Origin of the sequence: Amycolatopsis alba DSM 44262, from assembly GCF_000384215.1 — a bacterium.
In the GTDB taxonomy this organism is placed as follows: domain Bacteria; phylum Actinomycetota; class Actinomycetes; order Mycobacteriales; family Pseudonocardiaceae; genus Amycolatopsis; species Amycolatopsis alba.
In genome coordinates this window covers 8,952,141-9,180,019 of record NZ_KB913032.1, presented here as the reverse complement: position 1 = coordinate 9,180,019, position 227,879 = coordinate 8,952,141, and the positions used below count along the sequence as shown (strand labels likewise).

219 protein-coding genes and 1 pseudogene (2 of these 220 cut by a window edge) are annotated in these 227,879 nt (G+C 69.7%); 130 read left to right on the top strand and 90 right to left on the bottom strand.

Features of this window, described 5'->3' with window-relative positions; genetic code table 11:
- Positions 1-1,823 carry the 5' portion of a 3-hydroxyacyl-CoA dehydrogenase NAD-binding domain-containing protein gene (locus AMYAL_RS0142230; RefSeq protein ID WP_020637357.1) on the bottom strand. Its footprint begins 289 nt before the window's first position, so 1,823 of the gene's 2,112 nt are visible here — the first part of the coding sequence; the start codon lies at positions 1,821-1,823; the stop codon falls past the left edge of the window.
- Positions 1,823-3,058: a thiolase family protein gene (locus tag AMYAL_RS0142225; protein WP_020637356.1), complete on the bottom strand. Its 1,236-nt coding sequence runs from the start codon at positions 3,056-3,058 to the stop codon at positions 1,823-1,825. The genes AMYAL_RS0142230 and AMYAL_RS0142225 overlap by 1 nt, the downstream gene beginning before the upstream one ends.
- 185 nt (positions 3,059-3,243) lie before the next feature.
- Here AMYAL_RS0142225 and bla point away from each other — a divergent pair, with 185 nt between their 5' ends.
- Positions 3,244-4,167, top strand: coding sequence for a class A beta-lactamase (bla, locus tag AMYAL_RS0142220; protein ID WP_063712278.1), 924 nt, complete (start codon positions 3,244-3,246; stop codon positions 4,165-4,167).
- 58 nt (positions 4,168-4,225) lie between these two features.
- Here the strand turns inward: bla and AMYAL_RS0142215 are convergent, their stop codons facing one another.
- The 6 genes from AMYAL_RS0142215 to AMYAL_RS0142190 all read right to left on the bottom strand — a co-directional run bounded on the left by AMYAL_RS0142215 (position 4,226) and on the right by AMYAL_RS0142190 (position 13,071).
- The gene (locus AMYAL_RS0142215) at positions 4,226-4,813 is read right to left on the bottom strand and encodes a D-alanyl-D-alanine carboxypeptidase family protein (protein WP_020637354.1); all 588 of its coding nucleotides are present in this window, start codon (positions 4,811-4,813) and stop codon (positions 4,226-4,228) included.
- 156 nt (positions 4,814-4,969) lie between these two features.
- The gene (gene atzF, locus AMYAL_RS0142210) at positions 4,970-6,592 is read right to left on the bottom strand and encodes an allophanate hydrolase (protein ID WP_020637353.1); all 1,623 of its coding nucleotides are present in this window, start codon (positions 6,590-6,592) and stop codon (positions 4,970-4,972) included.
- Positions 6,589-10,155 carry an urea carboxylase gene (gene uca / locus AMYAL_RS0142205; RefSeq protein ID WP_020637352.1) on the bottom strand — a complete coding sequence of 1,189 codons (3,567 nt, stop codon included), beginning with the start codon at positions 10,153-10,155 and terminating at the stop codon, positions 6,589-6,591. The genes atzF and uca overlap by 4 nt, the downstream gene beginning before the upstream one ends.
- On the bottom strand, positions 10,152-10,763 hold the full coding sequence (locus tag AMYAL_RS0142200; protein WP_020637351.1) for an urea amidolyase associated protein UAAP2: 612 nt from the start codon (positions 10,761-10,763) through the stop codon (positions 10,152-10,154). Before AMYAL_RS0142200 ends, uca begins: the two co-directional genes overlap by 4 nt.
- The gene (locus AMYAL_RS0142195) at positions 10,760-11,593 is read right to left on the bottom strand and encodes an urea amidolyase associated protein UAAP1 (RefSeq protein WP_020637350.1); all 834 of its coding nucleotides are present in this window, start codon (positions 11,591-11,593) and stop codon (positions 10,760-10,762) included. Before AMYAL_RS0142195 ends, AMYAL_RS0142200 begins: the two co-directional genes overlap by 4 nt.
- An 11-nt stretch (positions 11,594-11,604) precedes the next feature.
- Positions 11,605-13,071 (bottom strand): amino acid permease, encoded by a 1,467-nt coding sequence (locus AMYAL_RS0142190; protein ID WP_020637349.1) that lies wholly within the window; start codon positions 13,069-13,071, stop codon positions 11,605-11,607.
- A gap of 178 nt (positions 13,072-13,249) precedes the next feature.
- Here AMYAL_RS0142190 and AMYAL_RS0142185 point away from each other — a divergent pair, with 178 nt between their 5' ends.
- Positions 13,250-13,906: a TetR/AcrR family transcriptional regulator gene (locus AMYAL_RS0142185; RefSeq protein WP_020637348.1), complete on the top strand. Its 657-nt coding sequence runs from the start codon at positions 13,250-13,252 to the stop codon at positions 13,904-13,906.
- A gap of 137 nt (positions 13,907-14,043) precedes the next feature.
- Here AMYAL_RS0142185 and AMYAL_RS0142180 read toward each other — a convergent pair whose 3' ends face one another.
- From AMYAL_RS0142180 to AMYAL_RS0142170, 3 genes are all read right to left on the bottom strand, one after another.
- On the bottom strand, positions 14,044-15,312 hold the full coding sequence (locus AMYAL_RS0142180; RefSeq protein WP_020637347.1) for a ribonuclease D: 1,269 nt from the start codon (positions 15,310-15,312) through the stop codon (positions 14,044-14,046).
- A 68-nt stretch (positions 15,313-15,380) separates the two neighbouring features.
- Positions 15,381-16,097, bottom strand: a complete 717-nt coding sequence (locus AMYAL_RS47470; RefSeq protein ID WP_034318331.1) for a response regulator transcription factor — start codon at positions 16,095-16,097, stop codon at positions 15,381-15,383.
- A gap of 923 nt (positions 16,098-17,020) precedes the next feature.
- Positions 17,021-17,584, bottom strand: coding sequence for a DUF3000 domain-containing protein (locus AMYAL_RS0142170; RefSeq protein WP_026467904.1), 564 nt, complete (start codon positions 17,582-17,584; stop codon positions 17,021-17,023).
- A gap of 88 nt (positions 17,585-17,672) precedes the next feature.
- Here AMYAL_RS0142170 and hemE point away from each other — a divergent pair, with 88 nt between their 5' ends.
- From hemE to AMYAL_RS0142145, 5 genes are read left to right on the top strand one after another with little or no spacing between them, the layout of a single operon-like run.
- Positions 17,673-18,746: a uroporphyrinogen decarboxylase gene (gene hemE / locus AMYAL_RS0142165; RefSeq protein ID WP_026467903.1), complete on the top strand. Its 1,074-nt coding sequence runs from the start codon at positions 17,673-17,675 to the stop codon at positions 18,744-18,746.
- On the top strand, positions 18,743-20,122 hold the full coding sequence (gene hemG / locus AMYAL_RS0142160) for a protoporphyrinogen oxidase (protein ID WP_020637344.1): 1,380 nt from the start codon (positions 18,743-18,745) through the stop codon (positions 20,120-20,122). Before hemE ends, hemG begins: the two co-directional genes overlap by 4 nt.
- Before the next feature lie 25 nt (positions 20,123-20,147).
- Positions 20,148-20,840, top strand: coding sequence for a hydrogen peroxide-dependent heme synthase (hemQ, locus tag AMYAL_RS0142155; protein WP_020637343.1), 693 nt, complete (start codon positions 20,148-20,150; stop codon positions 20,838-20,840).
- An 11-nt stretch (positions 20,841-20,851) separates the two neighbouring features.
- Positions 20,852-22,198, top strand: a complete 1,347-nt coding sequence (locus AMYAL_RS0142150; RefSeq protein WP_039796110.1) for a CoA transferase — start codon at positions 20,852-20,854, stop codon at positions 22,196-22,198.
- Positions 22,199-22,241: 43 nt separating this feature from the next.
- Entirely contained in the window at positions 22,242-22,565 is a 324-nt protein-coding gene (locus AMYAL_RS0142145; protein WP_245193346.1) for a hypothetical protein, read from the top strand.
- Here AMYAL_RS0142145 and AMYAL_RS50245 read toward each other — a convergent pair.
- From AMYAL_RS50245 to AMYAL_RS0142130, 3 genes are read right to left on the bottom strand one after another with little or no spacing between them, the layout of a single operon-like run.
- Positions 22,516-22,884 carry an SCO6045 C-terminal-like domain-containing protein gene (locus tag AMYAL_RS50245; RefSeq protein WP_020637340.1) on the bottom strand — a complete coding sequence of 123 codons (369 nt, stop codon included), beginning with the start codon at positions 22,882-22,884 and terminating at the stop codon, positions 22,516-22,518. The two genes, AMYAL_RS0142145 and AMYAL_RS50245, sit on opposite strands and share 50 nt — an antisense overlap.
- Positions 22,881-23,693 carry an MbnB/TglH/ChrH family RiPP precursor modification enzyme gene (locus AMYAL_RS0142135; protein WP_026467902.1) on the bottom strand — a complete coding sequence of 271 codons (813 nt, stop codon included), beginning with the start codon at positions 23,691-23,693 and terminating at the stop codon, positions 22,881-22,883. Before AMYAL_RS0142135 ends, AMYAL_RS50245 begins: the two co-directional genes overlap by 4 nt.
- Positions 23,686-24,633: a TIGR04222 domain-containing membrane protein gene (locus AMYAL_RS0142130; RefSeq protein ID WP_020637338.1), complete on the bottom strand. Its 948-nt coding sequence runs from the start codon at positions 24,631-24,633 to the stop codon at positions 23,686-23,688. Before AMYAL_RS0142130 ends, AMYAL_RS0142135 begins: the two co-directional genes overlap by 8 nt.
- Before the next feature lie 335 nt (positions 24,634-24,968).
- On the opposite strand from AMYAL_RS0142130, the gene AMYAL_RS0142125 reads away from it, so the two are divergent.
- Complete coding sequence (locus AMYAL_RS0142125; RefSeq protein ID WP_020637337.1) at positions 24,969-26,189, top strand: DNA cytosine methyltransferase; 1,221 nt, start codon at positions 24,969-24,971, stop codon at positions 26,187-26,189.
- Here AMYAL_RS0142125 and AMYAL_RS0142120 read toward each other — a convergent pair.
- The 7 genes from AMYAL_RS0142120 to AMYAL_RS0142090 all read right to left on the bottom strand — a co-directional run bounded on the left by AMYAL_RS0142120 (position 26,186) and on the right by AMYAL_RS0142090 (position 31,858).
- Complete coding sequence (locus tag AMYAL_RS0142120) at positions 26,186-26,929, bottom strand: hypothetical protein (protein WP_209447285.1); 744 nt, start codon at positions 26,927-26,929, stop codon at positions 26,186-26,188. The genes AMYAL_RS0142125 and AMYAL_RS0142120 overlap by 4 nt on opposite strands.
- A 104-nt stretch (positions 26,930-27,033) precedes the next feature.
- A complete protein-coding gene (locus AMYAL_RS0142115) occupies positions 27,034-27,591 on the bottom strand; it encodes a DUF2207 domain-containing protein (protein WP_245193345.1) in 558 nt (185 codons plus the stop codon).
- Positions 27,588-28,478: a TIGR04222 domain-containing membrane protein gene (locus AMYAL_RS0142110; RefSeq protein WP_020637334.1), complete on the bottom strand. Its 891-nt coding sequence runs from the start codon at positions 28,476-28,478 to the stop codon at positions 27,588-27,590. The genes AMYAL_RS0142115 and AMYAL_RS0142110 overlap by 4 nt, the downstream gene beginning before the upstream one ends.
- A gap of 75 nt (positions 28,479-28,553) precedes the next feature.
- Positions 28,554-28,982, bottom strand: coding sequence for a peptide-methionine (R)-S-oxide reductase MsrB (gene msrB, locus AMYAL_RS0142105; protein ID WP_026467901.1), 429 nt, complete (start codon positions 28,980-28,982; stop codon positions 28,554-28,556).
- Between the two features lie 19 nt (positions 28,983-29,001).
- On the bottom strand, positions 29,002-29,307 hold the full coding sequence (locus AMYAL_RS0142100; protein ID WP_020637332.1) for a hypothetical protein: 306 nt from the start codon (positions 29,305-29,307) through the stop codon (positions 29,002-29,004).
- Positions 29,308-29,380: 73 nt separating this feature from the next.
- Complete coding sequence (locus tag AMYAL_RS0142095; protein WP_020637331.1) at positions 29,381-30,991, bottom strand: serine/threonine-protein kinase; 1,611 nt, start codon at positions 30,989-30,991, stop codon at positions 29,381-29,383.
- A gap of 180 nt (positions 30,992-31,171) precedes the next feature.
- Positions 31,172-31,858: a TVP38/TMEM64 family protein gene (locus tag AMYAL_RS0142090; protein ID WP_020637330.1), complete on the bottom strand. Its 687-nt coding sequence runs from the start codon at positions 31,856-31,858 to the stop codon at positions 31,172-31,174.
- Positions 31,859-31,882: 24 nt separating this feature from the next.
- Between AMYAL_RS0142090 and AMYAL_RS0142085 the strand changes: the two genes are divergently transcribed.
- Positions 31,883-32,440: a GNAT family N-acetyltransferase gene (locus tag AMYAL_RS0142085; protein WP_020637329.1), complete on the top strand. Its 558-nt coding sequence runs from the start codon at positions 31,883-31,885 to the stop codon at positions 32,438-32,440.
- A gap of 28 nt (positions 32,441-32,468) precedes the next feature.
- On the top strand, positions 32,469-33,488 hold the full coding sequence (locus tag AMYAL_RS0142080; RefSeq protein ID WP_020637328.1) for a DNA polymerase domain-containing protein: 1,020 nt from the start codon (positions 32,469-32,471) through the stop codon (positions 33,486-33,488).
- 74 nt (positions 33,489-33,562) lie between these two features.
- Here AMYAL_RS0142080 and AMYAL_RS0142075 read toward each other — a convergent pair whose 3' ends face one another.
- Genes AMYAL_RS0142075 through AMYAL_RS0142065 form a run of 3 tightly spaced genes read right to left on the bottom strand, consistent with a single transcriptional unit; the run spans position 33,563 to position 35,888 of the window.
- Positions 33,563-34,927, bottom strand: coding sequence for an MFS transporter (locus tag AMYAL_RS0142075; RefSeq protein WP_020637327.1), 1,365 nt, complete (start codon positions 34,925-34,927; stop codon positions 33,563-33,565).
- A complete protein-coding gene (locus AMYAL_RS0142070; RefSeq protein ID WP_020637326.1) occupies positions 34,924-35,358 on the bottom strand; it encodes a MarR family winged helix-turn-helix transcriptional regulator in 435 nt (144 codons plus the stop codon). Before AMYAL_RS0142070 ends, AMYAL_RS0142075 begins: the two co-directional genes overlap by 4 nt.
- Positions 35,359-35,408: 50 nt before the next feature.
- Positions 35,409-35,888 carry an Rv1352/Rv1906c domain-containing protein gene (locus tag AMYAL_RS0142065; protein ID WP_245193344.1) on the bottom strand — a complete coding sequence of 160 codons (480 nt, stop codon included), beginning with the start codon at positions 35,886-35,888 and terminating at the stop codon, positions 35,409-35,411.
- A gap of 183 nt (positions 35,889-36,071) precedes the next feature.
- Between AMYAL_RS0142065 and AMYAL_RS0142060 the strand changes: the two genes are divergently transcribed.
- The 3 genes from AMYAL_RS0142060 (at position 36,072) to AMYAL_RS0142050 (ending at position 37,905) form a co-directional block, all read left to right on the top strand.
- Positions 36,072-36,464, top strand: coding sequence for a DUF6221 family protein (locus AMYAL_RS0142060; protein WP_020637324.1), 393 nt, complete (start codon positions 36,072-36,074; stop codon positions 36,462-36,464).
- A gap of 40 nt (positions 36,465-36,504) precedes the next feature.
- Positions 36,505-37,512 (top strand): LLM class flavin-dependent oxidoreductase, encoded by a 1,008-nt coding sequence (locus tag AMYAL_RS0142055; RefSeq protein WP_026467900.1) that lies wholly within the window; start codon positions 36,505-36,507, stop codon positions 37,510-37,512.
- Between the two features lie 156 nt (positions 37,513-37,668).
- Entirely contained in the window at positions 37,669-37,905 is a 237-nt protein-coding gene (locus tag AMYAL_RS0142050) for a S1 RNA-binding domain-containing protein (RefSeq protein ID WP_020637322.1), read from the top strand.
- A 7-nt stretch (positions 37,906-37,912) separates the two neighbouring features.
- On the opposite strand, the gene AMYAL_RS0142045 is transcribed toward AMYAL_RS0142050, so the two are convergent.
- Positions 37,913-39,427 carry a PucR family transcriptional regulator gene (locus AMYAL_RS0142045; RefSeq protein WP_020637321.1) on the bottom strand — a complete coding sequence of 505 codons (1,515 nt, stop codon included), beginning with the start codon at positions 39,425-39,427 and terminating at the stop codon, positions 37,913-37,915.
- A gap of 206 nt (positions 39,428-39,633) precedes the next feature.
- Between AMYAL_RS0142045 and pruA the strand changes: the two genes are divergently transcribed.
- Complete coding sequence (gene pruA / locus AMYAL_RS0142040; protein WP_020637320.1) at positions 39,634-41,271, top strand: L-glutamate gamma-semialdehyde dehydrogenase; 1,638 nt, start codon at positions 39,634-39,636, stop codon at positions 41,269-41,271.
- Between the two features lie 16 nt (positions 41,272-41,287).
- The gene (locus AMYAL_RS0142035; RefSeq protein WP_020637319.1) at positions 41,288-42,217 is read left to right on the top strand and encodes a proline dehydrogenase family protein; all 930 of its coding nucleotides are present in this window, start codon (positions 41,288-41,290) and stop codon (positions 42,215-42,217) included.
- An 88-nt stretch (positions 42,218-42,305) separates the two neighbouring features.
- Here the strand turns inward: AMYAL_RS0142035 and AMYAL_RS0142030 are convergent, their stop codons facing one another.
- Positions 42,306-42,662 carry a thioredoxin family protein gene (locus tag AMYAL_RS0142030; RefSeq protein WP_020637318.1) on the bottom strand — a complete coding sequence of 119 codons (357 nt, stop codon included), beginning with the start codon at positions 42,660-42,662 and terminating at the stop codon, positions 42,306-42,308.
- Positions 42,663-42,746: 84 nt separating this feature from the next.
- Between AMYAL_RS0142030 and AMYAL_RS0142025 the strand changes: the two genes are divergently transcribed.
- A complete protein-coding gene (locus AMYAL_RS0142025) occupies positions 42,747-42,989 on the top strand; it encodes a DUF2630 family protein (protein WP_020637317.1) in 243 nt (80 codons plus the stop codon).
- A gap of 162 nt (positions 42,990-43,151) precedes the next feature.
- Here the strand turns inward: AMYAL_RS0142025 and AMYAL_RS0142020 are convergent, their stop codons facing one another.
- The 10 genes from AMYAL_RS0142020 to AMYAL_RS0141975 all read right to left on the bottom strand — a co-directional run bounded on the left by AMYAL_RS0142020 (position 43,152) and on the right by AMYAL_RS0141975 (position 50,012).
- Positions 43,152-44,717, bottom strand: coding sequence for an alpha/beta hydrolase (locus AMYAL_RS0142020; RefSeq protein ID WP_020637316.1), 1,566 nt, complete (start codon positions 44,715-44,717; stop codon positions 43,152-43,154).
- A gap of 72 nt (positions 44,718-44,789) precedes the next feature.
- Positions 44,790-45,869 (bottom strand): ATP-dependent DNA ligase, encoded by a 1,080-nt coding sequence (locus tag AMYAL_RS0142015; protein ID WP_026467898.1) that lies wholly within the window; start codon positions 45,867-45,869, stop codon positions 44,790-44,792.
- A gap of 28 nt (positions 45,870-45,897) precedes the next feature.
- On the bottom strand, positions 45,898-46,485 hold the full coding sequence (locus tag AMYAL_RS0142010) for an Asp23/Gls24 family envelope stress response protein (protein WP_020637314.1): 588 nt from the start codon (positions 46,483-46,485) through the stop codon (positions 45,898-45,900).
- The gene (locus tag AMYAL_RS0142005; protein WP_020637313.1) at positions 46,482-47,018 is read right to left on the bottom strand and encodes a DUF6286 domain-containing protein; all 537 of its coding nucleotides are present in this window, start codon (positions 47,016-47,018) and stop codon (positions 46,482-46,484) included. Before AMYAL_RS0142005 ends, AMYAL_RS0142010 begins: the two co-directional genes overlap by 4 nt.
- A 14-nt stretch (positions 47,019-47,032) precedes the next feature.
- The gene (locus AMYAL_RS0142000; protein WP_020637312.1) at positions 47,033-47,398 is read right to left on the bottom strand and encodes an Asp23/Gls24 family envelope stress response protein; all 366 of its coding nucleotides are present in this window, start codon (positions 47,396-47,398) and stop codon (positions 47,033-47,035) included.
- Positions 47,395-47,571, bottom strand: a complete 177-nt coding sequence (locus tag AMYAL_RS0141995) for a hypothetical protein (protein WP_005157087.1) — start codon at positions 47,569-47,571, stop codon at positions 47,395-47,397. The genes AMYAL_RS0142000 and AMYAL_RS0141995 overlap by 4 nt, the downstream gene beginning before the upstream one ends.
- On the bottom strand, positions 47,571-48,032 hold the full coding sequence (locus AMYAL_RS0141990) for an Asp23/Gls24 family envelope stress response protein (RefSeq protein WP_007033504.1): 462 nt from the start codon (positions 48,030-48,032) through the stop codon (positions 47,571-47,573). The genes AMYAL_RS0141995 and AMYAL_RS0141990 overlap by 1 nt, the downstream gene beginning before the upstream one ends.
- A gap of 254 nt (positions 48,033-48,286) precedes the next feature.
- Positions 48,287-48,712 (bottom strand): hypothetical protein, encoded by a 426-nt coding sequence (locus AMYAL_RS0141985; RefSeq protein ID WP_020637311.1) that lies wholly within the window; start codon positions 48,710-48,712, stop codon positions 48,287-48,289.
- A complete protein-coding gene (locus AMYAL_RS0141980) occupies positions 48,712-49,269 on the bottom strand; it encodes an RNA polymerase sigma factor (protein ID WP_020637310.1) in 558 nt (185 codons plus the stop codon). The genes AMYAL_RS0141985 and AMYAL_RS0141980 overlap by 1 nt, the downstream gene beginning before the upstream one ends.
- Positions 49,266-50,012, bottom strand: a complete 747-nt coding sequence (locus AMYAL_RS0141975) for a pyrimidine reductase family protein (RefSeq protein ID WP_020637309.1) — start codon at positions 50,010-50,012, stop codon at positions 49,266-49,268. The genes AMYAL_RS0141980 and AMYAL_RS0141975 overlap by 4 nt, the downstream gene beginning before the upstream one ends.
- A gap of 98 nt (positions 50,013-50,110) precedes the next feature.
- Here AMYAL_RS0141975 and zapE point away from each other — a divergent pair, with 98 nt between their 5' ends.
- Entirely contained in the window at positions 50,111-51,145 is a 1,035-nt protein-coding gene (gene zapE / locus AMYAL_RS0141970; RefSeq protein WP_020637308.1) for a cell division protein ZapE, read from the top strand.
- On the opposite strand, the gene AMYAL_RS0141965 is transcribed toward zapE, so the two are convergent.
- The 3 genes from AMYAL_RS0141965 to rocD form a co-directional block, all read right to left on the bottom strand.
- Entirely contained in the window at positions 51,099-51,707 is a 609-nt protein-coding gene (locus tag AMYAL_RS0141965; RefSeq protein ID WP_026467897.1) for a phosphatase PAP2 family protein, read from the bottom strand. The two genes, zapE and AMYAL_RS0141965, sit on opposite strands and share 47 nt — an antisense overlap.
- Positions 51,708-51,974: 267 nt before the next feature.
- Entirely contained in the window at positions 51,975-53,336 is a 1,362-nt protein-coding gene (locus AMYAL_RS0141960) for a DUF2252 domain-containing protein (RefSeq protein WP_020637306.1), read from the bottom strand.
- 31 nt (positions 53,337-53,367) lie between these two features.
- Positions 53,368-54,570, bottom strand: coding sequence for an ornithine--oxo-acid transaminase (gene rocD, locus AMYAL_RS0141955; RefSeq protein WP_020637305.1), 1,203 nt, complete (start codon positions 54,568-54,570; stop codon positions 53,368-53,370).
- A 156-nt stretch (positions 54,571-54,726) separates the two neighbouring features.
- Here rocD and AMYAL_RS0141950 point away from each other — a divergent pair, with 156 nt between their 5' ends.
- The 3 genes from AMYAL_RS0141950 to AMYAL_RS0141940 are packed head-to-tail and all read left to right on the top strand — an operon-like array spanning position 54,727 to position 58,664.
- Entirely contained in the window at positions 54,727-55,581 is an 855-nt protein-coding gene (locus AMYAL_RS0141950; protein ID WP_020637304.1) for a PPK2 family polyphosphate kinase, read from the top strand.
- 12 nt (positions 55,582-55,593) lie between these two features.
- Positions 55,594-57,717: a S9 family peptidase gene (locus AMYAL_RS0141945; RefSeq protein WP_020637303.1), complete on the top strand. Its 2,124-nt coding sequence runs from the start codon at positions 55,594-55,596 to the stop codon at positions 57,715-57,717.
- Positions 57,714-58,664 (top strand): LLM class F420-dependent oxidoreductase, encoded by a 951-nt coding sequence (locus AMYAL_RS0141940; protein WP_020637302.1) that lies wholly within the window; start codon positions 57,714-57,716, stop codon positions 58,662-58,664. Before AMYAL_RS0141945 ends, AMYAL_RS0141940 begins: the two co-directional genes overlap by 4 nt.
- A gap of 218 nt (positions 58,665-58,882) precedes the next feature.
- Here AMYAL_RS0141940 and AMYAL_RS0141935 read toward each other — a convergent pair whose 3' ends face one another.
- Positions 58,883-59,959 carry an NAD(P)/FAD-dependent oxidoreductase gene (locus AMYAL_RS0141935; protein ID WP_020637301.1) on the bottom strand — a complete coding sequence of 359 codons (1,077 nt, stop codon included), beginning with the start codon at positions 59,957-59,959 and terminating at the stop codon, positions 58,883-58,885.
- Positions 59,960-60,046: 87 nt separating this feature from the next.
- On the opposite strand from AMYAL_RS0141935, the gene AMYAL_RS0141930 reads away from it, so the two are divergent.
- Positions 60,047-60,472 (top strand): MarR family winged helix-turn-helix transcriptional regulator, encoded by a 426-nt coding sequence (locus tag AMYAL_RS0141930; protein ID WP_020637300.1) that lies wholly within the window; start codon positions 60,047-60,049, stop codon positions 60,470-60,472.
- A 1-nt stretch (position 60,473) separates the two neighbouring features.
- Here AMYAL_RS0141930 and crcB (AMYAL_RS0141925) read toward each other — a convergent pair whose 3' ends face one another.
- Together crcB (AMYAL_RS0141925) and crcB (AMYAL_RS0141920) are read right to left on the bottom strand one after the other, a co-directional pair.
- A complete protein-coding gene (gene crcB / locus AMYAL_RS0141925; RefSeq protein WP_020637299.1) occupies positions 60,474-60,848 on the bottom strand; it encodes a fluoride efflux transporter CrcB in 375 nt (124 codons plus the stop codon).
- The gene (gene crcB, locus AMYAL_RS0141920) at positions 60,845-61,255 is read right to left on the bottom strand and encodes a fluoride efflux transporter CrcB (protein ID WP_039794946.1); all 411 of its coding nucleotides are present in this window, start codon (positions 61,253-61,255) and stop codon (positions 60,845-60,847) included. The genes crcB (AMYAL_RS0141925) and crcB (AMYAL_RS0141920) overlap by 4 nt, the downstream gene beginning before the upstream one ends.
- A 171-nt stretch (positions 61,256-61,426) precedes the next feature.
- Between crcB (AMYAL_RS0141920) and AMYAL_RS50920 the strand changes: the two genes are divergently transcribed.
- From AMYAL_RS50920 to AMYAL_RS0141810, 22 genes are all read left to right on the top strand, one after another.
- Positions 61,427-61,558, top strand: a complete 132-nt coding sequence (locus tag AMYAL_RS50920) for a hypothetical protein (protein WP_005157133.1) — start codon at positions 61,427-61,429, stop codon at positions 61,556-61,558.
- Complete coding sequence (locus tag AMYAL_RS0141910; protein ID WP_020637297.1) at positions 61,559-62,740, top strand: cupin domain-containing protein; 1,182 nt, start codon at positions 61,559-61,561, stop codon at positions 62,738-62,740.
- Positions 62,741-62,825: 85 nt separating this feature from the next.
- Positions 62,826-63,773, top strand: a complete 948-nt coding sequence (locus AMYAL_RS0141905; protein ID WP_020637296.1) for a ferredoxin family protein — start codon at positions 62,826-62,828, stop codon at positions 63,771-63,773.
- Positions 63,774-63,845: 72 nt separating this feature from the next.
- Positions 63,846-65,750, top strand: coding sequence for an intein-containing Rv2578c family radical SAM protein (locus tag AMYAL_RS0141900; RefSeq protein ID WP_209447284.1), 1,905 nt, complete (start codon positions 63,846-63,848; stop codon positions 65,748-65,750).
- Between the two features lie 272 nt (positions 65,751-66,022).
- Entirely contained in the window at positions 66,023-66,601 is a 579-nt protein-coding gene (gene merB / locus AMYAL_RS0141895) for an organomercurial lyase (RefSeq protein ID WP_020637294.1), read from the top strand.
- A gap of 117 nt (positions 66,602-66,718) precedes the next feature.
- Positions 66,719-68,491: an aspartate--tRNA ligase gene (aspS, locus tag AMYAL_RS0141890; protein ID WP_020637293.1), complete on the top strand. Its 1,773-nt coding sequence runs from the start codon at positions 66,719-66,721 to the stop codon at positions 68,489-68,491.
- Positions 68,491-69,432 carry a DUF389 domain-containing protein gene (locus tag AMYAL_RS0141885; protein ID WP_020637292.1) on the top strand — a complete coding sequence of 314 codons (942 nt, stop codon included), beginning with the start codon at positions 68,491-68,493 and terminating at the stop codon, positions 69,430-69,432. Before aspS ends, AMYAL_RS0141885 begins: the two co-directional genes overlap by 1 nt.
- Positions 69,433-69,510: 78 nt before the next feature.
- The gene (locus tag AMYAL_RS0141880; RefSeq protein ID WP_020637291.1) at positions 69,511-70,698 is read left to right on the top strand and encodes a hypothetical protein; all 1,188 of its coding nucleotides are present in this window, start codon (positions 69,511-69,513) and stop codon (positions 70,696-70,698) included.
- Between the two features lie 62 nt (positions 70,699-70,760).
- A complete protein-coding gene (locus tag AMYAL_RS0141875) occupies positions 70,761-71,609 on the top strand; it encodes an SGNH/GDSL hydrolase family protein (protein ID WP_026467893.1) in 849 nt (282 codons plus the stop codon).
- A gap of 43 nt (positions 71,610-71,652) precedes the next feature.
- Positions 71,653-73,020, top strand: a complete 1,368-nt coding sequence (locus tag AMYAL_RS0141870) for a replication-associated recombination protein A (RefSeq protein WP_020637289.1) — start codon at positions 71,653-71,655, stop codon at positions 73,018-73,020.
- A 192-nt stretch (positions 73,021-73,212) separates the two neighbouring features.
- The gene (locus AMYAL_RS0141865) at positions 73,213-74,277 is read left to right on the top strand and encodes an ALF repeat-containing protein (RefSeq protein ID WP_020637288.1); all 1,065 of its coding nucleotides are present in this window, start codon (positions 73,213-73,215) and stop codon (positions 74,275-74,277) included.
- Between the two features lie 176 nt (positions 74,278-74,453).
- Positions 74,454-76,037 (top strand): purple acid phosphatase family protein, encoded by a 1,584-nt coding sequence (locus AMYAL_RS0141860; protein WP_020637287.1) that lies wholly within the window; start codon positions 74,454-74,456, stop codon positions 76,035-76,037.
- Positions 76,038-76,104: 67 nt separating this feature from the next.
- Entirely contained in the window at positions 76,105-77,142 is a 1,038-nt protein-coding gene (locus AMYAL_RS0141855; protein ID WP_026467892.1) for a BMP family ABC transporter substrate-binding protein, read from the top strand.
- The gene (locus tag AMYAL_RS0141850) at positions 77,123-78,640 is read left to right on the top strand and encodes an ABC transporter ATP-binding protein (RefSeq protein WP_026467891.1); all 1,518 of its coding nucleotides are present in this window, start codon (positions 77,123-77,125) and stop codon (positions 78,638-78,640) included. The genes AMYAL_RS0141855 and AMYAL_RS0141850 overlap by 20 nt, the downstream gene beginning before the upstream one ends.
- A complete protein-coding gene (locus AMYAL_RS0141845; protein WP_020637284.1) occupies positions 78,637-79,641 on the top strand; it encodes an ABC transporter permease in 1,005 nt (334 codons plus the stop codon). The genes AMYAL_RS0141850 and AMYAL_RS0141845 overlap by 4 nt, the downstream gene beginning before the upstream one ends.
- Entirely contained in the window at positions 79,638-80,495 is an 858-nt protein-coding gene (locus AMYAL_RS0141840) for an ABC transporter permease (RefSeq protein ID WP_020637283.1), read from the top strand. The genes AMYAL_RS0141845 and AMYAL_RS0141840 overlap by 4 nt, the downstream gene beginning before the upstream one ends.
- Positions 80,492-81,220: a nucleoside phosphorylase gene (locus AMYAL_RS0141835; RefSeq protein ID WP_020637282.1), complete on the top strand. Its 729-nt coding sequence runs from the start codon at positions 80,492-80,494 to the stop codon at positions 81,218-81,220. The genes AMYAL_RS0141840 and AMYAL_RS0141835 overlap by 4 nt, the downstream gene beginning before the upstream one ends.
- Positions 81,217-82,347 (top strand): acyl-CoA dehydrogenase family protein, encoded by a 1,131-nt coding sequence (locus AMYAL_RS0141830; RefSeq protein ID WP_020637281.1) that lies wholly within the window; start codon positions 81,217-81,219, stop codon positions 82,345-82,347. The genes AMYAL_RS0141835 and AMYAL_RS0141830 overlap by 4 nt, the downstream gene beginning before the upstream one ends.
- Entirely contained in the window at positions 82,347-83,357 is a 1,011-nt protein-coding gene (locus AMYAL_RS0141825; RefSeq protein ID WP_020637280.1) for a s-methyl-5-thioribose-1-phosphate isomerase, read from the top strand. Before AMYAL_RS0141830 ends, AMYAL_RS0141825 begins: the two co-directional genes overlap by 1 nt.
- Positions 83,354-84,070, top strand: coding sequence for an acireductone synthase (gene mtnC / locus AMYAL_RS0141820; RefSeq protein ID WP_020637279.1), 717 nt, complete (start codon positions 83,354-83,356; stop codon positions 84,068-84,070). Before AMYAL_RS0141825 ends, mtnC begins: the two co-directional genes overlap by 4 nt.
- Positions 84,067-84,699, top strand: coding sequence for a methylthioribulose 1-phosphate dehydratase (gene mtnB, locus AMYAL_RS0141815; protein WP_020637278.1), 633 nt, complete (start codon positions 84,067-84,069; stop codon positions 84,697-84,699). The genes mtnC and mtnB overlap by 4 nt, the downstream gene beginning before the upstream one ends.
- On the top strand, positions 84,696-85,274 hold the full coding sequence (locus tag AMYAL_RS0141810; protein WP_020637277.1) for a 1,2-dihydroxy-3-keto-5-methylthiopentene dioxygenase: 579 nt from the start codon (positions 84,696-84,698) through the stop codon (positions 85,272-85,274). The genes mtnB and AMYAL_RS0141810 overlap by 4 nt, the downstream gene beginning before the upstream one ends.
- A gap of 80 nt (positions 85,275-85,354) precedes the next feature.
- Here AMYAL_RS0141810 and AMYAL_RS0141805 read toward each other — a convergent pair whose 3' ends face one another.
- The 4 genes from AMYAL_RS0141805 to AMYAL_RS0141790 all read right to left on the bottom strand — a co-directional run bounded on the left by AMYAL_RS0141805 (position 85,355) and on the right by AMYAL_RS0141790 (position 91,595).
- Positions 85,355-87,748 carry a chitinase C-terminal domain-containing protein gene (locus AMYAL_RS0141805; protein WP_020637276.1) on the bottom strand — a complete coding sequence of 798 codons (2,394 nt, stop codon included), beginning with the start codon at positions 87,746-87,748 and terminating at the stop codon, positions 85,355-85,357.
- A gap of 125 nt (positions 87,749-87,873) precedes the next feature.
- Positions 87,874-88,953, bottom strand: coding sequence for a hypothetical protein (locus AMYAL_RS0141800; RefSeq protein WP_245193343.1), 1,080 nt, complete (start codon positions 88,951-88,953; stop codon positions 87,874-87,876).
- 10 nt (positions 88,954-88,963) lie between these two features.
- Entirely contained in the window at positions 88,964-89,284 is a 321-nt protein-coding gene (locus AMYAL_RS47465) for a VOC family protein (protein ID WP_020637274.1), read from the bottom strand.
- 232 nt (positions 89,285-89,516) lie between these two features.
- The gene (locus AMYAL_RS0141790; RefSeq protein WP_020637273.1) at positions 89,517-91,595 is read right to left on the bottom strand and encodes a phosphocholine-specific phospholipase C; all 2,079 of its coding nucleotides are present in this window, start codon (positions 91,593-91,595) and stop codon (positions 89,517-89,519) included.
- Positions 91,596-91,787: 192 nt separating this feature from the next.
- Between AMYAL_RS0141790 and AMYAL_RS0141785 the strand changes: the two genes are divergently transcribed.
- The 7 genes from AMYAL_RS0141785 (at position 91,788) to AMYAL_RS0141755 (ending at position 99,741) form a co-directional block, all read left to right on the top strand.
- A complete protein-coding gene (locus AMYAL_RS0141785) occupies positions 91,788-92,186 on the top strand; it encodes a DUF948 domain-containing protein (protein WP_020637272.1) in 399 nt (132 codons plus the stop codon).
- Positions 92,183-92,491 carry a hypothetical protein gene (locus tag AMYAL_RS0141780; RefSeq protein WP_020637271.1) on the top strand — a complete coding sequence of 103 codons (309 nt, stop codon included), beginning with the start codon at positions 92,183-92,185 and terminating at the stop codon, positions 92,489-92,491. The genes AMYAL_RS0141785 and AMYAL_RS0141780 overlap by 4 nt, the downstream gene beginning before the upstream one ends.
- A 100-nt stretch (positions 92,492-92,591) precedes the next feature.
- On the top strand, positions 92,592-95,255 hold the full coding sequence (alaS, locus tag AMYAL_RS0141775) for an alanine--tRNA ligase (protein WP_020637270.1): 2,664 nt from the start codon (positions 92,592-92,594) through the stop codon (positions 95,253-95,255).
- Positions 95,256-95,322: 67 nt separating this feature from the next.
- Positions 95,323-95,751 (top strand): Holliday junction resolvase RuvX, encoded by a 429-nt coding sequence (gene ruvX / locus AMYAL_RS0141770; protein ID WP_020637269.1) that lies wholly within the window; start codon positions 95,323-95,325, stop codon positions 95,749-95,751.
- Between the two features lie 371 nt (positions 95,752-96,122).
- On the top strand, positions 96,123-97,577 hold the full coding sequence (gene mltG / locus AMYAL_RS0141765; protein ID WP_020637268.1) for an endolytic transglycosylase MltG: 1,455 nt from the start codon (positions 96,123-96,125) through the stop codon (positions 97,575-97,577).
- A gap of 13 nt (positions 97,578-97,590) precedes the next feature.
- Positions 97,591-98,421, top strand: a complete 831-nt coding sequence (locus AMYAL_RS0141760) for a shikimate dehydrogenase (RefSeq protein WP_026467890.1) — start codon at positions 97,591-97,593, stop codon at positions 98,419-98,421.
- 60 nt (positions 98,422-98,481) lie between these two features.
- Positions 98,482-99,741: a GrpB family protein gene (locus tag AMYAL_RS0141755; protein WP_020637266.1), complete on the top strand. Its 1,260-nt coding sequence runs from the start codon at positions 98,482-98,484 to the stop codon at positions 99,739-99,741.
- A gap of 337 nt (positions 99,742-100,078) precedes the next feature.
- On the opposite strand, the gene AMYAL_RS0141750 is transcribed toward AMYAL_RS0141755, so the two are convergent.
- Positions 100,079-100,756, bottom strand: a complete 678-nt coding sequence (locus AMYAL_RS0141750) for a TetR/AcrR family transcriptional regulator (RefSeq protein WP_026467889.1) — start codon at positions 100,754-100,756, stop codon at positions 100,079-100,081.
- Positions 100,757-100,773: 17 nt separating this feature from the next.
- Positions 100,774-101,196, bottom strand: coding sequence for a hypothetical protein (locus AMYAL_RS0141745; RefSeq protein ID WP_026467888.1), 423 nt, complete (start codon positions 101,194-101,196; stop codon positions 100,774-100,776).
- Positions 101,197-101,331: 135 nt separating this feature from the next.
- On the opposite strand from AMYAL_RS0141745, the gene AMYAL_RS0141740 reads away from it, so the two are divergent.
- Positions 101,332-102,528, top strand: a complete 1,197-nt coding sequence (locus AMYAL_RS0141740; protein ID WP_020637263.1) for an endonuclease/exonuclease/phosphatase family protein — start codon at positions 101,332-101,334, stop codon at positions 102,526-102,528.
- Here AMYAL_RS0141740 and AMYAL_RS0141735 read toward each other — a convergent pair.
- Positions 102,525-103,181 (bottom strand): maleylpyruvate isomerase family mycothiol-dependent enzyme, encoded by a 657-nt coding sequence (locus AMYAL_RS0141735; protein ID WP_020637262.1) that lies wholly within the window; start codon positions 103,179-103,181, stop codon positions 102,525-102,527. The genes AMYAL_RS0141740 and AMYAL_RS0141735 overlap by 4 nt on opposite strands.
- A 58-nt stretch (positions 103,182-103,239) precedes the next feature.
- On the opposite strand from AMYAL_RS0141735, the gene AMYAL_RS0141730 reads away from it, so the two are divergent.
- Positions 103,240-104,181 carry a D-2-hydroxyacid dehydrogenase family protein gene (locus tag AMYAL_RS0141730; RefSeq protein WP_020637261.1) on the top strand — a complete coding sequence of 314 codons (942 nt, stop codon included), beginning with the start codon at positions 103,240-103,242 and terminating at the stop codon, positions 104,179-104,181.
- On the opposite strand, the gene AMYAL_RS0141725 is transcribed toward AMYAL_RS0141730, so the two are convergent.
- From AMYAL_RS0141725 to AMYAL_RS0141710, 4 genes are read right to left on the bottom strand one after another with little or no spacing between them, the layout of a single operon-like run.
- A complete protein-coding gene (locus AMYAL_RS0141725) occupies positions 104,171-104,995 on the bottom strand; it encodes a serine hydrolase domain-containing protein (protein ID WP_020637260.1) in 825 nt (274 codons plus the stop codon). The genes AMYAL_RS0141730 and AMYAL_RS0141725 overlap by 11 nt on opposite strands.
- Positions 104,996-105,055: 60 nt before the next feature.
- Positions 105,056-105,322, bottom strand: a complete 267-nt coding sequence (locus tag AMYAL_RS0141720; protein ID WP_020637259.1) for an HPr family phosphocarrier protein — start codon at positions 105,320-105,322, stop codon at positions 105,056-105,058.
- Between the two features lie 41 nt (positions 105,323-105,363).
- On the bottom strand, positions 105,364-106,623 hold the full coding sequence (locus AMYAL_RS0141715) for a PTS transporter subunit EIIC (RefSeq protein WP_020637258.1): 1,260 nt from the start codon (positions 106,621-106,623) through the stop codon (positions 105,364-105,366).
- Entirely contained in the window at positions 106,620-107,408 is a 789-nt protein-coding gene (locus tag AMYAL_RS0141710; RefSeq protein ID WP_026467887.1) for a GntR family transcriptional regulator, read from the bottom strand. The genes AMYAL_RS0141715 and AMYAL_RS0141710 overlap by 4 nt, the downstream gene beginning before the upstream one ends.
- A gap of 224 nt (positions 107,409-107,632) precedes the next feature.
- Here AMYAL_RS0141710 and AMYAL_RS0141705 point away from each other — a divergent pair.
- Both AMYAL_RS0141705 and AMYAL_RS0141700 read left to right on the top strand, forming a co-directional pair.
- Positions 107,633-107,878 (top strand): annotated as a pseudogene (locus tag AMYAL_RS0141705) (PTS sugar transporter subunit IIB); the annotation flags it as partial.
- Positions 107,875-108,330 (top strand): PTS sugar transporter subunit IIA, encoded by a 456-nt coding sequence (locus AMYAL_RS0141700; protein ID WP_020637255.1) that lies wholly within the window; start codon positions 107,875-107,877, stop codon positions 108,328-108,330. The pseudogene AMYAL_RS0141705 and the gene AMYAL_RS0141700, both read left to right, overlap by 4 nt.
- Before the next feature lie 67 nt (positions 108,331-108,397).
- On the opposite strand, the gene AMYAL_RS0141695 is transcribed toward AMYAL_RS0141700, so the two are convergent.
- Positions 108,398-108,838 carry a QcrA and Rieske domain-containing protein gene (locus tag AMYAL_RS0141695; RefSeq protein WP_020637254.1) on the bottom strand — a complete coding sequence of 147 codons (441 nt, stop codon included), beginning with the start codon at positions 108,836-108,838 and terminating at the stop codon, positions 108,398-108,400.
- Positions 108,839-108,969: 131 nt separating this feature from the next.
- On the opposite strand from AMYAL_RS0141695, the gene AMYAL_RS0141690 reads away from it, so the two are divergent.
- The 11 genes from AMYAL_RS0141690 (at position 108,970) to AMYAL_RS0141640 (ending at position 117,439) form a co-directional block, all read left to right on the top strand.
- Positions 108,970-109,338 (top strand): hypothetical protein, encoded by a 369-nt coding sequence (locus AMYAL_RS0141690; protein WP_020637253.1) that lies wholly within the window; start codon positions 108,970-108,972, stop codon positions 109,336-109,338.
- Positions 109,335-109,847, top strand: coding sequence for a sigma-70 family RNA polymerase sigma factor (locus AMYAL_RS0141685; protein WP_020637252.1), 513 nt, complete (start codon positions 109,335-109,337; stop codon positions 109,845-109,847). The genes AMYAL_RS0141690 and AMYAL_RS0141685 overlap by 4 nt, the downstream gene beginning before the upstream one ends.
- Entirely contained in the window at positions 109,844-110,473 is a 630-nt protein-coding gene (locus tag AMYAL_RS0141680) for an anti-sigma factor family protein (RefSeq protein ID WP_020637251.1), read from the top strand. The genes AMYAL_RS0141685 and AMYAL_RS0141680 overlap by 4 nt, the downstream gene beginning before the upstream one ends.
- 177 nt (positions 110,474-110,650) lie before the next feature.
- Complete coding sequence (locus tag AMYAL_RS0141675) at positions 110,651-111,262, top strand: prepilin peptidase (protein ID WP_020637250.1); 612 nt, start codon at positions 110,651-110,653, stop codon at positions 111,260-111,262.
- A 47-nt stretch (positions 111,263-111,309) separates the two neighbouring features.
- The gene (aroC, locus tag AMYAL_RS0141670) at positions 111,310-112,497 is read left to right on the top strand and encodes a chorismate synthase (RefSeq protein ID WP_026467886.1); all 1,188 of its coding nucleotides are present in this window, start codon (positions 111,310-111,312) and stop codon (positions 112,495-112,497) included.
- On the top strand, positions 112,494-113,018 hold the full coding sequence (locus AMYAL_RS0141665; RefSeq protein WP_020637248.1) for a shikimate kinase: 525 nt from the start codon (positions 112,494-112,496) through the stop codon (positions 113,016-113,018). Before aroC ends, AMYAL_RS0141665 begins: the two co-directional genes overlap by 4 nt.
- Positions 113,015-113,422 carry a hypothetical protein gene (locus AMYAL_RS0141660; protein ID WP_020637247.1) on the top strand — a complete coding sequence of 136 codons (408 nt, stop codon included), beginning with the start codon at positions 113,015-113,017 and terminating at the stop codon, positions 113,420-113,422. Before AMYAL_RS0141665 ends, AMYAL_RS0141660 begins: the two co-directional genes overlap by 4 nt.
- A gap of 8 nt (positions 113,423-113,430) precedes the next feature.
- Positions 113,431-114,540 (top strand): 3-dehydroquinate synthase, encoded by a 1,110-nt coding sequence (gene aroB, locus AMYAL_RS0141655; RefSeq protein ID WP_020637246.1) that lies wholly within the window; start codon positions 113,431-113,433, stop codon positions 114,538-114,540.
- Positions 114,537-114,968: a type II 3-dehydroquinate dehydratase gene (aroQ, locus tag AMYAL_RS0141650; protein WP_020637245.1), complete on the top strand. Its 432-nt coding sequence runs from the start codon at positions 114,537-114,539 to the stop codon at positions 114,966-114,968. Before aroB ends, aroQ begins: the two co-directional genes overlap by 4 nt.
- Positions 114,965-115,891 (top strand): GNAT family N-acetyltransferase, encoded by a 927-nt coding sequence (locus AMYAL_RS0141645; protein WP_020637244.1) that lies wholly within the window; start codon positions 114,965-114,967, stop codon positions 115,889-115,891. Before aroQ ends, AMYAL_RS0141645 begins: the two co-directional genes overlap by 4 nt.
- A 60-nt stretch (positions 115,892-115,951) precedes the next feature.
- Positions 115,952-117,439: a hypothetical protein gene (locus AMYAL_RS0141640; RefSeq protein WP_020637243.1), complete on the top strand. Its 1,488-nt coding sequence runs from the start codon at positions 115,952-115,954 to the stop codon at positions 117,437-117,439.
- Here the strand turns inward: AMYAL_RS0141640 and AMYAL_RS0141635 are convergent.
- Positions 117,394-117,822, bottom strand: a complete 429-nt coding sequence (locus AMYAL_RS0141635; protein WP_020637242.1) for a B-4DMT family transporter — start codon at positions 117,820-117,822, stop codon at positions 117,394-117,396. The two genes, AMYAL_RS0141640 and AMYAL_RS0141635, sit on opposite strands and share 46 nt — an antisense overlap.
- 409 nt (positions 117,823-118,231) lie before the next feature.
- Here AMYAL_RS0141635 and AMYAL_RS0141620 point away from each other — a divergent pair, with 409 nt between their 5' ends.
- Genes AMYAL_RS0141620 through nusB form a run of 3 tightly spaced genes read left to right on the top strand, consistent with a single transcriptional unit; the run spans position 118,232 to position 120,389 of the window.
- On the top strand, positions 118,232-119,323 hold the full coding sequence (locus AMYAL_RS0141620) for a M24 family metallopeptidase (RefSeq protein ID WP_020637240.1): 1,092 nt from the start codon (positions 118,232-118,234) through the stop codon (positions 119,321-119,323).
- Positions 119,324-119,361: 38 nt separating this feature from the next.
- Positions 119,362-119,925 carry an elongation factor P gene (gene efp / locus AMYAL_RS0141615; protein WP_020637239.1) on the top strand — a complete coding sequence of 188 codons (564 nt, stop codon included), beginning with the start codon at positions 119,362-119,364 and terminating at the stop codon, positions 119,923-119,925.
- A complete protein-coding gene (gene nusB / locus AMYAL_RS0141610) occupies positions 119,925-120,389 on the top strand; it encodes a transcription antitermination factor NusB (protein ID WP_020637238.1) in 465 nt (154 codons plus the stop codon). The genes efp and nusB overlap by 1 nt, the downstream gene beginning before the upstream one ends.
- 109 nt (positions 120,390-120,498) lie before the next feature.
- Here nusB and bldD read toward each other — a convergent pair whose 3' ends face one another.
- A complete protein-coding gene (gene bldD / locus AMYAL_RS0141605) occupies positions 120,499-120,987 on the bottom strand; it encodes a transcriptional regulator BldD (protein ID WP_003096372.1) in 489 nt (162 codons plus the stop codon).
- Between the two features lie 260 nt (positions 120,988-121,247).
- Here bldD and pyrR point away from each other — a divergent pair, with 260 nt between their 5' ends.
- The 13 genes from pyrR (at position 121,248) to AMYAL_RS0141540 (ending at position 136,093) form a co-directional block, all read left to right on the top strand.
- A complete protein-coding gene (pyrR, locus tag AMYAL_RS0141600) occupies positions 121,248-121,859 on the top strand; it encodes a bifunctional pyr operon transcriptional regulator/uracil phosphoribosyltransferase PyrR (RefSeq protein ID WP_020637237.1) in 612 nt (203 codons plus the stop codon).
- A complete protein-coding gene (locus AMYAL_RS0141595) occupies positions 121,856-122,788 on the top strand; it encodes an aspartate carbamoyltransferase catalytic subunit (RefSeq protein WP_020637236.1) in 933 nt (310 codons plus the stop codon). The genes pyrR and AMYAL_RS0141595 overlap by 4 nt, the downstream gene beginning before the upstream one ends.
- Complete coding sequence (locus AMYAL_RS0141590; RefSeq protein WP_020637235.1) at positions 122,785-124,077, top strand: dihydroorotase; 1,293 nt, start codon at positions 122,785-122,787, stop codon at positions 124,075-124,077. Before AMYAL_RS0141595 ends, AMYAL_RS0141590 begins: the two co-directional genes overlap by 4 nt.
- Positions 124,074-124,583, top strand: a complete 510-nt coding sequence (locus AMYAL_RS0141585; protein WP_020637234.1) for a PH-like domain-containing protein — start codon at positions 124,074-124,076, stop codon at positions 124,581-124,583. Before AMYAL_RS0141590 ends, AMYAL_RS0141585 begins: the two co-directional genes overlap by 4 nt.
- The gene (gene carA / locus AMYAL_RS0141580) at positions 124,583-125,716 is read left to right on the top strand and encodes a glutamine-hydrolyzing carbamoyl-phosphate synthase small subunit (RefSeq protein WP_020637233.1); all 1,134 of its coding nucleotides are present in this window, start codon (positions 124,583-124,585) and stop codon (positions 125,714-125,716) included. Before AMYAL_RS0141585 ends, carA begins: the two co-directional genes overlap by 1 nt.
- Positions 125,717-129,031, top strand: coding sequence for a carbamoyl-phosphate synthase large subunit (carB, locus tag AMYAL_RS0141575; RefSeq protein WP_020637232.1), 3,315 nt, complete (start codon positions 125,717-125,719; stop codon positions 129,029-129,031).
- Positions 129,028-129,867, top strand: a complete 840-nt coding sequence (gene pyrF, locus AMYAL_RS0141570; RefSeq protein ID WP_020637231.1) for an orotidine-5'-phosphate decarboxylase — start codon at positions 129,028-129,030, stop codon at positions 129,865-129,867. Before carB ends, pyrF begins: the two co-directional genes overlap by 4 nt.
- A gap of 107 nt (positions 129,868-129,974) precedes the next feature.
- Complete coding sequence (gene mihF / locus AMYAL_RS0141565; RefSeq protein WP_003096398.1) at positions 129,975-130,292, top strand: integration host factor, actinobacterial type; 318 nt, start codon at positions 129,975-129,977, stop codon at positions 130,290-130,292.
- The gene (gene gmk, locus AMYAL_RS47460; protein WP_026467885.1) at positions 130,289-130,918 is read left to right on the top strand and encodes a guanylate kinase; all 630 of its coding nucleotides are present in this window, start codon (positions 130,289-130,291) and stop codon (positions 130,916-130,918) included. Before mihF ends, gmk begins: the two co-directional genes overlap by 4 nt.
- 24 nt (positions 130,919-130,942) lie before the next feature.
- A complete protein-coding gene (gene rpoZ, locus AMYAL_RS0141555; protein WP_005152353.1) occupies positions 130,943-131,212 on the top strand; it encodes a DNA-directed RNA polymerase subunit omega in 270 nt (89 codons plus the stop codon).
- Entirely contained in the window at positions 131,205-132,425 is a 1,221-nt protein-coding gene (gene coaBC / locus AMYAL_RS0141550) for a bifunctional phosphopantothenoylcysteine decarboxylase/phosphopantothenate--cysteine ligase CoaBC (RefSeq protein ID WP_084702281.1), read from the top strand. The genes rpoZ and coaBC overlap by 8 nt, the downstream gene beginning before the upstream one ends.
- A 96-nt stretch (positions 132,426-132,521) precedes the next feature.
- Entirely contained in the window at positions 132,522-133,724 is a 1,203-nt protein-coding gene (gene metK, locus AMYAL_RS0141545; protein WP_026467884.1) for a methionine adenosyltransferase, read from the top strand.
- 272 nt (positions 133,725-133,996) lie between these two features.
- Positions 133,997-136,093, top strand: a complete 2,097-nt coding sequence (locus AMYAL_RS0141540) for a primosomal protein N' (protein WP_020637227.1) — start codon at positions 133,997-133,999, stop codon at positions 136,091-136,093.
- A 235-nt stretch (positions 136,094-136,328) separates the two neighbouring features.
- Here AMYAL_RS0141540 and AMYAL_RS0141535 read toward each other — a convergent pair whose 3' ends face one another.
- A complete protein-coding gene (locus tag AMYAL_RS0141535; protein WP_026467883.1) occupies positions 136,329-137,714 on the bottom strand; it encodes a pyroglutamyl-peptidase I in 1,386 nt (461 codons plus the stop codon).
- 97 nt (positions 137,715-137,811) lie between these two features.
- Here AMYAL_RS0141535 and ggt point away from each other — a divergent pair, with 97 nt between their 5' ends.
- The 4 genes from ggt to AMYAL_RS0141515 all read left to right on the top strand — a co-directional run bounded on the left by ggt (position 137,812) and on the right by AMYAL_RS0141515 (position 142,662).
- Positions 137,812-139,623 (top strand): gamma-glutamyltransferase, encoded by a 1,812-nt coding sequence (gene ggt / locus AMYAL_RS0141530; RefSeq protein ID WP_020637225.1) that lies wholly within the window; start codon positions 137,812-137,814, stop codon positions 139,621-139,623.
- A gap of 173 nt (positions 139,624-139,796) precedes the next feature.
- Positions 139,797-140,723, top strand: coding sequence for a methionyl-tRNA formyltransferase (gene fmt, locus AMYAL_RS0141525; RefSeq protein ID WP_020637224.1), 927 nt, complete (start codon positions 139,797-139,799; stop codon positions 140,721-140,723).
- Entirely contained in the window at positions 140,720-142,159 is a 1,440-nt protein-coding gene (locus AMYAL_RS0141520) for an RsmB/NOP family class I SAM-dependent RNA methyltransferase (RefSeq protein WP_020637223.1), read from the top strand. The genes fmt and AMYAL_RS0141520 overlap by 4 nt, the downstream gene beginning before the upstream one ends.
- A complete protein-coding gene (locus AMYAL_RS0141515; RefSeq protein ID WP_020637222.1) occupies positions 142,156-142,662 on the top strand; it encodes a flavoprotein in 507 nt (168 codons plus the stop codon). Before AMYAL_RS0141520 ends, AMYAL_RS0141515 begins: the two co-directional genes overlap by 4 nt.
- On the opposite strand, the gene AMYAL_RS0141510 is transcribed toward AMYAL_RS0141515, so the two are convergent.
- The 4 genes from AMYAL_RS0141510 to AMYAL_RS0141495 all read right to left on the bottom strand — a co-directional run bounded on the left by AMYAL_RS0141510 (position 142,659) and on the right by AMYAL_RS0141495 (position 147,278).
- Positions 142,659-143,783, bottom strand: a complete 1,125-nt coding sequence (locus tag AMYAL_RS0141510) for a serine hydrolase domain-containing protein (RefSeq protein ID WP_020637221.1) — start codon at positions 143,781-143,783, stop codon at positions 142,659-142,661. The two genes, AMYAL_RS0141515 and AMYAL_RS0141510, sit on opposite strands and share 4 nt — an antisense overlap.
- A 110-nt stretch (positions 143,784-143,893) precedes the next feature.
- Positions 143,894-145,279, bottom strand: a complete 1,386-nt coding sequence (gene phoA / locus AMYAL_RS0141505; protein ID WP_020637220.1) for an alkaline phosphatase — start codon at positions 145,277-145,279, stop codon at positions 143,894-143,896.
- A 107-nt stretch (positions 145,280-145,386) separates the two neighbouring features.
- The gene (locus AMYAL_RS0141500; RefSeq protein WP_020637219.1) at positions 145,387-146,046 is read right to left on the bottom strand and encodes a response regulator transcription factor; all 660 of its coding nucleotides are present in this window, start codon (positions 146,044-146,046) and stop codon (positions 145,387-145,389) included.
- Complete coding sequence (locus tag AMYAL_RS0141495) at positions 146,043-147,278, bottom strand: sensor histidine kinase (RefSeq protein ID WP_020637218.1); 1,236 nt, start codon at positions 147,276-147,278, stop codon at positions 146,043-146,045. The genes AMYAL_RS0141500 and AMYAL_RS0141495 overlap by 4 nt, the downstream gene beginning before the upstream one ends.
- A 145-nt stretch (positions 147,279-147,423) precedes the next feature.
- Here AMYAL_RS0141495 and rpe point away from each other — a divergent pair, with 145 nt between their 5' ends.
- The 5 genes from rpe (at position 147,424) to AMYAL_RS0141470 (ending at position 151,120) form a co-directional block, all read left to right on the top strand.
- A complete protein-coding gene (rpe, locus tag AMYAL_RS0141490; RefSeq protein ID WP_020637217.1) occupies positions 147,424-148,092 on the top strand; it encodes a ribulose-phosphate 3-epimerase in 669 nt (222 codons plus the stop codon).
- 112 nt (positions 148,093-148,204) lie between these two features.
- A complete protein-coding gene (locus tag AMYAL_RS0141485) occupies positions 148,205-148,828 on the top strand; it encodes a riboflavin synthase (RefSeq protein ID WP_020637216.1) in 624 nt (207 codons plus the stop codon).
- A 53-nt stretch (positions 148,829-148,881) separates the two neighbouring features.
- Positions 148,882-150,156, top strand: a complete 1,275-nt coding sequence (locus tag AMYAL_RS0141480; RefSeq protein WP_020637215.1) for a bifunctional 3,4-dihydroxy-2-butanone-4-phosphate synthase/GTP cyclohydrolase II — start codon at positions 148,882-148,884, stop codon at positions 150,154-150,156.
- Positions 150,153-150,659: a 6,7-dimethyl-8-ribityllumazine synthase gene (gene ribH, locus AMYAL_RS0141475; protein WP_005152326.1), complete on the top strand. Its 507-nt coding sequence runs from the start codon at positions 150,153-150,155 to the stop codon at positions 150,657-150,659. The genes AMYAL_RS0141480 and ribH overlap by 4 nt, the downstream gene beginning before the upstream one ends.
- Before the next feature lie 17 nt (positions 150,660-150,676).
- A complete protein-coding gene (locus AMYAL_RS0141470; RefSeq protein WP_026467882.1) occupies positions 150,677-151,120 on the top strand; it encodes a PH domain-containing protein in 444 nt (147 codons plus the stop codon).
- Positions 151,121-151,425: 305 nt separating this feature from the next.
- Here the strand turns inward: AMYAL_RS0141470 and AMYAL_RS0141465 are convergent, their stop codons facing one another.
- Positions 151,426-152,205, bottom strand: coding sequence for an exodeoxyribonuclease III (locus AMYAL_RS0141465; protein ID WP_020637213.1), 780 nt, complete (start codon positions 152,203-152,205; stop codon positions 151,426-151,428).
- 94 nt (positions 152,206-152,299) lie between these two features.
- Positions 152,300-153,037, bottom strand: coding sequence for a S1 family peptidase (locus AMYAL_RS0141460; RefSeq protein ID WP_020637212.1), 738 nt, complete (start codon positions 153,035-153,037; stop codon positions 152,300-152,302).
- A gap of 249 nt (positions 153,038-153,286) precedes the next feature.
- On the opposite strand from AMYAL_RS0141460, the gene uvrC reads away from it, so the two are divergent.
- The 4 genes from uvrC to whiA are packed head-to-tail and all read left to right on the top strand — an operon-like array spanning position 153,287 to position 158,115.
- Positions 153,287-155,239: an excinuclease ABC subunit UvrC gene (gene uvrC, locus AMYAL_RS0141455; RefSeq protein WP_084702280.1), complete on the top strand. Its 1,953-nt coding sequence runs from the start codon at positions 153,287-153,289 to the stop codon at positions 155,237-155,239.
- 50 nt (positions 155,240-155,289) lie between these two features.
- Positions 155,290-156,147: an RNase adapter RapZ gene (rapZ, locus tag AMYAL_RS0141450; RefSeq protein ID WP_034311885.1), complete on the top strand. Its 858-nt coding sequence runs from the start codon at positions 155,290-155,292 to the stop codon at positions 156,145-156,147.
- Position 156,148: 1 nt separating this feature from the next.
- Positions 156,149-157,135, top strand: a complete 987-nt coding sequence (locus tag AMYAL_RS0141445) for a gluconeogenesis factor YvcK family protein (protein WP_026467880.1) — start codon at positions 156,149-156,151, stop codon at positions 157,133-157,135.
- A complete protein-coding gene (gene whiA, locus AMYAL_RS0141440) occupies positions 157,126-158,115 on the top strand; it encodes a DNA-binding protein WhiA (RefSeq protein ID WP_020637209.1) in 990 nt (329 codons plus the stop codon). Before AMYAL_RS0141445 ends, whiA begins: the two co-directional genes overlap by 10 nt.
- A gap of 47 nt (positions 158,116-158,162) precedes the next feature.
- On the opposite strand, the gene AMYAL_RS0141435 is transcribed toward whiA, so the two are convergent.
- Positions 158,163-161,090 carry an FHA domain-containing protein gene (locus tag AMYAL_RS0141435; RefSeq protein WP_245193340.1) on the bottom strand — a complete coding sequence of 976 codons (2,928 nt, stop codon included), beginning with the start codon at positions 161,088-161,090 and terminating at the stop codon, positions 158,163-158,165.
- 58 nt (positions 161,091-161,148) lie between these two features.
- On the opposite strand from AMYAL_RS0141435, the gene AMYAL_RS0141430 reads away from it, so the two are divergent.
- Positions 161,149-162,057, top strand: coding sequence for a hypothetical protein (locus AMYAL_RS0141430; protein ID WP_020637207.1), 909 nt, complete (start codon positions 161,149-161,151; stop codon positions 162,055-162,057).
- On the opposite strand, the gene AMYAL_RS0141425 is transcribed toward AMYAL_RS0141430, so the two are convergent.
- Positions 162,054-162,917, bottom strand: a complete 864-nt coding sequence (locus AMYAL_RS0141425) for a sterol desaturase family protein (RefSeq protein ID WP_020637206.1) — start codon at positions 162,915-162,917, stop codon at positions 162,054-162,056. The genes AMYAL_RS0141430 and AMYAL_RS0141425 overlap by 4 nt on opposite strands.
- 85 nt (positions 162,918-163,002) lie before the next feature.
- On the opposite strand from AMYAL_RS0141425, the gene AMYAL_RS0141420 reads away from it, so the two are divergent.
- Complete coding sequence (locus AMYAL_RS0141420) at positions 163,003-163,614, top strand: TetR/AcrR family transcriptional regulator (RefSeq protein WP_245193338.1); 612 nt, start codon at positions 163,003-163,005, stop codon at positions 163,612-163,614.
- Here the strand turns inward: AMYAL_RS0141420 and AMYAL_RS0141415 are convergent.
- From AMYAL_RS0141415 to AMYAL_RS0141400, 4 genes are all read right to left on the bottom strand, one after another.
- Positions 163,589-164,098, bottom strand: coding sequence for an NUDIX domain-containing protein (locus AMYAL_RS0141415; RefSeq protein WP_020637204.1), 510 nt, complete (start codon positions 164,096-164,098; stop codon positions 163,589-163,591). The two genes, AMYAL_RS0141420 and AMYAL_RS0141415, sit on opposite strands and share 26 nt — an antisense overlap.
- A 130-nt stretch (positions 164,099-164,228) precedes the next feature.
- Positions 164,229-166,733: a PQQ-dependent sugar dehydrogenase gene (locus AMYAL_RS0141410; protein WP_020637203.1), complete on the bottom strand. Its 2,505-nt coding sequence runs from the start codon at positions 166,731-166,733 to the stop codon at positions 164,229-164,231.
- Between the two features lie 364 nt (positions 166,734-167,097).
- The gene (locus AMYAL_RS0141405; protein WP_026467878.1) at positions 167,098-167,535 is read right to left on the bottom strand and encodes a PPOX class F420-dependent oxidoreductase; all 438 of its coding nucleotides are present in this window, start codon (positions 167,533-167,535) and stop codon (positions 167,098-167,100) included.
- 98 nt (positions 167,536-167,633) lie between these two features.
- Positions 167,634-168,032: a hypothetical protein gene (locus AMYAL_RS0141400; RefSeq protein WP_020637201.1), complete on the bottom strand. Its 399-nt coding sequence runs from the start codon at positions 168,030-168,032 to the stop codon at positions 167,634-167,636.
- Between the two features lie 151 nt (positions 168,033-168,183).
- Between AMYAL_RS0141400 and AMYAL_RS0141395 the strand changes: the two genes are divergently transcribed.
- The 6 genes from AMYAL_RS0141395 (at position 168,184) to AMYAL_RS0141370 (ending at position 176,530) form a co-directional block, all read left to right on the top strand.
- Positions 168,184-168,816: a peptidase inhibitor family I36 protein gene (locus tag AMYAL_RS0141395; RefSeq protein WP_020637200.1), complete on the top strand. Its 633-nt coding sequence runs from the start codon at positions 168,184-168,186 to the stop codon at positions 168,814-168,816.
- A 79-nt stretch (positions 168,817-168,895) separates the two neighbouring features.
- Complete coding sequence (locus AMYAL_RS0141390) at positions 168,896-170,347, top strand: hypothetical protein (RefSeq protein WP_020637199.1); 1,452 nt, start codon at positions 168,896-168,898, stop codon at positions 170,345-170,347.
- Positions 170,348-170,403: 56 nt separating this feature from the next.
- Positions 170,404-171,144, top strand: coding sequence for a hypothetical protein (locus tag AMYAL_RS0141385; protein WP_051137743.1), 741 nt, complete (start codon positions 170,404-170,406; stop codon positions 171,142-171,144).
- Between the two features lie 179 nt (positions 171,145-171,323).
- Positions 171,324-175,808 carry a hypothetical protein gene (locus AMYAL_RS0141380; protein WP_020637197.1) on the top strand — a complete coding sequence of 1,495 codons (4,485 nt, stop codon included), beginning with the start codon at positions 171,324-171,326 and terminating at the stop codon, positions 175,806-175,808.
- A gap of 52 nt (positions 175,809-175,860) precedes the next feature.
- Entirely contained in the window at positions 175,861-176,127 is a 267-nt protein-coding gene (locus AMYAL_RS0141375; protein WP_020637196.1) for a type II toxin-antitoxin system Phd/YefM family antitoxin, read from the top strand.
- Positions 176,117-176,530 carry a type II toxin-antitoxin system VapC family toxin gene (locus AMYAL_RS0141370; protein WP_020637195.1) on the top strand — a complete coding sequence of 138 codons (414 nt, stop codon included), beginning with the start codon at positions 176,117-176,119 and terminating at the stop codon, positions 176,528-176,530. The genes AMYAL_RS0141375 and AMYAL_RS0141370 overlap by 11 nt, the downstream gene beginning before the upstream one ends.
- On the opposite strand, the gene AMYAL_RS0141365 is transcribed toward AMYAL_RS0141370, so the two are convergent.
- A complete protein-coding gene (locus AMYAL_RS0141365) occupies positions 176,514-177,452 on the bottom strand; it encodes an AraC family transcriptional regulator (protein ID WP_020637194.1) in 939 nt (312 codons plus the stop codon). The two genes, AMYAL_RS0141370 and AMYAL_RS0141365, sit on opposite strands and share 17 nt — an antisense overlap.
- A gap of 87 nt (positions 177,453-177,539) precedes the next feature.
- Between AMYAL_RS0141365 and AMYAL_RS0141360 the strand changes: the two genes are divergently transcribed.
- The 7 genes from AMYAL_RS0141360 to AMYAL_RS0141330 all read left to right on the top strand — a co-directional run bounded on the left by AMYAL_RS0141360 (position 177,540) and on the right by AMYAL_RS0141330 (position 183,409).
- Positions 177,540-177,968: a nitroreductase family deazaflavin-dependent oxidoreductase gene (locus tag AMYAL_RS0141360; protein WP_020637193.1), complete on the top strand. Its 429-nt coding sequence runs from the start codon at positions 177,540-177,542 to the stop codon at positions 177,966-177,968.
- Positions 177,969-178,258: 290 nt separating this feature from the next.
- The gene (locus AMYAL_RS0141355; RefSeq protein ID WP_020637192.1) at positions 178,259-179,446 is read left to right on the top strand and encodes a winged helix DNA-binding domain-containing protein; all 1,188 of its coding nucleotides are present in this window, start codon (positions 178,259-178,261) and stop codon (positions 179,444-179,446) included.
- Positions 179,447-179,624: 178 nt separating this feature from the next.
- A complete protein-coding gene (gene gap, locus AMYAL_RS0141350; protein WP_020637191.1) occupies positions 179,625-180,629 on the top strand; it encodes a type I glyceraldehyde-3-phosphate dehydrogenase in 1,005 nt (334 codons plus the stop codon).
- Positions 180,630-180,638: 9 nt separating this feature from the next.
- On the top strand, positions 180,639-181,847 hold the full coding sequence (locus tag AMYAL_RS0141345) for a phosphoglycerate kinase (RefSeq protein ID WP_280632831.1): 1,209 nt from the start codon (positions 180,639-180,641) through the stop codon (positions 181,845-181,847).
- Entirely contained in the window at positions 181,847-182,632 is a 786-nt protein-coding gene (gene tpiA, locus AMYAL_RS0141340) for a triose-phosphate isomerase (RefSeq protein WP_020637189.1), read from the top strand. Before AMYAL_RS0141345 ends, tpiA begins: the two co-directional genes overlap by 1 nt.
- A gap of 139 nt (positions 182,633-182,771) precedes the next feature.
- Complete coding sequence (gene secG / locus AMYAL_RS0141335; protein ID WP_005152283.1) at positions 182,772-183,002, top strand: preprotein translocase subunit SecG; 231 nt, start codon at positions 182,772-182,774, stop codon at positions 183,000-183,002.
- Positions 183,003-183,067: 65 nt separating this feature from the next.
- Positions 183,068-183,409, top strand: a complete 342-nt coding sequence (locus tag AMYAL_RS0141330; RefSeq protein WP_026467877.1) for an RNA polymerase-binding protein RbpA — start codon at positions 183,068-183,070, stop codon at positions 183,407-183,409.
- Positions 183,410-183,565: 156 nt separating this feature from the next.
- Here AMYAL_RS0141330 and AMYAL_RS0141325 read toward each other — a convergent pair whose 3' ends face one another.
- From AMYAL_RS0141325 to tkt, 7 genes are all read right to left on the bottom strand, one after another.
- Positions 183,566-184,768, bottom strand: coding sequence for a sensor histidine kinase (locus AMYAL_RS0141325; RefSeq protein WP_026467876.1), 1,203 nt, complete (start codon positions 184,766-184,768; stop codon positions 183,566-183,568).
- A gap of 666 nt (positions 184,769-185,434) precedes the next feature.
- Complete coding sequence (pgl, locus tag AMYAL_RS0141320) at positions 185,435-186,190, bottom strand: 6-phosphogluconolactonase (RefSeq protein ID WP_020637186.1); 756 nt, start codon at positions 186,188-186,190, stop codon at positions 185,435-185,437.
- On the bottom strand, positions 186,187-187,185 hold the full coding sequence (gene opcA / locus AMYAL_RS0141315; RefSeq protein ID WP_020637185.1) for a glucose-6-phosphate dehydrogenase assembly protein OpcA: 999 nt from the start codon (positions 187,183-187,185) through the stop codon (positions 186,187-186,189). The genes pgl and opcA overlap by 4 nt, the downstream gene beginning before the upstream one ends.
- Positions 187,182-188,711, bottom strand: coding sequence for a glucose-6-phosphate dehydrogenase (gene zwf / locus AMYAL_RS0141310; protein WP_020637184.1), 1,530 nt, complete (start codon positions 188,709-188,711; stop codon positions 187,182-187,184). Before zwf ends, opcA begins: the two co-directional genes overlap by 4 nt.
- On the bottom strand, positions 188,708-190,327 hold the full coding sequence (locus AMYAL_RS0141305; protein WP_020637183.1) for a glucose-6-phosphate isomerase: 1,620 nt from the start codon (positions 190,325-190,327) through the stop codon (positions 188,708-188,710). Before AMYAL_RS0141305 ends, zwf begins: the two co-directional genes overlap by 4 nt.
- 8 nt (positions 190,328-190,335) lie before the next feature.
- On the bottom strand, positions 190,336-191,448 hold the full coding sequence (gene tal / locus AMYAL_RS0141300; RefSeq protein WP_020637182.1) for a transaldolase: 1,113 nt from the start codon (positions 191,446-191,448) through the stop codon (positions 190,336-190,338).
- 10 nt (positions 191,449-191,458) lie between these two features.
- A complete protein-coding gene (gene tkt / locus AMYAL_RS0141295) occupies positions 191,459-193,561 on the bottom strand; it encodes a transketolase (RefSeq protein WP_026467875.1) in 2,103 nt (700 codons plus the stop codon).
- A gap of 299 nt (positions 193,562-193,860) precedes the next feature.
- Between tkt and AMYAL_RS0141290 the strand changes: the two genes are divergently transcribed.
- From AMYAL_RS0141290 to AMYAL_RS0141275, 4 genes are all read left to right on the top strand, one after another.
- Complete coding sequence (locus AMYAL_RS0141290) at positions 193,861-194,841, top strand: heme o synthase (RefSeq protein WP_020637180.1); 981 nt, start codon at positions 193,861-193,863, stop codon at positions 194,839-194,841.
- A gap of 137 nt (positions 194,842-194,978) precedes the next feature.
- Positions 194,979-197,234 (top strand): HelD family protein, encoded by a 2,256-nt coding sequence (locus tag AMYAL_RS0141285; protein ID WP_020637179.1) that lies wholly within the window; start codon positions 194,979-194,981, stop codon positions 197,232-197,234.
- Between the two features lie 10 nt (positions 197,235-197,244).
- Positions 197,245-197,814, top strand: a complete 570-nt coding sequence (locus AMYAL_RS0141280) for an FKBP-type peptidyl-prolyl cis-trans isomerase (protein WP_020637178.1) — start codon at positions 197,245-197,247, stop codon at positions 197,812-197,814.
- A 9-nt stretch (positions 197,815-197,823) separates the two neighbouring features.
- Positions 197,824-198,069: a cold-shock protein gene (locus AMYAL_RS0141275; protein ID WP_020637177.1), complete on the top strand. Its 246-nt coding sequence runs from the start codon at positions 197,824-197,826 to the stop codon at positions 198,067-198,069.
- A gap of 62 nt (positions 198,070-198,131) precedes the next feature.
- Here the strand turns inward: AMYAL_RS0141275 and AMYAL_RS0141270 are convergent, their stop codons facing one another.
- Positions 198,132-198,671 (bottom strand): GNAT family N-acetyltransferase, encoded by a 540-nt coding sequence (locus tag AMYAL_RS0141270; protein ID WP_020637176.1) that lies wholly within the window; start codon positions 198,669-198,671, stop codon positions 198,132-198,134.
- Positions 198,668-199,639, bottom strand: a complete 972-nt coding sequence (locus tag AMYAL_RS0141265; RefSeq protein ID WP_026467873.1) for a quinone oxidoreductase family protein — start codon at positions 199,637-199,639, stop codon at positions 198,668-198,670. The genes AMYAL_RS0141270 and AMYAL_RS0141265 overlap by 4 nt, the downstream gene beginning before the upstream one ends.
- Positions 199,640-199,734: 95 nt before the next feature.
- On the opposite strand from AMYAL_RS0141265, the gene AMYAL_RS0141260 reads away from it, so the two are divergent.
- Positions 199,735-200,043, top strand: a complete 309-nt coding sequence (locus AMYAL_RS0141260; RefSeq protein ID WP_020637174.1) for a hypothetical protein — start codon at positions 199,735-199,737, stop codon at positions 200,041-200,043.
- Positions 200,040-200,906, top strand: coding sequence for an ATP-grasp domain-containing protein (locus tag AMYAL_RS0141255; protein ID WP_020637173.1), 867 nt, complete (start codon positions 200,040-200,042; stop codon positions 200,904-200,906). Before AMYAL_RS0141260 ends, AMYAL_RS0141255 begins: the two co-directional genes overlap by 4 nt.
- 566 nt (positions 200,907-201,472) lie before the next feature.
- Here AMYAL_RS0141255 and AMYAL_RS0141250 read toward each other — a convergent pair.
- From AMYAL_RS0141250 to mptB, 5 genes are all read right to left on the bottom strand, one after another.
- Positions 201,473-202,420, bottom strand: coding sequence for an acyl-CoA desaturase (locus tag AMYAL_RS0141250; protein ID WP_020637172.1), 948 nt, complete (start codon positions 202,418-202,420; stop codon positions 201,473-201,475).
- Positions 202,421-202,533: 113 nt separating this feature from the next.
- The gene (locus tag AMYAL_RS0141245; RefSeq protein ID WP_026467872.1) at positions 202,534-203,502 is read right to left on the bottom strand and encodes a COX15/CtaA family protein; all 969 of its coding nucleotides are present in this window, start codon (positions 203,500-203,502) and stop codon (positions 202,534-202,536) included.
- 64 nt (positions 203,503-203,566) lie between these two features.
- Positions 203,567-204,367 carry an ABC transporter permease gene (locus AMYAL_RS0141240; RefSeq protein ID WP_020637170.1) on the bottom strand — a complete coding sequence of 267 codons (801 nt, stop codon included), beginning with the start codon at positions 204,365-204,367 and terminating at the stop codon, positions 203,567-203,569.
- Positions 204,364-205,290: an ABC transporter ATP-binding protein gene (locus AMYAL_RS0141235; RefSeq protein ID WP_020637169.1), complete on the bottom strand. Its 927-nt coding sequence runs from the start codon at positions 205,288-205,290 to the stop codon at positions 204,364-204,366. Before AMYAL_RS0141235 ends, AMYAL_RS0141240 begins: the two co-directional genes overlap by 4 nt.
- A 19-nt stretch (positions 205,291-205,309) precedes the next feature.
- Positions 205,310-206,896 carry a polyprenol phosphomannose-dependent alpha 1,6 mannosyltransferase MptB gene (gene mptB / locus AMYAL_RS0141230; protein ID WP_020637168.1) on the bottom strand — a complete coding sequence of 529 codons (1,587 nt, stop codon included), beginning with the start codon at positions 206,894-206,896 and terminating at the stop codon, positions 205,310-205,312.
- Between the two features lie 213 nt (positions 206,897-207,109).
- Here mptB and AMYAL_RS0141225 point away from each other — a divergent pair, with 213 nt between their 5' ends.
- The 9 genes from AMYAL_RS0141225 to lepB all read left to right on the top strand — a co-directional run bounded on the left by AMYAL_RS0141225 (position 207,110) and on the right by lepB (position 214,834).
- Complete coding sequence (locus AMYAL_RS0141225; RefSeq protein WP_026467871.1) at positions 207,110-207,910, top strand: helix-turn-helix transcriptional regulator; 801 nt, start codon at positions 207,110-207,112, stop codon at positions 207,908-207,910.
- Positions 207,907-209,355, top strand: a complete 1,449-nt coding sequence (gene sufB / locus AMYAL_RS0141220; RefSeq protein WP_026467870.1) for a Fe-S cluster assembly protein SufB — start codon at positions 207,907-207,909, stop codon at positions 209,353-209,355. The genes AMYAL_RS0141225 and sufB overlap by 4 nt, the downstream gene beginning before the upstream one ends.
- Positions 209,356-209,357: 2 nt before the next feature.
- On the top strand, positions 209,358-210,530 hold the full coding sequence (sufD, locus tag AMYAL_RS0141215) for a Fe-S cluster assembly protein SufD (protein WP_020637165.1): 1,173 nt from the start codon (positions 209,358-209,360) through the stop codon (positions 210,528-210,530).
- A gap of 36 nt (positions 210,531-210,566) precedes the next feature.
- Positions 210,567-211,337: a Fe-S cluster assembly ATPase SufC gene (gene sufC / locus AMYAL_RS0141210; RefSeq protein WP_007029703.1), complete on the top strand. Its 771-nt coding sequence runs from the start codon at positions 210,567-210,569 to the stop codon at positions 211,335-211,337.
- 39 nt (positions 211,338-211,376) lie between these two features.
- On the top strand, positions 211,377-212,663 hold the full coding sequence (locus tag AMYAL_RS0141205; RefSeq protein ID WP_026467869.1) for a cysteine desulfurase: 1,287 nt from the start codon (positions 211,377-211,379) through the stop codon (positions 212,661-212,663).
- Positions 212,663-213,112: a Fe-S cluster assembly sulfur transfer protein SufU gene (sufU, locus tag AMYAL_RS0141200; RefSeq protein ID WP_020637163.1), complete on the top strand. Its 450-nt coding sequence runs from the start codon at positions 212,663-212,665 to the stop codon at positions 213,110-213,112. The genes AMYAL_RS0141205 and sufU overlap by 1 nt, the downstream gene beginning before the upstream one ends.
- Positions 213,109-213,516, top strand: a complete 408-nt coding sequence (locus AMYAL_RS0141195) for a metal-sulfur cluster assembly factor (protein WP_020637162.1) — start codon at positions 213,109-213,111, stop codon at positions 213,514-213,516. The genes sufU and AMYAL_RS0141195 overlap by 4 nt, the downstream gene beginning before the upstream one ends.
- 148 nt (positions 213,517-213,664) lie before the next feature.
- Positions 213,665-213,991: a YnfA family protein gene (locus AMYAL_RS0141190; RefSeq protein ID WP_020637161.1), complete on the top strand. Its 327-nt coding sequence runs from the start codon at positions 213,665-213,667 to the stop codon at positions 213,989-213,991.
- 42 nt (positions 213,992-214,033) lie between these two features.
- On the top strand, positions 214,034-214,834 hold the full coding sequence (gene lepB / locus AMYAL_RS48965) for a signal peptidase I (RefSeq protein ID WP_143268017.1): 801 nt from the start codon (positions 214,034-214,036) through the stop codon (positions 214,832-214,834).
- Here lepB and AMYAL_RS0141180 read toward each other — a convergent pair.
- Complete coding sequence (locus AMYAL_RS0141180; protein WP_020637159.1) at positions 214,746-216,722, bottom strand: ABC1 kinase family protein; 1,977 nt, start codon at positions 216,720-216,722, stop codon at positions 214,746-214,748. The genes lepB and AMYAL_RS0141180 overlap by 89 nt on opposite strands.
- Before the next feature lie 13 nt (positions 216,723-216,735).
- Positions 216,736-217,953 carry an MFS transporter gene (locus AMYAL_RS0141175; protein ID WP_020637158.1) on the bottom strand — a complete coding sequence of 406 codons (1,218 nt, stop codon included), beginning with the start codon at positions 217,951-217,953 and terminating at the stop codon, positions 216,736-216,738.
- 89 nt (positions 217,954-218,042) lie between these two features.
- On the opposite strand from AMYAL_RS0141175, the gene AMYAL_RS0141170 reads away from it, so the two are divergent.
- From AMYAL_RS0141170 to AMYAL_RS0141155, 4 genes are read left to right on the top strand one after another with little or no spacing between them, the layout of a single operon-like run.
- On the top strand, positions 218,043-218,612 hold the full coding sequence (locus AMYAL_RS0141170; RefSeq protein ID WP_020637157.1) for a TetR/AcrR family transcriptional regulator: 570 nt from the start codon (positions 218,043-218,045) through the stop codon (positions 218,610-218,612).
- Positions 218,613-218,621: 9 nt separating this feature from the next.
- Positions 218,622-219,851 carry a sensor histidine kinase gene (locus AMYAL_RS0141165; RefSeq protein WP_020637156.1) on the top strand — a complete coding sequence of 410 codons (1,230 nt, stop codon included), beginning with the start codon at positions 218,622-218,624 and terminating at the stop codon, positions 219,849-219,851.
- Positions 219,848-220,501: a response regulator gene (locus AMYAL_RS0141160; RefSeq protein WP_020637155.1), complete on the top strand. Its 654-nt coding sequence runs from the start codon at positions 219,848-219,850 to the stop codon at positions 220,499-220,501. The genes AMYAL_RS0141165 and AMYAL_RS0141160 overlap by 4 nt, the downstream gene beginning before the upstream one ends.
- Before the next feature lie 19 nt (positions 220,502-220,520).
- Positions 220,521-221,558 carry a serine hydrolase gene (locus AMYAL_RS0141155; protein WP_093976726.1) on the top strand — a complete coding sequence of 346 codons (1,038 nt, stop codon included), beginning with the start codon at positions 220,521-220,523 and terminating at the stop codon, positions 221,556-221,558.
- 230 nt (positions 221,559-221,788) lie between these two features.
- On the opposite strand, the gene cysC is transcribed toward AMYAL_RS0141155, so the two are convergent.
- Together cysC and cysD are read right to left on the bottom strand one after the other, a co-directional pair.
- Positions 221,789-223,624: an adenylyl-sulfate kinase gene (cysC, locus tag AMYAL_RS0141150; protein WP_020637153.1), complete on the bottom strand. Its 1,836-nt coding sequence runs from the start codon at positions 223,622-223,624 to the stop codon at positions 221,789-221,791.
- Entirely contained in the window at positions 223,624-224,532 is a 909-nt protein-coding gene (cysD, locus tag AMYAL_RS0141145) for a sulfate adenylyltransferase subunit CysD (RefSeq protein WP_020637152.1), read from the bottom strand. Before cysD ends, cysC begins: the two co-directional genes overlap by 1 nt.
- A gap of 77 nt (positions 224,533-224,609) precedes the next feature.
- On the opposite strand from cysD, the gene AMYAL_RS0141140 reads away from it, so the two are divergent.
- Positions 224,610-225,092, top strand: coding sequence for a nuclear transport factor 2 family protein (locus tag AMYAL_RS0141140; protein WP_020637151.1), 483 nt, complete (start codon positions 224,610-224,612; stop codon positions 225,090-225,092).
- On the opposite strand, the gene AMYAL_RS0141135 is transcribed toward AMYAL_RS0141140, so the two are convergent.
- Positions 225,052-226,032: an Lrp/AsnC family transcriptional regulator gene (locus tag AMYAL_RS0141135; protein WP_020637150.1), complete on the bottom strand. Its 981-nt coding sequence runs from the start codon at positions 226,030-226,032 to the stop codon at positions 225,052-225,054. The genes AMYAL_RS0141140 and AMYAL_RS0141135 overlap by 41 nt on opposite strands.
- 117 nt (positions 226,033-226,149) lie before the next feature.
- Here AMYAL_RS0141135 and AMYAL_RS0141130 point away from each other — a divergent pair, with 117 nt between their 5' ends.
- Positions 226,150-227,580: an FAD-dependent monooxygenase gene (locus tag AMYAL_RS0141130; protein ID WP_020637149.1), complete on the top strand. Its 1,431-nt coding sequence runs from the start codon at positions 226,150-226,152 to the stop codon at positions 227,578-227,580.
- A gap of 38 nt (positions 227,581-227,618) precedes the next feature.
- Here AMYAL_RS0141130 and AMYAL_RS0141125 read toward each other — a convergent pair whose 3' ends face one another.
- On the bottom strand, positions 227,619-227,879 hold the 3' end of the coding sequence (locus tag AMYAL_RS0141125; RefSeq protein WP_020637148.1) for a helix-turn-helix domain-containing protein. Its footprint extends 642 nt past the window's final position; the window shows 261 of its 903 coding nt (coding positions 643-903); its start codon lies beyond the right edge, outside the window; it ends in the stop codon at positions 227,619-227,621.

Below are 227,879 nucleotides of genomic sequence, written 5' to 3'. Positions count from 1 at the left end.
GCGTTGCCCTGAGCGTCCCACTGCCAGACGCCCTTCTTGCCCGCCTTGACGAAGCGGTCGAGGTTCTCGCTGACGGTGAACCGGTCCGGGAACGCCCCGTGCAGGGTTTCCCCGACGTGCAGGGCGATCGCCGGGCCGACCAGCTGCATCAGCGTCAGCGGGGTCATCGGCAGGCCCAGCGGTTCCAGCGCCTTGTCCGCGACCTCGAACGGCGTGCCCTCGTCGACGGTCACCAGCACCTCGCCGAGGAAACGCAGCAGGAGCCGGTTGACCACGAACGCGGACGCGTCCTTCACCAGCACGCTCGACTTCTTGAGCTGCTTGCCGACCGCGAACGCGGTGGCCAGCGCGGCGTCGTCGGTCTTCTCCGCGCGGACGATCTCCAGCAGCGGCATCACCGCGACCGGGTTGAAGAAGTGGAACCCGACCACGCGCTCCGGGTGCTTGAGTTCCGAAGCCATCGCGGTGATCGACAGCGACGAGGTGTTCGTCGCCAGGATCGCCTCGGGGGACACGTACTGCTCCAGGTCGGCGAACACCTTCTGCTTGACGCCCAGTTCCTCGAACACCGCTTCGATCACGAAGTCGGCGTCGGCGAACGCGGCCTTGTCGAGCGATCCGGTGACGAGCGCCTTCAGCCGGTTCGCGCCGTCCGGCGAAACCCGCTTCTTGGCCAGCAGCTTGTCGATCTCACCGTGCACATAGGACACACCCTTGTCGACCCGCTCCTGGTCGACGTCGGTGAGCACCACAGGCACCTTGAGACGGCGGACGAACAGCAGCGCCATCTGGCTGGCCATCAGGCCCGCGCCGACGACGCCGACCTTGTTCACCTTGCGCGCCAGCGCCTTGTCCGGCGCGCCCGCCGGCCGCTTGGCGCGCTTGTTGACCAGGTTGAACGAGTACAGCCCGGCGCGCAGCGTGTCGTCCATGAGCAGTTCGGCGAGCCCGTCGGTCTCGGCCGCGTAGCCGCGGTCGAGGTCGTTCTCACGGGCCAGCTCCAGCAGCTCGACGGCCTTGGTCGCGCCGGGGGACGCGCCCTTCGTCCGGCCGTCCACGATGGCCTTGGCGCGGCCGATCGCGGCGTCCCAGCCCGCGCCGCGGTCGATCTCGCGGCGGGCGGGGGTGATCTCGCCGTTGACGACCTTCGCCAGCCACAGCAGGGACTGTTCGAGGTAGTCGGCCGAACCGAAGACCTCGTCGACGATGCCGAGCTCGGCCGCCTGCGCGACCTTCAGCATCTTGTTCTGTGCCAGCGCGTTCTCGATGATCACGGTGACCGCGGCGTCCGGGCCGATCAGGTTCGGCAGCAGCTGCGTGCCGCCCCAGCCGGGGAACAGGCCGAGGAAGACCTCGGGGAACGCGATCGCGGGGGTGTTCTCCGAAAGCGTCCGGTAGTGGCAGGAGAGCGCGAGTTCGAGCCCGCCGCCCATCACCGCGCCGTTGATGAACCCGAAGGTCGGGATCTCGGTCTCGGTGAGGCGGCGGAACACGTCGTGCCCGGTCTGCGCGATTTCCCGCGCCAGCGCCGGATCCGCGACCGCTTCGACGCCGGAAAGGTCGGCACCGACGGCGAAGATGAACGGCTTGCCGATGACCGCGATCGCCGCGGGCTCGGCCGCGAAGGCGGTGTCGATCGCGGCGTTGAGGCTCACCAGGCCCTGCGGGCCGAAGGTGTTCGGCCGGGTGTGGTCGTGGCCGTTGTCCAGGGTGATCAGCGCGACCGGCTTGTCCAGCCCCGGAACCTTCACCAACCGCGTGACGGCGTTGGTGACGACCTCGTCGGGGAAGGCGGCTTTCGCCTGCTCAGCGGTGAAAGTCATTACTTCGCCCCCTCGGAGTAGGCCGGGTTCTCCCAGATGACCGTGCCGCCCATGCCGATGCCGATGCACATGGTGGTCAGGCCGTAGCGCACGTCGGGGCGCTCGGCGAACTGGCGCGAAAGCTGTGTCATCAGCCGGACACCGGACGACGCGAGCGGGTGGCCGCACGCGATCGCGCCACCCCACTGGTTGACGCGCGGGTCGTCGTCGGCGATGCCGAAGTGGTCGAGGAACGCGAGCACCTGGACGGCGAACGCCTCGTTGATCTCGAACAGGCCGATGTCGTCGATCGACAGGCCGGTGCGCTTGAACAGCTTCTCGGTGGCGGGCACCGGGCCGATGCCCATGACCTCCGGCTCGACGCCGGCGAAGGAGTAGCCCACCAGGCGCATGCCGATCGGCAGGCCGAGTTCGCGGGCGGTGTCCTCGTCGGCGAGCAGCGCCGCGGTGGCGCCGTCGTTGAGACCGGCCGCGTTGCCCGCGGTGATCCGGCCGTGCGGGCGGAACGGCGTCTTCAGCCCGGCGAGCGTCTCGAGCGTGGTGCCAGGGCGCGGCGGCTCGTCTTCGGTCGCGAGGCCCCAGCCCAGTTCCTTCGAACGGGTGGCGACCGGGACCAGCTCGGGGCCGATCTTGCCGGTCTTCACGGCCTCGGCGTACTTTTCCTGGCTGCGCGCGGCGAAGGCGTCGGTGCGCTGCTTGGTGATCGCCGGGAACCGGTCGTGCAGGTTCTCCGCGGTCTGGCCCATCACGAGCGCCGTCGGGTCGACGAGCTTGTCGGCGATGATGCGCGGGTTCGGGTCGACGCCCTCGCCCATCGGGTGGCGGCCCATGTGCTCGACGCCGCCGGCGATGGCGATGTCGTAGGCGCCGAAGCCGATCCCGCTCGCGGTCGTGGTGACCGCGGTCATCGCGCCCGCGCACATCCGGTCCAGCGCGAAACCGGGCACCGACTTCGGCAGGCCCGCCAGCAGCGCCGCGGTCCGGCCGATCGTCAGGCCCTGGTCCCCGATCTGGGTGGTGGCGGCGATCGCCACCTCGTCGACGCGCTCGGGCGGCAGCTCGGGATGCCTTCGCAGCAGTTCACGGATGGCGTTGACGACGAGGTCGTCGGCACGGGTGCCGGCGTAGATGCCCTTGTCGCCTGCCTTGCCGAAGGGCGTTCGCACCCCTTCGACGAAGGCGACATTGCGTACCGACCGCGCGTTCGGCGCGAGCGGTGTTGCTCCTGCGGCCACGAATGCTCCTGAAGTAGAGGTAGTCCTGACCGCACCCTAACCCCGGTTACCCGTCGGTAACCAGGAAGGTGGCCCGGTCGAGTGGGGGAAGGCACACTCACGGGTTGATCCACCTCGGCCGCTTGGCCGATCCGGCGGGCGTGGGGAAGTTGCTATGTTCGAAGTGATCAGGGGGAGGGATCACGATGACAAGGCCGGGGCTTGCCGTCACCCGCCGAGCGCTGCTGGGGATGGCGGTGCTCGTGCCGCTGGCCGCCTGCACCCGAGGAGCGCCACCCGCGCCGTCGTCCGTTCCCGCGCCGCCACCACCGCCGCCTTCACCCACGCGGCAGTTCCACGACCGGTTGCTGGCGCTGGAGAAGAAGTTCGACGCCAGGCTCGGCGTGTACGCGCTCGACACCGCGGGCGGCGGCACGGTCGAGCATCGCGCGGACGAGCGGTTCGCGTTCTGCTCGACGTTCAAAGGGGTCGCGGCGGCCGCCGTCCTGCAGCGCAATCCGCTGTCGCACCTGGAAACCCGGATCAGCTATTCACGGGACGACCTGATGAAGCACGCTCCGGTCACCGGGCAGCACGTGGCCACCGGGATGACGATCCGCCAGCTGTGCGACGCCGCCATCCGGTTCAGCGACGGCACGGCGGGCAACCTGCTGCTGCGGGACCTGGGCGGTCCCGCCGAACTGACGGCGTTCACGCGCGGCCTCGGTGACACCGTCACGCGGATGGACCGGATCGAACCGCTGATCACCGAAGCCACCCCAGGGGATCCACGCGACACCACGACACCGCGGGCGTTCGGCACCGACTACCAGCGGATCCTGCTGGGCGACACGCTGGAGACCGACAAACGCGACTTCCTCCGCGACCTGCTCCAGCGCAACGCAACCGGCGCCGAGCGGATCCGTGCGGGCTTGCCGCCCGGCTGGACCATCGCCGACAAGACCGGGACCGGGGACTACGGAACGCTGAACGACATCGCCGTCGTGTGGCCGCCTGGCAAGCCGCCGATCGTCATGGCCGTCATGTCCAGCAAGGCGGCCAAAGACGCTCCTTACGACCAGGCGCTGCTCGCGGAGACCGCGAAGTACGTCGTCGAGAAACTCGCGTGATCAGACGCGGATCTCGCGTGCTTGGAGCCGGAACTCACGTGCTTGCGCGAGTCTCGGGCTAGTTGCCGGTGGCGCTGGGCAGCCGGGGCGGGCAGCCGCCGGTGGCCCAGGCCGGGTCGTACTCGAAGTGCCATTTCTCGTTGTCGTAGCGACGGCACCAGCCGAGCGCGCCACCGTTCTTGTCCACCCAGGCCGCCGAATTCTGCGGCTGGATGTCGACGGCGATTCCCTTGACGTGCATGGACGTCTCCGGCTGCAGCGCCCACTTCTTGGCCTGCTCCACCGAGCCGAACCGCTGGACGGCCTTGTCGAACTCCTGCTGCTGCTGGCTCCGGCTGCGCTTGCCGTCGTTCACGCACAGTTCGACGTTCTGGGCTTTGGCCTTGGCGCGCAGGGTGTTCCACGCTTCGATCACGTCCGGGCGCATCCCGGAGGTCGCCTCGTCGACGTACCGTTTGTCGACGGCGCACGTCGGGCCGGTGTCAGGTCCGGGGACTTCTTCGAGGATCGCGAGCGGGTGCCCGCTCACCTGCTTGACGGCGAAGCCTGTGGCGCCCAGCGACACCATCGCGATCCCGACGAGGCCCAGCGCCACGAGCACGCTGATCGCGGTCCTGCGGCTGGAGGAGGATGTGGTGGACACCACTCCGAAGCTACCTCGCGCCCGGCGGGCCGCCAGGGTTTGTGACCTTCTTCCCAGAATGCCCCGGTATGCCAACCAAACCGGAAACGCCCTGGTCCGGCCGGTCCGTGAAGGACTCCTTGAGGGACTCAGAGTCCCTCAAGGAGTCCTTCACGGACTTCAGGCAGGTGAGTGGCTCAGGTACCCGAGCCAGCCGCCGTGCCGAGTGATGTCCTCGGCGCCGGTGACCGCGGCCGGTTCACAGACGAACCCGGACACCTCGCTCCCGTCGGCCAGCCGCACCTTCCCGATCGCCAGCGGCGCGGGGACCCCGGCCACGAACGCCCCGAACCCCGCGAGCGGCAGGTCCCAGACCTCGGCCTCGATCGCCGCGCCTGCCGAAGCGACCCGGACGAGGCCGGGTTTCGGCGGCACGGTGTCCAGCGCGTAGAGCCGGTACTCGGCCGCCGTCGGCCCCGCGGAAACGAACCGGCCGCCCCGCGAGGTCAGCTCGTGGTTCAGCGGCTGCCCGCGCAGATGGGCGCCGACGACCGCGATCCGCGTCTGCGGCGGTACCAGGCGGGCGACGTCGGCGAGGATCCGGTCGGCGTACGCGGCCCCGACCAGCATCACCCCGAACGGCAGCCCGCCGACCGTTCCGGACGGCACGGCCAGCGACGACAGGCCCAGCAGGTTCGTCGAGTTCGTGAACCGGCCCAGCCGGGCGTTCACGCCCAGCGGATCGGCCTGGACCTCGGCGATCGTCGGATGCTCCGTCGTCGTGGGCAGCAGGAGGCAGTCCACGGAGGACAGAACGGCGGACGCTTCCCGCGAAAGGCCGTCGAGTGTCGCGAGGTCGGTGAACACCCGGTGTGCCGGGATGTCCTTGGCCGCGCCGATGATCTGCCGCACGGCCGGATCGACAGCGTCCGGACGCGCGTCGACGAACTCGCCGACCGCCGAATACCGCTCCGCCACGAAAGCGCCCTCGTACAGCAGGCGCGCCGCGGCCAGGAACGCCGATATGTCGACAGGGACCAGCTCCGCGCCCGCGTCACGGAAGTCGCGAGCCGCGGCGGAGAACGCCTCGGCCCACCCTTCCTGAAGCGGGCCGAGCTCCTGAGGCACACCGATCCGGAAAGGACGGTGCACGACCGGAAGGTCACGGGGCTCGCTCAGGCAGGCGAACGCCGCCGTCGCCTCGTCGACCGTCCGCGCGAACACGGTCACGCAGTCGATGCTCGCGCACGCGGGCACGACGCCGGTCGTCGGCAGCAGCCCCCGCGTCGGCTTCAGCCCGACGATCCCGTTGAACGCCGCCGGGACCCGGCCGGAGCCCGCGGTGTCGGTGCCCAGCGCGAGATCCGCGATCCCGAGCGCCACGGCGACCGCCGACCCCGAACTCGACCCGCCCGAAACGTACGCCGGGTCGATCGCGTTCCGCACCGCGCCGTGCGGGCTGCGCGTGCCGACCAGTCCCGTCGCGAACTGGTCCAGATTGGTCGTGCCCAGGATCAGCGCCCCGGCCGCCCGCAGCCGCGCCACCACCGGCGCGTCCTCGTCCGGCAGGTAGGCGTACTCGGGGCACGCCGCCGTCGTCGGCAGCCCGGCGACGTCGATGTTGCCCTTGACCGCGGCCAGTTTCCCGTACAGCGGCAGGGATTCCCCGGCGGCCCGGCGCGCCTCCAGCTTCTCCGCGTCGGCGAGCACGTCCGCCTCGGGACGCAGATCGATCCAGATCTCGGGCCGGTCGACCCGCGCGATCCGGTGGTACGCGGCGCGCACCCGCTCCAGCACACTCATCCCGCGCTCCTTCCCAGAACCGCCAGCGGGGTGCCGGGGGCGACCTGATCGCCGGGCGAGACGAGCACTTCGACGACCTCCCCGGCGGCGGGCGCGGGGATCCGCGCCTCGGTCTTCATCGCTTCGAGGATCACCAGCGTCTCCTCGGCGCCGACCTTCTTGCCCGGCTCGACGTCCACCCGCCACACGGTCGCGGCGAACGGCGCCTCGACGACGTGCCCGCCGGGCGGGGCGACGACCTTCTTGGTCGGAACCTTCGCGCCGACCGGTTCGGGGCGAGGGTCGAACTCACCCGCCGCGGCCCACGCCTGCCGCTCCGCCTCGAACGCCGTGCTCTGCTTCTCCCGGAAAGCGGCGATGTCGGCGGCGTTGTCGGCCAGGAACCGCTCGTGGTCGGCCAGCGCGAACTCGCCGTCGGTGATGTCGAGTTCCAGTTCCCCGGCCGAGCTCTGCGCTCGCAGGTCCAGGAGCTCCTCGGCGGTGACGGGATACCACGAGATCCGGTCGAAGAACCGCAGCAGCCACGGCGAACCCGGCTCGAAGGAGCCGCGTTGCCGCCAGCCGCTCCACACCTGCACGGTCCGCCCGACGAACTGGTACCCGCCGGGGCCTTCCATCCCGTAGATGCACAGGTACGAGCCGCCGATGCCGACCGAGTTCTCCGCCGTCCACGTGCGCGCCGGGTTGTACTTCGTGGTGACCAGCCGGTGCCGCGGGTCCAGCGGGGTGGCCACCGGCGCGCCGAGGTAGACGTCGCCGAGGCCGAGCACCAGGTACTCCGCGTCGAACACCGTGCGATAGACGTCGTCCACACTGGACAGACCGTTCACCCGCCGGATGAACTCGATGTTCCACGGGCACCACGGCGCGTCGTCGCGCACGCCGGCCATGTACCGCTCGATCGCCTCGCGTGTCGCCGGGTCGTCCCACGACAACGGCATCCGCACGGTGCGGCTCGGCACCACGAGATCGGCGGTGCGCGGCAGATCGTGCTCCACCTCCTGGACGAGCCCGAGCAGTTTCGGGACCGGCAGGACGTCCGGGTCGACATGGACCTGCAGCGAGCGGATGCCCGGCGTCAGGTCGACGACACCGCCGAGACCTTCCGCGCCCAGCCTGTCGGCGAGGGCGTGGACCCGCATCCGCAGGGCCAGGTCGAGTTTCATCGGCCCGTACTCGATCAGCAGGTTGTCGTCGCCGCTGCGCCGGTAGGTGACCTCGGGGTTCTCGTCCGATGTGGACAGGCGGCCGAGGATCCCGCCGTCGTCGATCGGCTTCCGGGTCGCCTTGACCGCCGAGTTCGGCGAGGTGCGCAGCGAGCCGGCGTGCTCGGTGGTGATCGGCACGAACCGCACGGTGTCACCCGGCCGCAGCTGGCCGAGCTTCCAGCGCTGCGGTGTCACCACGGTCGCCGGGCAGACGAAACCGCCGAGGCTCGGCCCGTCCGGGCCCAGCAGGATCGGCAGGTCGCCGGTGTAGTCCACGGCGCCGATCGCGTACGGCGTGTCGTGGATGTTCGACGGGTGCAGCCCCGCCTCGCCGCCGTCCTCCCGCGCCCAGCGTGGCCGGGGCCCGACGAGCCGGACGCCGGTCCGCGCGGAGTTGAAGTGCACCTCCCAGTCGGTGGCGTAGAACGTCTCGACGTCGTCCGGGGTGAAGAACTCCGGCGCCGCGTGCGGTCCTTCGGACGCACCGATCTCCCAGTGCGTCGCGAACACCGGACGGTCGGCCTCGGGAACCGGGCCCGCGACGGCGTTCTCCGGAACCGGTCCGGGGGAGAGGACGTCACCGGTCGCCAGCGCGCGGCCGCCGTGCCCGCCGAAACCGCCGAGCGTGAACGTCGCCGCGCTGCCGAGGAAGTCCGGTACGTCGATCCCGCCGCGGACGAGGACGTACGCGCGGAGCCCGGCGGTACCGGTGCCGACGTCGAGCACGCCGCCTGCCGGGACTTCGACCGGCGTCCACTGGGGAACGTCGTGCCCGTCCAGGGTGACCGGGGACGGCGACCCCGTGACGCAAACGATTGCGTCGTGGGTGAACCGCAGCGATACACCGTCCACAGTGCACTCAAGACCCGGCGCGCCCTCGGGATTGCCCAGCGCGCGGTTGCCCAGGCGCAGCGACAGATCGTCCATCGGCCCGTTCGGCGGGACCCCCACGTGCCAGAACCCCAGCCGCCCCGGCCAGTCCTGGACGGTGGTCATGGTGCCGCCCCGCCGGACCTCGATCCGCGGTTCGGGATCGGTGATCTCGTCGAGCGTCGCGGTGTCGTGCGTGACGTCGCCGAGTCGCTGGTCCGCGGCGACCGCGCGCAGCTGCCCGAGGTTCGTGCGCACGCCGTCCACCCGGCTTTCGCCGAGCGCGGCACCCAGCGCGGCCAGCGCCTCGGCGCGGTCCGCGCCGACGGTGATCACCTTGGCGAGCAGGGGGTCGTAATGCGTCGTCACCTTCGCGCCGGCTTCGACCCAGGTGTCGACCCTGACCCCTTCGGGGAAGTCGGCGCGGGTCAGCAGCCCCGCGCTCGGCCGGTGCCCGGCGGCCGGGTCCTCGGCGTAGACCCGTGCTTCGACGGCGTGCCCGCGCGGTTCCGGCGTGGTGGCGAACATCCCGGTGTCGCCGTCGGCGAGCCGGAGCATCCACGAGACCAGATCGATGCGATAGACCGCTTCGGTGACCGGATGCTCGACCTGCAGCCGCGTGTTCACTTCGAGGAACGCGGCCTCTTCGCGAACCGGGTCGTAGATGAACTCGACCGTCCCGGCCGACCGGTAGCGCACCGAAGCGCAGAGACCGACGGCGGCCGAGACCAGTTTTTCGCGCACGGCTTCGGGAAGACCAGGGGCGGGGCACTCTTCGAGCACCTTCTGGTTGCGCCGCTGCAGCGTGCAGTCCCGCGTGCCCAGCGCCAGCACCGCACCCGCGCCGTCGCCGAACACCTGGACCTCGACGTGCCTCGCGTGGGTCACGAGCCGTTCGAGGAACACGCCCGAGGTCGAGAAGCTCTTGGCGGCGATGCTCTGCACCGCGTCCCAGGCTTCGCGGAGTTCTTCGGCGGACGTGCAGGCACGCATGCCGATCCCGCCGCCACCGCCGGTGGCCTTGAGCATCACCGGGTAGCCGATCCCGGCCGCCGCGGCTTCGGCGTCGGCGAGGGTGTCCAGCAGGCCGGTGCCCGGCAGCAGCGGGACACCGGCTTCGACGGCCTTGTCGCGGGCGGTGTGCTTGCTGCCGAAGACTTCGAGGTGGTCCGCCGTGGGACCGGCGAACCGGATCCCGGCGGCTTCCACCGCCTTCGCGAAGGCCGCGTCCTCGGACAGGAATCCGTAGCCGGGGTGGATCGTGTCCGCCCCCGTCTTCAGCGCGGCTTCGATGACGGCGTCGCCGAGGAGATAACTCTCCCTCGACGGCGCCGGGCCGAGCCGGACGGCTTCGTCGGCAAGCCGTACGTGCGCGGCCGTGCGGTCGGCGTCGGAATAGACGGCGACCGTCGGAATGCCCATCTCCCTTGCCGTCCGGATGATCCGGACCGCGATTTCCCCCCGGTTGGCGACGAGCAGTTTCACGCGTCACCGCCGGTGACGACCATGCGGACGGCGGTCGGGTCGAAACCGTTGCACGGGTTGTTGATCTGCGGGCAGTTCGACACCAGCACCAGGACGTCGGTCTCGGCGCGCAGTTTCACTTCCATTCCGGGCGCGGAGATGCCGTCGACGATGCCGAGCGTGCCGTCCTGTTCGACCGGGACGTTCATGTACCAGTTGACGTTGCTGACCAGGTCCCGTTTGCCGAGGCCCCATTTCGCGCCTTCGGTCAGGAAGTTCTCGACGCAGGCGTGCTGGTACCGCGTGTGCTGGCCGTAGCGGAGGCTGTTGGACTCCTTGCTGCACGCGCCGCCGATCGTGTCGTGCCGCCCGCAGGTGTCCGCGACGACGGTCAGCAACGGGTCGCCCTCCCCGGTGCGCAGCACACTGCCGGTGGTGAGGAAGATGTTGCGCTGCGCGGAGATCGTGGTCGCCGCGCTGTACCTCTTCGCCGGGTCGGCGGCGTCGTAGCAGAGGAAGTCGACGGCCTGGTTGCCGCCGAGGTCGATGATCGCGAGTGTCTCGCCCTTGCGGAGAACGGTGGAGTACGGCGCCCGTGCGGCGACCTCGGTATCGGAGATGATGGTCATGCCTGGCTCCTGGCGGTGAGGTAGTCGGCGGTGTTCTCGAAGGCGCGCTGGGCTTCGGGCGACGCTGTCCACTCAGGACTGTCCGGTGTGGACGGCTCGCTTCGCTGGGCGAGGACGCGCAGCGGGGTGACCGTGTAGTCCGGGCGCGGGTCGAGCGGATGCGCCACGTTGGCGATCAGGACGACGACCGGGAGTTCGGTGCGCAGGACGACGGACTTGCCCGGCCCGGCCGAACCGGTGAACGTCAGCCCGCCGTCGGTCTCGACGTGGACGCCCTGGAAGAAGGACAGGCTCGGCGGCAGATCGCGAGGGAAGAGGCCGTGTTTGGCGGCGGCCAGGGTGAACAGCGCGTTTCCCGAAGGCGAGCCGCCCTGAGGGCTGCCGTCGCCGTAGCGTTCGCTGTTCCCGTCCACAGTGGACGTTCCGCAGAGGGCGTCGTGCTTGCCGCTCTCGTCGGTGACGACGGTCGCGAGAACACGGGCCTGGTCCGAAAGCAGCGCGATGGCTTCGCCGAGATAGGCGTTCCACTGGACCTTCACCGTGTCCGCGACGTTCAGCCGCTCCCACGGCTGATCGGCGTTGAACAGCAGCAGATGCGCGCAGGCGTCGCCCTCGACGTCGGTCAGCCGCAGTTCGGTGCCGCGGGCGAGGACCTTGTGGGTGTAGCCGCCGCCGGCGACGGTCTCGGCCCAGACCAGTTTCGCCGGGTCGATCCCGGACGGCGGATCCGGCCAGGTGGACGCCGGGATGGCGGGCATCGCTTCGGTCACCGTGCCTGCCTGGGCGCGGGCGTGGTCGCGAGCGCCGTACGTGGTCGATGTCGTGCTCATGGAACCTTCCTTCAGGTCGCGGGGACGGGAACCGTGCTGAGCGCGGAGCGGCGGCGCCAGCAGAGATAGCCGGTGAGCAGCGCGGCGCCGACGAACTCGATCGGGAACAACAGGACCCAGACGGAGCCGGTGCCCGCCAGGTCGTAGATGTCGGCTCGTGGCCAGGCGATGTTGACGATCATCATCGCGCCGTACCCTACTGCCGCCACGTTGACCGGAATAGCCCATCGCCCCAGGGAGAAATGGCCGGGTTCCGCGGTGAAACGGCCTTGCCGCCGCCGGATCAACAGCGGTCCGGTCACCAGGAGATAGGCGAGGTAGACCACGACCACCGAGGTGCCGGTGATGGTGCTGAAGATGGTCGGATTGCCGAGATTCAGCAGCAGGAGCCCGATCGCGAGCACCCCGGACAGCACGGCGGGCGCGATCGGGGTGCCGGTGCGGGCGTTGACCGCGGAAAGGCGGTTGGCGCCGGGCAGGGCGCCGTCGCGGGCCATCGCGTAGATCAACCGGACCGTGCCGGTCTGGATGGTCAGGGTGCAGACCACGACCGCGATCGCGACGTCGGCGAGGAAGACCCGGCCGAGCGTGTCACCGAAGACCGCCGTGATCACGTACGGCAGGCCTTTCCCGGCCAGTTGCCCGTCGGTCAGGCTCGGCGCGGCCATCAGGGCGGTGATGACGACGGCGAGCCCGCCGACCCCGGAGACCAACAGCGCGCGGAGCACGGCGCGAGGTGCGGTGCGGCGCGCGTTCTTGGTCTCTTCGGCGACGGAGGCGGCCGTGTCGAAGCCGTACAGGACGTACGCGGCCATCAGCGCCGAAGCGAGGACGCCACCGACGCCGGGGCTTTCGCCCGCAGGCTGGAGCACGACCTGCGGACCGCGGACCGCGAACAGCGCGAGACCGATGATCAGCACGAGGACGCCGGCGAGTTCGGCGGCGACCCCGATGTCGTTGATCCGCGCCATGAGCCGCACGCCGCCCGCGTTGATCGCGGTGGTGACGATGATCAGCAGGGTGCCGAGCAGGACGGCGTTGCTGGCGCCGGTCGGCGAGGTGATCGCCGGATCCCCGCCGACGAGCTGGAAACCGCTCCAGACCGACGGGAGGACGACCTGCAGCGCGATCGCCGCACCGGCCAGCGCGACGACGCAGCCCACCAGCATCATCCAGCCGGCGAGCCATCCCGCGAATCCGGGGGAGAGGTGTTTCGCCCACTGGTAAACCGATCCTGCCAGCGGGAATCGGGCGGCGAGTTCGGCGAAGTTGAGCGCGACGAGCAATTGCCCGGCGATCACCAGCGGCCATGTCCAGAAGAAGAGGGTGTCGCCGAAGGAATAGCCGAAGGCGAACAGCTGGAACACCGTGGTCAGGATGGAAACGAAGGAGAAACCGGCGGCGAAGGCGGAGAAACCGCCCAGCGTCCGGCGTAGTTCTTGACGGTACCCGAAGGCGGAAAGGTCTTCGGAGGGCATTTGCGAGGGCTCCTGTCTGGAGGGCCGAATTTCGATCGGCTGACCGAAATTAAGCGCATGCGGGATCCTTCCGATCTCCGCCGGGTAAGCGCGGTGTTAACAGATACCGGATTGGGTAACCTGGGCCGACCACCGGACGTAACAAAGATCTTCCCGGAGAAATGGCAGGATCGGATAGATGACAAAAACGACCGGGGTGGGCAGGCCGAGAGCCAGCGGCGCCGCGGCGAGCAAGCGGGAAGCGCGGCTCGCCGTATTGGACGCCGCGGGGGAGCTGTTCACCGGCGCCGGATACGCGGCGACCACCACCCGAGCCATCGCCGAACGCGCGGGACTGCGCCAGGCGTCGCTCTACTACCACTTTCCGTCCAAAGAGGACATTCTTGCGGCGCTGCTGGAGGACACCGTCCGGCCGTCACTGGACGTCGCGGGCGGCCTGTCGGCCCAGCTCGCGCCGGTCGGCACGCGGCTGTGGGCGCTCGCCTACGCGGACATCCATCTGCTCGGCAGCGCGCGGCACAACCTCGGCGCCCTGTACCTGCTGCCGGAGATCTCCTCGCCGAGGCTGGCGCGATTCCGGGCCGAGCGGGCGGAACTCAAACGCGTCTACGGCTCGCTCGTCGCGGCGGCCGGGGTCCCTGGGGACCTCCTCGGCATCCGGACCGACCTCGTGTTCGGGCTCGTCGAGAGCATCGCGATCGTCCGGCGCGACCAGCCGGAGCTGGACGTCGAGGCGCACGCCGTCGAGGGTGCCGACAGCGTGCTGAGGCTCGCCGGTCTCGGGGAACCGGATGCCGAACTGCGCGACTCCGCGCGGGTGCTGCTGGAGGACTGACGCCGGGCAAGCCGAGATGGCGCTCTCGCGTGATCAGATGGACGACTCTGTTCGTGAGCGTGTCGTCCGTCTGATCACACGTGCCGTCCATCTGATCACGCGAAACGGTCGGATCGGTACGGGTGATCGTGATCCGGTCAGGCGGCCGCGGTGGCGTGGAGCGCTTTGCTCAGCGCCGCCACGGTCAGCTCGATCTGCCACGGCCGGGCCCCGGCGTCGCGGAGGACCTGGGCGACGCTGTCCTCGCTCAGATCCGCGGGCGGACGCCAGCAGGTGCGGCGCACCAGTTCCGGCAGCAGCAGGTTCTCCACCGGCAGCCGCCGGTCCTCCGCGATCGCGGCCAGCGCCGCGCGGGCGGCCGAGAGCCGGGCGGCGGCGTCGGGGTCCTTGTCCGACCAGCGGTTCACCGGCGGCGGGCCGTCGGTCTGCTGCGCGGGGGTGGGCAGTTCGTCGGCGGGGAGCGCGCGGGCGGCCTGCAGATGCCGCAGCCAGCTCGCGGTGTACTTGCGCTGGACCCGGCCGCTGAACACGGGCAGTGCCTGCAGCTGCTCGACGGTCTTCGGGTCCGCGGTGACGGCGTTGATGATCGCGCTGTCGGGCAGGATCCGGCTCGGCGCGCGGTCGCGTTTGCGGGCGAGTTCGTCCCGCGCCTGCCACAGTTCGCGGACGGCGGCGAGACCGCGGGCGCTCCGGATCTTGTGCACCCCGGACGTCCGGCGCCACGGCTCGGCCCGCGGGGCGGGCGGCGGAGCGGTGCGGACGGCCTCGAATTCCTGCTGAGCCCATTCGAGCTTGCCTTGGCCTGCCAAGTCGGCTTCGAGCTTCTCGCGCAGTTCGTTGAGCAGCTCGACGTCGAGGGCGGCGTAGTTCAGCCAGTCGACGGGAAGCGGGCGCTTCGACCAGTCGGCGGCACTGTGCCCCTTCTCCAGCTGGTAGCCGAGGAGGAGTTCGACGAGGGTGCCGAGGGCGACCCGTTCGTATCCGGCGAGCCGTCCGGCGAGTTCGGTGTCGAACAGGCTCTTCGGGTGCAGGTCGAGTTCGGCGAGGCACGGCAGGTCCTGAGAGGCCGCGTGCAACACCCATTCGGCGCCGTTGAGCACTTCCGCGAGGGGTTCGAGCTGTCCCTCGAGCGGAATGGGGTCGATGAGGAAGGAGCCGGCACCTTCGCGGCGCAGCTGCACGAGATAGGCCTTCGGCCAGTATCGGTAGCCGGACGCGCGTTCGGTGTCCACGGCGATGGCCCCGCTGCCACCCGCGATCTTCGCGCAGGCTTCAGCGAGGGCTGTCGCGTCGGCGATCACCGGCGGAGTGCCCTCGGCGGGCTCACGCAGCAGAACCGGTCCACCGGTGTCATCGGTGCCGGTCTTCGGGTCTGCCTGTGAATCTCCGGGGTGGTCGCCTTCCATAGGTGAAGACCCTACGGGACGAGCGGGCCGCGCCTGGTCCGCCCGCCCCGCAGGGCAGTTCGCCTTTGTCAGCGGATCACGCCGGCACGCATCGCCAGCGCCACCATCTGAGCCCGGTCACCCGTGCCGAGCTTGCGCCCGATGCGGGAGAGGTGGGATTTCACGGTGAGAGCGGAGAGGCTGAGTTCCTCACCGATCTCCTTGTTGCTCTGGCCGTCGGCGACGAGCTGCAGCACCTCGACCTCGCGCGCCGAAAGCTCGCGCGGGGTGTTGTCGGTGCCGGCTACCCGTGTGCCGGTGGCCAGGACCGGTGCGACGCTCGGGTCCGCGTAGACGCCGCCCTCGAGCACCCTGCGGACGCCGTCGGTCACTACGACCGGCGATGCCGACTTGAGCAGGTATGCCTGGGCGCCGGCCTGGAACGCCGACCTGACCGCGTACGGGTCGTCTGATGAAGCGAGCACCACTACTCGAGGCCAGCCGTGGCTACGGAGTTCCGTAACCAGCTCGATGCCGCTGCCATCCGGCAGTCCGAGATCGAGGATCGCCAGATCACAAGGCCCGGTGGCCTGTGCTCGCGCCCTCGCCTCGGCCACCGTGGCGGCCTCGTGGACGGTGCCCGCACCCATCTGTGCGAGTCTTGCTGAGATTGCCTCCCTCAACAGTGGGTGGTCATCGACCACCAACACGGAAAAAAGCTCTTCCCGCGGGTGCGGAACCATGCTCGCCGGCAATGAACCGGCTGGCGTGGATCGGACGGCCTGAGAAATGCCGACGGTAGCCACGTCACTACCTCCCTGGAGTCGGTCGTGCCCCCCGACCGGCACCGGGACTTTCGGCCGTTTAGCCGCGCCAGCTTTAGACCGAAAGTGGTGTCGTCGATGGCACTGTAGCCGTCCTGAGGCCTTCACGGGGGGATCGAATGGGTATCTATCTCAAACGAGTAGTTACTCAGGGAGTTCGTTGTAACACGATCGGGCTAGTACACAGCAGGTGGCTAACGCATCGCCGAAAGAACACGATGCACTGGGGTTACCGGGGTCCATCCGACTGTGCAGATGGGTCGTGCACCTGCCGGTGCCTCTGCTCGGGAGCCTTGGAGGACAGTGTGTCCGAGGCCGGAAACCGCCTCCGGCATGGGGCTTGATCAACTTCGCGGAGGGTCATGATCGCTTCGCTGGGTGACCGTGATGGTAACGCTCCGGAGGCGTTTCGAGGTGTCCTCGGGGGTGTTTTCGGTCGACTTGATCTTGTTGCGGACGGTGACGATGCGCCTAGCACGAACGGGGTGGTCCAGACCTCTGTGCGGACGGCTCCGCGCAGGTGGGAGCTGGTCTAGTCCAGATGGCCCTGAAGCGCCCTTCGGTGGCGTACGGGTGCTCTCAGGGGCCCGCGAATGGGGTAAGCGAAGGCGCTCCTGGTCGCTTCGCGGCGTCTCCGCGTCCGGGGTGGCGATCCGTGAAGGCCTCCTTGCCTACCTTGAGGGTAGGGAAGGAGGCCTTCACGGATCCGAGGGCGGGAGCAAGGGACCTTTAGTATCGGCAGCATTCCTAGCGGTGCTAGATGGCCGGAAATCGCAAGATAACCCGAATGCTATGTCTCGATTGGTGGGATTCCGGCGTGTCGAGACGGGGCTACCAGTCCGTGAAGGCCTCCTTGAGGGACTCTGAGTCCCTCAAGGAGGCCTTCACGGACTTGCGAGAGCGAGTCAGGAGGACTGGCGCTGCTCGAAGAGTGTCACGCCGACCGGCGGAAGCCCGACGACGCTCGCCATCACCTGGCAGAAGGCCTGCCCGTGCGGCCGCAGCGCGGCGTCGGTCGGCGTCCAGGACGCCCGCAGTTCCAGATCATCGGTGCGGGAGGGGCCGGAGATGTCACCGAAGCGGGCCGACGACGTCTCGGTGACCGTGCCGCCCAGCGCCGTCCACTCCGCACCCGAGCTCTCCAGTGCGTCGGTCAGCCACGACCAGCCGACGGCGGGAAGGAAGGGATCGGTCGCCAGTTCCCGGTCGAGTTCCGCGCGGACGTACATGACCAGCCGCAGGACCCCGTCCCAGCCTTCCTGGCCTTCCGGATCGTGCAGCAGCACCAGCCGCCCCGACGCCAGTACGTCCGCCGGACCTTCCACCTCACAGCTGACCGCGTAGGACCACGGCGCCAGACGCTGCGGCGGGCGCATCGTCTCCAGCTGGACTTCGGGGCGGGGCCGGACCGATTGCAACGCCGCGACGGCTTCACGGAAGAGATCGGGTACTGACGTCATCGCGGTCACCAACCGACTGTAAGACGCGATCGTCCGGTTCGGGGCGCAGGCGCGCCGAGAGTAAGGGCTCCGAGCGCTCATGGCACCATGAACCGTGATGTCTCCTTCACCTGCTTCTCCCGCGCAGACCGTCCCCGCGGCCCGTCGTGCCCTGCCCGGCGCGCCGTTCCTGGCCGCCGCGCGCGGCGAGCGCCCCGGCCGCACCCCCGTGTGGTTCATGCGCCAGGCCGGTCGCTCGCTGCCCGAGTACCGGGCGCTGCGCGAGGGCACCTCGATGTTCGAGGCGTGCTTCGACCCCGAGATGCTCGCCGAGATCACCCTCCAGCCGATCCGCCGTCACGGCGTCGACGCGGCCATCCTCTTCAGTGACATCGTCGTGCCGCTCAAGGCGGCGGGCCTCGACATCGACATCGTCGCGGGCACCGGCCCGGTCGTCGCCGAGCCGATCCGCGACGCCGCGGGCGTGCGCGCGCTGCCGGTGCTGGACCCGGAGCAGGTGGAACGGGTCGCCGACGGCGTCCGGCTGCTGGTCGGGTCGCTGGGCGAGACACCGCTGATCGGTTTCGCGGGCGCGCCGTTCACCCTGGCCTCCTATCTCATCGAGGGCGGGCCGAGCCGCAACCACGAGCACACCAAGGCGCTCATGCACTCCGAACCGGCGCTGTGGCACGAGCTGGCCGGGCGACTGGCGGACATGGCGATCACCTTCCTGTCCGCGCAGCTCGACGCCGGAGCCGACGCGATCCAGCTGTTCGACTCGTGGGCGGGCGCGCTGTCGGAGCGGGACTACCGCGAGTTCGTCCTGCCGCATTCGGCGAAGGTGCTGGACGCGGTCGCGGGCTACGGCGTGCCGCGGATCCACTTCGGCGTCGGCACCGGCGAGCTGCTGGTGGCCATGCGCGACGCGGGCGCCGACGTGGTCGGCGTCGACTGGCGCATCCCGCTCGACGAGGCCGTCCGGCGGCTCGGCGGCGGGGTCGTGCAGGGCAACCTCGACCCGGCGCTGCTGCACGCGTCCTGGCCGGTGCTCGAAGCGGAGGTCCGGCGGATCCTCGCCGAAGGCCGCGCGGCCGACGGCCACATCTTCAACCTCGGCCACGGGGTGCTGCCCGGCGTCGACCCGGACGTCCTGACGCGCGTGGTCGGGCTGGTGCACGAGATCCAGCAGTGAAGACGGTCGCCGTCGTCGGTGGCGGTATCTCCGGACTGACCGCGGCGTACCGGCTGCGGACGCTGCTCGGTGAAGACGCCCGGATCGTCGTCTTCGAGGCGACGGAGTCCCTCGGCGGGAAACTCCGCACGATCGAACTCGCCGGTGAACGCTACGACGTCGGCGCCGAGGCGTTCCTCGCCCGCCGCCCCGAAGCCCTCGCCCTGGTGCGCGAGGCCGGGCTGGGCGAAAGCCTCGTCCACCCCACCAAGGCCCGCGCGAAGATCCACGCCGGCGGATCCGTGCTCGGCCTGCCGCCGGGCACGGTCATGGGCGTTCCCGCCTCGGCAGGCGCGGTCGCCGGGGTGCTGTCGGAAAAGGGCCGCGCCCTGGTCGAGGCCGAGTCCTCGCTGCCGCCGGTGGAGCTGCCCGCCGGTGACGTGCCCCTCGGCCCGCTGCTGCGCGAGCGCTTCGGCGACGAACTCGTGGACCGGCTCGTCGACCCGCTGCTGGGCGGGGTCTATGCCGGGGGAGCGGACGGCCTCGGGCTGCGCGCGACGATGCCCGGTCTCGCCTCCGCGGTGGACCGCGGCGCGCGTTCGCTCACCGAAGGCGCAGCTTCGCTCATGCCCGCGTCCCCGAGCACAGCTCCGGTTTTCGGCACCCTGCTGGGCGGCCTCGGCACGCTGATCGCGCGGCTCGCGGAGCTGTCGCGCGCCGAGATCCGGACCGGGACCACGGTGACGGCGCTCGAGCGCACCGCCACCGGCTGGAAGGTCGACGACCTCGAAGCCGACTCGGTCCTTCTCGCCGTCCCGGCGCCTTCGGCACGACGGCTGCTCGACGGCGTCGCGGGTGTCGCGTCGTCGGCGTTCGCCGAGGTCGAACTCGCGTCGATGGCGGTGGTCGCGCTCGCGCTCCCGCCGGGTACCGCACTGCCGGAGTCGTCCGGCGTGCTGATCGGCGCGGGTGAACGCGACGAGGCGGGCGAGCCGTTCGCCGCCAAGGCGTTCACCTTCTCCTCCCGCAAGTGGGCGCAGTACGGCGACGGCCCGGTGCTGGTCCGCGGCTCGGTCGGCCGCTTCGGCGAACCGGGCGCGCTGCACGCGGACGACGACGAACTCGTGCGCGTGGTCCGCGACGATCTCGCCCGGCTGAGCGGGATCACCGCGGAGCCGATCGAGACACTGGTGACCCGGTGGGGCGGCGGGCTCCCGCAGTACGGCACCGGTCACCTCGAACGTGTCGAGCGGATCGAACGCGCCGTCGCGGAGGTCCCCGGTCTCGCCGTGGCGGGCGCGGCGCTGCACGGCGTCGGGCTCCCGGCCTGCATCGCGACCGCGGACGCGGCCGCCCGCCGCATCGCCGGGATCACACCGACCCACGAGGGCTCCTGAGCGCGGGCAGTGCCAAGATGGCGGTATGGCGCGGCTGAACTACAACGAGCTCAACGACACCATCCGCTACACCGCCTGGTCGGTCTTCCGGGCCGAGCAGGGCAAGCTCGGTGAGGACCGCGCGAAGGCGACCGCGGAGACCACCGACTACCTCGACTCCCTGGAGGCCAAGGGCGTCGTCGTCCGCGGTCTCTACGACCTGTCGGGGCTGCGGGCCGACGCCGATTACATGGTCTGGTGGCACGCCGAGGAGATCGAGCAGGTCCAGGCGGCCTACAGCGGTTTCCGGCACACCCCGCTCGGCCGCGCCTCGGCGCCGGTCTGGAGCCAGGTCGCGCTGCACCGCCCGGCCGAGTTCAACAAGAGCCACATCCCGGCGTTCCTCGCCGGTGAAGAGGCCCGCAAGTTCATTTGCGTCTATCCGTTCGTGCGCTCTTACGAGTGGTACCTGCTGCCGGACGACGAGCGCCGCAAGATGCTCGCCGACCACGGCAAGGAGGCCCGCGACTACCCGGACGTCCGCGCCAACACGGTCGCGTCGTTCGCGCTGGGCGACTACGAGTGGATCCTGGCCTTCGAGGCCGACGAACTGCACCGCATCGTCGACCTGATGCGGCACCTGCGCGGCACCGAGGCCCGCCTCCACGTGCGCGAGGAGATCCCGTTCTACACCGGGACCAAGGTGGAACCCGCCGAGTTGATCGCCCTCCTGCCCTAGTGAAGGCCTCAGTGGACACCCGCGTCTGGACCACGCTCACCGGTGACAAGCTCGCCGAGGACGCCGTCGAGGTCACCGGCCCCGAGTCCGTGCTGCCAGGGACCTTCCGGGTCGAGGAGGCGGCGACGACGAGTATCGCCGTCGCGACGCTGGCCGCCGGGGAACTGTTGCGGCTGCGGGGAATCGAGCCCGGCAAGGTCTCGGTCGACACCCGGCACGCCGCGGCGTCGTTCCACAGTGAGCAGTACCTGCGCGTCGACGGGGAGCCGGTGCCGTTCAGCGCGCCGCTGTCCGGCGACTACCGCGCCAACGACGGCTGGGTGCGGCTGCACTGCAACTACCCGCGCCATGTCTCCGCCGTGTGCTGGGGTCTCGGCGTGCCCGCGACCCGTGCGGCGTTCGAGAAGGTCGTGGCGGCCAAGTCGAAGTTCGAGGTCGAGTCGGCGGTGGTCGGCGCCGGTGGTGCCGCCGCGGTGTTGCGCAGCCGCGAGGAATGGCTGGCGCACAAGCAAGGACAGGCCTCCAGCGCGCTGCCGGTCGCCGAGATCCGGTCGCTCGGGACGTCGGAACCGGTGCGGCTGTTCGACTCCGACCGGCCGCTGGGCGGGGTGCGGATCCTGGATCTGACCCACGTCATCGCCGGGCCGGTCGCGGGCCGCGTGCTCGCCGCGCACGGCGCCACCGTCATGCACATCGGGTCGGCGCAGCTGCCGACCGTGCCGCCGCTGGCCGTCGACACCGGGATGGGCAAGCTCTCGGCGTACGTCGATCTGGAGACCGAGGCCGGGCGCTCGCGGCTGCGCAAGCTGATCGCGCGTGCCGATGTCGTGCTCCAGGGTTTCCGGCCGGGATCGCTGGTGGCCAAGGGTTTCTCGCCGGAGGCGATCGCCGGGCTCCGGCCGGGGATCGTGGTCGCGGACCTGTCGGCCTACGGCTGGGAAGGGCCGTGGGCGCGCAGGCGCGGGTTCGACAGTCTCGTGCAGATGGCGTCGGGGATCGCCGACGAAGGCGGCAAGACCGCCGGGCTCGACGGTCCGGGACCGCTTCCGGTGCAGGCGCTCGACCACGCGACCGGCTGGCTCACCGCGGCGGCGATCATGACCGCCGTCCGCCAGGCGGCCACCGAAGGCGGCAGCCGGCACGTCCGCACGTCGCTCGCCGGAACGGGGGAGTGGCTGAACTCCTTGGGGCGCAAGGAAGCCGGGCCAGCCGGCTTCGACGGCGCCGAGTTCCTGGAGGACGCCGACAGTCCGCTCGGACGGCTCACCCGCGTCAAGATGGCGGGCACGCTGCCCGGCTCGAATCCCTTCTGGGTGGAAGGGACGCGCGTCCCCGGAAGCGACCGCGCGGTCTGGTAGCCGCTTCATCGGATTTTCATCTTCCCGACCTAACTTCGTCGGTATGAGACGAAAGACTGCGAAGCTGACTTTGATCGCGGCGTCCGCGCTGGTTCTGTGCGCGTGCGGGGTCGACGGGAAGATCGGCGACTACGGCGACACGACGGTCTACTCGGAGCCGAAACCCAACTCGAACGGCGGGGTGAGCAACGACCCGGTGGGCACCCTGACCACCTTGTCCAAGGTGACCGTTTCCTGCTACACGAAGGTCAACGGGTTCGGGTTCTACAAGATCTCGTACTCGGGCGGCTCGGGCTACATCGACGACTCGACCTCGATCATGAGCGACGACGGCGAAGTCCGCCCCGCCAAGGTGCCCAAGTGCTGAGCCCGCGCTTCGGTTTCGGGACCTCGCCGCGTTCGACGAGCCACGTGCCGAAAGCGTCCGCGTAGGCCCGCGCGCGGATGGAGTCGGTCTTCGGGTGCGTTGTGGAGTACTCGCGGAACAGTGCGGCGAACCGGTCGCCGAGGGCCTCGGCGAGGTCCGGCCGCAGGTACGCGGCCAGCCTGCTTTGCTTGTTCCGCAACACGTTCGCCTCGATGCGGAGCCTGTCCGCGTCGAACCCCGCCGGGGCGTCACCGCCGGCGAGGAGCGCCTTGAGCAGCTCCGCCTGCTGCCCGGCGAGCCGCTCGCGGGGCGAAGTCACGGCGAGACCGCTTCCCGGAGCGCGGCCAGTTCGGCCGCGAGTTCCGCGTCGGGCGGGTAGTCGTCGTCGCGTTCCAGCAGGACACCCGGCGGCTCGGTACGCCGCCGCAGTTCGCGCAGCAGGTCCAGCACTTCCGGGACCACCGGATGGGCGTGCGTGTCGTGGTAGACGCCGTCGCGTTCGACGCCGCCGGCCATATGCGCGTACGCCAGCCGCTCCCACGGGATCTCGTCGAGGAACCGCTCGGGATCGGTGCCGAGGTTGCGGGCGTTGGCGTACAGGTTGGCGACGTCGATGATCAGCAGGCAGCCGGTCCGGTCGGTCAGCTCCCGCAGGAATTCCGACTCGGTGAACTCGGCGTCCGGCCATTCCAGCACTGCCGCGATGTTCTCCAGCGCGAACGGGACCTCCACGATGGACTGGGTCAGTTTGACGTTGTCCACCAGGACGTCGAGCGCTTCCCGTGTACGGGGGAGCGGCATCAGGTGCCCCGAGTCGAGGCCGCCCGCGCGCACGAAGCACACGTGATCGCTCGCCATCGGCGCGCCGAGCTCACGGGTGACCTCCGCGAGATGCTCGACGCGCGTGGTGTCCAGCGGCTCGGCCCCGCCCAGCGACAGCGAGACCGCGTGCGGCAGGACCGGCATTCCCTTGTCGCGCAAGGCGATCAACGTCTCCGGAAGATGCCCGGTGTGCAGGTTCTCGGCGACGACCTCGACCCAGTCGACGCCGGGCAGCCGCGCGATCGACAGGTCCAGCTCGTGCCGCCAGCCGATCCCGATCCCGAGGCGGCCGGGTCCGTCAGCCACCGCAGCCGCCGCCACCGCAGGAACTGCCGCCGCCGCACGAGGAGGAGCTTCCGCTGCTGCACGAGGAGCCGGTGCTGCAGGTGCTGCCACCGGACGAACCACCGCCGCCGAAAGCGCTGGGCATCGGAGGCGGGATCAGCGCCGCGCTCAGTTCTTCGTCCGGGTAGAAGGCGAGCCCGCCGAGCGCGACGGCCGCGGCCGCGCCGCCCAGCAGGAAGCCGGGACCCACGCCGCCCACGGCAGGCTGGTTGGGGATCCCGCGCTTGCGTTCCCGCGCCACCGCGCTGTTGGCGCTCCCGAGGATCCGGTTGCCCTCACTGGTCGGGCGCGGCCCGGTCGTCTTGTTCTTGACGGACCGGGCGATCAGCGTCGCGATCCCGGCCGCGATCAGCAGGGGGACCAGGAAGCCGACCGCGTGGCTCGTGGCGAGCCCGGCGAACAGCCGCACCACGCCGAGGACGAACACGGCGACGTACAGGAAGAAAACGACCTGGCGGATACGCGGCGCCTGGTTGACGACCACAAGCCCCCGCACCTCCAGATCCTTGGCGAGCGCCTGCATCGGCCCGGACATCCGCAGCCGGTCGCGAATCCCGCGGGTCGTGGCGTTGTAGCCCGGCCTGGCGCCCTTGGCGACGGCCCTTTCGATCGGGTCGGCTGGCACGGCTCCGGCCAGCTGAAGCTGCTTCGAGCTGCTGACCCGCAAGATCCCGCGCTCGACCAGCGCCGCGATGGCCGTGTCGACCACCCGGTCCGGGCCGCCCGCCAGGTACGCGAGCTCGTACACCGTCGGCTGCGGCCCGCTCACGGCGGCGCGCGGCGCCTTGCGTCCCAGCTTGACCGCGATCGTCCACAGGAGACCGACGACCAGCGGAACCACCAGCAGGACTGCGTAGATCGCCAGGAAAGCCGGTCCGGGGATGCCCCAGGTGTCTTTCATCGCACGGGCCTTTCACGAGCAGGTGCACTTACCGTAGTCGGACGCTTTTCCGCCCGGTCGTGGTTCCCTGATTCGAACAGCCGGCGTGGACTCGCACGACGGCAGTTGGGCCGTCAGCCGCCCGGCACTGCGTTGTCCTGTGTGAACGCGCCGGGGACGGAGGTGGTTCGCCCGGCTTGGTCACGACTCGGGAACGAGCCTCGGCGAGCCGTCCACAGCATGCGCTGACGCGCCGTCACGGTGCCGGAGGGGCGAGCCGGACAGCACCTATACTCGGCCGAGACCGACGCTGCCTTCCCCGCCGCCGCGGTCTCGGAACGGCACGAGGAGAAGCAGTGGAACGACGCACCTTCGCAGACTTGTTCAGTGGCGGGGGCGGGATGAGCCATGGGTTCTTCGCTCGTGGCTACGAAGTCGTCGGTGCTGTCGACGCCCAGGTGGGCAAGCCCAGCAGCGGCAAGGGGACACTCGAGTGCAACGCGACTTTCGAGGCCAACATGGGTGTCGCCCCCTATGACCTCGACCTCGGCGACGTGACCGGTGCCGAGCTCGATGACCTGCTCGAACCCACTCTGCGGGGACGGAACCTGGATGTCCTCAGCGCATGCCCTCCTTGTACCGGCTTCTCACGGGCCAACCCGAACAACCATCTGGTGGATGACCCTCGTAACTCGCTCATCTATCGCGTAGCCGACCACGTCGCCGTCCTGCAGCCGAAGATGGTCGTGATGGAGAACGCGAGGGAGCTCCTCCAGGGCAACTTCAGGGCGCACTTCCTGGAGTTCCGTCACCGGATCGAGAGCTTGGGCTACCAGGTCTACTCGGGCGTGCACATGCTGTCCCGGTTCGGGGTGCCTCAGAAGCGCGAGCGCTCACTCGTCATCGCGGTCCGCGGCGACCACGAGCTTCGTACCCTCGACGATCTCTGGGACGGGATGACTCTCGCTCCCGAGGCTGCGACCGTACGCCGGGCCATCGGGCATCTTCGCCCTGTTGCGGCAGGCGAAGCCGATCCCTTGGACCCGATGCACTTCAGCCCGGCCACGGGGACGGAAGCCACCCGACGGCGCCTTCACGCGATGCCCCACGACGGCGGCTCCTGGGCGGACCTGCGTTTCCGGGAGGACGCGGACGAGCTTTTGACGCCCGCGATGCAGCGCAGTGTGGCGGCTGGAAAATTGGGCTCTTATCCCGACATCTACGGGCGGATGTGGTGGGATCGCCCGGCCCCGACGATCAAGCGCGAGTGCTCGCATTTCGGCAACGGGCGCTATACCCACCCCGAGCAGGACAGGCTCTGCACCGTGCGGGAAATGGCACTGCTGACCGGCTTCCCCGACTCCTACGAGTTCAGGGCGCGAGCAACGTCGAACATGTACCGCCACATCGGTGACGCGGTGCCGCCGATCGTGTCCTACCAGCTTGCCGCCGTCGCGGACTGGATCCTCACCGGAGACCGTCCCGAACTCAAGGATGCCCTGCTGTCCGGAACTCACCTGACAGCAGCCGACCTCGTTCCCGCAAAGGATCAGCTGCTGCTCGACGTGACGCCCTAGTCGTCGAGGGGCAGGACAGGCACGGTCCATTGGGCATGGGTCATGCACTGGCTCACTTGGATATTGCGCAGCGTGACCTTCTCGACGCTTCCATCCAGGCTGACGGTAAAGGCGGGCTTGCCTTCGTAGAACACCTGCGCGCGGCTCGAACCAGCTCCGGTACGAGGTGAGAAATCTCTTTCGGTGAGCTGCGTGGCAGCCATGAGCATCGCGTGCGGGATCTCGACGAGGTCGTAGCGGACCGCTTCGTGATTCTGGACGTAGAAGCCTCGAAGCGTGAGCACACGGTCGTACTCGCTCAAGTGGCGTTCTATGCGAGCTGGAGCTTCGCGTGCGAAGTCCTCTTGTGTGACACAGTCCCGAATCCAGCGCGCTTCGGAGAACTTGGAGATGGTGATGAGATCCTGGCTCATGTTCGCGGCTCCCTCTGTCTTGAGGGACCACCTCACGCCGTCGACCACCACGTCGGCGCCTTGGAAGGTGTGGGCAACGGTCTTCTCGGCTCGCCGGTTCGCGAACCTCGACGCTGCTTTGAACGCGAACTCGAAAGAGGTCTTGTTGAACTTCTCCTCTGACGTCGCGTGGTGAAGCTGCAGGCGGTTCACCATGGAACTGCCGAAGCCGTCGGTCACGAGATCGCTGTCGGGATGCTCCCACGTGTCGGCTTTCCGGCCGAAGGCGTCCGCCATCTCGCAGAGGAGGTCTACCTGCGCGTCGTCAAGATCCCGCACGGCAGCCATGAGCCACTCAACGCTCATGCGATAGAAGGGGAATCGGCGATCAGCATGCTGTCGAGACTACTGAGGAGACTCAGCGGCCGCAGCAAGATAGGCAAGTTCACCGCCTAGCCTGCCGAACAGTCCACGACGGCCGTTAGACCGTCAGGGGGTTTGCCGACGGCGACCTGGGCTCTGTCACGGGCGGAAGGGGGCGTCAGGGTCAGGAGCCGCGCCAGCCGCCGATCCGGATGAGCGCCGAGACTGCCCAGCGCCACCGCGCCCGCCGCACCGGTGACGAGACTCGGATCCTTTCTCGCCAGGAAAAGCATCCGTTCGCCCGCCTTGGTCGCCCACACCTCGCGCCGCGTGACGGCGTGCCAAGCCCGTCGCCAGTGGACCGCCGGTAAGATCAGGCCGCCGGCCAGGAGTTCCGCGCGCAGCGCGCGCATCGGCTCCGACTCGCGTAAGACTTCGCGCACCCGCGCTATGCGTACCTTGGGCAAGGACTCCACAGCCGCCAGCACGAACGGATCGGCGGGCTTCGCGGAGGTCCGGCGCAGCACACCGGAACTGCCGAGCCGGGCCGCTTTCCGTTCGAGGGCTCCCGCGACGGCGGTGTCCGTGACCCGGTCGGGGCCACCGGCGAGGTAAGCGACGTGGTAGATCGTTTCGAGCCGGTTCATCCGCCGCACCCTCCTCCTCCTCCTCCGCCGCCGCAGGAAGAGCCGCCGCCACAGGAGGACCCTCCACCGCCGCACGAGGAGCCGACGGCGTAGGACGCGCCTCCGCCGCAGGTACTCGCCGTGCCCGCGAACAACCTGGCCCTCGTGCCGCCGGTCTTGATCAGCGTGATCGCGACGACCTGGTCGGGGAAGGCCCGCAGCCCGTTGAGGGCGACCTGCCCGGTCGTGGTGCGTGCCAGGTCTCGGTCCCAATCGCCGTACCGGAGCGCGAGCGTGCCCGCGCCGGTCGCGCGGCCGGACCTGTCCGGCCATAGCCGCCACACGGTCACGCCGAGTGCGCCGAGGACGCCGAGGATCAGGAAGACGAGGATGGTGTGCGCCCGCTCCAGCGGTATGGCGTTCGCCAGCCGCGCGATGCCCAGCGCGAGGACGGCCACGTAGAGGGCAAGAGCGAGCAGCCAGCCCGTCCGTCGCCGGTTTTCGGCGACGAACAGGTCCTTCCGCTCCAGGTCGGCGCGCAGCTCCAGGACGACGCCGTGCCGCGCCATCCGGGAGCGCAGTTCACGCAGGCCGATCCCGTTGCCGTGCACGAGCGAGACGACGGCGCGCTCGAAGGGATCGGCCGGAGCAGGCCTGACCGGGTGCAGGATCCCCCGGCTGTCGGGCCGGAGTGAGTGCCGTTCGAGCAGACCGGCGACGGCGGTGTCGGTGACGCGTTCCGCGCCGTCCGCCAGCGCGGCCAGGTGGTAGAGACCGGGCACCTTCCTGGCACCGGTGTCGCGGCGCAGCCACAGCTCGTTCGCCGCGGCGAGTGCCAGCGGCAATACGGCGCAGACACCGTAGATCCAGGCGAAAGCCGGTCCGGGGATTCCCCAGGGTTCGTTCATGAAGCACCGCCCTCCCCGACGCTGTTCCAGTTCTAGGAGAACGCGTGGAGGGGGGCGGTGGTTCGCTCGGTTCGGTTACGACTCGGACTCGGGAACGAGCTTCAGCGAGATCGAGTTGATGCAGTACCGCTGATCCGTCGGCGTGGCATAGCCCTCGCCTTCGAAGACGTGCCCGAGGTGGCTGTGGCACGACTTGCACAGCACCTCGATCCGGCGCATCCCCATCGCGGTGTCCTCGCGGAGGAGGACGGCGTCGGTGTCGGCCGGGTCGTAGAACGACGGCCAGCCGCAATGGCTCTCGAACTTCGTGTCGCTGCGGAACAACTCGGCGCCACAGGCGCGGCACTGGTAGACACCGGTGGTCTTCTCATCGGTGTACTCCCCGGTGAAGGGGCGCTCGGTGCCCGCCTGGCGGAGCACGGCGTACTCGTCGGGGCTGAGCTGCTCCCGCCATTCCTGCTCGGACTTGACCACGCGCGGCGTGGCTCCGACAACGGGTTTCATACCTTTCACTGGTTCCACGTTACCCCGCGAGCCACGCGATGGCCCGGCCGATGATGTCCCATGCGGTGACCATCACGCCGAGCACGATGAGGACCACGACCAGCGCCGAAACCCACCAGCGCAGACCGCCGAGCCGGTTGCTGGAGTCGGCGAAATCGGAGACACCGTCGATGCAGGCTTCCACGGTGAAGTTCGGGCCGCAGCGTTCGATGCGGTCCAGATGCTCGGCGAAGGCACGGGCTTCGGGGTCGTACGGGTCGAGGCCTACCAGGTCCTCGTCGAAACGAGGATTCTGGCCAGGTCCGAAAGGTCCGCTATCGGCCATACCGGCAACAGTAAGCCACGAGCGGCGATTGGCCTACCACCAGCGAGGCGGGTCTCACCACCGCCACGCTGCGTCAGTTGCCGAGTACTCGCGTGTCGGCGTCGATGTAGTACTGCCCGCCGACCTGGACGACGCGCAGCGCGGGACGCGGGCCGTTGTTGACCGTCACGTTCATGTCGATCGAACCGTCGGCGTTCCCGCCGCCGCTGTCCGCATGCGCCTGCTTGGAACCGGTGACCTTGTGCGTGGTCCAGTACTCGGTGAAAGCCTGCTCCGAGCCGTACACGGCCTTCGCGGCGTCAGTGAGCTTGTTCCAGCTCTCGGACGTCCCGATCTTGTCGGTGTCGAAGAAGCCAAGGACGAACTGACCGACACCGGTGAAGTTCGTGACCTTCTCGCTCTCGGTCTTGCCCAGTCCCGCCGGCGCGGGGCGCGACGAAGACGGAGCACTCGACTTGGGCGCCGACGTGCCGGGCTGCGGGTTCGCGCCGGCGTTGTCGCCGCCCTGGTTGCCGCTCGTCCCGTTGCTCGAGTTCAGCACCAGGAACACGATCACGGCGATCACCACGACCGCCGCACCGGAGCCCGCGAACAGGACCGCCTTGCGCTTGGCGTCGGGGCTCTTGGCCGGGGACGGCCGCATCGGGGCGGCCGCGGACGGCGGCGGGGTCACCGCGGCGACCGGTCGCGGCGGCGTGTTCGGCGGGGCCGCCTGCGAGCGCATCGGGATGAACGCGGCCGTCGGCGTGTGCTGTTTGACCGGAGGGGGCGGGGGAGGCGCGGCGGCCGACTGGGCGGGCTTGTCGGTCCGCTGCCACGGCGGCCGGTCACCGCTCGGGATGCCGTGTCCAGGGGTGTCGAGGGCGGCAGGCTGTCTGCCGCCGCCCGCTCCGAAGAGCCGCGGCGACGCCGCCATGCCCGAGCCGGATTCGTTCGCCGCCAGCGCGGCGAGGCGCTCCCGTGCTTCGGCCATGGTCGGGCGCTCGGCAGGCTCGGTGCGCAGGAGGCTCATCAGCAGCGCCGTCGCGGCGCCCGCCTGCTGCGGCGGGTTGATCTGGCCGTTCGCGGCCGCGTACAGCAGCGCGAGCTGGTTGGAGCTGTTCCCGTACGGAGTCTGGCCCTCGATCGCCTGGTACAGCGTCGCGCCTAGAGCGAAGACGTCGGAGCTGGGCACCGGGTCCGAGCCGCGCGCCAGCTCGGGTGCGAGGTAGGCGGGGGTGCCGCCGATCAGGCCGGTCTGGGTGAGCGTCATGTCGCCCGCCGCGCGCGAGATCCCGAAGTCGGTGATCTTCGCGGTGCCGGACTCGTCGATCAGGATGTTGCCGGGTTTGACGTCGCGGTGCACGATCCCGGCGCGGTGCGCGGCGACCAGCGCCGACGCGACCTGCTCGCCGATCTTCGCGACGCGCCCCAGCGGCAGCGTCCCCTCGTCGGAGATGATCGCCGACAGGCTCGGGCCGTTCAGGTACTCCATCACCAGGCAGGGGTCGCCGCCGTCCTCGGCGATGTCGAACACCACGATTGCGTTCGGATGCTGGAACCGGGCCGCGTTCTTCGCCTCGCGCATGGCGCGCTGGCGCATGTTGTCGCGTTCGGCCTCGGAGACACCGGGCTGCGGGAGGATCTGCTTGACCGCCACCGAGCGCTCGAGGCGGACATCGATGGCGCGCCAGACCACCCCCATGGCACCGCTACCAATTTGTTCGACCAGGCGATAGTGCCCAGCGATCAGCTGACCGGTGTCGATGGCGATTGCTCCTGACACATTCTTTGACGAACACATCCCGTGTGATGGTGGCGCTGCGCGGCCTGAAAGGTCCCGCGCACCCGATCGAGTGTAGCGGGCGGCGGTTTCGGCTCCCCGTCAGCTCGCCGGTGCGGAGGCGGGCAATTCTTCCTCGCCACTCGTTTCGGGCACCGGAGCGGTCTTCCGCCGGAAGACCCTGACCAGCCCGATGGCCCCGGCGACGGCGAACACGGCGTAACAGATCAGCAGGGCCGGAGGGGTTTCCCCGGTCAGCGCGTCGCCGAGGACGACGACCGCGACCGTGCCCGGCAGGCTGCCGAGCGCGGTCCCGATCAGATACGGGGCGAAACGGACCGATGACACTCCGCACAGGTAACTGAACGGAGCGAACGGGACCATCGGGATCAGCCGTAAGGAGGTGATCGCCAGGACTCCGCCGTCCGAAAGCCGGTCGTTCACCGCGCGGACCTTGGCGCGGTGCAGGTGCCGGGTCACCAGATCGCGGCCGAGTGCCCTCGAAAGGGCGAACGAGAGCCCCGAGGCGACCGTGGTCGCCAGGATGCCGACGACGATGCCCGTCGTCGCGCCGAGCAGTAGCCCGCCTGCCAGATTGAACACGGTGCGTGGGATCGGTGCCACGGTCAGTACCGAATAGAGCAGGAAGAACACCAGCGGCGTGGCCGGCCCGGTTTCGGCCGCCCAGGCCCGCATCCCGGCCGGGCTCGGGATCGGCAGCAGGACCGCGGCCGTCACGAAGAGGGCGAGCACGGTGAGCGCGAGGATTAATTTGGTACGGCCGGACACTGCGTCCACCGTACGGTATTCGCCGTGGTCGACACCGAGGCGTTGCGGACGCAGCCCGAACTCACCGGCGAGAACGTCGTGCTCACGCAGCTCGACGAGACGTACTTCGAGACCGGCTGGGAAGCCTTGCGGGAACCGGAAAGCCGCAGGCTGACCGGTACGCACACCGACTTCACCGAAGAACAGGTCAAGACCTGGCTGGCCGGACGGCCGGGCCTGGACGATCGCGCGGACTACGCGATCGTGCGCAAGTCCGATCGCGCGCACGTCGGCGATCTCGCGCTCACCGACCTCGACAAGGACAACCGCTCCGGCGCGTTCCGCATCGCGCTGAACGGCCCGGAGTTCTACGGCAAGGGCTACGGCACCGAGGCGACCAAGCTGCTGCTGGGCTACGCGTTCGACGTCGTCGGCCTGCACCGCGTCTCGCTGGAGGTCTTCGACTTCAACCCGCGGGCACGGCGCGCCTACGAGAAGGCCGGTTTCGTTCGCGAGGGACTTCAGCGGGAGGCGCTCTGGTGGGACGGCGAGTGGCATGACGTCATCACTATGGCAATCCTGAAGAACGATCCGCGGCCCTGAGCGGCGCCGGACTGGCTACGGTGGGCGCATGCCCAAGAACGGTGAGCCGATCGAGGTCGAGGCAGGCGAGCGCAAGGTCCGGGTGTCCAGCCCGGACAAGGTGTACTTCCCGGCCCGCGGGATCACGAAGCGCCAGGTCGTGGCGCACTACGTCGCGGTCGGCGAGCCGTTGCTGCGCGCGATCGGGGAGCGGCCGACGACGCTGAAGCGCTACGTCGACGGCGTCGAGGGCGACTGGTTCTACGCCAAGCGCGTGCCGAAGGGCGCCCCGGACTGGGTGGAGACCGCGAAGATCACCTTCCCGTCGGGCCGGACCGCCGAGGAGGTCTGCCCGACCGAGCCCGCCGTGTTCGCCTGGGCGGCGAATCTGGGCACCTTCGACTTCCACCCGTGGCCCGTGCGGCGGCCCGACGTCGACCACCCCGACGAACTCCGCATCGACGTCGACCCGCCCGACGAGGCCGGGTTCTCCGACGCGGTCGAGGTCGCCGGTGTGGTGCGCGAGGTCCTCGACTCGGCGGGGCTCGTCGGCTACCCGAAGACCTCGGGCGGCCGCGGCGTGCACGTCCTGGTGCGGATCCGGCCGGAGTGGGACTTCATCGACGTCCGCCACGCGGTGATCGCGCTGGGCCGCGAGGTCGAGCGCCGGATCCCGGAGAAGGCGACCATCGCATGGTGGAAGGAAGAGCGCGGCGGCCGGGTCTTCATCGACTACAACCAGGCCGCGCGCGACCGCACGGTGGCGTCGGCGTGGTCGGTGCGCGGCACCTCGCGCGCGACGGTGTCGACCCCGCTGACCTGGGACCTGCTCACCGAGGTCGACCCGGACGACTTCGACGTCCTGACCGCGGGCGCCTTCTACACCGAGCGCGGCGACCTGCACGCGCCGATGGACGAGCGGGCATTCGGCATCGAGACCCTGCTGGAGTGGTACGCGCGGGACGAACGCGACCACGGCCTCGGCGAGATGCCGTATCCGCCGGATTACCCGAAGATGCCCGGCGAACCCAAACGCGTCCAGCCCAGCAAAGCCCGCGACGACACCTAACCCCCTGCCCCCGCGCGGATGTCCCGAGCGCCACGCTGGAGACGTTGAGCGTCCCGTGCGTGGCGCTCGGGACTTCAGGCCCGGCCGACGCGGGACAGGGAACGGTCGGCGACGGTCAGCGCGAGGAACAGCACGCTGACCACGAGCATGAACGCGGCCAGGTGGTGCAGTCCGCCGCTGTCGGCACGCTGGCCGAAGAAGGCGCCGTTGGCCGCGGACGCGACGATGGCGCCGAGATAGCCGAAGGTGCGCAGCAGCCCGGCCGACGAGCCCATGCGTTCCGCGTGCGCCTGGTGATACACGGAGTTCTGCAGCGCGAGGTTGTTCAACCCCTGCGGGACGCCGAGGACGACCACGACCGCCAGCAGCATCCACACCGGGCTGCCGTCGTTCAGGAGCAGCAGCAGGGCGCAGGCGGCGACCTGCCCGAGCGAGCCGATCAGGAGCTTGCCGCGGACGGCTTTGCTGCGCCCGGTGACGGTGGAGGCGATGATCCCGACGCCGAACAGGGGAAGCAGCACCAGCCCGGCTTCCGACGCGGACAGCCCGTGACCCTGCTCCATCCACTGCGTGTAGCCGTAAAGGAAGGCGTAGCTGACGACGAAGCTGAGGAGGGCCCGGCCGTAGGTGGCCAGCAGCGGCAGGTTGCCGCCGAGCAGGCGCACGTCGATGAACGGCTGCCCGGCCCGCAGTTCGCGCCAGGTGAACCCGGCGCCCGCCGCGACGGTCACGGCGAGCAGCCACCAGTCGCCGCCCCGCAGGTCCATCAGGAACAGCAGCAGGCAGACGAGCGCCGCGGCGAACAGTGCCATGCCGGGCAGGTCCAGTTCGCGCACCAGGCCGCCGCGGCGGGTGGCCGGTGTCGCGGGGAGACGGCGGAAGCCGAGGTACAGCCCGGCCAGGGCCAGCGGGATGTTGATCGCCAGCGTCGCGCGCCAGCCACCGATCCCGATCAGCAGGCCGCCGAGGCTGGGCCCCACGACCGCGATGGTCTGCGTGGTGATGGCGAGCGCGGTGAGGACCCCGGCGGGGCTGTCCTTCCCGGTGCGCCGTGCCTCGCCGCGGATGAGGTGCATCGCCGCCGGATAGCCGGCGCAGGTGCCGAAACCGAGGAGCACACGGGACGCGACGAGCGCGCCGAAGCTGGGGGCGAGCAGGCCGGCGACACCGGCGATCCCGGTCAGTGCCGCCCCGGCCAGGAACAGGCGGCGGGGACCGAAGAGGTCGATGAGCCGTCCCACCACCGGCTGGCCGATCGCGGTGGCCAGATACAGGGCGGAGACCAGCCACGCCGTCTCGGCGGGCGGCGCCCCGAAGGCCACGCCGATCGGCACTAGGGAGACCGAGATGATCGACGAGTTGACCGGGTTGAGGGCCGCTCCCAGCATCATCGGGGGCAGGAGCCGCCGGTCGAAGCCCGTTTCCGTGGCGGTGCTCATCGCCGTACGACCCGTTCCAGCAGCGCCGCCGCTTCGATCAGCGTGCGGCGTTCCGCCTCGGTGCATTGCGTCTGGAGGACCTGGGCGAGCCAGCCTTCCCCGGCGCGACGGCGCTCTTCGAGGAAGGCGCGACCGCTGCCGGTGACGAAGACCAGCTGACGCCGTCCGTCCTCGGGATCCGGGCGGCGGGCGGCCAGCCCTCGTTCCACCAGGACGCCGACGGTGGTGGCGATCGATTGGTGGCGGATGCCTTCCAGCGCGGCCAGGTCGCTGACCGACGCTTCGCCGTCCTTGTCGAGCCGGCTGAGCACGGACGTCTGGGACGGCGTGAGGTCACCGCTGCCGTAGTTCTCCCGCAGGCGGCGCCGCAGCCTGCTGAAGGCGACGCGGATGTCGTGGGCCGCGCGGGCGCTGGACGCGTTCTCGGTCATGATCGCAGGCTAACTTCCGCAGTTCAAACTGCGCAACTTTGCCTGCGTATCTAGCCGTGCGTGAACTCGCAGCCCGCGACCTGCACGTACTCGCCCTTACGCGCGGTGAACCGGGCGGCGCCGGTGGTCAGCTGGTCGGCGACGATCTTCGACGCGCCGCCCGTCCGCAGCCTCGCCCAGTAGCAGTGCCCGTTGCCGCCCGGCGCCGGTCCGGGGGAGCGGTACGAGCCCGCTTCGACCTCGGTGCCGACCAGGTACGTCCCGTCGGCGAACCGGTCCGCCGGGGTGGCGACGGCGGCACGTCCCGAAGTGACCGGGGGCGCCGGGACCGTCACGGTCGGCGCGGGCGCGGCTTCGGCCGTGACGGTCACCGTCGCGGGTGCCGCCGGCGCGGCGAGGGCTCTCGGATACGTGGCCGCCACCACACCGGCGCCCGCGCCCAAGGTGAGTGCGACGGCGAGCCCGGCCACGAGCGGGAACGCATTTCGTGACGACGCGTGCGGTTTCGGTGACCAATTCGTGCTCGTCATCCATCTCTTCTTCGTTTTGCTCGCGGAGTGATTGCGCTTTCGTGTCGATCTAGAAACCTGTTACCGCTCCGCGGCGGGCCGATACGAGACTGTGTGACGCGTGGGACCTTGTCGTAACGCAGGGCTTCCTGCCAGCGACAGTCCCAACCGGACACTTAGGCTGGGGGAGACGAAGGAGTACCCGTGGACGACCTGATCGCCTTTCTCGCCGCGCGGGTGGGGCAACGCCAGGCGTTGATCATGCAGGCGGTCAAGAAAACCGAGATCAGCGAATCGCTCAATCGTGGTGAGACCAAGGTCGTCATCGAAAAGAAGATCCGTTCGCTGAACGACGTCGAACTCGACGCGGTCAATCAGATGATCAACGAGATCGAGGCGACGCGGCGGCTGCTGCAGGCGCACCGCACCACGGTCTCGGAGAAGGTCCCCGGATTCCCCTTGTACGGCAACGAGTACTGGTGTGAGACCTGCCATGTGCCCGCCGACGAGGCCGGCACGAACTGGTGCCTGACCCTGCGGCTGCTGGCGCTGCCGTTCGCCGAGCACGCGGACTACAGCGAGCGCTGGCGCCCCTGAGCGGGGAATGCCCGCCGGGTCCTGGCGCGTTGAGCCGAAGGTGATCAGGCTTTCGGTACTGGACCGGTCCCCGACCCGCCGCGGCGGTGACGCGCCCCGCGCCCTGCGGGAAACGGTCGCGTTCGCGCGGGACATCGAAGCGCTGGGTTACCACCGGTTCTGGGTGTCCGAACATCACAGCGTGCCCGGCGTCGCCGGATCGGCGCCCACGGTGCTGGCGGCCGCCGTCGCCTCGGCGACCGAGCGGATCCGTGTCGGCACCGGTGGCGTGATGCTGCCGAACCACCGGCCGCTGGTGGTCGCGGAACAGTTCGGCGTCCTCGAGTCGCTCTTCCCCGGCCGGATCGACATGGGGCTGGGCCGGTCGGTCGGGTTCACCGGCGGCGTCCGGCAGGCACTGGGGCACGAGAAGGACGACGCCGACCGCTTCGGCGACCAGGTCCGGGAACTGCTCGGCTTCCTCGCGGGCGACCAGACCGGGTATCCGGGCGTGCACGCCATTCCCGCGGAAGGTCTTCGCGTGCCCACGTTCCTGCTGGCCACCGGCGCCGGCGCGCGGCTGGCCGCGGAACTCGGGCTGCCGCTGGTGATCGCGCCGGTCCGGGGCGAGGGGCCGCTGCTCGAAGCCATCGACGGCTATCGCTCCGGCTTCCGGCCCTCCGCGCAGGCTTCGCGGCCGTACGTCGTGGTGTCCACGGCGATCGCGGTCGCCGAGACGGCCGGACAGGCCCGGCGGTTGCTGATCCCCGAGGCGTGGTCGACGGTCTACTCGCGCACGCACGGCGTCTTCCCGCCGCTTTCGCCGGTGGAGGAGATCCTCGACGGCGGGCTTTCGGAACGCGATCAGGAACGGCTGGACCGCGCGCTCGACGGCCAGATCGCGGGCACCCCGGCCGAAGTGGCCGACAGGCTGGCCACGCTCGTCGCCACCACCGGCGCCGATGAGATCCTGGTGACCACCAGCACTTTCGACCAGGCCGAGCGGCTGGACTCCTATCGGGGGCTGGCCGAGATCGCCGGACTTCGCAGCCTCGCGCCGGTGTCGTGACCTTTGCTAGGGTCACGGTCATGACTGCCGGGTCGGCCTCGTGCCGTGAGCGGACGGGTTCCCCGGCCGCCGCTTGATCTCCGGGCGGGCCCGCAGCCCGCCTCCGCGTCTGTGTCCCTGTGTTTGCGGACCATGCGCGGAGAGGAGGTGAATCGCATGTCCCCCAACGAAAACTGGCGTGAGTTCGTCGTCGCGAACGCCGATGGCGGCGTCCTGGCCGGTGTCGTCACGCGGGTGCTGCCGTTCGGCGCGTTCGTCGAAGTGGGCCAAGGGATGGAAGGGCTGCTGCCGACCGTCGGCGGAACCGGCCCGCTCACCGCCGGTGCGGCCGTGGCCGTGCGGCTGGACAAGCTGGACGTCCAGAACCGGCGGTTCAGCCTGACCCTGGCCTGAGTTTTCCCTAGAGACGCAACAGAAGCTGGGTGAGGACGCGCTGCGCGGGGTCGTCGAGGTCGATCCCCGACACCTCGCCGGCGCGCCGCACCCGGTAGCGCACCGTGTTCGGATGGATGTTCAGCTCGCGCGCGGCGCGCCGGACGTCGCCGAAAGCGTCGAGGTAGGCGAGCACGGCGGGCACCAGGATGCCGCCGTGCTCGGCGTCGTGCGCGACGAGCGCGGTCAGCCGGGGATCCCGGATCCTCGGCTGCTCACCGAGGAACGCGAGGACCTCCGAGAGCAGGACCTCGGCGCGGACGTCGGCCAGCGAGGCGACGTCCGCTGTCCCGTGCCCGCGCGCCATCGTCGCCAGCACGCGGTCCGCGTCGCCCCGCGAGGCCGCCGCGTCGGAGAGACGCGGCACGACACCGCCCAGCGCCGCGCGCACCCGGACGTCGAGATGCCGTTGTGCGGTGCCGACGATTTCCTTGGCCAGTGCCAGGATCCGTGTCTCGGCGTGTTCGGGGAGGTCGGGAAGGAGCGCGTAGACCCGGCCGCCGATCACGCTCACCAGCGCGCTCCGCCGGTACGCGGCGGTGTGCACGGTGATCAGGTGCACCAGTTCCGCGCGCCGCAGCTGCCTGTCGGTCGCCGCGCGGTCGCGGGGGAGCGAGAACGTCAGCACCATGGCCGGTTTCCCCGGATCCGCGCCGATGTCGTCGGCGACGGATTCGACGTCGAGACGGCCGTCGAGCAGCCCCGCCAGCAGGTCCTCGCGCAACCGGAGTTCCGGGCTGGGCAGGGTCCGGTGCCGGATCAGCTGGGGCGCGAGCGCCCGGCTCGCGCCGAGCAACGCGACTTCCGCGCTTTCGGTGAGCGGATGCGTGCCCTCCTGGACCCAGATCGTGCCCAGCGGCTGCGATCCGGCGTGGATCCCGGCCGCGATCCGCCGCCGGATGCCGAGATCGGGCCGCTCGTCGATGCGGACGATGCCTTCCCCGGCGCGAAGCCGCTGGTAAACGCCCCACTCGCGCAGCATCGCGAGGTACCGTTCCGGGCCTTCGCGGCCGAGGATCGAGAGCCTGCGGAGTTCGTCCACCTCGTCGCCCGCCCGCGAATAGGCCAGCACGCGGCTCGCGGTGTCCTCGATGCTGACCAGGCCGCCGGTGAGGGTCGCGATGGTCTGCGCGAGCGAGAACAGATCGCCCAGTACCTCGCCGCTGTCCGCCTCGCCACCCGCGCGCGCCGCGTCGACGACGCCCCTGGCCAGCGCCTCGACCTGTTCCCAGCGGGCCTCGTGGCCGACCTCGATCAGCGCGATCCCCGAGTCCGTCGCGACGTTCACCACGGGCGAGCCGCTCTTGACCGCGACGGCGGCCGCGCCGGAGCGTCCCGCGGCCCGGATCGCCCCGGCGGCCGACCGGCCGCGGGCGCCGATCACCAGAACGAGATCCCCCGGATGGGCGTCCGGCGGATCCTCCGGATCGTGGATGACCACATCCGCCACTTCGACGCCCAGTCCGCCGGGCGCCGCGAGCACTCTGACCAGCGGTTCCCCGAGCGTGGCGAGGACATGCCGCAGGGATGCGCCGGTCGTCGTATCCGTAGTCAGGTCATCACCGAATTAAGCCGATCGGACAAGATGGTCACCCTGATTCTAGCCAGTCGGACAAGCCGCGAGGGAGTCGTCCGGTCTACCGTTCGGGGTGAGACCCCTATCCGGCGACGTGAAGTCAGGAGCAGTCAGTGGACGCCGTGACCCAGACCCCCGCCCCGAAGAACGAGCCGGTGCTGAACTACGCACCGGGCAGCGCCGAGCGCGCTGAACTCGAGGGCGCGCTCAAACTGCTGGGTGACGCCGACCCCATCGACATCACCGCGACGATCGGTGGTGAGCAGCGCAAGGGCGGCGGCGAGAAGATCGAGGTCGTCCAGCCGCACAACCACAAGGCGGTGCTGGGCGTCATCCACAGCGCGACCGCGCAGGACACGCACGACGCGATCGCCGCGGCCAAGGCCGCCGCTCCCGGCTGGCGCGCGCTGTCCTACGACGACCGCGCCGCGATCATCCTGCGTGCCGCCGACCTGCTGGCGGGCCCGTGGCGCGCCAAGCTGAACGCCGCCACCATGCTCGGCCAGTCGAAGACCGCCTTCCAGGCCGAGATCGACTCCGCCTGCGAGCTGATCGACTTCTGGCGGTTCAACGTCGCCTTCGGCCGTCAGATCCTCGCCGAGCAGCCGGTCAGCTCGCCCGGCATCTGGAACCGGATGGAGCACCGCCCGCTCGAGGGTTTCGTGTACGCCATCACCCCGTTCAACTTCACCGCGATCTCCGGCAACCTGCCGACCGCGCCCGCGCTGATGGGCAACGTCGTGCTGTGGAAGCCGTCGCCGACGCAGAGCTACGCCGCGCACCTGCTGATGCGCCTGCTCGAAGAGGCCGGTATGCCGCCGGGCGTGATCAACCTGCTGCCGGGTGACGGCAAGGCCGTCTCCGACGTGGCATTGACCCACCGCGACCTGGCCGGGATCCACTTCACCGGCTCCACCGCGACCTTCCAGCACCTGTGGGCCACCGTCGGCGCCAACATCTCCGGCTACCGCACGTACCCGCGCCTGGTCGGCGAGACCGGCGGCAAGGACTTCGTGCTCGCGCACTCCTCGGCCGACGTCGACATCCTGCGCACCGCGCTGATCCGCGGCGCCTTCGAATACCAGGGCCAGAAGTGCTCGGCCGCGTCCCGCGCCTACGTCCCGCGTTCGCTCTGGGCGGGCCTGAAGGACAAGCTGGTCTCCGAGACCGAGGCCATCACCTACGGCGACGTCAACGACCTGAGCAACTTCGGTGGCGCCGTGATCGACCGCCGCGCCTTCGACAAGCACGCCGCCGTGTTGAAGAGCGCCGCCGAGGACGCCGAGGTCGAGGTCATCGCCGGTGGCACCGCGGACGACAGCGTCGGCTACTTCGTGCGCCCGACGATCCTCGTCTCGGACAACCCGGAGCACGAGATCTTCCGCACCGAGTACTTCGGCCCGATCCTCTCGATCCACGTCTACGACGACAGCACCGACGCCGGCTTCGACAACGTGCTGAAGCTGGTCGACGAGACCGCCGACTACGCGCTCACCGGCGCGGTCATCGCCAACGACCGCACGGCCGTCGCGAAGGCGTCCGAGGCGCTGCGCTTCGCCGCGGGCAACTTCTACGTCAACGACAAGCCGACCGGCGCGGTCGTCGGCCAGCAGCCGTTCGGCGGCGCCCGCGCGTCGGGCACCAACGACAAGGCCGGTTCGGTGCTCAACCTGCTCCGCTGGACGAGCCCGCGCTCGATCAAGGAGACGTTCGTTCCGCCCACCAGCGTCCGTTACCCCCACCAGGGCTGAGAACCAGGAGTTCGTGATGTTGCGTGCCCCGTTGCTCGCCGCCGCCCGATCCCGGCGGATGCGCAAGCTGGTCGAGGTTGTCCCCGCCACCCGATCGGTGGTGAGCCGGTTCGTCGCCGGTTCGAAGACGCCCGACGCCGCACGGGTGGTCCGCGAGCTGGCCGACGACGGCCTCCGGGTCACCCTCGACCACCTCGGCGAGGACACCACCGACGCCGAACAGGCCGCGACGACCGTCCGCGCCTACGAGGAACTGCTGACCGCGCTGGCGGCCGACGGCCTCGCGTTCGGCGCGGACGTCTCGGTGAAGCTGTCCGCGGTCGGCCAGTTCCTGCCCGCCGACGGCGAGAAGGTCGCGCTGGAGAACGCCCGCAAGATCTGCGCGGCGGCGGAAGCGGTCGGTGCCACGGTCACCCTCGACATGGAGGACCACACCACCACCGACTCGACGCTGGGCATCCTGCGGGAACTGCGCACCGAGTACCCGTGGGTCGGCGCGGTGCTGCAGGCCTACCTGCGGCGCACCGAACAGGACTGCCGCGAACTCTCCGGCGAGGGCTCCCGCGTCCGGCTGTGCAAGGGCGCGTACGCCGAACCCGAAGAGGTCGCGTTCCAGGACAAGTCCGAAGTGGACAAGTCCTACGTCCGCTGCCTGAAGATCCTCATGCGGGGCAAGGGTTATCCGATGGTCGCCTCGCACGACCCGCGGATGATCGCGATCGCGGAGAAGATCGCCATGGACGCGGACCGCAAGGCGGACGACCACGAATTCCAGATGCTGTACGGGATCCGTCCCGAAGAGCAGCGCCGGATCGCGGGTGACGGCAAGACGATGCGCGTCTACGTCCCCTACGGCGACGAATGGTACGGCTATTTCATGCGCAGGCTGGCGGAACGCCCGGCGAACCTGGCGTTCTTCCTGCGCGGACTCGCCACCAAGGGCTGACCCGGCTCCCGGTGGCACAGTTCCGCTGAAGTACAAAGGGGCCCTGCCCGGCGAAATCCGCCGGGCAGGGCCCCTTTCTTCCCCTGAATCAGGCTTCTTGGGCCTCTTCCTTGAGCTTGTCCATGTCGATGTCGCGCGCCTGCTGGATGAGGTCTTCGAGCGTCTTCTCCGGGAGCGCGCCCGGCTGCGCGTAGATGACCGTCTTGTCGCGGATCACCGCGAGCGTGGGGATCGAACGCACGTCGAAGGCGGCCGCCAGCTGCTGCTCGGCCTCGGTGTCGACACTCGCGAACACGATGTCGTCGTGGTTGCCCGACACCTTTTCGTAGGTCGGCGCGAACTGACGGCATGGCATGCACCAGCCCGCCCAGAAGTCGATGATCACGAAGTCGTTCTCGGATACGACCTGGTCGAAGTTCGCGGCGGTCAGCTCCACAGTGCTCATGCCCGGCGTAACGAATCGGGTGCTACGCACATTCCCGCGAGTGCGCGTAGCGTCTCGGATGGAGCAATCCAGAAGGAGGTCCGTATGGCCGACGGGGACATTCTCAGCCGGATCGACGAGCTGGTCAGCGAGGAGCACGAACTCCGTTCGCGGGCGATCGGCACCGGGCTCAGCTCGGAAGACCGGTCCCGGCTCGCGGGTGTGGAGCAGCAGCTGGACCAGTGCTGGGACCTGCTGCGGCAGCGGCGGGCCCGCGTCGAGTTCGACGAGGACCCGGACAGGGCTTCGGCGCGGCCGATCTCCGAGGTGGAGTCCTACCGGCAGTAGCCCTTCGCGCCCGGCACCGCACTCACGTGATCAGCCCCGGAACTCACGTGATCAGAGACGTGACTCGCGTGATCAGACGCGTGTCGCGCCCAATCACGTGAGTTCCGTGTTCGAGCACGCCAGTTCGGAGTTCGAGCACACGAGTCACGAGGTCGAGGCGGCTCAGGCCGGGCAGAGGGTGCCGTCGACGGGGACCTTCCCGTCGATCAGGAACGCCCGCGTCGCGTCGGCGACGCAGGGGGACAGGCTGAGCGCGCCGTGCCCGGCGCCCTGCCAGGTGATCGTCACCGCGCTCGGCATCTGGTCGGCGGCCCGGCCGGTGCCGTGCTCGGGCGTGACCGGGTCGGTCGCGGTACCCGCGACGAGGATCGGCGGGGCACCGGGGGCGCCGGCGGGCGGGAGCGGTTCGCGGCGCACAGGCCACGGGCTGCACCACGCCAGCTGCTGCGCGGCGAACACCCCGAACTGCGGGTACTTGTCGCGCAGGGTCGTGGTCACGCGCGTGAGTTCTTCGGCCGAGAGCCGGGTCGCGCTGTCGTTGCACTTGGTCGCGAGCGTGCCGTCCAGCCGCGACGGCCGTGCCCGTGAGTCCTTCAGCACCGGTTCGGCGAACGCCGCCAGCGGGGTGACGTCGCCGGTCTGCGCGGACTTGAGCGCTTCGGCGAGTTCCACCCAGCGCGAGCGTTGCGCGAGGCCGGAATAGACGGCGTACAGCGCGATCCCCGGTGTGATCTCCGCGCCGTCGGCGGTCATCGCGGAGGCGGAGCGGAGGCGGTCCGCGACGGCGGTCACGGCCGATCGGGCGTCGCCGATCGGGCAGCCCCTGGCGATGCACTCGGCGCCGAAAGCGTCGAGGGTGGCCTGTGCGCTCGCGGCGACGGATTCCTGGACGGCCGTTCCGTCGGGGGCCGGGTCGGGCAGGCCGTCGAGCATCATGCGGCCGACCTGAGCGGGGAACCGCACGGCGTATTCGGCGAGGACCTTCGATCCGTCACCGCGCCCCAGCGCGTGCAGCTTGTCCATCCCCAGCTGCTGACGGAGTTCTTCGAGGTCGCCCGCCGCCCGCCAGCTGTCCATCGCGACCTGCGAATCGTCCAGTTCGATGGCGCACTGCTGACCCGCCTTGCGCGCCGCGTCGACCACTCCTTCGAGGTCGACGGCGGCGGGGTCGCCGCCGAGCAGGTCGGTGCGGATCTCCGCCGGGACGCACTGCACCGGCGCGGACGTCCCCGTCCCGCGGCGATCCACGCCGATCAGGGAGAACTTCTGCAGGAACTCGGGCGGCAGGGTCGCGGCCAGCCGCGCGGCGTAGAGCGACCCCGGCTCACCGTCGACGTCGTTGACCACGACGAGCGGGATCGGCCCGCCCCCGGTCCTGACCACCGAAAGCCGCGAGAGCCCGCGGCCGGGCAGGTCCGGCGCGTCGAGGGTGGTGGGCACCCTGGCGCAGGAGAACTTCAGCGTGTCCGGGACGGACGGCTGACCCAGCCGCTGCCGGGTCGCCTCGTCGCAGTCGTCCCATTTGATCGACGGCGACTGCGGTTCGGCGAGTGGCGGCAGCGGTACCGGCTGCGCCGCCGCCGAGGAGCCGGGGTCGGGTTTGCCGTCGTTGTCGATCACCGCCGGTCGTACCGACGGTCCGGCCGTGCAGCCCGCGAGCACGGCCGTGACCAGGGTCGTCATCAGGATCAGCCGTGGCCTGCGGCGGACGGTGCTGGCGGGGCGCACGGGCTGGTCCTCACTTTCCGGGCATGACAAAAGCTCAGTGGAGAGCTTCGCAGGTGACGTGTCAGACTCCGGTTAGCGGGTGCGTTTCACCTCGCCGCGGAACACCGCGTCCAGGTCGTAGCGGGCGACCTCGTCGAGCTGGGCGTAGGTGCAGGAGTCCGGCTCGCGGTCGGGACGCCAGCGCTTGAACTGCGCGGTGTGGCGGAACCGCGACGGATATCCGCCCTCGGTGTGCTCGTAGCCGACCTCGACGACCTTCTCCAGCTTCAGCGGCACCCACGGGGCTTCCTTGGACTTCCACCGGGTGATCCCGCCGGGGATCCGCTGGTGCTCCCGCACGTTGTCGCCCAGCCAGGGGTGGTCGGCCCCGTCGGTGATCAGCGGCGCCAGCTCCTCGGCCAGTTCACGCCGCCGGGTGACCGGGAACGAGCCGACGACACCGGGGTGGTGCAGCACGCCGTCCTCGTCGTAGAGCCCGAGGAGGAACGAGCCGACCATCTCGCCCGCTTCGCCGTCGACGTGCCAGCGCAGCCCCGCGAGCACGCAGTCGGCGGTGCGCGAGTGCTTGTACTTCAGCAGCACCCGTTTGCCGGGCGTGTACGGCTCGTCGAGCGGTTTGCCGATGACGCCGTCGAGCCCGGCGCCCTCGAACAGCTCGAACCAATGGCGCGCGATCGCCGGATCCGCGGTGGCCGGGGTCAGGTGGATGCCGTCCGAGGCCAGTTTCTCCAGCCGTTCCCGCCGCTTCGACGTCGGTTCGTCCAGATAGGACTCGTCGCCGAGCGCCAGCAGGTCGAACGCGACGAACTCCGCCGGGGTCTGTTCCGCCAGCAGCTTGATCCGGCTTTCGGCGGGATGGATCCGGTCGGTCAGCGCGTCGAAGTCCAGCTTCCCGTCCCGGCCGACCACCAGTTCGCCGTCGAGCACGATCCGTTCGGGCAGCGTCGCCTTCAGCCGCTCGATGACCTCGGGGAAGTACCGGTTGAGCGGCTTCTCCGACCGCGACTGCAGGGTCAGTTCGTCGCCGTCGCGGAAGACCAGGCAGCGGTACCCGTCCCATTTCGGCTCGAACAACAGCCCGCCGGAGTCGGGGATCGCCTTCGCCGGTTTGGCGAGCATCGGTTTGACCGGCGGCGTCAAGGGAAGCGACATGACGGCCATTCTTGCCGCAAGGACGCGGTCAGCGCACCCGTTGCGGTGCTGCCGTGTCGAGTTCGATCCGGACCGCGGTGGGGAGCACGTCGACCCCGAGCGATTCCCGCGCCCTGGCCAGCACGGTGAGATCGAGCTGCTCCCAGATCCGTTTCAGGTCGGTGCCCTCGCTCAGCCAGAGCGTGACCCGCAGTGCCGGGTTCTCCTTGTCGCCGACCGCGCGGACACGGGCACGGCCGACGCCGTCGATCGTCTCGGCGTCGATGCGGACGGCCTCGGAGATGGCCGAGGAGGTCACCACGAGGTCGTCGCCGAGTTCGAGGTCCGGGCGGCCTTCCGGGCGCAGCGACCGGAAGAACCACCACAGGCCCAGCCACAGCAGGAGGACACCGAGCACGAGCGCGCCGATCCGGGCGGCGAGCGCGTTCCTGGCGAGCCAGTCGAGTGCGATCGGGTCCATGAGCGCGCGGCCGGCGCGATACGTGCCGAGCCAGCCGGCGCCGACCACGAGGACCGCGGCCCCGCCGAGCAGCGCGAGGAGTCCGATGAGGACGGTCAGCGTCCGTTCGGTGCCGGTGGACCGGCCGAGTGCCTTGGCGGAGACCGAACGGGTCATCGGCGGTCCTTCGGGGAGTCGACGACGACGGACACCTTCGGCCGCCGCACCAGGGGGACGTCGTCGAGCAGGCCGGAGACCGTCTCCAGCAGCCGCGGCCGCAGCTCGCCTTCGGTTTCCATCCTGCTCGTCGCACGGACACGGATCTTCTTGCCGGTGGCGGTGACCTTCGCGCCCGCGACGTTGTCCTGCGCGCGCACGGTCACCCCGACCAGCCTCGCCAGCGAACGCGGCGACGTGGTCACGCTGACCTCGTTCGCCGGATCGGTCAGCCGGATGGCGCGCCGCCCGGCCGAGGCCGACGCCAGGATCAGCAGCAGCCCGACGACCGCGACGGCGATCGCGAGGTACCGGACCTCGCCGGTTTTCCAGGTCAGCTCGGCGAGCCTGTCACGCCAGCCGTCCCACGGGACGAACAGCGGCCCCCGCCCCGGCCGCCACCAGCCCCAGCCGACCTCCAGGGCCAGCAGGACCCCGGCGGCGGCCAGCGCCAGCCCGATCAGGGCGGACAGCAGGCGGACGAACAAACGCATACCGGTTGCTCCTTCTAGCGGACGCGGGGCGCGATGTCGGGCAGGAGCGCGGAGACCGTCACCGAGATGTCCCGGACCTGGTACGAGGTGATCCGCTCGACCTCCTCGGTGACCTGGGCGCGCAGATCGCCGACTATCCGGCGCACCGGCGCCGGATAGTGCAAAGCCACGTCGAGCACGAGGTCGACGTCGTTGCCTTCACCACCGACCTTCGCGCTCGCGCCGTGTGTTCCCAGCCCGAGTCCGGCGATCCGCCGCTCGGCGCGCGTGATCCCGTCGACCTGGTCCGCGGCGTGCTGCGCGATCTTGCGGACCACGGACGGCGCGATGGTGAGGGTGCCGCGATCGTCAGGGCTGCCGGGTTCGGGCGGGAGGGTCATTTGTCGCGGCCCCGGCCGAACAGATCGCCGAGGTCGAGTTCGCCGTCGAGCACGCGGCCGAGGACGAGGCCGATGACGCCGACGGCCAGTGTCACCAGGAACGCGGTGAAGCCCTGGGTCGCGGCGAGGCCGAGGATGAGGCCGGCGAGCAGGCCGGTCTGGGTCCCGTTCATCACTCGACCCGCGAGGTCTCGGTCTCGCCGCCGTTCTCGTCGGGCAGGTGGATGTCGTTGACCGCGATGTTGACCTCGATCACCTCGAGGCCGGTGATCTGCTCGACCTGGCCGATCACGTTGCGGCGTACCGCGCGGGCGACGTCGACGATGCGCGCGCCGTACTCGACGACCACGTCGAGGTCGATCGCCGCCTGCTTCTCGCCGACCTCGACCGAGACACCGGACGTGGTGACCGTGCCGGAACCGGGGATGCGCTCGCGGATCGCGCCGAAGGCCCGCGAGACCCCGCCGCCCAGCGCGTGGATCCCGGTGACCTCACGGGTGGCGAGACCGGCCACCTTCTGCACCACCACCGACGAGATCGTGGTCTTGCCGGCGGCTCCTTCCTCGTTGAGGGACGACCCCGACCCAGCCCCCAGCGAGGGGGTGTCGGGCTTGCTCGCGCTCGGCTGCGCCATGAAGTTCGCTCCTTCTCGCACCGGTGCCGCGCGACCTGCGCGCGCGGCGGTCCCTACGCTCTCACCGACCAGGACACGCGCGCATGCCGAGTCGTCACGCGATGTCCCCCGGATGGGGTAATCAGGTCCGGGGTTCACCTCGCTGAGGTGGTGGCGAGCGATCACCAAGTCCGTGAAGGGCTCCTTGAGGGACTCTGAGTCCCTCAAGGAGCCCTTCACGGACCGGGCGCCGGGGGAGCGCTGGGGGACTGGGGTCAGTCGGGGTGGACGTCGACGACGTGGACGTTGATCGCGGGCGGGGCCGATCCGAGCTGCCCGGTCAGCGCCACGCTGACGCGGTGCCGCAGCAGTTGCGCGGCCGCCGCTTCGACGCCGAACCGGACCGTCACCAGCACCTGGAGCACGTCGTCCTCGAGAGCGACGGCCGAGACGTGCACGCCACCGAGGTCACGGCCGATCTCGGCGGCGAGCCTTCTGGTCATCAGCACCAGCGCCCGTTCCGACACCTGGGTCTTCCCGCCCGCCGAGGGCAGGTCGAGCGGCGCGGTGGTGTGCCTGCCGCGGACACCGCCGACCGAGCGGAGCACTCGCTCGACGAGTCCTGGCGGCGTCGGCACCGGACGGCTCGCGGCGATGCGCACCTGTTCCCACCGCGGGTCGTCGCGCGGATCCTCGCTCATCACCGTTCCCGTGGTCGGAAGTTGTCGCCGAGTTTCGCCAGCAGCGCCACCCTCGCGCGGTACAGGCGAGCGCGCAGGGCGGGCACGCTGACCTCCAGCACCTCGGCCACCTCGTCGTAGGTCAACCCTTCGAATTCTCGCAGAATCAGCGGGATCCGCTGGCCGACGTCGAGTTCTGCGATCGCGCGCAGCACCGTGCCGACCTGCTCGGCGCTCACCACGTGCCCCTCCGGACCAGGCACGACACCCGCGTCGCCCTCGTCGAGCGGCACGGTCGGTTTCCGCCGCCGGACCTGCCCGAGCGCGCCGTTCGTCGTCACCCGGTACAGCCAGGTGGACACCGCGGACTCGAACCGGAACCCCGGCAGCGCGCGCCACGCGGACAGCCAGGCCTCCTGGACGACGTCCTCGGCCTCCGACGCGCTGCCGGTGATCCGCAGCGCCACGCGGTACATCCTGGCCGTGTGCCGCCGCACCAAGGTGTCGAAGGCAGCGTCGTCCCCGGCGGCGGCCCGTGCCGCCAGCTCCTCGTCCGGAACCGGCGCGGGCTCGGTCACCCGCCCTCCCGGCGGCGGTAGCGCAGCATGGTGAAGCCGTCTTCGAAGAGCACGGACGCGAGGTCCATCCGCCGCGGTTCCGGGGCAGGGCGGCCGTCGGCGATCCGGCGTTCGCCCGCGCCGGCCAGCAGCGGGGCGACGGTCAGGCACAACTGGTCGACGAGGTCGGCCGCGATCAGGTCGGCGAACAGCGCGGGCCCGCCCTCGCAGTCGACGCGGCGCAGCCCGCGCCCGGCCAGCAGCGCGAGCGCGCGGCGGAGGTCGACGTCGTCGGTCCCGGCGACGAGCACCTCGGCGCCCGCGCGTTCCAGCGCGGCCCGCGGCGCCTTCTCGGTGGTGATGACGATCGGCGGGACCTTGGTGTCGGTGAACAACGGGCCCGCCGGGTCGAGTTCACCGGAACGGGTCACCACCGCGATCGGGGGTACTTCCGACAGCCCGAGCGAGACCCGGCGGGCGGCGCGCTCGGGCGTGATCCGCGCGCCGCGGTAGCCCTCGGTCCGTGCCGTGCCGGCGCCGACCAGGATCACGTCGGAAAGCAGCCGTCCGGTCAGGAAGATCCGCTTGTCCGCGGGATGCGAGAGGCCCTCGGACAGCTGGTCGACCGCCACGGCGCCGTCGGCGGAGCTCACGAAGTTGACCTGGACCCAGGGACGGCTCATGTCGTCGGGGTACCCATAAAGCCGTTCGAGGTCGGCATCGGAGACGGGTTCCGCCGGTGTCGTTGGCCACAAAAGCTGCACGTGACCATCCCAGCACGGGCCCCACGGAACCGCTGAGCGGGGGATACGCCCGGTCAGGGAGAGTGAACGGCCCACCCCGGAGCCGTTACTCTCGGCGAATGCCCGCCCGCCTGATCGATCGCCGTCCGGAGCTTTCCGCCGACGAGCTGATCACCGCGCTCGTCCCGCCGCCCCGGTTCGACGCGGTCCGGTTCTCCACCTACGTGCCCAATCCGGACGAGCCGAGCCAGGCCGAGGCGGTCGTCGACTGCGGCGCGTTCGCGAAGCGCGTGGCGGAGGCCGCGAACCGGAAGCCGAAGTCGAAGCTGCGCGCGCTGTTCGGTGGCGGGGACGAGGAGCCGTCCGGGCCGAGGGGGCTCTACCTCGACGGCGGCTTCGGCGTCGGCAAGACGCACTTGCTCGCCTCGACGTGGCACGAGACGCCGTCGCCCAAGGCTTACGGCACGTTCGTGGAGCTGACCCATCTCGTCGGCGCGCTGGGATTCGCGGAGGCGGTGCGGAGGCTTTCCGAACACCGGTTCCTGGCGATCGACGAGTTCGAACTCGACGACCCCGGTGACACCATGCTCGTCACCCGGCTGCTGCAGGAGCTGATCGCGGCCGGGGTCTTCGTGGCGGCGACCTCCAACACGCTGCCGGACAAACTCGGCGAGGGCCGGTTCGCCGCCGCGGACTTCCTGCGCGAGATCCAGTCGCTTTCGGCCCGGTTCGGCGTCTGCCGCGTCGACGGCCCGGACTACCGCCACCGCGGCCTGCCGGACGCGCCGCCACCCGCGAGCCTCCAGGAGCTGGAAGCCTCCGCCGCCGCGCATCCCGAGTCCACTGTGGACGATTTCGACGCGCTGTGCGACCACCTCGGCGGGCTGCACCCTTCGCGCTACGGCAGGCTTCTCGACGGCGTGACCCGTGTGCATCTGCGCGACATCCACCCGGTTCCCGACCAGAACGTCGGACTGCGGATGGTCGCCTTCGCCGACCGGCTCTACGACCGCGCGATCCCGCTGGTGGTCTCGGGTGAGCCGGTGCCGCTGCTGTTCACCGAAGAGATGGTGAACGGCGGCTACCGCAAGAAGTACCTGCGCGCTGTCAGCCGGTTGACGGCACTGGCTCGCGACGCCGTGCAGCCCAGCTGAACAGCGCCCAGGTGGCGCAGACGGTCGCGATGGCGAACAGCGTGCCGCCCACGACGTCGGTGAGGTAGTGGTAGCCGAGGCCGATCATGCCGATCGTGACACTGCAGAGCACCACCGCGCCCACGATCGAGATGACGGCCGTCGCGATCCCTGGGCGGGCGAGCAGGACGAGCACGGTCAGCACCGCGACCAGCGCGACGGTGTGCCCGCTGGGATAGGCGAGGTAGGTGTTCTTCCAGCGGCCGAAGAGCGGTTTGAGCAGCCAGGCGTTCGCGAGGATCGCGACGAGCGGGCCCACGACGGTGAGCGCCGCTTCGAGCCGCCGTCCGCCTGCCAGGCAAAGGACGGCGGCGAGGGCCGCGACCGGGATCAGGACGTAGGCCTCGGTCGGCAGCACGAGCAGCCCGAGAAGGCCGGTGTCCCGGCCGAAGGCATGGTCCACCCACTTGACGGCGAGTTCGTCGGGAGTGGAGAGGCCTTCGCCGGAGACCAGCACCCCGAGCACGACCATGATCACCGCGCAGGTCGCCGCCACGAGCCCGTATGGCGCTCTTCCGCTCATACGGCGAGATTACGTGACGTCCGACCGGTCACCATGCGGGACAGGCTTGCAGAAGGGGGTTTTCGACGCTGATCACGCCGGCCAGGGGCTGCGCGGACGACGTCCTGGACTTGCGTGGGCACGTGAAGGCGTGACTCGCGTGATCAGAGACGTGACTCGCGTGATCAAACTCCGATCTCGCGTGATCGGCGCAGCGCCGGTTTGATCGCCGGCAGGCTCCGCCGCGGGGCCCGATATCCGCGGCAAGCAGGTGACTGATTGCGAGGGTCAGAGGGCGGCGAAGGTCTCGTGGTCGGCTTCGGTCTGGTCCGCGTACCGCACCGCGTACGCCCCGATGGCCTCGTCGAGGTCTTCGTCGTCCTCGAAGTACCCCGCCAGCAGCCGCGGATGCAGTGACCGCGCGTGTGCCCGCGCCAGCAGCGCGCCCGCCAGCCTGCCGTAGTCGTCGAGGTGGTCCTTCTTCAGCTCCGCCGGATCGATGTCGCCCTTGAGGTTGCGGAACTGCCGCACGATGTACGGCACGCCGTCGATGGTGGTCCAGCCGAGCAGGATGTCCGTCTCGGCCTGGACGAGCCGCGCGCCTTCGACGATCCGGCGGCCCTCGTGCTCCGGTGCGGCCAGGCCGAGGAACGGCGCGAGCGCCGACGGGTTGGCCTGTTTCACCTGCAGCACAAGGTCTTCGCCGCTGTTGCCGTGCAGGAGCGCGACATAGCTCCGCAGCCCGACACTGCCGGTGCCGACCACCCGGAAGGCCACATCGGACACCCGGTACCGCGAGAGCAGCGTCCGCCGCGACTCGCGCAGGGTGTCCACATAGGACACCAGCCCGGTGACGACGGCTTCCGCCGTCGCGTCGTCGACGTGCGTGAGCACCGGCGGGTCCTCGACGAACCGGTGCCGCTCGAGGCCGGTCTCGTGGTCGTCGATGCGCCGGGTCCACTTCGCGGTGACCTTGGCGCTGGTGTTCTTCCGCGCCTTCTCGGCCGCTTCCTCGAAATCGTCGATCAGGTCGTGCGCGCGGACCTTGCTCAGCACCGAAGCGTCCGGCAGCGCGTTCCACGACCGCAGGAACGGCAGCTCCGCCAGCCCCCGGATGGTGCGCCGGTACGACTTCACCGCGTCTTCGGCGGCCTCACGGCAGCCCGAATCGCCGATGCCACCCTCGCGTCCGGCCAGCACGAGACTCGCCGCGAGCCGTTTGAGGTCCCACTCCCACGGGCCCGGCACGGATTCGTCGAAGTCGTTGATGTCCATGACGATCCCGCCCTCGGGCGTGCCGTACAGGCCGAAATTCGCCGCGTGCGCGTCCCCGCACAGCTGCGCAGTCAGCCCGGACACCGGGGAACCCGCCAGATCGGCGGCCATCAGCCCGGCGGCCCCGCGGTAGAAGGTGAACGGCGACGCGAGCATGCGCTCGCGCCGCAGTTCCACCAGCTCCGGCAGGCGGCCTTCGTTGGTCCGTGCGAAGAACTCCGCCACGCCGGGACGGCCGTCGCCCGCCGCCGCGTGATCGTGCGCGGACGACGGCGCCTTGTCCCGTAATGCCTTGCCCCTCGCGAACCAGTCCTCCGGCGTCACCGTCTCGGTGCCGACCAGCGGCCGCTCCACCCACTCCCGCGCGTCTCCCATGGACAGCCAACGTACCGGCCGCCCGAAAGGTTCACCGGGTCTTGACGACCTCCGTGATCGCGTCGATACCCCGGTCGAGTTCCTCGCGGCTGATCACCAGCGGCGGCGCGATCCGCAGCGTGTGGTCGTGCGTCTCCTTGCACAGCACGCCGCGTTCGGCCAGCGCGGTGGACGCCTCCCGGCCGGTCGGCCCGCCGGGCGCGATGTCGATGCCTGCCCAGAGCCCGCGCCCGCGGACCTCGGCCAGCCCGTTCCCGACCAGTTCGCCGAGCCGGGAGTGCAGGTGGGCGCCCAGCTCCCGCGAGCGCTCCTGGAACTCGCCGGTCTTCAGCAGCCCGACCACGGCCCGGCCGATCGCGCAGGCGACCGGGTTCCCGCCGAAGGTGGAGCCGTGCTCGCCCGGCCGCAGCACGCCGAGCACGTCCTTGCCGCCGACCACGGCCGAGACCGGCATGATCCCGCCGCCGAGCGCCTTGCCCAGGGTGTAGACGTCGGCGCGGACGCCTTCGTGGTCGAGCGCGAGGACGGTGCCGGTGCGGGCGAGACCGGACTGGATCTCGTCGGCGATCAGCAGGACGTTGTGCTCGTCGCACAGCCGCCGTGCCTCGGCGAAGTAGCCGGCGGGCGGCACGATCACGCCCGCCTCGCCCTGCACCGGCTCCAGCAGGATCGCGGCGGTGCGCTCGGTGATGGCGTCGCGCAGCGCTTCGGCGTCGCCGTATTTGACGGTGACGAAGCCCGGCGTGAACGGGCCGAAGTCGGCGCGCGCCGTCTCGTCGGTGGAGAAGGACACGATGGTGGTCGTGCGGCCGTGGAAGTTCGAGCCCGCGACGACGATCTCGGCGGTCCCGTCGGGGACCCCCTTGACCCGGTACGCCCACTTGCGGGCGATCTTCACCGCGGATTCGACGGCTTCGGCGCCGGAGTTCATCGGCAGGGTCATCTCGGTGCCGGTCAGCTCGGCGAGCTCCCGGCAGAACAGGCCGAGCTGGTCGTGGTGGAAGGCGCGCGAGGTCAGCGTCACCCGGCCGAACTGCTCGACCGCGGCGGCGATGAGGCCGGGGTGGCGGTGCCCGAAGTTCAGCGCCGAGTAGCCGGAGAGGAAATCGAGGTAGGTCTTGCCCTCCACGTCGGTGACCGAAGCACCCTCGGCGGTGGCGATCACCACGGGCAGGGGGTGATAGTTGTGCGTGCTCCACTGCTCGTCGAGCGCGATGAAGTCGGCGGTCGTCATGCGTTCAGGTTAGATGCCTACCCAGCTGCTTTCATCCGGGAAACGTTGCTTTGACCCGTTGTTCGTTGCGTATCGACTCCTTCGGGTGGCGAAATCATGCAGGCGAGTACTTGATCACCGGAGGCGCGCGGCCCGGACCGCGGTTATCGTCGCCGGATGGCGAAAAAGGACACCGGCTCCGTTCGGGACGCGCTGCGGATCGGCAAGGGAACCGAGCGGCACGACCCCGGCACGTTCCCGATCGGACCGAAGAAGAAGCCCAAGGCGCTCGAAGAACTCGCCGACGCCGGGGCGAAGCTCGCGAAGCTGCAGGAGGCCCTCTACGCCGAGGGCGTCGGCGGCGGGAACCGCAGTCTCCTGCTGGTCCTGCAGGGGATGGACACCTCCGGCAAGGGCGGCACGGTGGGCCACGTCCTCGGCCTGGTCAACCCGATGGGCGTGCGGTACGCGGGATTCAAGAAGCCGACCGCCGCGGAGGCACGCCACCACTACCTGTGGCGGATCCGCAAGCAGCTCCCCGTGCCGGGACAGGTCGGCGTCTTCGACCGCTCCCACTACGAGGACATCCTGGTCCCGCGCGTGCAGAAGCTGGTGCCCGCCGCGGAATGGCGCAAGCGCTACGCCGAGATCAACGGGTTCGAGCAGGAACTCGCCGAGGCGGGAACGACGATCGTGAAGGTCTTCCTCGACATCTCGCCCGAGGAGCAGCTGAAGCGGCTCAAGGCGAGGCTGGAGACCCCGGCGAAGTGGTGGAAGTACAACCCCGCCGACCTCGACGCGCGTGCCCAGTGGGACGACTACCAAAAGGCCTACGCCGACGTCTTCGCCAAGACCTCGACGGAGACGGCGCCCTGGTACGCCGTTCCCGCCGACCACAAGTGGTATCGCAACTACCTGGTCGCGCGGCTGCTGATCGAGGCGATCGAGGAGATGGACCCGAAGTTCCCGCCCGCCGACTTCGACCCTGAGACGGAGCTGAAGAAGCTGGAAGGCGTTGGCGTCCCCGCTTGATCGTCTGAGAGAGTGCGGGACGTGACCGACACCAGCCTCGAGGATCTCCCGTTCCTCCGCCGTCAGGCCCGTACTCAGCGCTTCACCCTCGGCGCGCCGAAAGAGTTCAAAGTCGCCCCGGACGGCTCGCGCGTCCTGTTCCTGAGGACCGAGTCCGGCACCGACGCCCGGCACAGCCTGTGGGCGTTCGACGTCGCGTCGGGCGAGGAGACGAAGCTGGTCGACGCGGCCGAACTGCTGCCCGGTGAAGAGGATCTGCCGCCCGAGGAGCGTGCCCGCCGCGAGCGCAGCCGGGAGACGGGCGGCGGCGTGGTCGGCTACGCGGTCGACGACGCCTTCACCGTCGCCGCGTTCTCGCTCTCGGGCAAGCTCCACACCCTCGACCTGGTCACCGGCGAGGTGTCCGTGCTGGTCGACGGCTCGGTCGTGGACCCGCGGCCCAGCCCGGACGGCGCTCACGTCGCCTACGTCCGGGACCGGCGCCTGCGGGTGATCGAGCGGGCGACCGGCGCGGACCGCGTGCTCGTCGAGGAAGACGGCGAGGACATCGCCTGGGGGCTCGCGGAGTTCATCGCGGCCGAGGAGATGGGCCGCACTCGTGGTTACTGGTGGGCCCCGGACGGGAAGAGCCTGCTGGTCGAACGCTCCGACCGGGCGGCCGTGCCGCGCTGGACGATCGCCGATCCGGCCAATCCGCAGTCGGCGGCCAACGTCGTCGCGTATCCGGCGGCGGGGACGGCGAACGCGGACGTGACGCTGGCGATCCTCGGCCTCGACGGTTCCCGCGTCGACGTCGCGAAGACCGACTGGGAGTACCTCGCCGCGGTGCACTGGTCGGCGGCGGGCAAGCCGCTGCTGTCCGTGCAGTCGCGTGACCAGCGCACCCTGGATATCCAGGCGGTCGACCCGGCGGACGGTTCGGTCGAGGTGCTGCACACCGAGACCGACGAGCACTGGGTCGAACTCGCCGCGGGCGTCCCGGCGTGGACCGCCGACGGCCGGCTGGTGCGCGAGAGCGCCGCCGACGGTGACCACCGGCTGATCGTCGACGGGGCCGCGGTCACCCCGTCCGGACTGCAGGTGCGGTCGATCCTGCACGTCGGCGACGAGGTGCTGTTCAGCGCGTCCGAAGCCGATCCGACGCAGATCCACGTTTTCCGCACCGAAGGCGGCGAACTCCGCCGCCTGTCCACTGAGGACGGTGTGCACGTCGGCTCCGGGAACGCCTCGCTGACCGTGCTTTCGTCGTGGAGCCTGGAACGCAGCGGCCCGGTGGTGACCCTCGTCTCCGGCGAGAAGACGGTGGCGCGCATCGGTTCGTACACCGTGGACCCCGACGTGGTGCCGAACCTGACCTGGCTGACGCTGGGGGAGCGGGGCCTGCGCGCCGCGCTCGTGCTGCCGACCGGGTACGAGGAGAGCGAGGGCAAGCTCCCCGTGCTGCTCGACCCGTACGGCGGCCCGCACGCCCAGCGTGTCCTGCAGACCCGCAACGCCTTCCTGACCCCGCAGTGGCTGGCGGACCAGGGCTTCGCGGTGTTGGTCGCCGACGGTCGCGGGACACCCGGCCGGGGTTCGGGCTGGGAGAAGGAGATCGCGGGCAAACTCGCCGACGTCACCCTCGCCGACCAGGTCGACGCCTTGCACGCGGCGGCCGCGCTGCATCCGGAACTGGACCTGGAACGGGTCGCGATCCGCGGCTGGTCCTACGGCGGTTACCTGTCCGCGCTGGCCGTGCTGCGCCGCCCCGACGTCTTCCAAGCCGGTGTCGCCGGTGCCCCGGTGACCGACTGGTCCCTCTACGACACGCACTACACCGAGCGCTACCTCGGGCTTCCGCAGAAGGACGCGGCTTCGTACGAGCACAACTCGCTGATCGCCGGAGCCGGTGATCTCTCGCGGGCACTGCTGATCGTCCACGGACTGGCCGACGACAACGTTTTCGTCGCCCACTCGTTGCGCCTTTCGTCGGCACTGCTGGCCAAGGGGCGCGCGCACGTGTTCCTGCCGCTGGCAGGCGCGACGCATATGACGCCGCAAGCCGAAGAGGTCGCGGAGAACCTGATGCGCACGCAGGTGGACTGGATCGTGCGCGAGCTGTCCGGTGGCGCGGCCAAGAGCGAGGAGAACGCATGAAACGGTGGGGCATCACCATTCCGCTGACCGGGGTACCGCTCGCGGCGCACAAGGAGATGGTGCAGGAGCTGCCGGATCTCGGCTACACCGACGCGTGGTCGGCCGAGACGGCGGGCAACGACGCCTTCACCCCGCTGGTGCTGGCCTCGCAGTGGGCGCCGCAGCTGCGGCTGGGCACCGCGATCGTGCCGGTGTACACGCGCGGACCCGGTCTGCTGGCGATGAGTGCGGCCACGGTCGCGGAACTGGCGCCCGGCCGGTTCGTGCTCGGCATCGGCGCGTCGTCGCCGGTGATCGTGAAGAACTGGAACGCCGCCGAGTTCGAAGCCCCCTTCGCCCGTTCGCGGGACACGCTGCGGTTCCTGCGGTCGGCGCTGGCGGGGGAGAAGGTCACCGAGACCTACGAATCCTTCTCCGTCAGCAAGTTCCGGCTGGAACGGCCCGCCGACCCGCCGCCGTCGATCATGCTCGCCGCCCTGCGACCGGGGATGCTGCGGCTGGCCGCGAAGGAGGCCGACGGCGCCATCACCAACTGGCTCGCCGCCTCCGACGTGCCGAAGGTCCGGGCCGAGATCGGCCCGGACACCGAACTCGCCGCGCGGATCTTCGTCTGCCCCACCGAGGACAAGGCCGCCGCGCGCGGGCTCGGCCGGATGCTCATCTCGAGCTATCTGACCGTGCCGGTGTACGCGGCGTTCCACGAATGGCTGGGCCGCGGCGAGGCGCTCGCGCCGATGCGCGAGGCGTGGGCCGCCGGCGACCGGCAGAAGGCGAACCAGGTCATCCCGGACGAGGTCGTCGACGACCTGATCGTCCACGGCAGCCTGGATTCCTGCCGTGAGCAGGTGCAGTCCTATGTGGACAACGGGCTGACGACGCCGATCATCGCCCTGCTGCCGACGGGTGAGGATCCGTTCGCGCAGGTGCGGGGCCTCGCTCCGCGCTGACGCCTCGTGAGTGGCAAGGATGGGTCCAACCGTCCTTGCCACTCACGAGCCACTTGACCTGAGGCCTGCGTGCCCTGGCGGTCATGTCGCGAAAGCCACTTTCGGGACATCAGACGTCGCGAAAGTGGCTTTCGCGACACGTGGCCGCGTCTGGGCCGCCGTCCGGGCTGGGCAGTCACTCGGCGGTCATGAGTGATCAGTGTCGTTAGAACGGAGGCCTACGCCGTCCTGAACATCTCCTCGTAGCGGGACACCATCATGTGCGACCCCTTGATCTGCGAGGTCGTCGCCGCGTCCAGGATCCCGGCCTCCTCGGCGTAGGTCGCGCCCCCGGAAGGCCCGAGCGGCAGCGAGATCATCGGCCCGCCAGGGGTGTGGGTCCGCAGTGCGCCGCCCTCGATCAGCGCGCGGATGTTGGCCACGACGACCTCCGCGTGGTCGCCTGCCACCTTCGCCAGTTTCCCTTCCGGCAGCGCGGTGATGTCGCCGAGCGCGAACACCCGCGGCTGACCGGGGAGCCGCAGGTCGGCGTTCACCTCCACCCGGCCGTCCGGCCGCCGGGCAGAGGCGAGGGAGCCGTCGAGGTACGCGGTGTGCGGCGCGCCGCCGTAGCACTGGAACCACAGGTCCGCGGTCACCTCGCCGCCATCGGTGAGCGCCGAGGTGAACGTCTTCGCCTGCCCCGGTTCCGAGACCGGCGGTTCGGTCAGCGACGTGCCGAGCACGAGTTCGACGCCCAGTCCGTCGAGCTGGCGGCGGATCTCCGCGCGGAATTCCTCCGGGAAACCGGGCAGGATCTCCTTCGCCGGGTCGACGATCGTCACGGCCTTCTCCGGCCATACCGCCTTGATCTCGCCCGCCAGTTCGAGGCCCACCGGGCCGGCACCGAGCAGCAGGACCTTCTCCGCGCCCGCGAGTTCTTCCCTGGTGGCGCGGATCTTCGCCTTCGCCGAAGCACTGTCCTGGAAATCGATCTTCGCCGGGAACGGGTACGCCGCGCCGGTCGCCAGCACGACGTAGTCCGGCGTGAGCCGCTCACCCGAAGCGAGCATGACGCCGCCCTGGTCCACGCTCACCGCGCTGTCGCGCAACACCCGGCCCCGCTCGAGAAGCCGGGCGTACGGGTAGAAGAGCCGATCCGTCCACTCAGGATCGACGAGTCCGCGCAACGCGGCGACGTGGTGGACGAAATCCTCGCGCGGCTCGACGAGGACGACGTCGGTGAACGAGTCCAGTTCCTTGGCGACGGTGATGCCGCCGTATCCCCCGCCGATGACGGCCACGGTCGTACTCATGGGAGCCCCCTAGTTCGTAGTACGTAATGTTTGTACTGCGAACTACAGTAGTTCGTACTCCCAACCATCGTCAAGTAGACTGCGGCTATGACCACGGCCGAAGACCTCGGATTCGCGACGGCACTGGTGCGGCTCTCGCATCTGGTGCAGCGGGCTTTCATCGACGTCGGCCGGTCTCACGACCTCACGCCGCAGCAGGCGCAGCTGCTCTGCGTGCTGGCGCAGGGGGAGACAGGCGTCGGGATGACCGACCTCGGCCGGCTGCTGAACCTGGAGAAGTCCAGTGTCACCGGCCTGGTGGACCGGGTGCAGCGGCGCGCGCTCGTCGAGCGGGTCGCGGATTCCGGTGATCGCCGCGCGCTCAAGATCACGCTGACGGAAGAGGGACTCCGGCTCGCGAACGCCGCTCACGAAGGCGTCGTCGACAAGATCGAGGAGATGGCGGCGGGACTCCCGGCCGAACAGCGTGAGGCGATCGCGGCGGCCGCGGTGCGGATGGCGCCCGAAGACTGATTCAGGGCCAGACGGCGGCGGCGAGCAGGAGGCCCGCCGCCGCGGCGCCGATCCCGGCGGCCATCGTGACACCGGCGTTCAGCACGGCACGCGCCTTCGTCTTCTCGGTGAACAGGCGCAGCGTTTCGTAGCCGAAGGTCGAGAACGTCGTGAGCCCGCCGCAGAACCCGACGGCCAGCAGGGAGCGGATCCCGTCCGGCTGGCCGCCGTGCAGCGCCCAGCCGGTGAGGACCCCGAGGATCGCCGAGCCCGCGATGTTGACCGTCAGCGTGCCCCACGGGAAGGTGTCGCCCCGCCGCGCCCGCACCCGCAGGTCGGTCAGGAACCGCAGGATCGCGCCGAGACCGCCGCCGAGTGCGACGAAAAGAACGGTCATTTCTTCACCGCACGGGTGATCTCGTGCCCGGCGTAGACCGCTACCAGTGCGGCGACCACCGTGCCGAAGGCGTACGCCAACCCGGTGAACGGACGCCCGTTCGTCACGAGATCGAGTGTGTCCGTCGCATAGGTCGAAAACGTGGTGTAACCGCCGAGGATCCCGACTCCGAGGAACGGCCGCAGCAGCCGGTGCGGGTCCGCCGCCGCGGTCAGCAACGCCATCAGGACACCGATCAGCAGGCAGCCGGAAATGTTGGTGACGAAGGTCGAAAGCGCGAACTGGCCACGGGAATGGGGGAGCGCGACGGACAGTCCGTAGCGCGCCAGGCTGCCCAGCGCGCCACCCGCGCCGACGGCCGCGAGCACGTCCCATCGCGGGCGCTGGATGGATGCCGGTTCAGCCATGGACGGCAGCTTAGAACCGCTGTCCGGGTGAACTCGCGCCGCGGTGTCGAAGATCGCTCACCAGGCCGTTTTTCCCTGCTGGACAGTGAATTTTCTCGAAACGTGTCGTAGGCTTGGCGGCGCTCCAGGCCGAATTTCGGTCCGTCCGCTCGTCTGAGAAAAGGTGGCAGGATGGCACAGGAACAGTCAGGTACGCAGGCTCCCGACAGCGGTTTGCTGCTGGAGGTCGAGAAGATCCCGACCGCGGTCGACCGCGGGAAGGCCAACGGCGCGGCCGCCGACAACGACGGCAACGACGGCTGAGTGCCCGAAACGCCGACACTGGCTGACCTCGTGGCTCCGCTCGGGGTCAGCCAGTTCTTCCAAGAAGTCCAGGGCGAGACCTATCGCCGTTTCGAGGGCCCCGCGGGCCGGTTCGCCGACCTGTTGCCGTGGCCGGCGCTGAACGCGATCCTCCGGCAGCATCGCCTGGAGTTCCCGCGGCTGCGCCTCGCTCTCGACGGCACCCCGGTGCCGATGGAGAGCTACACCGATCTCGTCCCCACCCGCCGCAGCGGCACCGTCCCCCGCCTGCGGTCCGCTCCGTTCACGGAGCACCTCCGCGACGGCGCGACGGTGGTGCTCGACGCCATCCAGGAACTCAGCGACCCGATCGGTGACCTCGCCAGGGGGCTCGAACACGACCTCCGCGAGAGCGTCCAGGTCAACCTGTACGCGGGCTGGGGCGTCACTCACGGTTTCGACGTGCACTGGGACGATCACGACGCGTTCATCATCCAGGTCGCGGGCCGCAAACGCTGGCGGATGCACGGCCCGACCAGGCCCGCTCCGCTGCATCGCGATGTCGAACAGCCCGAGCGGCCCGGTGAACCGATCGACGACTTCATCCTCGAAGACGGCGACGTCCTCTACGTTCCCCGCGGGCACTGGCACGACGTCACCGCGGTGGGGGAGATGTCGCTGCACCTCACCCTCGGGTTCAGCCCGGCCACCGGGATCGACCTGGTGTCCTGGCTCGCCGACAAGCTGCGGGCGAGCACCGTGTTCCGCCGGGATCTCCCGAGATCCGGGACGGAGGAGGAGCGCGCCGACCGCGCCGCCGCCCTGCGCGCGGAACTGGAAGCCGCGCTGACCACCGACGTCGTCGACAGGTTCCTGGCCGAGCGCGACTCGGCGGCCCCGGCGCATCCGCGCGTCGGGCTGCCGTGGGCGGCGACCTCCGGCCTGCTGCCCGACGGCGACGAGACCGAGGTCCGGTTCCTCGTCCCGAGGGCGGTGCTCGAAGAAGACGACGGCCGGGTGACGCTGCTCGCGGACGGCAGACGGTTCGTTTTCGCGGCTGCCGCGGCGCCGGTGCTGAAGACACTGCTCGACGGCACGCCGCAGGCGGTCAAGCGACTCGCCGAGGTGTCCGAACTCGATCGGGGGACCGTGCGGGCCTTCCTCGGTGAGCTCACCACGCAGGGACTTCTCTCGATCGGCTGAATCTCACAGAAGAGGACAAGTGTGAAGGGAGCTCGGACGGGGTAAGCTAAGGCATGCCTAAGGTCAAGTCCGGAGGGGTCAGGCGATGACCGCTCAGCTCTCGGACACCGACGCTCCGCCCGCAGCGTTGCCGGGCTGCGCGACCGTCGCGCGCATGCTCGGCGCGAGTCCAGCCGGCACCGCGGCGGACATGCGCTGCTGGCTGCTCATCGAGCAGCCGGGCCCCTGGCCAGCGGATGCGCTGGAAAACGTCCTCGACGAGGCGTTCCCCGCCGAGCGGCGCGAGCTGCTCGAGAACTTGAGACGGTCTCACGGGCTCCGCCCGCTGCTGATCCGTCGTCCCGGCAAGCATCAGCGAGACCCGGATCGCCGCCGTTCCGTGTACGTCGGCGGGGGCGAACCGGGCAACCGCTGGCTGGAACGCCTGGAGATCCGCGACCTGAGTGATCTGGCCGAGCTGGACCTCGACCTGATCGTGGACGGCGTCGGCGGGCTCGGCGAGCGAGTGGACGGGCCGCTGTTCCTGGTCTGCACGCACGGCACCAAGGACATGTGCTGCGCGGTGCTCGGCCGCCCGCTGGCCTCGGCGCTCAACACCAATCACCCCGGTCGCTCCTGGGAGGTCAGCCACGTCGGCGGCGACCGCTGGGCGGGCAATCTCCTCGTGGTCCCCGACGGTTTCCTGCACGGCCAGCTCAACCCGGCCGAGGCGGCACTGGTCGCCAAGGCGGCCCTGCGCGGGCAGGTCGAACCGGAGCAGCTCCGCGGCCGGACGTCCGCCCGGACGGCGTGGGCGCAGTTCGCGGAGATCGCGATCCGGCGGCGGCTCGATCTGTCCGGTTTGGACGACGTGCTCGCCGTCCAGGAGGAGCCGCTGCTCGAACCCGACGCGCGGGTGGTCACCGTGCGCGGCGGCGAAGACTTCTACGCGGTGACAGTGCGGCGCCGGTCGGCGACGCCGCGCGGGGAGAGCCGGTGCGCGGGACTGATCCAGCCTGCCGGCTACGTGGCGGAGGGCATCGAAAGGCGGTAGGAACGCGGCGAAGATCACCCGCGTTCGAACACCTGTTTGACACCTGTCTAGAACATGTGTTCGACTGGGCTGGTGCGATGGGATCGACAGCGGGCGGACGGCGGCGAGCCGGTACTGCCCGGATTGGACGGGTTGCTGCGTTCGGTGCGCACGCCCGAATTCGACGGCGTCACCTTTCACGAGGTGCACGCCAAATCCGTGCTGAACAAGGTGTCCGAGGGATCGGGTGTCCCGTTCGGATGGACGGTGAACCCGTACCGCGGCTGCTCGCACGCGTGTACGTACTGCCTCGAAGGCGGCACGCCGGTCCTGATGGCCGACGGCCGGACGAAGCCACTGGCGGACCTGGCGCCCGGCGACGCGATCTACGGGACACGCGGCCGCGGCGCGGGGCGGCGCCTGGTGCCGACGGAGGTGCTGGCGCACTGGTCGACGCTGAAACCGGCGTACCGCGTGACCCTCGACGACGGAACGTCCATCGTGGCCAGTGGCGACCACCGGTTCCTGACCGGCCGTGGGTGGAAACACGTCACCGGCACCCGGTTCGGCGCGGCGCAGCGGCCGCATCTGGTCGGCGGCACCGAGCTCGTCGGCGTCGGGAAGCTTGTCCGCACCCCGGACGACACCCTCGGCTACCGCGCCGGATTCCTCTGCGGGATGTTGCGCTCCGGCGGTTTCTCGGCCGAAAAGGACGCCGCGGACCGCGCGCTCGGGTACCTCCCCGACTTCGGCGCGTCGGTCGGCTTCGTGCAGGTGCCGCCGTCGCCGGATTCCCATTGGCAGCGCGGGTTCCTGGCGGGACTGTTCGACCTCGCCGGGAGTTACCGGCATGGCGCGCTCCGGGTCACCCATGACGAGCAGGACATCGTCTCGACCTTCTGTGCCGCCCTCGACAACTTCGGCTTCCGTTACGTCAAAACCGAAAACGTCAAGTTCCGTCCGTTGTGGACGGTGCAACTGCTCGGCGGGCCGTCGGAAGAGCTGCGGTTCTTTCACCTCGCCGACCCGGCCGTCGGCTGGAAACGGTCGCTCGACGGTCTCGCCATCGGCCGGACCAGGCGGAAGGTGTCGTCGATCGAAGCGCTCGGCATCGAGCTGCCGCTGTTCGACATCACCACCGGGACCGGTGACTTCATCGCCGACGGCATGGTCACGCACAACTGTTTCGCGCGGAACACCCACACGTACCTGGATTTCGACGCCGGCCGTGACTTCGACACGCAGGTGATCGTGAAGGTCAACGCGCCCGAGGTGCTGGCCGCGCAGCTGCGGCGCCCGAGCTGGACCCGTGAACACGTCGCGATGGGCACGAACACCGATCCCTATCAGCGCGCCGAAGGCCGCTACGGGCTGATGCCGCGCATCATCACCGCGCTCGCGGATTCGGGTACGCCGCTGTCCATCCTGACCAAGGGGACCATGCTGGCCAGGGACCTGCCGTTGCTGGAGTCGGTGTCGAAGGACGTGCCCGCCGGGCTGGCGATCTCGCTCGCGCTGCTGGACGAGGGCCTGCAACGCCGCCTCGAACCGGGCACACCGAGCCCGCGGGCGAGGCTCGACCTGATCCGCAAGGCGCGGGACGCCGGGCTCCCGTGTTCGGTACTGGTCGCCCCGGTGCTGCCGTACCTGACCGACTCGGTGGACGCGCTCGACGCCCTCTTCGCGCGGCTGGCCGAGGCAGGCGCCACCAGGGTCACCGTCCTCCCGTTGCATCTGCGGCCGGGCGCGCGGGAATGGTTCGCGCGCTGGCTCGGCCGGGAACATCCGGAACTCGTGCCGAAATACCGGGAGCTGTACTCGCGCGGCGCCTATCTCCCGAAGTCCTATCGGGAGCGGCTGGGAGCCCGTGTCGGCCCGTTGTTGCGCCGTCACGGTTTCGGTTCCCGTGCCGATGACGCGGAACGAATGCAGGTGACGATGCCCGTGCAGCGCTCGGAAGAGGTGGTGCCTGCCGCGGAACAGCTCAAGCTGTTGTGAGGCGCCGGTCCGGCGGGTCGTGAGCATGTCCCGAGCGCCACGCCTGGGACGCTCAACGTCTCGAACGTGGCGCTCGGGACGCGGCGAGTTACTTTTGCCTTGTTCGACCGAAAGATCGACTCTTTTCGCGCAACGCGGAAAACCTCTGCCCGGTGCGCGGCACGTAATGTGAATCTTCTTACCCCACAACGGATTCGGCCGTTCGGCGCAGTCACTTGGCGGAAATCCTTTTCGTGCTTAATCTCAAGGGGAGGAAGGCGAGGAGGTGCCTGTTGACCACCCGTACGGATCGCACCGCCGCTGTCCGCATCGCCTGGGCCGCGACCAAGCTGACCAAAGCGGGCCGGCACCCCATCGCCATCGGCAGGCTCGCCGCCACCGTCGGCATGGACCCCGCCGAGGCACACCGGCTGATGGACCTGATGGGCTTCGTCATCCGTGACGGCCTGGTCGTGATGGACCGCGGTTCCCGGTCCGGCCAGTCCAGGGACGGCTCCGACCGGTACCGGGTGGACCTGTTCCTGCTGGCCGTCGCCACCGGCGAACCCGTGCACGCGGACGCGGTCTGCCCGGCGACCGGGGCACGCGTGCGGGTGCACTTCACCCGCGCGCACGTCTTGAGCGTCGACCCGCCGCACGCCGTCGTCGCCGCGTCACGGCTGTCCGATATCGATCTCACCGTCGGCCAGGACTACGTCGAGGCGCTGGTCTGTACCCAGTTATTCGCCTCGCGGGAGGCGGCCGCGGGCTGGCTGCTGGACAACATCGACGGCCGGGTCCTGTCCGTGCCCGACTACCTGGCCCATACGCGGCGGATGGCCGCGGCACTGGAGGCCTGGCCGACGATCTGAGAACACCTGGTCGCGAGGCATCCGGGGCGATTCGTTAGCCTTTGACGTCGGCGCAGAGCAGTCGAACCGCAGCGCCGTCGAATCGCAGATACGTGATGCCGAAGGAGAGCACCCGCAGTGCTTCGCACCCACAAAGCCGGCACCTTGCGTGCCGAGCACGCCGGTCAGACGGTCACCCTCACCGGATGGGTGGCCCGGCGGCGCGATCACGGCGGCGTCATCTTCATCGATCTGCGTGACGTCAGCGGCGTGAGCCAGGTCGTCTTCCGCGAAGGCGAGATGGCCGAGCGCGCCCACCTGCTGCGCTCCGAGTACTGCGTCCGCATCGTCGGCGAGGTTTCGAAGCGGCCCGAGGGCAACGCCAACACCGAGATCCCCACCGGCGAGATCGAGGTGCTGGTCACCGAGCTCGAGGTGCTGTCCGAGGCCGCCGTGCTGCCGTTCCCGATCGACGACCGGGTCGACGTCGGCGAAGAGGTGCGCCTCAAGCACCGCTACCTCGACCTGCGCCGCAGCGGCCCCGCCGCCGCGATGCGCCTGCGCAGCGAGGTCAACCGTGCCGCCCGTGAGGTGCTGCACGCGCAGGAGTTCGTCGAGGTCGAGACCCCGACCATGACCCGCTCCACCCCCGAGGGCGCCCGCGACTTCGTGGTCCCGGCCCGGCTCAAGCCCGGCTCCTGGTACGCGCTCCCGCAGTCGCCGCAGCTGTTCAAGCAGCTGCTCATGGTCGGCGGGCTCGAGCGGTACTACCAGATCGCGCGCTGCTACCGGGACGAAGACTTCCGCGCCGACCGGCAGCCGGAGTTCACCCAGCTCGACATCGAGATGAGCTTCGTCGAGCAGGACGACGTCATCGCCCTCGGCGAGGACATCGTGACCGCGCTGTGGAAGCTGATCGGCGCCGAGATCCCCCGGCCGTTCCGGCGCATCACCTACGCCGAGGCGATGGAGAAGTACGGCTCGGACAAGCCGGACCTGCGCTTCGACCTCGAACTCACCGACATGACGGCCTTCTTCGCCGATACCCCGTTCCGCGTGTTCCAGGCGCCGTACGTCGGCGCCGTCGTGATGGCGGGCGGGGCCGACCAGCCGCGCCGCACCCTCGACGCCTGGCAGGACTTCGCCAAACAGCGCGGGCACCGCGGTCTCGCGTACATCCTGGTCAACGAGGACGGCACGCTCGGCGGGCCGGTCGCGAAGAACCTGTCGGAGAAGGAGCGCGAGACGGTCGCGGACGCCGTCGGCGCCAAGCCCGGTGACTGTGTCTTCTTCGCCGCCGGCAAGCCCGCCGACGCGCGGGCGCTGCTCGGCGCCACCCGGCTGGAGATCGGCAGCCGTCTCGGCCTGATCGACGAGAACGCCTGGTCGTTCGTCTGGGTCGTCGACTTCCCGATGTTCATCTCGGCCGACGAGTCCGACGACGTCGCGGTCGGCGGCGGCAAGTGGAAGGCGCTGCACCACGCCTTCACCTCGCCCACCCCAGAGTGGATCGGCAAACTCGCCGACGACCCCGGCAACGCGCTGGCCTACGCCTACGACATCGTCTGCAACGGCAACGAGATCGGCGGCGGCTCGATCCGTATCCACCAGCAGGAACTGCAGAAGCAGGTCTTCGAGCTGATGGGCCTCGGCGAGGAGGAGGCGCAGGAGAAGTTCGGCTTCCTGCTCGACGCCTTCGCCTTCGGACCGCCGCCGCACGGCGGTATCGCGTTCGGCTGGGACCGGATCGTCATGCTGCTGGCCAAGGCCGACTCGCTGCGTGACGTCATCGCGTTCCCGAAGACCGGCGGCGGGTTCGACCCGCTGACCTCGGCCCCGGCGCCGATCACGCCGGAGCAGCGCAAGGAGGCGGGCATCGACGCCAAGCCCGCGCCGCCCGCCAAGAACTGATGCTCCATCTCAGGGCCGTGTGCCCGCCGGACCGGACCGACGAAGCGATCCGGATCCTGCGGGCACACGCCGGGACCGCGCACCTCGTCGTGCATCACGGGGTGGCGGTCGCGCCCGAGGGCGACCTGGTCGAGGCGGACATCGCCCGTGAGGCGGCGGACGAGATCATCGAGTCGCTCTGCGGGCTCGATCTCGACCACACCGGCGGGATCACCCTGGAAGCTCTCGACACCGCGGTGTCCGACGCCGCGGACAAGGCCGAAGAGCAGGCGCCGGGTGAAGCCGCGGACGCGGTGGTGTGGCAGGAACTCGTCGGCCGGTCCGGCGAGGAGTCCCGGCTGACCTGGACGTTTCAGGCATTCCTGACCATCGCGTGCCTGCTGGCCTCGGTCGGCGTCATCACGAACTCGGCCGTCACCATCGTCGGCGCGATGGTCGTGGGGCCGGAATTCGGCCCGCTGGCGGCGATGGCGGTCGGCCTGGTGCTGCGCCGCCGGGATCTCGTGCGACAGGGAGGGGCCGCGCTGCTCGGCGGCTTCCCGATCGCGATGGTGATCACCCTCGGTGTGGTGCTGGTGGGCAACGCCACCGGAGTGCTCGAGGTCAGCAAGCTCGCGGACAACCACGAGGTCGATTTCGTTTACCAGGTGGGAATCGCGTCCCTGATCGTGGCACTGCTCGCCGGCGCGGCGGGAATGCTTTCCATGACCTCGGCCAAATCGGCCGCGCTCGTGGGCGTCTTCATCTCGGTGACGACGGTGCCCGCGGCCGGGTACGCGGTGGTCGCCGGGGTTGCCGGTCAGTGGGACCGGTGCCTGTATTCGACCGGCCAGCTGCTGGTCAATCTCATCGGAATCGTTGCAGCTGCGGCCATTGTGCTGACATTGCGCCGTCGTGGGCAACGATCGAGGGTGACGGAACGTCCGCTTTCACGCGGGTGAGTCCGGATCGCGCCAGTGCGCGCGGTTGCCCGGATCTCAGTGGTCATGGTTGCTCAGTCACGAGTAGGGTCGGTGGTAATGACAGTCGATACCTCCTCTGCCGACGATTCGACCGTCGGAGCTGGAGCCGAAACCCTCGCCGTCGCGGCCGCGGTCGCCGCCGGCGAGTCGGTCCTTTCGCGCCGCTTCGGCAGCGCGATCACCCTCGTCGCCCCGGAAGATCTCGCCGGCAGCGGCCCGGCGACGGTCGTGCGGGCGAGAGTGGCGTCGTCGCCGTTCGCGCTGCCGCGCACCCTCGTCATCAAGCACTACCCCGATCCACCGGAACCGGGACGGCCCGATCCGTTCGCGCAGGAGGCGGTCAGCTACCAGCTTTTCACCGCGCTCGCGCCGGAGGACCGGATGTGCCCGGAGCTGCTGGCCCACGACGGCCGGGACAGGGTCCTGGTGATCGAGGACCTCGGCGGCGTCCCGACACTGCACGACAAGCTCCACGCCCGTGACGCGCGCGGCGCCGAACGAGCGCTCCTGTCCTGGGCCCGGTCACTGGGCAGGCTGCACGCGAGCACCGCGAGCCGCGAGCCCGATTTCAACGCGCTGCTGCGCCGCCTGGGCGGCCCGGTCAAGAACGAGGACGCGCCGCTGCCCGCGGTCTGCGCGCAACTGCCGGGGCTGCTGGAGGAACTGCTCGACGTCGAGACGCCGGAGCCGGTGCAGCGGCGGGTCATGGAGGTCGCAGAGCGGGCGGGCTCGCCGTCCTACCGCGCGTTCAGCCCGGTCGATCTCAGCCCGGACAACAACCTCGTGACCAGCGGCGGAGTGCGATTCCTCGACTTCGAACGCGGCCGGGTGCGCAGCACCCTGATGGACGCGGCGTACCTGCGGCTCCCGTTCGCGTCGAGCGCGGACGCCCTGGCGCTGCCGCCGGGGATGAGCGAGGCGATGATCGCCGCCTGGCGGGCCGAGGTCGTCTCGGTCTGGCCCGCGCTCGAGGACGAAGACGCGCTGGCCGAGCACCTGATGGACGGTCAGCTGCTCTTGCTGTGGATCATCACCTGGGAGATCCTCCCGGAGCTGGACCTGGACCGGCACGCCACGCCGATCAGCCGGGAGGCCGCGCTGGTCACCTGGTGGCGGGAACTGGCCAAGCACTCGCTGCGCGCCCGGCTGACGGACATCTCCGAGCACGCCACCCGTGTCGCCGCGGCGCTCGGGGCCAGGCTGGGGCCGCACGCCGACCTCGCCTTCTATCCCGCTTTCCGGTAGTTTTCGCTCGCCTGTCCTCGCCGCGTTACCCAGGCATCACCGCAGGTAAGTCTGCGTGGCCGATGGTGGCAACCGTGACCGTGATCAGTGTCGAAGTCACTCCGAGTCCCGAACCTCTCCTTCCACCTGCCCCGGCCGTACCCCGGTCCGCTCGCAGACTGGTCGTGCTCGGCGATTCCACGGCCGTCGGCCTGGGTGACCCGTTGCCGGACCGGGGCGGCTGGCGCGGGGTCGGCCCGCTCGTCGCCGAGGCGCTGGGCGTCGAGCCGGACGGCTACCTGAACCCGTCGTTCACCGGAGCGCGAATGGGGTGCGTGCTGACGAAGCAGCTTCCCGCGGCCGTGGCGCACCGCCCGGACGTCGCGCTGGTCGTGGCGGGGATGAACGACACGCTGCGTCCCGATTTCAGCGCCGACAAGATCGCCGCGGACCTCACCGAGGTGATCCGTTCACTGGCCGCCGTCGGCACCACCGTGGTGCCGGTGCGCTACCACGACCACGGCAAGGTGTTCCGCCTCCCGCAGTCGTTGCGGCGGGCGCTGAGCGAGCGGGTGGCCGAGCTGAACGCCGCCATCGACGGTGTCGTCGAGCGCGAGGGCGTGCCGTGTCTCGACCTCGAACTGCTGCCGGGCGCCTACGACCTCACCGCGTGGAGCGTCGACCGGCTGCACCCGTCGGAACTCGGGCACCGGATGCTGGCGACCGGGTTCACCGAACGGCTCGCCGAGGCCGGGTTCGCGGTACCGCTGCCGGTCAGCCTGACCTGCTCGGGAGGGGTGGAGCCGAGCACCGCCGGGCACCTCGGCTGGCTGGTGCTCAAGGGTGTCCCGTGGGTGTGGCGGCGGGGCCGCGAGTTCGTGCCGTACGCGGCCGTGATCATGTGGCACTCGTTCCGGGAGCGGCTGCGCTGACCTGTGGCCGGAACCGTCGGTGGCAACGGCTAACGTCGACACCGTGGCACAGGACGAACTCTTCACCGTGAACCCCGACCTCGGGCCGCCTCCGGAGCAGGCCGAGCCGAGGGAGGTCGCCGTACCCGCAGGGGCGCCGCTGGCCGTGCGGATGCGGCCGCGGTCGCTCGGCGAGGTCGTCGGCCAGCAGCACCTGCTGCGCGAGGGCGCGCCGCTGCGGCGGCTCGTCGAAGGCGCGGCGCCCGCTTCCGTGCTGCTCTACGGCCCGCCGGGAACGGGCAAGACGACCTTGGCGAACCTCGTCTCGGCCGCGACCGGACGCCGGTTCGTGGCGATGTCGGCGCTGTCGGCCGGGGTGAAGGAGGTGCGCGGGGTCATCGAGGAAGCCCGCCGCCGCCGGAACTACAACGCCGAGAACACCGTCCTGTTCATCGACGAGGTCCACCGGTTCTCCAAGACCCAGCAGGACGCCCTGCTCGGCGCCGTCGAAGACCGGACGGTGCTGCTGGTGGCGGCCACCACGGAGAACCCGTCGTTCTCCGTGGTCTCGCCGCTGCTTTCGCGGTCGCTGGTGCTGCAGCTGCGGCCGCTGACCGACGCCGACATCGTCTCGCTGATCGAACGCGCGATGACCGACGAACGCGGTCTCGGCGGCGAACTCACCCTGACCGAGGACGCGCGGGCGCATCTCGTGCGGCTGGCCTCCGGTGACGCGCGGCGCGCGCTGACCGCGCTGGAAGCGGCCGCGGACGCGGCGAGCGCGACAGAGGCCAAGACGATCGACCTCGCCATCGTCGAGTCCACAGTGGACAAGGCGGCGGTGCGGTACGACCGGGACGGCGATCAGCACTACGACGTCATCAGCGCGTTCATCAAATCGATCCGCGGCTCCGATGTGGACGCCGCGCTGCACTATCTGGCGCGGATGATCGAAGCGGGGGAGGATCCGCGGTTCCTGGCCCGCCGCCTGGTCGTGCACGCGAGCGAGGACATCGGCATGGCCGATCCGACGGCGCTGCAGTCGGCCGTCGCGGCGGCGCACGCGGTGCAGTTCATCGGGATGCCGGAAGGGCGTCTCGCGCTGGCGCAGGCGACCGTGCACCTGGCGACGGCGCCGAAGTCGAACGCCGTCATCACCGGGATCGACGCCGCGCTGTCCGATGTCCGGTCCGGACGGATCGGGACGGTGCCGCCGCATCTGCGGGACGGGCACTACGCGGGAGCGGAGAAGCTCGGCAACGCGAAGGGGTACCGGTACCCGCACAACGTGCCGGAAGGTGTTCTGGCACAACAGTATCCGCCGGACGAGCTGATCGGGCGGGACTACTACGAGCCGACGCAGCGCGGGGCGGAACGGACGTTGCACGAGCGGGTGCCGAAGCTGCGGCGCACCATCCGGGGCGAACGTTAGTTCCGCATTCGGAGCAGTACCGGGAAAATCGGTAACGTTCGTCGATCATGGGGCTATATGCTTCTGTGGCTGGGGGATCACCGGGTTGTCGTGCTGTGTGGGATTCCCCGTGCTCGACCACGATGGCGAGCAGAACAAGAGTGACAACCTTCACCTATGGCAAACTGGGGAAATTCCAGCGTTCGCAAGGTCATGTCATCCTCCGTCGCGGTTCTCGCCGCGGTCACCGTGGTGACCGGGGTCCTCACGCCGTCGGTGGCGAGCGCCGCTCCGGCCACGGCCTCGGCCGCCGTGGCACAGACGCCGGAAGAGGTGCGCACCAACGCCGCCGCCGTCGTCGGCCTCACGGTCACTCCGCAGCTCTTGCGGCTCAGTGAACGCGACTTCGTCTACGAGATCTACAAGGCCGCGAAGCTGCAAGGCGAGATCGCGCGGGAAGTCCAGTTCGAGGCGCTCGACGCCTACAACAGTGGCAGGACGTCGTCGTTCCTCACGACCTGGATCTACGAGGCGCATCAGCGGGATCTGGACCGTGAAGCGGTCTACCAGGCCCGGCGCGCGGAGCGGCAGCCCGCCGCCACACTGCTCGGTTTCGAGCTGACGTCGATCATGCTCGCCCAGGAAGACGGGAACTTCGTCTTCGCGTTGTGGGAGCGGGCAGCCAAGGGATCGTTCGTGAAGGCGGCCGCGGCGGCCGCTACCCGCGGAGCGCCGGCGGAGCAGAAGGACTTCATCGTCCGCGGCATCTTCGTCGAGCACCAGCGTGATGTGGACGCCGCGAAGGAAGCGGCCGAGAAGGAAGCCGCGGAAAAGAAGCTCCGCGACGCACGGGTGAAGGCCGCGGCCGTCGTCGGGATGGATCCGGCACTGGCCGCGCAGCTGACGGACGAGTACTTCGTCCAGCACATCTGGTCCCGTGACCAGGCGCCTCGGGACTCCGAGGTGTGGTACGAGGCTTACCACAGCCGGACGCCGGAGCAGTGGCGGGCGTTCATCGACACCGGCATCTTCGAGGCCGCGGCCAAGGACAAGGTGAACACCATCAAGGTGCGCGCCGCCGCCGTCGTCGGCATCGACGCCGCCTACGCCAAGTACCTCGGGGAAGGTCCCTTGGTCCGCGAGATCTGGACCAGGTCGACTCCCGGCACTCAGGTCCAGGCGGCCGCCTATCGTGCCCTGCAAAGCGAATCCCCGGCTCAGTGGCGAACCTTCCTGGAAACGGAGATCTTCGCCGCGGCCGAGGCGGACAAGCACTGAAGCTCATTGGTAGGTAGTCCGTGAAGGCCTCCTTGAGGGACTCTGAGTCCCTCAAGGAGGCCTTCACGGACTTAAAGAGTGCTTGGGTACTCCTTGAGGCCGCCCTGGGCAACTGGACCGCTCGCGTTCGCTTCACCGTCGGCAAAGCGGCATCCGGATGAGCGAGTATCGCGCGCATGGAAATCCCCAGGGTCGGTGTTCCCGACGCGCTGGCCTCGCGCCTCACGATGGCCGAGCAGCACGAGTACCTGAGCCGCCGCACGATGCTCAAAGGAGCCGGGGTCGCCCTCGCGGCGGGCCCGCTTCTCCTGCAGGGCACCGCGTACGCCGACGGCGACAAGGTCGTCCCGGCGGGGCGGCATCTGGCGTTCGGCCGGAACCCGCGGACGTCGATGCGGGTCGCGTGGCAGGTGCCGGCGCCGGTGCGGAAGCCGTTCCTGCGCATCGCCGACGGTCACGGTGGCTGGAGCCACCGGATCCCGGCCGAGGTCCGCGCGCTGCATTCCGAGGTCGCGGGGGTCATCGCGCCGTACGACCAGTACTACCTGCACGCCGAGGCCGATCACCTCTGGCCCGGCCGCACCTACCGGTACGCCGTCGGGCACGAGGGCTTCGATCCGGCCTCGGGTGACGGTGGTCCCGCCGCGATCTCGACGTTCACCACCGCGCCCGCGCGGGGCATCCCGGCGGACAAGTTCACCTTCACCGCGTTCGGCGACCAAGGTGTGTCGACGACGGCGCTCGCGCAGGACGGCGCCGTCGCGCGACAGGACCCGCGTTTCCATCTGCTGGCAGGCGATATCGCGTACGCCGATCCGAGTGGCGCGGGCAAGCCGCCCGGCAGTAAGCCCGACGCGGATCACGACCTGTTCGACCCCAAGGTCTGGGACGCCTACTACCGCCAGATCGAGGGTGTCGCGGCGTCGGTGCCGTGGATGGTCACCACCGGCAACCACGACATGGAAGCCCTCTACTCGCCGGACGGCTACGGTGGCCAGCTCAAACGCTGGGATTTCCCCGGCGGCGGCCCGCACGACTGCCCCAGCGTGTACTCGTTCATCTACGGCAACGTCGGGGTGATCTCGCTCGACGCCAACGACGTCTCGTACGAGATCCCCGCCAACCTCGGCTACTCGAACGGCTCCCAGACGGCCTGGCTCAAGCGGCGCCTGCGCTATCTGCGATCGCAGCCGGACGTCGACTTCGTCGTGGTGTTCTTCCACCACTGTGCCTACTCGACGACCAACCAGCACGCGTCCGAGGGCGGCGTCCGCGAGCAGTGGGTCCCGCTGTTCGACGAGTTCCAGGTCGACCTCGTGATCAACGGGCACAACCACATCTACGAACGCACCGACGCCCTGCGCGGCGGCAAGGTGACCCGCGAGGTCAAGATCGGTGACACCGTCGAGCCGGATCGTGACGGCACCGTCTACGCGACCTGCGGTGGTGGCGGGAGGAGCCTCTACAGCTTCCCGGTGCCCGACACGTTCGCGGGGGAGTTCCAGTCGTATCACTGGGTCAAGGGCGGCGGGAAGGTGACCGAGACGGTGCCGTGGTCGCGCGTGCGCTACACCGGTTACTCCTTCCTCGCGATCGACGTCGAGCCCGCCTGGTTCGGCCGCCGCACGACGCTGACCGTGCGGACGCTGCGCAACGACGGCGCCGAGATCGACCGGTTCACCCTGCGCCGCACGGCCGGACTCCACCGCTCGCGGTACGCGGCGGCTTCCGCCCTCGGCGCGGATCCGGGCGACGTATAACGACCTACACGGTTCCGCATGGTGGGACTCGTGTCATATCGTGGACCGGAGACCTAAAGTCCGGGACATGTCGCCGAGAACCCTCCTGCGGGCCGTCATGGCCATTTCCGCCGTCGCGCTCCTCGCCGCGTGCAACGCCTCGGCCAAGGACCCGGCCGCGCGGAACGCCGCCGGGCCCGCGCTGGTCCTGATCACGCCCAGCCCGGTCGGGGTCAACGACTTCCTCAAACTCGCCGTCCAGGGCATCGAGGATTCGGCCAAGAAGCACAACGGGACGCAGAAGGTGTTCCAGAGCACCGATCCGGCGTCTATCCAGCAGAACCTCTCGGCCGCGGTGCGCGAGAAGCCCGCCGTCGCCGTCGCCGTCGGCTTCAACTTCGCCGACGCGATCGCGGCCGAGGCCGAGCGCAATCCCGAGCAGAAGTTCCTGTTCGTCGACTCCTGCACCACCAAGCCCTTCCCGAACGTCACCTGCGCGGTGTTCCGCGAGCACGAAGGCAGCTACCTCGCCGGTGCCGAAGCCGGGCTGCTGAGCAAGACCGGCAAGGTCGGCGCGGTCGTCGTACTCGACGCGCCCCAGTTCCACCGGTACTCGATCCCGTTCGGGCAGGGCGCGGCGAAGGCCAAGCCCGGCACCACGCTGGCCCCGCTGTTCATCGGCGGCGCGAACCCGTTCAACGACCCGGCGCGCGCGAAGGCGCTGGCCGGCACGCTGGCCGGTCAGGGCGTCGACCAGGTCATGGGCGCGGCCTCCGCGGCGGGCAACCTCGGCGTGTTCGAGGCGGCCAAACAAGGCGGGTTCTTCGCGTTCGGCGTCGACGCCAACCAGTGCCCGGCCAGCCCCGGACAGGTCGTGGACAACGTCGTCAAACGCACGAACGTCGTCATCGGCGACGGGGTCGACGCGATCCTCGGCGGCAAGACCGGCGAGACGAAGTCCTACGGTGTCAAGGAAAGGGGCATCTCCCTGACCGGGCTGGAGCCCGACGCCCCGACGTCGCAGTGCGTCGTCGCGAGCCACCCCGACGTGCTGGCCAAGGTCGGCGAACTGCGGGACCAGATCATCTCGGGCGCGATCGTCGTCGATGACCCGGCCAAATCCTGACGCGGTCTCACTCCGGGGGATCGTCAAGCGGTTCCCCGGAGTGCTCGCGAACGACCACGTGGACCTCGCCGTCGGCAGGGGCGAGATCCACGCCCTGATGGGCGAGAACGGCGCGGGCAAGTCGACGCTCATGTCCGTGCTCTACGGTCTGCACCGGCCCGACGAGGGTACGATCTCCTTGCACGGCAAGGAAGTCTCCTTCGGCTCGCCCGCGCAGGCGATCGACGCCGGTGTCGGCATGGTGCAGCAGGGGTTCGCGCTGTTCGGCGAACTCACCGTCACCGAGAACGTCGTGTTCGGCAGCGAACCGACCCGCCGCGGCCTGCTGGACCGCAAGGCGGCGACGGCCCGCGTCACCGAACTGATCGAACGGCACGAACTGCGGCTGCGGCCCGGCGACCGGGTCCGTGACCTGCCGGTCGGGCTCCGGCAGCGGGTCGAGATCCTCAAACTCCTGTACCGCGAGGCCGCCGTCCTGATCCTCGACGAACCCACCGCCGTGCTGACCCCGCCGGAAACCGAGCGGCTGTTCGGCGTGCTGCGCGCTCTCGCCGCCGAGGACCGCACGATCCTGTTGGTGTCGCACAAACTCCAGGAGGTCCTCGCCGTCAGCGACCATGTCACGGTGCTGCGAGACGGCCGCGTCAGCGCCCGCGGGCGCACCGCGGACCAGACCGCCGCCGGGCTCGCCGCGGCGATGACCGGTCGCGAGGTCGACCTCGACCGTGTTCACCCCGCCGGGACACCCGGTGACATCTTCCTCGAAGCCCGTTCCCTGACCGTTCCCGGAGTGGAAGGAAAACCGTTGCTGGACAACGTTTCCCTCACCGTGCGCGGCGGGGAGATCGTCGGTGTCGCCGGGGTCGCGGGCAACGGCCAGGCAGAACTGTCCGGCGCCATCACCGGTCTCCTGAAGACCGGCGGCGAGGTCGTCCTCAAAGGACAGAACCTCGACGGCCTGTCGGTCCGCGCGCGGCGCGACGCCGGGCTCGCGCACGTCCCGGAAGACCGCGCCGAGGTCGGCTCGGCACCCACGGCGAGCCTCCGCGAGAACCTGGCCGTCGGCTTCCACCGCAAGCGACCCTTGGTACGCAAGGGTTTCCTGCGCCGCAAGGAGGTCGACGACCACGCGTCGGCGATCATCGAGACCTACGACGTCCGCGCGTCCGGCCCCGCCGCCGCGATGGGCACCCTGTCCGGCGGCAACCAGCAGAAGGCGATCTTCGGCCGCGAACTCTCCCACGACGCCCCCTTCCTGCTGGTCGAGCAGCCCACCCGCGGGGTCGACGTTGGCGCGATCGAGAACATCCACGCCCGGCTCGTCGCCCATCGCGACGCCGGGCACGCCGTCCTGCTGATCTCCGCCGAGCTCAGCGAGATCCTCGCGCTCTCGGACCGCGTGCTGGTGCTGTTCGAAGGCCGGATCGTCGCGGAGTTCACCAAGGACGAAGCCGATCAGCACGCGGTCGGCCTGGCGATGGCCGGAGGTGCCGGATGACCCGCGTCCGTCTCATCGCCGTCCCGGTCGCGGCGGCGCTCGTCCTCGGCGCGATCCTGTTGCTGGCCACCGGAACCGACCCGCTGGCCGCTTACGGCGCGATCGTCTCCGGGGCGTTCGGCCCTGACGGCCTCGGTGACACCCTCGCCTACGCCGTCCCTGTCGCGGGGATGGCCACCGCGCTCGCGATCCCGCTCCGCGCGGGCATGGTGAACCTCGGCGGCGAGGGACAGCTGGTGCTCGGCGCGATCAGCGCGCTCGCCGTGGGGCTGTACGTGCCCGGTCCAGGTCCGGTCAAAGTCGTCTTGGCGCTGCTCGCGGGCACGCTCGCCGGAGCCGCGTACGCCGCGCTGGCCGCCGTCTGCGAGAACCGCCTCGGCGTCCCGCTGCTGATCAGCACGCTGCTGCTGAGCTATCCGGCGATGTCACTCGCCGGCTACCTGGTGCGGTTCCCCTTGAAGGACGCCGGTTCCAGCCTGCCGCAGAGCCCGCAGCTGCCCGAAGGCGCCCGGCTGCCCGAAATCGACGGCGTGACGACCGGGATCTTCCTGGTGGTGGCGGTGATCGCGGTCTACGCGGTGATCGACGCCCGCACCCCTGCCGGTTTCGAGACCAAGGTGACCGGCTGGGCGCCGAGGTTCGCCACCTACGCCGGGATCGACCGGCCGAAACTCACGCTGCGGCTGCTCGCCGCGTCGGGCGGGACGGCCGGGCTGGTCGGCGCGATCGCCGTCCTCGGCTTCCCCTACCGGTTCATCGACGGCGCGCTCATCACGCCGCAGTACACCTGGATCGGCCTGCTCGCGGCGCTGCTCGCCGGGGCCAGCCCGCTCGGGACGCTGCTCGCGGCGGTGTTCTTCGCGGCGCTGACCAGCGGCGGGTTCGCCATGGAACGCGCGACGCAGGTCCCGCGCGAGCTGACCGCGGTCCTGCAGGCGGTCCTGATCATCTTCCTCGCGGCCACTTCGGGTGTCTTCAAGCGGAAGGCGGGCCGGGCATGATCGACGCGAGCCTGTTCTCCTCGGCGCTCACCGCGCTGACACCCATCCTGTTCGCCGCGCTCGCGGGCGCACTGTGCCAGCGGGCCGGGGTCTTCAACATCTCCCTCGAAGGTTCGCTGCTGGTCGGCTGCTTCGGCGCCGTCGCCGGGAGCTGGTACACCGGCAGCGCCTGGATCGGCGTCGTCGTGGCGGTGATCGCGGCGACGGCGTATTCGCTGATCCTCGCGATCGGCTCGATCACCTTCGACGGCGACCCGATCGTGCTCGGCGTCGCGAGCAACCTGCTCGCGGTCGGGCTGACCAGCTTCCTCATCCGCACGGTCTTCGGCACCGAAGGCTCGTTCAGCGACCCGGCCTTGCAGGGGCTGGGCCAATTCGGCCCGATTCCGGGGCAGTCGCTGCTGGTCTACCTGTCCTGGCTGGCAGTACCCGCGCTCGCGGTGCTGCTCTACCGGCATCCCTGGGGCTTGCGGCTGCGTGGTGTCGGTGAACGCCCGGAGGCAGCGTCCAGCCTCGGCGTCAACGTCACCAAGTACCGCTACGGAGTGATCCTCGCCGGGGGCGCGCTGTGCGGTCTCGGCGGCGCGCAACTGGCGCTGGGCTCGGTGACCTTGTTCGCCGAGAACATGACCGCCGGCCGCGGCTGGATCGCCGTCGTCGCGGTCATGCTGGGCCGCGCGCATCCGCTCGGGGTGCTCCTCGCGGCGCTGCTGTTCGGCCTGGCCGAGGCGTTCGGCTTCCGGCTCCAGGGCATCGGCCTGCCGCAGCAGGCCACCGACGCCGCGCCCTACGTCGTCACGCTGGTGGCGCTGTTCCTGTCCAACGTCAAGCGCAAGAAGGGACAGCCCGCGTGAGCGACGTCCTGCCCATCACCAAGATCCCCCGGCACGGGCTGCCGCCCCGCGCCCTCGTCGTCGGCGACCCGGACCGCGCGACCGCGGTGGCCGAAACACTGGAAGAGGCCGTCCTCGTCGGCCAGAACCGCGAATACCGCAGCTATACCGGCACCTGGAAGGGTGTCCCGGTCGTCGTGTCCTCGCACGGCGTCGGCGGGCCAGGGGCGTTGTGCCAGTTCGGCGAGCTGGCCGAAGCGGGCGTCCGTACCCTGATCCGGCTCGGCACTGCCGGTTCGCTGGCCGACGGGATCACCGACGGCGATCTCGTCATCGCCGAGGCGGCGGTCCGCGACGACGGCGTCACCCAGCAGCTGATCCATCCGGAGTACCCGGCGTTCGCCACCCCGGAGGCCGTTGTCGCGCTGAGCCGCGCCGCCCCGGAGGCGCATCGCGGCGTGGTGTGGACGCGGGCGGCGTTCAGCCCGCTGGTGCTCACCCTCCCGATGGCCGACTATCTGGCCGCGCGGGTGATCGCCATTGAGATGGAACTCTCCGCGTTACTGGTGTTCGCGTCATTGCGCGGTTTGCGGGCCGGTGGTGTGCTCGTGATCGACGGTGACGCGCGGCCCGACCACCCCGACCCGTCGGCCTACGACCCGCACCGCGACGTCGTGGCGTCCGGGGTGGCGAGGGCGACTCGCGCGGCACTCGACGCACTGGTCGAGTTGGAGGGGGCGGAATGACCGAAGTATGGAGAAAAGCTGCCGAGGAACTGGCCGGGACGCTGCGGGCGGACGCGGCCGAGCGGGATTTCGCCGGACGGCTTCCGGTGCACGAGGTCGGCTTGCTGCGCGAGTCCGGTCTGCTGACCCTGCTCGACACCGCGGGCTGGGCGGCCGCGAACCAGGCCACCCGGATCGTGTCGGCCGCGGACGCGTCGATCGGGCATTTGCTCGGCTATCACTACCTGCAGCTGTGGCGCACCGGCCTGTTCGGGCCGCGCGTCGCGAGCGAACCGGGCTGGTTCTGGGCGGGCGTCAGCAACCCGCTCGACGCCGCCCTGCTGATGACCCCGGCCGACGGCGGGTTCACCGTCGACGGCACCAAGACCTTCGCCACCGGCGCGGCCGTCGCCGACCGCCTGGTGGTCAGCGCGACGAGGACCGACAACGAGGAGAAGCTGACCTTCGTCGTCGACGCGCGGGCCGACGGGATCACCTTCCCCGGTGACTGGGACAACATCGGCCAGCGGCTCACCGCGAGCGGCGCGGTGCGGTTCGAGGCCGTTCCGGTCGCCCGCGACGACGTCCTCGGCGTCCAGCCGGAGGATCAGTCGGATCCGACGATGTCCCGCATCTCCCTGGCGGCGATCGGTTTCCAGCTCATGCTGGCGCAGGTCTACGTCGGGCTCGCGTCCGGCGCGCTCGACGCCGCCGCGGTCTACACGCGCGAGACCGCGCGGGCGTGGACACTGTCCGATGTGGACAAAGCGGCCCAGGATCCGTACACCCTGGCCGGCTACGGCGAACTCGTCGCGACCGCGAGGGCGGCCGGATTCGCTGTCGACGCGGCGGTTTCCGCTCTCGGCGAGGCCGACGAGCGCGGATTCGACCTGACCCCGGCCGAGCGCGCCGAAGCGGCGATCGCCATCTCGTCGGCGAAGATCGTCGCGAGCCGGGCGGCCGTCGAGACCACGAGCAAGGTCTTCGAGTTCACCGGCGCGCGGGCCACGGCGACCAAGTACGGCTTCGACCGCTTCTGGCGCAACGCCCGCACGCTGACCCTGCACGACCCCGTGACCTACAAGGCGCGTGAGGTCGGCGACCACTTCCTCAACGCGATCCCGCCGCGCCTTTCGGGGTACAGCTGATGACGCTGCCGATTCTCGCCGAAAGCGTCCGCCTCGACGACGAAGGCGTGCACATCCTCGACCGCCGGGTCTTCCCGTTCGCGCGGGAGTGGGTGCTCTGCCGGACCTCGGAGGAGGTCGCGGTGGCCATCGAGGACATGGTCACCCAGTCGTCCGGACCGTATTTCGCCGCGCTGGGCGCGATGGTGCTCGCCGCCCGTGAGGCGTCCGGGCTCGCCGATCCTCGCGCGTACCTGCGACGGGCGGGGGAGCGGATCATCGCGACCCGCACGACGAACAACCATCTGCGCAAGGCCGTCGCCGCCGTACTGTCCGAAGTGGACAAATCGTCGGGTGATCTCGTCGAGGCCGCTACGACGGGGGCGCGGGCAGGTGACGAGCTGTACCGGTCGCGCAGCCGCGCGCTGGGTGAGCACACGGCGGAACTGGTGCCGGACAAGGCGACGGTGCTGACCCACTGCTGGGCGGATCTCTACCTGGTCGACCTGGTGCTGGCCGCGCGTCGCCACGGCAAGGAGTTCTCCTTCCTCTGCACCGAAACCCGGCCGTACCTGCAGGGCGCGCGGCTGACCGCCGAGACCCTCGCCGAGATGGGTGCCGACACCCGGCTGATCACCGACGGGATGGGCGCCGCGGTGCTGGCGTCCGGCGAGGTCGGCGCGCTGGTGACGGCGGCCGACCGCGTCGCCATGGACGGGCACGTCGTCAACAAGATCGGCACCCTGGGGCTCGCGGTGGCGGCGGAGGCGTTCGGCGTGCCGTTCTACGCGATGGTCCAGGCACCCGACCAGGCGACACCGACCGGCGCCGACGTGCCGATCGAATACCGCGACGGCGACGAGGTGCTGAGCGCGCTCGGCCACCGCGTCGCCAGCGAACGCGTCCGCGGGCACTATCCGGCCTTCGACGTGACACCACCACGTTTCGTGACCGCGGTGGTGACCGACCGCGGGGCCTTCACACCGAAGCGGCTCCACGAGTACTACGCAGAAGGGGAAGCGAACCAGTGACCGCAACGCTGACCGCCCGATGGGTGGTCCTCGACATCGAGGGCACGCTGACCGCCACCAGCTACGTGCACGTGACCCTCTACGACTACGCGCGGCCGCGCCTGGGCCCGTGGATCGACGACCACCCGGAGGACCCCGAGGTCACCGGCGCCGTCGCGCGGATCAAGGAACTCGGCGGGCTCCCGGCGGACGCGTCCACGGCGGACGTCGTGGCGGTGCTGCACGGCTGGATGGACGCGGACCAGAAGATCGCGCCGCTGAAGACGGTGCAGGGCCTCATCTGGCAGCGCGGGTACGCCGAGGGTGACCTCACGACGGAGTTCTTCGGCGATGTCGCCCCGGCTCTGCGGACGTGGCACGCATCGGGCCTGCGGCTGGCGGTGTTCTCGTCCGGCTCGGTCGCCGGGCAGGTCGCGTCGTTCTCGCGGACCACCGACGGCGACGTCACCGGCCTGTTCGAGAAGCATTTCGATACCGTCAACGCCGGGCCGAAACGCGAGGCGCCGTCGTATCGCGCGATCGCCTCCGCACTGGAGGCCGAGCCGGGCGAAGTCGTGTTCTTCTCCGACGTCCCGGCCGAACTCGACGGGGCGGCCGCCGACGGCTGGCAGACCGTCGGCCTCGCGCGCGACGGCGAGCCCTTCGGCGACGCGGATTTCGGGACACACCGGACGATCCGGTCGTTCGACGAGATCAAGGTCGTCCCGCGGTGAGTGTCTTGGACCTGGCAGGCCGCGCGCTGGCCGAGGAATCCGCCCGGTTCGCCGGGCTGGGTTGGATGCGGGGCACTTCGGGCAACCTGTCGGTGGTGCTCGGCCGCGATCCGCTGCGGGTCGCCGTCACCGTCAGCGGACGGGACAAAGGCGAGCTGACCAGCGACGACGTCGTGGTGGTCGGGGAGGACGGGCTGGCCGTCGCCGACCAGCCGCATCCGGACAAGGTGCCCTCGGCCGAGGCCGGTCTGCACGCCCGGATCGCGGCGGTGTCGGGCGCGGGCGCGGTGATCCACGTGCACGCGCTCGCGCCGGTGGTGGCCGCCGAACACTGGCCGGACGGCGTCGAACTGCGCGACCTGGAGATGCTCAAGGGCTTCGGCCGTGCCGCGCACGACGACCTGGTGACGATCCCGGTGATCGCCAACGGCCAGGACATGCGCGTCCTCGGCGACGCGTTCGAGGCGGGTTTCCGGGCGGACACGCCGGCGGTGATCGTCGCGCGGCACGGGATCTACGTCTGGGGTGATGACCTGCGCCACGCGCGTCATCGCCTGGAATGTTTGGAGTGGTTGCTCCGGTTCCGGGTAGAGACAAGACTTGTCACCGAGGAAAGGGGAGTGCGATGACCTTGCTGACCGTGTGGCCGGACGACCGGCCCGACGAGATCGCGCTCAGGACCGAGGATCCGGCCGTCATCACCGGGGAGCTGGGGCGGCTCGGCGTCCGGTTCGACCGGTGGGACCTCGTCGACGATCTGCCGCGTGAAGTGACGCCCGAGCAGGTGCTGGCCGCCTACGAGGAGCAGATCGGAAAGGTCTCGGCGGCCGAGGGCTACACCTTCGTGGACGCCGTCCGCATGACGCCGTCCGACGACCCCGGCTGGGCTGCCGAAGCCGCCGAAGCGCGGCAGAAATTCCTCGCCGAGCACACCCACGACGATGACGAAGACCGCTTCTTCGCCCGCGGGGCCGGCGTGTTCTATCTGCACCTCGGCGGCAAGGTGTACGCGGTGCTGTGCGAAGCGGGGGACCTGCTGAGCGTGCCCGCGAACACCACGCACTGGTTCGACATGGGGACGCGGCCGGATTACGTGTCCGTCCGGTTCTTCCACGACGACGGCGGCTGGGTCGGGAACTTCACCGGTGCCACGCTGGCGGGGGACTTTCCTGGGTTCGACGAGCTGACCGCAGGGCGTTACTGAAAGCGTGGGCCTCGTGGAGTGGCTAGGACGGTTCTAACCGTCCTAGCCACTCACGAGGCTTTACGCGCTGCCGGGGTCTGTCAGGCTGCTGTCCAGAGGGCAGGCACGTTCGGCGGCTCCCAGCCGGGCAGGGACCGGTGGCCCTGACGGCAGACGTACGCCGCGCCGTTGTACGTCACCCGAGCACCGGTGGCGTAATCGACGTTCGGCTTCCAGGCGTCGGACGGCACCGAAGTGGTCGTCGTCGGCGTGGTGGTGGTCGGCCTGGTCGTGGTGGTCGTCGGACTGGTCGTGGTGGTGGGTGTCGTGGTCGTGGTACCCGTCGTCGGTGTGGTCGTGGTCGTCGGCGGGGCACCGCCGCCACGCGGGTTGTCCGACGCGATCGCGTAGGTCGTCCCGCCGAAGGTGAACGTGAAGTTCGACGGCGACGCGATCGGCATGTAGTAGTTCAGCCGGACCTCGACCGTGGCACCGGGTGCGATGTTCTGCCAGCTCGGTACGGTCACCGCGACGTGCTGGAAGTCTCCCTTCATCCCGCCGACGTTGGGCCCGCTGTGGCCCTTGCTGGTGACCGCCAGGCCGAAGCCGGACTGGTCGGACATGCTGCCGGGCGCGCTCGTGCCGTAGTCGAACTCGATCTTCGTGCCACCGGGGATGGTGGTGGTCGAATTGTTGGTGATGCGCATCTGCGGGGTGATCGGGTAGTTCGCGTCGCCCAGCGCGAATCCGGTCAGTTTGATGTTCGCGTTCAGCACCGAAGACGGCGCCGGACGCCCCGACTTCGAGTTGCCGTACGGGGCGGCGCCGCGCAGGCCGTCGTTGATCTTCGTGATCAGCGTGTCGCCCATGAAGTACTGGCCCTTGGCGTTGTCGAAGGCGTAGTCGCCCGCCAGCTCCCAGATCATGACGCCGCCGATGCCCTTGTCGGCCACGTACTTGGCCTTCGTGGCGAGAGACTCTTCGTCCTCAGTGGACAGGAACACCTTCTTGTCGTTGTTCCACAGCCACGGTGTCACCATCGAGTTGTCGTAGTACCGGTCGTAGGTGCCGGAGAGCCGGTCCTTCGGGTTCTTCTTCGGGTCCAGCCCGTACTTCTCCAGGTAGTCCGGGATGATCTCGTTTTCGAGGTTCTTCGCGTGCCACATGGGGTTCGCGCCCGCCGGTACCTCGGCGCCCGTCAGGCTCATGTCGTGCCAGAGGTTGTCGATGCCGACCGCGCCGTTACCGCACGGCACTGTCGAACCGACCTGGGATCCGGTACCGGGTGGACACTGTTTCTGGTCCGGCAGTGGAGCATTGCCCCACAGCCCGTTCGTCCCGCCGGACACACCTTGCCAGCCTCGGGTGTAGAACCCGACACCGATGTTGATCCGGCCGGCCTGCATGGCACCGCGGAAGTAGTGATACGCCCAGTCGGTGTTGAGATAGCCCTGCCCGTCGTACTGCGGTGTCGTGTACACCTGCCAGTGCGCGAGTTCCGCGTCCTTGCCGTTGTCGTAGAGCGCCGCGTTCGGCCCGGCGAACTGGTTCCACGCGCCGTGCAGGTCGTAGCTCATCATGTTGGCGTAGTCGAGATACTGCGTGACGCCGTAGACCTCCTGGCCGCGCAGCAGCCAGCCGGACGCGGGGACGGCCGCGGTCAGCAGGTAGTGCTTGCCGTCGGCGGCGCCAGCCTGGTCGATCTTCTGGCGCAGCGTGCGCATCAGGTTCTCGTAGCCCGCCCACAGCGTGCCGCGATTGCTCTGCGCGATCCAGTAGTCGTCCGGGTTTCCGGCGTAGTTCGCCGACGTCGCGTACTCGTAGTCGATGTCCGCGCCGTTGAAACCGTAGTCGCGAAGGAACTTCACGACGGAATCCGCGAAGGTGTCGATGCTCGCTTGGCTTTGCGTCATCTTGTAGAACCCGCCCGACGCGTTGCGCGTGCCGTCCGGGTTCAGGAAGCCACCGGTCTCGGCCCAGCCGCCGATCGAAACCAGCGTCTTCACGTTCGGGTACTGCTTCTTGTACTTGTTCAGCAGATTGAAATGTCCCTTGTAGGGCAACGACGGATCCATCTCGGCGCCGGGAACGCCCGGCCATTCCATGCCGATGGACTCGTTGTTCGGACCGGGGTCGCCGACCGACACCTTGTTCTGCGCGTCGACATGGGCGAACGCGTAGTTGAGGTGGGTGACCTTTGTCCACGGGATGTTGCTCGCGAGATACGCCGGTGCCCCGTTCTTACCGGTGCGCCAGCTGGTGAAGTAGCCGATCACCCGGCGGGAATGTCCTTCCCCCAGGTTTTCCCGGCCGTTCGTGTCGTAGACGGTGCAATAGGGGGTGTCGACGCCGGGTGTCCGGTACAGCCCGTCGGGACGGCAGTCCTCGTGGCCCGCCGCGCTCGAAGTGGTGGGGCTGATGACGACGATCATGAGTCCGGCCAGCGCGATGAGCGACGCCAGCAGGGGGAGTAGTTTTCTGGTTCTCCTTGGCACGCCGAACCTCCGACAGTGGAAATTGGCCCTCGGTCAGAGCAGCTTGAGCCGCCGACCTGGCGCGCGTCAATAGGTGTAGACCAATTTCCATCCTGTGCCGTACGGCTGAGCGTACCTGTGGTTCGTCAGGTCTGGTCTTCGTCGAGCGGTGAAGGCCGATCGGGTGCGGGCAGGTAAGTGAGGCCGCGCAACAAGGTTCGCGGGTGGCCATACTCCAGGCCACATCTGGTGAGTGCTATGACCCCGTGCCCTTCGACGCGGGTGTGCGGGCCGATCTTGCCGGGGTGCACCGAAATCGCCTCGGCGATCGTATCCGCGTTGCAATGGTCCGGCAGGCCGAGTTCCGCCTTGAGGCGCCGGTAGCGCCGGACCCATTCCCGTTGCCAGTCCAAGGGATTCTCGGTGTGCTCGATGTCGTCGGCCCAGCCATCGGGCAGCGGGGTGTCCTCGTGGGGGAGCAGGTAGCCGTTCTCGGCCGCGAGTTCGCCGACCGATTCCTCGGGAGCCGAGACGTCGTAGAACCGGACCAGTTCACCTTTTTCGGCGACACACCACGATGTCGTCGAGTCGCCGTGGCTGCGCCAGTACTGATGCGCCGCGCCGAACCGGCGGCTCAACGCGGTACAGCGCTCACGATCCACCCCGCGCCGGACCTTCTCGTTCGCGAGCATGGCTTGATATTGCTCGCGCGGCTCGATACTCCAAGAGCTCTCTTCGGTGACGTCGGCCGGGTGCTGATCATCCGACGGCCGTCCGAAAACGAGCGTCCACCCGCCGAGCGCGGGGCTGACGTAGATCCGGGCGCAGCGTTGATGCCCGGAGCCGTGGTAGTGCTGGTTCCAGATCTCGGTGCCCAGTGACATGGTCACCGGTTCCGGATCGGACAGTCCGAACGTGTCGAGCACGGCCGCCTGGTCCGTGGTCGGGATGGCGTACCAGAACTCGCAGCCCCGCATCGCGACCGGGACCTCGCCGCCGAGCTTGCTCCGGATCAGCCGCCGGACGAGCGCGAGGTCGTACTCGCCGAGTGCCTCCGGCCCGCCGAGGCCGAACAGCAGCGTGCGTGCCGCGTTGCGCAGCGCCTGATTCCCGGTTTGCCGGATTTCGCGCAGTTCGAGAAGATCGTCCGGGCCGGTGTCCCGCAGATCCCAGGTACTGACGCGGCCACCCGCGATCAGGGTGTCGGCCACGGCTCTCATGTCCATACGGCGGAGGCTAGCCAAGCACTACGACAGAAAACTCGTTGCCCTCGGGGTCGGTGAGCACCACGTGCTCTTCCTCGGGGGACTGGCCGATGTCGATATGCCTGCCGCCGAGTTCGAGCGCTCTCGCGACGGTCCGCCGCTGGTCGTCGAGGGGCTCGCTCGTCAGGTCGAAATGCATCTGGTTCTGGCGGGTCTTCGGTTCGTCGTTCCGGACGAAACACAGCCGGAAACCGGTGTCATCGATTTCCCGGCCGAGCAGCCCGTCCCAGAACCGCGCGAGCCCTTGTGGGTCATGCGCGGCGAAACAAAGCCCCTGCAAGGTGACGGCCATACGTGACGCTAAGAACAGTCGCGCTCCACATGCAACCGGTTTGAGTACGGGTAAGGCGCGCTCTGGTGGGTTGGCGCGTTGCGAAAGCCACTTTCGCAACGGTGAAGGTTGCGAAAGTGGCTTTCGCAACGTCCGAAGCCGACACGCCGGCGAGCGAGCGACCATAAGTACATGAAGGCCTCCTTCCCTACCTTGAGAGTAGGGAAGGAGGCCTTCACGGACATTCAGCCAGTCAGCAGGAGACGCCGGACCGTCCGTTCTCGACCCGCGCGGTCAGCGTCCGCAGGAACGACGGATCCCCGTCCGCGGTCACCTTCACGTCGTACCAGCCGCCCGAGACCGGCCAGTCCACCGTGACCGAACGTCCGGCCCCGACCCGCACCACCCGCGTGAACCGCGAGGACGATAGCCGCAGCGTCAGCGCGGAAGTGCCCGAGTTGGACAGCTTGAACTCGACGCCCGAACGCCACGTCAGGAACCGCGTCCGGACGTCGACGCCCGCGGCCGCCCCGCGACGGTTCCCGCGCAGTTCCCACCACGACCGGTTCGGCCCCTGGACGACGACGCGGTAGTCGTCACCAGGCAGCCGCACGACCTCCGGCGCCTCACCGCGGACGTCGCGGTGCGCGGGCTCGGGGAACTCGCCCTTGTACGGGTACAGCGCGAAATGCGCCGACGACGAGCCGCTGTTGGCCAGCGAGAGCGCCAGGTTCCCGGATTTGTCCACCGCGCCGGACACCGAGACCTGGTACGGCAGCGGCCGCGACGGGCGGTTGCCGGGTTCGGCCACCGGCAGGCTCTGCTCCGCCGGGGCGGACGGCCGCCAGCGGCTGATCGGCGCGGGCACCGGACCGGGCCGGTTCACACGGGGCTGGCGGCCGCCGCGCGAGAAGTCGAAGGCACCGGTGAGGTCGCCCGCGACGGTCCGCCGCCACTTGCTGATGTTCGGCTCGGCGATCCCGGTCCAGCGCTCCAGGAACCGCAGCACCGAGGTGTGGTCGTACACGGTGGAATCGACGTTGCCGCCGATCGACCACGGCGAGACGACCGTCATCGGCACCCGCGGGCCGAACCCGAGCGGCTGGCCGTTGAAGTGGTCCGCGTCGTTCGCCGCGTTCCCCGGCGGCATCGGCGGCGGGACGTGGTCGAAGTAGCCGTCGTTCTCGTCGAAGTTGATCAGCAGCACCGTTTTCGACCAGGTCTCGCGGTCGGACGCGAGGGCGTCGAGCACGCGGTAGATCAGGTTCGCGCTGCCGACCGGAGTGGACGCGCCGGGGTGCTCGGAGTCCTTCGCGGACGGCACCAGCCAGCTCACCGCGGGCAGCCGCCGCGCCTGGATGTCCGCCTTCAGCCGGGTCACCAGCGTCTCCGGCTCGCTGCGGTACATGGCCTTCTTGAACAGGTTCCGCTCGGCGGGCGTCAGCTTCGCGACCCCGGCGTCGAACTGCGCGAGCAGCTTCGTGCGCTCCTCGGGGGTCTTCTTGAGCAGCTCGTCGTAGAACTCCTCGGTGGTGCGGAACTTCTGCTCGACCGAAGCGAGGATCTTCGTGCCGACCTTCTTGAAGGGCACGAAGTACTCGACCGCGTTGTCGGTGAAGTTGTCCCACTCCTGATAGATCTGCCACGGCACCCCGGCCGTTTCGAGCCGCTCCGGGTACGTCGTCCAGTCGTAGCCCGCGTGGTCGTAGGAGTACGCCGCGTTCGAGACCGCGCGGTTCGTCGTGCTGCCCGGTTCGAAACCGGTGGTCCCGGTCCAGAGGAAGTTCCGGTTCGGGTTGGTCGAGCCGAAGATCGAGCAGTGGTAGGCGTCGCAGATGGTGAAGGTGTCCGCGAGTTCGTACTGCAGCGCGATGTCGCGGCGCTCGTAGTATGTCATGGTCGCCGGGGTCTTCGCCCCGATCCAGCCGTTGTTCCAGCCGCGCGCCCACGCCTTGCCGCTGCCGTTCCAGCTGTGGTCGAGGTCGCCGAGGTACTGGATGTCGTCGGCGTTCCGGCCCGCGAGCTCGGCCGCCTTCCGCACCGAGAACGGCAGCACCGTGCCGCCGGCGGGATTCGGCTGCTCGAACACCGATCGCCCGGACGGCAGTTCGAGCGGATGGGTGTCGGCGAAGCCCCGGACGCCGCGCAGGTTGCCGTAGTAGTGGTCGAACGACCGGTTCTCCTGCATCAGCACGATCACGTGCTCGATGGCGTCGAGTCCGCCGCGGCGCATGGGTTCGGCCATGGCGGCGTGCACGGACGGCGGGAGAAGGGTGGTGGCGGCCGCGGCGCCGGTGGCGCCCAGCAACGTACGGCGTGACAGTTCAGGCATGCGGGCGACTTTTACCCAGCAAGGTGAACGGCACAAGAACCGAACAGGTCGTATGCGCGGCGAACATCGTTCGCGACGCTCCCCGCCCCGCCTCACTGCGCTGAGTGACGGTCCGGCGGGGTGACACCGTCGAACGGGCAGTGGGACGGTAGCCTCACGGGCACCAAGACCGCAGACCCTTGAGGAGGGCCCGTGTCGGCAGGGCAGATCGCCGCGCTGATCGCCGCAGGAGCATTCGTCGTACTCGTCGTGCTGCTGGCGATCGTGCTGTTCAAGCTCGGCCGGACCCTGGACGAGGCCACGATCGCCATCCGCAAGGCGCATGAGAACACCGACCCGCTGCTGATCGGCGCGAACGAGACGATCACGCACGTCAACACGCAGCTGGAGCGGGTCGACGGCATCACCGCCAACGCGCAGGCGGTCTCGGGCAACGTGTCCGCGCTGTCGTCGGTGTTCACCGCGACCCTCGGCGGACCGCTCGTCAAGACGGCCGCGCTGTCGTACGGGATCAGCAAGGCCATCAAGGCCCGCCGCAAGAAGGCGGAAGCGAAGGCCGCTCGCCCGGCGAAGAAGCGGGGCCGCAAATGAAGCGCCTGTTCTGGCTGGGCGTCGGCGTGGTCGCCGGCGTCGCCCTGTCACGCAAAGCGACGGAAACCGCTCGCCAGGCCACGCCCGCGGGGTTAGCCTCGAACCTGGGCGACGCCGTGCGGGAACTCGCGGGCGCCGTCGGCTCGTTCGGCGCTGAGGTCCGCGCCGGGATGAGCGAACGGGAACAGGAGTTGCACGACATGGTGTCCGAACGTTCCGGCTTGAGCACGGCCCCCGTGGCCGAGGGCAGGCACGCGGCACAGCCGCGCCGCCCGGTCCGGCGAGCTCGCCGGGCGGAGGGCTGATCGGGTCGCGTCCGCGATCAGAAGAGTCCCAGCCCTCCGCCGTTCCCGCCTGTCCGCATTCCCAGCGCTTTCGCGCGAGCCCGCAGCCAAGGACGAATCCGTGGAAACACACGAAATCACCCAGCGTTTTCTGAGCCATTTCGAGAACAGGGGACACACGCGCGTCCCCAGCGCGCCGTTGATCCTCGACGACCCGAACCTGCTGTTCGTCAACGCAGGCATGGTCCAGTTCAAGCCGTACTTCCTCGGCGAGGCCCCGCCGCCGTACCCGCGCGCGACCAGCGTGCAGAAATGCGTCCGCACCCCGGACATCGACGAGGTCGGCAAGACCACCCGGCACAACACGTTCTTCCAGATGGCCGGGAACTTCTCCTTCGGCGACTACTTCAAGGAAGGCGCCATCGAGGCGGCCTGGGAGCTGATCACCAAGTCCCAGAGCGAAGGCGGCTACGGCCTCGACCCGGCACGCATCTGGGCGACCGTCTACGAGGACGACTCCGAGGCCGCGGGCCTGTGGAAGAAGCTCACCGGCCTGCCCGGCGAGCGCATCCAGTCCCGTGACGGCAAGGACAACTACTGGGACATGGGCGTACCCGGTCCCGGTGGCCCGTGCTCGGAGATCTATTACGACCGCGGCCCCGACTACGGCCGCGAGGGCGGCCCGGTCGCCGACGAGGACCGCTACATCGAGATCTGGAACCTCGTCTTCATGCAGGACGTGCGGGGCGAGAAGAGCCCGAAGCACGGCCACAAGCCGATCGGTGAGTTGCCGAAGAAGAACATCGACACCGGCATGGGTGTCGAGCGGGTCGCGACGATCCTGCAGGGCGTCGAGAACGTCTACGAGACCGACCTCGTCCGCCCGGTGATCGGCCGCGCCGAGGAGTTCTCCGGCCGGCGCTACGGCTCCGACCACACCGACGACGTCCGCTTCCGCGTCATCGCCGACCACGCCCGCACCGGCGTGCTGCTCATCGGTGACGGCGTCACGCCGGGCAACGACGGCCGCGGTTACGTGCTGCGCCGCCTGCTGCGCCGCATCGTCCGCTCCGCGCGCCTGCTCGGCGTGCACGAGCCGGTGCTGCCCGCCTTCGCGGCGGTCGTCCGCGACACCATGGGCCCGACGTACCCCGAACTGGTCGCCGGTTTCGACCGCATCGAGGACGTCGTCCGCGTCGAGGAGGAGGCCTTCCTCTCCACGCTCACCAGCGGTTCGCGCATCTTCGACCTCGCGGCCGAGGAGACCAAGCGCGAGGGTGGCTCGCTGCTGGCAGGCGACAAGGCGTTCCAGCTGCACGACACCTACGGCTTCCCGATCGACCTGACTCTCGAGATGGCGTCCGAGCAGGGCCTGACCGTCGACGAAGAGGGCTTCCGCACGCTCATGAACGAGCAGCGGCAGCGCGCGAAGGCCGACGCGGCGTCGCGCAAGACCGGTCACGGCGACCTGTCCGAGTACCGCAAGGTGCTCGAGCAGAGCGGCGAGACCGAGTTCCTCGGCTACAGCGACCTGCAGGCCGAAGCGAAGGTCGTCGCGCTGCTGGAAGACGGCGTCCCGGTGCGCAGCGTCGGCGCGGGCAAGAAGGCGGAGCTGGTCCTGGACCGCACGCCGTTCTACGCCGAAAGCGGTGGCCAGGTCGCCGACACCGGCGTGCTGCTCGGCGACGGCGTCGAGCTCAAGGTCCACGACGTGCAGAAGATCGTGCCCGGCCTGTTCGTGCACCGCGTCGAGGTCGTCGACGGCGAGGTCGGCGTCGGCAGCGCGCTGACCGGTTCGGTCGACCAGCACCGCCGCCTGTCGATCGAGCGGTCGCACTCCGCGACGCACCTGGTCCACGCCGCCGTGCGCGGCGCGTACGGCAAGCGCGCGGCGCAGGCCGGTTCGCTGAACTCGCCGGGCCGCATGCGCTTCGACTTCACCACCTCCGGCGGGGTCTCGTCCGACGTGTTGACCGAGGTCGAGGAGGAGGTCAACGACTACCTCCAGACCAACGTCGAGGTGAACACCTTCGTCACCACGAAGGACAAGGCCCTCGAACTGGGCGCGGTCGCGCTGTTCGGCGAGAAGTACGGCAACGACGTCCGCGTCGTCGACATGGGCGAGTACTCCCGCGAGCTGTGCGGTGGCACCCACGTCGACCGCATCGGCCAGCTCGGCCTGGTGAAGCTGGTGGGCGACTCGTCCATCGGTTCCGGCGTGCACCGCGTCGAGGCGCTGGTCGGCACGGACGCGCTCAAGTACGTCCGCAAGGAGCAGCTGCTCGTCTCGCAGCTCGCGAGCACCTTCAAGGTGCCGTCGGAGCAGCTGCCGTCGCGGATCGACGACGTGCTCACCCGGCTCAAGAACGCCGAGAAGGAGATCGAGCAGCTGCGCACCCAGCAGGTGCTCGGCTCGGCGGGCTCGCTCGCGGACAAGGCCGAGGACATCGGCGGGATCGCGGTCGTCGCGGAGAAGCTCGGCGAGGGCGTCGACTCGAACGGCCTGCGCGCGCTGGCTTCGGACATCCGCGGCAGGCTCGGCACCCGTCCCGGCATCGTCGCGCTGTTCGCCCCGCAGGGCGAGAAGGTCGCCTTCGTCGTCGCCACCACCAAGGCGGCGCAGGAGAAGGGCATCGCGGCGGGCAAGCTCGTCCCGTCCTTCGCCGAGGCGATCGGCGGCCGTGGCGGCGGCAAGCCGGACATGGCCCAGGGCGGTGGCACCAACCCCGCGGGGGCGGAGCAGGCCATCGCCTCACTGCGCGCGGCGGTCGCCGAAGTTGGCTGACGACGCCCCTCAGCGGCGTCCGGATCGGCCTGGGGAGACCGATCCGGGGCGCGGCAGGCGGCTTGGCGTGGATGTCGGATCCGTCCGGGTCGGGATCGCACTGAGCGATCCCGACCCCATCCTCGCCAGCCCGCTCGTTACCCTCACTCGCGACGCGACTGGCGACAAGGACGTCGACCAGCTCGTAGAACTCGTCACAGAACACGACGTGGTCGAAGTGGTCGTCGGCCTGCCTCGGACGCTCAAGGACCGTCATGGTCCGGCGGCCGAGGCGGCGTTGGACTACGCCGAAAAGGTCGCGGCCAGGATCGCTCCGGTGCCGGTGCGGCTGGCCGACGAGCGGTTGACCACGGTGACGGCATCCAGGATGCTGTCGCAGCGTGGGGTGAAGGGACGTAAGCAACGTGCTGTCGTCGACCAGGCGGCCGCGGTCGAGATCCTGCAGGCGTGGATCGACGCGGTAGCGGCACATCGCGCACGGAAGGGCGACACATGACCGAGCCCCACGGCAGGCCCGAACGCCGTCAGGGCGGTAGACGACGGTTGCGGGAGCCTGAAGAGGCCAGCCCGCCGCCGACCCCGCCCCGTCGCAGGCCCGAACCCCAGCCGACGGGACGGCGGCACATCCGTCAGGACCCCCCGGAGGCCCCGCCCGTGCGGCGTGCGGCCGGCGAACCGCCGCCCCGCGCGCGTCGGTCGCCGGAAGAGCCGCCTCCGCGCGCCCGGCGGGCCGTCGAGGAGCCGCCACCCCGTGCGCAGCGTCCGGCCCCGCACCGGCGGGCCACGGAACCCGCGGCCGCACCGCCGCCACCGGCACCGCCCGCCCCGCAGCGACGGTCCCCCCAGCCGGGTGACCAGGGTCTTGGCATGCCCGCCTACGCCCAGGAAGAGCCACCCCGTCCCGGCCGCCGCCGTCGCCGCGAGGACGACGGCCCGCTCCCGGACGAGCGGCCGACCGACATCATCCCCGCGGTTCGGGAAGCGCCGATCGCCCGGCGCCCCGGCGCGGCTCCTGCTCCGCCGCCTCAGGGCAGCGAAGAGGAATACGACGAGATCTTCGGCGAAGACGCGTACGACGACTATGACGAGTACGACGACTACGAGGATTACGAAGACGAGCAGGGCTTCGAGGACGAAGACCGCGCCGAGCCCGAGCGCATCGAGGACGAACGCCCGGAACGCCAGGGGCCGCCGCCCAAGAAGCGCAAGAAGAAGCGCGCGCTGGGCTGGATCGCCGCGCTGACCGTGCTCGTCCTGCTCGCCGGCGGCGCCTACTACGGCTTCACCGAGATCTTCGGCTACGACGACTACGAAGGTTCCGGCGAGAGCGACGTCCTCGTCGAGGTGCAGAAGGGCGACTCGACGTCGGCGATCGGCAACCGGCTCCAGGCGGCCGGAGTGGTCGCCAGCGGCAAGGCGTTCGTCAAGGCGGGCGATGACAACACCGCCGTCTCGCGGCTCCAGCAGGGCTACTACGTCATGAAGACGAAGATGTCCGGTGCCAGCGCGGTCGAGAAGATGACCGCCCCCGCGTCGAAGGTCGGCCAGGTCGAGATCAGGCCGTACACCCAGTTCCACGACATCACCCAGCCCGACGGCAAAAAGACGCCAGGGGTGTACACGTTGCTGTCCAAGGCTTCCTGCGCGGATCTGAACGGCACGAGCACCTGCATCCCGGTCGAGGAACTGCGGAAGACGATCGAGAACGCGGATCTGGCGAAGCTGGGCGTCCCGTCGTGGGCCGTCGAGTCCGCCACGAAGGCCGAGCACAAGGACCGGCGGCTCGAAGGGCTCATCGCCCCTGGCATCTTCAACGTCAAGCCCGGCTGGACGGCGGAGGAACTGCTCACCAACGTCGTGAAGACGTCGGCGGATCGCATCCTCAACGCCGGGCTGAGCGACCAGTCGAAGGGCGAGGGCAAGACGCCGTACGAGACGCTCGTCATCGCGTCGATCATCGAACGCGAGGCGGTGAAGGCCGACTTCGGGAAGATCTCGCGGGTCATCTACAACCGGCTCGACGAGAAGATGCGGCTCGAGATGGACTCGACGGTCAACTACGTCCTCGACCGGCCGACCCTGCTGACCAAACCCGAGGAACGGGAAAAAGCGGGCGTCTACAACACCTACAAGTCGGTCGGCCTGACCCCGACGCCGATCGCGGTCCCGAGCGCGGAGGCGATCCAGGCCGCGCTGAAGCCGGCGGCGGGGGACTGGCTGTTCTTCGTCAAATGCGAGAAGAGCGGACTCTCCTGCTTCACGGTGACGAACGACGAGCACAACAAGGCCAAATTGGACGCACAGAGGCGCGGTGTCTACTAAGCGCAAGGCCGCGATCCTCGGGAAACCGGTCGAACACTCCCTCTCGCCTGTGCTGCACGGCGCCGCCTTCCGCGCGCTGGGCCTGGACGGCTGGACTTATGAACGCGTCGAGATGGACGGTCCGGGACTGCCCGCCTTCGTCGACGGTCTCGGTCCGGAGTGGACCGGGTTCTCGGTGACCATGCCGGGGAAACGGGCGGCGCTGGAGTACGCCGACGAGGTCACGCCGCGCGCGGCCGCCGTCGGCGCGGCGAACACGCTGGTGCGCCGGGAAACCGGCTGGCTGGCCGACTGCACCGACGTCGACGGCGTCACCGAGGCGTTGCGGATCGCGGGGGAGTACTCGCCCGGTGCGGACGACGCGGCCGTCGTGCTCGGTGCGGGCGGGACCGCCGCGGCGGCGGTCGTCGGGCTGGCCGCGCTCGGTGTGCGGACGGTCCGTCTCGTCGTGCGGGACCCCGCACGGGCCACGGAAACGGTCGAGGCGGCTCAGCGGGCCGGGCTCGACGTCGAGGTCCTGAGCTGGGCGGAGGTCGACTTCGGGAAGATCGCCGCGGATTCGGCGGTCCTGGTGAACACCGTGCCCCCGGACGCCGTCCGGCCACATCTGACGGAGCTCGCCGGGATCGGCTGCGTCCTCGACGTCATCTACCACCCCTGGCCGACCGCGCTCGCCGAAGCCGTCGCCGACCGGGGCGGGCGGCTGGCCACCGGATTGGACATGTTGCTGCATCAGGCTTTCGGGCAGTCCGAGTACTTCACCGGGCAGCCGGCGCCACGGGCCGAGATGCGGGACGCGCTGCGCGAGGCGACCGGCAGGATCCTTTCTTTGCCGATTCGCTGACAAGATCGCTCGGATTCGATAATCTGGTCGACTGCCTAGAAGTCGAAACCAGGGGGATCCATGCCTAAACCCGATCGAGACGACTACACCGAAGACGACATCAACAGCGCTTGGGTCGGTCAGGCTCCGGTGCTGAATTCCACCGTCACCCTGGCCGAATACGATCCGGAGTGGCCGCGGCTGTTCGACAGGGAAGCCAAGCGCATCAGGGGAATCCTGGGGGAACGCGCGCTGGTCCTGGAGCACGTCGGCTCCACATCGGTGCCGGGGCTCTGCGCGAAACCGATCATCGACATCATGCTGATCGTCGCCGATTCGAACGACGAAGACACCTACGTGCCGCAGTTGGAGGCCGAGGGCTACAAACTCGTCATCCGCGAGCCGGAGTGGGAGAAGCACCGAAGCTTCAAAGGCCCGGACACCAACATCAATCTGCACGTCTACTCGCCGGACAACGGCCAGACCGAGCGCTATCGCCTCTTCCGCGAGCGCCTGATCGCGCACGAGGACGAGCGGAAGCTGTACGAGGCCAAGAAGCGCGAACTGGCGTCGCGCACCTGGGAGTACATCCAGAACTACGCCGACGCCAAAACCGAGGTGATCGACGAGATCATCGAACGGGCGCGCGCCGCCCAGTACGACGGTTTCGCCCGGCTCTACGCGGCGCACGCCGAGACCAGCAGCACGAACGCCCATTACGACCGCCCCGCCATCGTCGAACTGGCCGGGGACGTGGCGGGCAAGCGGGTGCTGGACGTCGGCTGCGCGGCCGGTCATCTGAGCGCGCTGCTCGCGGCGAGGGGCGCGGACGTCCTGGGCGTCGACGCCAGCGCGGGCATGGTCGCCGTCGCTCACGACAAGTTCGGGGACGTCGCGAAGTTCGAGACGGCCGATGTTTCGCGGCCGCTGACGTTCCTCGAGGACGCTTCGATCGACGTCATCACGGCGTCACTGGTGCTGCATTACCTGAAGGAGTGGGCGCCGGCGCTGGCGGAGTTCCGGCGGGTGCTGAAACCGGGCGGGCTGCTGGTGTTCTCGGTGCACCATCCCGGCGAGGACTGGCGCTGGTTCGAGAAGGACAACTACTTCCAGCTGGAACTGCTCGACGACGAGTTCCCGCTGGGGGAGTACAAGCAGAAGGTGCAGTTCTACCGGCGGCCGCTGAGCTGGACGTTCGGCGCGGTGCGGGACGCCGGGTTCGCCGTCGACAGGCTGGTGGAGCCGATGCCGGAGGAGACGATCGCCGAGGCCGACCCGCGCTGGTACATGACGCTGCGGACGAAGCCGCGGTTCCTGTACTTCAAAACCGTCCGGGACTAGTCACCTGCTTGCGGTCTCCGCCGCTTGGTCCGGGTGTCGCGAAAGCCACTTTCGCGACGTCTGATGTCCCGAAAGTGGCTTTCGCGACATGGGCGGGTGAGGCGTCGGCCGAGTGTGTCGTGAGTGGCAAGTGTCGTTAGAGCGGACACGTATTTGCGTACCTACGCCTGACCTGCCTGTGGCAGACAACCTGACGGGGGAGGATTCAGGACGTTCAACGTCCTGAATCCTCCACGCCCAGCGGGTAAGCAAATACAAGTGTCGTCAGAACGCGATTTGTCACTCACGACCCCCTCTGCCGCCAGACCGCACCACGTACCCCGAGCGCGTTAGGCGACTAAACGCGCTCTGGGGTGTCGTCCCGCTTCGAGAGGTCCCGGATCAGCGAGACGATCTCCCGGCTGACCGGCCGCAGCACCCGCAGCCGCGAAAGCCCCACCAGCCGCGCGATCAGCGGTACCGTCCGCTCCACCAGCACGCGGCTGCGTTTCTGGCCGCGAGAGCGATCGTGGACCCAGAACAGCACGACCCCCATCTGGTACAGCCACAGCAGATCGGGCAGTTCGTCGCGCAGGTCCGGGTCGAGTTTGGCGTCGGAGCCCTCGATGACGTCGCGCATCAGGCCGACGGAGGACTCCCGCGCGGGCGCCGACTCCTCGCTGAACGGGCTCAGCGGCGATTCCGGGTCTGCGGCGTTGACGAAGAGCTGGGTGCCGAAGCGGTGGTACGGCTCGGCGACGTCGAGCCAGGTGAGCAGGACGGTCTTGAGCCGCGCGCTGAAATCCTGCTCACCTTCGATCGCCTGGCGCGCCATCGTCAGGTGCCCTTTGGCGATCTCGTCGTAGAAACCCTGGATCAGCTGGTCTTTCGAGGCGAAGTAGTAGTAGGCGTTCCCGACCGACACGCCCGCCTCGCCCGCGATGGCCCGCATGGTCGTGCGGTCGTAGCCGTTCTCCGCGAACAGCCGCAACGCGGTCGCCACGATCAGCGACCTGGTTTCCTCACTCTTCGCCACCACTGCACGTTATCCGGTCAGGGCGCCGGGTGCGGAGCGGGCGCCGGGTTGCCCGGATAGGGCTGCGGCACGGGCACGGGCCGCGCGGTCGCCTGGTTGAGGTGCTTGCGCCGGATCCCGTTGAACACCAGCACGTTCCCGACGTGCATCACGCCGAGCACGAGCGCCACGGTGCCGACCTTGACCGACAGCATCTCGAAGACGTCGCGCGCGTCGAGGACGGTGTCGTTGCTGGTCAGGAACAGGGTCACGAAACCCAGGCTGACCAGGTAGAACCCGACGACGAGCAGTTGGTTGACCGAATGCGCCAGCGCTTGCTTGTCCTGGAAGACGTCCTCCAGGAACGTCTTGCCGTGCCTGCTCAGCGTGCGGGCGACCAGGACGGTCAGGGGGACGGTGATGGCCAGGTAGAGCGCGTAGGCCATGACTACGGGTTGCATGGGGCCTCCTTTTGAACGTGTTCAAGAAGTACCGTAGCCCAGATTTTGAACGCGTTCAAGTGGTGCTGTTCACCTGAAGCTCACCCGTGCGGCCATCCGGCTGCGTAAGGTCGCACCGACTCTGGGAGGTAGACCGTGAAACGCATCGCCGCCGTGCTCACCTCGGGCGCTTTGCTGGCCGGGACGCTGCCGGCCGCCGCCCCGGCGGAAGCCACCGTCGGGCAGAACGTCCGCTTCGCGACGTACAACGCTTCGCTCAACCGCGGAGCCGCCGGTCAGCTGGTGACCGACCTGTCGCAGCCGGGCAACGCGCAGGCGAACGAGGTCGCCGAGGTGATCCAGCGCAACCGGCCCGACGTGCTGCTGATCAACGAGTTCGACTACGTGCCGGGCAACCGCGCCGCGGACCTGTTCCGCGAGAACTACCTGAAACGCGGCCAGAACGGCGCCGCGCCGATCGACTACCCGTACGCCTTCACCGCGCCGTCGAACACCGGCGTCGCGACCGGCTTCGACCTCGACCGCAACGGCCAGGTCGGCGGCGGCAACGACGCGCACGGCTTCGGCCTCTTCGAGGGCCAGTACGGCATGCTCGTGCTGTCCAAGTACCCGATCGACACCCAGCGCGCGCGGACCTTCCAGAAGTTCCTCTGGAAGGACATGCCGGGCGCGCTGCTCCCGGACGACCCGGCCACCCCGGCGCCGAACGACTGGTACTCGCCGCAGGCGCTCGACGTGCTGCGCCTGTCGTCGAAGTCCCACTGGGACCTCCCGATCCGCGTCGGCCGCTCGACCGTGCACTTCCTGGCCGCGCACCCGACGCCGCCCACCTTCGACGGCCCCGAAGACCGCAACGGCACCCGCAACAACGACGAGATCCGCTTCTGGGCGGATTACGTGACCCCCGGCAAAAACCGCTACATCCGCGACGACCGCGGCCGCCGCGGCGGGCTGGGCGCGCACGAGAAGTTCGTCATCGCCGGAGACCACAACTCCGACCCGCTCGACGGCGACAGCGTCCCAGGCGCGATCTCACGCCTGCTGAACGCGCCTCGCGTCATCGAGACGCGTCCGGGCAGCGAAGGCGGCGTACGGGCGGCTCAGGACCAGGCAGGCGCCAATATCGGCCAGAAGGGCGACCCGTACTTCGACACCGGCGACTTCAACGACAACGCGCCGGGGAACCTGCGGATCGACTACGTCCTGCCGTCCAAGGGCCTGTTCCCCTGGCGCGCCGAGGTCTTCTGGCCGCTGCCCGATTCACCGCTGGCCCGGCTCAACGACGCTTCGGACCACCACCTGGTGCGGGTCGACGTGTTCGTCCCGCGCTAGACCTCGACCGGCGGGTTGCAGTGGGCGCCGATCCGCTTCGCGCCCGGCCCGGTGAGCGCGGCCAGGCCCGCGCCCCGGCCGGTCGCCGCGAGGAGCAGGTCGGCGAGCGGGCCGCGCACCTCGTCGGGGCCCGTGCCGCCGGTCCAGCCGGCGTCCGTGGCGATCATCGTCACGCCCTTGCAGCGTTTGCGCGCGCCCCAGAACGGGCTCGCGAGGATGTGGTCGATCGCCGCGATCGCCGGCTGTTCCGGCATCGGCCGGGTGCGGCCCAGCGGGCGGACGATGTCCTGGCCGTGGATGAGGACGTCGGCGAGCGGGTCGATCGGCTTGGCGCCGGGGGAACGGTGGGCCGACCCCGCGTCCTCGCGGATCTGGGCGACGAGTTCGGCGGGGGAGAACCGGGTGGCGTGCTCGATCGCCTGGTCGGCGGTCATCCGGTCCCAGTCGCCCCTGGCCTTGATGGCGCCGATGATGGTGTCCTTGAGGCCGGTCCTGGGCGACAGCGCCAGGTGGGCGGCCAGTTGGTGGACCGTCCATTTCGGACACAGTGTGGCCGCCGGCCAGTCCTGCTCGTCGAGGTCGTCGAGCAGGTCCGCGACGCTCAGCCGCTCGGCCTCGGTCCAGGCCAGGATCTTGCCCTCGTCCACGTCCATGCCTTCCTCCCCGTCGGCACCCTGTGCGGTTCCAGGGTCCGAACCCTAGCCTGGGCCCATGAAGATCGCAGTTCTTGACGACTACCAGAACGTCGCACTCGACTACGCCGACTGGGACTCTCTCGGTGCCGAGGTCGAGGTGTTCACGAAGCCGTTCGAGGACCCCGCCGACGTGGTGGCCCGCCTGCGGGACTTCGACGTCGTGGTCGCGATGCGCGAGCGCACCCGCTTCCCCGCCGAGGTCCTCGACAGGCTGCCTTCGCTCAAGCTGCTGGTGAGCACCGGGCACCGCAACGCCGCGATCGACGTGGCCGCCGCCCGGCGCAACGGCGTGGTCGTCTCCTCCACCGGGTACATCGCGGCCCCGGCGGCCGAGCACACCTGGGCGCTGATCCTCGCCGCCGCGCGGAACGTGCCGGTGGAGTCGAAGAACATGCGCGAGGGCGGCTGGCAGACGACGGTCGGCACGATCCTGTCCGGCAAGACCCTCGGACTGCTGGGACTCGGCAGGCTCGGCGCGGGCGCGGCCAGGATCGGCCAGGCGTTCGGTATGGAGACCATCGCCTGGAGCCAGAACCTGACCAGGGAGAAGGCCGAACCCCACGGCGTGGCGGCGGTGTCGAAGGACGAACTGTTCGCCCGCGCGGACGTCCTTTCGGTCCACCTGGTGCTCAGCGACCGCAGCCGGGGGCTGGTCGGCGCGCCCGAACTCGCCGCGATGAAGCCCACGGCGATGCTGGTCAACACCTCGCGCGGCCCCATCGTCGACGAAGCCGCCCTGGTGGATTCCTTACGCCGCAAGGAGATCGCGGTCGCCGCGCTGGATGTCTACGACGTCGAGCCGCTACCGGCGGAGCATCCGCTGCGGACGCTGGACAACGTCGTGCTCACCCCGCACATCGGCTACGTCACCAGGGAGACCTACGAGATCTTCTACCGCGACGCGGTCGAGGACATCGCGGCCTTCCAGGCAGGTTCCCCGATCCGGGTCATGGAGTGACGCCGCGCAGTTCGGCGAGCACCGCGTCGGTGTAGGGCGGCCACACCTCGGCCGCCCACGGGCCGAAAGCCCGGTCGGTGAGCGCGACGCAGGCGGCACCGGCGTCGGGATCGACCCAGAGGAACGTGCCGGACTGCCCGAAGTGGCCGAAGGTCCGCGGCGAGCTCGACGAGCCGGTCCAATGTGGACTCTTGTGGTCGCGGATCTCGAAACCGAGGCCCCAGTCGTTCGGCTTCTGGTGGCCGAAGCCGGGCAGGACACCGGACAGTCCGGGGAACACCACGGAGGTCGCCTCGCGCACCGTCTCGGCGGCGATGAGCTTCGGTGCCTGCAGCTCGGCGGCGAACGCGACCAGATCGTCCACAGTGGACTCCGCGCCCGAGGCGGGGGAACCGGTCAGCTTGGTCGACTTCATGCCCAGCGGCTGGAAGAGCGCCTCCGCCTGGTAGTCGGCGAAGGGGATTCCGGAATGTTCGGTGAGCGCGTCGGCGAGCTGTTCGAACCCGGCGTTGGAGTACAGGCGGCGGTTGCCCGGCGCGGCCATCGGCTTGTGCTCGGTGAAGGCCAGGCCCGAGGTGTGCGCGAGCAGATGCCGGATCGTGGAGCCCTCCGGCCCGGCGGGGGTGTCGAGTTCGACGACGCCCTCTTCGATGGCGATCAGCGCGGCGTAGGCCGTGAGCGGTTTGGTCACCGACGCCAGCCGGTACACCTTCGTCGGGTCGCCGTACGTGCCCAGCACGTCACCGGCGGCGGTCACCACGGCCGTGGCGGCGTTGTCCACCGGCCACTGTTCGATCTCGCGCACGCTTTGCATACCCACACCCTACGAAGCCCGGACCGGTCGGGGACGGTCCGGGCTTCGCAGTGGCGGGGATCAGGCGTCGAGGTCGGTCGCCACCAGCTCGGCGATGGCGTCGACAGCCGCCTCGGCACCTTCACCCTCGGCACTGATGATGACCTCGTCGCCGAAACCGGCGGCGAGCGTCATCAGGTTCAGCACGCTGCCGGCCGCGACCGGGTCACCGCCCGCTTTGGCGATGTTCACCGCGACGGGCTGCGCCGCGGCCGCCTTGGCGACCGTCGCCGCGGGCCTGGCGTGCAGGCCCACCTTGCTGGCCACGGTGACGCGTTTCTCCGGCATGTTCTTTCCCTTTCGTGCCTTCGGTTTTCTTGAAACTGAGCTTACTTCGTGGCGGGCTTGGCCGCGGTGGCTTCGAGATCGGCCTCGATCGCGTCGTCCTCGCGGCCGGGGGTCCGCAGGTTCCACTTCTTGATCACGAAGCGGAAGATCACGTAGTAGAGGACCCCGTAGGCCAGGCCGATCGGGATGAGCAGCCAGACGTTGCTGCTCGCCGCCGGCAGACCGCCGTTGAGCGCGAAGTCGATCGCACCGGCGGAGAAGCCGAAGCCGAGGTGGATGTCGAGCGCGTTCACCAGCGCCATCGAGGTACCGGTCAGGACCGCGTGGATCAGGTACAGCGGCCACGCGACGAACATGAACGAGAACTCGATCGGCTCGGTGATACCGGTCAGGAACGAGGTCAGCGCGCCGGCGATCATCACACCGCCGACGATCTTCTTCTGGCTGGGCTTGGCGCTCTGCCAGATCGCCAGCGCCGCGGCGGGGATGGCGAACATGAAGATCGGGAAGAAGCCGGTCATGAAGGTGCCGCGGGTCGGGTCGCCCTCGAAGAACTTCGTGAGGTCACCACCGTCGAAGATGAACCACACCGGCACGTTCAGCAGCTGGTGCAGACCGACCGGGATCAGCAGGCGGTTGAGCACACCGTAGATACCGCCACCGACCACCGGGGCGCCGGTGACCGCCTCGCCCGCGGCCTGGATGCCCTCGTTGACCCAGTGGAAGACCAGGCCCAGCGGCACCGCGAGGATCATCAGCGTCAGGGCGGTGATGATCGGCACGAACCGGCGGCCGCCGAAGAAGGCCAGGTACGGCGGCAGCTTGATGCGATAGAACTTTTGCCAGAGCAGCGCGGTGACCAGACCGACGATCACGCCGGCCAGCACACTGTAGGGCCACTTCAGTGGGTTGAGCATCAGGCCCGCGGGCTTCTCGGGGTTCCAGCCCGGCAGTTCGGAGAACGGTGCGAGGACCTGGAGAACGCTGGTGAACACGAAGAAGCCGACCACGGCGGCCAGTCCGGTCGCGCCATCGCTCTTCCGGGCGAAGCCGACGGCGATACCCACCGCGAACAGGAGCGGCAGCCAGTTGAACAGCGAGTTGCCTGCCGCGCCGAGAACCTCGGCCACTTTGGTCCAGCCGAGCCCTTTCTCACCGAGCAGGTCGGGTTGACCGAACCTGTTGAGGAGCGCGGCGGCGGGCAGGGCGGCGATCGGGAGCATGAGGCTGCGGCCGAAGCGCTGAAGCCCGGCCAGTCCCTTGCCCTTGCTCTTCGCCCCCTCGGCGGTGGTGGAGCTCATCGGGTACCTCCGTAGTGAGGATGTTGACCGGAATCCGGGGTGTTCCGGTCCAGCTGCATGGTGACCTGGTAGTGATCGCCCCGGTACCAGGAAGTCATGTCTTCGATCGGTTCCCCGTTGACGCTGGAGACCCGGCGGAAGACAAGAAGCGGACTGCCGGCGCGCATGCCGAGCAGACGTGCCGTTTCGCGGTCCGCGGATTCGGCCCAGACCGTCTGCCACGCGTGATCCGGGCGCAGGTCATACGACTGGGCGAGTTGGACGTACAACGATCGGGTGAGATCGAGATCGAGCAGACCGGGCATCCGGCCCGCGTGATACCAGCCTCGTTCGACCGCCAGCGGCACCCCGTCGGCACGGCGGAGCCGCACCAGCCGGTGCGCCGGGGTCCCGGCGGCCAGGCCGAGGGCGTGCGCCGAGGGGGCGGGCGGGACCTCGGTGGCGGTCTTGACGACCTCCGTGGTCGGGGTCATCCCGCGGCGGCGCATGTCCTCGGTGAAGGACATCAGGTAGAGCTGCAGTTCCATCCGCCTCGCGGCGGTGAACGTCCCCTTGCCGCGCACACGCGACAAGAGTCCTTCTTCGACCAGCTTGCCGATCGCCGAGCGGACCGTGAGCCGGGACACCTGGTAGGTCTCGGCCAGGTCACGTTCCGAGGGGATAGGCGAGCCGGGGGGTAGCTCACGCTCCACTGTGCGGCGCAGAATCTCCCGCAGCTGTGCGTGTTTGGGCGTCGGTCCGTTGATCACACGGTCGGACGGCGGCAGCTGCGCCGAAGCGCTCATGACGGTCACCGTCCTTTCGGTCCGTTCGGTTGGGGAACCCGTACTCGCATCTGGTCCGGAAGATTGGTACGTTCCGGTCTAGACCAATGATCCGATGGGGCAGGATGCTCCGTCGCACGAGCGGGTGTCAACCACCGTTACGCGTTCGTGGCCAGGGATCGGGTGCGAGTCGGCGAACGGCGTAGTACAGCTGGTTCGCATGTGGGAAACCGACAGGGAACAAGGAGACCGCGATGGCGGATGACAGGGCGGAAAAGATCCTCGCGGCGCTCGGCGGTGCCGACAATCTCATCGAGGTCGAGGGGTGCATCACCCGGCTCCGCTGTGAGCTCGAAGACATGAGCCTGCTCGACGAAGCGGCGCTCAAGGCCGCCGGCGCGATGGGTGTCGTCCGCATGGGCGCCGGTGTCCAGGTGATCGTGGGGCCCGAGGCCGACACGATCGCCAGTGAGATCGAGGACCTGCTGTGAGTTTGGAGATCCTGAGCCCGGTCGGCGGCAAGACGACCGCTATGACCGAAGTGCCCGATCCGGTCTTCGCGCAGGCGATGGTCGGCCCCGGCCTCGCGGTCCTGCCCTCGGGCGGGCGCCAGGACGCGGTCGCGCCGGTCGACGGGACGGTCGTGACCCTGCACCCGCACGCTTTCGTGGTGGCCACCGAAGACGGCCGCGGGGTGCTGGTCCACCTGGGGATCGACACGGTGAAGCAGAAGGGCGAGGGGTTCACCCTCCACGTCGTCAAGGGCGAAGCCGTCCGCGCGGGGCAGCCGATCGTCGGCTGGGACCCCGAAGCGGTCAAGGCCGCCGGCTACTCGCCGATCGTGCCCGTGGTGGCGCTGGACGCGAAGGCCGAAGTCCTTTCGGGACTGCTCACCGGCGGCGACGTCGAGCCGGGCGACCCGATTTTCACCTGGGACAGCTGAAACCTTTGGTCCAAATGGGTCCCTTTAGGACGGTATTTCCGTCCTGAAGGGACCTTTCGCATGTTCGTCAGGCCGTGACGACCTGGCCATTGGTGACCTTGACCGCGATCGAGGGCAGCGGCTGGTCCGCCGGTCCCTTTTTGACGGCGCCGGTCTTCGCGTCGAAGATCGAGTTGTGGCAAGGACACTTGAGTTCCGCGCCGGCCGGGACCACCGTGCAGCCCTGGTGCGTGCAGATCGCGCTGAACGCGGCCGCCGTGCCTTCGGCGGTCCTGGTGACGATGACGTCCTTGCCGTCGGCGGTCTTGGCGGCCTTCGCCTGGCCGACCTCGATGTCGGCGAGCGCGGTCAGGGATTCACCCGGTGCCGCGGCGGGCGGAGCGGCAGCCGAGCCGGCCGACGGGGTGTCGCTTCCGCAGGCCGCGAGGGCCGCGGCGCCGACGGCCGCGCCGGCGACGGCGGCCCCGGTGGTCAGGACGGTGCGGCGGGAGTGGAGTTCGGCAGTCATGCCCCTACACACGGCCGGAGCGGCCATCCGGTTCAATTTCGTCGGCCATCGGGTGCCGGATTGAACCGGAGGGCCCGCTTTTCCGTGTTCAAAGGCATAGGGGAACCGAACACGCGGAAAGAGATACGGACATGATCCGGTGGTTGTCGCGGGTGGTGGTGGCGGCGGGCCTGCTCGGCTCGGCATGGGTGCATTACGTCGTATGGCAGGACTGGGCGTCGGAAACGGACGTGGTCGGACCGCTCTTTCTGGTGAACGTCGTGGCGGGCGCGGTCATCGCGGTCGCCGTCCTGGTCTGGCACCACTGGCTCCCCGCGCTCGCGGCGATCGGCTTCGGCCTGGCCACTCTGGGCGCGTACGTGCTCTCGCTGACCACGGGGTTCTTCGGCGTCTCGGAGCGCTTCACCAGCCAGGCCGAGATCTGGGGCGTGATCACCGAAGCGGCCTGCGTGATCTTCGCTCTCCCGCTGCTCCGCAACCGCGAAAGCACGGATCGGTGAAGGAATTCGCGGAGGACCGGCTGATGCGGGCTCTGCACGACGAGCACGCCGCCGCGCTCTGGTCCTACGCGCTGCACCTCACCAGCGGCGACCGGGTCCGCGCGGAGGACGTTGTCCAGGAGACGCTGCTGCGGGCCTGGCGCAACGCCAAGGTGCTCGACCAGTCCGAGGGGTCGGCGCGGGGCTGGCTGTTCACCGTCGCGAGGCGGATCGCCATCGACGACTGGCGGGCGGCCGAGTCGCATCCGGAGGTGGTGACCGGCCAACCGCCCGAAACGGCGGTCACGGACGGCACCGAGCGGGCGGTCCAGGGCTGGCTGGTCGCCGAAGCGCTCGGTGAGCTCTCGCCGAGGCATCGAGACGTCCTTGTCCTGTGCTACTTCCAGGGTTACTCCGTCGCCGACGCGGCGAAGCGGCTGGGCGTGGCCGAAGGCACGATCAAGTCGCGGACGCACTACGCCTTGCGGGCGTTGCGCCTGGTATTGGAGGAAAGAGGGGTGACTCGATGACCGACCCCTTCGCCACCTACGACGCGGCCTACGTGCTCGGGGCGTTGTCCCCGGAAGACCGGTTCGCCTACGAGAAACACCTTCGCGGGTGTGACCGGTGCGCGGCTTCCGTGCGCGACCTGGCCGGGATCCCCGGACTGCTCGCCCAAGCCGGCGCCCCCGCGCTGCGGGAGGAGGAACCGGCGCCCTCGCCGGAACTGCTGCCCGCCGTCCTCAAGCGGGTCCGCCGGGGAAGGCGGATCCAACGGGCGATCACCACCACCGCGGCCGGGATCGCCGTCGCCGCAGGCGTCACGCTCGCGTTCGTCCTGACCGGGCCGATCGCGGCGGGGGGAAACCCGATGACCCCGCTCGGCGACTACCCGGTGACCGCCGAGGTCGCCATGTCCGCCACGGACACCGGCACGAAGGTCGACATGACGTGCAGCTACGGCGGCAACCGCACCGGGGACTACATCCTGGTCGCCGTCGACGCCGACGGGAGCACCAGCGAACTGGCGTCCTGGCGCGCGATGCCCAAGGACACCGCGCACATCGTGGTCGGCACCGCGATGCGCGCCGGGGACATCAAGGCACTGGAGATCCGCACGCCCTCGGGTCTCCCGCTGCTGCGGATGAACCCGTGATCCCTTTGCCGGGTCGGTGAGTGTGTCCCGAGCGCCACGCCTGAGACGCTCACCGTCTCGAACGTGGCGCTCGGGACGTACGGCCCTGCGGGTGAGACGCGGCGAAAGTGCGTGAAAGTTCCTGTCACGAAAAGAAAAACTTGCGTCCGGTGAGATCACGGGCGCACTCTTGATCTTGTGTTCATGCCGATCGCCTTCGCGGTGGCGGGCGCTGGATCGACGCTCGCCACGCGCTCCTGCCTGCGCCGGGCGGGAGCGCCGGTGACGGCTTGGGCGGCCGCGCTCGCGGCGGTGGCGCTCGTCGCGGTCTGGCTGCGGTACCAAGAGGGCGCCTGGCCGCTGTGGTGGCTCGCGGTCCCCGCCGTGCTGACCGTCTTCGCGGTCCCGCTCGCGCTCGCCGACCTCAAGTACCGCCGCCTGCCCGACATTCTCACCCTGCCCGCGTACCCGGCGCTGGCCGTCGCGCTCGCCGTCGCCGCGCACGGGGGAGGGGCGGCCATCGCCTGGCGGGCCGTGCTGGGCGCGCTGGTGTTCGGCGGGGCGCACGCGCTCGTCCACGCGCTGTCGCCGCGCTCGCTCGGCGCCGGTGACGTGAAGCTCGCCGGAAGCCTGGGCGCGGTCCTCGCCGCGACGGGCTGGCCGTCGGTGGTGCTCGGCGCCGTCGCCGCGGCGCTACTGAGCGTGGCACTCGCGGTGGGCGGGCCCCGGCATCCCGCGGTGCCGCACGGGCCCGGTCTCCTGGTCGCGGCGTGGGCGCTCGCCGTCTTCGCCGGACCTGGTCCGGGATAGCCCGGCCTGTCCTGGGACGGAGAGGAGGTTGTGACAGGATCTGTCAGGTGTTGCGCTGGATAACCGCAGGGGAATCGCACGGACCCGCCCTCGCCGCCATCCTGGAAGGGATGCCCGCCGGGGTCGAGGTCACCACCGCCGAAGTGGGCGAGCAGCTCGCGCGCCGGAGGCTCGGCTTCGGCCGCAGCCCCCGGATGGGCTTCGAGACCGACCACATCGAGTTCACCGGCGGCGTCCGGCACGGGCTCACCCAGGGCGGCCCCGTCGCGGTCCAGATCGAGAACGCCGAGTGGCCGAAGTGGGAGAAGGTCATGTCGGCCGATCCCGTGCCAGCCGAGGAGCTGGAAGGGCTGGCTCGCAACGAGCCGCTGACCCGTCCCCGGCCCGGCCACGCGGATCTGCCGGGGATGCAGAAGTACGGCTTCCCCGAGGCCCGTCCGGTGCTGGAGCGCGCGAGCGCCCGCGAGACGGCGTCCCGCACGGCGCTCGGCACGGTGGCCCGCGCGTACCTCAAGCAGCTGCTCGGGGTCGAGATCCTCAGCCACGTCGTGTCCATCGGCGGCGCTTCGGCGCCGGAGGGCCCGCTGCCCGTGCCGTCGGACCTTCCGGCGATCGACGAGAGCCCGGTCCGCGCCTTCGGCCAGGAGGGGACCGACGTGATGGTCGCCGAGGTCGACGCCGTGCGGAAGGCGGGTGACACCGTCGGCGGCGTGATCGAGGTGATCGCCTACGGCCTGCCGCCGGGCCTCGGCTCGCACGTGCACTGGGACCGCAGGCTCGACGCCCGCCTCGCCGGCGCGCTCATGGGCGTCCAGGCGATGAAGGGCGTGGAGGTCGGCGACGGCTTCACCACGGCCACCCGCTGGGGCAGCCAGGCCCACGACGAGATCGACCGCGGCACCGGCCCGGTCGGGGTGACCCGCCGGTCCAACCGCGCGGGCGGGCTCGAAGGCGGCATCACCAACGGCGAGCCGCTGCGCGTGCGCGTCGCGATGAAGCCGATCTCGACCGTCCCCAAAGCACTGTCCACTGTGGATGTCACCACCGGCGAACCCGCGGTGGCCATCCACCAGCGGTCCGACGTCTGCGCGGTACCCCGTGCCGGTGTCGTGCTGGAGTCGGTGGTCGCGCTGATCCTCGCGGACGCCGCGCTGGAGAAGTTCGGCGGGGACTCGCTCGCCGAGGGCAAGCGCAACGCCGAGGCCTACCTGAAGGCGCTCGAGGAGCGCTGGTGACTCCCCGCGCGGTGATCATCGGGCCGCCGGGTTCGGGCAAGAGCACGGTCGGCCCGGCGTTCGCCGCCGCACTGGGTCTCGCCTTCCGCGACAGCGACGAAGACATCGTCGCCAGTGCGGGCAAGCCCATCACCGACATCTTCGCGGAGGAGGGCGAGCCCGCCTTCCGCGCGCTGGAAGAGGAGATGGTCGCGAAGGCGCTGGCCGAGCACGACGGCGTCCTCTCCCTGGGTGGCGGAGCGCCGATCGCCTCGGGCACCCGTGCGCGGCTGGCCGGGCATACGGTGGTCTTCCTCAACGTCGGGATGGCCGCGGGCGTTCAGCGGGCCGGCCTGTCGACCGCGCGCCCGCTGCTGGCCGGGGTCAACCCCCGAGCCACGTACAAGGCGCTGCTCGACGCGCGGCTGCCGGTGTACCGCGAGGTGGCCACCTTCGAGATCGAGACCGATCGGCTGACGCCCGACGAGGTCGTCCAGGCGGCCCTCATCGGACTGGCCGAGGTCAGCAAGGAACAAGCATGAAGCGCACCATCGCCGGAGCTCTCCTCGCCGTCGTGGCCTTGACGCTGACGGCGTGTGGCGAGGAGAAGCAGCCCGCGGGCGCCGACGTCATCCAGACCGGCGCGCCCGCCGGTGCCGCCCCGGAGGCGGATGTCGCCGCCGACGTCAAGGTCACCAAATGCGACAGCGGCGGCTACACGCCGAAGATCACCATCGAGGTCACCAACAGCACCGGTGAGGACGCGCGCTACGCCGTCACCATCGCGATCAAGGACGCCGACGGCAAGGCCTCCGGTGAAGCGCTGTTCGCGAAGAACCGGATGACGCCCGGCCAGAAGGTGACCGAAGAGATTCCGGGCGACACCCCGGTCAAGGGCAAGATCACCTGCGAGGTCGCGAGGGCCAAGCGGCTTCCGCCGAAGTGAGGGAAACGATGACCGAGCCGGTCCGCATCACCGTCAACACCGCCAAGCCGTACGACGTCGTCATCGGCCGCGGCCTGCTGGGCGAGCTCACCGAGCAGCTCGCCACCGCCTCCAAGGTCGCGCTGATCCACCCGCCGACGCTGACGACCACCGCCGAGGCCATCCGCGACGAACTGGCCGAGGCCGGGATCGACGCGCACCGGGTCGAGATCCCCGACGCCGAGGACGGCAAGGCACTCACCGTCGCCAGCTTCTGCTGGGAGGTCCTCGGCCGCATCGGCCTCGACCGCCAGGGCGTGGTCGTCGGCCTCGGCGGTGGCGCCGTGACCGACCTGGCCGGTTTCGTCGCCGCGACCTGGATGCGCGGCGTCCGCCTGGTCAACGTGCCCACCACGCTGCTGGGCATGGTCGACGCCGCGGTCGGCGGGAAGACCGGCATCAACACCGAGGCAGGCAAGAACCTCGTCGGCGTCTTCCACGAGCCGAGCGCGGTCCTGGTCGACCTCGCGACGCTGGAGACGTTGCCGCCCAACGAACTCGTCGCCGGGATGGCCGAGGTCGTCAAGACCGGGTTCATCGCGGACCCGCGCATCCTCGAACTCGTCGAGCAGGACCCGGCCGCCGCGCTGGACACCACCGGCGAGGTCGTCGGCGAGCTGGTCCGCCGCTCGATCCAGGTCAAGGCCGACGTCGTCGCCGCGGACCTGCGCGAGTCGGACCTGCGCGAGATCCTCAACTACGGCCACACCCTCGCCCACGCCATCGAACGCCGTGAAAAGTACCGGTGGCGCCACGGTGCCGCGGTCAGCGTCGGCCTGGTGTTCGCCGCCGAGCTCGCGCGACTGGCGGGCCGTCTCGACGACGCCACCGCGGACCGGCACACGTCGGTTCTCAAGCTCCTGGGCCTGCCGACCACCTACGACCCGGACGCGCTCCCGCACCTGCTGGAGACGATGAAGGGCGACAAGAAGACCCGGTCGGGCGTGCTGCGCTTCGTCGTCCTCGACGGGCTCGCGAAGCCCGGCAGGCTCGAAGGTCCCGACCCGTCGCTGCTCGCGGCGGCGTACTCGGTGGTGGCGGGCGAGGCCCCCAAGCTCGGCGGGAGCGTGCTGCTGTGAAGGTGCTCGTCCTCAACGGTCCCAACCTCGGCAGGCTCGGCCTGCGCGAACCGGGGATCTACGGTTCCGCGACGCACGCCGACCTGGTTTCGACCTGTGCCGTCACCGGGAAGGAACTCGGGATCGACGTCGAGGTCCGGCAGACCGACCACGAGGGCGAGATGGTCGGCTGGCTGCACGAAGCCGCCGACGCGGGCTGGCCGGTGGTGCTCAACGCGGCCGCGTGGACGCACTACTCGATCGCGGTCCGCGACGCCGCCGCCCAGCTCACGGCACCCTTGATCGAGCTGCACATCTCCAACGTGCACAAACGCGAGCAGTTCCGGCACCACAGCGTGCTGTCGGACATCGCCACCGCGGTCGTCGCCGGGCTCGGGGTCGACGGCTACCCCCTCGCCCTGCGCTGGATGGCCGCGAACGCGATATGAACAACCCGCCCGAGATCAAGACCGCGAGACTGCGGCTGCGCGCGCTGACCGAGACCGACACCGAGGCGATCGTCAAGCTCTTCGCCGATCCGGCGTTGAGCGCGCATTTCGCGGCTCCGCTGACCGAGCCGGACCAGATCCGCGAAATGGTCGGCCGCAGGCTGTCCTACGACGGCCCGGCGGGGATGGGGCATTGGGCGATCGAACGCGACGGCGAGATCATCGGCCTCGCGCATCTGCGGCCGTCTGCGGAACTGCCGGGCGACGTCCCGGAGATCGGCTACTACCTGGCGCGTGCGCACGGCGGGCAGGGTTTGGCGACCGAGGCCGCGAGGGCGCTGCTGGACCACGGACTCGTCGGGCTCGGGCTGTCGTCGGTATGGGCGCTGGTCGGTGAGTCCAATGTGGCCAGTCAGAACCTGGTGCGGCGCTTGGGTTTCCTCGATGTCGGTAGCGGCGACCACTACGGCAGCGGGCCGCATCGCGTCTTCGTCGCGCTGCCGTCGGAGCAGGGCCGCGCGCACCACATCGAACTGTGGGTGCCGGATCTCGCCCGCGCGGAGGAGAGCTGGGGCTGGCTGCTGCGCGAACTCGGCTGGCGGGAGTTCCAGCGCTGGCCCGCCGGAGTCAGCTGGAAGCACGGCGCGACGTACCTCGTCGTCGAGCGTTCTCCCGCGCTCAGCGGGGAAGAACACGAGCGGACCGCGCCGGGCCTGAACCATCTCGCCTTCCACGTCGAGTCCCCCGATCGGGTGGACGAACTGGCTTCGAAGGCGCTCGAACACGGCTGGTCGCCGATGTTCGCGGACAAGTATCCGTATGCGGGGGGTGATCACCACTACGCCGCCTACCTCGAAAACACCGATGGCTTCGAAGTGGAATTGGTAGCCCTACCGGGGACTGACGTCACCCGGCTGGGTTAAGTCTCGCTACACTCGGCCATCATGCGCCTTTTTCGTGGGGGTCGGCGACCTGCCCGTGTCGTGGTGGCCCTGGTCGCGGCCGGCGCGGTCCTCATGGCGTGCAGCGACGGGAATGTCCAGTCCCAGGCCGACGGCAAGGGCGGCGGGATCGGCGGAGCCCAGCAGCCGCCGAAGGAAAAGCCCCGGCCGATGGACGTCGAGCTCGCGACGGGCGATCCTCGTGCCAGCGGCGGCGTGGTCGCCGCTGGCGATCAGGACGCGGTCTACAACTACGGCCCGACCGTGATGCGGGACGGCGGCAAGCTCCGGATGTGGTGGTGCAGCCAGTACGGCAGCGCCCAGCCCGCCGGTGACGACATCCTCTACGCGCAGTCGCCGTCGCTCGACGGTCCCTTCACCGGCCCGTCCGGCGGCGGCCCGGCGGCGGTGTTCTCCGGCGCGCCCGGCGGTTTCGACGGGATGCACACCTGCGATCCGTCGGTGATCAAGGTCGGCTCGACCTACTACATGTACTACACCGGCGCGGCGGGCGATCACGCGCTCGGCAACTCGATCGGGCTCGCCACCAGCCCCGACGGGCTCACCTGGACCCGTGCGGCAGGCGGGCAGCCGATCATCGGGCCCGCGCACGACGTACACCGCGCCAACAACGTCTACGGCGCGGGGCAGCCATCGGCGGTGTACCTCGACGGCTGGTTCTACGTGCTCTTCACCGACACCACGGCCAAGGCCGCCGGGTGGAACGGCGCCGGGCAGTTCCTGCTCCGCGCCAAGGACGCGGCGTTCTCCCAGGGCGTGGAGACACTGGGGGAGCAGGGCTTCGTCGCCAAGCCCAGCACGATCTCGCCGCGCACCCGCTCGCTGGTCGACGGGTTCAGCACCGATCTGATGTGGGTCGGCGCCCTCGACGCCTTCGCGATCGCCCACGAGACCGACACCGGCACCACGCTCACCTTCTGGACCAGGGACTTCTCCGCGCAGCCGTACCGGCCGGTGGTCGTCCCCGGCGCCTGGAAGGAGGGCCCCGGCCTGGTCCGGCGGCCCGACGGGCACGCGCCGCTCTCCTCGGGCGATGTCTGCGACCGGGTCCCGTTCGACGTCGTCCGGGCCACGATCGTCGGCGGCGCGGGGGCGCCGACCGACCTCAAACATTTCGGCCTGGACGTCCGCGGCTCGCGGGCCTGCGACGGCGATGCCCGGACCCGGACCGCGTTCGAAGGCGTCGCGATGCCGTCGCCGCAGCGGACCATCGACCTGGTGGCCGACGGCACCCTGGTCCGGGTCGACCGGCGCTCGGTGGCGGCGGCGCTCGCGGGCGAGGTGCTGAACCAGCGGCTCAAGGTCGTCGACAAGTTTCCGCAGGCCGCGCGCCTGAGCGCCGGGGCGAAAATGGTGCGCGCCCCCGGCCGCGGGTTCGGGGTGGTGCTCGACGGCAAGCTGTACGCGGTGCCGGACGCGGGCGCGGCGGCGCTGAACGACTCGACCGTCGAGGAGATCAGCGATCAGGCTTGGGACGGCTTCCCGGCCGGTTTCCCGCTCGCGGGCTGAGCCTCATCGTCCTCTTCCGGTGCTTTCCTGGCGATCAGGCCGCCGACGAACAGGCCGAGCCCGGCCGGGATCAGCACCAGCAGGGCCGAGAAGGCGGCGCCGCCGGTGAGCGCGCCGCCGAGTTCCGAGGCGCCGGTCTGGTCGACGAACACCGCGCGGCCGATCACGTACAGCACGCCCGAGACCGGGCCGGCGATCAGCGCCGCGATGAACCAGTTCTTGCCGCGCTCGGGTTTGCCCTGCCAGGCGTCCACGGCGCCCCAGCCCGCCGCCGCGCCCACCAGGACGGCGAGGGCGAGGGAAGTGAAGAGGGTCTTGTCGGTGGGGTTGTAGACCTCGTACTTGGCCAGCACGGTGACGGCCGCGCCGTGCAGCAGCGCCATCACGAGTCCACGAGTCAGCCACGGTGCCATTGGGGAAGCTTAACTCGCCAGTAGCGACTCTCACGCCGGGTCGGCCAGGTGCCCGGTCTCAACCGGCGGCCGAGCGGTCCGTGAAGGCCTCCTTCACTACCTTGAGGGTAGGCAAGGAGGCCTTCACGGACTCGGTGATCACCGCTTTCGTCCCAGGCGCACCAGTAGTCACAGCTGATGCGCGTGAAGGCCCCCTTCCCTCGGCTGAGTCGCGTGAAGGGGGCCTTCACGTGGCAACGCCGTGGCTTATGAGGCTGCTGTGACTGTTGTGTCTGCTTGTGATGGCGGCCAAGTCCGTGAAGGCCTCCTTGAGGGACTCAGAGTCCCTCAAGGAGGCCTTCACGGACCACCGGGCGTCAGCGCGCGACATAATAAGCCAGTGCGTGAATACTTCTCTCGCCGCCGCGCGGCGCTGCGTTCCCTGCTTGCCGACTCCGGGGTGGACGCGCTGCTGGTCACGGACCTGCTCAACATCAGGTACCTGACCGGCTTCACCGGGTCCAACGCCGCTCTCCTGGTCCACGAGGGCGGTGACGACAAGACGATCTTCTGCACCGACGGCCGCTACACGGTCCAGTCGGCGACGGAGGTCCCCGATCTCGAACGGGTGCTGGACCGGGCGAGCGCGGCGAAGCTGGCCGATCTGGCGGCCGAGAAGAAGCTCGGCAAGACCGGGTTCGAGAGCCAGCACGTCAGTGTCGAGCAGCACGAAGACCTCAAGGTGCGCTTCGACCGCGTCGAGCTGGTCCGGACGCCGGGGCTTGTCGAGCAGCTGCGGCTGGTCAAGGACGAGCAGGAGATCGAGGCGCTGCGCCAGGCGTGCGCGGCGGCGGACAGGGCGCTGGAGGACCTGGTGTCCGCCGGTGGGCTCCGGCCGGGCCGCACCGAGCTGGACGTCGCCCGTGACCTGGAGAATCGCATGCTCGGCCACGGGTCGACGGGGCCGTCGTTCGACACCATCGTCGCGGCGGGCGCCAACTCCGCGATCCCGCACCACCGGCCCACCTCGGCCGTGCTCGCGGCCGGTGGTTTCGTCAAGATCGACTTCGGCGCCACGGTCGACGGCTACCACTCCGACATGACCCGCACCTTCGTCATCGGCAAGCCCGCGGCGTGGCAGGAGGAGATCTACGAGCTGGTCCAGCGCGCGCAGGCGGCGGGCTGCGAAGCCGTCCTCCCCGGCGCCGAAGTGTCCGAAGTGGACAAGGCGGCGCGTGGCGTGATCGTCGACGCGGGCCGCGGTGACGAGTTCGGCCACGGTCTCGGCCACGGCGTCGGACTGCAGGTGCACGAGGCGCCCAGCCTGGCCGCCACCGGCGTCGGTACACTGTCCGCCGGTATGGCCGTCACCGTCGAACCTGGTGTGTATCTGCCCGGACGCGGAGGCGTGCGCATCGAGGACACGCTGGTCGTGCGGGAAGGTACGCCCGAACTCCTCACGCTGAGCACCAAGGAACTCGTGGTCGTCTGACGGCGGCCCGGAAGATCGACACAGGAGACTGCACACTCGTGGCCACCACCAACGACCTGAAGAACGGGCTCGTCCTCAACCTCGACGGCCAGCTCTGGACCGTCACCGCGTTCCAGCACGTCAAGCCGGGCAAGGGCGGCGCGTTCGTCCGCACCACGCTCAAGCACGTGCTGACCGGCAAGGTCGTCGACAAGACCTTCAACGCGGGCACGAAGGTCGAGACGGCCACCGTCGACCGCCGGAACATGACGTACCTGTACAAGGACGGCGCGGACTTCGTGTTCATGGACGCGGAGACCTACGACCAGATCACCGTGCTGGCCGAGACGGTCGCCGACAACGCGAACTACCTGCTCGAGAACTTCGAGGTCCAGGTCGCGGTGCACGAGGGCACCCCGCTGTACATCGAGCTGCCGACCTCGGTCGAGCTGATCGTCCAGCACACCGACCCCGGCCTGCAGGGCGACCGTTCCACCGGTGGCACCAAGCCCGCCACCCTGGAGACCGGCGCCGAGATCCAGGTGCCGCTGTTCCTCACCACCGGCGAGAAGATCAAGGTCGACACCCGTGACGGCCGCTACCTGGGCCGCGTCTCCAACTGATGGCTGACTCAGGCAAAACCGGCAAGTCCCCGAACCGCGGCGGGCCGATCAGCCGTCGTCAGGCGCGCAAGCGTGCCGTCGAGATGATGTACGAGGCCGCCCAGCGCGGTGCCGACGCGGTGACGCTGCTGGCGGACAGGGTCGGTTCGGTCGAGGTCGACCCGATCGCCGACTACACGATTTCGCTGGTCGAGGGCGTCACCGGGCGCAAGACCGCGATCGACGAGCTGCTCTCCGAGCACGCTCAGGGCTGGACGCTGGACCGGATGCCGCCGGTGGATCTCGCGGTGCTCCGGGTCGGCGTCTACGAGCTCCTGTGGGCCGACGACGTGCCGGATCCGGTCGCCATCGACGAGGCCGTCGGGCTGGCGAAGGAGCTGTCGACCGACGACTCGCCGCGGTTCGTGAACGGCGTTCTCGGCCGCATCGGCACCATCGCCGACAGGCTGCGCGCGGTCCTCTAGAAGACGTATTACAACGGGCCGTGTCCTCTCACAAGGGCACGGCCCGTTCTCGTGCTCGGTGGCTCCGCTTGGCGTTTCCGGTCCCCCCGGACCGAAAACGTCGCCATCTCTAGTCCTCTTTGGACGGTCGAGCCTCTGGTGGCAGCACACCCCAGTCGATCAGCTGCTCGGTGAGCTCGCCGGGGGTCATGTCGTAGATGATCGCCAGCGAACGCAGGTCCTCGGTGCGGATCGAGAGCACCTTGCCGTTGTAGTCGCCGCGCTGGCTCTGGATCGTGGCCGCGTAGCGGGCGAGCGGCCCGACCTTCTCCGCCGGGAGCTGCTGGAGGCGCTCCAGGTTGATGACGATCTTCGTGGCGGGTTCGGCGCCCGACGGCACCCGGCCCTCCGGCAGCAGCTCGACGACCGGCACGCCGTAGAAATCGGCGAGCTCGGCGAGCTTCTGCACGGTGACGGCGCGGTCGCCGCGCTCGTACGAACCGACGACGACGGCCTTCCAGCGGCCTCCGGACTTCTGCTCGACCCCGTGCAGGGACAGGCCCTGCTGCTGGCGGATCCCGCGGAGCTTGGCCCCGAGCGCCTTGGCGTAATCGCCCATCTGGTGGTTCTCCGTTTCCTCACCCCCAACCGGTCGGGGTGACCGGTCCAGGGGACTCCTCGAGTCGAATACTCAGAGTAATGGTTACGCATAGTTGTCACCAGGTCAAGCGGGTGCTTTCGCGAGGCCTTCGTCACCTGGGGCGCGCCACCCGTAAGAATGAGGGCCCCTGCCTGCTAGTGTCGACTCGATTTCCTCGCTACGCAGGAAGTCGACGTCCTTTAAGGACCCGTCCAGAGAGGCGGGGAAGGAGGTCCGCCTTGTCGTCACGCCCGCGTGGCGCGGCGGAACCGGCGGGAGAGCGTGAGCTGCTCTCGTCCGGGGATGTCGCGCGCACGATCGCCCGAATGGCCCACCAGGTCATCGAGAAGACCGCTCTCGGTGCCGGTGGCTCGACTCCGCCCGTGTTGCTGGGCATCCCCACTCGGGGTACCCCGCTCGCCCTGCGGCTCGCGGACAAGATCGCCGAGTTCTCCGGCATCCGTCCGCCGACCGGCGCGCTGGACATCACGCTCTACCGCGATGATCTCCGCCGCCGCCCGCCCCGCGCGCTCGAACATTCGCAGCTGCCGCCGACCGGTATCGACGACGCGGTGGTGATCCTGGTCGACGACGTGCTGTTCTCCGGCCGCACCATCCGCGCCGCTCTCGACGCCTTGCGCGACCACGGCCGCCCGCGCGCGGTCCAGCTGGCCGTGCTGGTCGACCGCGGCCACCGCGAACTGCCGATCCGCGCCGACTACGTGGGCAAGAACGTGCCCACCTCGCGCGCCGAGGGGATCGAGGTCCTGCTGTCCGAAGTGGACGGACGGGATTCGGTCCTGCTGCGGACGTTGAACGAGAGCGCTTCACCAGAAGGAGATCGATCGTGAAGCACCTGCTCGCCACCGACGGGCTCGACCCGGCGCTCGCGACAGCCGTGCTGGACACCGCCGAAGAGCTCAAGCGCACCCTGCTGGGCCGCGAGGTCCGGAAACTGCCGACGTTGCGCGGCCGCACCGTCATCACGTTGTTCTACGAGAACTCGACCCGCACCCGCGTCTCGTTCGAGATCGCGGGGAAGTGGATGAGCGCCGACGTGATCAACGTCTCCGCGTCCAGTTCCTCGGTCAACAAGGGTGAATCGTTGCGGGACACCGCGCTGACACTGGCCGCGGCGGGCGCCGACTGCGTGATCATCCGGCACCCCGCCTCCGGGGCGGCGCAGCGGCTTTCGGGCTGGCTCGCCGAAGCCGGGACGGCGGTCGTCAACGCGGGGGACGGCACCCACGAGCATCCGACGCAGGCGCTGCTCGACGCCGCCACGCTGCGGGAGCGGCTCGGTTCGCTGGAAGGCCGCCGCGTCGCGATCGTCGGCGACGTCCTGCACAGCCGGGTGGCGCGGTCGAACATCCACCTGCTGTCCGCGCTGGGTGCCGAAGTGGTGCTCGTCGCGCCGCCGACGCTGCTGCCCGCCGGGGTCGAGACCCTGCCGGTCACGGTGTCGCACGAACTCGACGCCGAACTGCCCGCGGTCGACGCGGTCATGATGCTGCGGGTCCAGGCCGAACGTATGCACGGTGGCTTTTTCCCCTCGGCGCGCGAGTACTCGATCGCCTACGGCCTCAACGAGCGGCGGATGAAGCTCCTGCCCGAGCACGCCGTCGTCCTGCACCCCGGTCCGATGCTGCGCGGGATGGAGATCGCCTCGGCGGTCGCCGACTCCCCGGCTTCGGCCATCACCGAACAGGTCCGCAACGGCGTCCACGTGCGCATGGCGGTCCTTTATCACCTGCTTGCCAGTGAAGGAGCCGCCGCGTGACCACCGTCCTGATCAAGGGCGCCCGACCCTACGGAGAGGGCGATCCGGTCGACGTGCTCGTCGAGGACGGGGTCATCACCGATATCGGCGCTCTGGACACCCCTGAAGACGCCGAGGTGATCGACGCGGGCGGCCAGGTGCTGCTCCCCGGTTTCGTCGACTTGCACACCCACCTGCGCGAACCCGGCCGCGAGGACACCGAGACCATCGCCACCGGTTCGGCCGCGGCCGCGCTCGGCGGCTACACGGCGGTGTTCGCCATGGCCAACACCGATCCGGTGGCCGACAACGCGGTGATCGTCGACCACGTGTGGCGGCGCGGCCAGGAGGCCGGGCTGGTCGACGTGCACCCGGTCGGCGCGGTCACCGTGGGCCTCAAGGGCGAGAAGCTCGCCGAACTGGGCACCATGGCGAAGTCCGAAGCCCGTGTGAAGGTCTTCTCCGACGACGGCCTCTGCGTCGCGGACCCGCTGCTCATGCGCCGCGCGCTGGAGTACTCGACGGCGCTCGGCGTGGTCATCGCCCAGCACGCCGAAGAGCCGCGGCTGACCGTCGGCGCGCAGGCGCACGAAGGCGAGCAGGCCGCGCGCCTGGGCTACACCGGCTGGCCCGCCTCGGCGGAGGAGTCGATCGTCGCCCGCGACTGCCTGCTCGCCCAGCACGCGAACGCGCGGCTGCACGTTTGCCACGTCTCGACCGCCGGCACCGCGGACATCCTGAAGTGGGCCAAGGACCGCGGCACCAAGGTCTCGGCCGAGGTCACCCCGCACCACCTGCTGCTGACCGACGAGCGCCTGGCGACCTACGACCCGGTCAACAAGGTCAATCCGCCGCTGCGCACCGAGTCCGACGCCGAGAAGCTGCGTGCCGCGCTGGCCGAGGGTGTCATCGACTGCGTCGCCACCGACCACGCGCCGCACGCCGTCCAGGACAAGGACTGCGAGTGGAACTCGGCCCGGCCCGGCATGCTCGGTCTCCAGACCGCGCTGTCGATCGTGGTCGAGACCATGGTCCGCACCGGCCTGCTGGACTGGCGCGGTGTCGCGCGGGTGATGAGCGAGCGGCCCGCCGAGATCGGCAACCTGGCCGACCACGGCCGTCCGATCGAGGTTGGCGAACCGGCGAACCTGACCCTGGTCGACCCGGACACCGAATGGACCGTGCGGGGCGCGGAGTTCGCGAGCATCGCGGCCAACACCCCGTACGAAGGAATGCGGCTCCCCGGCGTGGTGACGGCGACGTTGCTGCGCGGGCGGATCACCGCGCGGGAAGGGAAGATCAGCGCATGAGCGACCGGATTCTGCTGACCCTGGCGGTCTTCGCCTTCTTCCTCGTCTGCGTCTTCCTGATGTGGCGCGGCTGGCGGCGCAAGTCCCGGACGCAGAGCGTCCAGGTGCCGCCGTTCGCGGAGATCCCCGCCGAGCCCGGCGAGACGCTGATCGAGTCGACCGGCGTCTACATCAGCACGACGACCGCGGGGCACTGGCAGGAGCGCGTGGTCACCCGCGGCGCCGGCCTGCGCACCGGCGCGGTCTGGCGGCTGCACGAAGACGGCATCGCCATCGAGCGCGGCGGCGCCCCGGACTTCTGGATCCCGCGCGCCTCGGTCACCGGCGTCCGCAAGGACAAGGGGATGGCCGGGAAGGTGATGGGCATCGACGCGCTGCTCGTCGTCACCTGGCTGGCGGGGGACGTCGAGCTGGACACCGGATTCCGCGGCGACGACGTCGACGACTATCCACAGTGGATCGAAGCTTTGCAAGACATTCCCAACGACATCAAGGGAGGTGCCTGATGAGCACCGCGAACGGCACCCGCACACCGGCTGCGCTGGTACTGGAAGACGGCCGGGTGTTCCGTGGCTCCGCATACGGGGCCCGCGGACGGAGTCTGGGCGAGGCGGTGTTCTGCACCGGTATGACCGGCTACCAGGAGACGCTGACCGACCCCTCGTACCACCGGCAGATCGTGGTCCAGACCGCGCCGCAGATCGGCAACACCGGCTGGAACGACGAGGATGACGAGTCCTCGCGCATCTGGGTCTCCGGTTACGTCGTCCGCGACCCCGCGCGCACCCCGTCCAACTGGCGCGCCAAGCGCACGCTGGACGAGGAACTGGAGCGCCAAGGCGTCGTCGGGATCGCGCAAGTGGACACCCGCACGCTGACCCGGCACCTGCGCGAGCAGGGCGCCATGCGGTCCGGCGTCTTCTCGGGCGACGCGCTCGGCACCGACGAGGAGATGCTCGCCGAGGTGCAGGCCAGCCCGCAGATGAAGGGTGCCGACCTCGCCGGAGAGGTCAGCACGAAGCAGGCGTACGTCGTCGAAGCGCAGGGCGAGCGGAAGTTCCGCGTCGCCGCGCTGGACCTGGGCATCAAGTCCAACACCCCGCGCCTGATGGCCGCGCGCGGCATCGAGGTGCACGTGCTGCCCTCGTCGTCCACTGTGGACGATCTGCTCGCGATCGAGGCGGACGGTGTCTTCCTGTCCAACGGTCCCGGCGACCCGGCGACCACCGCGCACGCCACCGAATTGACGAAATCGGTGCTGCAGCGGGAGATCCCGCTGTTCGGCATCTGCTTCGGCAACCAGATCCTCGGCCGCGCGCTGGGGCTGGGCACCTACAAGATGCGCTACGGCCACCGCGGGATCAACATCCCGGTGATCGACGTGGCGACCAAACGCGTCGCGATCACCGCGCAGAACCACGGGTTCGCCCTCGAAGGCGAGCCGGGTCAGCGGTTCGAGACGCCGTTCGGCGCCGCGCAGATCTCGCACTACTGCCCGAACGACGACACCGTCGAAGGTGTCCGCGCGTTCGACGTCCCCGCGTTCTCGGTGCAGTACCACCCCGAGGCCGCCGCCGGCCCGCACGACGCGGCCCCCTTGTTCGATGAGTTCGTCAGCTTGATGGAGAAGGCCAAGTAAATGCCGAAGAGGACAGACATCCAGCACGTGCTGGTCATCGGCTCCGGGCCGATCGTGATCGGCCAGGCGGCGGAGTTCGACTACTCCGGCACCCAGGCCTGCCGCGTACTCCGCGAAGAGGGACTGCGCGTCTCGCTGGTGAACTCGAACCCGGCGACCATCATGACCGACCCCGAGTTCGCCGATTCCACCTACATCGAGCCGGTCACCCCGGAATTCGTCGAGAAGGTCATCGCCGAGGAGCGCCCCGACGCGATCCTCGCGACCCTCGGCGGGCAGACGGCGCTGAACTGCGCCATCGCCCTGCACGAGCGCGGTGTCCTGGAGAAGTACGGCGTCGAGCTGATCGGCGCCGACGTGGACGCCATCCAGCGCGGCGAGGACCGGCAGAAGTTCAAGAACATCGTCGCCGACATCGGTGCCCACACCCCGCGCAGCCGCGTCTGCACCACCATGGACGAGGTCCGCGCGACCGTCGCCGAGGTCGGCCTCCCCGTCGTCATCCGGCCGTCGTTCACCATGGGCGGGCTCGGCTCGGGCATGGCGCACACCGACGAGGAGCTGGAGCGGCTCGCCTCCACCGGCCTCGACGAGTCGCCGGTCACCGAGGTGCTCATCGAGGAGAGCGTCCTCGGCTGGAAGGAGTTCGAACTCGAGCTCATGCGCGACCGGCACGACAACGTGGTGGTCGTCTGCTCGATCGAGAACATCGACGCGATGGGCGTGCACACCGGCGACTCGGTCACCGTCGCGCCCGCGATGACCCTGACCGACCGCGAGTACCAGCACATGCGCGACGTCGGCATCGACGTGCTGCGCGCGGTCGGCGTCGACACCGGCGGCTGCAACATCCAGTTCGCGATCAACCCGGCCGACGGCCGCATGGTCGTCATCGAGATGAACCCCCGCGTCTCGCGCTCCAGCGCGTTGGCGTCGAAGGCGACCGGGTTCCCGATCGCCAAGATCGCCGCGAAGCTCGCCATCGGCTACACGCTCGACGAGATCCGCAACGACATCACCGGCGAGACCCCGGCGGCCTTCGAGCCGACGCTGGACTACGTCGTGGTGAAGGTGCCGCGGTTCGCCTTCGAGAAGTTCCCCGGCGCGGACCCCACGCTGACCACGACGATGAAGAGCGTCGGCGAGGCGATGTCGTTCGGCCGCAGCTTCCCCGAGGCCCTCGGCAAGGCGCTGCGCTCCATCGACACCAAGGCCACCGGCTTCTGGACCCGCCCCGACCCCGAAGGCGCGACGCTGGAGTCCATTTTGGACGCCCTGCGCACACCGCACGACGGGCGTCTCTACGAAGTCGAGCGGGCGCTGCGGTTCGGCGGCACCGTCGAGCAGATCCACGAAGCGTCGGGCATCGACCCGTGGTTCATCGACCAGATCGCCCTCATCGGCGAGGTCGGCGCCGAGGTCCGTGACGCCCAGGTGCTGGACGAGCCGCTGCTGCGGCGCGCCAAGCGGACCGGCCTGTCCGACCGCCAGATCGCCTCGCTGCGGCCGGAACTGGCCGGGGAGGACGGCGTCCGCGCGCTGCGCCGCCGTCTCGGCGTGCGGCCGGTGTACAAGACCGTCGACACCTGCGCGGCCGAGTTCGCGGCCAAGACGCCGTACCACTACTCGGCCTACGAGACCGATCCCGCCGCGCAGTCGGAGATCACCGCGCAGACCGAGAAGCCGAAGGTCCTGATCCTCGGCTCCGGGCCGAACCGCATCGGGCAGGGCATCGAGTTCGACTACTCGTGCGTGCACGCCGCGATCGCCCTGCGTGAGGCCGGTTTCGAGGCAGTCATGGTCAACTGCAACCCCGAGACCGTCTCCACCGACTACGACACCTCGGACAGGCTCTACTTCGAGCCGCTGTCGTTCGAGGACGTGCTGGAGGTCGTCAACGCCGAGCAGGAGTCGGGCACCGTCGCCGGCGTCATCGTGCAGCTGGGCGGCCAGACGCCGCTCTCGCTCGCGAAGCGCCTCGCCGACGCCGGTGTCCCGGTGATCGGCACCTCCCCGGACGCGATCCACCTCGCCGAGGACCGCGGCGCGTTCGGCGAGGTCCTCACCGACGCCGGGCTGCCCGCGCCGAAGTACGGCACGGCGACCTCGTTCGAGGGCGCCAAGCGGATCGCCGACAAGATCGGCTACCCGGTCCTGGTGCGGCCGTCCTACGTGCTGGGCGGACGCGGTATGGAGATCGTCTACGACGAGGAGTCGCTCGCCGGCTACATCCACCGCGCCACCGAGGTCACCCCCGAGCACCCGGTGCTGGTGGACCGCTTCCTCGACGACGCCATCGAGATCGACGTCGACGCGCTGTTCGACGGCGACGACCTCTTCCTCGGCGGCGTCATGGAGCACATCGAGGAGGCCGGGATCCACTCCGGCGACTCCTCCTGCGCGCTGCCGCCGATCACGCTGGGCCGGACCGACATCGAGACGGTGCGCCGCTCGACCGAGGCCATCGCGCGCGGCGTCGGCGTCCGCGGGCTCCTGAACGTCCAGTACGCGCTCAAGGACGACGTCCTGTACGTCCTGGAGGCCAACCCGCGCGCGTCGCGGACGGTGCCGTTCGTGTCGAAGGCGACCGCGGTCCCGCTGGCCAAGGCCGCGGCGCTGATCATGACCGGCTCCTCGATCAAGGACCTGCGCGCGAGCGGGGTGCTCCCGGCCGAGGGTGACGGCGGGCAGATGCCCGCCGATTCGCCGGTCGCGGTCAAGGAGGCGGTCCTGCCGTTCCACCGCTTCCGCACCCCCGAGGGCCACGGCGTCGACTCGCTGCTCGGCCCGGAGATGAAGTCCACCGGCGAGGTCATGGGAGTCGACGTCTCCTTCGGGAAGGCGTTCGCCAAGTCACAAGCGGGTGCCTACGGTTCGCTGCCGACGTCGGGCAAGGTGTTCGTCTCCGTCGCCAACCGCGACAAGCGCTCGCTGGTGTTCCCGGTGAAACGGCTGGCAGACCTCGGTTTCGAGATCCTCGCCACCTCGGGTACGGCGGAAGTGTTGCGGCGCAACGGGATCGCCTGCACCGTCGTGCGCAAACACTACGAAGGTTCGGCTGAAGGCGAACAGAACGTCGTGGATGTCATCCTCAGCGGCGAAGTGCAGATGGTGATCAACACCCCTTACGGCAACAGCGGTCCGCGGATCGACGGCTACGAAATCCGTACCGCCGCGGTGTCGCGGGACATCCCCTGCATCACCACGGTGCAGGGCGCGGCGGCGGCCGTGCACGGGATAGAGGCCGTCATCAAGGGCGACATCGGCGTGCGATCGCTGCAGAGCCTGCAGGCGGCGCTGAAGGCGAAGGCGTGAGCGGGCGGTTCGGGGCGAGGCTGGCGCGGGCGGTCGCGGAAAAGGGACCGCTCTGCGCCGGGATCGACCCCCATCCGGGGTTGCTCCAGGCGTGGGGTCTTCCGGCGGACGCGGGCGGTCTGGAGAAGTTCGCCCTCACCGCCGCCGAGGCGATCGCGCCCGAGGTCGCGGTGATCAAGCCCCAGTCGGCCTTTTTCGAGGCCTACGGGCCTCCTGGGGTCGCTGTCCTGGCCAAGACGATGAAGGTGTGCCGGGAAGCGGGCGCGCTCGTCCTGCTGGACGTCAAACGCGGCGACATCGGTTCCACGATGGCGGCGTACATGGCGGCTTTCCTGCCGTCGGGGGCGGAACTCGAGGCCGACGCCATAACGGTTTCCCCATACCTCGGGTTCGGCTCGCTGGATTTCGCCGTCGAGGTTGCGCAGGAGCAAGGCAAGGGCCTGTTCGTCCTCGCGCGCACTTCCAACCCGGAGGCGCAGGGACTGCAGAACGCCTTGCTGCCCAACGGAAAGACCGTCGCGCAGGACATCGTCGACACGGCGGGCGCGCATAACGCGGGTGTCGGGCCGCTGGGTGACATCGGTGTCGTCGTCGGCGCCACCATCGCGCCGGGAGAGCTCGACCTGAGCAAGCTGAACGGTCCCGTCCTGGCACCCGGTTTCGGGGCCCAGGGGGCCACTCCGGCCGATTTGCGGGCCCTTTTCGGGCCGGGACTGCCGGGCGTGCTGCCCGCGTCGTCCCGTGACGTCCTCAAACACGGGCCGGACCCCGAAGCACTACGTGCGGCCGTTCGGAGGACACGGGATTCCCTCGGTCCCCTGGAAAAAGGCCAATAGCAGGCTCGGGAATCCGTCATGACCAGCCACCCCCGCATTGTGGGCCGAGGTAACGGGTGGGTACCGTCGCCACACCCACCCAGATTTGAGAACTACCGGAGGAAAACGTGGCACTTCCCCAGCTGACAGAGGAACAGCGCGCTGCGGCGCTGGAGAAGGCCGCCGCCGCCCGCCGCATCCGTGCTGAGCTGAAGGAGCGGCTGAAGCGGGGCGGTACCACTCTGGTCGACGTGTTGAAGCAGGCCGAGGAGAACGAAGTCCTCGGCAAGATGAAGGTCTCGGCTCTGCTCGAGGCTCTTCCGGGTGTCGGCAAGGTCCGCGCCCAGCAGACCATGGAACGACTGGAGATCGCACCCAGCCGTCGTCTTCGCGGCCTCGGCGACCGGCAGCGCAAGGCGCTGCTGGCCGAATTCAGCGGCGAGTGAGCGGCATCGGTCAGGACCACCCGGTGACACCGGGCGCTGACCGCGGCGGTGAGCCGGTGACGGGAGTCGAATCCCGGCACCGGCTCACGGTCGTATCAGGGCCTTCGGGAGTCGGGAAGTCGAGCGTGGCCAAGGAGCTGCGCAAGCTGGATCCGGAGATCTATTTCAGCGTCTCGGTGACCACGAGGAAGCCGAGGCCGGGTGAGGTGGACGGCGAGCACTACCACTTCGTCGACCGCGCCGAGTTCGACCGCATGGTCGCAGACGGTGAACTGCTCGAACACGCCGAGTTCACCGGCAACTGCTACGGCACCCCGCGTGAACCCGTGGAGCGCGCCTTGGCAGGCGGCCGCAACGCCCTGCTGGAGATCGAACTCCAGGGCGCACGGCAGGTCCGCAAGGCGATGCCGGAGGCGCGGCTGGTGATGCTGATGCCGCCGTCGTGGGACGAGCTGGTCGGCAGGCTGACCGGCCGCGGCACCGAAAACGAGGCCGCGGTGAAGGCCAGGCTGGCCGAGGCCGAACGCGAACTCGCCGCCGCCGGGGAGTTCGACGAGCGCGTCGTCAACGCCGACGTGCGGGACGCCGCTGAGCAGTTGCTAAACTTGATAACCGGCGACATCTAAACCCGAAGATTCGGAGCACCACGAGTGACGACTCAGGCCACGCTGCACGAAGAGCTCGAAGGCATCACCAACCCGCCCATCGACGACCTCCTCGAGAAGGTCAGCTCGAAGTACGCGCTGGTGATCTACTCGGCCAAGCGCGCTCGCCAGATCAACGACTACTACGCCCAGCTGGGCGAGGGCCTGCTGGAGTACGTCGGCCCGCTGGTCGAGCCGGGCCCGCGTGAGAAGCCGCTGTCCATCGCCCTGCGCGAGATCCACGGCGGCCTGCTCGAGCACACCGAGGGTGAATAAACCCAAAGTCGTACTGGGCGTGGGTGGCGGGATCGCCGCCTACAAGGCCTGTGAGGTCCTGCGCGGACTGACCGAATCCGGTCACGACGTCCGCGTGGTCCCCACCGAAGCCGCGCTGAACTTCGTCGGCGCGGCCACCTTCGAGGCGCTGTCGGGGAACCCGGTGCACACCGGCGTGTTCACCGAAGTGCCCGAGGTCCAGCACGTCCGCGTCGGCAAGGAAGCCGACCTGGTGATCGTCGTGCCGGCCACGGCGAACCTGCTCGCCAAGGCCGCGCACGGCATCGCGGACGACCTGCTGACGAACACCCTGCTCACCGCCCGGTGCCCGGTCGCCTTCTTCCCGGCGATGCACACCGAGATGTGGGAGCACCCGGCCACCCGCGACAACGTGGCGCTGCTGCGCTCGCGCGGGCTGGTCGTCGCCGAACCCGCCGCCGGCAGGCTCACCGGCAAGGACACCGGCAAGGGACGGCTCGCCGACCCGGCCGAGATCGTCGACCTCGCCCGGCTCCTGCTCGCCGTGCCGGACGCCCTCCCGCGCGACCTCGAAGGCGTGCGCGTGGCGATTTCGGCTGGCGGCACCCGCGAACCACTGGACCCGGTCCGCTACCTGGGCAACCGCTCGTCGGGCAAACAGGGCTACGCGCTGGCACGGGTCGCCGCCCAGCGCGGCGCGGACGTCACCCTGGTCGCCGCGCACACCATCGCGCTGCCGGAGCCCGCGGGCGCGAAGGTCGTCCATGTGTCGACCGCCGAGGAGATGCGCCAGGCGATGCACGCCGAGGCCGCCTCCGCCGACATCCTGGTGATGGCCGCCGCCGTCGCCGACTTCCGGCCGTCGAACCGGGCCGAGCACAAGATCAAGAAGTCCGACGACGCGCCGGATCCCGTGGTCGAGCTCGCGCGCAACGCGGACATCCTGGCCGAACTGGTGCGGAACCGGACGAACGGTCAGCTGATCGTGGGATTCGCCGCCGAGACCGGGGACGACAAGGGTGGCGTCCTGGATCACGCCAGGGTCAAATTGAAGCGCAAGGGTGCGGATCTGCTGGTGGTGAACGCCGTCGGCGAGGGGAAGGCGTTCGGCACCGAGGACAATTCGGGCTGGCTGCTCGGTGCCGACGGCACCGAGATCCCGATCCCGCTGGGCGCCAAGGCCGAGCTGGCTTCCACATTGTGGGACGCAGTTGTGACCTTGATGAAGCGTTGAGAGCTCCTTCAGCGATAGTCAGTACGCTTGAGCACAAGCTGAGGGGTGCCTAACTTTCCGGGCATCAGACGTCTACGTGAGGGAGTGACGGCCACCGTGACCGCGTCCACGAGCAGACTGTTCACGTCGGAATCGGTGACCGAGGGTCATCCCGACAAAATTTGCGACGCCATCAGTGACTCGATCCTGGACGGCTTGCTGGCCAAGGACCCGCGCAGCCGGGTGGCGGTCGAAACCCTCATCACCACCGGCCAGGTGCATGTCGCGGGCGAGGTGACGACCGAGGCTTACGCGGACATCCCGACCATCGTCCGCGACGTGATCCTGAAGATCGGCTACGACTCGTCGGCCAAGGGCTTCGACGGCAACTCGTGCGGCGTCAACGTCGCGATCGGCTCGCAGTCGCCGGACATCGCGCAGGGTGTCGACACCGCGTACGAGTCCCGCGTGGAGTCCGACGAGGACGAGATCAACCGTCAGGGCGCCGGCGACCAGGGCCTGATGTTCGGCTACGCCTGCTCGGACACCCCCGAGCTGATGCCGCTGCCGATCGCGCTGGCGCACCGGCTTTCGCAGCGGCTGACCCGTGTCCGCAAGGACGGCGTGCTGCCGTACCTGCGCCCGGACGGCAAGACCCAGGTCACCATCGAGTACGCCGGTGACCAGCCGGTGCGGCTCGACACGGTGGTCGTGTCCACCCAGCACGCGGACGGCATCGACCTGGAGCAGATGCTCGGCGTCGACGTCCGCGAGCACGTGGTCGCCCCGGAGATCGCCGAGCTCGGCCTCGACACCTCCAACGTGCGGCTGCTGGTCAACCCGACCGGCCGGTTCGTCATCGGCGGCCCGATGGGTGACGCGGGCCTGACCGGCCGCAAGATCATCGTCGACACCTACGGAGGCATGGCCCGGCACGGTGGCGGCGCGTTCTCGGGCAAGGACCCTTCCAAGGTGGACCGCTCGGCCGCGTACGCGATGCGCTGGGTGGCGAAGAACGTCGTCGCCGCCGGTCTGGCCACGCGTGCCGAGGTCCAGGTGGCGTACGCGATCGGCAAGGCGGCCCCGGTGGGTCTCTTCGTCGAGACCTTCGGCACCGAGACGGTCGACCCGACGAAGATCCAGGCCGCCATCACGGAGGTCTTCGACCTGCGTCCGGCCGCGATCATCCGCGACCTCGACCTGCTTCGCCCGATTTACGCGCCGACAGCCGCGTACGGCCACTTCGGCCGTCCCGAGCTGGGTCTCCCGTGGGAGAGCACGGCGCGGGCCGCGGACCTGAAGTCGGCCGCGGGCGCCTGATCCGCCTGTCCGTGAAGGCCTCCTTGCCTACCTTGAGGGTAGGGAAGGAGGCCTTCACGGCGTCGCCGACCTGATGTGGTGCGTGCCGTGACTCGCGTGTGTGGAGGCGTGACTCGCGTGATCGGAGACGGAACTCGAGTGTGCGGCGTCCAAGCACGCGAGATCCGTCTCCGATCACGCGAGTCACGTCTCTGATCACGTGAGTGCGGTGTTCGACCACCGCGGGCCACGCGGTACGGCCGGTGGCGGGGGAGTCTGGTAGAGATCACCGGGTGAGCAGCAGTCCCGAACCGACCCCGCTGTGGGACCTCCCTGAGCCTCCGCCGAAAGCCGAACCGGCGCGGAAGGCCAAACCGTCGCGCGCGAAGACCGCCAGCCGTCGCGGCGCGCAGAACCCCGCGCCCGAGAACCCGGTCGCGCGGATCGTCGTGGACATCCCGCTCACGCATCTCGACCGGACCTTCGACTACCGGATCCCCGAGAAACTCCACGAAACCGCCGTACCAGGCTGCCGGGTGCGCGTCCGGTTCGCGGGCCAGCTCGTCGACGGGTACCTCGTCGAACGCGCCGACACCACGGAATTCACCGGGAAGCTCGCCTACATCGACAGGGTGACGTCCAGCGAGCCCGTGTTGCCCCCCGCGCTGCACACGCTCTGCCGTTCGGTCGCGGACCGCTACGGCGGCACGCTCAGCGACGTCCTGCGGCTCGCGATCCCGTCCCGGCATGCGAAGGTCGAGGGCGAGCCGCCAGCCGAGCCCGCGCCGACGCCGGAGGCGCCCGAAACCGCGGCCTGGGAGAGGTATCAGAACGGGCCCGCGTTCCTGGAGGCCGTCGCGGAACGGCGTCCGGCCAACGCCGTCTGGCAGGCCCTGCCGGGGGAGGACTGGCCACAGCGCCTGGCCGAAGCGGCTACGGTGGCGGCCGCCGCGGGGCGCGGCGTCGTCATGGTCGTCCCCGACCACCGTGACCTGACCCGGCTGCACGACGCGTGCGTTTCCTTGCTGGGCGCCGATTCCGTGGTCGCGCTGATCGCCGGGCTGGGGCCCGCCGAGCGGTACCGCCGCTGGCTCGCGGTCCTGCGCGGCGCGGTACGCGTCGTCGTCGGCACTCGCGCCGCGATGTTCGCGCCGGTCGCCGATCCCGGCCTGTTCGTGGTGTGGGACGACGGCGACGACGTCCACCTCGACCAGCACGCGCCGTATCCGCACGTCCGCGACGTGCTGATGGACCGCGCGCACGCCGCGAAGGGCTCCATGCTCGTCGCCGGTTTCGCGCGGACCGCCGAGGCGCAGTTCCTGGTGGAATCGGGCTGGGCACAGCCGCTTTTGGCGGCGCGTCCCGAACTGCGGGCGGCGGCGCCGCGGGTCACGCCGGTCGGCGAGGACTTCGACGTCGCCCGTGACGAAGCGGCGAAGGCGGCGAGGCTCCCGTCGGTCGCATTCGAGGCGGCCCGGCAGTCGCTGGCGGGCGGATTCCCCGTCCTGGTTCAGGTTCCGCGTCGCGGGTACGTTCCGGGGCTCGCCTGCGGCAACTGCCGGACGTCGGCGCACTGCCGTCGCTGCGCCGGCCCGCTTTCCTTGCCCGGCGGGCTGATCGACGGCTCGCCGAGACCGCCCGCCTGCCGGTGGTGCGGCGTCCCCGAAACGAACTTCCATTGCGCCGCTTGCGGTTCCGTGCGGCTGCGGGCGGTCGTCGTCGGCTCCAAACGCACCGCCGAGGAACTGGGGCGCGCGTTCTCCGGATTCCCGGTGCGGACCTCGGGCGCGACGGAGGTGCTCGCTTCGGTGCCCGGAAAACCGGCGCTGGTGGTGTGCACGCCGGGAGCCGAGCCGGTCGCGGAAGGCGGCTACGGCGCGGCATTGCTGCTGGACGGCTGGGCGTTGCTGGGCCGTCAGGACCTGCGCGCGGGGGAGGAGACCCTGCGCCGATGGATGGCGGCGGCGGCCCTGGTGCGGCCGGGGACCGAGGGCGGCCGCGTGTTCGTCGGCGCGGAAGCGGGTCTTTCGGTGGTGCAGGCGCTGGTGCGGTGGGATCCGGGCTGGCACGCGAGCCTGGAACTGGCGGAGCGGCGCGAACTCGGTTTCCCGCCCGCGATGCGGATGGCGAGCATCGAAGGCACGCCGGACGCGGTCGCCGGGCTGCTCGACGACCTCGGGCTCCCGGAGACCGGCGAGGTGCTGGGCCCGGTGCCGCTCGGCGAAGTCGACGAGGACGGCAACGCGGAACGGGAGCGGGCCCTGGTGCGGGTCGCGCGTCCGGACGGGAAGGCGCTCGCCGCCGCCGTCCACGCCGCGGCCGCCCGGCGGGACGCGCGCAAGGCCTCCGAGCCCATCCGGATCCAGCTGGACCCCCTCGAACTCATCTAGCCCACCCCGCATTTCGTCCGGGTGGAGCTGGGTGTTTCGTGCGGCCGGTTGGACGACACCTGTGATCAGACGGACGACACGCGTGATCAGGCGGACGACACACGTGTCCGGCCGAGTTCGCCGCGAGGCGTCCGTCTGATCACGCGTGCCGTCCATCCCGTCACGCGTGTCGTCCGTCTGATCACCGGTGTGGTTCGACGCCGAACTACCGCATCCAGGTGCCGAAGTGCGTGGGTCAGAGGGTCGTGCCGGGGGTGGCGAGGACGTCGGCGCGGGCCGAAGCATCCGAAGTGCCCGGAGCGGGCGTCGCGGGTGCAGTCGAGCCGCCCAGGGCGGCGGTGAGCAGCGTGACGATCTGCGAGGAGATCGCCGCCCGCCGCGCCTCGAAATCGGCGTCGGTCAGCGCTGAAGGATCGGCAGGCGTGCCGAGGACGGGCGTGTGCAGGTGCCCGCCCGCGATCCCGGTCAGGCCGAGTCCCGTCCGCAGCCGGTTGCTTCGGTACATCGATTCGTTGCTCAGATAATTACCGCCGCCGCCGGAAGCGGCGATCTCGCCGGGTTTCGGCGCGTCCGTCCGGCACACCGCGGTCCCGGTCCCCGGCTTCGAGCTGTCGGGCCAGACACAGAACGCCTGGTTGTACTGCACGTCGTACGCCCCTGCGGGCGCGGCGAGCATCTTTTCGTACGGCAGCGTGGTTTCGATGAACTGGACGTCCGGCTGCGGCCATCCGGCGGCGGGCGGGACCGGACCGCGAACCGCTTCGTCGAGGTTGTCCGGCGAACCACCGCGCCAGGCACCGGCCCACCGTTCGATGTCGAAGCGGCCGGGTCGGCCCTGGCTGATCGTCATGATCAGTTCCGGGCGCCGGAAACGGTCCTTGAACGCCTGCCCGTAGGCCGCCTCGACGACGCCGGCGTCGAAGTAGCTCCACACCACCGGGAACGACACGGCCTGCACCAGCGCGGGGCCGGTCGGGGTCTGGATCACCTTGCCGTCCAGGTGCAGCGCGGCCGCGCCGGACGGGTTCGCGATGCGGACGCCCGCGCCGTTGAGGGTGAACGGGTCGAACCCGCTCACCAGCACCCGGCGCGGCTTCGGGCCGGAAGGGAAGCGGGAGTCGTCGAGTCCTCGGGCGCCGAAGTCGAAGGTCTTCAGCAGTTCGGCGCGGGCCGGTGCGGACAGCGGGAAGCGCGGCGTCCACTGGCGCAGCGCCTTGCTCATCTGCAGGCGTGCCCAGTAGAGCGGCCGGTCGTCGGCCTTGTCGATGCTGCCGAGATCGGGACGGCGGCCCTGCGCGCGGTCGACCGCGGTCCGCCAGAGCCCGTCACCGGCGGTCTCGGCGAGTTTCCCGGCGCGCAAAGCGGTCTTGGTCGCGCAGAGGCGCGTCGTGAAGTCGGAGACGAGCTTGTCGAAGCCGGCGAGCCGGACCAGTTCCGGACCGACCGCCGGGCCGCCGGACGGCATGGTCGCGGTGAGCCGCTTCTCCTCGACGGTGATCGTCGCGGAGTCGTCGAAACAGCCACGCGCGCCTTCGGCCTGCGCGACGCCGGGAACCGCGAGGACGGGGAGAGCGATAAGCAGCGGGAGGAGCGCGCCCCACCGCCTGCCGGGAGTCTTCATGGACCGCATTCTGCTCATCCGGGCACGGCCGCACCACCGACGATCGCAGGTCTGGACGGGTCTTGTCCGGGGTGGACAGGCGGGGCAGACTCGCGCCATGGCCGCGCACAGAAGCACTCCGGTACGCATCACCGCAGTCACCGCGATCGCCGCCCTGATCGGCGTCGCCGCGCCGGGAATCGCGGCGGCGGCGCCACCGACGTCCAAATCCCCGGTCGCCGTCGGCTACCTGGGCGCCGTTTCGAGCATCGACGCGGACGCGACCGCGATCGGCACGAAGATCCTGCGCGAAGGCGGCAACGCCGTCGACGCCGCCGTCGCGACCGCCGCCGCGCTGGGTGTCACCGACCCGTTCTCCGCCGGGGTCGGCGGGGGCGGCTTCTTCGTCTACTACGACGCGCGCACCGGCAAGGTGCACACGCTCGACGGCCGCGAGACCGCGCCGTCGTCGGCCGACGAGAACCTCTTCGTCGAGAACGGCAAGGCGATCCCGTTCGCCGACGCCGTCACCAGCGGACTGAGTGTCGGCGTGCCCGGCACGCCCGCCACCTGGCAGGAAGCGCTGCGCAAGTGGGGCACCAAGTCGCTGGCGAAGGCGATCAAGCCCGCTGAAGACCTCGCCCGCAAGGGTTTCACCGTCGACCAGACCTTCACCACTCAAATCACCAACAACGCCGCCCGCTTCTCGGCGTTCCCGTCGACCAGGTCGCTGTACCTGCCCGGCGGGGCGCCGCCCGCGGTCGGCACCACGTTCAAGAACCCGGACCTTGCCGGTACGTACGCGCAACTCGCCGCGAAGGGCACCGACGTGCTTTACCGCGGCCCGATCGGCGCGGACGTCGTCAACACGGTTCGGAAGCCGCCGGTCGACCCCGCGTCGACGCTGAACGTCCGCCCCGGTGACCTGACCGCGGCCGACCTCGCCAAGTACCGCGTCGTCGAGCGGAAGCCGACCAAGACCGAGTACCGCGGCCTCGACGTCTACGGGATGCCCGCGCCGTCGTCCGGCGGGCTGACCGTCGGCGAGGCGCTGAACATCCTCGAGAACACGAAGCTCTCCAAGCTTGAGAAGGCCGACTACCTGCACTACTTCCTGGAGTCGACCCGGTACGCCTTCGCCGACCGCAACCGGTGGATCGGCGACCCGGCCTTCGTCGACGTCCCGGCGAAGGAACTGATCAGCCAGAAGTTCGCCGACAGCCGCGCGTGCCTGATCGACCCCGCGAAGGCCGGGACGAGCCCGGTCGCGCCCGCCGACCCGCGCACTCCGTCGCCGTGCGTGGCGGGGACGAACCCGGCCCCGACGCCGTACGAAGGTGAGAACACCACGCACCTCACGGTCGCCGACCGGTGGGGCAACGTCGTCGCGTACACGCTGACCATCGAGCAGGAGGGCGGGAGCGGCATCGTCGTGCCGGGCCGCGGGTTCCTGCTCAACAACGAACTGACCGACTTCTCCTTCACCCCGGTGACGCCGGGCGTGCCCGACCCGAACCTGCCGGGCCCGGCCAAGCGGCCGCGTTCGTCGATGGCGCCGACCATCGTGCTCGATCATGGCAAACCGTTCCTCGCCGTCGGCTCGCCCGGTGGCGCGTCGATCATCACCACGGTGCTGCAGGTCCTGACCGGCCGTATCGACCGCGGCCTCAAGCTCGTCGACGCGATCGCCGAACCGCGTGCTTCCCAGCGCAACTCGGCGGCCGCGCAGGTCGAGCAGTCGTTCCTCGACCAGACCGACGTGCTCGCGATCCTGAAGGCCAAGCAACAGGGCTTCTCGACGGCGCCCGCCGAGATCGGGGCCGCGACCGGCGTCGAACGGCTGCGGGACGGCCGCTGGCTCGCCGCGGCCGAACCCACGCGCCGGGGTGGCGGCTCGGCAGCCGTCGTCCTGCCCTGGCCACACCCCTAGCCCGAACCGCGCGTGAAGGCCCCCTTCCCTCGGCTCAGCCGAGGGAAGGGGGCCTTCACGCGCTTCAGGGGAGCGCCGGGGGAGCGAGCGCGCCGGGGTGGTGGGGTCCTTCTAGACTGAGCGGCGATGTTCGCCCAGTCAGAGGTACCCGTCCCCCCGGTGGAGGTGCGTTGATGCGCCTGGTCTTCGCCGGCACCCCAGAACCCGCCGTCCCGTCACTGCGCGCGCTCCTCGCTTCCGAAGAGCACGAGGTCGTCGCCGTGGTCACCCGTCCGGACGCGCAGGCGGGCCGCGGCCGCCGGGTCGTCCGGTCCCCGATCGGCGCGCTCGCCGACGAGCACGGGATCGAGGTGCTGACCCCGCCCAAGGCGAGCGACCCCGCGTTCCTCGCCCGGCTCGCGGAGATCGCCCCGGACGCGTGCCCGGTGGTCGCGTACGGCGCGCTGCTGCCCCAGGCCGCGCTGGACATCCCGGTGCACGGCTGGGTCAACCTGCACTTCTCGCTGCTGCCCGCGTGGCGCGGCGCCGCGCCGGTCCAGGCCGCGATCCGCGCCGGGGACGAGATTACCGGCGCCTCGACGTTCCGGATCGTCAAGGAGCTCGACGCGGGCCCCGTCTTCGGCGTGATCACCGAGCAGATCGGCGCCGGTGACACCGCCGGGGAGCTGCTCGGCAGGCTGGCGGAGTCCGGGGCGAAGCTGCTCGTGTCCACGATGGACGGGATCGCCGACGGCTCGCTGCGCGCGGTCGAGCAGACCGGCGACGGCGTGAGTTACGCGCCCAAGGTGACCGTCGAGGACGCGCGTGTCTCGTTCGCCGACCCGGCCGCCGCGGTCGACCGGCAGATCCGCGCGGTCAGCCCGGAACCGGGCGCGTGGGCGGAATTCCGGGGCGAGCGGCTGAAGCTCGGCCCGGTGACGGTCGTCGACGAGCCGGGGCCCCCGCCGGGCGAACTCGTCGTGGAGCGCAAGCGGGTCCTGGTCGGCACGGCGTCGAAACCGGTGCGGCTGGGCGAAGTGCAGGCGCAGGGGAAGAAGCGGATGGCGGCCACCGACTGGGCGCGCGGTACGAGGATCGAACAAGGAGAGCGCCTGCAGTGAACGACCGTAGGGAACGCCGGCCGTCGAGGCCGGAGCGAGGCCGTCCCGGCCCGCGCAAGGAAGGGCCCAGCCGCCCGCCGCAGATCGACCCGGCCCGTCAGGTCGCCTTCGACGTCCTGCGCGCGGTCCGTGAAGAGGACGCGTACGCGAACCTGGTGCTGCCGCAACTGCTGCGCAACCGCCGGATCTCCGGTCGCGACGCGGCGCTGGCCACCGAACTGACCTACGGGACCTGCCGCGCGGTCGGCATGCTGGACGCGGTCATCGAGGCCTGCCTCGTCGACCGTTCGCTGGCCAAGGTGGACGCCGTCGTGCTGGACGGGCTGCGGCTCGGCGCGTACCAGCTGCTGCGCACCCGCATCCCCGAGCACGCCGCCGTCGGGTCCACTGTGGACCTCGTCCGCGCCGAAGTCGGTTCCTGGATCGCGGGTTTCGTGAACGCCGTGCTGCGCTCGGTGTCCGAAAAGGACGAAGAGACCTGGCTGAACGAACTGGCCCCGGACGAGGCAGCCGACCCGATCGGCGCCTACGCGCTGCGGACGGCGCATCCGCGCTGGGTCGCGCGGTCGTTCGCGGAAGCTTTGGGGGACAAGGGAGCCGAGCTGAAGGCGGCCCTGGAAGCCGACGACGACCGTCCCGACGTCCACCTGGTCGCCCGGCCCGGCGAGATCAGCGCCGACGAACTGGCCGCCATCACCGGCGGCGACGTCGCCCCGTACTCGCCCTACGGCGTCCGGATGCCCGCGGGCTCCGGTGACCCCGGCGACATCGAGCCGATCAAGGAGAAACTGGCCGCGGTCCAGGACGAGGGCAGCCAGCTGTGCGCGGTCGCCGTCACGAAGGTCCCGCTCACCGGCTCGGACGAGCGCTGGCTCGACCTGTGCGCCGGTCCGGGCGGCAAGGCCGCGCTGCTGGGCGCGCTGGCGTCGATCAGCGGCGCGACCGTCGACGCCGTCGAGAAAGCCCCACACCGCGCGAAGCTGATCGAGAACGCCGTCCAGGGGCTTCCGGTGACCATCCACGTCGCCGACGGCCGCGAGACCGGCCTCGAACCGGGCTACGACCGCGTCCTGGTCGACGCGCCGTGCAGTGGGCTCGGTTCGCTGCGCCGCCGCCCGGAGGCGCGCTGGCGCCGTCAGCCCAGCGACATCTCGGACCTGACGAAACTGCAGGGCCAGCTGATCACCGCGGCGCTGGACCTGGTCCGCCCCGGCGGCATCGTGACCTACGTCGTCTGCTCCCCGCACCTGGCCGAGACCGAAGGCGTCGTGGGGGAGACCGCGCGCCGCGCGAAGGCCGAGATCGTCGACGCGCGGCCGTTCTTCCCGGACGTCCCGCAGCTCGGAAACGGCCCGTACGTCCAGCTGTGGCCGCACCGGCACGGCACCGACGCGATGTTCTGCGCCGTCCTGCGGAAGCCGGACTCCGCCGGGTGAGCAGGGTCCTCGGCCTGGTCGCGAGCTCGTGCGGCGGACTGGACACCCGGTTCGCCGCGCAGCTCGCGAAACCCGCCGCGGACCGCGGCTGGGAGCTCGCGATCACGCTGACCCCGACCGCGGCCCGCTGGCTGGAGAAGACCGGCGGGCTCGGTGATCTGGAGAAGTGCACCGGGCTGCCGGTCCGCAGTACCTCCCGGCTGCCGGGCGAACCCCGGCCGCATCCGGATCCCGCGGTGTTCCTGTTCGCGCCAGCGTCCGCGAACTCGGTGGCGAAACTGGCGCTGGGCATCGCCGACAACCAGGCGCTGACCCTGCTCGGCGACGTCCTCGGCACGCCGGGGATCACGATCGCGCTGGGCTACCAGATCCAGGACACGCGGGTGCACCATCCGGCCTGGCGGCGGCATCTCGACACCCTCGAATCGGCGGGCGTGGTCACCACACGGCTCAGCACGGAGGCCCCGTGGACCTCCGCGCTGGACCTGCTCCCGGCGGTTTAGCGCGCGCAGAACCCCGTGTCGATCGCGGCCGCGAGGTGATCCGAAGCCTTGTCCGGCAAGGGATCCTGGTTCACCACGATGTTGACCCGCTTACCGTGCGGGATGGCGCCCGACAGGTTCGCGAAGCCGGGGATGTTCCCGCCGTGCCCCCAGAACCGGCCACCGCAGGACAGCGGCACGGACGCGAGGCCGAGGCCGTACTCCGCGCCCGGAATGCCGACGGGCGCCGGAACGGTCCGCTGCATCTCGGCCAGCTGAGCCTTGGGCAGGAGACGGCCGTCGACGAGCGCGCCGAAGAAGCGGGTCAGGTCTTCACCGGTCGAGACGAGCCCGCCGGAAGCCCCGGCGGCCGACGGGTCGAAGTCGGTGAAGTCGATGAGCCCCGCCGGACGCGGCGTGTACCCCTGGGGGTGCGGGGACGGCAGGGTTTCGTCGCCGCGCACCGGCAGGTAGGTCCCGCGCAGGCCGAGCGGCCGGGTGATCCTGTTCGCGATCTCGGTGGAGACCGACCGGCCGGTGATCTTCTCGATCAGCATGCCGGCGATGACGTAGTTCGTGTTGGAGTACGTCCAGCCCGTGCCGGGGGCGAACACCGGCGGATGCTTGAGGCCGATCGCCACCAGCTCCTCGGGCTCGGCACCCCGGTGCCGCCACGCGTCGATGTCGAGGTCGCGGACGTAGTCGTGGAGCCCGCTGGTGTGCTGGAGCAGCTGCCGGACGGTGACCTTGGTGCCGTCGTTGCCGTTCCCCGCCACGAGGCCGGGCAGATAGCGGTCGATCGGTGTGTCCAGCCCGACCTTCCCCTCGGCGACCAGCTGCAGCACCACCACGGAGACGAAGGGCTTGGTGACGCTGGCCGCCCGGAACTTCGCGCCGCGCGGGAACGGTGTCCGGGTCTGGAGATTCCCGACGCCTTCGCGCTCCGACCACGACCGCCCGGACGCGCTCGTCACCGTCGCCTGCGCGCCGGGGACGCCGTCCTGTACGAGTGTCTTCAAGGCTTTGTCGACGTCGTGATGCGGCCCGGTCGTGGCGAGTGCCGGGCCCGCGGTCGTCGCCGCGAGCAGCGCGACCAGCGAACCGACGGCGATGATCTTCTTGCCGGGTAAGGACTTTCGCATGAAATACCCCCTGGTTTCGGTATCTCCCAAGCTAGGGAGGCCGAAGCCAGGGGGCCATGGGGCAGGCCCCCACCCCTCATCGGGGGCCTGCCCCACCTTTCCGAAACCGGTCAGCGCAGTCGCAGTGCGCGCTTGAGGGTGTCGAAGAGGTCGGTCTGGTTGGTCAGGCCGACGACGTTCGCCGCCTGCGGTCCGTAACCCGCGACGCGGATCTGCGTGCCGGTGTGGTCCTGCGACGCGCCCGGCATGCCGGTGCCGTAGTTGATGGTCATGTTCGCGCCCTCGTTGGTGATCAGGGTCGCGGTCTGGCCGGGGCTGACCGTGTCGTTGCCGATGATCTGGCTGGTGTGGCCGTGGTCGCCGGTGACGATCACCAGGGTGTCGGGGTTGCTGCGCGCGAACGCGAGCCCGGCCGCGACGGCCTGGTCGAAGTCGATCGTCTCACCGATCTGGCCGCACGGGTCGGCGGCGTGATCCTGCTTGTCGATGCTCGCGCCCTCGACCTGGAGGAAGAAACCCTTGTCCTTGCGGCGGTCGTCGAGCAGCGAGAGCGCCTTGCGGGTCTGGTCGGCCAGCTTCGGCTGGGTCTTGGGCAGGGCCGGGTTCGGCGTGCAGCGGGTCGGCGGGGTGCCGCCCTGCTTCGCGGCCGGGCCGGTCCAGTTGACCGGCATGTTGCCGGCGGCGAACAGGCCGAGCAGCGGCTTGCCTGGCTTGGCCGCGTCGAGGTCGGCCGCGGTGTTCACCACCTGGTAGCCCGCGGACTTCGCCTGGTCCAGCACGGTCTTGCCGGCGAACTTCCCGGCCTTGACCTTCTGGTCGAAGTACTTCGCGCCGCCGCCGAGCAGGACGTCCGGCTTGGTCTGGACCAGCTGCTCGGCGATGGATCCGGCGCCGCCGTTCTCCTTGGCGTTGACCGCGCACTTCTTGCTGGTCTCGTCGGGGCCCTTGCAGTCGCGGCTGACGACGTGCGAGCCGAGCACCGCGGGGGTGGCGTCCTGGACCTCGGCCGTGGTGACGTCGCCGGTGCGCAGGCCTGAACGCTTGGCGATCTCGAGGATCGACGGGACGGCGTTGCCGTACGGGTCGACGGAGATCGCGCCGTTGTAGGTCTTCACGCCGGTGGCCCACCCGGTGCCGGAAGCGGCCGAGTCGGTCACGTAGTCGGGCTTCGAGGGGTTGTTCTTCTCGACCGCGTACGTCGTGTAGTCACCGGTGAGGGGGAGGCCGTCCATCGCGAGCCGCCCGGCCGCGCCGCGTTCGTAGTTGCGCGCCGACGTGATCTCGGACTGGCCCATGCCGTCGCCGATGAACAGGATGACGTTGCGGGCGCTCCCGCCCTTGATCGCGGCGCGCACGTCCTGGGTGCGGTCACCCTGCGCGGACGCGAGACGGGCGTCGTCGCCGGCGGCGAGCGCGGCGGGCGCCAGCGCGATGAGCGTGACGCCGAGCGCCCCGCCCGCGAGCCATTTGCGCCGTCCTGTGAACAGCGAAGCCATCGAAAATCTCCTTGGGATACCTGGGGATCAGGGCAGTCCCATTAGTTACCGCGCATGTGTGCGGCCGGGGGTCTCCAGGTGAACACGGGAAGAACAGCGGCGGTCCGCTAGCGCAGACTGTGACCCGGTGCGACGATGCCTGTCTCGTAAGCGAACACGACCGCCTGACTGCGGTTGGAAGCGCCCAGTTTCCCGAAGATGTTGCCCACATGGGTTTTGACGGTTTCGAGACTGATGACCAGATCGGCCGCTATGTCCACATTGGACTTCCCGGTGGCGATCAGCCGCAGCACCTCCGTCTCCCGTTTCGTCAGCGAAGAAGGCCGTGGCGCCAGGCCGGACGGCGCCGGGCGCGCGGTGACCATCCGCCGGATGGCGTCGGGGAACAGCAGCGTCTCCCCGGCGGCGATGGTCCGGATGGCGTGCGCGAACTCCTCCTTCCGGGCCCGCTTCAGCAGGAATCCGCTGGCACCGGCGAGCAGCGCGTCGTAGACGTAGTCGTCGTTGTCGAACGTCGTGATCACGAGGACCTTCGGCGGCTCGGGGATCTCCGCCAGCACCCGCCGGGTCGCCTCGATCCCGTCCACGCCCGGCATCCGGACGTCCATCAGGACCACGTCGGGGTTCACCCGCCGCACCAGGTCGACCACCTCGCCGCCGTCACCCGCCTCGCCGACGACGGTCAGGTCGGGCTGGTTGTCCAGCAGCGAGCGCAAGCCGGCGCGCAGCAACGGTTCGTCGTCGACGATCAGGACACGCAGGGTCATGACCGCGACCGTAGCGGGATCGTGGTCACCAGCCGCCACAGCGGTTCCCCGTCGACGGCGGGGCCCGCGATGAGCTCGCCACGCAGCGCCTCGACGCGTTCGGTGAGCCCCGGCAGCCCGTTGCCGCCCCGGCCGGACGCGGCCACGTGCTCCACGAGCGGGTTCACGATCTCGATCCGCAGCGCGTCGGCGAGCACCGCGACCCGCACGGTCACCGGGCCGGGATGGGCGTGCCGCAACGCGTTCGTCAGTCCTTCTTGGACGATCCGGTACGCCTCCCGCGAAAGCGTCGCGGGCAGTTCGGCGGCGGGCCCGGTCAGCTCGTAGTCGATCACCGCGCCACCCGCGCGGGCCCGTTCGGCCAGCGTCCCGGCTTCGAGGAGCCGCCGTTCGGGCTCGCGGGAGGACCGGTCTTCCCGCAGCAGGCCAAGCACGTGGTCGAGGTCTTCGAGCGCCGCCCTCGACGATTCTTCGATGGTACCCAGCGCCCGGCGCACCAGCTGCGGTTCCGAATCGATGAGTTCGGCGGCCGCGGCGGCCTGGATGGTGGACGTCGTCAGCGTGTGGCCGATGGAGTCGTGCAGCTCGCGGGCCAGCCGGTTGCGCTGCTCGAAATGGTTCGCCCGGACCTCGGCCGCGGCGACGCGCTCGGCCGCCGACGGGCCCAGCAGCGAGAGCGCGCTGTACTGGAAGAGCTTGGTGAAACCGGCGAGGACGTACGCGATGACGACGAGGGTGACGAAGGCGACCGGCAGCGTCCACAGCCCGGCGGCACCGGACTCGACCCGGATCCGTTCGCCGAAGAACTCGATGGGGCTGCCACCGCCGCCCAGCCAGATCAAGGCGAACGCGAAGCCGAACATCAGGAAGGAGCCGAGGCCGAACAGGACCCAGCCGAGCCCGGTGTGCACGAGCAGCCAGGCCGCCGAACGCCAGCGTTCCGCCCAGGCGATCTTCGTATGCGGCGGGGGCTGCACGATCCGGGTGCCCAGCATCTGGTTGGCGAACCAGATGCCGACCCGCCGCATCGGCCCGGCCAACCCGATCAGCCCGACCAGGACGCCCATCGCGAGCATCCCGTAGACGAGCTTCGCCGTCGCGTCGCCGGGGATGAGGACGGCGGGGATCAGCGCGATCGGGAACGGCACCGCCGTCGCCGCCATGCCGAGAAGCCCGAACGGCACACTGCGGTAGCTGCCGATCCGGACCAGAGTTGTGAGTGGGTTGACCATGACCGGAACGCTATTCGGCCGCGCGTGCGCGCACCTCCCACTGCGGGGCCATTTCGCGTCATACTCGAGACCGGCACGCCGGTCACAGCCGGTTAGCGGGCGTTAGCGGCGTCCTCCTACACTCGGGCGCGTGGCTCACCGACCTTTGATCGCCCCCAGCATCCTTTCCGCGGACTTCGCCCGGCTCGGCGACGAGATCCGCGCCGTCGCCGGTGCGGGGGACACCCGCGCGGACTGGGTCCACGTCGACGTCATGGACGCGCACTTCGTGCCGAACCTGACCCTCGGGCTGCCCGTGGTGCAGTCGCTGATCAAGGCCACCGACGTGCCGATCGACTGCCACCTGATGATCGAGAACCCCGACAAATGGGCCATCGGGTACGCCGAGGCGGGCGCTTACAACGTCACCGTGCACGTCGAAGCCGCGCACGACCCTGTCGCGCTGGCGAAGAACCTCCGCGCCGCCGGGGCGAAGGCCGGGCTGTCGATCAAGCCGAACACGCCGATCGAGGACCACCTCGACACCCTCAAGCACTACGACACGCTGCTGGTGATGTCGGTCGAGCCCGGCTTCGGCGGCCAGTCGTTCATCGAGAGCGTCCTCGACAAGGTGCGCACCGCGCGGCGCCTGGTCGACACCGGTCACCTCAAGCTCGTCGTCGAGATCGACGGCGGGATCAACGCCGACACCATCGAGCAGGCAGCCGAGGCCGGCGTGGACTGCTTCGTGGCCGGTTCCGCCGTCTACGGCGCCGAAGACCCTGGTAAGGCCGTCGCGGCGCTGCGCGAGCAGGCGGCCCGCGTCCGCGGCTGATCCCGGCACTTGATCAGCCCATCGGGTCCGGAGAAGGAATCGGCCCCGATGGGTGTTGGATGGGGGGAGCACCGTTTCCAGCGACGGTGCGACCAGGAGGAGGGCAGCAGGAGTGTTCACCGGCATTGTCGAGGAACTCGGCGAGGTCACCGCGGTCGAGCAGGTCCCCAACGCCGCGCGACTGACCGTGCGAGGGCCGCTGGTGACCAGCGACGCCGGCCACGGCGACTCCATCGCGGTCAGTGGCGTGTGCCTCACCGTGGTCGCGGTGGCGGGCGGTGAGTTTACCGTCGATGTCGTGCACGAAACCCTGCAGCGCTCCAGCCTCGCGAAGGTGAACGTCGGCGACGTCGTCAACCTGGAACGCGCGACGCCGGCGGGTGGCAGGCTCGGCGGGCACATCATGCAAGGCCACGTCGACGGCACCGGCGTCTTCCTCAAGCGGGACGAACAGGGGCTCACCTCGTTCGCCCTGCCGGGCAAACTGGCCAGATACGTGGTCGAGAAGGGGTCGATCGCGGTCGACGGCATCTCCCTCACGGTCGCTTCGGTGACCGACGAGGAGTTCGCCGTCGCCTTGATCCCGACCACGCTCGAACTGACCACCCTCGGCCGGAATCAGCCGGGTGACCTGGTGAATCTCGAGGTCGACGTGGTCGCCAAGTACGTCGAGAAGCTGGCCATGCCGCACCTGCGCACGCAGGGGGACAATGGCGGCGCGGAGGAGCGGGCGTGAGTGAGACGAGTGCGATTCCGGGGTCGGCTGATCTGACCCCCTGTGGAGGCGGGGTGGCCGTGAACACCGATGCCATCGAGGCGGCGATCGCCGACATCAAGGCGGGCCGTCCGGTCGTCGTGGTGGACGACGAGGACCGCGAGAACGAGGGCGACCTGATCTTCGCGGCGGAGAAGGCCACGCCCGAACTGATGGCCTTCATGGTGCGCTACACCTCGGGGTACGTCTGCGTGGCGCTGACCGAGGCCGAGGCGGACAGGCTCGACCTGCCGCCGATGTACCACACGAACCAGGACCAGCGCGGTACCGCGTACAGCGTCACGGTCGACGCCGCCGAGGGCATCACCACCGGTATCTCCGCGGCCGACCGCTCGCACACCGTCCGGCTGCTCGCCGACCCGGCGTCCACGGCGTCGGACTTCAGGCGGCCCGGCCACGTGGTCCCGCTGCGCGCCAAGCAGGGCGGCGTCCTGCGGCGTCCGGGGCATACCGAAGCCTCCGTCGACCTGGCCCGCCTCGCCGGGCTCTCGCCGTCCGGGGTGCTCTGCGAGATCGTGTCGCAGAAGGACGAGGGCGACATGGCGCGCCGCGACGAGCTTGAGGTCTTCGCGGCCGATCACGACCTCAAGATGATCACCATCGCCGACCTGATCGCGTACCGGCGGCGTACCGAGAAGCAGGTCGAGCGGGTCGCCGAGGCGCGTATCCCGCTGACGGCCGGCACGTTCCGCGCGGTCGGTTACGACAGCCTGCTCGACGGGATCGAGCACATCGCCTTCGTCTTCGGCGAGATCGCCGACGGCGAGGACATCCTGGTCCGCGTGCACTCCGAATGCCTCACCGGCGACGTCTTCGGCTCGCTGCGCTGCGACTGCGGCCCGCAGCTGGAGGCGGCACTGGAGGCGGTGGCCAAGGAAGGCCGCGGCGTCGTGCTCTACATCCGCGGCCACGAGGGCCGCGGCATCGGGCTGCTGCACAAACTGCAGGCCTACCAGCTGCAGGACGCCGGCGCGGACACCGTCGACGCGAACCTGCAGCTCGGCGTCCCCGCCGACGCGCGGGACTACGGCACCGGCGCGCAGATCCTGTGCGACCTCGGCGTCCGCTCGATGCGGCTGCTGACGAACAACCCGGCCAAACGCGTCGGGCTGGAGGGCTACGGCCTGCGGGTCACCGGCCGGGTGTCGCTGCCGATCTCGCCGAACCCGGAGAACCTGCGCTACCTCAAGACCAAACGGGACCGGATGGGGCACGACCTGTCCCAGCTGGAGCACTACGACCAGGTCGGCGCCGAGGTCGACCAGGGCAACGGAGGTGGCACGCGGTGAGCGGCGAGGGCCGTCCGGACGTCGAACTCGACCTGTCCGACTGTAAGAACATCCGGCTCGGGATCGTGGCCACGCGCTGGCACACGAAGATCACGGGCGCGCTGCTGGAACGCGCCCTCGAGGCCGCGAAGGTGGCGGACTTGGAGGAGGAGCCGACGGTCGTGCGCGTCGCGGGCGCCGTCGAGCTGCCCGTCGCCGCGCAGGCGTTGGCCAGGACGCACGACGCGGTCGTCGCGCTGGGCGTGGTCGTCCGGGGCGGGACGCCGCACTTCGAGTACGTCTGCGACGCGGTCACCGCGGGCCTGACCAGGGTCGCGCTCGACGAGAGCACCCCGGTCGGCAACGGCGTGCTCACCTGCGACACCGAGCAGCAGGCCCTCGACCGGTCCGGCCTGCCCGGCTCCGTCGAGGACAAGGGCTACGAAGCGACCGTCGCCGCACTGGACGCCGCGCACGCGCTGCGGAACCTGCGCCAGCCGTGGACCGAGCGGGGCTTCGTGTGAGCGTCGAGGCGGATGTGATGACAGGGTCCGAGGTCGTGGTGGTGCGGCCCCGCCGCGCCCTGGTGATGTGCTCGGTGCTGGCGGTGATCCTGCTGGCGACGTTCGTGGTCGTCGCGGTCCTGCTGCGCGGCTCGGACACCGGCGTGATCTTCCAGCCGTCCGACCAGGCGGCGATGATCGGCATCGGCGTGCTGCTCGCCGCGGGCACGATGCTGTTCGCGACCGCGCGCGTGAAGGCCGACGCCGACGGCATCGAGGTCCGGAACGTGCTGCTGACCAAGAAGTTCGCGTGGAGCGAAGTGCTTTCGGTGAGCTTCCCGGACGGGGCTTCGTGGGCTCGTCTGGAGCTGCCGGACGACGAGTACTACTCGGTCATGGCCGTACAGGCCGTGGACCGGGAACGCGCGGTGGCCGCGGTGCGGGCGCTGCGGCGGCTGCACAAGGCGGCCTGGAACGGCTGACACCTTTCTTCCTGCTGTCCGTGAAGGCCTCCTTCCCTACCCTCAAGGTAGGGAAGGAGGCCTTCACGGATTTGAGCGGTGTGGTTGGCGATTCGGGTTCTGGTGGGTCTGGGGCGCTCCGCGTGCCGGTTTCGCGACGTGGGGTCCAACCCGGCCCAGTGTGGTCTGGTGGGTCGGCGGCGTTGCGAAAGCCACTTTCGCAACGTTCAAGGTTGCGAAAGTGGCTTTCGCAACGCCGATCTTGAGGTGCGCCACCGCCAGGCAGCGGGAGCCCACCCGGACCTCCAGCAGAGACCCGCAGCGGCTCAAAGCGAAAGGTCCACCACGATCGGCGCGTGATCCGAGGGGCCCTTCCCCTTCCGCGCGTCACGGTCCACATAGGAATCCGTCACCGCGCCGGAGACACGGGAATCGGCGTACACGAGGTCGATCCGCATTCCCTTGTTGTTCGGGAAGTTCCCGGCCCGGTAGTCCCAGTACGTGAACGGGTGGTCGTACTTCAGCGGCCGCGGGAACACGTCGGACAGGCCGAGATCGCGCAGCGCCGCGAGCGCCTTCCGCTCCGGCTCCGTCACGTGCGTCGACTCGGCGAACACGCCGATGTCCCAGACGTCCGCGTCGGTCGGCGCGATGTTGAAGTCGCCGAGCACGGCGAAGGGCAGCCCGCGCGACTGCTCCTCCCGCACGGTCGCCTCCAGCGCCGAGAGCCAGGCGAGTTTGTAGTCGTAGTGCGGGTTCTCCAGGTCGCGCCCGTTCGGCACGTACACCGACCACAGCCGCAGCCCGCCGCAGGTGGCGCCGATGGCCCGCGCGTCCGTCTTGTCCTCGAAGGTGGGCTCGCCGGTCAGGCCGCGCGTGACGTCTTCCAGCCCGACGCGGGACAGGATGGCCACGCCGTTCCAGCGCCCGATGCCGTACGCGGCCGTCTCGTAGCCCGCTTCCCGCACGGCGTCGAAAGGAAAGGCGTCGGTGCCACTCTTGAGTTCCTGCAGGCACAGTACGTCCGGTTGTACCGAGCCGAGCCACTCCAGCACCCTCGGCAGCCGGGGCCCGATCGAGTTCACGTTCCAGGTCGCGATCCGCATGCCCGCGAGCGTTCCACACCCCACCGACAGGAAGACGAGAAAGGGCCCCTCCGGGACGGGTCGCGTCCCGGAGGGGCCCCACCGGGGTGTGAGGTCAGACCCCGGCGGTCGTGCGGATCCAGGAGCGGGCCGAAGCGACGCTGCCGTAGTTGTTGGTGCCGCGGGTGTTCGAGCCGCTCTGGTTCTGCACGGTCGAAGCGACACCGACCTGGACGCCGTTGGAGACCTGGGGGCCGCCCGAGTCGCCCTTCCACGCCGAACCGTTGATGCCGACGCTCTGGATCGCCGGGCCGCCGTAGGCGTCCGAGGAGCTGCCGCTCACGCGGACGTTGGCCACCTTCAGCGCCGAGGCGGGCGGGCCGGTCGGGGTCTCGCGGCCCCAGCCGTAGAGCTGGTTGGTGCTGCCGTTCGACGGGTTCGAGCTGGCCAGCGCGATCGGTGTGACACCGGCGTCCGAGGCCAGGTGCAGCAGCGAGATGTCGGAGCCCGTCGGCGAGGACACCTTGCGGTCGACGGCGATCACACGGCCGCCCTGGAGCTGGTTGCTGCCGACGCGGACCCGCATGCCGGTGCCGTCGGAGTCGAGGCAGTGCTTGGCGGTCAGGACCCAGCGCTGGGCGATGACGCTGCCGGAGCAGTTGAAGCCGTCCCACTGACGGCCGGGGGTGTTGACGTAGACCTGGGCACCCCAGCTCACGGTGGGGGCGGTGCCGCCGCCCACGATGTTCGGCTGGACACCGGTCGGGGTGCCCGCGGAGGCGACGGCCCCCGCGGTCATGGTGAGGGCTGCGGCGGCGAGTGTGGCGGCGCCCAGCGTACGAAGACGGCTCACGGTGCAGGAGTCCTTTCGAGCGTCATCTGAGGAAGAACCGAGTGAAGTGGAACTGGGACGGAAAGTAATCACCAGGTTCACCCGCTAGGAACCAACGAACGTCTGGTCCGGCTGAATACCCGACTTAGGTCGGTATGTGTAGTGACGCGCTTACCGGATCGTGGGAATGGCCACTCGAAGGGCTGACCGGGCCAGCGCTAAGGGCGGGGGCTCGTAAGACTGTCGGTGGTGCCCCATAGGCTTGGCAATGTGGCTGACCCGACCACCTACCGTCCCTCGCCGGGGAGCATCCCGGACGCCCCTGGCGTGTACAAATTTCGTGACGCCACGAAGAGGGTCATCTACGTCGGCAAGGCGAAAAGCCTCCGCGGCAGGCTGAACTCCTACTTCGCCGACCTCACCGGCTTGCATCCGCGCACGCGCCAGATGGTGACCACGGCGGCGAGCGTCGAGTGGACCGTGGTCGGCACCGAGGTCGAGGCACTCCAGCTGGAGTACAACTGGATCAAGGAGTTCGACCCGCGATTCAACGTCCGCTATCGCGACGACAAGAGCTATCCGATGCTCGCCGTCACGATGAACGAGGAGTATCCGCGCCTGCACGTCTATCGCGGCGCGCGCCGGAAGGGCGTGCGGTACTTCGGGCCGTACGCCCACGCTTGGGCCATCCGCGAAACGCTCGACCTGTTGCTCCGGGTCTTCCCGGCGCGCACCTGCTCGGCCGGTGTCTTCAAACGGCACGGCCAGATCGGCAGGCCCTGCCTGCTCGGTTACATCGGCAAGTGTTCCGCGCCCTGCGTCGGCAAGGTCTCCGCCGACGAGCACCGCTCGATCGTCGAGGACTTCTGTGATTTTCTTGCCGGCCGCACCGATGCGCTGATCCGCCGCCTGGAACAGGAAATGGCGGTGGCGTCCGAAGAGTTGGAGTTCGAGCGCGCCGCCCGGCTGCGTGACGACCTCGGCGCCTTGCGGCGCGCGATGGAGAAGCAGGCGGTCGTCCTCGGCGACGGCACCGACGCGGACGTCGTCGCCTTCGCCCACGACGAGCTCGAAGCCGCCGTCCAGGTCTTCCACGTGCGCGGCGGCCGGGTCCGCGGGCAGCGCGGCTGGGTGATCGACAAGGCCGAGGAGATGGACGTCAAAGACCTCGTCGACCACTTCCTCACGCAGTTCTACGGCGAAGAGGCCGAACGCGCGGACGACCCCGACCTCGGGTCGCCGGTGCCGCGTGAGGTGCTCGTCCCCGAACTGCCCGCCGACGCGGAAGCGCTCGGCGACTGGCTTTCCGGGCTGCGCGGTTCGCGGGTGAGCCTCCGTGTGCCGCAGCGCGGCGACAAACGCGCGCTCGCCGAGACGGTGACGCGCAACGCAGGCGAGGCGTTCACCCAGCACAAACTGCGCCGCGCCGGTGACCTCACGGCCCGCTCGGCCGCGCTGGCGGAACTGCAGGACTACCTGGCGCTGGAAACCGCGCCGCTGCGCATCGAATGCGTCGACATCAGCCATATCCAGGGCAGCGACGTGGTCGCGTCGCTCGTGGTGTTCGAGGACGGGATCCCGCGCAAGTCCGAATACCGGCGCTTCGCCTTGCGCGAGGCCGCGGAGGAAGGCGACGTCGCGTCGATCGCCGAGGTCGTCCGCCGCCGGTTTTCCCGTTATCTCAAGGAAAACGCCGAAGGGGTCGACCCGGACCGGCCGGGCATCGACCCGGAGACCGGCAAGCCGCGCAAGTTCGCCTACGCGCCGAACCTGCTCGTCGTCGACGGCGCGGGCCCACAGGCCACCGCGGCCGCGGACGTCCTCTCCGAATTGGGAGTCACCGACGTCGCCGTGGTCGGCCTGGCGAAGCGGCTGGAAGAGGTGTGGCTGCCGGGCGATCCCGATCCGGTGATCCTGCCGCGCACCTCCGACGCGCTGTACCTGCTGCAGCGGCTGCGCGACGAGGCACACCGTTTCGCCATCCGGTACCACCGGGAGAAGCGGTCCAAGCGGATGCAAGTGTCCGCATTGGACGGTGTGCCGGGACTGGGGCAAGCTCGTCGTACCGCGCTGATCAAGCATTTCGGCTCGGTGAAGAAACTCCGCGAAGCAAGACTCGAGGAGATCGAGGCGGTGCCCGGCTTCGGCAGGCGCACCGCGGAGGCGGTCGTCGCGGCGCTGGCAGGGGAGCCGGAGCGGACGGCAGGGGAGTCCAGTACGTGATCGGGGAAGGGACCATCGTGAGTGCGCAAGAAGAAGGCCGCGGTTCGGGGATGGAGGTCGCGGTCGTTTCGGGGCTGTCCGGCGCGGGCCGCAGTACCGCCGCGAAATGCCTGGAGGACCTGGGCTGGTTCGTGGTGGACAACCTGCCGCCCGAGCTGATCGCCACCATGGTCGAGCTCGGCGCGCAGGCGCGGGGCGCGATCACCAAGGTCGCCGTGGTGATGGACGTGCGCTCGCGCGCGTTCACCGACGACCTGGCCTCGGTCATCAAGGACCTCGACGCCCGTGGCTACAAGCCGCGTGTCCTGTTCCTGGAGGCCACGGACGCGGTGCTGGTGCGCCGGTTCGAGGCCGTCCGGCGCGGGCACCCGATGCAGGGCGACGGAAGGCTCGCGGACGGCATCACCGCCGAGCGCACGCTCCTGGAGCCGCTGCGCGAAGAGGCCGACCTCGTGCTCGACACGTCGTCGCTTTCGGTGCACGACCTGCGCGCCAAGATCGAGGACGCCTTCGGTTCCGAGGCCAGCACGCAGACCAGGGTCACCGTGCTGTCCTTCGGCTACAAGTACGGCCTGCCGATGGACGCCGACCTGGTGATGGACGTCCGGTTCCTGCCGAACCCGTTCTGGATCCCGGAACTGCGCGACCACACCGGTCTCGAAGGCGAGGTCCGCAACTACGTGCTCAGCCAGGAGGGCGCGGACGAGTTCCTCGACCGCTACCACCAGCTGCTGCGCCTGATCGGCGCGGGCTACAAGCGCGAGGGCAAGCGGTACCTGACGCTGGCCGTCGGCTGCACGGGCGGGAAGCACCGCAGCGTCGCCATTTCCGAGGAACTCGCCCAGCGTCTGTCCAATGAGGACGGTATGGCCGTGAAGGTGGTGCACCGCGACCTTGGCCGCGAGTGAGCTGCGCGCCGTCGCGCTGGGTGGCGGGCACGGCCTGCACGCCACCCTCACCGCGCTGCGCCGGGTGACCTCGCAGGTCACCGCCGTGGTCACCGTCGCGGACGACGGGGGCTCGTCCGGCAGGCTGCGCCGGGAACTGGGGCTGCTGCCGCCGGGCGACCTGCGGCAGGCCTTCGCCGCGTTCGCCGCCGAAGACGGCGGAACCCTGTGGGCGGAGGTGTTCCAGCATCGGTTCGGCGGTGATGGCGCGCTCGCCGGGCACGCCGTCGGGAACCTGTTGCTGGCCGGGTTGTTCGAGGTGCTCGGCGACCCGGTCGCCGCGCTCGACGAGGCGAGCAGGCTGATGGGCATCTCCGGCCGGGTCCTGCCGATGTCACCCGAACCGCTGGAAATCCAGGGCGAGGTCTCCGGTCTGGACGCCGAGAACCCCGAGGCGCTCCGGCGCATTCGCGGTCAGGTCGCGGTGGCGACGACGCCGGGGCAGGTGCACCGGATCAGCCTGCACCCGACCGGGCAGGCCGACCGGCCGCCGCGCGGGTGCCCCGAGGCGATCGAGGCGGTGCTCGGCGCGGACGTGGTGTTCCTCGGCCCTGGGTCGTGGTTCACCAGCGTGCTGCCGCATCTGCTGGTGCCGGATCTGCACGACGCGTTGCTCCGAACGGACGCCACGAAGGTCGTGATCCTCAACTTGATCCCCCAACCGGGGGAGACGGCGGGATTCTCGCCGGAGAAGCATTTGGACGTACTCTTCGAACACGCGCCGGAGTTGCGCGTGGACGCGGTCATCGCGGATCGTGACTCGGTGCCCTCACCAGCCCGGTTGCGGGACGCGGCCGGGAAACTCGGCGCGCGGGCGTTGCTGGGGGCGGTGGCTGACCCGGTCGTGACGGGGCGGCATGATCCTGATGCGCTCGCGGGCTGTATGCGGGACGCTCTCGGTCTCACCGGGGGAGAAGCTGAAGGTATGGAGGGGCAGCGATGGCGATGACCGCCGCCGTGAAGGACGAGCTGAGCCGGCTGGAGATCACCAAGATCGGCCCGCGCCGCGCGGAGGTCGCGTCGATGCTGCGATTCGCGGGAGGGCTGCACATCGTGGCCGGCCGCGTCGTGGTGGAGGCCGAACTCGACACCGGTTCGGTGGCGAGGCGGCTGCGCAAGGAGATCCACGAACTGTACGGACACCAGTCCGACGTCCACGTCATTTCCTCCAGCGGGCTGCGCAAGGGGACGCGGTACGTCGTCCGGGTGGTCAAGGACGGTGAGGGCCTCGCCCGGCAGACCGGCCTGATCGACCAGCGCGGCCGCCCGGTGCGCGGGCTGCCCGCCGCCGTCGTGTCCGGCGGCGTCGCCGACGCGGAAGCCGCTTGGCGTGGCGCGTTCCTGGCACACGGTTCGCTCACCGAACCCGGCCGTTCGTCGTCGCTCGAGGTCACCTGTCCCGGCCCCGAGGCCGCGCTGGCGCTCGTCGGCGCCGCCCGGCGGATGGGGATCCAGGCCAAGTCGCGCGAGGTCCGCGGCGCGGACCGCGTCGTGGTGCGCGACGGTGACGCCATCGGCGCCCTGCTGACCCGCCTCGGCGCGCACACGAGCGTGCTGGCGTGGGAAGAGCGGCGGATGCGCCGCGAGGTCCGCGCCACCGCGAACCGGCTCGCGAACTTCGACGACGCCAACCTCCGCCGCTCGGCCCGCGCGGCCGTCGCGGCGGCGGCCCGTGTGGAGCGGGCGCTGGACATCCTCGGCGAGTCCGCCCCCGACCACCTGCTCGCCGCGGGCAAACTGCGGCTGTCGAACCGGCAGGCCTCGCTCGAAGAGCTGGGCCAGCTGTCAGACCCGCAGATGACCAAGGACGCCGTCGCCGGCCGGATCCGCCGCCTGCTGGCGATGGCCGACAAGAAGGCGAAGGAACAAGGCATCCCGGACACCGAATCCGCGGTCACCCCGGACATGCTGGAAGAAGAAGAGGCCTGACCCCTTGCGCGTTTAGTCCCCTGGATGCGGGGGACTAAACGCGTAGGTCAAGCTTCTCTGGGACGCCAGCGCGCGAGCTGTTCCCGGACCTTCTCCGTTTCCGGATGCCGTTCGCCCCGGACCTCGATGGAGTCCTCCAAGAGCAACACCCATTCCGAGAGCGCCTCGGTGATCTGGCCGGCTTCGGCGCGAACCAGCGCCTGCCCGAATCGGAGATCGAGGACGTCGGGATGCCGGTCGCCCAGCCGCTCCCTGGCTTCGCCCACCAGCTGTTCGTACTCCTGTACCACCGGAGGAGCACTCTCGGTCAAGGCGCTCCAGAAGGCGATGTTGTGCCGGACGTGCATGACGATCACGTCGTCGCCCAACGCGTTCTTCGCCCGTGGCAACAGTTCCCGGCTCAGCCGCAGGGATTCCGCGCCGTCGCCGGTCTTGCCGACCGCGACCGCGAGGAGATGGCGGGCGTGCAGGGTTTCCCGATGGCTCGGCCCGAGCGTGCCGGTCGCATCTCGGACGAGGGCTTCGAATGCCGCCCGAGAATCCTCCGGGCGGTTCAGCTCGCCGAGTAGATGGCCGATGTTGTTGCGGATGCTCAGTACGTCCTCGTCGCCGGCACCCAACGTTTCGGTGGCAACGAGCGACAGCGGCTCGAACAGTGCGAGCGCCCCGGCCAGGTCGCCCGCTTTGCCCGTCCAAGTCGCGTGCCGGGCCTTGCAGCGCACCGTGATCCGGTGCGTCTCCCCGAGTTCCCGTTCCGCCCGCCGGGCCCACCTCGCCCAGTTCTCCCGGTTCTCCACCGGGATCCCGGACGCCCGGCGCTCCACGGAAGCGAGCGCGTCCTCGTGCAGTCCCGCGAGCCACAGGAACTCGGCTTCGCTGGTGGCCGCATACGCCTGTTCCGGGGTCGGCTCGTCGTCTCCGGACACCGGTTCGATTTCCGACATGGCCGCCGCCAGCCGGGCATGCAGCGCCGGCATCGCGTCGGGCATGGGGCCGGTCCACAGGACGGTTTCGGCGGGCAGGCCCGCTTGTGTCCGGCGGACGGCGGTGCGGAGACCGGCGAGGACGTCGCGGACGTACACCGCCTTGTCCGGGCCGCCGCTCGCGGCGCTCGCCTTGGTCAGGATCGAGATCGGGATCGGGCCGCGGTCGGCCGCCAGGCACAGCAGGTCCAGCAGGACCGCCCGCGCGGGCCGGGGTGCGGGCAGCGAGCCGGTGTCCTCATCGGACTCCGGCCAGCTCTCCTCCTGACCGACGCTGATGAAGGTGACCGTCGAGTCGCCGAGCCGGACCACGTCGCGATGCGTCAGCTTGGCGTTCAGGATCCGCTTTTCGCGCACGAAGGTGCCGTTGGCCGAGTCGAGGTCGGTCAGCGACGCTGTCGTCCCGTCCCAGCGGATTTCACAGTGCACCCTGGAAACCCGCGAGTCGCCGAGCTGGAGGGTCGCGCGGCGGCTGCGGCCGAGTGTCGTGAACCCGTAGGAGAGTTCGTGGTGGACGGGCGCCCGGCCGGGGACGTCGACGATCAGGGTCGCGGGGGTGAGTCTCGGTGACGTCGGCGAATTGCCGCCAGGAACGTCGCCTGCCGGTCGTGGTCCGGGCCTGGCGGGCCGGTGGTCCGGCGAGATCATCGGATCCACGACGGGCGAGGGGATCAGCCGCACCACGGTCGAGGCGGGGAGTTTTTCCGGGGTCCGTGTCGCCACCACCGTCTTCACCCACGAGAGGTCCGGATCGGTGGACAGGCTCCGCAGGAGACCGATCAGGCGCGCGGCGACGTCGGGGTCGAGATCGTCGAGCCCGTCCAGCGCGATCCGCACGGGACTGCCGGTCCATTGTGGAGTGATCGTCCGCAAGGGACCGAGGATCGCCAGATCGAAAGCGCTTGCGCCGTTGCGTGCGTCCTCGTCGAGGGTGTCCAGGAACGCCGCGCGGGACTCGGCGAACCACGGGATCGTGTGCCGCAGCTGGCGGGCCAGTTCCCGTGCGAGCTCTTCCGCGGTCTGCCCTCGGACGGCGAACAGCACGGCGTGCAGGAAGTCCGGCGGCACATAGGAACCGGCCACCGACGGGCGGGCGAGCGCGGCCAGTGTCGCCGATTTCCCGGCACCGGGCTTCCCGGCGATCGCGACCAGGCGGGCCCCGGTGAGCAGATGCCCGACGGTTTCCCCGAGTTCCGGGTTCTGCCGGTAGTTCGCGGTCAGCCGCTCGATGTCCGGAGCCGCGGGATTGCCCGCGAGCGGCGAGCGGCGCCACGAGGGGGAGGAGTTGAGCGCGAGCCACAGCCCCTGGTCGGCGCCGATGATCTCGCGAGTGCCGTCGAAACCCAGATGGACGGCCGTCTGCGCCGGGCACAGCCCGGTGATGACCCGTTTCAGATCCGCGCAGCGGACATGCTCGCCGAAACTCGTGTGCCCCGAACGCAGCATGGTGATCAGCGAGCGGCTGAAGCAGCCGTTGGCCGCGACGCGGTCGTCGGACGCGGTGAGCAGGTCGAACCGCCTGCCCGCCTCGCCGACGATCCGCAGCCAGCGTTTGCCCGCCTGGAGCGCGCCGATCCCCGCGTGGCAGGTGTCGAGCAGGATGACCAGACCGTCGAGCGTCGAGTAACGACCGAGCAATTCCTTGATCCGCTGGGCGAACAGGAACGACTTCCGGCTGTCCACCGGCAGGCTGGTCTCCTTGGTGAGGAAGTAGAAGTCGTCGTCCGCGTATTCGCCGTGCCCGACGAGCGACAGGAAAAGCGTCGCCTCGTCCTCCGACGCGCGTTCGAACGCCTCGACCAGTGCGTCGTCGAGTTCGACCATCGTCGGGTCGACGAGCAGGCCGCGGCCGTCCGCGAGCGCGGGGACACAGCCGCCGATCCCCGGATCCAGCAGTGCCGACGAAACCTCGTGGCCGACGTCGGGGAGAAACGAGAGAAGGTTCAGCGAATCGCATTGCGACGCGACGACCAACGACCTCCGCTCTCCCACGGAGATCACTTTGTCTCATCGGCGGTGCACCGGCAAGCACTTCGGCGATACTGTCCGCATGGCTCGGATCGTTCTGGTGCACGGCATCGCCCAGGAACAGAAGTCCGCGGACACCCTCGAGGCGGAATGGCTGCCGAGTCTGGCGGGCGGGGTCCGGCTCGCCGGCGATCCCGCGCTGGCCGACAGCCTGTGGCGCGACTCCCGCCCCGGCGACGCGCGGATGGCCTTCTACGGTGACCTTTTCCGCCGCGACGGCCAGCAGGGCGGCGCCGACGAACTGACCGCCGAAGAGTGGGGGCTTGCCGAGGCACTGGCGGCGGAGTGGCTCCGGAACGCGGCCTCCCGGTCGTCTCGCGAAAGCGACCGGAACCGGGCGCGAACCGAGCTGTCCCACCTCGGCGGGGCGTCCGAGGAGTACCAGGGTGTCCGCGCCGCCGCCCGTCCGGTGCTGAACGCGCTGATGCGGCTGCGGCCGTTCGCGAGGCTCGGGGTGGCGTTCGCCGAACGCGTGCTGGTCAAGGCACTCAAACAGGTGACGCTTTACCTCACCGACGAGACGATCCGGAACCAGGTGCAGGACCGCGTCGCCGAGCACGTCGGCCCGGAGACCGAAGCGATCATCGGGCATTCGCTCGGTTCCGTCGTCGCCTACGAAGCCGCTCATCTGCACGGCCGCCCGCTGCCGTTGCTGCTCACCCTCGGTTCGCCGCTCGGCCTGCGCACGGTGGTCTACGAGCGGACGCGCCCGCAGCCGCCCTCCGTCCCGCCCGGCGTCGCGAGCTGGGTGAACCTGGCCGACCGCGACGACCTCGTCGCCGCGAAACCGGACCTCGGCCCGCTGTTCCCCGGCGCGGACGGCGTCCTGGACAGCGGCTACACCGTCGACAACGGGGCCAAACCGCACGAGGCGGCGTTCTACCTCGCCAAACGCCGGACCGGTGAGGTCCTCTCCGCCGCGCTATCCTAGGCCGCCTCGACCTTCGCGGGCTGCCAGCCCGGCGGGCCGAACACGTAGCCGAGCCTGTCCCGCCACGACCCGGCCGCGCGGACGTCACGCAGGATCGAGCCATACTCGTGGAAGCCGACCTTGAGCAGGTTGTGGGACTCGACGTTCTTGGTCAGCCCGTACGTCGGCCGCTTGCCCTCGGGCACGAAGCTGCCGAACATCCGGTCCCAGATGATCAGGATGCCGCCGTAGTTCGCGTCCAGGTACTCCTTGTCGCTGCCGTGGTGCACACGATGGTGTGAAGGCGTGTTGAACACGTACTCGAACCAGCGCGGCAGTTTCCGGATCTTCTCGGTGTGCACGAAGAACTGGTAGACGAGGTCGATCGACAAACCGGTGAGGATCATCCACGGCGGGATGCCGGCGAAGGCGAGGATCGACCAGAACGGCAGCTGGAAGTACGGGGTCCACTTCTGGCGCAGCGCCGTCGAGAAGTTGTAGTGCTCACTCGAATGGTGCACCTGGTGGCCCGCCCACATGAGCCGGACGCGATGGCTGGCCCGGTGATAGGCGTAGAAGACGATCTCCTGGCCCAGCAGCATCAGGACCCAGGTCCACCAGTCGTGCGGGCTGAACTTCACCGGCGCCAGCTCGTAGAGCGCGGCGAACACGAACAGCATGGCGATCCGGAAGACGCCGTTGATCACCACCGCCACCGCGCCCATGGACATGCTGGTCCTGGTGTCCTTGACGCTGTAGCCGATGACGTTGTCGTCGTGGCCGAGCACGTGCAGCGCGAGGATCTCGATCGCGACGAACAGCAGGAACACCGGTGTCGCCATCAGCACCGGGTCACTCAGATGGGCAAGAAACTCCGCCACCGCGCCGCACCCTCTTCCAGGACTCGTGATCTGACTATCAGGTAACTTACCCTAGGGTCATTTACCTCAGGGTAAGATAACCGCCGTGACTGAAGCAAGGGCCGTCGGCACGAAGGGGATGCCCCGTGAAGAGCGGGAAACCCAGATCGTGCGCGCCGGGACGGAGGAGTTCGGCAAGAACGGGTACGCCGGGGCGTCGATGGTGGAGATCGCCCGCCGGGTCGGCGTCACGAAACCCTTGCTGTACCAGTACTTCGGCTCGAAGGACGGGTTGTACCTCGCGTGCCTGAACCGCGCGGGGGACAGGCTGACCGAAGGGGTCGCCGAGACGATGGCGGCGGAGGGCGAGCCGCCGGAACGCATGCCGCTCGCGGTGCTCTCGGCCATTTTCGAGACGTTCGACAACGACCGGTACGCGTGGAAGCTGCTGCGTGACCCGACGGTGCCCTCGACCGGTGAGATCGCCGGCGTCGCCGTCGACTACCGCTACCGGCTCGACGGGTTCGCGCTGATCGGCGCCGCCCAGCTGATGCACTCACGCGGGCTGGACGACGACCGCGACATCGAGGCGATCGCCCAGGTGTGGACCGGTGTGGTCGATTCACTGATCAGCTGGTGGATCGACCAGCCCGATCAGGACGCCGCGGCGATGACCGAGCGCTGCTCGCGGATCATGCGGAACCTGTTCGGCTGGTGAGCGCGGCGGCCGCGGCCTCGACATCGGCGAAGGCGAGCGGCGGGCGGTCGGCCAAGGGGAACCAGGCGTATTCGGAATTCTCTTCCGACAGCACGATCTCCGCGTCCGGCGGGAGTTCGCAGGTGAAGGCGAGCCCGATCGTCTTCAAGCCGGTGTCGCCGTAGACCGATGAGTACGATCCGGCGAACCTCAGGTTCCGGAGTTCGCAGCCGATCTCTTCGAGTCCTTCGCGGACGAGGCTCTCCTCGGCGGTCTCGGCACCGGAGAGGAAACCGCCGACGGTGTCCCAGCTGCCCTTCCGGGGCTCGTGTTCCCGGCGCAGCAGCAGGATCCGGTCGCCGTCGAGGATGAGACCGACCGTGGTCGGCAGCGGGTTGTCGTATTTGGTGAAGCCGCAGGCGGGGCACTCGGCGCGGGTGTCTTCGCCGTCGCCGGCGAGCCTTGTCCGGTCGCCGCAGCGCGGGCAGAACTTCCAGTCCTTCACCGGCCGAAGCCTAGGCCGTTCCCGTGAAAACGCCACCCCGCCGGGAAAACCCGGACGGGGTGGCGTTCCTCCAGTTCACACTGGATACGGTCGGGGTGCCCGGCGCCGCTCCGGACACCCCGGCCGTGACTCAGGACGCGGCTTTGGAGTTGCCGCGCAGTTTGACGTTGGCCGTCGAGGCGTTCTTGATCGCCGTCTCGATCTGCGCCATCGTCGAGGACGAGGACAAGCCCGGCACCGTCGCCGTGTTCAGCGCGTAGAGCGTGAACGTGTAGGGATGGCTGGAGCCGCCGGGGCAGGGGCCGAAGTACTTCTGCGAGTTCGCCCCGCTGCCCATGGCCTTCTGCTTGGCGCCGTTCTGGTTCGGGACGGAGTAGCCCGCTCCCAGGCCTTCGGGCAGCGACGCCGCGGAGGCCGGGATGTCCCAGATCGCCCAGTGCAGTTTGTTGTCGCTGTTGGCCACGTCGGCGAAGACGATCGCGTAGCCCTTGGCGCCGGTGGTCCCGGCACCCCACGCCAGCGGCGGGGAGGTGTCCTGACCGGCGGTGCCGTCACCGGCGCAGGAGTACTTGTCCGGAATCGAGGCGTTGTCGGCGAACGCGGAGCTGGCCAGCTTGAACGCTCCCGGCTGCGAACCACCGGGGAACTTCAGCCGCACCACCACGTTGTCGATCCCGCTCGGCGTGCCGCCGTTCTTGTCGGCGTTGGTCGAGGTGACCCACAGGCCGCCGTCCGGGGTCTTGGTGACCGACCGGAGCCTGCCCCAGCGGCCGGAGAACAGCGACTGCACCGAACCGACGCCGTTGCCCGCCGCGTTGATCTGGGTGGCGAAGAGCTGCTCGCTCGTGACGGCCGCGACGTAGATCCAGTCGTTGACGATCTCGATCCCGCTCGGCCCGCCGGAGCTGGTCGGCCAGGTCTTCTTCGGCGCGACAGTGCCTCCGCAGGAGCCATCGGTGCCTTCGCACTGGGGCCAGCCGAAGTTGCCGCCCTTCTGGATCAGGTTGAGCTCGTCCAGCTTGCCGTCACCGAACTCCGAAGCCCACAGCTGGCCGCGGGAGTCCCACGCCAGGCCCTGCGGGTTGCGGTGCCCGAAGCTCCAGACGTAGCGGGCGTTGCCCCCGGTGGAGAAGAATGGGTTGTCACCCGGCGCCGAACCGTCGGGATTGACCCGCAGGATCTTCCCGTTGAGCGAGCCCTTGTTCTGCGCGGTGTCCTTGTTCTGCCCGTCGCCGGCGGTCACGTAGAGCTTGCCGTCCGGGCCGAAGCGGATCCGCCCGCCGTTGTGGTAGCGGTTCTTGGCGATCCCGGTGAGCACCGGCGTCGACGTCGAGGACAGCGTCCCGTTGTCGTAGGTCATCTTCACGATGCGGTTGTCGCCGGAAGCCGTGTGGTACAGGTAGATCGCGTGATCGGTGGCGTAGTTCGGCGAGATCGCGATGCCGAGCAGGCCGCCCTCGCCGTTGGTGCCGACCGCGCCGGGGACCTTGCCCACCGTGGTCTTCTGGCCCGACGGCGTGATCCGCAGGATCTCGAACCGGTCCCGTTCGGTCGCCAGCGCGCTGCCGTCCGGTAGGAAGTCGACCGACCAGGCGAGGTCCGCCTTCGTGATGTCCTTGTCGTACTCTGGGATCCCGCCGCCCGCGGCCCCGCTCGTCTTCGCGGTCACCGCGGTGCTCGCGGCGGAGACGTTGCCTTCGAGGTCGCGCGCTTTCACCGTGAACGTGTACGACGTGTTCGCCGTCAGCCCGGTGATCGTGGCGTCGAGGGACGGGGTCGTCGCGACCTTCGTGGTGCCCTGGTAGACGTCATACCCGGCGACGGTGCCGCTGTCGTCCGTGGAAGCGTTCCACGCCAAGGAGACGCTGTTCGCGGTCACCGATGTCGAGCGCACGTTGCCCGGCACGGTCGGCGGGGTGGTGTCCCCGCTGGACGGTGTGGTGAACTGCACGACATTGCTTTGCTGCGAAGGGTTTCCGGCCGCGTCGAAGGCGCCGACCGAGATGTCGTAGGCCGTGTTCGGCTGCAGGTTGTCGACGGTCGCGGTGAGCGTGTTCCCGTCGACGGACTTGAGGATGTTGCCGCCGCGCATGACGTCGTAGCGGACCACGCCGACGTTGTCGGTCGCGGCTTCCCAGGTGAAGGTGGCGCTGCGGGCCTTGATGTCCTTGGCGGCCAGGTTCTTGGGCGGGGTCGGCGCTTCGGCGTCGGACACCCCGCTCGCGGTGAGCTTGTCCGCGTTGGGACCGCCTTCCGCGGTCGTCGCGGTCGTGCGGATCTTGTTGGCCCCGGCGGCCAGTGCGACGTCTTTCGTGACGGTCTTCCAGGTGGTCCACGCGCCGGTGCCGGGGAACGACAAAGTCCCGGCGGCGGTGCCGTTGATACTCAGCGAAACCGGCCTGTCGACCGTGGTTCCGTTGGCGTAGCGGAAAGTCAGTGTCTGGGTTCCGGCCTGCGCGGCGTTCACCGTGTACTCGACATAGCTGCCGACGACGTTGTCGAAGTTCACGAACCCGGTGCCGGAATAGCCCGCGTGGTTCTTCTCGACGGCGCCTTGGGAGATCGTCGCGGCTTCGGATTCGTAGTCGGTCGGTGCCGCGCCGGCCGGAAAGGCAGGCAGGACGGCGAGGGTCATCGCCGTCGCGGCGGCACACGTGAGAACCGCGCGCCACGGGGGTCGGGGTGCCACTGGAGCCTCCATGCGTGAAGTGGGGGACGGGGAGGTGCAACGGCGGAAGGTTTAGTTAGGAAACTTTCCTATCTATGGCTCAGATCACACACCAGTGGGTGCTTCGTGTCAATAGTCGACCGACATCAACACGGAGTGTCACGGATGGTCGGCGCATCCGGGTGTCGCTGCCAGTGGGACACGGTGGTCGTGAGTGCCGTGTCGTTGAGGTGTGCCGGGCAGAGCGGTGCTGCGAAAGCCACTTTCGCAACCTTCGACGTTACGAAAGTGGCTTTCGCAACGCTCATCAGTTCACGGCAGAGACCAGGCGTCAGCCCGCGATGTCGGCCCGCGCGATCACCTTTACGATTTTGGCCCGCACCAAGGATTCCTCGGGTACGGCGTTGCGCCTGCCGTAGGCATCGGCCTGGTCCGCGCCCATGTACCGGCCACCGAGCCTGGTCGCCCATTCGAGCATCTCGTCGTAGTCGCTGTGCAACACGGCCTCGGCGGTGAACTGCACGTACGAGTACGGCGGCTTCTGGTCGTCGACGGCCAGCGAAAGCCGCGGGTCGCGCCGCAGCGCCTTCCCTTTGAGCGTGTCCGTGCCGGTGGTGAAGATCAGCTCGTCACCGTCGGGCCCCTCGTTCAGCAGGAACCACACCGGCGTCACGATCGCCGCCCCGTTCGCGCGGACCAGGCCGAGCATGCCCGTCCGGGTGCCCTCACTCGCGAATCGCCACCACTCGTCCCGGCTCATTTCACGCATGAACCAGACGTTACCGGGGCGCGCGGCGGTGAGCAGCCCCCAGTCACCCGTGGGTGGTGCTGCCCGGACCCCCGGTCACCGGGCAGCACCGGTTCCGGCTACCGGCAGGCGAGCCGGGTGATCTTGACGACCTCGTCGTCGTGGATGCGGTGCCAGGTGCCCGACGCGTAGGCCGGGCCGCCGTCGTAGTCCTCCCCGCCCCATCGGTTGACGATCGTGCGCAGATGCGCGGTGCAGCCCACCGGGATCCGCACGCCGTCGATGTCGGTGCGCGGGCCGGTCCGCCCGCCGGGGCTGAGGGGGGTGGTGTCGGTGTAGATCTGGCCGTTGAAGTTCTTGGACACCGTGACGACGCGTGAGGTGTCGTTGAAGACCCCGCCGCACCAGTTCACGACGGGGGTGCAGTTGCCGTCCTCCGACGCCGAAGCCGGCGCCCAGCTCGCGCCCGAGATGAGCAAAGCGACTGCCGCGGCCACCGGAACGAGTGAACGTTTCATGGTTAATTCCTCCCTGATCGGTTGTCCGACACCTCCACGACAGCAGCCGAACATGCGTCTCACCAGGGAAAACGGTGTCACGCCGTGTCGCGTCTTGTCCCGCGACACCGTGACCGGCTGCGTCAGAATGGCGATGGGGAGGGGGTGGACCATGTCCACTGCGAAGGAGTTCGGTGCGCTGCTGCGCGAGGAGCGCGGAACGCTCACTCAAGAATGCGTCGCCAAACGATCCGTGCTCGGTCAGGACGCGCTGACCCGGCAGCGGGTCTCCAACATCGAAAACGGCCTGCTGCCGACGGCCGGGCAGTTGCGCTGCTATCTGCGGGGCTGCGGCAAACCCGAACTGTTCGAGCGCTTCGACGGGATCCGGAGCGAGGTGAAGACGGGCCAGCCGCGCGCCAAGCCGTGGCGAAGACGCGCGATCCGGGTGGGTTCGGGCGTGACGGCCGGGCTCGCCGTCGCCGCCGTCGTGTTCGCGCTGTCCACGGATCGCTCCGGCTCGGCCCCGGCGGCGGCCGTCGCCCCGGACTGCGTGGAGGGTTTCCTCTGCTTCTGGCCGGAACCCGGCTACGGCGGGGCCAAGGTCCAGCTTCCGCCGGATTGGGCAGGCGACGGACGCCAGTGCGTCGCCCTGCCGTTCCCGGCGCGGTCGATGGCGAACCGCAGCGCGGAGCGGCAGTGGGGCTACGCGGGGCGGGATTGCGCGGGCGGTGACCGGACGATCCTGCAGCATCGAGGGGGCGCCGAACCCTCGATCCTGATCCAGTCCTACATCCACACCTGAGCCGAGGCCGGTCACCCGTGCGGGGTGCCGGGGGCGGCGACTAGCCTGGCCTGCTGTGCGAGACGACGAGCTGACCGGGATGGGGCTGGCCGACGAGGGGCTGACCCGCCGCCTCAAGGCGCTGGCCTGCACCGCGCCCTTGCACGACCTCGACGCGCGCAAGGCGAAGCTGGACTGGGCGGACGCCACGATCTACCAGATGGCCGAGATCGCCCTGCACACGATCGACCAGGTCACCGTGTCGATGGACTTCGACACCGGCGCCGACCACGAACAGGTGATCGTGCGGCTGCTGCCGTTCGTCGCGCTCCAGGCACCCGGCCGGACGCCGGACGAGCACGCCAAGGTCGCCCGGTGGGTCCTCGACAACTTGATCAACGTCGGCACCACCGATCGCGGGTTCCGCCGCGTCTACGGCTCCATCGGCCCCGGCGGTGGCTACCAGCGCCGCCAGTTCGACTTCAAACTGCTGGTCGAGCTGGCCGCGCCCAACGGCGAGGTCTACCTGCGCGCCACCGACGAAGCGATCAACGTGCTCGTCGGCGCGCTGGACACCGACGTCGAATCCGCCCAGATCGCGGCCGAGGTCAAACTGGAGAACCTGATCAGCCGCGGCCGCCTCGCCGACGCCAAGCTCGCCGCCGAACAGGCCCGCTACCGGACCGTCCAGTACGGCGAGACGCTGCGCGCCAAACTCGACGCCACCCGGCGAGACGTCCGCGCGGTCGACTGGGAACGCGAGGTCCCGGACCTGCTGGACCAGGCGCTTTCCCATATCGAGTCCCGCTTCCGCGCCGAGAACGCGATCCTCAAGAACATCACCGCGTCGAGGGACGAGACCGAGGACCTCGACCGCAAACGCCGGGCCGCCGAACTCGTCGACATCGTCGGCGACTGCATCCGCCGCCACACCCGGTTGCAGTCGCGTCTCGCCGACGCGGGCGCGGTGTTCCGCGCCGAACAGGACCGCCAGCAGTTCTCCGGGCCGCCGCAGCGCGCGACGATCGACCTGTTCGGCCAGCTCCTGCTGCCGACGCTGGGCCTGCCGATCGCCGAAGCCGTCGCGCCAGCCGAGTCGTTCTTCCACGCCTGTGCCGGGATCTCGCCACCGACCGTGCCGTCGCTGTCCTCGCTGGTGTCGCTGTTGCTGAGGCCGGCACCGGAACGCGACCAGCTCGTCGGCGAGATCCCCGAACCCGAGCTGATGCCCGCCGACGTCACCGACAAGTTCGGCGACGAGCAGTGGCGCCTCGCCGACGACCTGCTCGACCTGCCCGAGGTGCCGCGAAGGCTGTCCGGGCTGCTCGAAGAGGCCCGCCTGATCGATCCGAGGCTGCCCGCCCTGGTCGCGTTGCGGGCGGTGCACGCCTACAGTCCCGAGGTCGGTGCGGCGCTGCGGCTGGGGGAGCGCCAGGTGCTGCTGGCCGTCGACGACGGCACGGTGCTCGAAGATCCCGAGTTCGGCGGAGCGGATCTGCTGCTTTCGTCGGCCAGGGTCGATCGCCACGAAGAAGAGGAGGAGGTCGCGTGACGACGGGGATTTCTACAGGGGACGTCGAATCCGCGGCCCGGCTCGTTTCGTTCGGCATGCGTCCGAAGCAGCTGCCGTCGCGGGACGTCGTGTACGGCGACCTCGTCCGGCGCTACGGCGAGGACAGGGCGTTCAAACAGCTCACCCACGCGGTCGCGGCCGGACTCGGGCTGATGGTGCTGGAGGTCAACCTCCAGGCCGGTGCCGTGCTGGCGGCGACCGACGAGTCCGTGTTCGAGATCAAGATGGACAGCTACGCGCGCCAGAGCAAGATCCGGGAACGCCGCGAGACCGAGAAGGTCCTGCACGGCCTCGTCCACCTGGCGACCGCCGCGCTCGGCTACCCGCGCCCGGACGACCTGGCCAACGACACCTACATCGGCCGCGTCAGCGTCGAGCAGGTGGACGCGATGGTGCGCGAGGCCTGCCGGATCCTCGACGAGCGCGCGGCGGAGGCCGAGGCGAACAACGACCCGCTGGCCGACGCGCCCGAACTCGAACAGGCCTGGCGCGCCTACGCCCGGCGTCCGGCGGCCGCGGCGACCAAGGACGGCAGGCTGGCGTCGGACACCACGCGCGGCATGGTCGCGCGAGCCCTGCGTTTCCTTGCCGACCAAGGCTTTCTCGTCCAGGTCAGCGGGGAACAGGGCGGGACCTATCGCACGACGCCGCGCTATCAGGTGCAGGTGCGCGAACTCGCCGCCGACGCGGCCTTCGACGATCTGCTGGAGCTGAACGTGGTCTCGGTCGCCAACGGCGGCGGGACCCTGCGTGCCACTTCGTCGGACACGCTGTAACGGCTGGTGGGCGGAGCAGCAGTGGTGAACGGAAATCAGCCGACAGGAACCCGCCCTGGCCGTAGGCCCCGCTATCGCGGCGGCAGGGCGCCGGACGGCGCGGCGTGGGTGGCGACGGGAACCAGCGTCCTGGCGACGCGATCGCGGACGCGGGTTCTCAGATAAGGGGAGGGGAGTCGATGTACGAGCTTTCGCGGGTTCGCCTGCACTCGGTGGGCCCGGCTGGCGCGCGGTACCAGGACGTCGTGCTGGACTTCAGCGGCGTCGGCGCGGCCATCACCGCGCCCAAGCAGGACGCGCTGTTCAGCGCCGGGATCCACCTGGCGGGGGAGGGTCCGCCGCGGCGCCCGTCGCCCGCGAGCGTGCTGTTCCTGGAGAACGGCGGCGGCAAGTCCGTCCTGATCAAGCTGATCTTCTCGGTCATGCTGCCCGGCCGCCGTCAGGTCGTCGGCACGACCAACACCAAGGTGCTGGAGAAGTTCGTCGCCGCCAAGGACGTCTCGCACGTCGTGCTGGAGTGGCTGCAGGTCGAGACCGGCCACCGGGTGATCACCGGCAAGGTGTCGGAATGGCGCGGGCACGTGGTGTCGGCGGATTCGGAGAACCTCGTCGACTCCTGGTACTGCTTCCGTCCCACGCCGTCGCTCGATCTGGACTCGCTGCCGCTGACGTCGGACGGCAGGCTGCTGACGATGTCCGGTTTCCACGACCAGCTCGACAAGGTGCACGGCGGCGAGCCGGAACTGGAGCTGTTCTGGACCCGGCGTCACCACGAATGGACGTCCCGGCTCGACGGCCTCGGCCTCGACACCGAGCTTTTCCGGTACCAGCGCGCGATGAACGCCGGTGAGGGCGAGGCGGCGGACGCCTTCGCGTTCAGCACCGACGAGGCGTTCGTCGAGTTCCTGCTCCGCGCGGTCCTTTCGGAGGAGGAACCGAAGGACCTCGCCGAGGTCGTCGCGACCTACGCGCACAACCTCGCCCAGCGCGGGGACCTGCTGTCGGAGCGGGACTTCGTCGCGGGAGCGCTCGAACTGCTCGCTCCGCTGGCGGAGGAGGAAGGCGTCGCCGCCGCGTCGCGGAAGCTCGCCGACGCGGCCCGCGCCGAGATGCGGACGCTCGCCGGTCAGGTCGCCGCCCGCGACAAGCTGGAGAACGAGCGGCTGAGCGGGCTCGCCCAGCACGTCGACGAGGTGAAGTCCGCGGAGAAACTGGCCGAGGGCGACCACCGCCGTCTCGCCGCCGGGGTCACCGAACTCCGGCGCCTGGTCGGGAAACTGCGGCTCGACGAGGCCCAGGAGAGCAAGAAGCGGATCGACGGCGAACTGGCCGAGGCCAAGACCGCCGCCGAGGCCTGGCGTGAATGCGCCACCGTGCTCAACCACCTCAACGCCGCCCGCAAGGCCCGCGATTTCCGGGAACTGGTGGGAAACCGCGAACAGAAGGCGCAGCCCGCGCTGCAGGCGCGCAACACCGCGGCCACCGCGCTCGCCAGGGGATTGCTGGCGCTGGCCAAGAACGCGACCGATCAGGCCGCGAAGGCCGAAGCGCACGTCGGCGCTCTGCGTGCCGAAGCGGAGAAAGCCCAAGCCGAACGGGACGAGTCGGCGAACCTCGCGGCCTCGCGCCGGGCGGAGGCCCGCGGGCTCGGCGCGCGGATCGCCGAGATCCGTGAGGAGATCGCGGAAACCGTCCGGTCCGGCGCGCTCAAGGCCGGGGCCGACGTCGCCGAAGCGGCGCGAGCCGCCAGGGCCGAGGCCGAGACGGCGGCCGCGGAACTCGTCCGCCGTGAGCAGGAACTCGAACGCGTCGCCGAGGACCTGCGGTCCGCGCAGGTCACCGTCAACGACGCGCACCGGCTCGCCGGGTCCACAAAGGACCGGCTGGAACGCGCGGCCGACGAGCTCGACAGGGCCAACCGGCGCACTGACGCGCTCGCCGTCGAACCCCGGCTGAGTGAACTCCTCGGCGCGGACGACGTCGCACTGGAGACCGATCTCCCGGTGCTGCTGGAACGGCTGCGCGAGGCGGGTTCGGCCGCGGAGAAGGAACAGACCGCGCTGCGGATGGAGGAATCGGTCGACGAGCGCGCGCTGAACGCGCTGGGCTCGGGCGGTCTCCTGCCCGCCCCCGAAGAGGTCCAGGCCGCCTTGGACGCGTTGGAAGCCGCCGGGATGAACGCGTGGTCCGGCTGGCGCTATCTGTCCACTTTGGACAAGAAGCGGCGGGCGGCCGTGCTGGCCCGCGCGCCCCAGCTGGTCTCGGGGATCCTGCTCAACGAACCGGAGCAGGTCCGGCTCGCCGAGAAGGTCCTGGCGGAGCGGCGACTGCTGCCCAGCACGATCATCCCGGTCGCCACGACCGAGGCCACCACGGCCGACCGCCTGCCGGGCGAGGCGGGCATCGAGTTCCTCGTGCCGCCCAACCCGGCGATGTACGACGAGGAAGCCGCCGACGCCGAGCGCGAGGCGATCGCGCTCCGGCACGCGGAACGGCAGCGCCGCCTGGAAGCGCTGACAGCGTCGCTGGCCGACGACAGCGCGCTGTCGTGGAAACTCAAGACCTGGCGCGAGGACTACCCGCCCGGCAGCATCGCGACGCTGGCCGAGCAGCGGCAGAACGCGCGCACCGCGCACGAGACCGCGCAGACCGCGCTGGAGCAGGCGGAGAAGGAGTTCCAGCGCCTCGGCGAGAAGGCGACCGGGTTGCGGGAGCGAGTCCCCGAGCTGCGCGCGGCTTCGGCGGAGGCAGGGGAGCGGGTTCGCGGCCTGGAGACCCTGGCCGCGCGTGCCGCGAAGATCCCCGAGTGGACGGACGACGTCGAACGCGCGACGGAGACCGCCGAGCGGGCCGAGTCGACGGCGTCCGAAGCCGCGGCGAAGGCGTCCCGGCTGCGTGAGCAGGCCGGTGAGGAGCAGCGCACCGCCGACGGGAACCGGCGTACGGCGACGACAGCGAAGTCGGAACTGGCCGAGGTCCCCGGATCGAGTGACGTCACCGAGGACGATCCCGCGCCCACCGAGCCGGTGGACGCGTTGCGGCGTACTTTCGCGTCGGCTTTCGAGGCGTACGCGAAGGTCGAGGTCGGCAGCGATCTCCGCGCCGAGCTCGATCAGGCCGAAAGTGTGGAGGCGTCCGCGCGCGCGGCCCTCGAAGCACTGGACGACGCCGTCCGCGAGCGGGCCTCGGTGTTGCTGGAGACGCCGGACGGTTCCGACGCCTCGGCGCGGGCGGCCGCGCAGGCGCGGGCGAACCGGGCGGTCACGGTGCTGGAGGACGAGCGCACCGAGATCGTCGGCCTCGTCGCGACCCGCAAGGCCGAACTGAGCCAGCTCCCGGAGCAGCCGTCGGCGCTGGCCGCGATCTCCTCCGACGCGCGGCCGCAGGACATCGAGCACGGCCTGGCGCTGATCGACGACGCCAGCCTCGAGGTGTCGGCCGCCGCACGGAAATGGGAGGAGCTGCAGGAGCGTCGTGCCGCCGCCGAAGCGACGCTGGAGTCCGCGAAGACGTCCGCGTCCGGTTTCGGCCTGCTGGCCGAGTCCATGGCACATCTGCTGTCCAAATCGGACGCCGTGGACGACGAGGCGGCGTTCGACGGCGACGTCGAATCCGCGCGGACCAGGCACTCCCGGCTCAACACCTCGCTCACCGAGGCGCAGGACGCGGCCGACGCGGGCGACCGCCGGGTGCGCGCCGCGGCGGACCAGCTGGCGCAGTACGCCACGGACAAGCGGTTCGAGAAGCTCGGCACACCGGTACGGCAGCAGGTGATCTCGGTCCGCCGCGATCAGCTGCCAGCCCACGCCGCGGAATGGGCCGAGGCGCTGCGGCCGCGGTTGCGCACGCTCACCGACGATCTCGCGCAGATCGACCGGCACCGCGGCGGCATCATCACCCGCCTGCAGGGCATGGTCGACGGCGCGCTGCGTACTCTCCGTGCGGCGCAACGGGTTTCGCGGCTGCCGGACGGCCTCGGCGACTGGTCGGGCCAGGAGTTCCTGCGGATCCGCTTCACCGAACTCGAAGAGAACGTGCTCGCCGAGAAGCTGGGTGAGGTCGTCGACGAGGCCGCGGTGGGGAAGACCTCGGACGGCCGGGACGTCAAGCGTGACGGGCTTTCGCTCGTGCTGCGCGGCGTGCAAGCCGCCGCTCCCAAGGGGTTCCGGGTCGACATGCTGAAGCCGGATTCGGTGCTGCGGACCGAACGGCAGCGGGTCTCCGAGATCCGGGACGTGTTCTCCGGCGGGCAGCAGCTGACCGCGGCGATCATCCTGTACTGCACCCTGGCGGCGCTGCGGGCGAACAACCGCGGCAAGGCGCGGAACCGGCACTCCGGCGTGCTGTTCCTCGACAACCCGATCGGCCGCGCGTCCGCCGGATACCTGCTGGAGTTGCAGCGCGCGGTCGCGGAGGCGCTGGGTGTCCAGCTGATCTACACCACCGGCCTGTTCGACGCCGGCGCGCTGAGCGAGTTCCCGCTGATCGTGCGGCTGCGCAACGACGCGGATCTGCGGGCGGGCCGCAAGTACCTGTCCGTCGACGCGACGATCCGGAACGCGACCGACGAACTGGGCGAGCCGGACGGCGTCGCGCGGCTTTCGGCGACGCGGCTGTTCACCCGGCCGTCCGACGAGCCGGAGCAGGAAGAGGAGACGGCCTGACGGGACGTGGCACGCAGTGGCACACCGGGGCACGGGGTGTTAGAGTGCGACTATGAGCGTTCAGCACGAGATCTCCCAGCGTGATCTCCGGAACCGGTCCGGCGAGATCATGGACGCGGTCGAGCACGGTGAAAGCTTCACCGTGACCCGTAGCGGCTCGCCCATCGCCCAGCTGGTCCCGCTGTGTCGGCGGCACGCCGTTTCCCGCGACCAGTTCGCCGCCGTCTCGGCGAACGCTCCGCTCATCGACCCGGACGGGTTCCGCGCGGACCTCGACGACGCTCTCGAAGGGGAGGCGGACGATCCCTATGGCCGCTGAGGTCCACGGCCTGCTCGACACGAACATCCTCATCCTCCGGCGGGCGATCGATCACGCCCAGCTGCCGGATCTGATGTCGATCAGCACGATCACGCTCGCCGAACTGTCGGCTGGCCCGCATTACGCCGCGGACCCGGCCGAACGGGCCCGGCGCACGGATCTGCTGCAACGCGTGGAGTCGGAGTTCGACCCGCTGCCCTTCGGTACCGAGGCGGCGAGGATCTTCGGCCGGGTGTCGGCGTCCGTGCTCGCGATGGGGAGGACACCCCGGCGCCGGGTGGCCGACCTGATGATCGCCAGTGTGGCCATCGCGCACCGGATGCCGTTGTACACCACCAATCCGCAGGATTTCGAAGGCCTGAAGGAACTTCTCGACGTCGTTCCGGTCACCCGACCGGCCTGAGCCCCTCGCGGGCCGAGGTGCGGTACTGCCCTGGTGCTTGGTCACGTGCGCGCCGGAACGCCCGGCTGAACGCGAACACCGACGTGTAGCCGACCGAATGGGCGATGCTGTCCACCGTCTCGTCGGTGTCGCGGAGCCGGACCGCGGCCAGGTCCATCCGCCACTGGGTCAGGTAGTCGCCGGGAGTCCGGCCCGTCGTTTCGCGGAAACGACGGGTCAGCGTGCTGCGCGAGGTCGCCAGCTCCGCCGCGAGCAGGTCGGTCGTCCACGGTCTCGCCGGGTCCTCGTGGATCTTGGTCAACGCCACGCTGATCAGCGGATCGCCGAGGACACCGAGCCAGGTTCCCCGCGCCTCGGCCGGTTTCTCGGTCCGCCAGACCCGCAGCAACTGGACCAGGAGGATGTCGACGAGCCGGTTGAGGACGAAGTCGGTGGCGATCTGCGGACGGGCCAGTTCCCGCGACAGCAGCCGGACGGTGTCGTCCAGCCCGTCTCCACCGCGGTTCGCGCGGATGTGCACCACGTCCGGCAGGGTGGCGAGCACCTGGGTGGACACCGCCGGGTCGTAGTCGTAGGACGCGCCGAGGACGTGGGTCTGCACGTCCCCGGCGCCGAGACGCAGCACGCCGCCACATTTCCGCGCCCGCTCCGCCGCCGTGCAGAGCTGGGGAATGACCGCGGCGTCCGGGGCGCTGCGGAGAGTGTGCTCCTGACCGTTCGGCAGCAGGACGACGTCACCGGGCATGAGCTGCCGCGGCGGGTGGCCGGGGAGGTCCAGCCAGGCCGTCCCGCAGGTGACGGCGTAGAAGGCGGCGCCGGCGATGCGGTGCCAGAGGATGCCCCACTGTCCGGACCCTTCGATCCGGGCCCCGGCGGTGCCCCGGACGCCGCCGACGGCGAGAGTTTCGGCCAAAAGGTCCATGAGACCGATGATAGTGCGACAAATGGATATGCCCATGGCTGTTTCAGGCATCGATACGGTTACCCCACGCCTCATACGATCGTGCCCATGGCAGAAACGATCGACTTCGACTTCGACGAGATCAACCGCACCGTGATCGCCGAGTTCCGCCAGACCGGCGGCAAGGCGGGCGGCATGTTCGAGGGCTTCCCGCTGGTCCTCGTGCACCACACCGGCGCGAAGTCCGGCAAGGAACGGATCGCGCCGCTCGTCCCGCTCCTGGAGGGCGACCGGATCTACATCTTCGCCAGCAAGGGCGGCGCCGGCGACAATCCGGCGTGGTTCCACAACCTGGTGGCCAATCCGGACACCAAGGTCGAGCTCGGCACCGAGACCTTCCCGGTCCGCGCGCGGGTGCTCACCGGCTCCGAGCGCGAAGACGTCTACGGCAGGCAGTCCACTCTCATGCCGCAGTTCGCCGAGTACCAGAGCAAGACGAGCCGGGTCATCCCGGTCTTCGAGCTGGAACGGGTCTGAGGGGAGCAGAAGCGCCCTTCAGCCGCTTCTGCCGGCTTCGGGTGTCGCGAAAGCCACTTTCGGGACGCCTGATGTCCCGAAAGTGGCTTTCGCGACGTCGGGGGCCAGCGCGGCCCGGTGGGTCGGCGACGTTGCGAAAGCCACTTTCGCAACGGTGAAGGTTGCGAAAGTGGCTTTCGCAACATCCCGAGCCGGCACACCGGCGAAGGAGCAGGACATCTTTGTCTCGCCCGATAACGAGCCCCAGTCTGACCCGGAGTTTTGTCGGACCTCGGTGGTAGAACCGATCCGTGACCCCCAAGATCGACGTCCGGCAGCGCCGCGCCCGTCTCGCCACGCGCCACCACCTGGCCACGCCCGCCTCGTCGGTGCACGCCGTGGCGGACGCGGTCGTCGCGCTGCACGCCACGGACCCGGCGACGGTCCATCTTTCGACGTGGGCCAGGTTCAAGCGTGATGGCGTCGCGGACGTGGAGCACGCGCTCTACGAAGAGCGCGCGCTGGTGCGGATGCTCGGCATGCGCCGCACGGTCTTCGTGGTCGGACAGGAGAACGCGGCCCTGGTCCAGGCCGCGTGCTCGGCCGACATCGCCAAGAAGCAGCGCCGCCTGCTCGAACAGCATCTCGGCACGCAGGGACATCCGGAGAACGTGCCCGAGCCGGAACGCTGGCTGGCCGAGGTCGAGGACGCGACCGAACAAGCGTTGCAGGCCCGCGGTTCCGCCACGGCACAAGAGCTGTCCCAGGACGAGCCGCGCCTCAAGCAGCAGCTCCTGATGGCGAAGGGAAAGCCGTACGAGGCGATAGCCAACGTCACCAGCCGCGTCCTGTTCCAGCTCGCGGTCGACGGCCGCATCGTGCGCGGCCGCCCGCGCGGGAGCTGGATCAGCAGCCAGCACTACTGGGCCCCGATGGCGGACTGGCTGCCCCAGGGGATCGCCGGATGGGACGCCGACGAGGCCAGGGCCGAGCTCGCCCGCAGGTGGCTCCACGCCTACGGGCCGGCGCCGGTCGCGGACCTGCGGTGGTGGACGGGCTGGACGGTCGGGCAGACGAAGAAGGCGCTCGCCGCGGTTCAGCCGATCGAGGTCGACCTCGACGGCGTCCCCGGTGTGGTGCTCGCCGACGATCTGGAGCCGGTCGCGGAGCCCGAGCCCTGGGTCGCGCTGCTCCCGTCCCTCGACCCGACGTCGATGGGCTGGATCGAGCGGGACTGGTACCTCGGCCCGCACCGCGCGCCGCTGTTCGACGGCACCGGCAACATCGGGCCCACCGTCTGGGCCGACGGCCGGATCGTCGGCGGCTGGGCGCAGCGGCCCGGCGGTGAAGTCGTCCACCACTTCCTGGAAGACGTCGGCGCGGACGTCGAAAGAGCCGTCGAGACGGAGGCGAACCACCTGGCCGAGTGGTTCGGAGAGGTGCGAGTCACGCCACGGATGCGCACCCCGTTGGAGCGACGGCTAGCACAACAAAGCTGAGAGTTTTCCCAAGACGTCCTGGTGGCGACGCACTTAATCGATTCTTGACCTGACCCACCAAGTGGTGGAAGTCTCGTCAGGGCAAGGAGGGTCGCCCGAGCACGCACGCTAGGGTTGCGCCCGAGTAAAGGACGTCTTACCGGGGCGATCCCGGACGAGTCTCAAGGGAGTGGCAGCAGTGACGGTTCGCGTAGGTGTCAACGGCTTCGGCCGCATCGGCCGCAACTTCTTCCGGGCCGTGCAGGCCGCCGGTCACGACATCGAGGTTGTCGCGTTCAACGACCTCGGCGACGTCGCCACGATGGCCCACCTGCTGAAGTACGACTCCATCCTCGGCCGCTTCCCCGGCGAGGTCAGCGTCAGCGACGAGGGCATCGTCGTGGACGGCAAGACGATCAAGGCCCTCGCCGAGCGCGACCCGGCCAACCTGCCCTGGGCCGACCTGGGTGTGGACGTCGTCGTCGAGTCGACCGGCTTCTTCACCAACGCCGACGCCGCGAAGGCGCACCTCGCCGGCGGCGCGAAGAAGGTCATCATCTCCGCGCCCGCCAAGGGCGAGGACCTGACCGTGGTGCTGGGCGTCAACGACGACAAGTACGACGGCTCGCAGAACATCATCTCGAACGCCTCCTGCACCACGAACTGCCTCGGCCCGCTGGCCAAGGTCCTGCAGGACTCGTTCGGCATCGAGCAGGGCCTGATGACCACGATCCACGCGTACACGCAGGACCAGAACCTGCAGGACGCGCCGCACAAGGACCTGCGCCGCGCCCGCGCCGCCGCGCTGAACATCGTCCCGACCTCGACCGGCGCCGCCAAGGCCATCGGCCTGGTCCTGCCGGAGCTGCAGGGCAAGCTCGACGGCTACGCGCTGCGTGTCCCGATCCCGACCGGCTCGGCCACCGACCTCACCGTCACGCTGACCAAGAGCGCGACCCTCGAGGAGATCAACGCCGCGTACAAGGCCGCCGCCGAGGGCCCCCTGGCCGGCATCCTGCGCTACAACGAGGACCCGATCGTTTCGGCCGACATCGTCACCGACCCGGCGTCCTGCATCTACGACGCGCCGCTGACCAAGGTCATCGGCAACCAGGTCAAGGTCATCGGCTGGTACGACAACGAGTGGGGCTACTCCAACCGCCTCGCCGACCTCGTCAAGCTCGTCGGCACCAAGCTTTCCTGACCGATGGCGCTGAAGAACCTCGAAGACCTGCTGAGCGGGGACGTTTCGGGCCGGTTCGTACTCGTGCGATCCGACCTGAACGTCCCGCTCGACGGGGAGACCATCACCGACGACGGCCGCGTCCGCGCGGCCCTGCCGACCCTCAAGCGGCTCGCCGAGGCGGGCGCGAAGGTGGTCGTCACGGCCCACCTCGGCCGTCCCAAGGGCGAGCCGGACCCGAAGTTCTCGCTCGCGCCGGTCGCCGCGAAGCTCACCGAGCTGCTCGGCGTCGACGTCCCGCTGGCGGGTGACCTGGTCGGCGAGTCCGCCAAGGCCACCGTCGCGGGCCTGACCGACGGCCAGGTGGCCCTGCTGGAAAACGTGCGCTTCGACGCGCGCGAGACCAGCAAGGTCGAGGCGGAACGCCAGGAGCTGGCCGCCGAGCTGGCCGCGCTCGTCCCCGGCGGCGCGTTCGTCTCCGACGGCTTCGGTGTCGTGCACCGCAAGCAGGCCTCGGTCTACGAGATCGCTCGTGCGCTTCCGGCGTACGCGGGCGGTCTGGTGCTCGCCGAGGTCGACGTCCTCAAGAAGCTCACCGAGGACCTCGCCCGGCCGTACGTCGTCGTCCTCGGCGGCGCGAAGGTGTCGGACAAGCTGGGCGTGATCGCGAACCTGCTGACCAAGGTCGACAGGCTGCTCATCGGCGGCGGCATGGCGTACACCTTCCTCAAGGCCCAGGGCCACGAGGTCGGGAACTCGCTGCTGCAGGAGGACCAGCTGGACCAGGTCCGCGGTTTCCTCGCCGAGGCGGAGAAGCGCGGTGTCGAGCTGATCCTGCCGGTGGACGTCCTCGCCGCGAAGGGCTTCGCGGCCGACGCGGAGTTCGACGTCGTCGACGCGACGGCCATCCCGGCCGACCGCATGGGTCTCGACATCGGCCCGAAGTCCCGTGAGCTGTTCGCGGGCAAGCTGGCCGACGCCGCGACCGTGTTCTGGAACGGCCCGATGGGCGTGTTCGAGTTCGAGTCCTTCTCCGGCGGCACCCGTGCCGTGGCCGAAGCACTGGTCAAGAGCGACGCCTTCACCGTGGTCGGCGGCGGCGACTCCGCCGCGGCCGTGCGGCAGCTCGGTCTGCCGGAGGACGGCTTCTCGCACATCTCGACCGGCGGCGGCGCGTCGCTGGAGTACCTGGAGGGCAAGGAACTGCCCGGAGTCGCTGTGCTGGGAGAGAACGACTAGTGGCGCGCAAACCGCTCATCGCCGGCAACTGGAAGATGAACCAGAACCACCTCGAAGCCATCGCGCTGGTTCAGAAGATCGCCTTCGCCCTGCCGGAGAAGTACTACGCGAAGGTCGACGTCGCGGTCCTGCCGCCGTTCACCGACATCCGCAGCGTCCAGACGCTGACCGACGGCGACAAGCTGTCGCTCACCTACGGCGCCCAGGATCTGTCGCCGCACGATTCCGGTGCCTACACCGGAGACGTGTCGGGCCTGATGCTGAAGAAGCTGGGCTGCAGCTTCGTCACCGTCGGGCACTCAGAGCGGCGTGAGTACCACGGCGAGTCCGACGAACTGGTGAACAAGAAGGTCAAGGCCGCGCTCAAGCACGGCATCACGCCGATCCTGTGCGTGGGGGAGAAGCTCGAGGTCCGCGAGGCGGGCGAGCACATCGCCCACACCACGGCCCAGCTGGTCGAGGGCCTCAAGGGGCTCAAGAACGAGCAGGTCAAGGACGTCGTCGTCGCCTACGAGCCGGTCTGGGCCATCGGCACCGGCAAGGTCGCGACCCCGGCGGACGCCGAGGAGGTGTGCGGAGCCATCCGCGCCACCCTCGCCGAGAAGTACGGTGCCGAGGTCGCGTCCTCGGTCCGCGTGCTCTACGGCGGCTCGGCGAAGGCCAACAACATCAGTGACCTCGTCGCCTGCGAGAACATCGATGGTGCCCTCGTCGGTGGTGCGAGCCTGGATGGTGACGAGTTCACCAAACTCTGCGCACTCGCCGCGGGCGGGCCCCTGCCCTGATCGGGGCACCTACCGGGTAACCTGGGTATCCGGTCCGTCACACAGCAGTGGACGAGTCCAGGAGTACGGTGTGTCCTGGCGGTCATGAGCCGCCAGCACGCACCGTTTTCCTGCATTCTCCAAGAGCGCAGAGGATGACATGAAGCTGTTCCTGCAAATCCTGTTGATCGCCTCCAGCTTTTTCCTGGTGGTCGCCGTGTTGCTGCACCGCGGCCGTGGTGGCGGTCTGTCTTCGCTGTTCGGTGGCGGTATGCAGTCGAGCCTGTCCGGCTCGAGCGTGGCCGAGAAGAACCTCGACCGGATCACGCTGCTTCTCGGCGCGGTGTGGCTGATCAGCATCATCGGCCTCGGGCTCCTGCTCAAGGTCTGATCGATCCAGGTGTTTCGGCGTGCCTATGGGGGGCGCGCCGCCGATCCCTATAGGTGTGAGGATTCATGGTTGGCGGTAACGCGATTCGAGGCACCCGTGTGGGTGCCGGGCCTTCGGGCGAATCGGAACGGGGTGAGTCGGCGCCGCGGCGCCGCATTTCCTACTGGTGTGCCAACAGGCACGAGGCGCAGCCGTCGTTCTCGATGGACGCGGAGATTCCCGAAGAGTGGGACTGCCCACGCTGCGGGCTTCCGGGTGGGCAGGACGAGAAGAACCCGCCTGCCGCGCCCCGGACCGAGCCTTACAAGACTCACCTTGCGTACGTGAAGGAACGGCGTTCCGACGCCGACGGCGAGGCCATCCTCGCCGAGGCGCTGGAGCGGTTGCGCCAGCGCCGGGAGATCTAGCCTGCTGCTGTTTCAGGGCTGAGCCCGCGTCCGCGATCCCGTCGCCAGGGCGCCCGTCCGGCATGCCATTGCCGGTTGGCGGGTGCGCCCTGCCGCCGGGATAGCGGGGGCCTACGGCCAGGCGGGTTCAGCGCAGCTCCGCCGGCCACTGGCCGCTCACCGGTCGAGCGGGTACCGGGCACGCACCCGGAACCCGCCGTCCTCGGTGTCGGCGGTTTCGAAGCTCCCGCCCAGCAGTCGAGCGCGTTCGGCCAGCCCGGTCAGCCCGTGCCCTCCCGAGGGCAGGGCCGAACCGGGCGTCCGAGCGCGCTCATTGCGTATTTCGACCTTGAGCGAACCGTGCTCGCCCTGGATCCGGATGGTCGCGGTGGCGCCCGGTGCGTGCTTGTGAACGTTGGTCAGGCATTCCTGCACGGTCCGATAGGCCGCCGCCGAAATCTGACTGGGCAGGAGGTCGGGGATCCGCTCGACGGTGAGATGCACCGGCACGTCCGAGCCGCGGATCAGCCGGTCGAGTTCGTTGATCCCCGGCCGCGGCCCGTCTTCTTCGGAGCCCGAGCGGAGCACGCTCACGAGCGAGCGCAGTTCTTCGAGCGTCTTGGTGCTGAGCTGCCGGATGACCTGCGCGGTCTCGAGCGACCGGGCGTCGGAGGTCTGCGCCTGGAGCGCGCCTGCCTGCATCGCGATCAGCGTGATCTGGTGCGAGACGACGTCGTGCATCTCCCGCGCCAGGCGGGCGCGCTCCTCCGCGCGGACGGCGTCGGCGTGGAAGCGGCGTTCGCGGTCGCGGCTGGCGGCGAGTTCGGACAGCTTCTGCGAGATCTCGGTCCGCGCTCCGATGAGCAGGCCGATGGCCACCGGCATCCCGGCGACGATGACGCCGTAGATCCCGTCCAGGACGTGCTCACGCCAGCTGAGCTCGACGAAGTCGGCCAGCGGCCACTGGACGAACCGGCAGGTGAAAACGAGCGCGAACCCGGTCCAGGTCTGCCAGTGCATCTGCTTGCGGGTGGCGAGGAAGCCGAGCGCGATCATCGCGGCCAGCTGTGACCAGCCCGCCAGGAAGCCGGGGACGGTGACGATCACCGCGAGGAACGGCAGCTTGCGGCGGAAGGCGAGGCCGAGGCACGCGGCGCCGGACAGGTAGATGGAGTACGGCTGGGCCTTCTCGGGGATCACCAGCCAGACGTCGAGCGCGGCCAGGAAGATCGCGAGGGTGTCGAGCCCCAGCGCGACCAGCGCCGGACGTTTGATCTTGGCGAACGACACGATCCCGGCGGCACGGCGCATCCGGTCGGCGGCGTCCGCTCCGGAGCCGCCCACCGAGATACCTGGCATCGAGAGACCCTCTGTGCTCATCGCTGGCGACCTCACTCGTCTTGTGGACTTGAATGGTGAGACGTGTTCTTCGCCCGATCGGGACGCGCAGGAACGAACAAATGTGCGGATGCTAACGGGTGGATGTAGCAGGACGGTAAGTTTCCCCCAGTCGGGCTAGCAACTGTCTCGTCACTGTCCGTTCTACGGACAGGTGCATGAACGTTCGGTCGGTCGGATCCACACCGGACCACTCGGGCTCAGTGGTCCGCTGATCACTTCGACGGGCGAGTGGGCCGGCTCTGACGATGAAGCCGGCGAGAGTTGATCTATGTCACTTTTCGCGTTCGGACGGTGACTGTTGGCCGGGGACCGGAGCTTGGGTTCCTTCAGGGTAGGGAAGAACCGCCCTCGCGGACGTCCTCCATGGGGGTGTCACGAAACCGCCGAATGCGAGTGAAGGCCCCCTTCCTTTGGCCCAACCGAAGGGGAGGTGCTGGCAAAGGTTGCATGTTGTTCCCTGTGCCCAGGGTTTCCGGCGTCGCGAAAGCCACTTTCGGGACATCCGGTGTCCCGAAAGTGGCTTTCGCGACACCAGCACAGTCCACCCGCGAACGAATGCCGCGGGATCGGGTCGCCGGTACCAAGACTGAAGGGCGCTTTCCCCGCATACCCTGCGGGGAAAGTGCCCTTCATCGTGTCACCAGGTCAGGCGGTCGGTGACTGATAGACCTTCGTGAGCTTCGAGGCGGAACCCCGGTCCAGCAGCCAGAGCGTGCGACGGCTGCCGCGTGCCCCCGCCACCGGGATCTGGACCTCGCCCGCACCGGCCAGCGCCTGCGCGACGGCGTCCGCCTTGGCGTCGCCACCGGTGACCAGCCAGATGTCCTGCGCGCGACGGATCGCGGGCAGGGTCAGCGAGATCCTGGTCGGCGGCGGCTTCGGACAGTCGCGCACCGCGACGACCGAGCGGTCCTTCTCGAATACCGCCGGGCTCTCCGGGAAGATCGAGGCGGTGTGCCCCTCCCCGCCGAGTCCCAGCAGCATGATGTCGAAGGCCGGGACGTCGCTGGTGAGCACTTCGGCGTAGGCCGCGGCGGCGGCATCCACGTCATCGCCGAACTCGCCATCGGAGGGTGCCATGGCGTGCACCCGCTTCGGGTCGAGCGGAACGTGGTCGAGCAGCGCCTCGCGGGCCTGCTTCTCGTTGCGCTCGTCCGAGTCCGCCGGGACGAACCGCTCGTCGCCCCAGTAGACGTCGAGACGCGACCAGTCGATGGCGTCACGGGCACTGGAGTCACGCAGTTCCCGCAAGATCGCGATCCCGGTGCCGCCGCCGGTGAGCACCACCGAAGCGGTGCCCTTGGCGGCCTGGACGTCGACGATCCGGGTGATCAGCCTGGCCGCCGTGGCGGCGGCCAGGAGGTCCGGGTTCTCGTAGACGACGACCTCGGTCTTGCTCATGAGGCGCTCTTCGCGGTCTTGGCGGGCGTCTTCTTGGCCGGAGCCGCCTTCTTCGCCGGAGCGGCCTTCGCCGCGGTGCCCGACGAGATCTTGGAGAGCCCGTTCAGCGAAGCCTCGTAGACCTCGTCCGGGTCGAGCCGCCGCAGCTCCTCGATCAGGCAGTCCTTGTTGTCCCGCCGCTGCAGGGCGATCCGGCGCGTCGGCTGGCCAGGCTGGGTCAGCGTGCCGACCCGTCCGTCCGGCCGGTGCAGTTCCACCGGGCCGGACCGCCGGTCCAGCGTCACCGAGATGATGCCCGCGGCACCGGTGCTCTTGACCCGCTTGACCGGCACCTTGAGGTACTCGGCCAGCCAGCCGGCGAGCAGTTCGGTCGACGGCGAGTCGGCCTCACCGGTCACGGTCGCGCCGGTGACCTTCTCGTGCGGCGGAAGGTCCAAGGCGGAAACGAGCTGCGCGCGCCAGCTGGTCAGCCGGGTCCACGCCAGATCGGTGTCACCCTCCACATAGGACTTCGCCCGCGTGGTGAGTGCTCTTATGGGCGCCTTTTCCGCCGCAGAGTCGGTGATCCGGCGCTGCGCCAGCTCACCGAGCGGATCCTTGGCCGGTGCCTTCGGGCCGGTGCCCGGCCACCAGGTGACGATCGGCGCGTCCGGCAGCAGCAGCGGCACGACCGCGCTCTGCCCCTGCGAGGCCAGCGGGCCGTAGAGCCGCAGGACGATGACCTCGCTCGCGCCGGCGTCGCCGCCGACCCGGATCTGGCCGTCGATCCGCGGTGCCGCGGTCCGCGCGCCCTTGGCCACCACGATCACCCGCGAGGGGTGCTCCCGGCTGGCCTCGTTGGCGGCCTCGATCGCCTCTTCGAGCCGGTCGTCGTCGTCGGCCACTATGACCAGCGTCAGCACCCGGCCGAGCGCCACCTGCCCGCCCTGTTCGCGGATCTCGACGAGTTTCTTGTTCAGCTGCGACGTCGTGGTCGACGGCAGGTCGATGATCACGGACGCCTCCAGTTCCGGCCGGTACGTTCCAGCATTGCGTCGGCGGACGGCGGTCCCCACGAACCGGGCGGGTACGCCTCGGGCGCGCCCTTCTTGGCCCAGTGGTCGAGGATCGGGTCCAGGATCTCCCAGGACAGTTCGACCTCTTCGTTCACCGGGAACAGGGACGGTTCGCCGAGCAGCACGTCCAGGATGAGCCGCTCGTAGGCCTCCGGCGAGGACTCGGTGAACGCGTGTCCGTAGCCGAAGTCCATGGTGACGTCGCGGACCTCCATCGTGGTCCCCGGCACCTTCGACCCGAACCGCAGCGTGATGCCCTCGTCGGGCTGCACCCGGATCACCAGCGCGTTCTGGCCCAGCTCCTCGGTCGAGGTCGAGTCGAACGGCAGATGCGGCGCCCGTTTGAACACCACGGCGATCTCGGTGACCCGGCGGCCCAGCCGCTTGCCGGTGCGCAGGTAGAACGGCACGCCCGCCCAGCGGCGGTTCTGCACCTCGAGCGTCACCGCGGCGTAGGTCTCGGTGGTCGAGTCCTTCGCGAAGCCGCCTTCCTGCAGCAGGCTCGGCACCTTCATGCCGCCCTGCCAGCCACCCGCGTACTGCCCGCGCGCGGTGGTCTCGTCGAGCGGGCCGAGGGGCTTCGTCGCCGAGAGCACCTTGACCTTCTCCGCGCGGAGAGCGCGCGGCGCGAACGAGACCGGCTCCTCCATCGCGGTCAGCGCGAGGAGCTGCAACAGGTGGTTCTGGATGACGTCGCGTGCGGCGCCGATGCCGTCGTAGTACCCCGCGCGGCCGCCGAGACCGATGTCCTCGGCCATGGTGATCTGCACGTGGTCGACGTAGTTGGCGTTCCAGATCGGCTCGAACAGCTGGTTCGCGAACCGCAGCGCCAGCAGGTTCTGCACCGTCTCCTTGCCGAGGTAGTGGTCGATGCGGAACACCGACTCCTCGGGGAAGACGTCGTTCACGATCTCGTTGAGCTCCTTCGCGCTCTTGAGATCGCGGCCGAACGGCTTCTCGATGACGACGCGGCGCCAGGTGTCGTCGCTCGCGTCGGCGAGGCCGGAGCGGGCGAGCTGCTTGGTCACCACCGGGAACGCGCTCGGCGGGATCGACAGGTAGAACGCGGTGTTGCCACCGGTCCCGCGCTCGGCGTCGAGGTCCTTGACCGTCTGCGCGAGCCTGTCGAACGCGTCGTCGTCGTCGAAGGTGCCCTGGACGAACCGGATGCCTTCGGCGAGCCGGTTCCACACCGACTCCTTGAACGGCGTCCGCGCGTGCTCCTTGACCGAGTCGTGCACGAGCTCGCCGAAGTCCTGGTGCTCCCAGTCCCGGCGGGCGAACCCGACGAGGGAGAACCCGGCGGGCAGCAGCCCGCGGTGGGCGAGGTCGTAGATCGCCGGCATCAGCTTCTTGCGGGCGAGGTCACCGGTCACCCCGAAGATCACCAGGCTGGACGGCCCGGCGATCCTCGGCAGCCGCTTGTCGCGCGGGTCGCGCAGCGGGTTGTTCCAGGCTCGGGTCACTCGCCTGCCTCCTGTACCGCGCGGACCAGTTCGGCCAGGCCGGCGGCCCGGTCGGTGAGGTGCAGGCGCAGCACCGGACGACCGTGCTCGGCGAGCACCTGGCCGTCGCCCAGCGCCTGCGCGTGCTGAAGCACGCCGAGCGTGTACGGCCGGTCCGGAACGTCGAGATCCTGCTCGACGGCGCCGGTGATCTGCAGGAAGACACCGTTCTGGTGCCCGCCCTTGTGGTACTGCCCGGTGGAGTGCAGGAACCGCGGCCCCCACCCGAAGGTGGTCTGGCGGCCTGTCCGCTTGGCGATCTCGCCGCGCAGGAGCGACGTCGACGCGTCGTCGAGCCGGTCGAGGTACGCCTGCACCGCGAGGTAGCCGGTTTCCGGGGCGGAGTCGAAGAAAGCCCGCAGAATGTCCGCGAGCTTCCCGTCGGTGACGACGCCTTCCGAACCGAACACCTCGACCGCGCCGTCCACAGTGGACGGCTCTTCGCCGCCCTTGAGCTTGTCCGGGTTGTCGAGCAGCGAACGCGCGGCCTTCTTGGCGGCCTCGACGTCGGGCTGGTCGAACGGGTTGATCCCGAGCAGGCGGCCGACGAGCGCGGTCGCGAACTCCCACAGCAGGAACTGCGCGCCGAGCGAGCCGGTCACGGAGATCTTCGCGGCGCCCTGAGCCTGCCCGACGGCCACCGGGGTGGCGTCGTCCTTGGCGTCGGCGAAACCGGGGGAGTCCGGACCCTCGACGGCGACCGGCAGGAGACCGGTGCCCTGCTTGCCGGTGGACTCGGCGATCAGCTGCTCCGCCCAGTCGGCGAAGCCCTTGATGCCCGAACCCGTGTCCGCGATGACGACCTTCTCGGCGCCCTTTTCGTGCGCCGCGCCCCACGCCGCCGCGAGCTTGACCGCGGGGTTGTCCACGGTGTCGGCCGCGAGGGAGTCGGCCACCGAAGCGGCCTGGTCGAGCAGACGGGCGACGTCCGCGCCGGCGAGCCCGGCCGGGACGAGCCCGAACGCGGTCAGCGCCGAGTAGCGGCCGCCGACGTTCGGGTCGGCGAGGAAGACCTTGCGGTAACCCTCCTTTTCGGACAGGTCCGCGAACGGCGAGCCGGGGTCGGTGACGACCACGATCCGCCGGGCCGCGTCGATGCCCGCGTCGGCGAAGGCCTTCGCGAAGATCCGCCGGTGGCTGTCGGTCTCGACGGTGCCGCCGGACTTCGACGACACGACGATGACCGTGCGCTCCAGGTCACCGGCGAGCGCGTCGGCTACCTGGCCGGGGTCGGTGGTGTCGAGGACCGTCAGCGGGACGCCGTCGGTCGCGGTGATGACCTCGGGGGCCAGCGACGAACCGCCCATGCCCGCGAGGACGACGCGGTCGACGCCCTCGGAACGCAGGTCGGTCCGCAATGCCTCGATCTCGCCGATCAACGGCCGCGAGGACTTGTGCAGCGACGTCCACGAGAGACGGATCGACGCTTCGGACTCGGCTTCGGGACCCCACAGTGTGGCGTCCTGGGACGCCAGTTTCGATGCGACCTGGTCGGCGACGAGCCGCTCCGCGAACGGAGCGGCTTCGCCGGCCAGGGCGGCGTCGACGATTTCGACGCCGGTCGTTTCCCCTGCCATGGTCCAGATCAGTCCTTCGCCTTTTCGAGCTGCCCAGTGACGGTTTCGAGAAGCTCCACCCAGGACTTCTCGAACTTCTCGACGCCCTCGTCCTCGAGGACCTTGAACACGTCGTCGATGTCGATGCCGACGGCACGCAGCTTGTCGAAGACGGCCTGCGCGTCGGGGCCCTTGCCGGTGACCGTGTCACCGGTGACGTCCGCGTGGTCCGCGGCCGCGTCGAGGGTCTTCTCCGGCATCGTGTTGACCGTGTCCTTGACGACGAGCTGGTCCACGTAGCGGGTGTCGGAGTACTGCGGGTCCTTCACACCGGTGGATGCCCACAAAGGACGCTGCGCGTTCGCGCCCGCCTCGGCGAGAGCCTTCCAGCGGTCCGAAGCGAAGAGCTCCTCGAACGCCGCGTACGCGAGACGCGCGTTGGCGATCGCGGCCTCACCGCGCAGCGCGGTGGCGGCGTCGGTGCCGATGGCGCCGAGCCGCTTGTCGATCTCGGTGTCCACACGGGACACGAAGAACGACGCGACCGAGTGGATGCCCTTGAGGTCGTGGCCGTTGGCCTTCGCCTGCTCCAGACCGGCGAAGTAGGCCTCGATGACCGCCTGGTACCGCTCGACCGAGAAGATCAGCGTGACGTTGACGCTGATGCCCTCGGCCAGGGTCCGGGTGATCGCCGGGAGACCCTCTTCGGTGGCCGGGATCTTGATCAGCACGTTCGGCCGGTCCACGGTCTTCCACAGGTCCTGCGCCTCGGCGACCGTCTTGTCGGTCTCCTTGGCCAGCCGCGGGTCCACCTCGATGGACACCCGGCCGTCGACCCCGTTCGTGGCGGTGTAGACGTCGCGGAACAGGTCCGCGGCGTTGCGCACGTCGGTGGTGGTCAGCTCGCGGATGGTGGCCTCGACGTCGGCGCCGCGGGCGGCGAGCTCCTTGGTCTGCTCGTCGTACGCCTCGCCCTTCGACATCGCGTTGGCGAAGATCGTCGGGTTGGTCGTCACGCCCACGACGTGCTTGCCGCGGATCAGGTCGGCCAGGTTGCCGGTGTTCAGGCGCTCACGGGACAGGTCGTCGAGCCAGATCGAAACCCCGGCCTCGGACAGCTGAGCGAGCTTGTCGTTGCTCATGCTTTCCCCTTCAGTTCTTGGTGTTGGAGATCGAGCGACGGGCGGCGTCGACGACGGCTTCCGCGGTGAAACCGAACTCGCGGAACAGCGTGCCGGCGTCGGCCGAGGCACCGAAGTGCTCGATCGAGACGTTCTCCCCGGCGTCACCGGTGAAGCGGTGCCACGACTGGGCGATCCCGGCTTCGACGGAGACGCGTGCCTTGACCGACGGCGGGAGGACGGAGTCCTTGTAGGACTGGTCCTGCGCGTCGAACCACTCGACACACGGCATCGAGACGACGCTCGCCGGGATGCCGTCGGCTTCGAGGGTCTTGCGGGCCTCGACGGCCAGCTGGACCTCGGAGCCGGTCGCGATCAGCACGACCTCGGGGCTGCCGTTGGACGCTCCGGCGAGGACGTAACCGCCCCGCTTGACGCCTTCGGCGCTGGTGCCCTCCAGGACCGGCACGTTCTGCCGGGTGAGCGCGAGGCCCGACGGGTGGTGGACGTCCTCCAGGACGGCCTTCCACGCGTACGCGGTCTCGTTGGCGTCCGCCGGGCGGACGACGTTGAGGCCGGGGATCGCGCGCAGCGAGGAGAGCTGCTCGATCGGCTGGTGGGTGGGGCCGTCCTCGCCCAGGCCGATCGAGTCGTGCGTCCACACGTAGGTGACCGGCGCCTTCATCAGCGCGGCCAGCCGCACGGGCGGGCGCATGTAGTCGGAGAAGATCAGGAACGTCGCGCCGTAGGGGCGGGTGCCGCCGTGCAGCGCGATGCCGTTGAGGATCGAGCCCATCGCGTGCTCGCGGATGCCGAAGTGCAGCGTCCGGCCGTACGGGCTGGTCTTCCACATGTCGGTGGAAGCCTTCTCCGGGCCGAACGAGTCGGCCCCCTTCATCGTGGTGTTGTTGCTCTCCGCGAGGTCCGCGGAACCGCCCCACAGCTCGGGAAGCGGCTCGGCGAGCGCGTTGAGCACCTCACCGGAGGCCTTGCGGGTCGCGACGCCCTTGGCGTCCGGCGCCCAGGTCGGCAGGTTGTCCGCGAAGCCCTCGGGCAGCGAGCGGGTGGCCATCCGGTCCGCGATCTTCTTGCGCTCCGGGTTGGCGGCGCCCCACGCCTGGAACTTCTCCTGCCAGTCGGCGCGGGCGGTCTTGCCGCGGTCGACGGCGTGGCGGGTGTGCGCGATGACCTCGTCGTCGACCTGGAAGTTCCGCGCCGGGTCGAAACCGAGGTACTCCTTGACCGCGGCGACCTCTTCGGCGCCCAGCGCGGCGCCGTGCGCCTTGCCGGTGCCCATCTTCTTCGGCGCCGGGTACCCGATGACGGTCTTCAGCGCGATGAACGACGGGCGCTCGGTCTCGGCCTTCGCGGCCTTGATCGCCTCTTCGATCGCGACGACGTCCTCGCCACCTTCGACGACCTGGGTGTGCCAGCCGTAAGCCTCGTAGCGCTTCACGACGTCCTCGGACAGGGCGATCTTGGTGTCGTCCTCGATCGAGATCTCGTTGTCGTCCCAGAAGACGATGAGGTTGCCCAGCTCCTGGCGGCCTGCGATCGAGGAGGCCTCGGCGGTGACGCCCTCTTCGATGTCGCCGTCGGAGGCGATCACGTAGACGTAGTGGTCGAAGATGCTCTCGCCGACGGCGGGCTCCGGGTCCAGCAGGCCGCGCTCACGACGGGCCGCCATCGCCATGCCGACCGCGTTGGCCAGGCCCTGGCCGAGCGGCCCGGTGGTGGTCTCGACGCCCTTGGTGTGGCGGTACTCCGGGTGACCGGGGGTCTTCGAGTCCCACTTGCGGAGCTGCTTCAGGTCTTCCAGCTCCAGGCCGAACCCGGCGAGGTACAGCTGGATGTAGAGGGTGAGGCTCGAGTGACCGGCGGAGAGGACGAAGCGGTCACGGGCGGGCCACTCGGGGTCCGCCGGGTCATGACGCAGCGTCCGCTGGAAGAGCGTGTACGCGAGCGGCGCCAGGCTCATCGCGGTGCCGGGGTGACCGCTGCCGCAGTTCTCGACCGCGTCCGCGGCGAGCACCCGAACGGTGTCGACGGCCCGCGTGTCGAGGTCGGTCCAGTCGGCGGGCACGTTGCGCCGGAGGAGTGGGTTCTTCTCGCTGGTAGAGGCGGTTTCGGACACTGAACTCGAACTCCCCGTCATCAGGTTGTGGCTTCTCTTCCCTCGTGGGTGACCCACGTGTACCGCTACTAATCTCAATCGATCCGGAAGGGACGATATTCCTGCTCCGGGCCGTTCGCAGGGGCACGCCGCGAGCTACCGCGGCCAGCCTAATGGTTCGGCCGGTCGAGGACCCGCGATCACCCTCTGGAAACAGCACGTCTAACATCGGGGAAGGGTTCAGAACACGGGAATCCGGGGCCGCCACATCACCCGGAAGCCTGGTGGGCCCCGCCCCGAAAACTGACGCAGGGAGTGAAATGTCGTTGGTGAACGCTGCGCACGGACGCAGTGACAGCACCAGCGCCGTACATCCGACCGGTGAACGACCGCACGGTGGCCGGCGAACAATCCGCCAGGTCGTCGGCGCGTACGCCGCCCTCGCGAAGCCCAGGGTGATCGAGCTCCTCCTGGTCACCACGATTCCCGCGATGTTCCTGGCCGGGCGGGAAATCCCGTCGCCGTGGCTGGTACTCGCGACGCTCGTGGGTGGCACGATGGCCGCCGGCAGCGCCAACGCCTTGAACTGCGTCATCGACGCGGACATCGACAAGGTGATGAACCGCACGAAGCGCCGTCCGCTGGTGAAGGAATCGGTTCCCCGGCGCGGCGCGCTGATCTTCGGTCTCGTACTCGGTGTGCTGTCCGCCGTCGTGCTCTATTTCACGGTGAATCTGCTCTCGGCGATTCTCGCGATCGCGACGATCCTGTTCTACATCTTCGTCTACACGCTGGTGCTGAAGCGGCGTACGTCACAGAACGTGGTCTGGGGCGGCGCGGCGGGCTGCATGCCGGTCGTCATCGGCTGGGCCGCCGTCACCGGCACCGTCGAATGGCCCGCGTTCGTGATGTTCGGCGTCATCTTCTTCTGGACCCCGCCGCACACCTGGGCGCTGGGCATGAAGTACCGCGACGACTACGAGCGCGCCGGCGTGCCGATGCTGCCGGTGGTCGCCACCCCGCAGCACGTGGCGCGGCAGATCGTCATCTACTCGTGGGTGATGGTCGCGTGGACGCTGCTGCTGGTCCCGGTGACGAGCTGGATCTACACGACGTTCGCGATCCTGGCAGGCGGCTGGTTCCTCTTCTACGCGCACAGCCTGAACGCGGCGGTGCGGCGCGGCGAGGAGACCAAGCCGATGTCGCTGTTCCACCGGTCGAACACGTACCTGATGATCGTGTTCGTCGCACTGGCCGTCGACTCGGCCATCGGCCTCCCCGCCATCGGCCTGCCCTTCTAGTTTCTTTCTCGCCTCGCGTCCTCTGGATGCGGTACTTGCGCGTGCAACTACCGCATCCAGAGGACTAAATGCGTGCGCGGGGACGTTGTAGAACTTTCGGCCCCTGTCCCACCTCCGAAAGCAGGCTGCTTTTGTCCGTGTCCCCGGACCGGGAACTCGACGCGCTCGCGCAGGATGTCGCGCTCGAGCAGGAGTACGTCACCACCCTCTACCGCAAGCTCGACGCCGAACGCGTCGACGCCCAGCGCAGGCTCGACCAGACGCTGCGCCAGACCGGCGGCACCCCGCAGGCGCGCACCGAACGCGACGTCGCCACGACGCTGTACACCGACAGGCTCTCCCAGCTGAGCTCCGTCGAGCAGGGCCTGTGCTTCGGCCGCCTCGACTTCCTGCCCGGCCACGCCGAGGAGACCACCTACATCGGGCGGCTCGGGCTGTTCGACGAGGACGACGAGTACCGTCCCCTGCTCGTCGACTGGCGCGCGCCGGTCGCCCGGCCGTTCTACCTGGCGACCGCCGCTTCACCCGACGGTGTCCGGCGGCGCCGCCACATCCGGTCGCTGAGCAGGAAGGTCGTCGGCGTCGACGACGAGATCCTCGATCTTTCCGCCGCGGACCAGGGGCAGGACCTCGGTCTCGCGGGGGAGGCGGTGCTGCTGGCCGCGCTCGAACGCCGTCGCACGGGTGAGATGAGCGACATCGTCGCCACCATCCAGGCCGAGCAGGACCGCATCATCCGCGCGTCGCCGAACGGCGTCCTGGTGGTCCAGGGCGGACCGGGCACCGGCAAGACGGCGGTCGCGCTGCACCGCGCGGCGTACCTGCTCTACACCCACCGCCAGCAGCTCACCACGCGCGGCGTGCTGGTGGTCGGGCCGAACAGCACGTTCCTCCGCTACATCGGGCAGGTCCTGCCGTCGCTCGGCGAGACCGGGGTGCTGCTGGCCACGATCGGGCAGCTGTACCCCGGCCTGGACGCCGCCGGCCCGGTCACCCGCGAGGCCGCCGAGATCAAAGGCCGTCCGGTGATGGCCGACGTGCTGGCCAACGCGGTCCGCGACCGTCAGCGGGTGCCGGAACCGGTGCTGGAGATCGAGTTCGAGCGCGAGATCCTCATGCTCGACCGCAAGACCTGCACCGAAGCGCGGACGCGGGCCCGGCGGTCGCGCCGTCCGCACAACCTCGCCCGGCGTATCTTCGTGTCCGACCTCCTCGACGCGCTGACCAGGCAGGCCGCCCGCAAACTGGGGGAGGACCTGCTCGACGCGCGCGACGTCCAGGACATCCGGGCCGAGGTCGCCGCGGACAAGAACGTGGCCGCCGCGATCAACGGGCTGTGGCCCCAGCTCACTCCCGAGGTCGTCCTCGACGAGCTGTTCGCCGACCGCGAACGGTTGCGCAGCGCGGCCGGAAAAGCCTTGTCGGACACCGATCGTGAGCATCTCTACAGTCCCACGGACGCGAAGTGGAGCCCGTCGGACGTCCCGTTGCTCGACGAACTCGCCGAGCTGCTCGGGGAGGACGACACCGACGCTCGCGTCGAGCGCGCCCGTCGCGAGCGGGAAGACCGCGCGTACGCGGAAGGTGTGCTCGACATCCTCGAACAGGACGAGGAGATCATCGACGAGGAACTGCTGCGGGTGGGCGACGTCCTGGACGCCGAGCTGTTCGCCGAGCGCCAGCAGCGCCGCAGCGAGATGACCGCGGCGCAGCGGGCCGCCCAGGACCGGACCTGGACCTTCGGGCACGTGATCGTCGACGAGGCGCAGGAACTGACCGCGATGGACTGGCGGCTGCTGATGCGCCGGTCGCCGAACCGGTCGATGACGCTGGTCGGTGACGTCGCCCAGACCGGGGCGGCGGGAGGAGCGCGGTCGTGGGGCGAGGTGCTTTCGCCGTACGTCGCCGATCGCTGGCGGCTCGAAGAGCTGACCGTGAACTACCGGACCCCGGCGGAGATCATGGCCGTCGCGGCCAGAGTGCTCGCCGACGTCAATCCGGCGCTGGAAGCGCCGGTTTCCGTACGGGAGACCGGTTTCGAGCCTTGGCTGCGGTCCGTGGAGCCGTCGGATCTCGCCGCGGAACTACCGGGCATCGTCGACGCCGAACTGTCCGCCGTGGACGGTGGGACGGTCGTCGTGCTGTGCCCGGTCCCGATGGTCGAGACGGTGTCGGAGACGCTCGGCGAAGCGGGGGACCGAGTCTCGGTGATGCCGGTCGAGCGGGCGAAGGGGCTGGAGTTCGACTCGGTGGTGCTGGTCGCCCCGGACGAGGTCGTCGCCGGGTCCCCGCGCGGGCTCAACGATCTTTATGTGGCCCTGACCAGGGCGACCCGTCGGATGGGCGTAGTGCAGACCGGTGACCTTGTTCCCGCGCTGGAGGGTCTTGGCTAAGGTCTGCCGCATGCGCACATTCGGCAAGATCGTGGTCATCGGCGCGGGCGTGCTCGCCCTGGCGGCCTGTGGCGGGAAACAGGACACCGCAGGTTCGGTCCAGTCTTCGGGCGCGGCCCCCGCGTCGGCTTCGACGTCGGCCCCGGCCGCTGCGAAGGGCAAGGAATGCACGGCTGAGGACATCAAGACCACCGGGAAGTTCGGCGAGGCGCCGACCATCACCATCCCGGACGACTGCGACCCGCCGAAGAAGCTCATCACCAAGGACCTCGAGCCTGGCACCGGTGAGGGCGCCAAGGCCGGGCAGAAGCTGAAGATGAACTACTCGCTGGTCACCTGGTCCAACAAGCAGAAGCTGGACAGCTCCTTCGACCGTGGCGAGCCGTTCGACCTGGCGCTCGGCGCGGGTGACGTCATCAAGGGCTGGGACCAGGGCCTCGAAGGGATCAAGCAGGGCGCACGGCGGCTGCTGATCATCCCGCCGGACCTCGGCTACGGCGAGGGCGGCCGCGGCATCGCGCCGAACGAGACCCTCGTCTTCGTCACCGACGCCGTGAGCGTCCCGACCGACAAGGGCTGATGAGGACTGATGGGGACTTCGGGCGGCCGGGTTCACCGTGGCCGGGTTCGCTCCTGGTTCGTGGACGACGGCTGGGGAGTCGTCGAGTCGGGCGACTTCGCCGACCCCATCTGGGTCCACTATTCGATGGTGACCGGCGTCCGTCCCGGTGCGTTCCGGCAGCTCCAGGTCGATGACGAGGTGGAACTCACCGTCGAGCACGCCGAGCAGGACGAGTTCCGCCTGCGGGCGATCTGGGTGCGGTCTGTCGGCTGAAAGTCCGTGAAGGCCTCCTTCCCTACTCTGAAGGTAGGGAAGGAGGCCTTCACGGACTTCTGCTACGAGCCGCTGTACTCCCAGGTGAGCAGAGTGATCTTCAGGCCCTTCTCGACCTTCGCCTCCGGAGGTGCGTCGGTCAGGGCGTAACCGGCCCGGCGCGCGACGGCTTCGCTCGCCGAGTTCCCGGCGTCGATCTGCAGCTTGAGCGGGCTCAGCCCGAGGTCCTGCGCGTACGCGGTGAGAACCCGCAGCGACCGGGCCGCCAGATCCTGCCCGCGATGCGCGGGGCCGACCGCGTAGCCGAGTTCGGCCGGCCCCGAGAGCCCCTCCTTCAGCAACAGCACCACCTCGCCGAGCGGCTCGTCGCCGCCGGTCGTGATGGTCAGCCGCAGCCCCTTGCCCTCCGCGCGGCTGCTGACGTACTTCGCGTAGTGAGCCTTCGCCGCCACCTCGTCGAACGGGGACGGCAGCGGCGTGAAGCGCGCGACGGCGGGATTGTCGAACAGCCCCGGCATGAACGCGACGTCGCTTTCGCTCCATTCCCGCAGGACGAGCCCTTCGCCGGTGAGCCGGACCTGCTCGGACCAAGGCGCCGTCACGGGATCAGCAGGAGCTTGCCGGTGGTGCGCCGCCCCTGGAGGTCTTCGTGCGCCTGGCGGGCGTCGGCCAGTGGGTAGCGTCCGCCGATCCGGATGTTCAGCGAACCGTCCTGAACGGCGGCGAACAGTTCGTTCACCCGCCATTCCAGTTCCTCGCGGGTGAGCACGTAGTGCGCGGAGGTCGGGCGCGTGAGGTACACCGAGCCGCTGCGGTTGAGCAGCTGCGGGTCGATCGGCGGCACCGGGCCGCTGGCCGCGCCGTAGAGGGCGAGCAGACCGCGGATCTTCAGGCTCGCCAGGCTGCCGTCCACAGTGGACTTTCCGACGCCGTCGTAGACCACCGCGACCCCCTTGCCGTCGGTGAGCTCACGGACGGCCTTGGCGAAGTCGACCTGGTCGTAACGGATGACGTCGTCCGCGCCCGCCTGCTTGGCGAGTCCGGCCTTCTCGTCGGTGGAGACGGTGCCGATCACCCGTGCGCCGCGTGCCTTGGCCAGCTGGACCAGCAGCAGGCCCATCCCGCCCGCGGCGGCGTGGATCAGCACGTCGTCGCCCGGCTTGACCTCGTAGGTCGAGGCGATCAGGGCGTGCGCGGTGATCCCCTGGAGCATCGTCGCGGCGGCGGTCTCCTCGGTCACCCCGTCCGGGATCTTCACCGCGATCGCGGCGGGGAGCAGGCGGCGCTGGGCGTAGCTGCCCAGCGAACCCTGCCAGGCGACCCTGTCGCCGACGGCGAAACCGGTCACGTCCGCGCCGACCGCGGCGACCGTGCCCGCGCCTTCCATGCCCAGGATGAACGGCGTGTCGACCGGGTAGATGCCCTCGCGGTGATAGGTGTCGATGTAGTTGACGCCCGCCGCGGCGATGTCCACGAGCAGTTCCCCAGCGCCGGGCTCGCCGACCTCGACTTGCGCCGGCTCAAGGACTTCGGGACCGCCGGTCCGCCGGATCTGCACTGCCGTGGGCATACATCCTCCTCGTTCTGGGGCCTTCCGACCGGGACAACTATGGCCGACGCCACGGTTATTCCGCGTCGTGGGCCTTTCGCGGTTAAGCTCGGCTCGTGGCTGAGACCGAAGAGAAGACCGAGACCGCCGCCCCCACGTCGCGCCAGGTCGCGGCCGCCCGCGACTTCGTGAAGCGGCATGGGAAGCCTTCGCGCGCGGTGGTGGAGAACATCGGCCGGATCGGCGCCAGGGTCGTGCTCGTGGGCGCCGACGGCGCGCTCGGCGACGTCGTCGTCGCCTCCACGGAGGCGGGCGAGGCGCTGGTCGAGGCCGTCGAAGACCTCGAGCCCGCCGAATGGGACAGCGAGACCGTGAACGCCACCAAGATCGGCGCCGAGCACCGCCGCCGGATGGCGGGAAAGTGAGCGGCTCCGCGATCCTCGTCTCCTGTTCCGCACTGCTCGAAGGCGACGGCGACGATCACACCCTTCCCGAGGCGCTGGCCGATCTCGGCTTCAAGGCCCGCTGGGCCGCCTGGGACGACACGACCGTCGACTTCGGCGCCGCGGACATCGTCGTGCTGCGCGCCACCTGGGACTACTCGGAGCGCCGCGACGAGTTCCTGTCCTGGGCCGAGTCCGTGCCCGCGCTGTCCAATTCGGCCGAAGTCGCGCGCTGGAACACCGACAAGTCCTATCTGGCCGAACTCGGTGACGCCGGGGTCGCGATCGTGCCGACGACCCTGATCGCGCCGGACGACGAGACGCCGCGCTGGCCCAAGGGCGAGTTCGTGCTGAAGCCCGCGATCGGTGCCGGGTCCATGGGCGTCGGGAAGTTCACGTCCGGGGATGACGCCACGTCGCATCTGAAGAGCCTCCACGACGACGGCCAGACCGTGGTGCTGCAGCCGTATCAGTCCAGTGTGGACACTGAAGGCGAGCTGGCGCTGGTGTTCTTCGGCGGCGTGTACTCGCATGCCTTCTCGAAGGCGGTCATGCTGGGCCGCGAACTCGACGAATCCGGTTTGTGGGTCACGGAGAAGCTCGGCCCCGTGCAGCCGTCCGCCGCGTTCCGCGCACTGGCCGAAGACGCCATGGACGCGGCGGCGGCGCTGCTCGGCATCCTGCGCGCGGAGCTGCTCTACGCCCGTGTGGACCTCGTCGCCGGTTCGGACGGCAGGCCGCTGCTGCTGGAGCTGGAGCTCGTCGAGCCCTCGCTCGGTTTCCGGCAGACCGATGCCGCCGCCGCTTGGCGCTTCGCCTCCGCCGTGCGGCAGCAACTCGGCTGACCCACCCACCCCTCGCGGCCTCAGAGGATTGAATGCGGAGGGAGCGTTGGGCGGGCTTCACGCGTTTCGCGGCCGGCCGCTCACGCCCTGAGATGTTGCGAAAGCCACTTTCACAACCTTCAACGTTGTGAAAGTGGCTTTCGCGGCGTCAGCCTGTCCGTCAGGCCGCACTGGGCGGAGGGGTCGTGAGTGGTAAGTGCCGTTCTGACGGACCCGTATTTGCCTACCCACTGATGCGACTGGCGGTCGGGTGTGGAGGATTTGGGACGTTGAACGTCCGGAAACTTCCCCCGTCGCGTATTTGCCACCGGCCGTGACCGGTGCGACCTTGATCAACGGAGGATTGGGGACGGTGAGTGTCCCGGATCTTCCGTTGATCAAGATTCCTTCACCGTCAAGCCCTACAGCCGCGGAACCGCCACCTTCGCTCAGGTCAGGCGTGGGTAGGTAAATGCTGGTCCGCTCTAACCCCACTTGCCACTCACGACCACCCCGACGGACACCTCACTCACGGCACCCTGAACCGGTGATCGAGCATCGCATCCAGAGGACTGGATGCGAAAAGGTCAGGCGGGTTTGGCGAGTTTCGCGGCCAGGCGCTCCGGCTTGGGCCACCGCACGTCCCGCGCCCAGCCGAACTTCTCGAACAGCCAGATCACCCGCGCCGACACGTCGACCTGTCCGCGCAGGACACCGTGCCGCGCGCAGGTCGGGTCGGCGTGGTGGGAGTTGTGCCACGACTCGCCCATGGACAGGATCGCCAGCGGCCAGAAGTTCGCCGCCTTGTCACGGCTGGCGAACGGGCGTTCCCCGATCAGGTGGCAGATCGAGTTCACCGACCAGCTGACATGGTGCAGGAACGCGATCCGGACCAGCCCGGCCCAGAAGAACCCGGTCACCGCACCCCACCACGACCAGCTGATGAGGCCGCCGAGGATCGCGGGCAGCGCGAGGCTGAGCGTGATCCACAGCCAGAAGTAGCGGTTCACCACGCGAAGATCCTTGTCCGCCACCAGATCCGGCGCGAAGCGTTCGTAGTTGGTCACTTCGCGGCTGAACATCCAGCCCATGTGCGCGTGCCAGAACCCGCGCAGCAGCGCCGTGGGCGACGTCCCGAACAGCCAGGGGGAGTGCGGATCGCCTTCGCGGTCGGCGAAGGCGTGGTGACGGCGGTGGCTGGCCACCCAGAAGATGACCGACCCCTGCACCGCGAAACTCCCGGCGATGGCGAGCGCGACCCGCAGCGGCCGTCCCGCCTTGAAGGCGCCGTGGGTGAAGTAGCGGTGGTAGCCGACGGTCACCCCGAGGGTCCCCAAGGTGTAGAACACCGCCGCCAGCCCGAGATCGACCCAGGTCATGCCCCAGCCCCACACGATCGGCACGGCGGCGAGCAGTGCGACGAACGGGACCAGCAGGAAGGTCTTGAGTATCAGCATCTCCCCGGAGCCTCGGCGGTGGGAGATCAGGGGTTTGGACTGACTGGCCGGTGCTTCCGGCTCGGTGCTGGCGGTCATGCGACACCTCGTGCCTCGACTCGGTGGTCCCCCCGTGTGGGGCACCGAGCGCAGCGTAAGGGCAGTGTCTGGCGAGCATGCCGCCTGGGGGTTACGTCCGGTTTGCCGCAGGGTCAGTTCGAGGTGGCCAGTTCGCGTTCCGGCGCCGTCGCGGAGGCGACGGGACCGCGATCGCGTGAACCGCACCAGAGCGCGGCCGTCGAGATGATCACCAGCGCGGAACCGAGGACGTGGAACGAGACCAGCGCCTCCGGCACACCCAGTGCGTACTGCACAGAGCCCAGGACGCCTTGTACGAGCGCGATGACCCACACGATGGTGTACCGCCGCCACAGCTGCTTCGGCGTCTCGCCACGCATCAGCTGGAGCCCGAAGACGGCCAGCACGATCAGGTAGGCCACCAGCAGTCCACCGTGGATCTGGGTGAGCGTCTCGATCGGGGCCTGGAAGCGGTGGGTGCCGGGGTCGCCGCCGTGCGGGCCCGCGCCGGTCACCGTGGTCCCCGCCACGAGGACGGCCCACATCACCGAGGCGAGCACGATCAGCGTCTTGCGGCCCGCGTCCGGGATCAGCCAGCGGGCGGGCTCGTCACCCTCGTTGAACGCGCGCAGCAGCAGGACCGCGAGCCAGACCAGGGGAGTGGACGCCAGGAAGTGGAGCGCGACGGTCCACCATTCGAGTTTGGCGAGCACGGTGATGCCGCCGACGACGGCCTGCAGCATCACGCCCGCGGGCATCGTCCAGGCCAGCTTGACCAGACGGCGGCGGCTCGGGTGCTCGATCTGCACGCGCCACGCGGTGATCACGCACAGCGCGGCGACGGCGATGACGACGCCGGTCAGCATCCGGTTGCTGAACTCGATCCACTGGGTGAGCGCGTCGAATTCGGGGTGCGCCACCGGCACGATGCTGCCCTCGACGCATTGCGGCCAGGTCGGGCAGCCGAGACCCGAACCCGTGACACGGACGACCGAGCCGGTGACGCCGATTCCGGCCTGGGCGATCACCGCCGCTATCGCGACCGCTCGCTGAACCGCGAACGAGGGATACGGCAGACGCGCTACAAGGCTCTGGAACGGCACCGTCCGATGCTAGAACGCCCTTCCTGAGAGCGTTCCACCGGCTACGCGGGGTGTGTCGGGGGCCTCAGGTGAGCTTGGTGGTCTTGCTCGCCAGCGCGCCCGCGACGACGCCCCAGCCGACGAGGACCGCGAACGGGCCCCACCCGAAGGAACCGTCCAGCAGCACCGACCGCAGGCCTTCGGCGAGCGCGCCCGACGGCAGCAGCTCGACGATCGTCGCGAGCCCGGACGGCATGGTCGACGGCGCCAGCAGGATGCCCCCGGCGAGCAGCAGCACGAACCAGACGATGTTCGCCAGCGCCAGCACGGCCTCCGCGCGCAGCGCCCCGCCGAGCAGCAGGCCCAGCGCGCCGAACGCGAGCGTGCCGACGATCAGGAACGGGACGGCACCGAGGATCCCGCCGAGCGACGGCGACCAGCCCAGCAGCGCTGCCACCACGCCGAGGATCACCGCCTGCAGCGCGACCACGACCAGCGCGGCGGCCACCCGGCCCGCGACGAGCAGCCAGCGGGGCAGCGCGGTGGCGGAAAGCCGTTTGAGCACGCCGTACCGGCGGTCGAAGCCCAGCGCGATGGCCTGCCCGGTGAACGCGGACGACATCACCGCGAGCGCCAGGATCCTCGGCGTGATCCAGTCCACTTTGGACGCATCGCCGAGTTGTGCCGACGGCAGGATGTCCAGCAGCGACAAGCCGATCAGCAGGGCGAGCGGGATGAGCAGGGTCAGCAGGATCTGCTCGCCGTGGCGCAGGGTCAGGCTCGCCTCGACCTTCGCGTGCGTGCGCAGCATCTTGCCGAGTGAACCGCGACCGGGGGCCGGGGTGAACGTGCCCAGGGCGAACCGGGGGGTGGGCGTGGTGGTCATGCGCGCAGTTCCCGTCCGGTCAGCTCCAGGAAGACCTCTTCCAGTGTGCGCCTGCCGACCTGCAGCTCCTCGGGCATGACACCCTGCTGCGCGCACCATGCGGTCACCGTCGACACCACCTGCGGGTCGATCGCGCCCTCGACGAGATATGTCCCCGGCGCCGACTCGTGCACGAGGTGGCCTTCGGGCAGCGCTGCGGTCAGCAGGCCGGTGTCGAGCCGGGTGCGGGCCTTAAACCGCAGTTGCGCGGCCTCGCCCGCGTCGACGGTCAGCGACTGCGGGGAGCCTTCGACGACGACCTTGCCGTGGTCCACGATCACCACGGTGTCGGCCAGCGTTTCGGCCTCCTCCATCAGATGCGTGGTGAGCAGCACGCTGACCCCGTCGGCGCGCAGCGCTTCGAGCAGATCCCAGACCAGGCGGCGGGCCTGCGGATCCATGCCCGCCGTCGGCTCGTCGAGGAAGAGCAGCTCCGGGCGCCCGACGAGCGCGCAGGCGAGGGAGAGCCGTTGCTGCTGCCCGCCGGAAAGCCGTTTGAACGGCGTCTTCCGCGCTCCCGAAAGACCGAGGATGTCCAGCAGCCAGGCGGGATCGAGCGGATTCGCGGCACAAGCGGCGACCAGTCCGAGCATCTCGTCGGCGCGGACACCGGGATACGCGCCGCCGCCCTGGGGCATCACGCCGATCCGCGGCCGCAGCGCCGAGCCGTCGCGCGACGGATCCAGGCCCAGGACACGGACTTCGCCGCTGTCAGGCCGCAGGAAGCCTTCGCAGATTTCGACGGTGGTGGTCTTGCCGGCCCCGTTCGGGCCGAGCAGAGCGAGCAGGGTGCCGCGGTCCATCCGCAGATCGAGTCCATCGACCGCGGTGGTGGATCCGTAGCGTTTCACCAGCCCGGTGATCTCGACGGCGGGGGCGTTCACGACAGGTCACGATACGGCGTCACGCCGGGACCGAATGCTCCGGGGACGGTCTGGACAGCAGCAGTGGTGAGAGGCGGTGGACGATGAACAGCCCCAGAAGCGTGACGACCCCGGCGGCGACCCAGGCGAACGGCAGGACGAAGCCGCGGCCCTCGAAGGTGCTTCCCGTCGTCGGCAGCAGGAACGGCAGGACGGCGGTGACGATCGTCGCGGCGATGCGGAACCGCGAGGTCCCCGCCGCCGCGGCGAGCGGGATGATCGCCCACAGCAGGTACCAGGGCTGCAACGCCACGTGCAGCACCATCACCGCGCCCAGCGAGACCCCGAGGCCGATGATCGGCCGGTAGCGCCATTTGAAGCTGTCCCAGAGGAACTTGACCGTCACCGCGCCCGCGACGAGATAGCCGAGCGAGCCCAGGATCGGGACCATGGCGTTGGTGTGGTTGCCGAGGCCGAGCGCGATGCCGAGGACGCCGCCGAGCGCGGCCAGCTCCGACGTCGGCGAGATCCAGGACCGGACCAGGCCGGGTGTCCCGAGCGCGCCGACCCAGCCGAAGCCGAGGCCGGTGCCGTAACAGACCGCCACCAGCACCACCCCGAACAGCAGCGCCATCGGCACCGCCGCGGTGAGCAGGTCCTTGATCCGGCCGTGCCAGCGTCTGGCCACCATCACCGTGAAGAACGGCAGCGCCAGGATCGCGTTCAGTTTCACCGCGACGCCGAGGGTGATGAGCACCACCCCGAGCCCGATGTACAGCAGTTCGCCCTTGGCCAGCGGGGGAGGTTCGTCGTTCTTGAACCGCACCGGCATCCGCTGGAGGCCGACCTCCAGCCCGGCCACCATGAGCCCGATCGCCAGCGCGTCATTGTGGGCGCCCGCGACGAAGTGGAAGATCAGCAGCGGGTTCGCCGCGCCGAGCCACAGCGCGGTCGCAGGCTGCACGCCGAACCGCTTGGCCAGCCGGGGCAGCGCCCAGATGATCAGGATGACGCCGATCAGCGCGAGCCCGCGCTGCAGCAGCACGCCGGTGACGATGTTGCCGCTGCTCAGCGGGGCGAGCCAGCCGCCGAGCCGCAGCAGCAGCGGACCGTACGGCGCCGGCGTCTCGCGCCACATGTTGGAGACGCCCGAAGTCAGCGGGTCGGAGACGCCGAGCGCTTCGGCCGGGCCGAGGGAGTACGGGTCCATGCCGCGGGCGACGATCTCGCTCTGCGCGAGATAGCTGTAGACGTCGCGGGAGAACAGCGGCGGGATGAACAGCAGCGGCGCGCACCAGAGCGCGATGGTGCGGGCGAGCTGGCCCTGGGTGGCGAGACGGCGGCGCGCGGGCTGGGCGAACCGGCCGAGCAGCAGCCAGCTGAGCACGATGATCGCCATGCCTGCCAGGCCCATCGCGAGCGAGACCATGGGGATGCGGGTGAACAGCCGCAGGACCGGGATCTCCTGCACCGGGTTGATCACCGGCGCGGCGCCCGCACCGAGCGAGCCGAGGGCGAGGAACAGGGAACCGACCGCGCCGAACCGGCGGACCACGTTCAGCCCGCGCAGTTCCTTGTCGTCGAGCGGCTCCGGTTCACGCGGGTGACCGGGGGAGAGCGTCGCCACCGACCCCGCGGCCGGGTACTTCTCCTGGCCTGCTTCGTCCGTGTCCCGCCCTGCCGGGTGATCGCCCACTGCCACGCACGAAGGGTAGCGATCGCGGGAACAGACCGAGCGGGTACGTGGTTACCCCTGTGGTTTCACCGTCCGGAGTGACCCACGCCACTCCGTGAGGCACCCCTCTTTGCCGTCTCCCCGGAAATACGTCACACTTGTGTTGTGAAAAAGACGGGGACGCGAGACGAGGCCGGTGGCGACATGCCCCGCGCCGAGGTCCAGCCTGTCCCCGCGCAGGTCGGCCCCGAGGGGCGGACCAGGCACGAAGTGGCCCGCTTGCTGCTGGAACAGGGGCCGCTGACCGCCGTCGAGGTGGCCGAGCAGCTGGGGATCAGCGCCGCCGCCGTCCGCCGTCATCTCGACGCGCTGCTCGCCGACGGCGAGGCCGAAACCCGTGACGCGCCCCGCCGCGGACCTCGCGGACGAGGCCGTCCCGCCAAGAACTTCCTCCTCACCGAGGCGGGCCGCGCCCGGTTCGGGCACGCCTACGACGACCTCGCGTCCTCGGCCATCCGGTTCCTCTCCGAGCACGCCGGCGAGAACGCCGTGAAGGCCTTCGCGGAGGCCCGTGTCGCTTCGCTGGTCGGCCCGCATCAGGACGCGATCACCAAGCACACCGACCCGGCCACCCGCGCCGAGGCCCTCGCTGCGGCGCTGACCAGGGAGGGTTACGCTGCGTCGACCCGTCAGGTCGGTGTCGGCGAACAGCTTTGCCAGCATCATTGCCCGGTCGCCCACGTCGCCGCCGAGTTCCCCCAGTTGTGTGAAGCCGAGACAGAGGCTTTCGCGGAACTTCTGGGTACTCACGTGCAGCGACTGGCGACCATCGCACGCGGTGACAACGTGTGCACCACCCACGTACCCGTCGTTTCGGCGGGTCACCCGGCCACACCCGCGCCGGGAAGCACGGCGCCCTCCCCTGGGCGCACAGCACGGATCCCGAATGGAGGGAAACCCGCATGACTGCCGCTGCCGAGCAGCGCACTCCCACCACCGCGCCCATGAGCCAGGAAGAGACCATCGAGTCCCTTGGCAAGTACGCGTTCGGCTGGGCGGACTCCGACGAGGCGGGCGCCAGCGCCCGCCGAGGTCTGAACGAGGACGTCGTCACCGACATCTCCTCGAAGAAGTCCGAGCCGGAGTGGATGCGCGAAGCGCGACTGAAGGCGCTCAAGCTCTTCGATCTGAAGCCCATGCCCAACTGGGGTGCGGACCTCTCCGGGATCGACTTCGACAACATCAAGTACTTCGTGCGGTCCAGTGAGAAGCAGGCCACTTCCTGGGAAGAGCTGCCCGAGGACATCAAGAACACGTACGACAAGCTCGGCATCCCCGAGGCGGAGAAGCAGCGCCTCGTCGCCGGTGTCGCCGCGCAGTACGAGTCCGAGGTCGTCTACCACTCGATCCGCGAGGATCTGGAGGCGCAGGGCGTCCTGTTCCTGGACACCGACACCGCGCTCAAGGAGCACCCGGAGATCTTCAAGGAGTACTTCGGCTCCGTGATCCCGGCCGGGGACAACAAGTTCTCCGCGCTGAACACCGCGGTGTGGTCCGGCGGCTCGTTCATCTACGTCCCCAAGGGCGTCAAGGTGGACATCCCGCTGCAGGCGTACTTCCGCATCAACACCGAGAACATGGGTCAGTTCGAGCGGACCCTGATCATCGTCGACGAAGACGCCTACGTGCACTACGTCGAGGGTTGCACCGCGCCGATCTACCAGTCCGACTCGCTGCACTCGGCGGTCGTGGAGATCATCGTGAAGAAGGGCGCCCGCTGCCGCTACACGACCATCCAGAACTGGTCGAACAACGTCTACAACCTGGTCACCAAGCGCGCCAAGTGCGAAGAGGGCGCGACCATGGAGTGGATCGACGGCAACATCGGTTCCAAGGTCACGATGAAGTACCCGTCCGTGTTCCTCATGGGCGAGCACGCCAAGGGCGAGGTCCTCTCGGTCGCGTTCGCGGGCGAAGGCCAGCACCAGGACGCCGGCGCGAAGATGGAGCACCTGGCGCCGCACACCTCCTCGACCATCGTGTCGAAGTCGGTGGCGCGCGGCGGTGGCCGCACCTCCTACCGCGGCCTGGTCAAGGTCGCGAAGCGGGCGCACCACTCGCGGTCCAGCGTGGTCTGTGACGCGCTGCTGGTCGACACGATCTCGCGGTCGGACACGTACCCGTACGTCGACATCCGCAACGACGAGGTGTCGATGGGCCACGAGGCGACGGTCTCGAAGGTCAGCGAAGACCAGATGTTCTACCTCATGTCGCGCGGTCTCGACGAGGCCGAGGCCATGGCGATGATCGTGCGCGGGTTCGTCGAGCCCATCGCGCGTGAGCTGCCGATGGAGTACGCGCTCGAGCTGAACCGCCTGATCGAGCTTCAGATGGAAGGGTCCGTCGGCTAGTCATGTCGGTTACCGAGAACAACGTTTCCGAAGCGATGCGCGAGGGCGTGGTCATCCCGGCCACGTCCCGCGCGGAGCGCTTCACCTCCCACGACGTCGAGGCCTTCGAGGTCCCCGGCGGCCGTGAGGAGAACTGGCGTTTCACGCCGATGAAGCGGCTGCGCGGCCTGCACGACGGGTCCGCCACCGCTTCGGGTTCGGCCACCGTGGACGCCGACGCCGCCCCTGAACTGAAGATCGAGAAGGTCGGCCGGGACGACGAGCGCCTCGGCGTCGCGGGTGTCCCGAGCGACCGGATCGCCGCGCAGGCCTACTCCTCGTTCACCGAGGCCACCGTCATCACGGTGCCCAAGGAGACGAAGACGTCGAAGCCGTCGACGGTGAAGATCACCGGCCCCGGCGAGGGCAAGGTCGCCTACGGGCACGTGCAGGTCCGCGCCGAGCAGTTCTCCGAGGCCGTCATCGTCCTCGACCACGTCGGCTCCGGCACCTACGCCGACAACGTCGAGTTCGTCATCGGCGATTCGGCGAACGTGACCGTGGTCAGCGTCCAGGACTGGGCCGACGACGCGGTGCACGTCTCCGAGCAGCACCTCAAGCTCGGCCGCGACGCCACGCTCAAGCACATCGTCATCACCCTGGGCGGTGACCTGGTCCGCGTCTCGCCGACGGCGACCTTCGCCGACAAGGGCGGCGACGTCGAGATGCTCGGCCTGTACTTCGCGGACGAAGGACAGCACCAGGAGCACCGGCTCTTCGTCGACCACGCGGTGCCGAACTGCAAGTCGCGGGTGATGTACAAGGGCGCGCTCCAGGGCGACGGCGCGCACACCGTGTGGGTCGGCGACGTGCTGATCCGGGCGGCCGCCGAGGCCACCGACACCTACGAGCTCAACCGCAATCTGGTGCTGACGCCGGGCGCGCGGGCGGACTCGATCCCGAACCTGGAGATCGAGACCGGCGAGATCGAAGGCGCCGGCCACGCGAGCGCGACGGGAAGGTTCGACGACGAGCAGTTGTTCTACCTCCAGTCGCGTGGAATCGGCGAGGACGCCGCGCGGCGCCTGGTCGTACGCGGGTTCTTCCACGAGATCCTGGTCAAGATCGGTGTCCCCGAGGTGCGCGAGCGTCTCGAGGCCGCGATCGAAGCCGAGCTCGAAGCCGTGGGCGTCTAAGCCCTCGTCCGTCCACATCAGACTTTTAGGAAAGAAATGCCTACGCTGGAAATCAAGGATCTGCACGCCTCGGTCACGACCGAGGAGGGCCCCAAGGAGATCCTCAAGGGCGTCAACCTGACCATCAAGTCGGGCGAGACCCACGCGATCATGGGCCCCAACGGTTCGGGCAAGTCCACGCTGTCCTACGCCATCGCCGGTCACCCCAAGTACGAAGTCACCTCCGGGCAGGTCCTGCTCGACGGTGAGGACGTGCTGGAGATGAGCGTCGACGAGCGCGCCCGCGCGGGCCTGTTCCTCGCCATGCAGTACCCGGTCGAGGTGCCGGGCGTGTCCATGTCCAACTTCCTCCGCACCGCGGCCACCGCGGTCCGTGGCGAGGCCCCCAAGCTGCGCCACTGGGTCAAGGAGGTCAAGGAGGAGATGGGCAAGCTGGAGATCTCGTCCGAGTTCGCCGAGCGTTCGGTGAACGAGGGCTTCTCCGGCGGCGAGAAGAAGCGCCACGAGATCCTGCAGCTGGCGCTGCTCAAGCCGAAGATCGCCATCCTCGACGAGACCGACTCCGGCCTCGACGTCGACGCGCTGCGCGTCGTGTCCGAGGGCGTCAACGAGTTCAAGGCCAACAACGACGCCGGCGTCATGCTGATCACGCACTACACGCGGATCCTGCGGCACATCACGCCCGACTTCGTGCACGTCTTCGCGGGCGGCAAGATCGTCGAGTCCGGTGGCCGTGAGCTCGCGGACGAGCTGGAGGAGAACGGGTACGTCAAGTACACCGGCTCCGCCGAGACCGCCGCTGTCTGATCACTGAACTTCACGACTACACCGAGAGGAGTTGGCCCGATGACCACCACCACGGCTAACTCTGTTCCGCTAGATGTGGCGGCCATCAGGGCCGACTTCCCGATCCTGACCCGCACGGTGCGGGACGGGAAACCCTTGGTGTATCTGGATTCCGGTGCGACGTCCCAGAAACCGGCGCAGGTGCTCGAAGCCGAGCGCCGGTTCCTGGAGACCTCGAACGCCGCGGTGCACCGCGGCGCGCACCAGCTCGCCGAGGAGGCGACCGACGCCTACGAATCCGCCCGTGTGCGGATCGCGGAGTTCGTCGGCGCCTCCCCGCATGAGCTGGTGTTCACCAAGAACGCCACCGAGGGCATCAACCTCGTCGCCTACGCCATGAGCAACGCCGCCACGGCCGGTCCCGAGGCCGAGCGGTTCAAGATCGGCCCCGGCGACGAGATCGTCATCACCGAGATGGAGCACCACGCGAACCTGGTGCCGTGGCAGCAGCTCTGCCAGCGCACCGGCGCGACGCTGAAGTGGTTCTCCGTCACCGCGGACGGCCGCCTCGATCTGTCCGATGTGGACGAGCTGATCACCGAGCGGACCAAGGTGCTCGCGTTCACGCACCAGTCCAACGTGCTCGGCACGATCAACCCGGTCGAGTTCCTGGTGAAGAAGGCCCGCAAGGTCGGCGCGCTGGTCGTGCTGGACGCCTGTCAGTCGGTGCCGCACTTCCCCGTGGACCTGCACGCGCTGGACGTCGACTTCGCCGCCTTCGCCGGGCACAAGATGGTCGGCCCGTACGGCATCGGTGTCCTCTACGGCCGTCGCGAGCTGCTCGAAGCGATGCCGCCGTTCCTGACCGGTGGCTCGATGATCGAGATGGTCCGCATGGAGCAGACCACGTTCGCCGCGCCGCCGCAGCGGTTCGAGGCGGGCACCCCGATGACGTCGCAGGCCGTCGGCCTCGGCGCGGCCGCCGACTACCTGTCGGCGATCGGCATGGACCGGGTCGCCGCGCACGAACACGTCCTCACCGAGGCGGCGCTGGCCGGACTCGGCGAGATCCCCGGCGTGCGGATCATCGGCCCCACCGACATGGCCGACCGCGGCGGGCTGGTGTCGTTCGTCATCGACGGCGTCCACCCGCACGACTCGGGCCAGGTGCTGGACAGCCTCGGCGTCGCCGTCCGCGTCGGGCACCACTGCGCGTGGCCGCTGCACCGGGCGTGCTCGGTCCCGGCGACCGTGCGCGCTTCGTTCTACGTCTACAACACGCTGTCCGAAGTGGACGCGCTGGTGAACGGTGTGCGTGAGGCGCAGAAGTTCTTCGGGGTGGCCTGATGAACCTCGAAAGCATGTACCAGGAGATCATCCTGGACCACTACAAGAACCCGCACGGCCGCGGCCTGCGCGAGCCGTTCGACGCCGAGTCGTTCCAGGTCAACCCGACCTGTGGCGACGAGGTGACACTGCGGGTGAAGGTCGACGACGGGAAGGTCGCCGACGTCTCCTACGACGGACAAGGCTGCTCGATCAGCCAGGCGTCCACGTCGGTCTTGACGGATCTCGTCGTCGGGCACACCGTGGAGGAGGCGTTCACCACCATGGACGCCTTCGTCGAGCTGATGCAGGGCAAGGGACAGATCGAGCCGGACGAGGACGTGCTGGAGGACGGCATCGCCTTCGCCGGCGTCGCCAAGTACCCGGCCCGCGTGAAATGCGCCCTGCTCGGATGGATGGCGTTCAAGGACGCCGTCGCCCGCACGACCAACGGAGTTGAGACGGCATGACCGAACAGCAGACCGAAACCCGCGAGGGGCGCACCGCCGCCGACCTCGACGCCGAGACCACCGCCGCCGCGGACACCGCCGACCTCGCCAAGGTCGAAGATCTCGAAGAGGCGATGCGCGACGTCGTCGACCCCGAGCTGGGCATCAACGTCGTCGACCTCGGGCTCGTCTACGGCATCCACGTCGAGCCGGACAACACCGCCACCATCGACATGACCCTGACGTCCGCGGCCTGCCCGCTGACCGACGTCATCGAGGACCAGACCGGTGCCGCGCTCGTCGGCGGCGGAACGGGACTGGTCAAGGACTTCCGGATCAACTGGGTCTGGATGCCGCCGTGGGGCCCGGAGAAGATCACCGAGGACGGCCGCGAACAGCTGCGCGCCCTCGGCTTCACCGTCTGACCCCTGCTTGGGTCGCTTCCAAAGTCCGTGAAGGCCTCCTTGAGGGACTCTGAGTCCCTCAAGGAGGCCTTCACGGACTTTCGCGATCTCGCTTGTGTGTATAACGACCTATAACGTGGGGCGAGGGGCGATCTGGTTGGGTGGCGGCATGATCCGCTCCATCGCGCTCTTCGCGCTCGCGGCCCTGCTGGAGATCGGCGGCGCCTGGCTGATCTGGCAAGGCGTCCGGGAACACCGCGGCTACCTCTGGATCGGCGCGGGTGTCGTCGCGCTGGGTCTCTACGGCTTCGTCGCGACACTGCAGCCTGACGCGAACTTCGGCCGTATCCTCGCCGCGTACGGCGGAGTGTTCGTCGCGGGTTCGCTGGCGTGGGGGATGGTCGCCGACGGCTACCGGCCGGACCGCTACGACGTCATCGGGGCCTTGATCTGCCTCGCCGGGGTCGGGGTCATCATGTACGCGCCCCGAGGTTGAGCGTTCGCCGGAAACCGTCGGACCCCGGCGCTACTGTGCGCTGTGACCGAAACGGATTTCCCCGCTCCGCCCGCGGACAGACCTGGGCCGAAGCGAAGATTTTCCCCGCTCCTGCTGGTGATGATCCTGGTGGCGATCGTCGGCCTGGGCACCGGCGGATACGGGTTCTGGACCCTGATGAGCTATCGCATGATGAACGTCGTCGGGGTGACGATGAGTCCCGCGATCCCGCTCGGCTCGGTCTTGGTGTACCGCTGGGCCGACGTGCCCGAGATCCCGCGCGGCGCGGTGGTCCTCGTCGATCTGAGCGCGTATCCGGGTACCTCCGCCGAGGAGGGCATGGCCGTTCAGCGGGTGATCGGCGTCGGTGGTGATCACGTCGTCTGCTGCACGAACGACAACCTGATCACCGTGGACGGGAAGCCCGTCAAAGAGACCTACACCGATGACGACAACGGGTACGGGCGCAAGGAATACCGGCCGTTCGACGTCGAGGTTCCGCCGGGAACGGTCTATCTCGCCGGCGACCGGCGAAACAATTCCGCCGATTCGCGGATCTACGCGGACAAGCCCGGTAAAGGCGCTGTCCCCTTGTCCAAGGTGCGCGGGGTCGTCGTCGGCTCGGGCAGTCTCCTGAACGCCGTTCCCTCGCCGCAGACCACCGCTTTCGTCGAGGCTGGTCTTCCAGGGGACCCGTTGTCCGACACCGGATTCCGTACCGCGCGGATCCTCATGGTCACCGGGGCGGGCCTCGTCATGATCGGTTTCCTCGGGGCGATCGCGAGCGTTGTCCGGTCCGCCGGAAAACGACGAAAAGCAGCCGCAATCCCACCAGTGCGCTGACCACCAGCAGGTTGTAGCCGAACATCTGGTGCAGCGTGACACCCGCCAGCACCTCCGGGCCGGTCGCGCTGCCCAGCAGCAGCACCGCCATCAGCCCGGTGGCCGCCCCGACGAACGCCAGCAGGAGTTCGTGCACCAGCCCGGTGACCACGTCGCGGTCGCGTTCGTCGGAGAACAGCCGGACGTTGACCGAAAGCCTGCCCTGCTCCAGCGCGTCGCCGATCCGGTCGACGCGGCGGGGCAGGCGGCGCAGCACCGGCAGGAGCGCCAGCAGTTCGTTGGTGGCCGTGGAGCGCAGCGATTCCGGGCGCAATCCGGCACCTACCTGCTCGGCGGCGTAGGCGCGGGATTCGACGACGATGTTGAATCCCGGCGCCAGTGCGCCCAGCGTCCCCTCCAAGGTGGCCAGCGCGCGGAACACCGCCGCGATCGGCGGGGGCACGCTGAGCCGGAAGTCGGCGATCACCCGGAACAGATCGGTGAACATGTCCAGATCCGGTGCCTGTCCGTGGTTGAAATGCTTGGCCACCAAGGCACCCAGTGCCCGCTCCAGCCGCCGCTCCTCGATCTCGTCCGGCCGGTCGACGATCTCCAGCAGGCCGTCGCGCAACGCGGCCGGGTCGCCGCGGTCGAGGGCGAGGATGAGGTTCTGCAGCCCGCCGCGCAGGCTCGCGTCGAGCCGCCCGACGGAGCCGAAGTCGAGCAAGCCCAGCCTGCCGTCGGCGAGCAGAAGGACGTTGCCGGGATGCGGGTCGGCGTGGAAGACGCCGCTGCCCATCACCTGGCCGAGTACGCAGCGCAGCATCGACCGGGCGAGGCCCGCCCGTTCCGCGGCCGGGACCTGTTCCTTGGCGGCGGCGAGCGGTTTGCCGTCGAGGCGCCGCATCACCAGGACGCGTTCGGTGGACAGTGCTTTGTGGACGGTCGGAAGGGCGACCTCGGTGCCGGTGTAGGCGGCGGCGACCGCTTCGATGTTCCTGGCCTCGGTGCGGAAGTCGAGCTCTTCGACCAGCGCGTCGGCGAAGCCTTCGGCGAGGTCGACGACGCCGAGCGAACGTGCCCAGTCCGCGCGCTGGTCCAGCGCGGCCGCGACCCGGCGGACGATGTCGAGGTCCCTCTCGACCAGCGCCTGCACGCCGGGCCGCTGCACCTTGACGACGACGTCCTGCCCGTCGCGCAGTTTCGCGCGGTAGACCTGCGCGATCGACGCGGCCGCGATCGGCTCCGGATCGAATTCGGCGAAGATCTCGTCCGGGTCGCCACCCAGTTCCTCCTTCAGCACCGTGGCCACCTCGTCGGCGTCGGCGAAGGCGACCTGGTCCTGGAGTTTGCTCAGTTCGTCGACGAACACCGGCGGGAGCAGATCGGACCGCGTCGAGAGCAGCTGCCCGAGTTTCACGAACGTCACGCCGCCCTCTTCCAGCGCGCGGCGCAGCGAGCGCGCCAGTTTGGCGTGCCGGACCTGGGCGAGACCGGGTTCGCGGCGGCCGGTGAGGTACCGGCCGAGGCCGTGCTTGATCGCGATCCGGGTGATCTGCGAGTACCGCCGTGTCCGGGCCGCGCGGCGGCGTAGCGACCGGATCCGGCCGATCAGCCCGAGGCCGGACCCGGAGGGCAGGGCGAGTTCCGCGACGAACAGGAAGATCAGGGTCACCAGGAACGCGCCGCCCGCCACCGGGATGATCAGCCCGGCGAAGGCGCCGCCCGCGTACATCGCGTGGGGGAACGCGCTGAGGATGCCGCCCGCGGCCAGCCAGCCGAAGCCGGCGGCGCAGAACGCGCGGACCACGCCGATCCGCACGCCCAGCACGCGGCGGGCGGCGACCACGAGCGGCCACAGCATCAGCGCGTAGACGGGCAGGGTGAGCAGGCCGAGCAGCAGGTTCATGCCGATGAGGACATCACGCGCAGCCCGCGCGGGATTCCCGCTCCGGCGGGACGGTACTCACCCTTGAGAGGGAACGGACCCCGAAGTTGTACGTCGTGGTCGCTTCCTTGGGCGCGAACAGGACACCGAGGACGGCGATCGCCGCGGCCGCGAGGAAGCCGGCCCGGAGATCGATCAGGTCACCGAGAAGGCCGACGAGCGGTGCTCCGGCCGCCTGTCCGAGCGCCAGCATCAGGAAAGCCAGGCCGACACCGAACGCGGGCGCCGTCGGGTAAGCCCTGGTGCCCCAGAGGATCAGCACGCCGGTCAGTCCGATGTAGACGGCCCCGAAAAGCGCCGCCGCGATGAGGAGCGCGGGGAGCGACCGGGTGGCGAGGGCGAAGAGCGCGGTCGCGACGGCGAACAGGACCATCCCCGCCGACCACGCCCGGCGAAGCCCGGCCCGCGAGGTCAGCTCGGCGGTGAACGCGCCTGCCAGGCCGACCGCGCCGAGGACGATCCACACCACCGTCGACTCCGTCTCGCCGAGCCCGCCGACGCTCACCGCGATGTCCCGGCCGAACGTCCAGATCGCGGCGCTGGCCAGGCCGAGCGTCGCGGCGGCGGGCAGCAGCCGTCCGGTGGCGGGCGGGAACAGCGGCACCGGCAGCCCGCGCGAGCGGTCGTCCTTGACCGGCGGCACGACCCGCGCGATCCACAGTGTCACCAGCGCCGAGGCCGCCGCGAAAGCCCACCAGGCCAGGCGCCAGCCGCCGATCGCGAGCAGGGACACCGGTCCCGAGATCAGCACGCCGAGACCGGTGCCCGCGTTCACCACGGACTGGGCGCGGTCGCGGCGGGTCACCCGGACGACCCGTGAGACCGCGTCCGCTAGGGAGGGGGAGGCCAGGCCCGTGCTGGCTCCCGCGAGGACGACACCGAGCGCCAGGGCGGCGGCGTTCGGCGCGGCCGCGATCAGGGCGGTTCCCGCGGTGGCGGACGTCCCCGCGGCGAGCGCGCCTGCCCGCGCGCCCCATCGGGCCGTGACGGCGGTCGAGGCGGCGACGGCCAGGCAGTACGCGACGTAACTTCCCGCCGCGATGGCACCGAGGGTGCCGCCGTCGAGGTCGAACTCCGTCCGGAGGGTCGGCGCGAAGAGCCCGTACGCGTACCTCGCGAGTCCGTAGGTGACCGCGATCAGCGACAACCCGGCCGCGGTGAGCGTCCACTCGCGTTTGTGCGAAGAAACCATCAACCCTCCTTCATATGTATACCGATCGGTATACTCGGGGAGTGTTCCCGCATTTCGCGCTCAGGTCAACCGATCGGTATAGTCAGGGCATGCTGACTCCAGCCGGCGAGCGTGTCCTGGCGGCCGCGACCGAGCTCTTCTACCGGGAGGGCCTGAACGCGGTGGGCGTCGCGGCCGTGGCCGAGGCCGCCGGCGTCACGAAAAAGACGCTGTACGCGTGCTTCGGGTCGAAGTCGGAGCTCACGGTCGCGTACCTGCGGCGCCGGCACGACGTCTGGTGGGCGTACCTCGAAGAGCGGCTGGCCGAAGCCGATCCGCCACGGGCGCTCGTGGTCTTCGACGCCTACATCGACCATCCGGGGCTGGGGAGCGACAGGGGTTGCGCGTTCCTCAACGCGGCCGCCGAACTGCCCGCCGGACATCCAGGGTTCGACGTCATCCGGCGGCACAAGGAGGCGGTCCGGGCGAAGTTCGCCGAACTCCTCCGCGAGGACGCCCCCGGCGCGGCCGATCCGGAGCGGCTCGCGGAACAGCTCTTCCTCCTGCTGGAAGGGGCCGTCGCGCATACCGGCATCGACGGGGACACGCACCGGGTCACCCTGGCGAGGGAGATCGCGGAGATACTGATGAGGGATCCGCGCGAAGTCGGCACACGCTAGAAAGAGCGCATGCGACTTTTCGGCCCGCTCGTCGACCGGGCGACCTACCGGCGGTGGGTGTACTTCATCCTCGGTGGCGCCCTCAGCGTGCCGTACCTGCTTTTCGCCGCCATCGTGGTGCCGTCGCTGCTGCCGCTCGTCGTGACGATGGGACGCGGGGTCGTCATCGGGATGATCACCGTGGTCCTGGTGGTGATCGCGTCTTCGTTCCTCCCCGCCGTCCGGGTGCTGGAGGGCGCGGCCGTCCGGGAACTGCTGGACGATCCGGTGCCGGGGGTGACGTTCGGGCCCGCGGGGAGCTGGCCCGTCCGGCTGCGGTCGAGCGCGATGTTCCTGCTGCACGTGTGCACCGGCTGCGTCGTCAGCCTGGTGAGCCTGTTCGTCCCGGTCGGCTTCGGGTTCACGATCGCGGCACCGTTCACCGGCCGGATCGCACTGTCCACCGAGGACCCGATCGTGGTGCCGAAGGGCTGGGCGAGCGCCTGGATCCCGGTGGCGTTCCTGCTCGGTCTCGTCGTGCTGGCGTACGTCGTCTGGGCGGCGGGCGCGGTGCTGACCCGCTGCGCCCGCAGCCTGCTGGGGATCTCGGCCGCCGAACGGATCGCGCAGCTGGAGAAGCGCACCGAACAACTCGCCGAACGCAACCGGCTCGCACGGGAACTGCACGACTCGGTCGGCCACGCGCTGAGCGTCGTGACCATCCAGGCCGGGGCCGCGCGCCGCACACTGCGGTCCGACCCGGACTTCACCGAGCAGGCGCTCACCGCGATCGAGGACTCGGCCCGCGCCGCGCTGGACGATCTCGACCATGTACTCGGGCTGCTGCGGGACGAGGCTTCGGCACGGACACCGCAATCCGGGCTGGCGGAGCTGTCCGCGCTGGTCGAGGCCACCCGGCTGGCCGGAGCCGAGGTGACGGCGGAGGTGCGGGGCGAACCGTCGTCGGTGCCGCCGGTCGTTTCCCGCGAGGCGTACCGGATCCTGCAGGAATGCCTGACGAACGCGTTGCGGCACGCCGGTAAGGTGCCGGTGACGGTGCTCGTCGACGCCGCCCCGGACCTGTTGCTGCTGCGGGTGGCCAACCCGCTCGGCGCCGCGGCGCCGTCACGGGACGGGGGCGGCCGGGGGCTGCGGGGAATGACGGAACGGGTGGAAGTGCTCGGGGGCACGATCACCGCGGGCCGCGCGGACGGATTCTGGAAGGTCGAGGTGGCGGTGCCATGGGGGAAACGGCGATGAGCATCAGGGTGCTGCTGGTCGACGACGAACAGCTCATCCGGGCGGGACTGCGGGCGATCGTCGCCTCCGAGCCCGATCTGGAGGTCGTGGGCGAGGCGGCCGACGGCGCCGAGGTGCCGGGGCTGGTCTCGCGGTTCCGGCCCGACGTCGTGCTGATGGACGTCCGGATGCCTTCGGTCGACGGGATCCGCGCGACCACGCACCTGATGGCCACTCTCGCCGACCCGCCGAAGGTGATCGTGGTGACCACGTTCGAGAACGACGACTACGTCTACGACGCCCTGCTCGCCGGTGCGAGTGGTTTCCTGCTGAAACGGGCCAGGCCCGAGGAGATCGTCGCGGCGATCCGGACGGTGGCGTCGGGGGAGTCCCTGCTGTTCCCGGCCGCGATCCGGCGGCTGGCCGCGCAGCAGGCGAGCCGGGGTGCGCAGGATGGTCTCGCCGACGCCGGGCTCACCGAACGCGAACGTGAGGTGCTGCGGCTGATGGCGGCCGGACTGTCCAATGTGGAGATCGCGGGCGAGCTGTACCTCGGCGTGCAGACGGTGAAGACGCATGTCGGGAACATCCTCGCGAAACTCGGCGCGAGGGACCGGACACAGGCGGTGATCAAGGCCTACGACACCGGATTCGTCACACCGGCGGGCTGAATGCGGTAGGGTCCGCGAGGTGGATACGAACGTCAACCGCCGTCGTGTGCTGGGGCTGGGAACGGTCGCCGCCGCGGGCGCGGTACTCGGGACAACGCAGCTCGCTCACGCCGCCGAAGAGTCCGGATCGGACACCCCCGCGGCCGACGCCTCGGCCGCCGCGCGCCGGATTTCCCAGGTCTACGCCAGGGAAACCGCGCAGGCGGGCGGCACCTGGTCGGCCCACATCAGCGTCGCGGACTCCGCCGGGAACCTGATCCCCGCCGTCTCCGAACGGGCCGACGAGGTGGTCGAGGCGTACAGCGTCAACAAGATCGCGGTCGCGACAGCGGTGCTCGACAAGATCGACCGCGGACTGCTCACTTTGGACCAGCGCGTCGACGTCACGGCCGACATCGTCATCAAGGACACCGACGGCATCTTCGCTCTCGACGGCGCATACCCGAGCTCGGTGACCCTCGGGCACGCGATGGCCGCGCTGCTGACGCTGTCCGACAACACCGCCGTCCGCCTGTGCGGGCTGGTCGTCCCCGCCGCGGAGGTCAACGAGATCCTGCGAGGCAAGGGATTCGTGCACACCCAGGTCGTCCCGGTGGCGAACCCGAACCGGTTCTTCCTCGGCAAGACGACCCCGGCCGAAACGCATACGCTGCTGCGGAAACTGGTCGAGGGGACGCTGCTTTCGGCGAAATCCACCGAGTACCTGCTGAACATCCTGCGTTCGCTGAGCGCGTTCACCGACGGGGTGCGCCTCGACCTGACTTCGGCCGAGCGGCTGCGGGTCGCCACGAAGGCGGGCTGGTTCAACGACGGCCGCAACGAGGCCGGGGTGATGTTCAGCGCGGACGGCAAACCGATCCTGACGTACTCGCTGTTCGCCTCCGGTGAGTTCGCGGGCGACGCGGCGGTCAACAAGGACAACTACGCCGCGACGCATCCGGCGTTGAAGGCGCGGACGAAGCTCGGGAAGACCATGTTCCGTTCGGTCGAGAAGCTGACGGCCACCACCGCGCGCACCTACGCGGCAGCTCCGTACCGGGCTTCCAACGGTGGCTGAGGTGTCGTAGTCGGCACCTCGCCGGCCGACGGCGCTCATGTCGCGAAAGCCACTTTCGGGACATCAGACGTCGCGAAAGTGGCTTTCGCGACAAGCCCCTAGTGGCACCGAGCCGCCTCGCCGGCCGACGTTGCGAAAGCCACTTTCGCAACGTTGAAGGTTGCGAAAGTGGCTTTCGCAACGTGCCTCGTCCCTCACCAGGCCACCGCGTCAGGTGATGTGGGAAGGGCTCAAACCTGGTCGAGGGCGGCGAGGATCAGCGCGGCCATCGTGGCCGGATCCCCGTTTTCCGGGCGCAGCACCAGATCCGGGCTCTCCGGCTGCTCGTAAGGAGCGTCCACCCCGGTGAACCCGCTGATCTCGCCCGCCCTCGCCTTCGCGTACATCCCCTTGGGGTCGCGGTCTTCGCAGACTTCGAGCGGGGTGTCGACGAAGACTTCGAGGAACGGCAGCCCGGCCGCCTCGTGCGCGGCGCGGGCGAGTTCGCGGTCCGCCTGGTACGGGCTGATCAGGGAGACCACCGACACCACGCCGGCGTCGGCGAACAGCTTCGCGACTTCCGCGACCCGGCGGACGTTCTCGGCGCGGTCGACGGGGCTGAAGCCGAGGTTCCCGTTCAGCCCGTGCCGGAGATTGTCGCCGTCCAGCAGATACGCGGGCCTGCCGGACGCGACCAGCCGCCGCTCCAGTTCCACGGCGACACTCGACTTCCCGGACGCGGAAAGCCCGGTCAGCCAGACGGTGAGCCCGCGGGTCGGGCGTTCCGTCCTGGTGACCGCGGCCGTATGCCAGACGACGTTCGACGCCGTCACGCTCGGACCGGTGATCATGCCCGCCGCGACCGTCGCCCCGGAATGCTCGTCGACCAGGAGGAATCCGCCGGTGGACCGGTTGCGGCGGTAAGGATCGAACAGCAACGGCTGCCGGGCGCGCAGCCGGATCCGGCCGATCTCGTTGAGGGACAACGACTTCGCGGTCTCGTCGCGGTGCAGGGTGGTGACGTCGAGCCGGTAGTCCAGGTCGCGGATCTCGGCCTTGATCTCCCTGGTGGTGTGCCGGACGAGGTAGTTCGCGCCGGGTTTCAGCGAGTCCTGTTCGGCGAACCAGCAGACCATCGCGTCGACGTCGCCGCTGGTGTGCGGGCGGTTCCCCGGACGGCAGATCAGATCGCCGCGGCCGAGGTCGAGTTCGTCGGCGAGTTCGATCGTGACGGCCTGCGAGGCGAAGGCTTCGGTGATCGTGGTGCCGCCCGGTCCCCAGATCGCGCGCACCGTCGTGGTGAAACCGGACGGCAGCACGGTGACCTCGTCGCCGGGTTTGAACACCCCGCCCGCGACGGTGCCCGCGTAGCCGCGGAAATCGCGGCTGTGCTCCCGGATCACGTACTGCACCGGGAACCGCGCGTCGATGAGGTTGCGATCCGAGGCCACGTGCACCTGTTCGAGGTGGTGCAGCAGGGAAGTGCCCTCGTACCAAGGCATGTCGGCGCCCCGGTGCACGACGTTGTCGCCGTGCAGTGCCGACATCGGGATGAAGGTCAGGTCGTGGACCTGGAGTTTCATGGCGAAGCGGCGGAAGTCCTCGCGGATCTCCTCGAAGCGCTCTTGTGACCAGCCGACCAGGTCCATCTTGTTGACGCACAACACCAAATGCGGGATGCCCAGCAGACTCGCCAGGAACGCGTGCCGCCGCGACTGTTCGAGCACGCCTTTGCGGGCGTCGATCAGGATCAGCGCGAGATCCGCCGTGGACGCCCCGGTGACCATGTTCCGGGTGTACTGCACGTGTCCCGGCGTGTCGGCGATGATGAACTTCCGCCGCGGCGTCGCGAAGTACCGGTGAGCGACGTCGATCGTGATGCCCTGCTCGCGTTCGGCGCGCAGGCCGTCGGTCAGCAGCGCGAGGTTCGGATACGCCTCGCCGCGGTCGCGGCTGGTGCGTTCGATGGCTTCGAGCTGATCGGTGAACACCGTCTTCGAATCGAACAGCAGGCGGCCGATCAGGGTCGACTTCCCGTCGTCGACGCTGCCCGCGGTCGCGAGCCGGACCAGCTGTGAAGCACCCATCAGAAGTAGCCTTCCTTCTTCCGGTCTTCCATGCCCGCTTCGGAGATCCGGTCGTCGGCGCGGGTGGCGCCGCGTTCGGTGAGCCTGCTGACCGCCACTTCGGAGACCACTTCGCTAGGTGATGTCGCCGTCGACTCGACGCAGCCGGTGCAGGTCGCGTCACCGACGGTCCGGAAGCGGACCGTTGCCTCGTAAGGACTTTCGTCGTCGTTCAGGGTGAGGAAGCGAGTGTGCGCGAGCAGCATCCCGTCCCGCTGGACGACCGGGCGCCGGTGCGAGTAGTAGATCGACGGCAGGTCGACGGCCTCGGCCTCGATGTACTGCCAGATGTCGAGTTCGGTCCAGTTCGACAGCGGGAAGACGCGGATGTGCTCGCCCTTGCGGTGCCTGCCGTTGTAGAGGTCCCAGAGTTCCGGCCGCTGATTGCGCGGATCCCATTGGCCGAATTCGTCGCGGAAGCTGAACACGCGCTCCTTGGCGCGGGCTTTCTCCTCGTCGCGCCGGGCGCCGCCGAAGAGCGCGTCGAAGGAATGCTCGCGGATCCCGCGCAGCAGGGCGGCGGTCTGGAGGCGGTTGCGGCCCGCCTTCGGGTCCTCGACGACCCGGCCCGCGTCGATGTCGTCCTGGACGCTGGTGACGACGAGCCGGAGCCCGTACGTGCCGACCGTGCGGTCCCGGAACTCGATGACTTCGTCGAAGTTGTGCCCGGTGTCGACGTGCATCACCGGGAACGGTGGTGGCGACGGCCAGAACGCCTTGGCCGCCAGGTGGAGCATCACCATCGAGTCCTTGCCGCCGGAGAACAGCAGCACCGGCCGCTCGAAGGTCGCCGCGACCTCCCGGAAGATGTGCACGGCTTCGGCTTCGAGTGCTTCGAGATGGGTGAGCTCGTAGGTCGGCGACGCCATCGTGACCCCCGTGGTTGGAGATCAGAAAAGTAGAACAGGTTCTTGTGCTTGGTCAAGGGGAGGAGGACGCTGTCGGCATGGACCTGGCCGCGCTCGAAGAGATCCGACGCCTCAAAGCCCGCTACCTCCGGTGCCTCGACCTCAAGCTGTGGGACGAGATGGCCGGGACCCTGACGGCCGACGCGCACGCGCGTTTCGGCACGCCGTCCTACGGCGAACCCCTGGACTTCGAAGGACGTGACGCGATCATCGGATTCTTCCGGAACGCCGTCGGGCCCGGCGTCATCACGGTGCACTTCGCCGGGCAGCCGGAGATCGACGTCGACGGCGGCACCGCGACGGGGACGTGGCTGATGCGGGACAAGGTGATCGTGCCCGAGCACCGGGTGGTGATCGAGGGCGCGGCGTACTACGAGGACACCTACCGGCGGGTGGACGGCGCGTGGCTGACCGCGTCGACCCAGTACGACCGGCTGTACGAAACGATGATGTCGATGGACGACGTGCCGAGCCTGAAACTCACCGCGAACCGCTGGTCCGGTGATTCGCGGCCTGCTTGACGGTCCTGATCACCGGCGCGGTCTCGACGTGGGTGATGGCCGGCAGCATGGCCACACGGGTGGTCAGATACCGGTACAACTCCCGATGGTTCGCGCACAGCACGCTCGCGTAGAGGTTCGTGGGCCCGGTCGTGGCGGCGGCGAACGCGACCTCCGGATGCCCGGCCAGCGCCATGCCCGCCTCCTCCAGGGACGCCGGGGCGACCGAAAGCCAGAGCAGCGTCCGAGGGCCGAAGCCGAACAGGCCGCCGTCGATGTCGATGTCCAGGTAGAGCACCCCGCGCTCACGGAGCTCGGTCATCCTGCGCCGGACCGTCGTCGGTGCCCAGCCGGTCACCTTGGCCAGCCGCTCCACCTCGGCCCGGCCGTCGTCGGCGAGCGCGGCCAGGAGCGCGCGGTCCCCGTCGTCGAGCCGCACAGGTCCCGGCCGGTGCGGCACCGGGGGCGGGCGCAGCCGCGCGATGGCTTCTTCGTCGAGTGACCCGAGCTTGGCGACCAGGTTGTCCGGGCCGCCGTAGAACGAGTGCAGCACGGAGTGCGCGGTGACCCCCTCGACGCGAGGGGTGCGCGGGAGCTTGGCCAGCAGCAGCGCCTCGCTGTCGGCCTCGCTCTCGGTGCGGATCGTGCAGGTGATCTCCGTGCCTCCCGAGGTGATGCTCACCCAGGCCGTGTCGGTGCGCCGGGCCAGTGCCTCGGCGACCGGGACCGACGCCGCGGGGGCGCAGCGCACCCGCAGGAACCACTGCACCGCGCCCAGCGCCGCCGGGTCGACCCCACCGAGCACCCGCACCGCGCCCAGCGACCGCAACCGGGCGTACCGGCGGGCGATGGTGCGATCCGACACACCGAGAACCTCGGCGATCGCGCTGAACGGGGCCCTGCCGTTGATCTGCAGGGCATGCGCGAGGCGGCGATCCAGCTCGTCGTAGTCGGATTCCACCGGCCAGAGCGTATTGGGTGTCGGATAGCGACGCAATCGTGCTTGTTTCTGGCGTCGGCCGGATCGGCGGGCGGAGCGTTGCGGCCGTTCCGATCGACACGAACCAGGGGAGAACCCATGGAAACCGACGTGCTCGTCGTCGGCGCGGGCCCGACCGGCCTGACACTGGCCAACGAACTGCTGCTGGCGGAGGTGCCTGCCGTTCTGGCGGACAAACTGCCCCGGCGCAGCACTTTGCAGAAGGCGGGTGGCGTGCAGTCCCGCACACAGGAGGCCTTCGACCAGCGCGGTCTGCTGGAACCGTTGCTGGCAGGAGGAAATCATCCGGTCGGAACCGCGCACTTCGCCGGGATCACGCTTCCGCTCACCCTGGACAGGCACCGTCATCCGTGGCGGTCGATCCCGCAGGTGGAGATCGAGCGATTCCTCGAGAACCACCTCGCCGCACGAGACGTCCACGTGTGGCGCGACCACGAGCTGACCGGCATCGCCCAGGACAAGGGCGGGGTCACGGCGACCTTCGCGAACGGCAGGGTCGTCCGCTCGCGTTACCTGGTCGCGGCCGACGGCGGCCGCAGCACCGTCCGGTCGTTGCTGGGCGACGAGTTCCCCGGCAGGCCGGGCACGGTGACCCTGGTCGCCGCCGACGTCCGGTTGAGCGGCGAGCAGCCGAAGACGCACAACCGGAGCGAGGACGGGCACTGGGCGGCGGTGTTCCCGCTCGGCGCCGATCCGCAGGGCAGGCCGCTGCACCGGCTTTCGCTGGGCGGGCCGGGCCGGTCACTGCCGCGGGAAACCCCGATCACCGAGGACGAGATCCGCGACGGGCTACGTGCCGTCTTCGGTGACCGGGTACAGCTGGCCGAACTGTGCTACGCCCGTCGCATCACCAACGCGGCCCGGCAGGCCGCGCGGTACCGGCACGGGAGGGTGTTCCTGGCGGGGGACGCCGCCCACGTCCATCTCCCCATCGGCGCGCAGGGCATGAACACCGGGATCCAGGACGCGCTCAACCTGGGCTGGAAACTCGGTGCCGCGGTGCACGAGTGGGCGCCGGAGCACCTGCTCGACACCTACCACGCCGAACGTCATCCGGTCGCGGCCGCCGTGCTGCGCAACGTCCAGGCGCAGAGCCTGATGATGGATCACGAAGGCACCCGCGACCCGGATCTGATGGCCGCCAGGGACCTGTTCGCGGATCTGACCCGGCTGCGGGACGTGCAGTTCCGCCTCGACGACCTGCTGTCCGGGATGGGGATCCGCTACCCGATGCCGGACGCCGCGGGCCGGCCGCTCGTCGGCCTTCCCGCGCCGGACCAGGACCTCGGCCCGGTCCGCTCGCACGAGCTGCTGCGGCGCGGTCGCGGCGTCCTCATCGACCCCGCCGACCGGTTCGCCAAGGTCGCCGCCCGCTGGCAGAACCGGGTGGACCGCGTGGGCGGAGGCGCCGAACCGATGCTCATCCGGCCGGACGGCTACGTCTGCTGGGCAGGTGACCCGGACACCCTGGAATCAGCTCTCGGACACTGGTTCGGCGCCCCGTCCTGAGCACGCTGAGCAGGTCCGTGAAGGACTCCTTGAGGGACTCAGAGTCCCTCAAGGAGTCCTTCACGGACATCGGGGCGGCGGCCGCCGGACTCGGCGGTGACGGCATCGGCGGTGGCGACCAGCGCCGCACCCCGCCGCGCGATTTCGGCGCCGGTGATCGGCTCGCCGACCGACAGCGTGAGCACCAGTTCCTGCCTCCCCGAAGCGTCGAACGTCGGCGCGGCGAGCAGGCTCACCGCGTGTTTGTGGCGTGGCTCCAGATCGGCACCGAGATAGACGCGCTCGCCGAGGCTCGAGAC

Coding starts and splice junctions, on each gene's coding strand:
- AMYAL_RS0141875 (WP_026467893.1), top strand. CDS start 70,761: ATGGTGGCAACCGTGACCGTGATCAGTGTCGAAGTCACTCCGAGTCCC.
- AMYAL_RS0141360 (WP_020637193.1), top strand. CDS start 177,540: ATGGCAGAAACGATCGACTTCGACTTCGACGAGATCAACCGCACCGTG.
- AMYAL_RS0142110 (WP_020637334.1), bottom strand. CDS start 28,478: ATGAACGAACCCTGGGGAATCCCCGGACCGGCTTTCGCCTGGATCTAC.
- AMYAL_RS0141140 (WP_020637151.1), top strand. CDS start 224,610: ATGGACCTGGCCGCGCTCGAAGAGATCCGACGCCTCAAAGCCCGCTAC.
- AMYAL_RS0141730 (WP_020637261.1), top strand. CDS start 103,240: ATGAAGATCGCAGTTCTTGACGACTACCAGAACGTCGCACTCGACTAC.
- AMYAL_RS0142010 (WP_020637314.1), bottom strand. CDS start 46,485: ATGACCCGTTCGGTCTCCGCCAAGGCACTCGGCCGGTCCACCGGCACC.
- AMYAL_RS0141410 (WP_020637203.1), bottom strand. CDS start 166,733: ATGACCCTCGCCGTCCTGCCTGCCTTTCCGGCCGGCGCGGCACCGACC.
- AMYAL_RS0141780 (WP_020637271.1), top strand. CDS start 92,183: ATGAAGCGCCTGTTCTGGCTGGGCGTCGGCGTGGTCGCCGGCGTCGCC.
- AMYAL_RS0141985 (WP_020637311.1), bottom strand. CDS start 48,712: ATGAGCGAGGATCCGCGCGACGACCCGCGGTGGGAACAGGTGCGCATC.
- AMYAL_RS0142025 (WP_020637317.1), top strand. CDS start 42,747: ATGGCCGACGGGGACATTCTCAGCCGGATCGACGAGCTGGTCAGCGAG.
- AMYAL_RS0141860 (WP_020637287.1), top strand. CDS start 74,454: ATGGAAATCCCCAGGGTCGGTGTTCCCGACGCGCTGGCCTCGCGCCTC.
- AMYAL_RS0141635 (WP_020637242.1), bottom strand. CDS start 117,822: ATGGCGCTGCTGCACGGCGCGGCCGTCACCGTGCTGGCCAAGTACGAG.
- AMYAL_RS0141370 (WP_020637195.1), top strand. CDS start 176,117: ATGGCCGCTGAGGTCCACGGCCTGCTCGACACGAACATCCTCATCCTC.
- zapE (WP_020637308.1), top strand. CDS start 50,111: ATGCCCGCCCGCCTGATCGATCGCCGTCCGGAGCTTTCCGCCGACGAG.
- AMYAL_RS0141380 (WP_020637197.1), top strand. CDS start 171,324: ATGTACGAGCTTTCGCGGGTTCGCCTGCACTCGGTGGGCCCGGCTGGC.
- AMYAL_RS0141690 (WP_020637253.1), top strand. CDS start 108,970: ATGATCCGGTGGTTGTCGCGGGTGGTGGTGGCGGCGGGCCTGCTCGGC.
- AMYAL_RS0142195 (WP_020637350.1), bottom strand. CDS start 11,593: ATGAGCACGACATCGACCACGTACGGCGCTCGCGACCACGCCCGCGCC.
- AMYAL_RS0141695 (WP_020637254.1), bottom strand. CDS start 108,838: ATGACTGCCGAACTCCACTCCCGCCGCACCGTCCTGACCACCGGGGCC.
- AMYAL_RS0142100 (WP_020637332.1), bottom strand. CDS start 29,307: ATGGCCGATAGCGGACCTTTCGGACCTGGCCAGAATCCTCGTTTCGAC.
- whiA (WP_020637209.1), top strand. CDS start 157,126: ATGGCGATGACCGCCGCCGTGAAGGACGAGCTGAGCCGGCTGGAGATC.
- AMYAL_RS0142030 (WP_020637318.1), bottom strand. CDS start 42,662: ATGAGCACTGTGGAGCTGACCGCCGCGAACTTCGACCAGGTCGTATCC.
- AMYAL_RS0142115 (WP_245193345.1), bottom strand. CDS start 27,591: ATGAACCGGCTCGAAACGATCTACCACGTCGCTTACCTCGCCGGTGGC.
- AMYAL_RS0142005 (WP_020637313.1), bottom strand. CDS start 47,018: ATGCGTTTGTTCGTCCGCCTGCTGTCCGCCCTGATCGGGCTGGCGCTG.
- AMYAL_RS0141710 (WP_026467887.1), bottom strand. CDS start 107,408: ATGAGCGCTTCGGCGCAGCTGCCGCCGTCCGACCGTGTGATCAACGGA.
- AMYAL_RS0141170 (WP_020637157.1), top strand. CDS start 218,043: ATGCTGACTCCAGCCGGCGAGCGTGTCCTGGCGGCCGCGACCGAGCTC.
- AMYAL_RS0141510 (WP_020637221.1), bottom strand. CDS start 143,783: ATGCGAAAGTCCTTACCCGGCAAGAAGATCATCGCCGTCGGTTCGCTG.
- bla (WP_063712278.1), top strand. CDS start 3,244: ATGACAAGGCCGGGGCTTGCCGTCACCCGCCGAGCGCTGCTGGGGATG.
- AMYAL_RS0141305 (WP_020637183.1), bottom strand. CDS start 190,327: ATGGCAGGGGAAACGACCGGCGTCGAAATCGTCGACGCCGCCCTGGCC.
- AMYAL_RS0141940 (WP_020637302.1), top strand. CDS start 57,714: ATGAAACGGTGGGGCATCACCATTCCGCTGACCGGGGTACCGCTCGCG.
- AMYAL_RS0141810 (WP_020637277.1), top strand. CDS start 84,696: ATGACCTTGCTGACCGTGTGGCCGGACGACCGGCCCGACGAGATCGCG.
- AMYAL_RS0141865 (WP_020637288.1), top strand. CDS start 73,213: ATGTCATCCTCCGTCGCGGTTCTCGCCGCGGTCACCGTGGTGACCGGG.
- AMYAL_RS0142070 (WP_020637326.1), bottom strand. CDS start 35,358: ATGACCGAGAACGCGTCCAGCGCCCGCGCGGCCCACGACATCCGCGTC.
- carB (WP_020637232.1), top strand. CDS start 125,717: ATGCCGAAGAGGACAGACATCCAGCACGTGCTGGTCATCGGCTCCGGG.
- AMYAL_RS0141365 (WP_020637194.1), bottom strand. CDS start 177,452: ATGGACCTTTTGGCCGAAACTCTCGCCGTCGGCGGCGTCCGGGGCACC.
- AMYAL_RS0141850 (WP_026467891.1), top strand. CDS start 77,123: ATGACCCGGCCAAATCCTGACGCGGTCTCACTCCGGGGGATCGTCAAG.
- AMYAL_RS0141175 (WP_020637158.1), bottom strand. CDS start 217,953: ATGGTTTCTTCGCACAAACGCGAGTGGACGCTCACCGCGGCCGGGTTG.
- AMYAL_RS0141645 (WP_020637244.1), top strand. CDS start 114,965: ATGAACAACCCGCCCGAGATCAAGACCGCGAGACTGCGGCTGCGCGCG.
- AMYAL_RS0141265 (WP_026467873.1), bottom strand. CDS start 199,639: ATGCCCACGGCAGTGCAGATCCGGCGGACCGGCGGTCCCGAAGTCCTT.
- AMYAL_RS0141995 (WP_005157087.1), bottom strand. CDS start 47,571: ATGAACGGGACCCAGACCGGCCTGCTCGCCGGCCTCATCCTCGGCCTC.
- AMYAL_RS0141180 (WP_020637159.1), bottom strand. CDS start 216,722: ATGAACCTGCTGCTCGGCCTGCTCACCCTGCCCGTCTACGCGCTGATG.
- AMYAL_RS0141720 (WP_020637259.1), bottom strand. CDS start 105,322: ATGCCGGAGAAACGCGTCACCGTGGCCAGCAAGGTGGGCCTGCACGCC.
- AMYAL_RS0141330 (WP_026467877.1), top strand. CDS start 183,068: ATGGTTGGCGGTAACGCGATTCGAGGCACCCGTGTGGGTGCCGGGCCT.
- atzF (WP_020637353.1), bottom strand. CDS start 6,592: ATGAGTGTGCTGGAGCGGGTGCGCGCCGCGTACCACCGGATCGCGCGG.
- AMYAL_RS0142050 (WP_020637322.1), top strand. CDS start 37,669: ATGTCCCCCAACGAAAACTGGCGTGAGTTCGTCGTCGCGAACGCCGAT.
- crcB (WP_039794946.1), bottom strand. CDS start 61,255: ATGGCTGAACCGGCATCCATCCAGCGCCCGCGATGGGACGTGCTCGCG.
- AMYAL_RS0141375 (WP_020637196.1), top strand. CDS start 175,861: ATGAGCGTTCAGCACGAGATCTCCCAGCGTGATCTCCGGAACCGGTCC.
- AMYAL_RS0141715 (WP_020637258.1), bottom strand. CDS start 106,623: ATGAGCTCCACCACCGCCGAGGGGGCGAAGAGCAAGGGCAAGGGACTG.
- AMYAL_RS0141825 (WP_020637280.1), top strand. CDS start 82,347: ATGACGCTGCCGATTCTCGCCGAAAGCGTCCGCCTCGACGACGAAGGC.
- cysC (WP_020637153.1), bottom strand. CDS start 223,624: ATGGGTGCTTCACAGCTGGTCCGGCTCGCGACCGCGGGCAGCGTCGAC.
- AMYAL_RS0141130 (WP_020637149.1), top strand. CDS start 226,150: ATGGAAACCGACGTGCTCGTCGTCGGCGCGGGCCCGACCGGCCTGACA.
- AMYAL_RS0141880 (WP_020637291.1), top strand. CDS start 69,511: ATGACAGTCGATACCTCCTCTGCCGACGATTCGACCGTCGGAGCTGGA.
- AMYAL_RS0141275 (WP_020637177.1), top strand. CDS start 197,824: ATGGGGACTTCGGGCGGCCGGGTTCACCGTGGCCGGGTTCGCTCCTGG.
- AMYAL_RS0142185 (WP_020637348.1), top strand. CDS start 13,250: ATGACAAAAACGACCGGGGTGGGCAGGCCGAGAGCCAGCGGCGCCGCG.
- carA (WP_020637233.1), top strand. CDS start 124,583: ATGAGCACCGCGAACGGCACCCGCACACCGGCTGCGCTGGTACTGGAA.
- AMYAL_RS0141790 (WP_020637273.1), bottom strand. CDS start 91,595: ATGCCTGAACTGTCACGCCGTACGTTGCTGGGCGCCACCGGCGCCGCG.
- AMYAL_RS0141735 (WP_020637262.1), bottom strand. CDS start 103,181: ATGGACGTGGACGAGGGCAAGATCCTGGCCTGGACCGAGGCCGAGCGG.
- AMYAL_RS0141470 (WP_026467882.1), top strand. CDS start 150,677: ATGACAGGGTCCGAGGTCGTGGTGGTGCGGCCCCGCCGCGCCCTGGTG.
- hemE (WP_026467903.1), top strand. CDS start 17,673: ATGTCTCCTTCACCTGCTTCTCCCGCGCAGACCGTCCCCGCGGCCCGT.
- AMYAL_RS0142035 (WP_020637319.1), top strand. CDS start 41,288: ATGTTGCGTGCCCCGTTGCTCGCCGCCGCCCGATCCCGGCGGATGCGC.
- AMYAL_RS47465 (WP_020637274.1), bottom strand. CDS start 89,284: ATGGCCGTCACCTTGCAGGGGCTTTGTTTCGCCGCGCATGACCCACAA.
- AMYAL_RS0141855 (WP_026467892.1), top strand. CDS start 76,105: ATGTCGCCGAGAACCCTCCTGCGGGCCGTCATGGCCATTTCCGCCGTC.
- AMYAL_RS0142200 (WP_020637351.1), bottom strand. CDS start 10,763: ATGACCATCATCTCCGATACCGAGGTCGCCGCACGGGCGCCGTACTCC.
- AMYAL_RS0141190 (WP_020637161.1), top strand. CDS start 213,665: ATGATCCGCTCCATCGCGCTCTTCGCGCTCGCGGCCCTGCTGGAGATC.
- sufU (WP_020637163.1), top strand. CDS start 212,663: ATGAACCTCGAAAGCATGTACCAGGAGATCATCCTGGACCACTACAAG.
- AMYAL_RS0141935 (WP_020637301.1), bottom strand. CDS start 59,959: ATGAGTACGACCGTGGCCGTCATCGGCGGGGGATACGGCGGCATCACC.
- secG (WP_005152283.1), top strand. CDS start 182,772: ATGAAGCTGTTCCTGCAAATCCTGTTGATCGCCTCCAGCTTTTTCCTG.
- AMYAL_RS0141395 (WP_020637200.1), top strand. CDS start 168,184: ATGTCCACTGCGAAGGAGTTCGGTGCGCTGCTGCGCGAGGAGCGCGGA.
- AMYAL_RS0141430 (WP_020637207.1), top strand. CDS start 161,149: ATGGCTCGGATCGTTCTGGTGCACGGCATCGCCCAGGAACAGAAGTCC.
- AMYAL_RS0141165 (WP_020637156.1), top strand. CDS start 218,622: ATGCGACTTTTCGGCCCGCTCGTCGACCGGGCGACCTACCGGCGGTGG.
- AMYAL_RS0141250 (WP_020637172.1), bottom strand. CDS start 202,420: ATGACCGCCAGCACCGAGCCGGAAGCACCGGCCAGTCAGTCCAAACCC.
- AMYAL_RS0141905 (WP_020637296.1), top strand. CDS start 62,826: ATGACCGCTCAGCTCTCGGACACCGACGCTCCGCCCGCAGCGTTGCCG.
- AMYAL_RS0141800 (WP_245193343.1), bottom strand. CDS start 88,953: ATGGACATGAGAGCCGTGGCCGACACCCTGATCGCGGGTGGCCGCGTC.
- AMYAL_RS0141885 (WP_020637292.1), top strand. CDS start 68,491: ATGCTCCATCTCAGGGCCGTGTGCCCGCCGGACCGGACCGACGAAGCG.
- rapZ (WP_034311885.1), top strand. CDS start 155,290: ATGGAGGTCGCGGTCGTTTCGGGGCTGTCCGGCGCGGGCCGCAGTACC.
- AMYAL_RS0141390 (WP_020637199.1), top strand. CDS start 168,896: ATGGGGCTGGCCGACGAGGGGCTGACCCGCCGCCTCAAGGCGCTGGCC.
- AMYAL_RS0142145 (WP_245193346.1), top strand. CDS start 22,242: ATGAGACGAAAGACTGCGAAGCTGACTTTGATCGCGGCGTCCGCGCTG.
- AMYAL_RS0142130 (WP_020637338.1), bottom strand. CDS start 24,633: ATGAAAGACACCTGGGGCATCCCCGGACCGGCTTTCCTGGCGATCTAC.
- tal (WP_020637182.1), bottom strand. CDS start 191,448: ATGAGCAACGACAAGCTCGCTCAGCTGTCCGAGGCCGGGGTTTCGATC.
- AMYAL_RS0141385 (WP_051137743.1), top strand. CDS start 170,404: ATGCGTCCGAAGCAGCTGCCGTCGCGGGACGTCGTGTACGGCGACCTC.
- AMYAL_RS0141745 (WP_026467888.1), bottom strand. CDS start 101,196: ATGCAACCCGTAGTCATGGCCTACGCGCTCTACCTGGCCATCACCGTC.
- hemQ (WP_020637343.1), top strand. CDS start 20,148: ATGGCGCGGCTGAACTACAACGAGCTCAACGACACCATCCGCTACACC.
- AMYAL_RS0141325 (WP_026467876.1), bottom strand. CDS start 184,768: ATGAGCACAGAGGGTCTCTCGATGCCAGGTATCTCGGTGGGCGGCTCC.
- AMYAL_RS0142180 (WP_020637347.1), bottom strand. CDS start 15,312: ATGGAAGGCGACCACCCCGGAGATTCACAGGCAGACCCGAAGACCGGC.
- aroB (WP_020637246.1), top strand. CDS start 113,431: ATGACCGAGCCGGTCCGCATCACCGTCAACACCGCCAAGCCGTACGAC.
- crcB (WP_020637299.1), bottom strand. CDS start 60,848: ATGACCGTTCTTTTCGTCGCACTCGGCGGCGGTCTCGGCGCGATCCTG.
- fmt (WP_020637224.1), top strand. CDS start 139,797: ATGCGCCTGGTCTTCGCCGGCACCCCAGAACCCGCCGTCCCGTCACTG.
- sufB (WP_026467870.1), top strand. CDS start 207,907: ATGACTGCCGCTGCCGAGCAGCGCACTCCCACCACCGCGCCCATGAGC.
- AMYAL_RS50920 (WP_005157133.1), top strand. CDS start 61,427: ATGGCACAGGAACAGTCAGGTACGCAGGCTCCCGACAGCGGTTTGCTG.
- pgl (WP_020637186.1), bottom strand. CDS start 186,190: ATGAGCAAGACCGAGGTCGTCGTCTACGAGAACCCGGACCTCCTGGCC.
- bldD (WP_003096372.1), bottom strand. CDS start 120,987: ATGGGCGATTACGCCAAGGCGCTCGGGGCCAAGCTCCGCGGGATCCGC.
- AMYAL_RS0141280 (WP_020637178.1), top strand. CDS start 197,245: ATGCGCACATTCGGCAAGATCGTGGTCATCGGCGCGGGCGTGCTCGCC.
- sufC (WP_007029703.1), top strand. CDS start 210,567: ATGCCTACGCTGGAAATCAAGGATCTGCACGCCTCGGTCACGACCGAG.
- AMYAL_RS0141960 (WP_020637306.1), bottom strand. CDS start 53,336: ATGGGAGACGCGCGGGAGTGGGTGGAGCGGCCGCTGGTCGGCACCGAG.
- msrB (WP_026467901.1), bottom strand. CDS start 28,982: ATGAAACCCGTTGTCGGAGCCACGCCGCGCGTGGTCAAGTCCGAGCAG.
- AMYAL_RS0142095 (WP_020637331.1), bottom strand. CDS start 30,991: ATGGGGGTGGTCTGGCGCGCCATCGATGTCCGCCTCGAGCGCTCGGTG.
- AMYAL_RS0141680 (WP_020637251.1), top strand. CDS start 109,844: ATGACCGACCCCTTCGCCACCTACGACGCGGCCTACGTGCTCGGGGCG.
- rocD (WP_020637305.1), bottom strand. CDS start 54,570: ATGACGACCGCCGACTTCATCGCGCTCGACGAGCAGTGGAGCACGCAC.
- AMYAL_RS0141465 (WP_020637213.1), bottom strand. CDS start 152,205: ATGCGGATCGCGACCTGGAACGTGAACTCGATCGGGCCCCGGCTGCCG.
- nusB (WP_020637238.1), top strand. CDS start 119,925: ATGGCTGACTCAGGCAAAACCGGCAAGTCCCCGAACCGCGGCGGGCCG.
- AMYAL_RS0142065 (WP_245193344.1), bottom strand. CDS start 35,888: ATGACGAGCACGAATTGGTCACCGAAACCGCACGCGTCGTCACGAAAT.
- AMYAL_RS0141405 (WP_026467878.1), bottom strand. CDS start 167,535: ATGCGTGAAATGAGCCGGGACGAGTGGTGGCGATTCGCGAGTGAGGGC.
- AMYAL_RS0141755 (WP_020637266.1), top strand. CDS start 98,482: ATGCCTAAACCCGATCGAGACGACTACACCGAAGACGACATCAACAGC.
- AMYAL_RS0141830 (WP_020637281.1), top strand. CDS start 81,217: ATGACCGAAGTATGGAGAAAAGCTGCCGAGGAACTGGCCGGGACGCTG.
- AMYAL_RS0141585 (WP_020637234.1), top strand. CDS start 124,074: ATGAGCGACCGGATTCTGCTGACCCTGGCGGTCTTCGCCTTCTTCCTC.
- AMYAL_RS0141845 (WP_020637284.1), top strand. CDS start 78,637: ATGACCCGCGTCCGTCTCATCGCCGTCCCGGTCGCGGCGGCGCTCGTC.
- AMYAL_RS0141500 (WP_020637219.1), bottom strand. CDS start 146,046: ATGACCCTGCGTGTCCTGATCGTCGACGACGAACCGTTGCTGCGCGCC.
- phoA (WP_020637220.1), bottom strand. CDS start 145,279: ATGGCTTCGCTGTTCACAGGACGGCGCAAATGGCTCGCGGGCGGGGCG.
- AMYAL_RS0141660 (WP_020637247.1), top strand. CDS start 113,015: ATGAAGCGCACCATCGCCGGAGCTCTCCTCGCCGTCGTGGCCTTGACG.
- AMYAL_RS0141195 (WP_020637162.1), top strand. CDS start 213,109: ATGACCGAACAGCAGACCGAAACCCGCGAGGGGCGCACCGCCGCCGAC.
- sufD (WP_020637165.1), top strand. CDS start 209,358: ATGTCGGTTACCGAGAACAACGTTTCCGAAGCGATGCGCGAGGGCGTG.
- AMYAL_RS0141400 (WP_020637201.1), bottom strand. CDS start 168,032: ATGAAACGTTCACTCGTTCCGGTGGCCGCGGCAGTCGCTTTGCTCATC.
- AMYAL_RS0141950 (WP_020637304.1), top strand. CDS start 54,727: ATGGCGAAAAAGGACACCGGCTCCGTTCGGGACGCGCTGCGGATCGGC.
- AMYAL_RS0141965 (WP_026467897.1), bottom strand. CDS start 51,707: ATGAGCGGAAGAGCGCCATACGGGCTCGTGGCGGCGACCTGCGCGGTG.
- cysD (WP_020637152.1), bottom strand. CDS start 224,532: ATGGCGTCGCCGACCTACGAGCTCACCCATCTCGAAGCACTCGAAGCC.
- ggt (WP_020637225.1), top strand. CDS start 137,812: ATGGCCGCGCACAGAAGCACTCCGGTACGCATCACCGCAGTCACCGCG.
- AMYAL_RS0141205 (WP_026467869.1), top strand. CDS start 211,377: ATGACCACCACCACGGCTAACTCTGTTCCGCTAGATGTGGCGGCCATC.
- AMYAL_RS0141535 (WP_026467883.1), bottom strand. CDS start 137,714: ATGAAGACTCCCGGCAGGCGGTGGGGCGCGCTCCTCCCGCTGCTTATC.
- AMYAL_RS0142120 (WP_209447285.1), bottom strand. CDS start 26,929: ATGGCTGCCGTGCGGGATCTTGACGACGCGCAGGTAGACCTCCTCTGC.
- AMYAL_RS0141240 (WP_020637170.1), bottom strand. CDS start 204,367: ATGACCACCACGCCCACCCCCCGGTTCGCCCTGGGCACGTTCACCCCG.
- AMYAL_RS0141930 (WP_020637300.1), top strand. CDS start 60,047: ATGACCACGGCCGAAGACCTCGGATTCGCGACGGCACTGGTGCGGCTC.
- AMYAL_RS0141840 (WP_020637283.1), top strand. CDS start 79,638: ATGATCGACGCGAGCCTGTTCTCCTCGGCGCTCACCGCGCTGACACCC.
- AMYAL_RS0141290 (WP_020637180.1), top strand. CDS start 193,861: ATGTCGTTGGTGAACGCTGCGCACGGACGCAGTGACAGCACCAGCGCC.
- mltG (WP_020637268.1), top strand. CDS start 96,123: ATGCCCGCCTACGCCCAGGAAGAGCCACCCCGTCCCGGCCGCCGCCGT.
- AMYAL_RS0142075 (WP_020637327.1), bottom strand. CDS start 34,927: ATGAGCACCGCCACGGAAACGGGCTTCGACCGGCGGCTCCTGCCCCCG.
- AMYAL_RS0141495 (WP_020637218.1), bottom strand. CDS start 147,278: ATGGTCAACCCACTCACAACTCTGGTCCGGATCGGCAGCTACCGCAGT.
- AMYAL_RS0142080 (WP_020637328.1), top strand. CDS start 32,469: ATGCCCAAGAACGGTGAGCCGATCGAGGTCGAGGCAGGCGAGCGCAAG.
- AMYAL_RS0142000 (WP_020637312.1), bottom strand. CDS start 47,398: ATGACCCTCCCGCCCGAACCCGGCAGCCCTGACGATCGCGGCACCCTC.
- AMYAL_RS0142015 (WP_026467898.1), bottom strand. CDS start 45,869: ATGTCGCTTCCCTTGACGCCGCCGGTCAAACCGATGCTCGCCAAACCG.
- AMYAL_RS0141990 (WP_007033504.1), bottom strand. CDS start 48,032: ATGGCGCAGCCGAGCGCGAGCAAGCCCGACACCCCCTCGCTGGGGGCT.
- AMYAL_RS0141725 (WP_020637260.1), bottom strand. CDS start 104,995: ATGCAAAGCGTGCGCGAGATCGAACAGTGGCCGGTGGACAACGCCGCC.
- AMYAL_RS0141160 (WP_020637155.1), top strand. CDS start 219,848: ATGAGCATCAGGGTGCTGCTGGTCGACGACGAACAGCTCATCCGGGCG.
- AMYAL_RS0142190 (WP_020637349.1), bottom strand. CDS start 13,071: ATGCCCTCCGAAGACCTTTCCGCCTTCGGGTACCGTCAAGAACTACGC.